At 64.6% G+C, this 229,143-nt stretch carries 201 protein-coding genes and 1 riboswitch (2 of these 202 only partly in view); of the genes, 94 read left to right on the top strand and 107 right to left on the bottom strand.

What is annotated here, in order from left to right; translation table 11 throughout:
• The 6 genes from ISG32_RS12135 to ISG32_RS12110 all read right to left on the bottom strand — a co-directional run.
• Window positions 1–56, bottom strand: partial view of a M81 family metallopeptidase gene (locus ISG32_RS12135; RefSeq protein WP_194771271.1) — the 5' end (the start) only. The gene continues 1,441 nt to the left of window position 1, outside the view; 56 of the gene's 1,497 nt are visible here — the first part of the coding sequence; the start codon lies at window positions 54–56; its stop codon lies beyond the left edge, outside the window.
• Between the two features lie 22 nt (window positions 57–78).
• On the bottom strand, window positions 79–804 hold the full coding sequence (locus ISG32_RS12130; protein WP_194771270.1) for an ABC transporter ATP-binding protein: 726 nt from the start codon (window positions 802–804) through the stop codon (window positions 79–81).
• Window positions 801–1,586: an ABC transporter ATP-binding protein gene (locus ISG32_RS12125; RefSeq protein WP_194771269.1), complete on the bottom strand. Its 786-nt coding sequence runs from the start codon at window positions 1,584–1,586 to the stop codon at window positions 801–803. The genes ISG32_RS12130 and ISG32_RS12125 overlap by 4 nt, the downstream gene beginning before the upstream one ends.
• Window positions 1,583–2,590 carry a branched-chain amino acid ABC transporter permease gene (locus ISG32_RS12120; RefSeq protein WP_194771268.1) on the bottom strand — a complete coding sequence of 336 codons (1,008 nt, stop codon included), beginning with the start codon at window positions 2,588–2,590 and terminating at the stop codon, window positions 1,583–1,585. The genes ISG32_RS12125 and ISG32_RS12120 overlap by 4 nt, the downstream gene beginning before the upstream one ends.
• A 26-nt stretch (window positions 2,591–2,616) precedes the next feature.
• Window positions 2,617–3,477, bottom strand: coding sequence for a branched-chain amino acid ABC transporter permease (locus ISG32_RS12115; protein ID WP_194771267.1), 861 nt, complete (start codon window positions 3,475–3,477; stop codon window positions 2,617–2,619).
• A gap of 246 nt (window positions 3,478–3,723) precedes the next feature.
• Entirely contained in the window at window positions 3,724–4,926 is a 1,203-nt protein-coding gene (locus ISG32_RS12110) for an ABC transporter substrate-binding protein (protein WP_194771266.1), read from the bottom strand.
• 250 nt (window positions 4,927–5,176) lie between these two features.
• Here ISG32_RS12110 and ISG32_RS12105 point away from each other — a divergent pair, with 250 nt between their 5' ends.
• The 6 genes from ISG32_RS12105 (at window position 5,177) to ISG32_RS12080 (ending at window position 14,674) form a co-directional block, all read left to right on the top strand.
• A complete protein-coding gene (locus tag ISG32_RS12105) occupies window positions 5,177–6,106 on the top strand; it encodes a FadR/GntR family transcriptional regulator (protein ID WP_194771265.1) in 930 nt (309 codons plus the stop codon).
• 141 nt (window positions 6,107–6,247) lie between these two features.
• Window positions 6,248–7,243 carry a Bug family tripartite tricarboxylate transporter substrate binding protein gene (locus ISG32_RS12100; RefSeq protein ID WP_194771264.1) on the top strand — a complete coding sequence of 332 codons (996 nt, stop codon included), beginning with the start codon at window positions 6,248–6,250 and terminating at the stop codon, window positions 7,241–7,243.
• A 175-nt stretch (window positions 7,244–7,418) separates the two neighbouring features.
• A riboswitch (cobalamin riboswitch) is annotated at window positions 7,419–7,683 on the top strand.
• Window positions 7,684–8,049: 366 nt separating this feature from the next.
• Entirely contained in the window at window positions 8,050–9,111 is a 1,062-nt protein-coding gene (gene cobW / locus ISG32_RS12095; RefSeq protein WP_194771263.1) for a cobalamin biosynthesis protein CobW, read from the top strand.
• A gap of 9 nt (window positions 9,112–9,120) precedes the next feature.
• Window positions 9,121–12,921, top strand: coding sequence for a cobaltochelatase subunit CobN (cobN, locus tag ISG32_RS12090; protein WP_194771262.1), 3,801 nt, complete (start codon window positions 9,121–9,123; stop codon window positions 12,919–12,921).
• Window positions 12,921–14,012, top strand: coding sequence for an ATP-binding protein (locus ISG32_RS12085; protein ID WP_194771261.1), 1,092 nt, complete (start codon window positions 12,921–12,923; stop codon window positions 14,010–14,012). Before cobN ends, ISG32_RS12085 begins: the two co-directional genes overlap by 1 nt.
• Window positions 14,013–14,122: 110 nt before the next feature.
• On the top strand, window positions 14,123–14,674 hold the full coding sequence (locus ISG32_RS12080; protein WP_323745928.1) for a vWA domain-containing protein: 552 nt from the start codon (window positions 14,123–14,125) through the stop codon (window positions 14,672–14,674).
• Window positions 14,675–14,719: 45 nt separating this feature from the next.
• Here the strand turns inward: ISG32_RS12080 and ISG32_RS12075 are convergent, their stop codons facing one another.
• The 6 genes from ISG32_RS12075 to tcuA form a co-directional block, all read right to left on the bottom strand.
• The gene (locus ISG32_RS12075; RefSeq protein WP_194771260.1) at window positions 14,720–15,700 is read right to left on the bottom strand and encodes a Bug family tripartite tricarboxylate transporter substrate binding protein; all 981 of its coding nucleotides are present in this window, start codon (window positions 15,698–15,700) and stop codon (window positions 14,720–14,722) included.
• 98 nt (window positions 15,701–15,798) lie between these two features.
• Complete coding sequence (locus ISG32_RS12070) at window positions 15,799–16,821, bottom strand: D-2-hydroxyacid dehydrogenase (RefSeq protein ID WP_228529765.1); 1,023 nt, start codon at window positions 16,819–16,821, stop codon at window positions 15,799–15,801.
• 21 nt (window positions 16,822–16,842) lie between these two features.
• Complete coding sequence (locus ISG32_RS12065; RefSeq protein ID WP_194771499.1) at window positions 16,843–17,769, bottom strand: Bug family tripartite tricarboxylate transporter substrate binding protein; 927 nt, start codon at window positions 17,767–17,769, stop codon at window positions 16,843–16,845.
• Between the two features lie 224 nt (window positions 17,770–17,993).
• On the bottom strand, window positions 17,994–18,791 hold the full coding sequence (locus ISG32_RS12060) for a class II aldolase/adducin family protein (protein ID WP_228529764.1): 798 nt from the start codon (window positions 18,789–18,791) through the stop codon (window positions 17,994–17,996).
• 47 nt (window positions 18,792–18,838) lie between these two features.
• Window positions 18,839–20,023: a tricarballylate utilization 4Fe-4S protein TcuB gene (gene tcuB, locus ISG32_RS12055; RefSeq protein WP_194771259.1), complete on the bottom strand. Its 1,185-nt coding sequence runs from the start codon at window positions 20,021–20,023 to the stop codon at window positions 18,839–18,841.
• Between the two features lie 13 nt (window positions 20,024–20,036).
• Window positions 20,037–21,488, bottom strand: coding sequence for an FAD-dependent tricarballylate dehydrogenase TcuA (gene tcuA / locus ISG32_RS12050; RefSeq protein ID WP_194771258.1), 1,452 nt, complete (start codon window positions 21,486–21,488; stop codon window positions 20,037–20,039).
• A 508-nt stretch (window positions 21,489–21,996) separates the two neighbouring features.
• Here tcuA and ISG32_RS12045 point away from each other — a divergent pair.
• From ISG32_RS12045 to ISG32_RS12030, 4 genes are all read left to right on the top strand, one after another.
• A complete protein-coding gene (locus ISG32_RS12045) occupies window positions 21,997–23,562 on the top strand; it encodes an acyl-CoA synthetase (RefSeq protein ID WP_194771257.1) in 1,566 nt (521 codons plus the stop codon).
• An 89-nt stretch (window positions 23,563–23,651) separates the two neighbouring features.
• Window positions 23,652–24,797: an FAS1-like dehydratase domain-containing protein gene (locus ISG32_RS12040; protein WP_194771256.1), complete on the top strand. Its 1,146-nt coding sequence runs from the start codon at window positions 23,652–23,654 to the stop codon at window positions 24,795–24,797.
• A gap of 6 nt (window positions 24,798–24,803) precedes the next feature.
• Window positions 24,804–26,060, top strand: a complete 1,257-nt coding sequence (locus ISG32_RS12035) for a CaiB/BaiF CoA transferase family protein (protein WP_228529763.1) — start codon at window positions 24,804–24,806, stop codon at window positions 26,058–26,060.
• A 33-nt stretch (window positions 26,061–26,093) separates the two neighbouring features.
• On the top strand, window positions 26,094–27,062 hold the full coding sequence (locus tag ISG32_RS12030) for a Bug family tripartite tricarboxylate transporter substrate binding protein (protein WP_194771255.1): 969 nt from the start codon (window positions 26,094–26,096) through the stop codon (window positions 27,060–27,062).
• A gap of 18 nt (window positions 27,063–27,080) precedes the next feature.
• Here ISG32_RS12030 and ISG32_RS12025 read toward each other — a convergent pair whose 3' ends face one another.
• The 5 genes from ISG32_RS12025 to ISG32_RS12005 form a co-directional block, all read right to left on the bottom strand.
• Window positions 27,081–27,896, bottom strand: a complete 816-nt coding sequence (locus ISG32_RS12025; protein WP_194771254.1) for an IclR family transcriptional regulator — start codon at window positions 27,894–27,896, stop codon at window positions 27,081–27,083.
• 37 nt (window positions 27,897–27,933) lie between these two features.
• Complete coding sequence (locus tag ISG32_RS12020) at window positions 27,934–28,392, bottom strand: PaaI family thioesterase (protein ID WP_194771253.1); 459 nt, start codon at window positions 28,390–28,392, stop codon at window positions 27,934–27,936.
• Window positions 28,393–28,436: 44 nt separating this feature from the next.
• Window positions 28,437–29,441: a Bug family tripartite tricarboxylate transporter substrate binding protein gene (locus ISG32_RS12015; RefSeq protein WP_194771252.1), complete on the bottom strand. Its 1,005-nt coding sequence runs from the start codon at window positions 29,439–29,441 to the stop codon at window positions 28,437–28,439.
• Window positions 29,442–29,474: 33 nt separating this feature from the next.
• Window positions 29,475–30,938, bottom strand: a complete 1,464-nt coding sequence (locus ISG32_RS12010; RefSeq protein WP_323745927.1) for an amidase — start codon at window positions 30,936–30,938, stop codon at window positions 29,475–29,477.
• A 135-nt stretch (window positions 30,939–31,073) separates the two neighbouring features.
• Window positions 31,074–32,009, bottom strand: coding sequence for a LysR family transcriptional regulator (locus ISG32_RS12005; protein WP_194771251.1), 936 nt, complete (start codon window positions 32,007–32,009; stop codon window positions 31,074–31,076).
• A gap of 206 nt (window positions 32,010–32,215) precedes the next feature.
• Between ISG32_RS12005 and ISG32_RS12000 the strand changes: the two genes are divergently transcribed.
• Both ISG32_RS12000 and ISG32_RS11995 read left to right on the top strand, forming a co-directional pair.
• Window positions 32,216–33,934: a molecular chaperone HscC gene (locus tag ISG32_RS12000; RefSeq protein ID WP_194771250.1), complete on the top strand. Its 1,719-nt coding sequence runs from the start codon at window positions 32,216–32,218 to the stop codon at window positions 33,932–33,934.
• 5 nt (window positions 33,935–33,939) lie between these two features.
• Window positions 33,940–35,673, top strand: a complete 1,734-nt coding sequence (locus tag ISG32_RS11995; RefSeq protein ID WP_194771249.1) for a J domain-containing protein — start codon at window positions 33,940–33,942, stop codon at window positions 35,671–35,673.
• A 66-nt stretch (window positions 35,674–35,739) separates the two neighbouring features.
• Here the strand turns inward: ISG32_RS11995 and ISG32_RS11990 are convergent, their stop codons facing one another.
• Complete coding sequence (locus ISG32_RS11990; protein WP_228529762.1) at window positions 35,740–36,816, bottom strand: porin; 1,077 nt, start codon at window positions 36,814–36,816, stop codon at window positions 35,740–35,742.
• A 333-nt stretch (window positions 36,817–37,149) separates the two neighbouring features.
• On the opposite strand from ISG32_RS11990, the gene mnmA reads away from it, so the two are divergent.
• The gene (gene mnmA, locus ISG32_RS11985; RefSeq protein WP_194771248.1) at window positions 37,150–38,292 is read left to right on the top strand and encodes a tRNA 2-thiouridine(34) synthase MnmA; all 1,143 of its coding nucleotides are present in this window, start codon (window positions 37,150–37,152) and stop codon (window positions 38,290–38,292) included.
• Window positions 38,293–38,294: 2 nt separating this feature from the next.
• Here the strand turns inward: mnmA and ISG32_RS27550 are convergent, their stop codons facing one another.
• Both ISG32_RS27550 and ISG32_RS11980 read right to left on the bottom strand, forming a co-directional pair.
• Complete coding sequence (locus ISG32_RS27550) at window positions 38,295–38,432, bottom strand: hypothetical protein (RefSeq protein ID WP_228529761.1); 138 nt, start codon at window positions 38,430–38,432, stop codon at window positions 38,295–38,297.
• Between the two features lie 48 nt (window positions 38,433–38,480).
• Window positions 38,481–39,500, bottom strand: coding sequence for a leucine-rich repeat domain-containing protein (locus ISG32_RS11980; protein WP_228529760.1), 1,020 nt, complete (start codon window positions 39,498–39,500; stop codon window positions 38,481–38,483).
• A 420-nt stretch (window positions 39,501–39,920) separates the two neighbouring features.
• Here ISG32_RS11980 and ISG32_RS11975 point away from each other — a divergent pair, with 420 nt between their 5' ends.
• A complete protein-coding gene (locus ISG32_RS11975) occupies window positions 39,921–41,582 on the top strand; it encodes an L-lactate permease (RefSeq protein ID WP_194771247.1) in 1,662 nt (553 codons plus the stop codon).
• A 692-nt stretch (window positions 41,583–42,274) separates the two neighbouring features.
• Here the strand turns inward: ISG32_RS11975 and ISG32_RS11970 are convergent.
• The 4 genes from ISG32_RS11970 to gcl all read right to left on the bottom strand — a co-directional run bounded on the left by ISG32_RS11970 (window position 42,275) and on the right by gcl (window position 47,164).
• A complete protein-coding gene (locus ISG32_RS11970) occupies window positions 42,275–43,576 on the bottom strand; it encodes a glycerate kinase type-2 family protein (RefSeq protein WP_194771246.1) in 1,302 nt (433 codons plus the stop codon).
• On the bottom strand, window positions 43,573–44,475 hold the full coding sequence (gene glxR / locus ISG32_RS11965; RefSeq protein WP_194771245.1) for a 2-hydroxy-3-oxopropionate reductase: 903 nt from the start codon (window positions 44,473–44,475) through the stop codon (window positions 43,573–43,575). The genes ISG32_RS11970 and glxR overlap by 4 nt, the downstream gene beginning before the upstream one ends.
• Window positions 44,476–44,551: 76 nt before the next feature.
• The gene (gene hyi / locus ISG32_RS11960; protein WP_194771244.1) at window positions 44,552–45,331 is read right to left on the bottom strand and encodes a hydroxypyruvate isomerase; all 780 of its coding nucleotides are present in this window, start codon (window positions 45,329–45,331) and stop codon (window positions 44,552–44,554) included.
• A 42-nt stretch (window positions 45,332–45,373) separates the two neighbouring features.
• Window positions 45,374–47,164, bottom strand: a complete 1,791-nt coding sequence (gene gcl / locus ISG32_RS11955) for a glyoxylate carboligase (RefSeq protein ID WP_194771243.1) — start codon at window positions 47,162–47,164, stop codon at window positions 45,374–45,376.
• Window positions 47,165–47,361: 197 nt separating this feature from the next.
• On the opposite strand from gcl, the gene ISG32_RS11950 reads away from it, so the two are divergent.
• Window positions 47,362–48,294 (top strand): LysR family transcriptional regulator, encoded by a 933-nt coding sequence (locus tag ISG32_RS11950; protein WP_194771242.1) that lies wholly within the window; start codon window positions 47,362–47,364, stop codon window positions 48,292–48,294.
• Here ISG32_RS11950 and ISG32_RS11945 read toward each other — a convergent pair.
• The 5 genes from ISG32_RS11945 to ISG32_RS11925 form a co-directional block, all read right to left on the bottom strand.
• Window positions 48,254–49,018, bottom strand: a complete 765-nt coding sequence (locus ISG32_RS11945; protein WP_194771241.1) for a DeoR/GlpR family DNA-binding transcription regulator — start codon at window positions 49,016–49,018, stop codon at window positions 48,254–48,256. The genes ISG32_RS11950 and ISG32_RS11945 overlap by 41 nt on opposite strands.
• A 66-nt stretch (window positions 49,019–49,084) precedes the next feature.
• Window positions 49,085–49,984, bottom strand: a complete 900-nt coding sequence (locus ISG32_RS11940; protein ID WP_194771240.1) for a dihydrodipicolinate synthase family protein — start codon at window positions 49,982–49,984, stop codon at window positions 49,085–49,087.
• 16 nt (window positions 49,985–50,000) lie between these two features.
• Complete coding sequence (locus tag ISG32_RS11935; protein ID WP_194771239.1) at window positions 50,001–51,137, bottom strand: iron-containing alcohol dehydrogenase; 1,137 nt, start codon at window positions 51,135–51,137, stop codon at window positions 50,001–50,003.
• Between the two features lie 35 nt (window positions 51,138–51,172).
• Window positions 51,173–52,171 (bottom strand): 4-hydroxythreonine-4-phosphate dehydrogenase PdxA, encoded by a 999-nt coding sequence (gene pdxA / locus ISG32_RS11930; protein WP_194771238.1) that lies wholly within the window; start codon window positions 52,169–52,171, stop codon window positions 51,173–51,175.
• Window positions 52,168–53,457, bottom strand: a complete 1,290-nt coding sequence (locus ISG32_RS11925) for a four-carbon acid sugar kinase family protein (protein WP_194771237.1) — start codon at window positions 53,455–53,457, stop codon at window positions 52,168–52,170. Before ISG32_RS11925 ends, pdxA begins: the two co-directional genes overlap by 4 nt.
• A 360-nt stretch (window positions 53,458–53,817) precedes the next feature.
• Between ISG32_RS11925 and ISG32_RS11920 the strand changes: the two genes are divergently transcribed.
• Together ISG32_RS11920 and ISG32_RS11915 are read left to right on the top strand one after the other, a co-directional pair.
• Window positions 53,818–54,816 carry a Bug family tripartite tricarboxylate transporter substrate binding protein gene (locus tag ISG32_RS11920; protein ID WP_194771236.1) on the top strand — a complete coding sequence of 333 codons (999 nt, stop codon included), beginning with the start codon at window positions 53,818–53,820 and terminating at the stop codon, window positions 54,814–54,816.
• Window positions 54,817–54,836: 20 nt separating this feature from the next.
• The gene (locus tag ISG32_RS11915) at window positions 54,837–55,805 is read left to right on the top strand and encodes a Bug family tripartite tricarboxylate transporter substrate binding protein (protein WP_194771235.1); all 969 of its coding nucleotides are present in this window, start codon (window positions 54,837–54,839) and stop codon (window positions 55,803–55,805) included.
• Window positions 55,806–55,906: 101 nt separating this feature from the next.
• Here the strand turns inward: ISG32_RS11915 and ISG32_RS11910 are convergent, their stop codons facing one another.
• Window positions 55,907–57,331, bottom strand: coding sequence for an MFS transporter (locus ISG32_RS11910; protein ID WP_194771234.1), 1,425 nt, complete (start codon window positions 57,329–57,331; stop codon window positions 55,907–55,909).
• A complete protein-coding gene (locus ISG32_RS11905; protein WP_194771233.1) occupies window positions 57,277–58,074 on the bottom strand; it encodes a class II aldolase/adducin family protein in 798 nt (265 codons plus the stop codon). Before ISG32_RS11905 ends, ISG32_RS11910 begins: the two co-directional genes overlap by 55 nt.
• 77 nt (window positions 58,075–58,151) lie before the next feature.
• Between ISG32_RS11905 and ISG32_RS11900 the strand changes: the two genes are divergently transcribed.
• Together ISG32_RS11900 and ISG32_RS11895 are read left to right on the top strand one after the other, a co-directional pair.
• On the top strand, window positions 58,152–58,871 hold the full coding sequence (locus tag ISG32_RS11900) for a TetR/AcrR family transcriptional regulator (protein WP_194771232.1): 720 nt from the start codon (window positions 58,152–58,154) through the stop codon (window positions 58,869–58,871).
• A 78-nt stretch (window positions 58,872–58,949) separates the two neighbouring features.
• Window positions 58,950–59,765 (top strand): SDR family NAD(P)-dependent oxidoreductase, encoded by an 816-nt coding sequence (locus ISG32_RS11895; protein WP_228529758.1) that lies wholly within the window; start codon window positions 58,950–58,952, stop codon window positions 59,763–59,765.
• A 31-nt stretch (window positions 59,766–59,796) separates the two neighbouring features.
• Here ISG32_RS11895 and ISG32_RS11890 read toward each other — a convergent pair whose 3' ends face one another.
• The 5 genes from ISG32_RS11890 to ISG32_RS11870 all read right to left on the bottom strand — a co-directional run bounded on the left by ISG32_RS11890 (window position 59,797) and on the right by ISG32_RS11870 (window position 66,355).
• Window positions 59,797–61,941, bottom strand: coding sequence for a putative bifunctional diguanylate cyclase/phosphodiesterase (locus ISG32_RS11890; RefSeq protein ID WP_194771230.1), 2,145 nt, complete (start codon window positions 61,939–61,941; stop codon window positions 59,797–59,799).
• A 273-nt stretch (window positions 61,942–62,214) separates the two neighbouring features.
• Window positions 62,215–62,796, bottom strand: coding sequence for a single-stranded DNA-binding protein (ssb, locus tag ISG32_RS11885; RefSeq protein ID WP_194771229.1), 582 nt, complete (start codon window positions 62,794–62,796; stop codon window positions 62,215–62,217).
• 118 nt (window positions 62,797–62,914) lie between these two features.
• Entirely contained in the window at window positions 62,915–64,141 is a 1,227-nt protein-coding gene (locus ISG32_RS11880; RefSeq protein ID WP_194771228.1) for an MFS transporter, read from the bottom strand.
• A gap of 156 nt (window positions 64,142–64,297) precedes the next feature.
• Window positions 64,298–65,842, bottom strand: coding sequence for an MFS transporter (locus tag ISG32_RS11875; protein WP_194771227.1), 1,545 nt, complete (start codon window positions 65,840–65,842; stop codon window positions 64,298–64,300).
• A gap of 6 nt (window positions 65,843–65,848) precedes the next feature.
• Window positions 65,849–66,355 carry a MarR family winged helix-turn-helix transcriptional regulator gene (locus tag ISG32_RS11870; protein WP_194771226.1) on the bottom strand — a complete coding sequence of 169 codons (507 nt, stop codon included), beginning with the start codon at window positions 66,353–66,355 and terminating at the stop codon, window positions 65,849–65,851.
• 226 nt (window positions 66,356–66,581) lie between these two features.
• On the opposite strand from ISG32_RS11870, the gene uvrA reads away from it, so the two are divergent.
• The 3 genes from uvrA to ISG32_RS11855 all read left to right on the top strand — a co-directional run bounded on the left by uvrA (window position 66,582) and on the right by ISG32_RS11855 (window position 72,212).
• Window positions 66,582–69,644 (top strand): excinuclease ABC subunit UvrA, encoded by a 3,063-nt coding sequence (uvrA, locus tag ISG32_RS11865; RefSeq protein WP_194771494.1) that lies wholly within the window; start codon window positions 66,582–66,584, stop codon window positions 69,642–69,644.
• 311 nt (window positions 69,645–69,955) lie between these two features.
• Window positions 69,956–71,479: an acetaldehyde dehydrogenase ExaC gene (exaC, locus tag ISG32_RS11860; protein ID WP_194771225.1), complete on the top strand. Its 1,524-nt coding sequence runs from the start codon at window positions 69,956–69,958 to the stop codon at window positions 71,477–71,479.
• Window positions 71,480–71,834: 355 nt separating this feature from the next.
• Window positions 71,835–72,212, top strand: coding sequence for a DUF779 domain-containing protein (locus ISG32_RS11855; protein WP_194771224.1), 378 nt, complete (start codon window positions 71,835–71,837; stop codon window positions 72,210–72,212).
• Window positions 72,213–72,224: 12 nt separating this feature from the next.
• Here the strand turns inward: ISG32_RS11855 and ISG32_RS11850 are convergent, their stop codons facing one another.
• From ISG32_RS11850 to pyrF, 4 genes are all read right to left on the bottom strand, one after another.
• Window positions 72,225–73,199 carry a M14 family metallopeptidase gene (locus tag ISG32_RS11850; RefSeq protein WP_194771223.1) on the bottom strand — a complete coding sequence of 325 codons (975 nt, stop codon included), beginning with the start codon at window positions 73,197–73,199 and terminating at the stop codon, window positions 72,225–72,227.
• Between the two features lie 16 nt (window positions 73,200–73,215).
• On the bottom strand, window positions 73,216–74,217 hold the full coding sequence (locus ISG32_RS11845; RefSeq protein ID WP_194771222.1) for a Bug family tripartite tricarboxylate transporter substrate binding protein: 1,002 nt from the start codon (window positions 74,215–74,217) through the stop codon (window positions 73,216–73,218).
• 711 nt (window positions 74,218–74,928) lie between these two features.
• Window positions 74,929–75,822: a LysR family transcriptional regulator gene (locus tag ISG32_RS11840; RefSeq protein WP_194771221.1), complete on the bottom strand. Its 894-nt coding sequence runs from the start codon at window positions 75,820–75,822 to the stop codon at window positions 74,929–74,931.
• A gap of 23 nt (window positions 75,823–75,845) precedes the next feature.
• Window positions 75,846–76,670 (bottom strand): orotidine-5'-phosphate decarboxylase, encoded by an 825-nt coding sequence (gene pyrF, locus ISG32_RS11835; protein ID WP_194771220.1) that lies wholly within the window; start codon window positions 76,668–76,670, stop codon window positions 75,846–75,848.
• A gap of 57 nt (window positions 76,671–76,727) precedes the next feature.
• Here pyrF and ISG32_RS11830 point away from each other — a divergent pair, with 57 nt between their 5' ends.
• Window positions 76,728–77,609, top strand: coding sequence for a DMT family transporter (locus ISG32_RS11830; protein WP_194771219.1), 882 nt, complete (start codon window positions 76,728–76,730; stop codon window positions 77,607–77,609).
• A 303-nt stretch (window positions 77,610–77,912) separates the two neighbouring features.
• On the opposite strand, the gene ISG32_RS11825 is transcribed toward ISG32_RS11830, so the two are convergent.
• The 8 genes from ISG32_RS11825 to def form a co-directional block, all read right to left on the bottom strand.
• Entirely contained in the window at window positions 77,913–78,485 is a 573-nt protein-coding gene (locus ISG32_RS11825) for a FlgO family outer membrane protein (protein ID WP_228529757.1), read from the bottom strand.
• The gene (locus ISG32_RS11820; protein WP_194771218.1) at window positions 78,482–79,057 is read right to left on the bottom strand and encodes a hypothetical protein; all 576 of its coding nucleotides are present in this window, start codon (window positions 79,055–79,057) and stop codon (window positions 78,482–78,484) included. The genes ISG32_RS11825 and ISG32_RS11820 overlap by 4 nt, the downstream gene beginning before the upstream one ends.
• 232 nt (window positions 79,058–79,289) lie before the next feature.
• Window positions 79,290–80,480, bottom strand: coding sequence for a phosphoglycerate kinase (locus ISG32_RS11815; protein WP_194771217.1), 1,191 nt, complete (start codon window positions 80,478–80,480; stop codon window positions 79,290–79,292).
• Between the two features lie 157 nt (window positions 80,481–80,637).
• Entirely contained in the window at window positions 80,638–80,973 is a 336-nt protein-coding gene (locus tag ISG32_RS11810) for an AzlD domain-containing protein (protein WP_194771216.1), read from the bottom strand.
• Window positions 80,970–81,764, bottom strand: coding sequence for an AzlC family ABC transporter permease (locus ISG32_RS11805; RefSeq protein WP_228529795.1), 795 nt, complete (start codon window positions 81,762–81,764; stop codon window positions 80,970–80,972). The genes ISG32_RS11810 and ISG32_RS11805 overlap by 4 nt, the downstream gene beginning before the upstream one ends.
• 101 nt (window positions 81,765–81,865) lie before the next feature.
• The gene (fmt, locus tag ISG32_RS11800) at window positions 81,866–82,903 is read right to left on the bottom strand and encodes a methionyl-tRNA formyltransferase (RefSeq protein ID WP_194771214.1); all 1,038 of its coding nucleotides are present in this window, start codon (window positions 82,901–82,903) and stop codon (window positions 81,866–81,868) included.
• Window positions 82,904–82,993: 90 nt separating this feature from the next.
• Entirely contained in the window at window positions 82,994–83,515 is a 522-nt protein-coding gene (locus ISG32_RS11795) for a hypothetical protein (RefSeq protein ID WP_194771213.1), read from the bottom strand.
• The gene (gene def, locus ISG32_RS11790; RefSeq protein ID WP_194771212.1) at window positions 83,512–84,024 is read right to left on the bottom strand and encodes a peptide deformylase; all 513 of its coding nucleotides are present in this window, start codon (window positions 84,022–84,024) and stop codon (window positions 83,512–83,514) included. Before def ends, ISG32_RS11795 begins: the two co-directional genes overlap by 4 nt.
• 192 nt (window positions 84,025–84,216) lie before the next feature.
• Here def and ISG32_RS11785 point away from each other — a divergent pair, with 192 nt between their 5' ends.
• Window positions 84,217–85,449 (top strand): LysM peptidoglycan-binding domain-containing protein, encoded by a 1,233-nt coding sequence (locus ISG32_RS11785; RefSeq protein ID WP_194771211.1) that lies wholly within the window; start codon window positions 84,217–84,219, stop codon window positions 85,447–85,449.
• A gap of 105 nt (window positions 85,450–85,554) precedes the next feature.
• Window positions 85,555–86,781: a DNA-processing protein DprA gene (gene dprA / locus ISG32_RS11780; RefSeq protein ID WP_194771210.1), complete on the top strand. Its 1,227-nt coding sequence runs from the start codon at window positions 85,555–85,557 to the stop codon at window positions 86,779–86,781.
• 68 nt (window positions 86,782–86,849) lie between these two features.
• On the opposite strand, the gene argC is transcribed toward dprA, so the two are convergent.
• Window positions 86,850–87,782 (bottom strand): N-acetyl-gamma-glutamyl-phosphate reductase, encoded by a 933-nt coding sequence (argC, locus tag ISG32_RS11775; RefSeq protein WP_194771209.1) that lies wholly within the window; start codon window positions 87,780–87,782, stop codon window positions 86,850–86,852.
• A gap of 299 nt (window positions 87,783–88,081) precedes the next feature.
• On the opposite strand from argC, the gene sucC reads away from it, so the two are divergent.
• The 8 genes from sucC to tfpZ all read left to right on the top strand — a co-directional run bounded on the left by sucC (window position 88,082) and on the right by tfpZ (window position 95,504).
• Window positions 88,082–89,242 carry an ADP-forming succinate--CoA ligase subunit beta gene (gene sucC / locus ISG32_RS11770; protein ID WP_194771208.1) on the top strand — a complete coding sequence of 387 codons (1,161 nt, stop codon included), beginning with the start codon at window positions 88,082–88,084 and terminating at the stop codon, window positions 89,240–89,242.
• A gap of 18 nt (window positions 89,243–89,260) precedes the next feature.
• The gene (gene sucD, locus ISG32_RS11765) at window positions 89,261–90,157 is read left to right on the top strand and encodes a succinate--CoA ligase subunit alpha (RefSeq protein WP_194771207.1); all 897 of its coding nucleotides are present in this window, start codon (window positions 89,261–89,263) and stop codon (window positions 90,155–90,157) included.
• A 171-nt stretch (window positions 90,158–90,328) separates the two neighbouring features.
• Window positions 90,329–91,021: a TerC family protein gene (locus ISG32_RS11760; protein WP_194771206.1), complete on the top strand. Its 693-nt coding sequence runs from the start codon at window positions 90,329–90,331 to the stop codon at window positions 91,019–91,021.
• A 254-nt stretch (window positions 91,022–91,275) separates the two neighbouring features.
• Window positions 91,276–91,962 carry a TerC family protein gene (locus ISG32_RS11755; protein ID WP_194771205.1) on the top strand — a complete coding sequence of 229 codons (687 nt, stop codon included), beginning with the start codon at window positions 91,276–91,278 and terminating at the stop codon, window positions 91,960–91,962.
• Window positions 91,963–92,275: 313 nt separating this feature from the next.
• Window positions 92,276–93,091 (top strand): Stp1/IreP family PP2C-type Ser/Thr phosphatase, encoded by an 816-nt coding sequence (locus ISG32_RS11750; protein WP_194771204.1) that lies wholly within the window; start codon window positions 92,276–92,278, stop codon window positions 93,089–93,091.
• A 55-nt stretch (window positions 93,092–93,146) separates the two neighbouring features.
• The gene (locus ISG32_RS11745) at window positions 93,147–93,806 is read left to right on the top strand and encodes an FHA domain-containing protein (protein ID WP_194771203.1); all 660 of its coding nucleotides are present in this window, start codon (window positions 93,147–93,149) and stop codon (window positions 93,804–93,806) included.
• Between the two features lie 276 nt (window positions 93,807–94,082).
• Complete coding sequence (locus tag ISG32_RS11740; protein ID WP_194771202.1) at window positions 94,083–94,658, top strand: pilin; 576 nt, start codon at window positions 94,083–94,085, stop codon at window positions 94,656–94,658.
• A gap of 66 nt (window positions 94,659–94,724) precedes the next feature.
• Window positions 94,725–95,504, top strand: a complete 780-nt coding sequence (gene tfpZ, locus ISG32_RS11735) for a TfpX/TfpZ family type IV pilin accessory protein (protein ID WP_194771201.1) — start codon at window positions 94,725–94,727, stop codon at window positions 95,502–95,504.
• 7 nt (window positions 95,505–95,511) lie between these two features.
• Here tfpZ and moaC read toward each other — a convergent pair whose 3' ends face one another.
• Window positions 95,512–96,039, bottom strand: coding sequence for a cyclic pyranopterin monophosphate synthase MoaC (moaC, locus tag ISG32_RS11730; RefSeq protein ID WP_194771200.1), 528 nt, complete (start codon window positions 96,037–96,039; stop codon window positions 95,512–95,514).
• Between the two features lie 266 nt (window positions 96,040–96,305).
• Between moaC and ISG32_RS11725 the strand changes: the two genes are divergently transcribed.
• Entirely contained in the window at window positions 96,306–97,799 is a 1,494-nt protein-coding gene (locus ISG32_RS11725) for a M48 family metalloprotease (RefSeq protein ID WP_228529756.1), read from the top strand.
• On the opposite strand, the gene ISG32_RS11720 is transcribed toward ISG32_RS11725, so the two are convergent.
• The 3 genes from ISG32_RS11720 to ISG32_RS11710 form a co-directional block, all read right to left on the bottom strand.
• Window positions 97,758–98,114, bottom strand: coding sequence for a phage holin family protein (locus ISG32_RS11720; protein WP_194771199.1), 357 nt, complete (start codon window positions 98,112–98,114; stop codon window positions 97,758–97,760). The two genes, ISG32_RS11725 and ISG32_RS11720, sit on opposite strands and share 42 nt — an antisense overlap.
• Before the next feature lie 106 nt (window positions 98,115–98,220).
• Entirely contained in the window at window positions 98,221–98,724 is a 504-nt protein-coding gene (locus tag ISG32_RS11715; RefSeq protein ID WP_194771198.1) for a hypothetical protein, read from the bottom strand.
• Window positions 98,725–98,930: 206 nt separating this feature from the next.
• A complete protein-coding gene (locus tag ISG32_RS11710; protein WP_194771197.1) occupies window positions 98,931–99,668 on the bottom strand; it encodes a TerC family protein in 738 nt (245 codons plus the stop codon).
• Between the two features lie 535 nt (window positions 99,669–100,203).
• Here ISG32_RS11710 and ISG32_RS11705 point away from each other — a divergent pair.
• Window positions 100,204–100,629 carry a DUF3717 domain-containing protein gene (locus ISG32_RS11705; RefSeq protein WP_194771196.1) on the top strand — a complete coding sequence of 142 codons (426 nt, stop codon included), beginning with the start codon at window positions 100,204–100,206 and terminating at the stop codon, window positions 100,627–100,629.
• A 60-nt stretch (window positions 100,630–100,689) separates the two neighbouring features.
• A complete protein-coding gene (locus ISG32_RS11700; protein ID WP_194771195.1) occupies window positions 100,690–101,004 on the top strand; it encodes a putative signal transducing protein in 315 nt (104 codons plus the stop codon).
• 40 nt (window positions 101,005–101,044) lie between these two features.
• Here the strand turns inward: ISG32_RS11700 and ISG32_RS11695 are convergent, their stop codons facing one another.
• A complete protein-coding gene (locus tag ISG32_RS11695; protein WP_194771194.1) occupies window positions 101,045–101,605 on the bottom strand; it encodes a YaeQ family protein in 561 nt (186 codons plus the stop codon).
• A 233-nt stretch (window positions 101,606–101,838) separates the two neighbouring features.
• Window positions 101,839–103,218 (bottom strand): adenylosuccinate lyase, encoded by a 1,380-nt coding sequence (gene purB / locus ISG32_RS11690; protein WP_194771193.1) that lies wholly within the window; start codon window positions 103,216–103,218, stop codon window positions 101,839–101,841.
• 214 nt (window positions 103,219–103,432) lie between these two features.
• Between purB and ISG32_RS11685 the strand changes: the two genes are divergently transcribed.
• Window positions 103,433–104,047 (top strand): glutathione S-transferase N-terminal domain-containing protein, encoded by a 615-nt coding sequence (locus ISG32_RS11685; RefSeq protein ID WP_194771192.1) that lies wholly within the window; start codon window positions 103,433–103,435, stop codon window positions 104,045–104,047.
• A gap of 486 nt (window positions 104,048–104,533) precedes the next feature.
• Here the strand turns inward: ISG32_RS11685 and ISG32_RS11680 are convergent, their stop codons facing one another.
• From ISG32_RS11680 to glnE, 4 genes are all read right to left on the bottom strand, one after another.
• Entirely contained in the window at window positions 104,534–107,605 is a 3,072-nt protein-coding gene (locus ISG32_RS11680; protein ID WP_194771191.1) for an efflux RND transporter permease subunit, read from the bottom strand.
• Between the two features lie 12 nt (window positions 107,606–107,617).
• On the bottom strand, window positions 107,618–108,745 hold the full coding sequence (locus tag ISG32_RS11675; protein WP_194771190.1) for an efflux RND transporter periplasmic adaptor subunit: 1,128 nt from the start codon (window positions 108,743–108,745) through the stop codon (window positions 107,618–107,620).
• 42 nt (window positions 108,746–108,787) lie between these two features.
• Window positions 108,788–110,239 carry an efflux transporter outer membrane subunit gene (locus ISG32_RS11670; RefSeq protein WP_194771189.1) on the bottom strand — a complete coding sequence of 484 codons (1,452 nt, stop codon included), beginning with the start codon at window positions 110,237–110,239 and terminating at the stop codon, window positions 108,788–108,790.
• 280 nt (window positions 110,240–110,519) lie between these two features.
• Window positions 110,520–113,342 carry a bifunctional [glutamate--ammonia ligase]-adenylyl-L-tyrosine phosphorylase/[glutamate--ammonia-ligase] adenylyltransferase gene (glnE, locus tag ISG32_RS11665; protein ID WP_194771188.1) on the bottom strand — a complete coding sequence of 941 codons (2,823 nt, stop codon included), beginning with the start codon at window positions 113,340–113,342 and terminating at the stop codon, window positions 110,520–110,522.
• Between the two features lie 139 nt (window positions 113,343–113,481).
• Here glnE and ISG32_RS11660 point away from each other — a divergent pair, with 139 nt between their 5' ends.
• The 4 genes from ISG32_RS11660 (at window position 113,482) to ISG32_RS11645 (ending at window position 121,265) form a co-directional block, all read left to right on the top strand.
• Window positions 113,482–117,636, top strand: a complete 4,155-nt coding sequence (locus ISG32_RS11660; RefSeq protein ID WP_194771187.1) for a YhdP family protein — start codon at window positions 113,482–113,484, stop codon at window positions 117,634–117,636.
• Window positions 117,633–118,448: a carbon-nitrogen hydrolase family protein gene (locus ISG32_RS11655; RefSeq protein WP_194771186.1), complete on the top strand. Its 816-nt coding sequence runs from the start codon at window positions 117,633–117,635 to the stop codon at window positions 118,446–118,448. The genes ISG32_RS11660 and ISG32_RS11655 overlap by 4 nt, the downstream gene beginning before the upstream one ends.
• 106 nt (window positions 118,449–118,554) lie before the next feature.
• Window positions 118,555–120,636, top strand: a complete 2,082-nt coding sequence (locus ISG32_RS11650; protein ID WP_194771491.1) for a two-component system sensor histidine kinase NtrB — start codon at window positions 118,555–118,557, stop codon at window positions 120,634–120,636.
• Window positions 120,636–121,265, top strand: a complete 630-nt coding sequence (locus ISG32_RS11645; RefSeq protein WP_194771185.1) for a response regulator transcription factor — start codon at window positions 120,636–120,638, stop codon at window positions 121,263–121,265. Before ISG32_RS11650 ends, ISG32_RS11645 begins: the two co-directional genes overlap by 1 nt.
• Before the next feature lie 302 nt (window positions 121,266–121,567).
• Here the strand turns inward: ISG32_RS11645 and ISG32_RS11640 are convergent, their stop codons facing one another.
• Both ISG32_RS11640 and ISG32_RS11635 read right to left on the bottom strand, forming a co-directional pair.
• A complete protein-coding gene (locus tag ISG32_RS11640; protein ID WP_194771184.1) occupies window positions 121,568–122,212 on the bottom strand; it encodes an OmpA family protein in 645 nt (214 codons plus the stop codon).
• 295 nt (window positions 122,213–122,507) lie between these two features.
• A complete protein-coding gene (locus ISG32_RS11635; RefSeq protein WP_194771183.1) occupies window positions 122,508–122,648 on the bottom strand; it encodes a hypothetical protein in 141 nt (46 codons plus the stop codon).
• Here ISG32_RS11635 and mltA point away from each other — a divergent pair.
• A complete protein-coding gene (mltA, locus tag ISG32_RS11630) occupies window positions 122,581–123,786 on the top strand; it encodes a murein transglycosylase A (RefSeq protein WP_323745934.1) in 1,206 nt (401 codons plus the stop codon). The genes ISG32_RS11635 and mltA overlap by 68 nt on opposite strands.
• Before the next feature lie 15 nt (window positions 123,787–123,801).
• Here mltA and ISG32_RS11625 read toward each other — a convergent pair whose 3' ends face one another.
• The gene (locus ISG32_RS11625; RefSeq protein WP_194771181.1) at window positions 123,802–125,535 is read right to left on the bottom strand and encodes an MFS transporter; all 1,734 of its coding nucleotides are present in this window, start codon (window positions 125,533–125,535) and stop codon (window positions 123,802–123,804) included.
• 212 nt (window positions 125,536–125,747) lie between these two features.
• Between ISG32_RS11625 and ISG32_RS11620 the strand changes: the two genes are divergently transcribed.
• Both ISG32_RS11620 and ISG32_RS11615 read left to right on the top strand, forming a co-directional pair.
• Window positions 125,748–126,488 carry a hypothetical protein gene (locus ISG32_RS11620; protein WP_194771180.1) on the top strand — a complete coding sequence of 247 codons (741 nt, stop codon included), beginning with the start codon at window positions 125,748–125,750 and terminating at the stop codon, window positions 126,486–126,488.
• Window positions 126,485–127,243 carry a hypothetical protein gene (locus ISG32_RS11615; protein WP_194771179.1) on the top strand — a complete coding sequence of 253 codons (759 nt, stop codon included), beginning with the start codon at window positions 126,485–126,487 and terminating at the stop codon, window positions 127,241–127,243. The genes ISG32_RS11620 and ISG32_RS11615 overlap by 4 nt, the downstream gene beginning before the upstream one ends.
• Window positions 127,244–127,329: 86 nt before the next feature.
• Here ISG32_RS11615 and ISG32_RS11610 read toward each other — a convergent pair whose 3' ends face one another.
• Window positions 127,330–127,812 carry an Lrp/AsnC family transcriptional regulator gene (locus ISG32_RS11610; protein ID WP_194771178.1) on the bottom strand — a complete coding sequence of 161 codons (483 nt, stop codon included), beginning with the start codon at window positions 127,810–127,812 and terminating at the stop codon, window positions 127,330–127,332.
• A 175-nt stretch (window positions 127,813–127,987) separates the two neighbouring features.
• On the opposite strand from ISG32_RS11610, the gene ISG32_RS11605 reads away from it, so the two are divergent.
• Window positions 127,988–131,623 carry an indolepyruvate ferredoxin oxidoreductase family protein gene (locus ISG32_RS11605; protein ID WP_194771177.1) on the top strand — a complete coding sequence of 1,212 codons (3,636 nt, stop codon included), beginning with the start codon at window positions 127,988–127,990 and terminating at the stop codon, window positions 131,621–131,623.
• Between the two features lie 92 nt (window positions 131,624–131,715).
• Here the strand turns inward: ISG32_RS11605 and ISG32_RS11600 are convergent, their stop codons facing one another.
• Entirely contained in the window at window positions 131,716–131,898 is a 183-nt protein-coding gene (locus ISG32_RS11600; protein WP_194771176.1) for a hypothetical protein, read from the bottom strand.
• Between the two features lie 551 nt (window positions 131,899–132,449).
• Between ISG32_RS11600 and yajC the strand changes: the two genes are divergently transcribed.
• From yajC to ISG32_RS11575, 5 genes are all read left to right on the top strand, one after another.
• Window positions 132,450–132,779, top strand: a complete 330-nt coding sequence (yajC, locus tag ISG32_RS11595; protein WP_194771175.1) for a preprotein translocase subunit YajC — start codon at window positions 132,450–132,452, stop codon at window positions 132,777–132,779.
• A gap of 118 nt (window positions 132,780–132,897) precedes the next feature.
• Complete coding sequence (gene secD, locus ISG32_RS11590; protein WP_194771174.1) at window positions 132,898–134,823, top strand: protein translocase subunit SecD; 1,926 nt, start codon at window positions 132,898–132,900, stop codon at window positions 134,821–134,823.
• A gap of 14 nt (window positions 134,824–134,837) precedes the next feature.
• Window positions 134,838–135,794, top strand: coding sequence for a protein translocase subunit SecF (gene secF, locus ISG32_RS11585; RefSeq protein WP_194771173.1), 957 nt, complete (start codon window positions 134,838–134,840; stop codon window positions 135,792–135,794).
• 141 nt (window positions 135,795–135,935) lie between these two features.
• Window positions 135,936–138,491 carry a DUF1631 family protein gene (locus tag ISG32_RS11580; RefSeq protein WP_194771172.1) on the top strand — a complete coding sequence of 852 codons (2,556 nt, stop codon included), beginning with the start codon at window positions 135,936–135,938 and terminating at the stop codon, window positions 138,489–138,491.
• Window positions 138,492–138,536: 45 nt separating this feature from the next.
• Complete coding sequence (locus tag ISG32_RS11575) at window positions 138,537–139,082, top strand: DUF4234 domain-containing protein (protein WP_194771171.1); 546 nt, start codon at window positions 138,537–138,539, stop codon at window positions 139,080–139,082.
• 38 nt (window positions 139,083–139,120) lie between these two features.
• Here ISG32_RS11575 and recX read toward each other — a convergent pair whose 3' ends face one another.
• Together recX and recA are read right to left on the bottom strand one after the other, a co-directional pair.
• A complete protein-coding gene (recX, locus tag ISG32_RS11570) occupies window positions 139,121–139,594 on the bottom strand; it encodes a recombination regulator RecX (protein ID WP_194771170.1) in 474 nt (157 codons plus the stop codon).
• 316 nt (window positions 139,595–139,910) lie between these two features.
• On the bottom strand, window positions 139,911–141,005 hold the full coding sequence (gene recA, locus ISG32_RS11565) for a recombinase RecA (RefSeq protein ID WP_194771169.1): 1,095 nt from the start codon (window positions 141,003–141,005) through the stop codon (window positions 139,911–139,913).
• Between the two features lie 154 nt (window positions 141,006–141,159).
• On the opposite strand from recA, the gene ISG32_RS11560 reads away from it, so the two are divergent.
• Window positions 141,160–141,651, top strand: a complete 492-nt coding sequence (locus ISG32_RS11560; RefSeq protein WP_194771168.1) for a MarR family winged helix-turn-helix transcriptional regulator — start codon at window positions 141,160–141,162, stop codon at window positions 141,649–141,651.
• A gap of 19 nt (window positions 141,652–141,670) precedes the next feature.
• Here the strand turns inward: ISG32_RS11560 and ISG32_RS11555 are convergent, their stop codons facing one another.
• The 4 genes from ISG32_RS11555 to ISG32_RS11540 form a co-directional block, all read right to left on the bottom strand.
• Window positions 141,671–142,270, bottom strand: a complete 600-nt coding sequence (locus tag ISG32_RS11555; RefSeq protein ID WP_194771167.1) for a phosphonate degradation HD-domain oxygenase — start codon at window positions 142,268–142,270, stop codon at window positions 141,671–141,673.
• Window positions 142,271–142,862: 592 nt separating this feature from the next.
• Complete coding sequence (gene phnY / locus ISG32_RS11550; RefSeq protein ID WP_194771166.1) at window positions 142,863–144,314, bottom strand: phosphonoacetaldehyde dehydrogenase; 1,452 nt, start codon at window positions 144,312–144,314, stop codon at window positions 142,863–142,865.
• Between the two features lie 26 nt (window positions 144,315–144,340).
• Window positions 144,341–145,573, bottom strand: coding sequence for a phosphonoacetate hydrolase (phnA, locus tag ISG32_RS11545; RefSeq protein WP_194771165.1), 1,233 nt, complete (start codon window positions 145,571–145,573; stop codon window positions 144,341–144,343).
• A 1-nt stretch (window position 145,574) separates the two neighbouring features.
• Complete coding sequence (locus ISG32_RS11540; RefSeq protein ID WP_194771164.1) at window positions 145,575–146,297, bottom strand: phosphonate utilization associated transcriptional regulator; 723 nt, start codon at window positions 146,295–146,297, stop codon at window positions 145,575–145,577.
• Between the two features lie 265 nt (window positions 146,298–146,562).
• On the opposite strand from ISG32_RS11540, the gene ISG32_RS11535 reads away from it, so the two are divergent.
• From ISG32_RS11535 to ISG32_RS11505, 7 genes are all read left to right on the top strand, one after another.
• On the top strand, window positions 146,563–147,612 hold the full coding sequence (locus tag ISG32_RS11535) for a putative 2-aminoethylphosphonate ABC transporter substrate-binding protein (RefSeq protein WP_407645051.1): 1,050 nt from the start codon (window positions 146,563–146,565) through the stop codon (window positions 147,610–147,612).
• 113 nt (window positions 147,613–147,725) lie between these two features.
• Window positions 147,726–148,862 (top strand): putative 2-aminoethylphosphonate ABC transporter ATP-binding protein, encoded by a 1,137-nt coding sequence (locus tag ISG32_RS11530; protein ID WP_194771163.1) that lies wholly within the window; start codon window positions 147,726–147,728, stop codon window positions 148,860–148,862.
• Window positions 148,859–150,598, top strand: a complete 1,740-nt coding sequence (locus ISG32_RS11525) for a putative 2-aminoethylphosphonate ABC transporter permease subunit (RefSeq protein ID WP_194771162.1) — start codon at window positions 148,859–148,861, stop codon at window positions 150,596–150,598. Before ISG32_RS11530 ends, ISG32_RS11525 begins: the two co-directional genes overlap by 4 nt.
• A gap of 79 nt (window positions 150,599–150,677) precedes the next feature.
• The gene (locus ISG32_RS11520) at window positions 150,678–151,850 is read left to right on the top strand and encodes a 2-aminoethylphosphonate--pyruvate transaminase (RefSeq protein WP_194771161.1); all 1,173 of its coding nucleotides are present in this window, start codon (window positions 150,678–150,680) and stop codon (window positions 151,848–151,850) included.
• A gap of 329 nt (window positions 151,851–152,179) precedes the next feature.
• Window positions 152,180–152,854 carry a response regulator gene (locus tag ISG32_RS11515; protein WP_194771160.1) on the top strand — a complete coding sequence of 225 codons (675 nt, stop codon included), beginning with the start codon at window positions 152,180–152,182 and terminating at the stop codon, window positions 152,852–152,854.
• Between the two features lie 76 nt (window positions 152,855–152,930).
• Window positions 152,931–154,370, top strand: coding sequence for a sensor histidine kinase N-terminal domain-containing protein (locus ISG32_RS11510; protein ID WP_194771159.1), 1,440 nt, complete (start codon window positions 152,931–152,933; stop codon window positions 154,368–154,370).
• Between the two features lie 144 nt (window positions 154,371–154,514).
• On the top strand, window positions 154,515–155,357 hold the full coding sequence (locus ISG32_RS11505) for a hypothetical protein (protein WP_194771158.1): 843 nt from the start codon (window positions 154,515–154,517) through the stop codon (window positions 155,355–155,357).
• A 14-nt stretch (window positions 155,358–155,371) separates the two neighbouring features.
• On the opposite strand, the gene ISG32_RS11500 is transcribed toward ISG32_RS11505, so the two are convergent.
• The 3 genes from ISG32_RS11500 to ISG32_RS11490 all read right to left on the bottom strand — a co-directional run bounded on the left by ISG32_RS11500 (window position 155,372) and on the right by ISG32_RS11490 (window position 158,348).
• On the bottom strand, window positions 155,372–156,406 hold the full coding sequence (locus tag ISG32_RS11500) for a Bug family tripartite tricarboxylate transporter substrate binding protein (RefSeq protein ID WP_194771157.1): 1,035 nt from the start codon (window positions 156,404–156,406) through the stop codon (window positions 155,372–155,374).
• Window positions 156,407–156,527: 121 nt separating this feature from the next.
• Window positions 156,528–157,088, bottom strand: a complete 561-nt coding sequence (locus tag ISG32_RS11495; protein ID WP_194771156.1) for a DUF2889 domain-containing protein — start codon at window positions 157,086–157,088, stop codon at window positions 156,528–156,530.
• A gap of 24 nt (window positions 157,089–157,112) precedes the next feature.
• Window positions 157,113–158,348, bottom strand: coding sequence for a CaiB/BaiF CoA transferase family protein (locus ISG32_RS11490; protein WP_194771155.1), 1,236 nt, complete (start codon window positions 158,346–158,348; stop codon window positions 157,113–157,115).
• 191 nt (window positions 158,349–158,539) lie between these two features.
• On the opposite strand from ISG32_RS11490, the gene ISG32_RS11485 reads away from it, so the two are divergent.
• The 15 genes from ISG32_RS11485 (at window position 158,540) to ISG32_RS11415 (ending at window position 173,706) form a co-directional block, all read left to right on the top strand.
• Window positions 158,540–159,754: an ABC transporter substrate-binding protein gene (locus tag ISG32_RS11485; protein ID WP_194771154.1), complete on the top strand. Its 1,215-nt coding sequence runs from the start codon at window positions 158,540–158,542 to the stop codon at window positions 159,752–159,754.
• A 37-nt stretch (window positions 159,755–159,791) separates the two neighbouring features.
• A complete protein-coding gene (locus tag ISG32_RS11480; RefSeq protein ID WP_194771153.1) occupies window positions 159,792–160,634 on the top strand; it encodes an acyl-CoA dehydrogenase in 843 nt (280 codons plus the stop codon).
• A 37-nt stretch (window positions 160,635–160,671) separates the two neighbouring features.
• The gene (locus tag ISG32_RS11475) at window positions 160,672–161,415 is read left to right on the top strand and encodes an SDR family NAD(P)-dependent oxidoreductase (RefSeq protein ID WP_194771152.1); all 744 of its coding nucleotides are present in this window, start codon (window positions 160,672–160,674) and stop codon (window positions 161,413–161,415) included.
• Between the two features lie 129 nt (window positions 161,416–161,544).
• Entirely contained in the window at window positions 161,545–162,471 is a 927-nt protein-coding gene (locus tag ISG32_RS11470; protein ID WP_194771151.1) for an NAD(P)-dependent oxidoreductase, read from the top strand.
• Window positions 162,472–162,474: 3 nt separating this feature from the next.
• On the top strand, window positions 162,475–163,353 hold the full coding sequence (locus ISG32_RS11465) for a branched-chain amino acid ABC transporter permease (protein WP_194771150.1): 879 nt from the start codon (window positions 162,475–162,477) through the stop codon (window positions 163,351–163,353).
• Entirely contained in the window at window positions 163,346–164,362 is a 1,017-nt protein-coding gene (locus ISG32_RS11460; RefSeq protein WP_323745926.1) for a branched-chain amino acid ABC transporter permease, read from the top strand. Before ISG32_RS11465 ends, ISG32_RS11460 begins: the two co-directional genes overlap by 8 nt.
• Entirely contained in the window at window positions 164,359–165,159 is an 801-nt protein-coding gene (locus tag ISG32_RS11455) for an ABC transporter ATP-binding protein (RefSeq protein ID WP_228529755.1), read from the top strand. The genes ISG32_RS11460 and ISG32_RS11455 overlap by 4 nt, the downstream gene beginning before the upstream one ends.
• Complete coding sequence (locus ISG32_RS11450; RefSeq protein WP_194771149.1) at window positions 165,152–165,913, top strand: ABC transporter ATP-binding protein; 762 nt, start codon at window positions 165,152–165,154, stop codon at window positions 165,911–165,913. The genes ISG32_RS11455 and ISG32_RS11450 overlap by 8 nt, the downstream gene beginning before the upstream one ends.
• A gap of 22 nt (window positions 165,914–165,935) precedes the next feature.
• Window positions 165,936–166,928, top strand: a complete 993-nt coding sequence (locus ISG32_RS11445) for an SMP-30/gluconolactonase/LRE family protein (protein WP_194771148.1) — start codon at window positions 165,936–165,938, stop codon at window positions 166,926–166,928.
• Window positions 166,925–167,917 (top strand): Bug family tripartite tricarboxylate transporter substrate binding protein, encoded by a 993-nt coding sequence (locus ISG32_RS11440; protein ID WP_194771147.1) that lies wholly within the window; start codon window positions 166,925–166,927, stop codon window positions 167,915–167,917. Before ISG32_RS11445 ends, ISG32_RS11440 begins: the two co-directional genes overlap by 4 nt.
• A gap of 101 nt (window positions 167,918–168,018) precedes the next feature.
• A complete protein-coding gene (locus ISG32_RS11435; RefSeq protein WP_194771146.1) occupies window positions 168,019–169,248 on the top strand; it encodes an FAS1-like dehydratase domain-containing protein in 1,230 nt (409 codons plus the stop codon).
• 53 nt (window positions 169,249–169,301) lie between these two features.
• Window positions 169,302–170,486, top strand: a complete 1,185-nt coding sequence (locus ISG32_RS11430; RefSeq protein WP_194771145.1) for a CoA transferase — start codon at window positions 169,302–169,304, stop codon at window positions 170,484–170,486.
• Window positions 170,486–171,688: a CaiB/BaiF CoA transferase family protein gene (locus tag ISG32_RS11425; RefSeq protein WP_228529754.1), complete on the top strand. Its 1,203-nt coding sequence runs from the start codon at window positions 170,486–170,488 to the stop codon at window positions 171,686–171,688. The genes ISG32_RS11430 and ISG32_RS11425 overlap by 1 nt, the downstream gene beginning before the upstream one ends.
• Window positions 171,689–171,726: 38 nt before the next feature.
• Window positions 171,727–172,308 (top strand): cysteine hydrolase, encoded by a 582-nt coding sequence (locus ISG32_RS11420; RefSeq protein ID WP_323745925.1) that lies wholly within the window; start codon window positions 171,727–171,729, stop codon window positions 172,306–172,308.
• Window positions 172,309–172,902: 594 nt separating this feature from the next.
• Window positions 172,903–173,706: an HpcH/HpaI aldolase/citrate lyase family protein gene (locus ISG32_RS11415; RefSeq protein WP_194771144.1), complete on the top strand. Its 804-nt coding sequence runs from the start codon at window positions 172,903–172,905 to the stop codon at window positions 173,704–173,706.
• Here the strand turns inward: ISG32_RS11415 and ISG32_RS11410 are convergent.
• Window positions 173,703–174,410 carry a nucleotidyltransferase family protein gene (locus tag ISG32_RS11410; RefSeq protein ID WP_228529753.1) on the bottom strand — a complete coding sequence of 236 codons (708 nt, stop codon included), beginning with the start codon at window positions 174,408–174,410 and terminating at the stop codon, window positions 173,703–173,705. The genes ISG32_RS11415 and ISG32_RS11410 overlap by 4 nt on opposite strands.
• Before the next feature lie 131 nt (window positions 174,411–174,541).
• On the opposite strand from ISG32_RS11410, the gene ISG32_RS11405 reads away from it, so the two are divergent.
• Together ISG32_RS11405 and ISG32_RS11400 are read left to right on the top strand one after the other, a co-directional pair.
• Window positions 174,542–175,189 (top strand): GntR family transcriptional regulator, encoded by a 648-nt coding sequence (locus ISG32_RS11405; RefSeq protein WP_194771143.1) that lies wholly within the window; start codon window positions 174,542–174,544, stop codon window positions 175,187–175,189.
• A gap of 63 nt (window positions 175,190–175,252) precedes the next feature.
• Window positions 175,253–176,128, top strand: coding sequence for an N-formylglutamate amidohydrolase (locus tag ISG32_RS11400; RefSeq protein WP_194771142.1), 876 nt, complete (start codon window positions 175,253–175,255; stop codon window positions 176,126–176,128).
• A gap of 7 nt (window positions 176,129–176,135) precedes the next feature.
• Here ISG32_RS11400 and ISG32_RS11395 read toward each other — a convergent pair whose 3' ends face one another.
• Genes ISG32_RS11395 through ISG32_RS11380 form a run of 4 tightly spaced genes read right to left on the bottom strand, consistent with a single transcriptional unit; the run spans window position 176,136 to window position 179,582 of the window.
• Window positions 176,136–177,077 (bottom strand): hypothetical protein, encoded by a 942-nt coding sequence (locus tag ISG32_RS11395; protein WP_194771141.1) that lies wholly within the window; start codon window positions 177,075–177,077, stop codon window positions 176,136–176,138.
• 51 nt (window positions 177,078–177,128) lie between these two features.
• Complete coding sequence (locus ISG32_RS11390; RefSeq protein WP_194771140.1) at window positions 177,129–177,920, bottom strand: SPOR domain-containing protein; 792 nt, start codon at window positions 177,918–177,920, stop codon at window positions 177,129–177,131.
• Window positions 177,921–177,972: 52 nt separating this feature from the next.
• Window positions 177,973–178,869: a biotin--[acetyl-CoA-carboxylase] ligase gene (locus tag ISG32_RS11385; RefSeq protein WP_194771139.1), complete on the bottom strand. Its 897-nt coding sequence runs from the start codon at window positions 178,867–178,869 to the stop codon at window positions 177,973–177,975.
• Complete coding sequence (locus tag ISG32_RS11380) at window positions 178,866–179,582, bottom strand: SET domain-containing protein (protein WP_194771138.1); 717 nt, start codon at window positions 179,580–179,582, stop codon at window positions 178,866–178,868. The genes ISG32_RS11385 and ISG32_RS11380 overlap by 4 nt, the downstream gene beginning before the upstream one ends.
• A gap of 97 nt (window positions 179,583–179,679) precedes the next feature.
• On the opposite strand from ISG32_RS11380, the gene ISG32_RS11375 reads away from it, so the two are divergent.
• Entirely contained in the window at window positions 179,680–182,595 is a 2,916-nt protein-coding gene (locus tag ISG32_RS11375; RefSeq protein WP_194771137.1) for a DNA topoisomerase III, read from the top strand.
• 250 nt (window positions 182,596–182,845) lie between these two features.
• Complete coding sequence (locus tag ISG32_RS11370; protein WP_194771136.1) at window positions 182,846–184,357, top strand: tryptophan halogenase family protein; 1,512 nt, start codon at window positions 182,846–182,848, stop codon at window positions 184,355–184,357.
• 140 nt (window positions 184,358–184,497) lie between these two features.
• Here ISG32_RS11370 and ISG32_RS11365 read toward each other — a convergent pair whose 3' ends face one another.
• The 7 genes from ISG32_RS11365 to ISG32_RS11335 all read right to left on the bottom strand — a co-directional run bounded on the left by ISG32_RS11365 (window position 184,498) and on the right by ISG32_RS11335 (window position 191,987).
• On the bottom strand, window positions 184,498–185,127 hold the full coding sequence (locus ISG32_RS11365) for a LysE family translocator (protein ID WP_194771135.1): 630 nt from the start codon (window positions 185,125–185,127) through the stop codon (window positions 184,498–184,500).
• A gap of 183 nt (window positions 185,128–185,310) precedes the next feature.
• Entirely contained in the window at window positions 185,311–186,393 is a 1,083-nt protein-coding gene (locus tag ISG32_RS11360; protein WP_194771134.1) for an IPTL-CTERM sorting domain-containing protein, read from the bottom strand.
• A 250-nt stretch (window positions 186,394–186,643) separates the two neighbouring features.
• Complete coding sequence (locus ISG32_RS11355) at window positions 186,644–188,125, bottom strand: efflux transporter outer membrane subunit (RefSeq protein WP_228529752.1); 1,482 nt, start codon at window positions 188,123–188,125, stop codon at window positions 186,644–186,646.
• 5 nt (window positions 188,126–188,130) lie between these two features.
• On the bottom strand, window positions 188,131–189,099 hold the full coding sequence (locus ISG32_RS11350; RefSeq protein ID WP_194771132.1) for an efflux RND transporter periplasmic adaptor subunit: 969 nt from the start codon (window positions 189,097–189,099) through the stop codon (window positions 188,131–188,133).
• A gap of 30 nt (window positions 189,100–189,129) precedes the next feature.
• Entirely contained in the window at window positions 189,130–189,336 is a 207-nt protein-coding gene (locus ISG32_RS11345) for a DUF1656 domain-containing protein (RefSeq protein WP_194771131.1), read from the bottom strand.
• Entirely contained in the window at window positions 189,333–191,438 is a 2,106-nt protein-coding gene (locus ISG32_RS11340) for an FUSC family protein (RefSeq protein WP_194771484.1), read from the bottom strand. The genes ISG32_RS11345 and ISG32_RS11340 overlap by 4 nt, the downstream gene beginning before the upstream one ends.
• Window positions 191,439–191,471: 33 nt before the next feature.
• The gene (locus ISG32_RS11335; protein WP_194771130.1) at window positions 191,472–191,987 is read right to left on the bottom strand and encodes a MarR family winged helix-turn-helix transcriptional regulator; all 516 of its coding nucleotides are present in this window, start codon (window positions 191,985–191,987) and stop codon (window positions 191,472–191,474) included.
• A 163-nt stretch (window positions 191,988–192,150) separates the two neighbouring features.
• Between ISG32_RS11335 and ISG32_RS11330 the strand changes: the two genes are divergently transcribed.
• Window positions 192,151–192,333 carry a hypothetical protein gene (locus ISG32_RS11330; RefSeq protein ID WP_194771525.1) on the top strand — a complete coding sequence of 61 codons (183 nt, stop codon included), beginning with the start codon at window positions 192,151–192,153 and terminating at the stop codon, window positions 192,331–192,333.
• 92 nt (window positions 192,334–192,425) lie between these two features.
• Here ISG32_RS11330 and ISG32_RS11325 read toward each other — a convergent pair whose 3' ends face one another.
• The 3 genes from ISG32_RS11325 to ISG32_RS11315 form a co-directional block, all read right to left on the bottom strand.
• Complete coding sequence (locus ISG32_RS11325) at window positions 192,426–193,148, bottom strand: DUF6348 family protein (protein WP_194771129.1); 723 nt, start codon at window positions 193,146–193,148, stop codon at window positions 192,426–192,428.
• Between the two features lie 146 nt (window positions 193,149–193,294).
• Window positions 193,295–194,218 (bottom strand): NAD(P)-dependent oxidoreductase, encoded by a 924-nt coding sequence (locus ISG32_RS11320; RefSeq protein WP_228529790.1) that lies wholly within the window; start codon window positions 194,216–194,218, stop codon window positions 193,295–193,297.
• Window positions 194,215–195,666 (bottom strand): aldehyde dehydrogenase, encoded by a 1,452-nt coding sequence (locus ISG32_RS11315; protein WP_194771127.1) that lies wholly within the window; start codon window positions 195,664–195,666, stop codon window positions 194,215–194,217. Before ISG32_RS11315 ends, ISG32_RS11320 begins: the two co-directional genes overlap by 4 nt.
• 227 nt (window positions 195,667–195,893) lie before the next feature.
• Here ISG32_RS11315 and ISG32_RS11310 point away from each other — a divergent pair, with 227 nt between their 5' ends.
• From ISG32_RS11310 to ISG32_RS11300, 3 genes are all read left to right on the top strand, one after another.
• Complete coding sequence (locus tag ISG32_RS11310; RefSeq protein WP_194771126.1) at window positions 195,894–196,280, top strand: VOC family protein; 387 nt, start codon at window positions 195,894–195,896, stop codon at window positions 196,278–196,280.
• 141 nt (window positions 196,281–196,421) lie between these two features.
• The gene (locus tag ISG32_RS11305; RefSeq protein ID WP_194771125.1) at window positions 196,422–197,027 is read left to right on the top strand and encodes a class I SAM-dependent methyltransferase; all 606 of its coding nucleotides are present in this window, start codon (window positions 196,422–196,424) and stop codon (window positions 197,025–197,027) included.
• The gene (locus tag ISG32_RS11300; RefSeq protein WP_194771124.1) at window positions 197,012–197,815 is read left to right on the top strand and encodes a tRNA-uridine aminocarboxypropyltransferase; all 804 of its coding nucleotides are present in this window, start codon (window positions 197,012–197,014) and stop codon (window positions 197,813–197,815) included. The genes ISG32_RS11305 and ISG32_RS11300 overlap by 16 nt, the downstream gene beginning before the upstream one ends.
• Here ISG32_RS11300 and ISG32_RS11295 read toward each other — a convergent pair.
• The 3 genes from ISG32_RS11295 to ISG32_RS11285 form a co-directional block, all read right to left on the bottom strand.
• Complete coding sequence (locus ISG32_RS11295) at window positions 197,782–198,027, bottom strand: hypothetical protein (RefSeq protein ID WP_194771123.1); 246 nt, start codon at window positions 198,025–198,027, stop codon at window positions 197,782–197,784. The two genes, ISG32_RS11300 and ISG32_RS11295, sit on opposite strands and share 34 nt — an antisense overlap.
• A gap of 175 nt (window positions 198,028–198,202) precedes the next feature.
• Window positions 198,203–198,751 carry a DUF2939 domain-containing protein gene (locus tag ISG32_RS11290; protein WP_194771122.1) on the bottom strand — a complete coding sequence of 183 codons (549 nt, stop codon included), beginning with the start codon at window positions 198,749–198,751 and terminating at the stop codon, window positions 198,203–198,205.
• 84 nt (window positions 198,752–198,835) lie between these two features.
• Complete coding sequence (locus ISG32_RS11285) at window positions 198,836–199,387, bottom strand: ferritin-like domain-containing protein (protein WP_194771121.1); 552 nt, start codon at window positions 199,385–199,387, stop codon at window positions 198,836–198,838.
• 233 nt (window positions 199,388–199,620) lie between these two features.
• Between ISG32_RS11285 and ISG32_RS11280 the strand changes: the two genes are divergently transcribed.
• Window positions 199,621–200,706, top strand: a complete 1,086-nt coding sequence (locus ISG32_RS11280; RefSeq protein ID WP_194771120.1) for a glycosyltransferase — start codon at window positions 199,621–199,623, stop codon at window positions 200,704–200,706.
• Window positions 200,707–200,759: 53 nt separating this feature from the next.
• Here the strand turns inward: ISG32_RS11280 and ISG32_RS11275 are convergent, their stop codons facing one another.
• The 9 genes from ISG32_RS11275 to ISG32_RS11235 form a co-directional block, all read right to left on the bottom strand.
• On the bottom strand, window positions 200,760–201,887 hold the full coding sequence (locus tag ISG32_RS11275) for a BclA C-terminal domain-containing protein (protein WP_194771119.1): 1,128 nt from the start codon (window positions 201,885–201,887) through the stop codon (window positions 200,760–200,762).
• A 58-nt stretch (window positions 201,888–201,945) separates the two neighbouring features.
• Window positions 201,946–202,707 (bottom strand): hypothetical protein, encoded by a 762-nt coding sequence (locus ISG32_RS11270; RefSeq protein WP_194771118.1) that lies wholly within the window; start codon window positions 202,705–202,707, stop codon window positions 201,946–201,948.
• Window positions 202,708–203,398: 691 nt separating this feature from the next.
• Window positions 203,399–204,520 (bottom strand): BclA C-terminal domain-containing protein, encoded by a 1,122-nt coding sequence (locus ISG32_RS27755; protein WP_194771117.1) that lies wholly within the window; start codon window positions 204,518–204,520, stop codon window positions 203,399–203,401.
• 91 nt (window positions 204,521–204,611) lie between these two features.
• Complete coding sequence (locus ISG32_RS11260) at window positions 204,612–205,349, bottom strand: hypothetical protein (RefSeq protein WP_194771116.1); 738 nt, start codon at window positions 205,347–205,349, stop codon at window positions 204,612–204,614.
• Window positions 205,350–205,849: 500 nt separating this feature from the next.
• Window positions 205,850–207,958, bottom strand: a complete 2,109-nt coding sequence (locus tag ISG32_RS11255) for an acetate--CoA ligase family protein (protein ID WP_228529751.1) — start codon at window positions 207,956–207,958, stop codon at window positions 205,850–205,852.
• Entirely contained in the window at window positions 207,958–208,953 is a 996-nt protein-coding gene (locus ISG32_RS11250; protein ID WP_228529750.1) for a tripartite tricarboxylate transporter substrate binding protein, read from the bottom strand. The genes ISG32_RS11255 and ISG32_RS11250 overlap by 1 nt, the downstream gene beginning before the upstream one ends.
• Before the next feature lie 84 nt (window positions 208,954–209,037).
• The gene (locus ISG32_RS11245; protein WP_407645050.1) at window positions 209,038–209,418 is read right to left on the bottom strand and encodes a Zn-ribbon domain-containing OB-fold protein; all 381 of its coding nucleotides are present in this window, start codon (window positions 209,416–209,418) and stop codon (window positions 209,038–209,040) included.
• A 5-nt stretch (window positions 209,419–209,423) separates the two neighbouring features.
• On the bottom strand, window positions 209,424–210,578 hold the full coding sequence (locus tag ISG32_RS11240) for a thiolase family protein (RefSeq protein ID WP_194771113.1): 1,155 nt from the start codon (window positions 210,576–210,578) through the stop codon (window positions 209,424–209,426).
• A 36-nt stretch (window positions 210,579–210,614) separates the two neighbouring features.
• Window positions 210,615–211,478, bottom strand: coding sequence for an IclR family transcriptional regulator (locus tag ISG32_RS11235; RefSeq protein ID WP_194771112.1), 864 nt, complete (start codon window positions 211,476–211,478; stop codon window positions 210,615–210,617).
• 353 nt (window positions 211,479–211,831) lie between these two features.
• On the opposite strand from ISG32_RS11235, the gene ISG32_RS11230 reads away from it, so the two are divergent.
• From ISG32_RS11230 to ISG32_RS11215, 4 genes are all read left to right on the top strand, one after another.
• On the top strand, window positions 211,832–212,512 hold the full coding sequence (locus ISG32_RS11230) for a chalcone isomerase family protein (RefSeq protein WP_194771111.1): 681 nt from the start codon (window positions 211,832–211,834) through the stop codon (window positions 212,510–212,512).
• Window positions 212,513–212,763: 251 nt separating this feature from the next.
• Window positions 212,764–213,393, top strand: coding sequence for a DUF1439 domain-containing protein (locus ISG32_RS11225; RefSeq protein ID WP_228529749.1), 630 nt, complete (start codon window positions 212,764–212,766; stop codon window positions 213,391–213,393).
• 106 nt (window positions 213,394–213,499) lie between these two features.
• The gene (locus ISG32_RS11220) at window positions 213,500–214,537 is read left to right on the top strand and encodes an SDR family oxidoreductase (RefSeq protein ID WP_194771110.1); all 1,038 of its coding nucleotides are present in this window, start codon (window positions 213,500–213,502) and stop codon (window positions 214,535–214,537) included.
• Window positions 214,538–214,736: 199 nt separating this feature from the next.
• Window positions 214,737–215,204: a GyrI-like domain-containing protein gene (locus tag ISG32_RS11215; RefSeq protein WP_194771109.1), complete on the top strand. Its 468-nt coding sequence runs from the start codon at window positions 214,737–214,739 to the stop codon at window positions 215,202–215,204.
• Window positions 215,205–215,214: 10 nt separating this feature from the next.
• Here ISG32_RS11215 and ISG32_RS11210 read toward each other — a convergent pair whose 3' ends face one another.
• Complete coding sequence (locus ISG32_RS11210; protein ID WP_194771108.1) at window positions 215,215–216,114, bottom strand: LysR family transcriptional regulator; 900 nt, start codon at window positions 216,112–216,114, stop codon at window positions 215,215–215,217.
• Window positions 216,115–216,271: 157 nt separating this feature from the next.
• Between ISG32_RS11210 and ISG32_RS11205 the strand changes: the two genes are divergently transcribed.
• From ISG32_RS11205 to ISG32_RS11190, 4 genes are read left to right on the top strand one after another with little or no spacing between them, the layout of a single operon-like run.
• Complete coding sequence (locus ISG32_RS11205) at window positions 216,272–217,663, top strand: acyclic terpene utilization AtuA family protein (RefSeq protein WP_194771107.1); 1,392 nt, start codon at window positions 216,272–216,274, stop codon at window positions 217,661–217,663.
• Between the two features lie 16 nt (window positions 217,664–217,679).
• On the top strand, window positions 217,680–218,045 hold the full coding sequence (locus ISG32_RS11200) for an AtuA-related protein (protein WP_194771106.1): 366 nt from the start codon (window positions 217,680–217,682) through the stop codon (window positions 218,043–218,045).
• Between the two features lie 51 nt (window positions 218,046–218,096).
• Window positions 218,097–219,089 carry a Bug family tripartite tricarboxylate transporter substrate binding protein gene (locus ISG32_RS11195; RefSeq protein ID WP_194771105.1) on the top strand — a complete coding sequence of 331 codons (993 nt, stop codon included), beginning with the start codon at window positions 218,097–218,099 and terminating at the stop codon, window positions 219,087–219,089.
• A 23-nt stretch (window positions 219,090–219,112) separates the two neighbouring features.
• The gene (locus tag ISG32_RS11190; RefSeq protein WP_194771104.1) at window positions 219,113–219,586 is read left to right on the top strand and encodes an FKBP-type peptidyl-prolyl cis-trans isomerase; all 474 of its coding nucleotides are present in this window, start codon (window positions 219,113–219,115) and stop codon (window positions 219,584–219,586) included.
• A gap of 139 nt (window positions 219,587–219,725) precedes the next feature.
• Here the strand turns inward: ISG32_RS11190 and ISG32_RS11185 are convergent, their stop codons facing one another.
• On the bottom strand, window positions 219,726–220,598 hold the full coding sequence (locus tag ISG32_RS11185) for a gamma-glutamyl-gamma-aminobutyrate hydrolase family protein (RefSeq protein ID WP_194771103.1): 873 nt from the start codon (window positions 220,596–220,598) through the stop codon (window positions 219,726–219,728).
• Between the two features lie 263 nt (window positions 220,599–220,861).
• Between ISG32_RS11185 and ISG32_RS11180 the strand changes: the two genes are divergently transcribed.
• Complete coding sequence (locus ISG32_RS11180; protein WP_194771102.1) at window positions 220,862–221,215, top strand: HPF/RaiA family ribosome-associated protein; 354 nt, start codon at window positions 220,862–220,864, stop codon at window positions 221,213–221,215.
• An 84-nt stretch (window positions 221,216–221,299) separates the two neighbouring features.
• On the opposite strand, the gene ISG32_RS11175 is transcribed toward ISG32_RS11180, so the two are convergent.
• From ISG32_RS11175 to tkt, 5 genes are all read right to left on the bottom strand, one after another.
• Window positions 221,300–221,857: a DUF924 family protein gene (locus ISG32_RS11175; RefSeq protein WP_194771101.1), complete on the bottom strand. Its 558-nt coding sequence runs from the start codon at window positions 221,855–221,857 to the stop codon at window positions 221,300–221,302.
• A 251-nt stretch (window positions 221,858–222,108) separates the two neighbouring features.
• Window positions 222,109–223,023, bottom strand: coding sequence for an OmpA family protein (locus ISG32_RS11170; protein ID WP_194771100.1), 915 nt, complete (start codon window positions 223,021–223,023; stop codon window positions 222,109–222,111).
• A gap of 61 nt (window positions 223,024–223,084) precedes the next feature.
• Window positions 223,085–223,438 (bottom strand): DUF4398 domain-containing protein, encoded by a 354-nt coding sequence (locus ISG32_RS11165; protein ID WP_194771099.1) that lies wholly within the window; start codon window positions 223,436–223,438, stop codon window positions 223,085–223,087.
• Window positions 223,439–223,736: 298 nt separating this feature from the next.
• Complete coding sequence (gap, locus tag ISG32_RS11160) at window positions 223,737–224,738, bottom strand: type I glyceraldehyde-3-phosphate dehydrogenase (RefSeq protein WP_194771098.1); 1,002 nt, start codon at window positions 224,736–224,738, stop codon at window positions 223,737–223,739.
• Between the two features lie 93 nt (window positions 224,739–224,831).
• Window positions 224,832–226,889 (bottom strand): transketolase, encoded by a 2,058-nt coding sequence (tkt, locus tag ISG32_RS11155; protein ID WP_194771097.1) that lies wholly within the window; start codon window positions 226,887–226,889, stop codon window positions 224,832–224,834.
• 138 nt (window positions 226,890–227,027) lie between these two features.
• Between tkt and ISG32_RS11150 the strand changes: the two genes are divergently transcribed.
• The 3 genes from ISG32_RS11150 to ISG32_RS11140 form a co-directional block, all read left to right on the top strand.
• Complete coding sequence (locus ISG32_RS11150; RefSeq protein ID WP_323745924.1) at window positions 227,028–227,810, top strand: nucleotidyltransferase family protein; 783 nt, start codon at window positions 227,028–227,030, stop codon at window positions 227,808–227,810.
• Between the two features lie 99 nt (window positions 227,811–227,909).
• The gene (locus tag ISG32_RS11145) at window positions 227,910–228,662 is read left to right on the top strand and encodes a TSUP family transporter (RefSeq protein ID WP_228529748.1); all 753 of its coding nucleotides are present in this window, start codon (window positions 227,910–227,912) and stop codon (window positions 228,660–228,662) included.
• An 88-nt stretch (window positions 228,663–228,750) separates the two neighbouring features.
• Window positions 228,751–229,143 carry the 5' portion of an aminopeptidase P N-terminal domain-containing protein gene (locus ISG32_RS11140; protein ID WP_194771096.1) on the top strand. Its footprint extends 999 nt past the window's final position, so only the first 393 of its 1,392 coding nucleotides appear in the window; it begins with the start codon at window positions 228,751–228,753; the stop codon falls past the right edge of the window.

The following is a 229,143-nucleotide window of genomic DNA, read 5'->3' as shown; positions in this document are numbered from 1 at the left end:
GTATTGGTCTCGTGGTTCAGACGCGCGATCAGGAACTTTCTTCCAGGGGTACTCATTGCTTCAACTCTCCGGCGTGTTTCACGCCATGCCGACACCAAGGTATCTGTCCTTCACCGCCTCGTCGGCGATGAACTCCGCGTTGGTCGCCTCGTGCACCACGGCACCCTGCTCGATGATGTAGTGGCGATCCGCCAGCTGGGTGCAGACCTCGAGGTTCTGCTCGACCAGCACGATGGACACGCCGGCCGCCTTGATCACCTTGAGCTGCGCGACGATCTCTTCGACGATCACCGGCGCGAGGCCTTCGACCGGCTCGTCGAGCATCAGCAGGCGCGGCGCGTTCATCAGCGCGCGGCCGATGGCCAGCATCTGCTGCTCGCCACCCGAGAGCTGGCCACCGCCGTTGGTGCGTCGCTCCTTGAGGCGCGGGAAGATGCGGTAGATGTCGTCCAGCTGCCAGGGCGATGCCTTGCGCTGGCCGAGCATCAGGTTTTCCTCGACGGTCAGCAGCTTGAAGACGCCGCGATGTTCGGGCACGAGGCAGATGCCGCGCTGCGCCACCTGGTGCGTGGCGAGCTTGCTGGTCACCGCTCCCCCGAACCGGATCTGGCCCTGCGTCGGCAGCATCGCGCCCGCGATGCACTTGAGCGTGGTGGTCTTGCCCGCGCCGTTGCGCCCGAGCAGCGTGACCAGTTCGCCATCCTGCACATGCAGCGAGACGCCCTGCAGCACGTGGCTCTTGCCGTAGTGCGCGTGGATGCTCTCGACCTGAAGAAGCGGTGCGTTGCCGGTCGTCGTCGTCATGCCTTGCCTCCGGTGATCATGTTGCCCAGATAGGCCTTGCGCACGCGGTCGTCGTTGCGGATGTCGTTGGGCAAACCCTCGGCCAGCACCCGGCCCTGCTGCATCACGGTGATGGTGTCGGAGATGTCCATGACGATGTTCATGTTGTGTTCGATGAGAACCACCGTGTGCTCCTGCTTGAGGCTCTGGATGAGATGCTTCATCTCGTCGAGATCGTCAATGCCCATGCCCGACGTGGGCTCGTCCAGAAATATGGCCTTGGGCCTGGCCGCAAGCGCCATGCCCACTTCAAGGCGGCGCTGCTGGCCATGCGAGAGGTTGCCCGCGGGCGTGTCGGCAAAGCGTTCCATTCCAATTCTGGAGAGCACGTTGGAGACGGTGTCGGTGCGCGCGAGATCACCCGTTGGCGCGCGCCAGCAGTTGAGCGCCTGCATGGGCGCCACGCCCTGCGCCGCCAGACGCAGGTTCTCGCGCACCGGCAGCGTGAGGAACAGGCTCGTCACCTGGAAGGATCGCGCCATGCCGCGGCGCACGCGTACATGGTCGGGCTCGCGGGTTACGTCATGTCCGTCAAAAACGATTTTTCCGCCGCTCACCGTCTTGGTGCCGGTAAGCATGTGAAAGAGGGTGGTCTTGCCCGCCCCGTTGGGGCCAATCACCGAGTGCACGGTGTTGGCGCGGACCTTGATGTCCACGCCGCCGAGCGCCACGAACTTGTCGTAGCGCTTTTCGACGCCGACCGCTTCGAGCAGTACCGGGCTGTTGGAAGTCGTCGTCGTCATGCGTGGCCTCCCTTGGCGTTGGCCTGCGCGGCCTTGCCATCACCTTCTTCATTGGATTTCTTGCCGCCCACCAGTTGCCACAGCTTCTGGCACAGACCCCAGAGGCCGCCCTGCATGCCCAGACTCACGATCATCAGCACCACACCGAGAATCAACAGCCAGCGCGGCCACAGCGTGGACAGCCAGTCGCCGAGCAGCACATAGAAGGCCGCGCCGAGCAGCGAGGCGAGCAGGTTGCCGGTGCCGCCGATCACGGTCATCACGAGGATCATTTCGCTCGTGTGGTATTCCGCTGCCGACAGCGGCGCAATGCCGGTCATCAGCGCATGCAGCGCACCAGCGAGTCCGGTCACCGCGCCCGAGATCACGAAGGCCTGGAGCTTGAGCAACCGCAGGTTGTAGCCCACGGCGGCGGCGCGTTCCTCGTTGTCGCGCACGGCCAGCAGCGTGCGGCCGAAGATCGAATCGCAGACACGGCGCAGCAGCCAGTAGACGATGAGGAACAGCACGGCCACGAAGCTGTAGTACTGCCATGGCGTGTCGAGCGGAATGATCGTCTGGCCACCGAGCGTGAGCGATTTGCGTGGAATGTCCATGAGGCCGTTGTCGCCGCCGGTCAGATCGCTCGCGCTGTAGGCGATGAAGTAGAACATCTGGGCGAAGGCCAGCGTCAGCATCACGAAATAGGTGCCCTTCTGGCGGATCGCGACCCAGCCGACGATGGCCGCGCCGATGCCGCCCATGACCACGGCCGCGAGCAGCGCGAGCGGCATCGAGATCGGCAGCCGCGTGAGCAGGATGCCGAGCGTGTAGCTGCCAAGGCCGAAGAATACGCCCTGACCGAACGACAGCAGGCCGGTGTAGCCGAGCAGCAGATTGCAGGCCATGGCCGCAAGCGCGTAGATCAGCACCTCGCTCGCGAGCGAGCCGGACTTCATGAACAGCGGCATCGCGACGACGATGGCCACCGCGATCAGAAACTGGTAATGCTTGGAACTCAACATGATGTGTCGCACCCTCTATCTCTCGCTCAGACTTGGCGACCCAGAAGGCCGTTGGGGCGCAGCAGCAGCACGGCCGCCATCGCCACGTAGATCATCAGGCTCGCGCCAGGTGGCCAGATGGTGCTCATCAGGCTCTGCACGATGCCGATCAGCAGACCGCCCACCAGCGCGCCGCTGAAGCTGCCGAGACCCCCGACCACGACCACGACGAAGGCCACGCCCAGCGCCTCCACGCCCATGAACGGACTCACGCCGCGGATCGGCGCGGCCAGCACGCCGGCCAACGCGGCGAGGCCCACGCCCAGGCCGAACACCAGGCTGAAGATGGCCAGGATGTTGGTGCCGAGCAGCGACACCATCTCGGTCGATTCGCTGCCCGCGCGCACGATGGAGCCGAGGCGCGTGCCTTCGAGCACCCACCAGATGATCACGGCCAGCACGGCGGTGAAGCCGATCACGAACAGCCGGTATTTGGGATAGATGAAGCTGCCCCACATGACCACGCCGCTCAGCAGATCGGGCGTGGGCACGCTGTCGCCGAGCGGTCCCCAGATCATGATCACGACCTCCTGCACGATGAGCGCGAAGCCCACGGTGATGAGGATGTGGAACTCGTGCGGCTTGGCGTAGACGTGGCGCAGGATCAGTTTTTCGGTGAGCCAGCCGATCGCGCCGACCGCCACGGGAACGACGACGAGCGACAGCCAGAAGCCCATGCCCCATTGGTTCATCTGGTAGCAGAAGTAGGCGCCGAGCAGGTAGAAGGTGCCGTGTGCGAAGTTGACGAAGCGCAGCAGGCCGAAGACGATCGACAGGCCTACCGCCAACAGGAAGTACAGCATGCCGATGCCGATCCCGTTGATCGTCTGAAGCAGATAAATGCTCATGGGGAAGCTTCTATGTTTGGGGGCTTGCGAAGCCTTGCGGCTTCGATGGTTCATCGTTTGGAGGCGCCAATACAGCCCTTCATGCGTCGTTGCTCACGCTTGCCGTACGAGAGTACTGTCTGCGCGTGAGACGCCTAGCCTGAAGGGCCGTCTTGTCGTTGCGGGGGCGAATCAGCGCCCTGAACTCTGCAGGCGCTGCCTGCCTGCAGGTTCGACGACAACTCCTTGTTGCTGCAACTGTTGGGTTCAACCCATCTTGCAGCCGGTCTGATCCACCGGCAGGAACGACTTGCCGCTGCTCACGATTTCGGCGTAGTCGTCCTTGTTCTTCATCTTGGACTTGGCCTTGCCCTTGAGGAGGTAGTAGTTCTTGAGCACCTGGTGGTCGGCCTTGCGGATTTCTTCTTCGCCGGTGAGGCCCTGGTACTTCATGCTTTCCATGGCGGCGATGACGGCCTTGGTGTCGACGGTGCCGGCCTTGATGATGGCGTCGATCATCAGCTTGGTGCAGATGTAGGAGCCTGCCAGGCTGTAGTTGGGGTTGAACTTGAATTTCTCGTTGCAGCGCTTGACGAGGTCCAGGTTCTGCGGCGCGTCGACCGTGTGCCAGTACTGCGCGCCGAAGTAGATGCCGTCGCAGAGGTCCGCGCCGAGCGATTCGAACTGCTCCAGTCCCGAGGCCCAGGCGATCAGGATCGTGGTGTTCTTGTTCATGCCGAAGCTGATGGCCTGGCGCAGGGTGTCGGAGGACTGCTGGCCGAAGTTCAGGATCAGCAGCACGTCGGGTTTGGCCGCGACGGCGTTGGTCAGGTAGCCGCTGAATTCCTTTTCGGTGAGCGAGTGGTAGCTGTTGCCCACATGCTCGATGCCGCGTTCCTTGAAGATGTTCTTGGCGGCCGTCAGCAGGCCGTCACCGAACACGTATTGGGGCGTGATGGTGTAGACGCGCTTGGCCTTGGGGTGCGCGTCCAGCAGCGGACGCACGGTCTGTTCGATGGCACCGAAAGTGGGCACGGACCAGCGGAAGGTGGCGCTGTTGCAGTCCTTGCCGGTGATCTCGTCGGCCCCGGCGGTGGTGATGAAGATGCCGCCGGCCTTCTCGGCTTCCTTGCCCATGGCGAGCGATTCGGAGGACAGAATGCCGCCCGCGAAGAACTTCGTGCCCTGCTGCGAGGCGTCCTGCACTTTGCGGATGGCGGTGGCGGGCTTGCCTTCCGTGTCGAGCAGCGTGTAGCCGAGCGGTCGGTTCAGTGCCTTGCCGTATTGCTCGATCGCGAGCTTCATGCCCAGATCGGCGAACTTGCCGTTCGCGGCGAACGCGCCAGACATGGGCACGGGACAGCCGAACTGGATGGTGTCTTTGGCCTGTGCCCACGCGCTGTGCGTGAGGCCGAGAGAGGCTGGCAGAGCGCCGAGCGCGGACATTTGCAGGAAGTTGCGACGTTGCATGAGGGTGTCTCCAGGGTTGAATCGAGGCCGGCATGGCCTGCTTTGTTCTCGGAGCACGATGCGTGCCAGAACCGGCTGCACCACTCCTGCTCCTCAAATACTATTTATAGTGACAAATAGAACAAATATGACGCGGACAAACCCTAGAACGCGGTGACAACGCGCGTTCGCGGTGCATACTGATTGCGCGATGCGACAACCCGCTCACATGGCCCGCTGCATGCGGCATGGCAGTTCAAAAAGCTCCGATATGGCAACCAAGAAATCTCCTTCACCGATGGCGATCAAGCAGCTCAAGCGCTCTGATCTGGTCGCGCAGGAAATCAAGCGCATGATCACCGAGAGGAATCTCAGCCCCGGTGACCGGCTGCCGCGCGAGAGCGAGCTGCAGGCGCAGTTCGAGGTGAGCAAGGGCACCATCCGCGAGGCGCTCAAGTCGCTCGAGGTGCAGGGGCTGATCACCATCTCCACGGGGCCGTCGGGCGGTGGAACCATCGTCGAGGTGCCGCTGGACCGCACGCTGCAGTTCATGCAGAACTACCTGTTCTTCAAGGAAGTCACCATCGATGACATCTACGCGGTGCGCATGATGCTCGAGCCCGAACTCGCGGCCGGTGCCGTGCCGCATCTCACCGATGCGGATTTCGTTGCGCTCGAGCACAGCATCATCTGCTGCGATCCCACGTCGAGCCACGAAGACCTGATCATGCAGCGTCGCGAGGACGTGAACTTTCACGACATCCTCGCCGCCGCCAATCCCAATCCGTTTCTGCGCTTCACCTGCGAGCTGATCAACGAAATGATCCGCCAGCTCATCGTCTTCGGCAACCGCACGCCGCAGACCGAGCACCGCCGCTTCGGCGAGGAAAACGCGAACTACCACCGCGACATCGTTGAGGCAGCGCGGGCGCGGGACGCCGAGCGGGTGCGCGCGCTGATGCTGCGGCACATGCAGGATGCGACGCGCTCCGTCAAGCGCATGAAGGGACGCATTCAGGGGCGGCTGATTCTCGATGCGGACAACCTGCGCAGCCCGCGCGCGGCGGTGACGCTCTCGACGCGCCCGCCCGCTTCAACGCCTGCTGCAGAGACAGCTGAAAAGCCTGCGCCAAAACGCGCCCCTGCGACTCCCAAGATGGTCAAGCCACGCGCTTCCAAAGCGGGGGTGAAAGTGGCGTGAGACCGCAGATGCGGCGAGTCTTGTTCATGCCTGCATGACGGTGCTGCAAATCCCCTGTTTTCGCTAGGATTTCAAGCGCGCGCTGATAAGCTCGCGCGCCGCGAGAACCAACTACCAACTACCAATTTCCGCGAGGAGCACATGTCCATTTCCCCACGTAGCGCGCTGCGCGCCGTCGCCGCTGCTGCCGCAGTCCTGTCCGCATTCGCCACTCCGCTGGCACAGGCCGATACCGGCGCCTATCCCAACAAGCCGATCCGTCTGGTCGTGCCCTACGCCGCCGGCGGCTCGACCGACATCATCGGCCGACTGCTCGCGCAGAAGATGGGCGAGAACATGGGCGTCTCCGTGGTGGTGGACAACAAGCCCGGCGCCAACGGCACCATCGGCTGCGACTACGTGGCCAAGCAACCGGCCGACGGCTACACCATCATCCTCGGCGACGTGGGCTGCATGGCCATGGCGCCGGGCCTCTACACCAAGCTGCCCTACAACCCACTCAAGGACTTCAGCGTCGTGAGCCTGGTGGGCCGCAGCCCGCTGGTGCTGACCGTCGGCAGCAAGAGCCCGCTCACATCGGTCGCCGATCTGACGGCCGCTGCCAAAGCCAACCCCGGCAAGCTGAACTTCCCGTCATCCGGCACCGGCGGCCCGAACCATCTGGGTGCGGAGCTGTACGCCATGCAGGCGAAGGTGAAGGTCACGCACGTGCCTTACAAGGGCAGCGCGCCATCCGTGGTGTCGCTGGTTGCGGGCGAAACCGATTTTGGCTTCCTCACCGCAGTGACGATCAACTCGCAGCTCAACGCAGGCAACGTCAAGGCGCTGGCCGTGGCGCACACCGAGCGCCTGTCCGGCATGCCCAACGTGCCCACGTTCATCGAGCAGGGCCTCAAGGGCTTTACTGCCGACGCGTGGTTCATGGCGTCCGTGCCGGTGGGCACGCCGCAGCCCGTGGTGGATCGCCTCTACAAGGAAATCGCCAAGGCGCTGCCGGATGCGGAAGTGAAGGCCAAGTTCGACTCGGCGGGCGTGCTGCCATCGGGCCTGGACCCCAAGGCATCGACCGCCTTCCTGAATGACGAAGTCAACAAGTGGCGCAACGTGATCAAGACCGCCAACATCACCTTGGATTGATTCCGTCCTGCATTTGACGGACCGAAAGGCCAGTGCCGATTGAGTGGATCGACGGCACTGGCCTTCTGCATTCATCTCCCGCTGCACCGAGCCTGCAGCGATATGAACGATAATCCTCGACGGCGCACCGGCCAACTGGTCGGCGCGCCAGATTCGAAGGTGCCCAAGTGCCCTGGCAATCGCCCTGTGGGGTGGCTGCTTCGGGAGTTCACAGGGTTCAACGAGAAGCAGGTGCGCTCTCCTCTGAATGAGGCCGCAATTCCTGCGCTGCCCCCGCAACGGTAGGCGAAATCTCAGGTCCACAGGCTGTGTCGGCATTCGCTGACCGGCAGTCACTGCGCTGTTCACGACGGCGTGGGAAGGCGTTGGACCGAGTCTGCATGTCATCGCACTGCAGATGTTTCGCAAGCCCGGATACCGGCCTTCGCATCGCTTCGGACACCGCGGGAGTGTGCATGTCCGGGCAGGCTGGTGCAGCACTGAACGCGTGTGCCGGGTCGATGCGTCGATCCGCGGAACAAGCGCTTCGCTCGGGTTGCTCACGGCCCTGTCCGGTGGCGCGATTGCGCGGTGTGTGTGGATTCAACCCCATCACTCATCGGACCTCGCGGGTGTGCGAAGTCCGGGAAACGACATCGCATGCGCAACCGCCTTGGCCTGTCCGCTTTCTCGCGGCATGGCCCACTGAATTCCATCTCTCGTCTGCCGATGTGCACGTTCGCGTGCGCATCGATTTCGGCTGCGCGTCTGTCGCACGCGGCCCGCCTGGCCTTTTCTTTTCACCCTTCGCTCGCAGGAGTCACGCCATGAACACCGCCAAAATCCCCGCCACCATCGTCACCGGTTTTCTGGGCAGCGGCAAGACCACGCTGCTGCGTCACATTCTGGACAACGCCGATGGCCGCCGCATTGCTGTGGTGGTCAACGAGTTCGGTGAGCTCGGCATCGATGGCGAGATCCTCAAGGGCTGCGGCATCGGCTGCGACGACAGCGGCAACGAGGTGCAGGGCACGCTCTATGAGCTGGCCAACGGCTGCATGTGCTGCACGGTGCAGGAGGAGTTCTTCCCGGTGATGAAGGAGCTGGCCGCGCGCCGCGACCAGATCGACGCGGTGCTGATCGAGACCTCGGGCCTCGCGCTGCCCAAGCCGCTGGTGCAGGCGTTCCAGTGGCCCGAAATCTCGAACGTGTTCACCGTCGATGCGGTGGTGACCGTGGTGGACACGCCCGCCGCCGCCGCAGGACAGTTCGCCGCGCACCCCGAGGCGGTGGATGAGCAGCGCCGCGCCGATCCCAATCTGGACCACGAATCGCCATTGCACGAACTGTTCGAAGACCAGTTGGGTGCGGCCGATCTGGTGGTGCTCAACAAGACGGATGCGGTCGATGCGGCAGCGCTCGAGAAGGTGCAGGCCATGGTGCGCGAGGAGCTGCCCGCCGAGGTGAAGATCGTTCACGCATCGCATGGCCGTCTGCCGCTCGACGTGCTGCTCGGCCTGTCGAAGGCGGCGGAGACCACCATCGATCTGCGCCCCACGCACCACGATCACGACGAGGACCATGACCATGACGAGTTCGATTCGTTCGTGATCGAGCTGCCCGCCGTGGATCGCGACAGGCTGCTGGCCGCCGTCGAGCGGCTGGTCGGTGCCCACGACATCCTGCGCGTGAAGGGCTTTGCGCATGTGCCGGGCAAGGCCATGCGCTGGCTGCTGCAGGGCGTGGGCCGCCGCATCGACACGCATTACGACCGTGCCTGGAAGGCGGACGAAGAGCGCACCACGCGCCTCGTCTTCATCGGCCAGAACCTCGATGAGGCCGCACTGCGCGCGGGCCTTGCCGATGTAGCGGCGGACGTGGCCGCATAAGGGACCGGCATGCATCTGCTCAGCACCCGCCCCGGAGGATTCGTCGAGGACGAGAGCATCGTCACGCGTCTCGAACAGACGCCTGCCGACATCGTCATCCTCAGCTCCGCCGACACCACGCTCGCGCTGCTCGCGCAGGCCTGCGCCGCACTCAGCGCGCAGCAGCCGGGCTTTCCGGGCATACGGCTCGCCAACCTGCTGCACCTGCGCCAGCCCGCGTCGCTCGACCTGTACGTGGACGAGGTGCTGCAGCACGCCAAGGTGGTGGTGGTCGATCATCTCGGCTCCGAATCCGCGTGGCCGTACGGCGTGCAGCAGATCCATGCGCTCGCGCACCAGCGCGGGCAGAAGCTCGCGATGTTCTCGGGCGATCTGCAGGAGGACCTGCAACTGCTCGAACGCAGCACGCTCGCGCTGCCGGTCTGCCGCTTGCTTTGGCAATACCTGCGTGCGGGCGGCATCGAGAACGCGCAGGCCTTCGTGCGCGCCGTGGCCTTTCACGGGCTCGCGCAGGGCAGCGAGCCGCCGCCGCCGCGCACTCTGCCGCAGATCGCGGTGCATGTGCCGGCAGCGCTGTGCGCATCGCACGCGATCGCGGGGATCGATGACCTGCGTGCGGCGTGGCACGAGGGCGCGCCGGTGGTGGCGATCACGTTCTACCGCGCCCACCTGCTGTCGGCCAACACGGCGGCGTTCGATGCGCTGGCGCTCGCGCTGCATGCGCGCGGGCTGAACCCGCTGCCGGTGGCGCTCGATTCGCTCAAGGACGCGCTGTGTCTTTCCGCATTCCGCGCGCTCTGCGACGAGCAGAAGGTGGCACTGGTGCTCAACACCACCGCGTTCTCCGCCGTGGGCGAGGGGGCGGCGCTGGCGGGCGATGCGCCGGTGCTGCAGGTGATCGCGAGCGGCGGCAACCGCGAAGACTGGCTGGCCGATAGCCAGGGCCTGCGTCCGCGCGACATCGCGATGCAGGTGGTGCTGCCCGAGATGGACGGCCGCATCATCACGCGCGCGGTGAGCTTCAAGGGCCTGTCCTACCGCTGCCCGATCACGCAGACCGACGTGGTCGCGTACCAGCCCGAGCCCGACCGCGTGGACTTCGTCGCCGAACTGGCGGAGCGCTGGTGCCGCCTGCGCAGCAAGCCGGCCGCCGAAAAACGGCTGGCGTTGGTGCTCGCCAACTACCCCGGCAGCGAGGGCCGCATCGGCAGCGGTGTGGGTCTCGACACGCCGCAATCGGTGATCACCATCGTGCAGGCGCTCGCGCGAAGCGGCTATGTGCTTGGGGATGACAACGCGTTGCCGGAGAACGGTGATGCGCTCATGCAGGCGCTGCGCGAGGGCATCGCCAATGACCCGTCGCAATGGCCGCTGCGCCCCGCGATGCAGAGCTACGCGCTGGCCGACTACCAACGGCGGCTCGCGCAGCTCGCGCCCGGGATGGCCGAGGCGATCAACGCGCGCTGGGGCACGCCGGAGGCCGATCCAGCGCTGCGCGACGGGCGCTTCATGATCGCGGGCCTGCGCCTCGGTTCGGTGTTCGTCGGCATCCAGCCCGCGCGTGCGCTGGCGGACGATGGCAAGGGCATGGGCGCGCAGGACTATGCGAGCTATCACGACGCCGAGCTGGTACCGCCGCACGGCTATCTGGCGTTCTACTTCTGGCTGCGCGACGTGTGGCGCGTCGATGCGATGGTGCATGTGGGCAAGCACGGCAATCTGGAGTGGCTGCCGGGCAAGAGCCTCGCGCTGTCCGCGCAGTGCTGGCCCGATGCGATTCTCGGTCCGCTGCCGCATCTCTACCCGTTCATCGTCAACGATCCTGGCGAGGGCGCGCAGGCCAAGCGCCGCAGTCAGGCAGTGATCATCGACCACCTGATGCCGCCGCTCACGCGTGCGGAAAACCATGGCCCGCTGCAGGATCTGGAGCGGCTGGTGGACGAGTTCTACGATGCCCTGCTGGTCGATCAGCGCCGCGCGGAACTGCTGCGCAGGCAGATTCTCGCCATCGTGCGCCAACAGCATCTGCTCAAGGATCTCGCCATCGAGCCCGCGCAGGCGGGCGATGACGACGCGCTGCTCGAGCGCATCGACGCCTATCTGTGCGAGCTGAAGGAAACGCAGATCCGCGATGGCCTGCATGTCTTTGGACAGTCGCCCGTGGGCAGGCAGCGGGGCGACACCTTGCTGGCGCTCGCACGCTATCCCTCGGGCGGCGCGCGGACCGGCCTGCTGCAGGCGCTCGCCAACGATCTGCTGACGGCCGATTTCGACCCGCTGCGCATCGAGCCCGCTCGCGTGTGGACGGGCGCGCGCCCCGCCGCGCTGCAGGCCGTGAGCGACGAGCCGTGGCGGCACGAGGGCGACACGCGCGAGCGCCTGGAGCTGCTGGCGCGTGTGGTGATCGAAGCACCCGAGAGGGCCGCTGACTGGCCGCACACGCGAGCCGAGATGATGCATGTGCAGGACACGCTGGCCCCCGCGCTCGATGCCTGCGGCGAACAGGAGATCACCCAGTTGCTGCGCGGCCTCGATGGCAAGTTCGTGCCGGCAGGGCCGAGCGGATCGCCATCGCGTGGACGGCCCGATGTGCTGCCGACGGGGCGCAATTTCTACACGCTCGACAGCCGCGCCATCCCGACGCAATCGGCATGGGACCTCGGCCAGCAGGCCGCGAAGAACGTGCTCGAGCGCTATCTGCAGGACAACGGCGAGTATCCGCGCACGCTGGGTTTGTCGGTCTGGGGAACGGCCACCATGCGCACCGGTGGCGACGACATCGCGCAGGCCTTTGCGCTGATCGGCGTGCGCCCCAAGTGGGCGGCGGGCAGTCACCGCGTGGTCGACTTCGAGGTGATCCCGCGCGTGGGGCTGGGGCGTCCGCGCGTGGACGTCACGCTGCGCATCTCGGGCTTTTTCCGCGATGCGTTTCCCAACGTGGTGCAGATGTTCGATGCGGCCGTGCAGGCGGTTGCGGCGCTTGATGGCGAGGATGCCGAAGAGAACCCGATCCGCGCGCGCATCGAGCAGGAACGCGCCGATCTGCAGGCGCGCGGCATGGACGATGCGGCGGCGCTGCGGCAGGCCAGCTGGCGGGTGTTCGGCGCTCCGGCGGGGCACTACGGCTCGGGGCTGCAGGGGCTGTTTCAGACCGGCGCATGGCAGAGCGATGACGACCTCGCGCGCGCCTACCTGCAGTGGAGCGCGTTCGCCTACGGGCAGGACGGCGACGGCGTGCCCGCGCTCGGCGCATTGGAGCGGCGCCTTGGGCAGCTCGACGTCGCGCTGCAGAACCAGGACAGCCGGGAGCACGACGTGCTCGATTCGAGCGACTACTTTCAATTTCAGGGCGGCATGGCGGCGGCGGCCACGCACCTTTCGGGCAGGCAGCCGGCGCTCTACCACGGCGACCACGCGAACCCGCAGCATGCGCGCGTGCGCAGCCTTGGCGAAGAAATCGGCCGCGTCGTGCGCGCGCGCGTGACCAATCCCAAATGGATCGCGGGCGCCATGCGCCACGGCTACAAAGGCGCGTTCGAGATGGCGGCGACGGTGGACTATCTGTTCGGCTTCGACGCCACCACGCACCAGGTCGCGGACCACCATTACGCGATGGTCACCGACGCCTATCTGCTCGATGCGCACACGCGCGACTTTCTCCAGCAGCACAACCCCGACGCGTTGCGCGACATGACGACGCGCCTGCTCGAAGCCGTGCAGCGCGGCCTGTGGGAAGAGCCGGGCGAGTATCGCGAGAAGCTTGAAGACCTGCTGCTCGAGCATGAGCAGCATATGGAAGGAGGTCGATGATGACCACGGACACTGGCTCTGGCAAGAGTGCTCCGGCGCTGCCGCCGCTGTTCCCGTTCGCCGCGATTGCGGGTCAGCCCGAGCTGCGGCTCGCGCTGCTGCTGGCGGCGCTTGATCCGCGCATCGGCGGCGTGCTGGTGGAGGGCCCGCGCGGAACGGCCAAGTCGACCGGCGCACGCGCGCTGGCCGAACTGTTGCCTGAAGCGCCCTTCGTCACGCTGCCGCTGGGCGCGACGCTCGAGCATCTGGTCGGCACGCTCGATCTGCAGCAGGCGCTGGCCGCAAGCGCGGTGCGTTTCGCGCCGGGGCTGCTCGCGCGCGCGCATGGCGGCGTGCTCTACGTGGACGAGATCAATCTGCTGCCCGACGCGCTCGTCGATGTGCTGCTTGACGCGGCCGCGAGCGGCGTCAACGTGATCGAGCGCGACGGCATCTCGCACAGTCACGCGGCGCGCATCGTGCTGGTCGGCACGATGAACCCCGAAGAGGGCACGCTGCGTCCGCAACTGCTGGACCGGCTGGGGCTGTGCGTGCGGCTTGCGAATGTGAGCGACGTGGCGCTGCGTCAGGAGATCGTGCGCGTGCGTCTGGCGTTCGATGCCGATCCTCTGGCCCTGCGTGCGCGCTATGCGGACGAGCAGCAGCGCCTGAGCGCACGGCTTCAAGCCGCGATGCGGCGGCTCGGTGACGCCAGTGCGCTGTCATTGAGCGATGCGGTGCTGCAGACCGCGAGCGGGCTCTGCATCGCCGCGCAGGTCGATGGCATGCGCGCCGATCTCGTGCTGCTGCGCGCCGCGCGCGCGTTTGCGGCGTGGAGCGAGGCTGAGAGCGTGTTGCCGGAGCATGTGCATGCGGTGTCCGAGCTGGTGCTCGCGCATCGGCGCAAGCCGGGTACGGCAGCGGCGCCGAAACCTGCGGCGAACGAGGCTTCACCGCCACCATCATCATCAGCGTCGCCTTCGGCCGAGAGCGGTGCGCAGGACAGCGACTGGGGCTATCTGCCCGCGCAGTCCGTGCCCGTGCAGCGCAATGCGCAAGCGTCACCGCTGCTTGTGGGTCGCAAGGAAGAGCCCGCCACAAAAAAAGCCTGAGCCCTCGAGTCGCGCCGCAGTCCCTCGCGGGACAGGGGGCGCAGGCCAAGGGGGCCAAGCCGGATTCAAGCAGGCACGCGCGCCATGCCACGGGCAAGCCATCCACCCGCGTGGACTGGCCGCGCACGCTCGTCGCGCGCGGCGCGGAGAAGCTGGCGCTTGGGCATCTGCGTTTTCGCGACATGGAGCGCGTCTCGGCCCGCCTGCATTGCGTGCTGCTCGATTGCTCGTCATCGATGGTGACGACGGGTGCGCTTGCGCGTGCCAAGGGCGTGCTGCTCGACCTGTTCCGCGAGGCCTATCTGCGCCGCGAGCATGTCGCGCTGATCTGCTTTGGGGGCGAGGGCGTGCAGTTGCGGCTTGCGCCCTGCAAGGCGGGCGCCTGGAGCGACGACTGGATTGCGCCCATCGGCGGGGGCGGCGGCACGCCGCTGGCCGAGGCGCTGGGGCGCGCCGACGACCTGCTGGCCGCGCATGGCGGCGGCGGAACGCAAGGCTGGCTGTGGCTGCTGAGCGATGCCCGCACGCGCGAGCTGCCCAGACGGCCCGTGCATGCCGACGCGATTCGCGTGCTCGATTTTGAATCGGGCCGCGTGCGCCTCAAGCGCGCACGGATGCTCGCCGAGGCATGGGACGTGCCCTGCATTCCCTGCAACGACTGAGCGCGCAGTTCGGGCGAGCGGCGCGCAGAGCGAGGGTGCGCGGGATCACTGAGCGGTGATCTTGCGCTCCTTGACGATGGCGCCCCACTGGTCGTATTCCTTCTTCATGAAGGTCGCGAATTCCGCGCGCGTCGTGGGATGTGGGTCGAGGCCGTGCTTGGCGAGCGCTTCCTTCACGCTTGGGTCGTTGAGCACCTTCACGATTTCCGTGTTCCAGCGGTCGAGCATGGGCGCGGGAGTCTTGGATGAGGCCACGAACGCATACCAGTTCAGCGCCTGGAAGCCGGGGAAGCCGGACTCGGCCACGGTCGGGATGTTGGGCATGTAGCTGGGGCGCTTGAGGCCGGTGGTGGCCAGAGGAATCAGCTTGCCGGTTTCGATGTGGGGCAGCGCGGTGGGAGGTGCGGCGAAGTAGCTCGCCACGCGCTCGCCCAGCAGATCCTGCAGGGCCGGAGCGCCGCCCTTGTAGGGCACGTGGACCATGTTGATGCCCGCGCGCTGGTTGAACAGCTCGCCCGCCAGATGCGACGCGGAGCCCGCGCCGGTGGACGCGAACTCGACGTTGCTCGTCTTGGCCTTGGCGACGAACTCGGCGAGATTCTTCACGCCGACCGCCTTGTTCACCACGAGCACGTTCGGGAAGTACACGCCGCCCGAGATCGGCGCCAGGTCCTTGAACGGATCGTAGTTGAGCTTCATGAGATGCGGCGCGATGGTCAGCGGACCGACCGAGCCGAACAGCAGCACCGTTCCATCAGCCACGCCCGAGGCGACCTGCTGGTGCGCGATGTTGCCGCCCGCGCCGCCGCGGTTGTCGACCACGACCGATTGGCCGATGTTTTCGCCAAGCTTCTTGGCGATCATGCGCGCTGCAGCATCGGCCGCGCCGCCGGCGGCGAAGCCCACGACCAGCGTGACGGGCTTGGCCGGCGGAAACACGGGATCGGCCGCATGGGCTGCGCCCGTGCCGAGTGCAGCCAGCGTGGCGAAGGCGGTGGCGCGAAGGAGAAGGGATCGTTTGTTCATCGTGATGATTCCTGTTGTGAGATGACCGCTGTGCCGCAGTGATGTGGCTTCCTGAACTCCGCTCTCCTTTTGATTTTGTACTTCGCGCAACAGCTTCGTCAACGCACGACGTTGACGAGTGCGGAGTTCGTTGCGTACCGCGCGAGGTTGTCCATGAACATCTGGACCACGCGTGCCGCGTTGCCCGCCGCAAAGCCGGCGCTGTGCGGTGTGGCGATCACGTTGGGCAGGGTCCAGAGGGGTGAGTCCGCAGCGAGCGGCTCGTGTGCGAACACGTCGAGATAGGCGCCCGCGAGGCGCGAGTGGGTCAGCGCGTCGATCAGCGCGGGCTCGTCTACCACGTCGCCGCGCGAGACGTTGATGAGACGTGCGCCCGCTGGCAGCAGCGCGAGGCGTTCGCGGTGAATGAGCTGGTGCGTGCGCGGCGACAGCGGGCACGCGAGGATCAGCCAGTCCGTCGTGGGAAGCACCTGCGCGATGTCCTCGAACGCATGCGAAGGCAGCCCGTTGTCCGTGGGCGCGGCGCTGCTGCGCACCACCTGGATGTGGAGACCGATGGCCTGCATGATGCGCGCGATGGCCTGGCCGATGCCGCCCCAGCCGACGATGGTCGCGGTCTGGCCGTGGATGTCGCAGGGCAGCGGTGGGCGGTCGATCAGCGGTGCCCATTGGCGGCGCTGCTGCGCCGCGATCAGCTCGGGAAAGCGCCGCCCCAGCATGAGCAGGCCCGTCACGGCACTTTGCGCGACGACCTCGGCATTCGTTCCTGCCGACGAGGTGAGCGTCACGCCGCGCGCGAGCAGGTCCAGATAGATTGGACGGTCCGCGCCCGCAGAGTGGATGTGGACCCAGCGCAGAGACCGGCTGCCCTGCATGGCGGCGTAGAAGCGCGCCGTTTCGGGCTGCGTCTCGTGCTTGGTCGACAGGCCCGTGACGTCGCGCGAGACGAAGGCGATGTCGAACTGCGCGCCGCGCTGCTCCACGTCGTCCACCGTCAGCAGCTCGGGCGCGGGGGACGCGCAGGCGCGGATGCGCTCGCCTTCGGCCGCGCGCAGCCGCTCGGAGACGAGAATGCGCAGCGCCGCTGCGGATGCTTGGGTGGCGTCGTTCATGTCACTCATGAGGATGTATCGGCGATGCCGTCATTCGACCGTCGCGCCCGAGTCCTTCACGATCTTCTGCCACTTCACGAACTCCTTGCGCGTGAACTGACCGAACTGCTCGGGTGTGCCGCCGACGGGATCGGCGCCTTCGCGGATCATCTGCTCCTCGAGCGAGGGAAGGGCCTCGTTCACGGCCTTGTTCAGCTGCGCGATGATCTGCGGCGGTGTGCCCTTGGGGCCGAAGAAGCCGAACCACGATCCCGCAGCAAATCCGGGAAAGCCTTTCTCGGCCACCGTCGGCACGCCGGGCAGCGAACGCGAGGGTTTGTCGCTCGACACCGCGAGCGCGCGCAGCTTGCCGGCCTTGATGTGCTGGATGACCGAGGGGATGGTCGCGAACATGAACTGCAGGCGTCCGGCCAGCAGATCGTTGAGCGCGTTCGCGCCCTTGTAGGGGACGTGCAGCGTCTCGCTGCCGATGCGCTGGCTCAGCATGTAGCTCGACAGGTGCGATGAGGTGCCCACGCCCGTGGAACCGTAGCTCAGCTGCGCGGGCTTGGCCTTCGCGTAGGCGATGAACTCTTCGAAGGTCTTGGCGGGAACGGAGGGGTGGACCACCAGCACGTTGGGAACGTCGGCGATCTGCACGATGGGCACCAGATCGACGAGCGGGTCGTAGCTCATGTTCTTGTAGAGGCTCTGGTTCACGGAGATCGGACCCACGGAGTTCACGATCAGCGTGTAGCCGTCGGCGGGCGCGCGCACGACGGATTCGGTGCCGATGTTGCCGCCGCCACCGGGCTTGTTGTCGATGATGAATGACTGTCCGAGCTTGTCGCCGAGCTTCTGGGCCACCGCGCGCGCGAGCAGATCGGTGGTGCCGCCTGCGGTGAAGGCGACGACGATCTTGACGGGCTTGGACGGCCACTTGTCCTGTGCGAAGGCCATGCCGCTGAACGCGCTCATCGGCAGCAGGGCAGAGGCGATGAGGCCGGATTGGAAGCGTCGGCGCGAGACGCCGGGGTGTTGTGGGTGGGTCATGCTTGTCTCCTTGAGTATTTATGTGCTTGGAAGGCGCGGCCTGCGATCACTTCTGGCGTGTCTATGCAGACGGCTCGGGTGCGGTGAAGAAAGTGTTCTCACCGCGTCCGATGGGGGAGTTCTCCGGTTCTGTGCAATGGCTTTCGTCTTCAAGTGCGGTAGCTCGGGTCGATCCGGTCGAGCTTGCGCAGCAGCGCGGGCCACTCCATCTGGCCGTAGGGGCGGCGCGTGCCTGGCTGGTAGTTGTTCCAGGTTTCCTCGAGCACCTGATCGGAGACCTTCGAGAGCGGCGAGTTGCACGACATCGCGGCGATCTGCGAGCGGCAGGCGAGCTCGAGGCGGTGCATCCAGTTGAAGGCCTCGCCCACCGTGCGGCCGACGGTCAGCGCGCCGTGGTTGCGGAAGATGAGCGCCTCGCCATCGCCGAGGTCCTTGATCAGCGATTCCTGCTCGGCCGTGTCGAGCACCACGCCCTGATAGTCGTGGTAGCCGATCTTGAGAAAGCGCATCGCGGTCTGCGTGATCGGCAGCAGGCCGCATTCGAGCGCGGACACCGCCATCGATGCCCAGCTGTGCGTGTGGATCACGCAGGCCACTTCGGGGCGGGCCTCGTGGACGGCGCTGTGGATCACGTAGCCGGCCTTGTTGATGCCGTAGTTCAGTGGCCCGAAGTCGGGCTTGGAGAGGATGGTGCCGTCGTGGCTCACCTTGATGAGACTGGATGCGGTGATCTCCTCGTACATCATGCCGTAGGCGTTGATGAGGAACGCGCCGTCCTCATCCGGCACGCGCGAGGAGATGTGGTTGGCCATCATGTCCGACATGCCGTAGAGGTTCACGAGCCGGTAGCAGGCTGCGAGATCGATGCGGGCCTGCCATTCGGCGTCGGAGCACTTGTCCCGCATCGAGGAGATGTGCAGTTCGTGGCTGGTGTCTGTGGTTGTCATGGTCCCTGTCTCCGTTTGAATGATGTATTGAGATGGCGTCGCTTCGATCAGTCCGCACCGAGCCCGATGGGATTCGGCTGGCGCTTTTCCGTTGCGTGGCGCAGCAGCGATGCGGTGCGGAAGATGCCGTGCGCGAACTTGCCGTAGGGCAGGGTGAGGAACAGGCCCATCACCGCGCCGAGGTGGGCGCACAGCAGCAGGGCCATGGCGGGCGTGCCGCGCAGCAGCCAGAGCGCGAGGCCGGTGAGCGAGACGAGGAACAGCAGCGCGATGAAGCCGAGGTCCATGGGCTTTTGCTTGAGGTCGCCGTGTTCGGGATCACGTCTGCGGTTCAGATGCCACAGGCCGCTGGTGCCGATCAGCAGGCTCACGCCGCCGAGCGCGCCGAGGACCTTGGGCAGGCTGGGCAGTTCGTAGGGCGCGGCGAGGCCGAAGACGTAGTGATAGATCGTGCCGAGCGCGGTGGCCGCGAAGCACAGCATGAAGCCGTAGAACGTGAAGTGGTGCATGCGGCGACGCGCGAGCGTGTAGGCATCGTCCTCGTTGGGGCAGCCCTGTCCGGCGCCGCCGTCCAGGTACTTCATGCGCAGCACGTCATGCGTGGCTTCAGCGGCGGCGGGGGCGCTCACGTCGGCTCCGCTGGTGACGGGCTTGATCTGCTTCCAGAAGTTGCGCACGCCCATGAAGAGCGCGAACACCACGAACAGGAACACCGGCGCGAACAGGCTCACCAGCAGGTTGTGCGGGAACAGGTTGTAGAAGTTGCCCGCGGTCTCGCGGCTCCACAGCGCGCCGATGCCGCCATGCAGCGCCACGGCGATGATGAGGAACAGCGCGAGGCCGATCACCAGCGCGATGGACAGCGTGAGACCGTTGTTCTTGTAGAGCTTGCCAAGCGCTGGAGGCCAGGCGTAGTTGGTGTAGGTTTCGCCGCGCACCTCGGCCATGGCCTTGGGCACGTTGAGCGCGAATTCGTGCGGCGGCGCGTACTGGCAGGCATGCAGGCAGGCGCCGCAGTTGTGGCACAGGTTGGCCAGAAAGTTCACGTCGGCCTTCGGAAATTCGAGGCGGCGCGTCATCGCGGGAAACACCGCGCAGAAACCTTCGCAGTAGCGGCAGGCGTTGCAGATCTGCATGACGCGCGCCACTTCTTCTTCGGCGGCGGTCATGGGCACGATGTGGCCTTGGGCGAGGGCCTTTGCGTCTTCGGTCAGGGCTTGCAGGGTTTGCATTTTTCAGGGCCTCTTATGCTTCGTCTTTCACGGCGCCTGCAACGGCAGGCTTGCCCTGAGCGGCCAGAGCCGCGTTGCGTCCGGCGATGCGGCCGAAGGCCGTGCCGATGGACATGCCGACACCGGCGGTGTAGCCCTTGCCGAGCACGTTGCCAGCCATCATCTCGCCGGCCACGAACAGGTTGCGGCTTGCGCGGTCGTTGAAGCGCACGGCCGAGGTGTCGTCCACCTTCAGGCCCAGATAGGTGAAGGTCACGCCGGGGCGCAGCGCATAGCCGTAGAACGGTGCGGTGTCGATGGGGCGCGCCCAGTGCGTCTTGGCGGGGGTGATGCCTTCGGTGTGGCAGTCGTCGAGCGCCGTGTGGTCGAAGTGGCCGACGTGGCAGTTGTCGTTGTACTCGGTGAGCGACTGCATGAAGGTTGCGCGGTCGAGTTCGAGCTTGTCCGCGAGCTCTTCGAGCGAGTTCGCCTTCACGCCGGGAAACACCGGCGGCATGAAGCGGCCGATGGCCTTGGAGTCGATGATGGAGTAGGCGATCTGGCCCGGCTGCATGGCGACGAGGCGGCCCCAGATGGCGTAGCGCTTGGGCCAGAAATCTTCGCCTTCATCGTAGAAGCGCTTGGCCTCGCGGTTGACCACCACGCCAAGCGAAACGCAGTCGATGCGCGTGCAGATGCCGCCGTCGTAGAGCGGCGCGCGCGCGTCGATGGCCACCATGTGCGCCTGCGTGGGATCGCCGATGCCGTCGGCCTTGTGTTCGTCGAGCATGTGCTTGAGCAGCACGCCCTTGTTGAATGCGGTGCCGCGGATCAGGAAGTTGTCCGACGGCCATTCGCCGCGCTCGTTCTGGCCCCAAGCCTCGCGCAGCCATTCGCGGTTGGATTCGAAACCACCCGCCGCGAGCACGCAGCTCTTGGCCGTGAAGCGCTTGCCATTGGTGGTGAGAGCGGCCTGGAAGGTGCCGTGCTCGTCGATCTCGAGGCGGTCCACGGGAGTCTCGTAGTGGATCTGCACACCGAGCTTTTCAGCGCTGCGGAAATACGCGTTGACGAGCGCCGTGCCGCCGCCCATGAAGAACGCATTGGTGCGCGCCACGTGCAGCGCGCCGGAGAGCGGCGGCTGGAAGATCACGCCGTGCTTGCGCATCCAGTTGCGGCAGGTGCTGGACGCACGGATCACCATGCGCGCGAGGTGCTCGTTGGTAATGCCGCCGGTCACCTTCAGCAGGTCCTGCCAGAACTCTTCTTCGGGATAGGCCTCGACCAGCACGTCCTGCGGGGCGTCGTGCATGCAGCGCAGGTTGCGCGTGTGGCCCGAATTGCCGCCGCGCCAAGCGCGCGGCGCGGACTCGAGCAGCGTGACGCGTGAGCCGGCCTCGGCGGCCATGATGGCCGCGCACAAAGCGGCGTTGCCGCCGCCGATCACCAGGACGTCGGTGTCGAAGGATGGGGTTGCGCCGCTCATGTGGGTTGGCCGCACAGGCGGGTTCGCGCAAAGGAAGGGGTTCGGTGTTTGCTCTGCAGCACGGCGGACCTCGTGGGGTGATTTTTGTTCACTTGAATTCTGGGAGTTCTCTCCACCCGTGCCAAGTCCACTTCCTGCAAGGCCACTTCACGAATCGTGATGGGTTTTGTTCGTTTTCTATTTTTTGGTTTTATGAAGCCTGGCGGCTTCACTGGCTGGTCGTTCGGAGGCGCCAAGACAGCCCCTCATGCGTCGTTGTCGAAGCCTTGCCGTACAGGCGTACTGATCTGCGGCTTCACGCCTAGCCTGAGGGGCTGTCTTGGCGTTGTGGGGGTGGATCGAGTGGCGGTGTTCGCTGCGTAGTCCGCTGTTTTTGTTCTGCTTTTTTGTTGCAGTGCATCCTTGAAAGCCAACTTTGTTTTGTCTATATACAAAATTAGAAAGCATTTGACAAAAGAAAAAATAATGCCGAAACTGAATGCACGAAAAAGCGAAGGGGACAACGGACATGAAACGTCTTGTGGATTTCGTCAGTTATGCGGATGCGCAGCAGCAGTTCTCGGGCGAGAAACTGTGGGAGCTGTTTGATGGTGACCGCGCGTCGTTCAACATCGCGCATGAGTGCGTGGACCGCCATGCGGGCCAGGGTCGGGATGCGTTGATCGTGGCGCATGCGTCGGGTGAGGACGAGGTCATCACCTTCGACGAGCTGTCGGCCGATTCAGGGCGCTTCGCGAACTGGCTCGCGGCGCGGGGCGTGCAGCCGGGCGAGCGCGTGGCCATCATGCTCGAGCCCTCGCGGGCGTTCTACACCGCGATGTTTGGCGTGATCAAGCGGGGCGCGATCGTGGTGCCGCTCTTCACGCTGTTCGGCCCGGACGGCGTTCGGCTGCGTGTCGACGATTGCAAGCCCGCCCTGCTGGTGACCAACGCGCAGAAGCAGGACGTGGCCGATGCCGCCGGCGTGCCGGTGCTGATCTACGACGCGGCGTTTCACCAGAGCCTGCAGAGCCATCCGGCGCAGTTTGCATCGCAGTCACGCGCCGACGATCTGGCGGTGTTTCAGTACACATCGGGCACGACGCGCGAACTGCCCGAGGCCGTGCGCCACACGCATCGCGCGGTGGTCACGCTGATGGTGGCGGCGCTCTACGGCACCGGCCTGCGTCCGGGCGACCGCTTCTTCTGCCCATCGTCACCCGCATGGGGCCATGGACTGTGGCACGGCACGCTCGCACCGCTCGCGCTGGGGCTGACAGTGGGTGCGTACAGCGGGCGCTTCAATGCGGAGCGGCTGCTCAGGGCCTTGTCGGAGAACCGCTTCACCAACATGTCGGCGGCGGCCACGCACTACCGCATGATGAAGAACTGCGGCAAGGCGACCGAGCATGGCTATGCGTTCAACAAGCTGTCGTTCACCGGCGAGCCCATCGATGACGACACGGCCGACTATGTGAAGCAGGTCTTCGGGCTTGAAGTCTGCAGCATGTACGGCACGACCGAGATCGGCGTGGTGCTGGCGAGCTATCCGGGCGCTCCGGATTTCCCGGTCAAGCGCGGCTCGCTCGGCAAGGCGGTGCCGGGAACGCGCGTCGAAGTGCACGACGCCGAAGGCCGCATCTGCCCGCCCGGCGAGACCGGCCAGCTCATGGTGCTGCGCAAGGGCGAGTGGATTCCCACCAAGGATCTGGGCCGCACCGATGCGGACGGCTACTTCTATCACGCGGGCCGCGCGGACGACGTGATCATCTCCGCCGGCTGGACCATGAGCGCGGTCGAGATCGAGAACGTGCTGCTCATGCATGCCGACGTGCAGGAGGCCGCCGTGATCGGCGTGCCCGACGAGTTGCGCGGCCAGGTCGTCAAGGCGTTTCTCGTGAGCGGCCGGGAACGCAGCGACGCCTTCGTGCAGGAGGTGCAGGACCTCGTGCGCGCCAAGCTCAGTCAGCACGAATACCCGCGCCATGTCGCGGTGGTCTCCGAGCTGCCCAAGACGCCTGCCGGAAAGGTGCACAGAAAAGTGCTGCGCGAACGGGAGCGCGCAGCGGCAGCGGCCGAGCAGATCGTGGCCTGAGTTTCGCCTCCCTTATTGCCACATTTTCCCGAGAGCTTCATTTTTTCATTTTCTTCATCACGCCGATTCCATTTCACAAGGAGACAGACATGCTTGACAAGGTTCACCAACAACGCAGCTTTCCCAAGATCACCGACGAGGGTCTCGATGACCTGCGCAAGCGCATCGGCGTGAAGATCGGCCAGACCGCGGAGCCCTGGTGCCACGAGGCCACGCGCGACAACATCCGTCACTACGCGCACGGCATCGGCGATGACAACCCGCTGTGGTGCGACCCGGACTACGCGGCCAAGTCGCACTACGGCGGCATCGTCGCGCTGCCGAGCTTTCTGTTCTCCACCAGCCGCATCGTGTCGGGCTATGTGGGCGGCCTGCCGGGCGTGCACGCGATGTGGTCGGGCTCGGACTGGACCTGGCACAAGCCGGTGCGCCGCAACGACGAGATCTCGACCGAGGCGCATCTCAAGGACCTCATCGAACACCAGACGCGCTTTGCGGGCCGCGCGATCCAGCAGATCTACCACGTGGACTTCTACAACCAGCAGGGTGACAAGGTCTCCGAGTGCGACAGCTGGTGCTTCCGCACCGAGCGTGACCATGCGCGCGAACAGGGCACGAAGTATGCGGAGGTGCGCGCCCGCGAGCCGCGCCGCTATACCGACGAGGAGCTGGGCGAGGCCTACAAGCTGTACCGCAACGAGGAGGTGCGCGGTGCCATTCCGCGCTACTGGGAAGACGTGCAGGTCGGTCAGGAGCTGCCCACCATGTTCAAGGGCCCGATGACGGTCACCGGCTTCATCGCCTATGCGCAGGGCTGGGGTGGTCTCTACATCCGCGCGAACAAGCTCGCCTGGCAGCTCATCGACGCACACCCCGGCGTGGGCATCAAGAACCGCTTCGGCATTCCCGACGTGCCCGAGCGCGTGCACTGGGAAGAGGACTTCGCGCTCGAAGTGGGCGCGCCCGGCGCGTATGACTACGGCCCGGAGCGCACCTCGTGGCTGACCCACCATCTCACCAACTGGATGGGCGACACGGGTTTCCTGCACAAGGCCAGCTGCAAGATCCGCCGCCACAACCCCGAGGGCGACATGCTGTTCATCAAAGGCAAGGTCACGCGCAAGTTCGTCGAGAACGGCAAGCACATGGTCGAGATCGAGCAGTCCGCGTCCAACCAGGACGGCGAGCTGTCGGTGGTCGGCAGTGGCGTGGTGATTCTGCCCAGCAAGGGATAACGCACCATGGCCATCGGCGCTGGCGGAACCAAAGGAGCCAAAGGAGCCCTCGCGGGAATGAGGGTGGTGGACCTCACGCGCGTGCTGGCCGGTCCGCTGTGCACGCAGATCCTCGCCGATCAGGGCGCGGAGGTCATCAAGGTCGAGCCGCCTTCGGGCGACGAGACGCGCAAGCTGGGTCCGCCGTTCGATGCGGCGGGGCAGGCGGCGTATTTCGCGGCGCTCAACCGGGGCAAGCGGGCGATCAGTCTCGATCTCTCGATGCCCGACGCGCAGGAGGTGCTGCACCGCATGCTGGCCGACGCCGACGTGCTGGTGGAGAACTTTCTGCCGGGCACGATGGAACGCTGGGGCCTCGGGTTCGATGACGTGCTCGCCACGCGCTACCCACGGCTGGTGTACTGCAGCATTTCCGGATTTGGCGCAGACGGCCCGCTCGGCGGTCTGCCCGGATATGACGCGGTGCTCCAGGCGATGTGCGGCGTGATGAGCGTGAACGGCGACGCCAGCTCGGGAGCCACGCGCATCGGCGTGCCAGTGATTGATCACTTGACGGGCTACGTGGCACTCTCCGCGATTCTGATGGCCTTGTGTGCGCGTCATCGCACGGGAGAGGGGCAGCGTGTGGAGGCCACGTTGTATGACACGGCGTTGAGTCTGCTGCTGCCGCATGCGTCCAACTGGTTTGCCTCGGGCAGCAGCCCGAGCCTGCTGGGCAGCGCACATCCCAACATCGCGCCGTACGACAAGTTCCGTGCGCGAGATGGCGAGCTGTTCATCGGCGTGCTCAACGATCCGCAGTTCCGCAAGCTCAGTCAGCACATCGGCCTTCCGGGGCTGCCGCACGACGGACGCTTTGCGAGCAACGGCGGGCGGCTGGCCCATCGCGCGGAGCTCAAGGTGGCCATCGAGGAGGCCATCGCGGACCGCGAATGCGGCGCGCTGTGCGAGGACCTGATGAAGCTGGGCGTGCCGGCGGGCGCTTTGAATTCCGTGCCGCAGGCGCTCACCCATGCGCACAGCGAGCACCGGGAACTGGTCGTGCGGCGCGGCGCCTATCAGGGGGTCCGTTCGCCGATGGTGATGTGCGGGACGCCGGGTGAGCCGGGCCACGCGCCGCCCCATTTCGCGCAGGATGCGGAGGAGGTTCTGCGGGGTCTGGGGTTTGATGGGGGACAGCGACAAAGGCTGTACGAAGCGGGAGCCGTCATGCGGCCAGCGGGTGAGTACGTGATTTCCGAAAGTATAGAAAAAGTGGGCTGAACCAGGCCCGCATCATGCAAGGAGACAAGGATCATGCGCATTCGTTCAATCTATCTGGGGGTGGTGCTGCTGGGTGCGGCGGCAGGCGGCGCGGTGCATGCGCAGCAGCCCTATCCGAGCAAGCCGATCCGCATCGTCGTGGCCTACGCCGCAGGGCAGGGAACGGACATCGCCACGCGGTATCTGGCCGACCAGATGGGCAAGGATCTGGGCCAGCCCATCGTGGTGGAAAACAAGCCGGGGGCGGGGGGCAATCTCGGCACGGAAATGACGGCGCTGGCCGCGCCCGACGGCTACACGCTGACCATGGGCACCAACGCGACGCACGCGCTCAACGCGTTCCTGTACGCCAAGGTGCCGTTCGAGGCGGAACGGGATTTCGAGCCGATCGGACTCGTCGGTACGTTTCCGATGATCGTCGCGGTGAACGCGAGCACGCCCTACACGTCGCTGTCGCAGTTGCTGGAGAAGGCGCGCGTCGATCCGCGCTCGGCGGACATCGCCATGCCCAGCACCACGGCGCGGCTGGTGGTGGAGCTGCTCAAGGAACGCTCGCAGTTTCCGCTGTTCGGCGTGCCCTACAAGGGCTCGGGCAATGCGATGACCGATCTGCTCGGCGGCCAGTTGCCGGTGGTGGTGGATACGCCGACCGCGCTCAAGGCGCATCTCGCGTCGGGCAAGGTGCGCGCGATTGCGGTCACCTCCGAGAAGGCCAGCGGCCTTGCGCCCGGCGTGAAGACGGTCGCCGAGCAGGGCTACCCCGGCTACGAGGTGATTGCGTGGAACGCGCTCTACGCGCCGCGCGGCACGCCGGCTCAGGTGATCGCCACCGTCAACGCGGCGATGAACAAGGCGCTGGCGCGGCCCGAGACCCGTCAGCGTCTGCTGGAGCTGGGCTTCGACCCTGCAGGCGGTGCGCCAGGCGATCTGGCGAATTTCGCCCGCTCCGAGCGCACCAAGTGGGCACCCGTCATCAAGAGCGCGGGTTTGAAGGCGGACTGAAGGGCGGTTGAAAATCGATCAGGGCAGAGCGCCCGCGAGTTGACGCGCTTCCTGCAGCATCCGTGCCGCAAGCGCGTTGACGGCGCTGCCGTCCAGGTGGCTGGACAGGCCCACCGCCGCCAGCGTGTGCGTCATGCGCCCCGCCTGCGACATCACCGGCACGGCCACCACGGTCACGCCGCTGATGAAGTGGTCGCGGTCCACGCTCCAGCCCAGCGCGCGCGCTTGCTCGATCTCGTCCTTCCACTGATCGAAGGTGGGCGCGTTGTCCCATTCGACCTTGTCAAAGCGCTTGCGCAGCTGCGCCCAGGTCTCGCCGTTGTGCGCGGCGATCAGCCGCCCGGTCGCGCTGACCAGCGAATTGAACTGGCTGCCCACATCGGTGTGAAAGCGAAAGGGCTGGTCCGAGCGCGACAGCGCCAGCACCACCGCAGTCTGCAGGCCGGTCACCTCCACGCCCATTGCCGTCACGCCGCTGTGCGCGGCAAGGCGGTCGAGCGCCGGTTGCACCAGCTGTGCAAAGCTGCCGCCCCCCAGCACGCTGCGCGCCAGGCTGATCATGCCGCTGCCGAGCGCGTAGCGCTTGGTGGAGGGATCGACCGTCACCAGCCCTTCGCTCACCAGCACCCGCAGAATGTGCAGGCAGGTGCTCGGGATCAGCTCCAGCGCGTCGGCAATCGCCTTCACCCCCATGGGCTGCTTGGTGTCGCCGAGCAGTCGCAGAATGGCGATGGTGCGGCTCACCGCAGGCACGGGGCGCACCCGCGTGCCACGCGCAGCCTTGGGTGTGGAGCTGGGTGCCTCCGAAGGTTTCGTCGGGCGTGAAGAGACCATGAACGTTGAGCGTTGTGTGTGGAAGATCAGGTCAGGATCAGACCTGAACCGAAGCCGCGGTGGCCGGTGACGACATCACCTTCATGACCGCCTGCGCCGTCGCCGCGAGCGTGCCATTCACCGTCATTTCACCATAGAGAAACATCAGGCTGCGCGAGCGGCTGTTCACCTTCACCCGCACCTCGGCAAACTCCCCCTGCGCCACGGGCGCGAGAAAGTGCGTGTCCAGCTGCACCGTGAGGCATGGCAGCCTGCCCGCAGCCTCCCACGCCACGGCGCTGATCGCATGATCGAGCAGGCTGGCCGTCACCCCGCCATGCATCACGCCAGCGGGGTTGAGATGCTTGCCCTCGCACAGCAGACCATAGGCCCAGCCCTCGGGCTCCTTGCGGGTCCACATGGGGCCGATCTGACCGATGTGGCCGGGGAGGTCACGGGGTTTCCAGTGGAGGGCTTCGAGCTGGTCTCGGATGAGTGCTGCGGGCGCTGTGGTCATGGTCTCGAATCGGAGTGGACTGCCTCCGATTCTGACGCAATCACTCAGTCCTGTGCTTCAAATCCCGATGCCTTGACGATGGGGCTCCAGGCGGCGCGTTCCTTGAGCATGCGCTCGCGCGCATCGGCGCCGGACTTGCCCACCACCTCGAGGCCCAGATCCTCCAGTTTGGAGGCGGTGGCGGCGTTGGACGATGCCTTGATGAACGCGTCCTGCAGGCGTGTTCTGATGGCTTCCGAGGTGGAGCCTGCCACATAGGCACCATACCAGCTGGTGGCGAACTCGAACTGCTTGAAGCCCTGCTCGTACGCGGTGGGCACCTGAGGCAGCGCCTTGATGCGACGCGTGCCGCTCACGCCAAGAAACTGCAGCTTTCCGCCCTTGTAGAGTGGCATCATGCTGGCCACGGCGTCCCAGCCCATGGACACGTTGCCGCTCACCACGTCCACCAGCATCGGCGTGGCACCGCGATACGGCGTGGGCGTGACGGTGATGCCCAGTTCCTTGCTGAGCGCGAACGCACCGAGATGACCGGCGCTGCCGATGGAGGCGAGACCGAGGCTGCCGCCATTGGGATTCTTCTTGAGCCATTGCGCGTACTCGCCCATCGAGTGATAGGGCGCGTTGACGGAGGTGGCGATCACCGTGGGAACATCGGTCAGCAGGGCCACGGGCACCAGATCCTTGTCCGGGTCGTAGCTGAGCTTCTTGTAGGTGAGCGGGAAGATCGTGAACATCGGCGAGGGTCCGATGAAGATGGTCTTGCCGTCCGCCGGTGCCTTCTTCACATAGTCCAGCGCCAGGCGCGACGAGGCGCCGGGCTTGTTCTCCACGATGATGTTGCCCAGACCATCCTGGCGCAGCTGCTCCGCATAGAGCCGCGCGAGCGAATCGGCCGCGCCGCCCGGAGCGAAGCCGACGATGATGCGGGTGATGTCCGCGTTGTCCTGCGCATGGGCGACGGGGGCAGCCGCCGTCCAGGCCACGGCGGTCAGCGCGGCTGCCAGCACGGCGTGGCGGCGGGTGAGGGAGGGTGATTCGTAGTGCATGTCTCGGTCCGTCATCGGATCATTGTTGGAGGTTCAAAGAGAGTCGCAGGCGGGTCGTGCGTCGAGAAGACCCAGGGCCGCTTCGAGTTGCGCGGCGGTCTGCAGCATGGCCGTGTCCGCGAACATCGGTGCCACGATCTGCAGTCCCATCGGCAGGCGGTGCTCGCCGAATCCACAGGGAATGCTGATGGCGGGGTGTCCCGTCATGTTGAACGGCATGGTCCATGGATACCAGTTCGCGCGGATGTCTTCCAGTTCCGTGCCGTCGATCTCCATGGTGTCGAAGATGTCCGTGCCCAGCGGCAGCGCGGTGCGCGAGAGCGTCGGGGTCAGCACGAAGTCGCAATGCTCGAACCACGACTGAACGGTCTGGAACAGGCGTGAGCGCGCGAACATGGCGTTCTGGTAGTCGATGGCGCTGTAGTGCGCGGCGCTTTCGATCTGGCGCACGAATGTGGCGCTCAGCTCATCGCGGTGCTGCGCCACCAGCTGCGAGAAGCGCGCGCGCCAGACGGTGTGGTTGACGGTGCGCCAGATGGGCTCGATCTTCAACTGCGCGTCAAAGGGCTCGACGCTGGCGCCCAGCGATCGGATGAGATCGAGCACCTGCATGAATCGCTGTTCGACCTCCGCTGACGCGCGTTGTCCCTCGGGGGCCAGGTTGTAGCGAAAGCGACGGCCCTTCAAATCCGGGGGCAGGTTCTGCAGCGCTGGCAGGCAGGCGGTGGCGGCGCGCCCCTGGGACCAGGGATCGCAGGCGTGTGCTCCGGACATCACATCCAGCATCAGCGCGGTATCGCGCACGTTGCGGGTGGTGGGTGTCACGTAGGTCTGGTTGCCGAAGAGGTCCTGCGCCTGGCTGTGCGGCACCACGCCGATGGTCTGCTTGATGCCGACCACGCCATTGCAGGCCGCGGGAATGCGCGTGGAACCACCGCCATCGGTGGCCACGGCCAGTGGCGCCATGCCCGCCGCCACGGCGACGGCCGCACCGCCGCTGCTGCCGCCGCTGGTGTGGTGCGCGCTCCAGGCATTGCGCGTCACGCCGAACAGGGGGGAGTCGGTGAAGCCCTTGGAGCCGAATTCGGGCGTGGTGGTCTTGCCGACGAGAATGCCGCCCGCCATGCGCAGGCGCGCCACCGACACCGCATCCTGTGCGGGAACGTTGGCTCGCATCGGCAGCGCGCCGAACGTGGTCGGCACGCCTTCCGTGTTGACGATGTCCTTCACCGAGAACGGCACGCCGTGCAGCGCGCCCAGTGGCGCGTCGCCGCTCATCAGCGCCGCTTCGGCGACGCGGGCCTCCTGCAGCGCGCGTTCCGCGCAGACGGTGATGAAACAGTTGAGCGTCGGCTGCAGTTCGGTGATGCGTTGCAGCACGCTTTCCGTGACTTCGACGGGGGACAGCTGCCGGTGGCGGATGGCGGTCGCCAGATCGGTGGCTGACCATTTCCACAGTTCGCTGTGGCGGGATGATTCAAGTTCTGATGCTCGCACGTGCGTAGTCCGCTGCGCATGCCTTCGTGGGTGGCGGTCGCCACGGGCCTGCGTTGTCTCCTTTTGGGCGGATTATCGTTGGCAATTCTTCGTCTCGCGCCCTCAGGGGATAAGCGAAACTGCGTACGTGCGCGACTATTCGGCCGCCGCCCAGCGCGCCCCGATCCACTTCCCCGACTGCACCAGCTGCTTTGCGCAGTCCGTCAGCACCACCCGCGCCGCGAGGGCTGCGGGGGAGAGCTCGTCGTCCGACAGACTGCACAGCAGGGCGTGGCGGCGCACGCGCTCGTCGTCGATCTCGGACCACCAGAAACGCTCTGCCGCGTCCTCGTACGGATTGACGGCGGACCAGGGCTGGACGGTGGCGCCAAGGCCCGCGTCCACGGCTTCCATGAGCATGGTGAGCGAGTCGATCTCCATCGCGAGCTGGGGCTGGAAGCCCGCCTGGGCGCAGGCGGTGACGACGGAGCTGCGCAGGCCGTGGCTGCCCGAGGGCAGGATCAGCGGCTTTTCCTGAAGCTGCACGAGTTTCATTTTTTCGGTGAGCGGCCACAGCGGATGGCGGCGGGACTGGATCAGGAACAGGCGTTCCTCGAGCAGCGGCGTCACGCTCCAGCGGCGCGCGGCGTTGGTGTCGAAGAGGATGGCCAGATCGAGCTGGCGCGCGTTGAGCAGGCTCGAGAGATGGCCCGACAGCGCGGAGACCATGTGCAGGCGCACGTCGGGGTAGCGCTCGCGCATCGCGCGCATCAGCGGCAGGCCGAGCACCGAGGCGATGGTGGGCGACAGGCCCACGCTTACCGCGCCCGACAGCCGCGCCTGCTGCGCGGCGAGGATGGCCTGGTCTGCGTGGCGCAGCGTGAGCTGGGCCTCGTGAAAGAACGCGAGACCGGCCTCGGTGGGCACGGCGCCCTTGCTGGTGCGCTGCAGGAGGCGGGTGGCAAGCTCGCTTTCCAGACGGCTGATCTGCTGGCTCAAAGCGGACTGCACCATGCCCAGATCGAGCGCGGCCCGGCCCATCGAGCCGAGTTCGACGATGCGGACGAAGTAGCGGAGTTGGCGCAGTTCCATGGAGATCGGAGGCGAGAGTGCAAGCGCAAGCGGGCCGCTCGCCTGTTGGACAAGGCTGGATCGTAAACCAACGCGGCTCCCGATCTGCAGGACCGTGCCCGCCCGGGGGCGGGACTGGGGCCTAGGCTGGAGGTCGGCTTCGGGTAATCTGTGCGCTTGATCATTGAACAGACCGAACCGGTGCGGGCAGCACGAGGGAGTGACCGATGTTTGTAGGGGTTGATCTGGGCACGACGCACAGTCTCGTGGCCGTGTGGCAGGACGGCAAGGCGCGGCTGGTGCCGAATGCACTGGGGGAGGTGCTGACGCCGTCGGTGGTCAGCGTGGACAAGGACGGCAGCTTTCTGGTGGGTGCGGCTGCGAGGGAGCGGCTGCAGAGCCATCCGCAGCTGAGCGCTGCAGTCTTCAAGCGCGACATGGGCACGGCGCGGGTCTTCAGGCTCGGCCAGCACGCAATGCGGGCCGAGGAGCTGTCGGCGCTGGTGCTGCGCTCGCTCAAGGCCGATGCGGAGGCCGATCTGGGCCAGCCCGTCACCGAGGTGGTGATCACCGTGCCGGCGTATTTTTCGGACGCGCAGCGCCAGGCCACGCGTGCCGCGGGCACGCTGGCGGGGTTCACCGGCGTCACTCTGCTCAACGAGCCGACGGCTGCGGCGCTGGCTTACGGACTGCATCAGGACGCAGGGCGTTTTCTCGTTTTTGACCTCGGCGGCGGAACCTTTGACGTATCGGTGCTGGAGCTGTTTGAAGGCGTGATGGAAGTGCGCGCCACGGCGGGGGACAACCGTCTGGGTGGCGAGGATGTGGACGAGCTGATGGTGCGACGCTTCGTGCAGGACACGCGGATGCCTGACGAGCTTGCGCATCAGCCGCTGGTGCAGGCGCGTTTGATGCGTGCGGCGGAGCTCGCCAAATGCGCGCTGGCGGCGCAGGAAAGCGTCGAGATGCGGCTCGACGTGAGCGATGGGTCTCATGCGAAATGCTGGACCGCGCACGATCTCGACCAGGTGCTGGAGCCGCTGCTTGAGCGCATGCGCCAGCCGGTGGAGCGCGCGCTGCGCGACTCGCGCATCCGGCCTCAGGAACTGGATACCGTGGTGCTTGCCGGTGGCAGCACGCGCCTCGTGGCCGTGCGCCAACTGGTCACGCGCATGTTCGGCCGGTTTCCGCAGGTGGGGCTGGACCCGGACCACATCGTGGCGCTGGGCGCGGCGGTGCATGCGGCGCTGCGCGGGCGCGACGCGGCGCTGTCCGAGCGGGTGATGACCGACGTGTGTCCGTACACGCTCGGGGTGAATGTCTCCAAGGATCTGGGCGGCGGGCAGCGGCAGACCGGCTTCATGGCGCCGGTGCTGGAGCGCAACACCATCATCCCTGCAAGCCGCGTGGAGCGCTTCCATCCGCTGTCGCCGGATCAGCAGCAGCTGGACATCGAGGTCTACCAGGGCGAGGCCAGGCGCGTGCAGGACAACATCCGCCTGGGTGAACTGCATCTGCAGTTGCCCAAGGGCGGCTGCGAGGGTGTTGTGGCCGATGTGCGCTTCACGCTCGATGCGAACGGTCTGCTGGAGGTCGAGGCGGTGCTGCTGCGCAACGAGCAGACGTTGGGTCCGGCGCGGCAGCTGGTGATCGAGTCGAATGCCGAGCGGCTGTCGCCCGACGAACTGCGCAAGCGGCTCGAGAAGCTCAAGGCGCTCAAGCTGCACCCACGTGACCGCATGGAGGTGCGCGCATTGCTCGCGCGTGCCGAGCGCCATTACACGCAGCTGCTCGGGCCTTGGCGCGAGCTGCTCTCCAACACCATGCTCGCGTTTGAAATGGCGCTGGAAACGCAGGACGACCGCAAGATCGCAGCTCCTCGAAAGCAGTTGGAGGAGTTGCTCGCGCGCATCGATGCCGAGCCGTTTCTTCTTGACCGGGAGTGAGCGCCATGCGCGATGCGTTTGAATTGCTCGAGCTGCCCGAAGACGCCGATGAAAGGACCGTGCGCCGCGCCTATGCGCGACTGCTCAAGGGCATCGATCAGGTGAAGGAGCCGCAGGCCTTCATGGCGTTGAGGGCTGCATACGAACGGGCGCTGGCCATTGCGCGCTCCCATGCGGAAGACGAGGATGAGGATGAGGATGAGGAGGTCGATGCCGATCAGGTTCAGTCGTCGCAGGCATCCGCACCCTTGGCTGAGAGCGAGCGGCGCGAAGATTCGACGCAAGCGGAGTCCGAACCCGAACCGGGGCCTGACCCTGACCCTCGCGTATTCGTGATGCGGTTTCCAGGCGCGGCTGCCGAGCGGATTTTGAGCGAGGCGCAATGGAGCTTTCAGCCGTGGGAGGTGGATGGCGCGACGGATGAGTTGAAGCGGCTTCTGGCGCATCCGGAGCTGGAGAACCTGGAGGCCCGGGAGTCTTTTGAGCGGCAGCTTGCAAGCTTGATCGCGGGGAAGGCTCTCGGTGCTCGCCGCAGCGCGCTGCTGTTGGCTGCGGACAGCCTGTTTGATTGGCGGCGCAAGGGCGTCGGAGTCGAGTCGCTGGAGTTCGTTCTCGACACGCTGGAGTCACTTCGCCCATCGCAACGGAAGATCGCGATGGCGTTGCTTGGCGAGCCCGATCCCGAGGTCGCGAGGGAGCTTCAGCTCACGCCGGAGCACCTGCGCCACTTCTATGTGCAATGGCAGAATTTTCTGGACTGGTGGCTGCCCGAGGAGCATGTGCACCGCTGGACGGGGGCCTGGGGGCGGCTGCCCGCGCCTTGGCGTGCGGTGGAGAAGTTCCGGCAGACGAAGATGGAGCTCGTGTGGTGGATCAGGGCGTACGCCAAGCGGTTGCTCGTGATTGGCATATTTGCGATCGCCGGGATTTTTTTGTTTCAACAGATCGCGGATCGCACCAGAGAAAAGCAGAATGCGCAGACCCTTCAAGCCTGTGCGCAGAAATTGGCGATTCCCCGGGCTGCTGCCTGGCACGATGTGCCAGCGGAAGGGCTTTGGGAATTGGAGCAGTGCAGCTCCGATCACGCCATTGGCACTGGGGCTGATATGCGTGGCATGGCTCAGGCGCAGCGCATCGCCAATGCGCTGTCGGGCAAAAGCGATTCTCGCTGGGCCAGTCTGTCCGGTCTGGGCGCGCGCTATCTGCGGTTGAATCTGCGCGACGGCCGCGCCTTCGGCTTTGTGCGTCCTGAGTCGTCCTTGGTCTATTGTCCCGAACTGCGAAATTTCATGCTGCGCAGCCATTGGCTGCAAGTGGGCGATCTGCCTTCCGCAAAGGCCATCGTTCATGAACTGGCTTGGTGCGAGGAGCAGACCGCATCCGGTGCTTCGCAAGGGGACAAGATCGTGATGGCCAGCGACAGGTATCGGGTAGCGGAGATTGAACGCAACGACTCGCCCGGTTTCTGGAAGCTGCTGCACCACGTGGACGCCTGGCCCGGTGCGGAGCGACCTGTGATTGCGCTGCAATCGTTGGTGCAGGAGGCGACACTCAGGGATTTCGAATGGAGGCTGCCACCGGAGCTCGGCGCCATCGAATGCGCTCCCGGCACTTCGGCATCCACGCCCTGCAGGCCGCAGGTGGATCACACGTCCAAGGTCACCAAGGATCTCGAAGCCGCGCTGCGCCGTCACGCGCAGCCCAAGCTCCCGGAGTTGCGGACCTACGAGCAGCCGTGACGCGGCTTGGGTTCTGGACGCGCGCTCTCCGCGCGCTGTGTGCCGTGCGTCGGTCTGCGGTGCCGGTCAGAACCGGTACTGCATCCCCACGCCGAACCCGGTCGCGCGGCTCTTGTTGCCTGCGCCCTGATAGCCGTCGTTCCAGTTGGTGACGTCGAACTCCGCGTACAGCTTGGTGCGGTAGGAGAACTTGTATTCGTAGAGCGCGATCAGGCGGTTGTAGCCGTCGTCCGCGTATTGCGAGCGCTCGCGGGTGACCTTGTAGTAGGCGAGGGTCCAGTCGGTCTTGGTGGTGGTCGACATGGTCGCGCCGAGCGAGTACACGCGCTGGATGGTGCTCAGGGAGCTGCCCAGATCGGCCTCGCTGCGGGCGGCGGAGGCGGCGAAGCGCACGGTGCCGGACTTGTAGGAGGAGCCCACGGTCCAGGCCTTGAGCGCACGGCTCTCGCTGTCCTTGAACGTCTGGTAGGCGCCGGAGATGATCATGTCGCGGTCTTCGACGCTGAACAGCAGGCCGCCGGAGGACAGGGGCTTGCGGTCGCCCGCCTGCTCGCCGAAGCCGTACATCGCGCTCAGCCGGAAGTGGTTGGTGCGGCTGGTGTATTTGACGGAGTTGTCGAGCCAGTACGCGTTGCCCGCGAGGCCGCCGTTGCCGTATTGGTTGGAGAGACCCGGCTGGCTCAGCGCGCCGATGGTGACGTTGGGGTTGAAATCGGGAAAGCGCTTTTGCAGCGGGTCGATGGTCGAGAGCGTGTCGGCCAGCAGCGAGCTGTGGCGGCCGAGGGTGAGCGTCTCGCTCTGGTTCTGCAGGCCGATCCAGCTCGCGCGGTCGAAATACTTGCTGGCATGGCTTTGGGTGCCGGTGTCGGCGTTGATGCCCGATTCGAGTTCCCAGACGGTGTTCACGCCGCCGCCCAGCGGGGTGATGCCGCGCACGCCCCAGCGGCTGGCGTCGACGATGCCGTTGCTCATGCTGGTGAGCGAGGTGGCGGTGGGCTGGTGGGTGTCCGAGAGGCCGGACGAGCGGCGCACGCCGAGATCCATCACGCCGTAGACCGTGAAATCCTTGAGCTGTGCGGCGGCCGGCATCGCCAGCGTGGCGGCTGCGAGCGCGGCACAGAGCGCGCCGAGTTCTTTCTTCAACAAAACTGACTCCGTTGTCGGGGGCGGGAGAGGCCGCCAGGGCTGGCCTCCGGCGTTCATTTCATTCTTGGGGGCCGACGGGATCATGCGCGAAGACCGTTCGCGGACCCAGCGGCGTTGCCGTTGCAGACACTTGCGGAGAAAGTTGGGAAATCATGCGCAAGTGCTTGTCGGATAGGAAGAAGTTTACCCTTCGACTCGCGGATCGGGCATTTTTCTCCGGTGACTGTTGTTTTGCCCCTTGGCCGTTGCCACGATGTGAAACGGTCATGCAACAGGGGTATGCGGAGCGGCGGCGCGCGTGGGCGCGGGCAAAAAAATACAATTCGGGCAATGAGCAGCGCTTCTTCCTCTTCCCCCACTTCCTCCACCAAGCACCGCGTCGTCGTCGGCCTGTCGGGCGGCGTGGACTCGGCCGTCACCGCGCACCTGCTGAAAAAGCAGGGGCACGAGGTGGTCGGCATCTTCATGAAGAACTGGGAAGATGACGACGACAGCGAGTTCTGCTCGTCCAACATCGATTTTGTGGACGCGGCAGCCGTGGCCGACGTGATCGGCATCGAGATCGAGCATGTGAACTTCGCCGCCGAGTACAAGGACCGCGTGTTCGCCGAGTTTCTGCGCGAGTACCAGGCTGGCCGCACGCCCAATCCCGACGTGCTGTGCAATGCCGAGATCAAGTTCAAGGCGTTTCTCGACCACGCCATGCGCCTCGGTGCCGAAAAGATCGCCACCGGCCACTACGCGCGCGTGCGCCAGAACCCGGACACGCAGCTGTTCGAGCTGCTCAAGGGGCTGGATCCGTCCAAGGACCAGAGCTATTTTCTGCACAGGTTGAATCAGGCGCAGCTCTCCAAGTCGATGTTTCCGGTGGGCGAACTGCACAAGACCGAGGTACGCCGCATCGCCGAGGAAATCGGCCTGCCGAACGCCAAGAAGAAGGACTCGACCGGCATCTGCTTCATCGGCGAGCGGCCGTTTCGCGATTTTCTGAACCGCTACATCAAGCACGAACCCGGCCCGATTCTGGACGACCGGGGCCGCAAGCTCGGCAAGCATGTGGGGCTGTCGTTCTACACGCTCGGTCAGCGCCAGGGCCTGGGCATCGGCGGGGTGAAGGAAAAGGGCGCGCAGCGCGGAGCGGGCGATCACTCGCCATGGTTCGTCGCGCGCAAGGATCTTGAAAAGAACGCCCTGCGCGTGGTGCAGGGGCACGACCACCCCTGGCTGCTCTCGCACGACCTGCAGGCCCAGGACGCGAGCTGGGTCGCAGGGCACCCACCCGCCACTGGCGCCTGCGCCGCCAAGACCCGCTACCGCCAGCAGGACGCCAACTGCAACGTGGTGCAGGCCGAGGGCGATACCTTCAGCCTGCATTTCCCCGCCGCGCAATGGGCCGTGACGCCGGGCCAGTCGGCCGTGCTGTATGACGGCGATGTGTGTCTGGGCGGCGGTGTGATTTCGGCGATGGCCTGAGATCAGTAGTCTCGCGCGACGTCGAACCACTCCTGCGCCAGCTCTTCGGTCACGCCCAATGTCTTCACTGAATCCTGTTGCGCCAACTGCCAGACGGCGTCGCCAAGATCATCGCGCTCGACGGTTTCAATATTGCGCATGGCATTGAAGACCTTGGTGAACTCCGTGATGGCGTACTGTACTGCGGCCTAGGTTCTGGCCGCATTCAACTGCTCAAGAGCACGGTCATAGGCAGCATTGGCTTTTTTGGCACTCACCGTGGGCCAGCCTGCGAACGGGCGCCCATATTCCTTGGCCCACCACTCGGGCTTGCGCAGTTGGGTGACTGAGGCATGCCCAGTCCATGGGCGCAGCTTTTCGCGGGACTTGATCTGGGCTCTCAGTCGTTTGCCTGTGGATTCCTCAACGTTGTATGCAATCAGACTGTTGAGATCGGGCCATGTCGGGACATCGGGAAGTCCAGGCAATTCGGGCATGAAGCTCAACCCGAGTGAGGTGAGCCGCGTCAATTGCGCCAATGGCGACAGGTCGGCGTATCGGCCATGGAGGTTCAGGGATTCCAACTGCGGGAAGCGCGCCAGACAATCCAGCGATATGGCCTGACTGGCCGCGGTGTTGCTGATCTCCAGCTGGGTCGTGCAGCTTTCCAGTGCTTGCATCGGCGGGATCTGAAGGGGCTTGTCCTGCATGCGCTTTCTGGTTTGGGGCCCGAGAAACAGCTTGCTGGGCAGCCGACCGGTGACGGTGATCTGCCCGAGATGTCCGCACAGCGAAAGACTTGAGATGTTGCAGTCATCCGCAAGATGAAGATGCAGTCCTCCTTGGCATTCGCTGCTCATCCAGAGGGTGAGGCTCGATATCTGCGCGCCTTGCACGTGCACATCGGTATCGGCGGCTAGCAGTGGACGCCAGCGAAGATCCTCGATCCGCCTTTGGCGCGACCAGTCAAAGAATCCCGTGTCGTTGCCCGTGTAGTAGATGAAGCGCGGCCATGGCGAGCGTGCTCCGGTTTCAAACGGGTCAAAGCAGTTCCAGTTGACTTTGGCGTCAGCAGGCAAGAACAGGTCGGCTTTGCGGTCCAGCGTTTCGGGGCCGATCTGCAAGCTGCCCATGCCCGGACTGGTCACCAGAGTGTGAGTTTGTCCTGGTGTCAGATGGATGGGAAAGCGGCCGTCCGCGCACTCCTGCCCGTTGATAACGATGGACATGTTGTGGGGTCTCCTGAGGAGAATGGGGTTTCAGAGTGCCCGCATCGACACGTGGAAATCGTGGTGCCGGGGAGTGCGGACGCGATGGGCAGTGGGAGGATGCGGCGTAGATGCGCGCCGCAGCGGGGAAGTGCACGCATCTTCCATTTGAAAATTTCGGCAGTCAATTGAAAAGAATTCCGCAGGGTGGTCTCCCTGTAGCGGGGTGTTGCATTCTCGTTTTCTCCGTGTTCCTTCCGATGGTTGCGCACTTGACGCCTCCCTAGACTCGCTCCCGCTCTGCTGAAGGCGGGTTTGCCCGCTCACGCACAGAAAAAAAGTTGCATGAAACTCAGCGACGCCCGCAACCATGGGCCGTCGGTCAGTTCACGCAATCAACTCACAACAGCTGTTTTTTTCAGTCTAAAAAGGGGCGTACAGATGATTTGGCAACAGGTCTACGATCCGTTGGGGAACATGGTGATCTCCACTTTGCTCGCAGCGATACCCGTGGTGGTGATGCTCGCGGCGCTGGGTTTCTTTCACATCAAGGCGCACATCGCCGCGGGCATGGGGCTGATCGCCGCGGTGCTGGTGGCGGTGTTTGCCTACGGCATGCCTGCGGAAATGGCGGGGCGCGCGGCGCTGTTCGGTGGTTTCACCGGGCTGCTGCCGATCGGCTGGATCGTGCTGAACATCATTTTCCTGCACCAGCTCACCGAGCAGAACGGCAGCTTCAAGGTGCTGCAGGACTCGCTCTCGGGCATCACCGAAGACCGCCGCATCCAGCTGCTGCTGATCGCGTTCTGCTTCGGCGCTTTCTTTGAAGGCGCGGCCGGTTTCGGCACGCCCGTGGCGGTGACGGCGGCGATTCTGATCGGCCTCGGCTTCTCGCCGCTGGCCGCCTCGGGCCTGTCGCTGATCGCCAATACCGCGCCGGTCGCGTTCGGCGCGCTCGGCACGCCGGTGATCACGCTGGCCAAGGTGCACGGCTACGACCTGATGGAAGTGACCGCGATGATCGGCCGTCAGCTGCCGTTCTTCTCGGTGCTGGTGCCGTTCTGGCTGATCTGGGCGTTCGCCGCTCGCAAGGGCATGATGGAAATCTGGCCCGCGATCCTGGTCGCGGGCGTGAGCTTCGCGATTCCGCAATTCCTCGTCTCCAACTACATTGGCCCCGAGCTGGTGGACATCATCGCGGCCATCGTCTCGATGATCTGTCTGGTGGGCTTTCTGCGCGTCTGGCAGCCCAAGAAGATCTGGACCTCGGCATCGCTGCGCGGCAAGGACGTGAGCGCTTCGGAAGTGAAGCCGCCGCAGCCCGTGGTCAAGCACAGCAAGCAGGCGCTGATCGCCGCCTGGACGCCATGGGTGATCCTGTCGGTCTTCGTGTTCATCTGGGGCCTGCCGTCGGTGAAGGCCTGGCTCAATGGCCTGTTCGCGCCTTCGTTCCCGATGGCCGGTCTGCACAACATGATCGAAAAGGTTCCGCCCGTCGTCACCAAGCCGACCAAGGAGGGCGCGGTCTACGTGCTGAATCTGCTGTCCGCCACCGGCACCGCTATTCTGCTGTCCGCCGTGATCAGCGGTTTCCTGATGAAGTACAACCCGGTCGCCATCGTGCGCACTTTCTTCAAGACGATCTGGCTGGTGCGTTACTCGCTGCTGACCATCGTGCTGATGCTGGCGCTGGGCACGCTCACGCGCTACTCCGGCACCGACACGACACTGGGTCTGGCCTTCGCCAACACGGGTGTGCTGTATCCGTTCTTCGGCACGCTGATGGGCTGGCTGGGCGTGGCGCTCACGGGCTCCGACACCGCATCGAACGTGCTGTTCGGCGGCATGCAGAAGGTCGCTGCGGATCAGCTCGGTCTGTCACCCAACCTGATGGGCGCGGCCAACAGCTCGGGCGGCGTGATGGGCAAGATGATCGACGCGCAGTCGATCGTGGTGGCGTCCACTGCCACGCGGTGGTTCAATCGTGAAGGGGACATCTTGCGGTATGTGTTCTTCCATTCGATTGCGCTGGCTTGTCTGGTCGGGTTGTATGTGACGATGCAGGCGTATGTCTGGCCGTTTACTTTGATGGTGGTGCATTGATGATGAGCTGATCATTCGCTGATCTGTGCTTTGGGGCTCTCTCTTCCTTTTTTTTGGAAGAGGGGGCCTTTGTGTTTTTTGTGTGTCTGCTGGGGTGTTGTTTGCGGAGGCCGGGACTGCCCCCGGCGGGGCAATCACTTTTTGCTTGCGCGCAAAAAGTAATCAAAAACGCGCTTGGAAGTCCTCCGGCGGAACTCGCTGCGTTCCTTCGTCACTCCGCTCGGACAACCGCCGGAAATCAGTCTAGAAGAGGTGGTTGCGGCACTTTGCTTCGCTCGTGCCGGGGTGTCGATGAAGTTGGGTTGGGCGCCCCATGCCCACTGCACTTTTGAGCGAGGTTGATCCAACGAGCAAATCAAAAATCGCGCAGCGCTGGCGCCCCAGCATCTCGCGAAGTCGCGAGATGCAGCACGAGCGAAGCGATGTGCCGCACATTCCTCTTATGAAAACTCTAGCTCGCGGCGGTTGCCCGAGCGGCGCGCGCAGCGCAAAGCGAGTTCTGCCGCGGGTATTGAAAAGCGCATTTTTGGTGACTTTTTGGGCAAGACCAAAAAGTTACTGCCCCGCCGGGGGCAGTCCCGGCCTCTGCAAGCAACGCCCCAGCAGCAACAAAAAAACGCCAAGGCCAACACCGCAGTCCCCCACTCCCGCAAGCGCGAAAGAGAGAAAAAAAGAGAGAAAGAGCCGACCGCCTAGGTAATAAGAAACGCCCGAAAGTCATTCACATTGGTGCGTGTCGGCCCAGTGACGACCGACGCACCAAGCGCCTGAAAAAAGCCGTGCCCATTGTTGTCGGCCAATTCTTCGGCGGGGTTCAACCCCTTCCCCCAAGCCCGCTCCAACGTCCCCGGCGTGATGATCGCGCCTGCAATTTCTTCCGCGCCATCCACCCCATCGGTGTCTGCCATGAGCGCGTGGACGTGCGGGTTGCCGCGCAGGGTGAGCAGGGCGGAGAGGAGGCATTCGACGTTGCGGCCGCCTCGGCCTTTGCCGCGCAGGGTGACTGTCGTTTCGCCGCCCGAGAGCAGCACGCAGGGCGGGGCGAAGGGTTGCGCGCGTTGCGCCACCTGCAGTGCGATGCCTGCCAGTGTCTTGCCTACGTCGCGTGCTTCGCCTTCCAAGGCGTCGCCGAGGATGTGGGCGGCGTAGCCCGCGGCGCGGGCCACCTCGGCGGCGGCTTCCAGCGCCATTTGGGGCGTGGCGGTCATGCGGGTTTCGCTGCGTGCCAGGCGCGAATCGCAGGGTTTGATGGATTCGGCCGCGTTGGCTTGCAGCAGCAGTTGCCGTGCCGCGTCGGGCAGGGCGATGTCGTATCGCTGGACGATGGCCAGGGCGTCGGCGCAGGTGGTGGGGTCGGCGACGGTCGGGCCGGAGGCGATGTTCATGGGGTCGTCGCCGGGCACGTCCGAGAGCAGCAGGGTGATCACGCGTGCGGGGTGGCAGGCGGCGGCGAGGCGGCCGCCTTTGATGGCGGAGAGGTGGCGGCGCACGCAGTTCATTTCGCTGATCGTGGCGCCGCTTGTCAGCAAGGACTGGTTGATGCGTTGCTTGTCGGCAAGCGTGATGCCTGTGAGCGGCAAAGGCAGCAGTGCCGAGCCGCCGCCGCTGATGAGGCACAGCACGGTGTCTTTGGGGCCGAGGCCGCTGACGAGGGCGAGCATGCGTTCGGCGGCGCGAAGACCTGCGGCATCGGGCACGGGGTGCGCGGCTTCGGCGATCTCGATGCGTCGGCAGGGTGCGCCGTAACCGTAGCGGGTGACGACGAGGCCTTCGAGTGGGCCTTGCCAGTGGGCTTCGACGGCCTCTGCCATGGCGGCGGAAGCCTTGCCCGCGCCGATCACGATGAGGCGGCCACCCTCATGCATTTCGTGGGCGGAGGGCAGATGCGGAGGCACGCACAGCGCCGGTTGTGCACTGGCGACGGCCGCGTCGAACATGCGGCGCAGCAGTGCAGTCGGCGGGATGGACTGCGGCGCGGTGCGTGCAGGACTCATGGTTTCTGGCCAATCTCGAAGTTGGCCATTTTCTCGAGTGCGCGCACCATGCCGGAGTGATCCCAGGCCTTGCCGCCGTATGAGACGCAGGTGCTGAACAGCTGCTGCGCGATGGCGGTGTTGGGCAGCGAGACGCCGAGGCTGCGGGCGCTGGCGAGCGCGAGGTTCAGGTCCTTCTGGTGCAGCTCGATGCGAAAGCCCGGGTCGAACGTGCGTTTGATCATGCGCTCGCCATGCACCTCGAGAATCTTGCTCGACGCGAAGCCGCCCATCAGCGCCTGGCGCACGCGCGCCGGATCGGCTCCCGCACGCGAGGCGAACAGCAGGGCCTCGCCGACGGCCTCGATGTTGAGCGCGACGATGATCTGGTTGGCCACCTTGGCGGTCTGGCCGTCGCCGTTGCCGCCGACCAGCGTGATGTTCTTGCCCATGGCGTCGAAGAGCGGCTTCACGCGGGCGAACACCGCCTCGTCGCCGCCGACCATGATGGACAGCGTGGCGTTCTTCGCACCCACTTCGCCGCCGGAGACCGGCGCGTCGAGGTAATCGCAGCCGAGCGCGTTGATGCGTCTGGCGAAGTCCTTGGTGGCGATGGGCGAGATCGAGCTCATGTCGACCACGGTCTTGCCCTTGGTGAGACCGGCGGCGATGCCGTACTCGGCGAACAGTACGGTCTCCACGTCGGGCGTGTCGGGCAGCATGGTGAAGATGATGTCGGCGCGCTCGGCCACGCCGCGCGCGTTGGTGCACTTGGTGGCGCTGGATTCGGCGATGTGATCGGGGATCTTGCCGCGCGTGTAGACATAGAGCTGGTGGCCCGCCTTGATGAGCTGCGTGGCCATGGGCGCACCCATGATGCCGAGGCCGACGAATCCGATCTTGAGTGGTGTGGTGGTCATGTGACGTGTCCTTGTCGCTGTCGTTGTCGTTGTCGTTGTCGTTGTCGTTGTTTGGGGGGCTTGTTTGCGTGTCCGTTCACTCGACGAGCGCCTGCAGCCATCCGAGGCCGGCTTCCGTCGTCGTCGCGGGCTTGTATTCGCAGCCCACCCAGCCGGCGTAGCCGATGCGGTCGAGCAGCGCGAACAGGTAGGGGTAGTGGATCTCGCCGGTGCCTGGTTCGTTGCGGCCGGGGTTGTCGGCGATCTGCACGTGGCGGATCAGTGGCAGGTATTTGGTGAGCGTGTTCGCGAGCTCGCCCTGCATGCGCTGGGTGTGATAGATGTCGTACTGCAGAAAGGCATTGGACGCATCGAGCGCCTCGAGCAGTGCCACGGCCTGCGTGGGCCGCTGAAGGTAGAAGCCGGGAATGTCGTGGATGTTTACGGGCTCGATCAGCAGATTCAGCCCCGCTCCACGCAACTGGTCTGCAGCAAAGCGAAGGTTTTCGAGAAACGTGGTGCGCAGCGCTTCGGCGGCCACGCCATCGGGGGCTTTGCCCGCCAGGCAGTTGAGCTGCTTGACGCCGAGCGCGCCCGCGTAGTCGATGGCCTTGGCCACGCCCGCGCGGAAGTCGCTCACCTTGTCGGGCTGGCACGCGATGCCGCGCTCGCCTGCGTTCCAGTCACCCGCAGGCAGGTTGTGCAGCACGAGCGTGAGGCCGTTGTCGTCAAGGCGCTGGCGGATTTCTCTCGCGGTCCATTCGTAGGGGAACATGAACTCGACGGCTTGAAATCCGGCCTGTGCGGCGCGCTCGAAGCGGTCGAGAAACGGCACTTCGGTGAACAGCATCGAGAGGTTGGCGGCAAATCGGGGCATGGCTGGCTCCTTGGTTTTCTGTTGGAAGAGTGGCGATGAAGTTCAGTCGAGCAGGCCCGCCTCCGCCAGGCCTTTCGTGCCTTGCGGGTGGCGGCATTCGATGTCTTCGAATTCGATGATGTTGTCGATCTCGGTGCCCATGGCGATGTTGGTGACGCGCTCGAGAATCACTTCGACGACGACGGGCACGCGGTGCTCGCGGGCCATGGTCTGCGCTTCGCGCAAGGTGGCATGCAGCTGGGCCGGATCGGTCACGCGCAGCGCCTTGCAGCCGAGGCCGCGCACCACCTGGCCGTGGTCGACGCCATAGCCCTTGAGGTCGGGATCGGCCACGTTGTCGTTCTCGAACGCGAGCTGCACGCAGTAGTCCATGTCGAAGCCGCGCTGCGACTGGCGGATCAGGCCGAGGTAGCTGTTGTTGACCAGCACCTGCACATAGGGCAGATTGAACTGCGCGCCGACCGCCAGCTCTTCCATGAGGAACTGGAAGTCGTAGTCGCCCGAGAGGCCAACCACCATCTTGTTCGGATCGGCAGCGACCACGCCGAGTGCCGCCGGAATCGTCCAGCCGAGCGGCCCGGCCTGGCCGCAGTTGATCCATTGGCGAGGTCCGTAGACATGCAGGAACTGCGCGCCCGCGATCTGCGACAGACCGATGGTGGAGACGAACACGGTGTCCTTGTCGAAGGCGGAGTTCATCTCGGCATACACGCGCTGGGGCTTGATCGGCATGTTGTCGTAGGCCGTACGGCGCTGCATCAGCACCTTGCGCTCGCCGCAGCGTGCGGCCCAGTCGCGGAAGTCACGCAGCCGGCCTTGCTGCCTTCGCTCACGCGCCACCTGCACGAAGAGCTCGAGCGCGGCCTTGGCGTCGGAGACGATGCCCAGATCGGGGTTGAACACGCGCCCGATCTGCGTGGGCTCGATGTCCACGTGCACGAAGGTGCGGCCCTTGGTGTAGACATCGACCGAGCCGGTGTGCCGGTTGGCCCAGCGGTTGCCGATGCCCAGCACGAAGTCGCTCGCGAGCATGCTGGCGTTGCCATAGCGGTGGCTGGTCTGCAGGCCGCACATGCCTGCCATGAGTGGATGGTCGTCGGGGATCGTGCCCCAGCCCATGAGCGTGGGAATCACCGGCACGCCGGTCAGCTCGGCCAGCTCCACGAGCAGGTCGGAGGCATCGGCGTTGATGATGCCGCCACCGGCCACGATCAGCGGCTTGCTCGAGCCGGCGAGCATGTCGAGCGCGCGTTCGATCTGCTTGCGCGTGGCAGCGGGCTTGTAGACGGGCAGGGGTTCGTAGGTGTCGATGTCGAATTCGATCTCGGCCATCTGCACATCAAACGGCAGATCCACCAGCACCGGGCCGGGACGGCCCGAGCGCATCAGATGAAAGGCCTGCTGCAGCACGCGCGGCACCTGCGCGGGCTCGCGCACCGTCACGGCCCACTTGGTCACCGGCTTGGCGATGGACTCGATGTCCACGGCCTGGAAGTCTTCCTTGTACAGTCGCGCGCGTGGCGCCTGGCCGGTGATGCACAGAATCGGAATGCTGTCGGCGCTGGCGGAATACAGGCCGGTGATCATGTCCGTGCCCGCTGGACCGCTCGTGCCGATGCACACGCCGATGTTTCCCGCCTTGGCCCGCGTGTAGCCCTCGGCCATGTGCGATGCCCCTTCCACATGGCGCGCCAGCACATGGGCGATCGACATGCGTTCGCGCAGCGCGGAGTACAGCGGGTTGATGGCCGCGCCGGGCACGCCGAACGCCTGGGTGATGCCTTCTTTCTCCATTACCAGCACTGCGGCCATTGCGGCCTTCATCTTTGCCATGGTGTCTCCTGCGGATTGAGTGAATGTGGATGGTGAAAAGTCGCTGCGATGCATGCGCGGTGGAATGAATCGCGGGTTGGATGGATGGTCCCGTGTTCACGCCGACAAGGGAATGCTGGTACGCTGCATGACGCTTATTCCATGGTGGAATGGGCTGCGGTGACGCTGAAGGGGCGGTTTTCCCGTCCAATCGAGACATGGACCGAATACAAGCGCTTCTTCTCTTCACGCGGGTCGTGGATCTGGGCTCGTTCAGCCGCGCGGCAGCCGAGCTGGGCATTGGCCAGCCCGCGGTGACCAAGCAGATCGCGCGCATGGAAAAGGAACTCGGCGCGCGCCTCTTGCACCGCTCCACGCACGGCGTCACGCCCACCGAGGTGGGGACGCTGTACTACGACAAGTGCAAGCTCATCGTCCACCACGACGAGGAGGCGCGCTCCGTCGCCTCGCTCATGCAGTCGCAGGTGCAGGGCGTGCTGCGCATCAGCACCTCCATCGCGTTTGGCCGTCGGGTGCTCGCGCCGATGGTGAGCGGCTTCATGCGCACGCATCCGCTGCTCAACGTGGACCTGAGCTTTGAAGACCGCTACGTGAATCTGGTGGAGCAGGGCGTGGACGTGGCGATCCGCATGGGGCGCCTGGCCGATTCATCGCTGGGCGCCACCTACCTCGGCGTGAGTCCGTGGGTGGCGGTGGCATCGCCCGACTACCTGCGCGAGCGCGGAACGCCCGAGACCCCCGCCGATCTCGCACGACACGCCGCGCTGGTCTACAGCACGGTGCAGGGCGACGCGATCTGGCACTTCAGCGCCGCACATGAGCCCACGCAGGCGATCGCGGTGAACGGCAGGCTGCGCTCGAACAATCTCTCGGCCCTGCTCGCCGCCGCCCGCGACGGCTTCGGCGTGGCCGTGCTGCCGCTCTATGTGGCCAACGACGGACTCCGCACCGGCGAGCTGGTGGCGATTCTCGACGCCTGGAGTCTGCCGAGCCAGGAGATGCACGCCGTCTACCCCTCGCCGCGCCTCGTGCCTGCGAAGGTGCAGGAGCTGGTGGTGTGGCTCAAGGGGCAGTTTCAGGGCGAATGGTTCAAGCTGCAGTCACCACCGAAACAAACGGGTGGTTCCTGAACGCCAGCAGTGGGTGGCTTTCGGGCGCGGCGTCGGTGATCAGTGTCCACGGGCGATGAATGGGTGACCAGTTCATCTGCGATTTGCGGCCCAGCTTTTCGGTCGTCGCCAGCATGTAGACCTCGCGCGTGCGACGAAACAGCTTGTCCTTGAACCATGCCTGCTCGATGGACCCTTCGCACACGCCGAACTCGGCATCGATGCCGTCGGCGCTGCTGAACACCTTGTCAAAGGTGAGGCGCTCCAGCGCCATGTCGGCGAGCGACCCGTACACGCTCATGCTGCCCGCGCGCAGCTCGCCGCCGATCAGCGTCACGGCAATGCCGCGTGCCGACAGCGTCTGCAGCGCGAGCAGGTTGTTGGTGATGACGCGGATCGAATCGTCCTTGGGGAGCTGCTGTGCGAGGGCGTCCGTGGTCGTTCCTCCATCGATGAAGAGGGTGTCGCCGGGTTCGATGAAGCCGAGGGCCCTGTGTGCGATTCGCGCCTTGCCTTCGCTGTCGTGCGACTTGCGCAGTTCCAGCGACTCCTCGGGCTCGTGGCGAATGGGGGCAGCCACTGCACCGCCGTAGACGCGCAAGAGCCTGCCGTCCTGCTGCAGCGCCTGCAGATCGCGGCGCACCGTGGCTTCGGAAATATCGAATTTGGTGCACAGCGCTGCAACATCGGCAGCGCCGGACTGCACGGCATCAAAAATGGCGTCTCGGCGTTTGGCGACCTTCATGGCGTTGGAATGCTTGGAAATGGGCAGTGGAGGAAAGCGCAGAGCTTACCGCGCCTTCCGCATCCGTCACCTGGAGATGTCGTGCGCGGCGAGGATTTCCCGCATCTGCGTTTCCTGCGCGGCGCCGATGCGCACTGGATACTTGCTGTCACCCACGTCGTAGCCGAGCAGGCGCACGGCGCGCTTGACGGCCGCAGGTGCGAAGCAGACCTTGTAGAGCGTCTCGCGCAGGCTGGTGACGGTTTCCTGCTGTTTGCGCGAGCCTTCGACATCGCCCGCTTTGAACCGCGTCCAGATGCTGTTGATCTCACGCGGCGCCACGTTGGCCAGACCCGATACTGCACCCGCGCAACCGTCCACGAAGCCCTGATGGATCAGGCTGTCGGGGCCGTTGAACACCGCGAAGCCGTCGATCTCTCTGGCCACGCTGATGAATCCGGTGAGACTTTCATAGGTGCCCGCGCTGTCCTTGATGCCAGCAATGTTGGGGTGCGCGGCGAGACGGCGTGCGGTTTCCGGCGCAATGGTGTTGCCGGTTCGTGCGGGGATGTTGTAGAGATAGACCGGCACCTCGAGCGCGTCGGCGATCGTGCTGAAGTGGTAGTGCAGGTCTTCCTGCGAAAGCGGAACGAACCAGGGCGTGATCGCGGCGACGGCGTCCACGCCGAGGCCGGCGATGAAGCGGCCCGCGCGCACACATTCGGCGGTCGATACTTCGCCCACATGGCCCACGACGGGCACGCGGCCAGCGACCTGCTCCATCGTCACCTCGGCCACGCGGCGTTTTTCGGCTTCGGTCAACGCGAAGAATTCGCCGTTCGTGCCTCCGCAGAAAATGCCGTTGCCTGCGGATATCTGGCGTTCGACCTGTTCGCGGAAGGCGGTTTCGTTGAACTGATCCTCCGTGTCCACCGGCGTGATGATGGCGGTGAGGATGGCTTCGATTTTCGGGTTGTGATTGGCCATGGCGGGATGCTGGATTTCAGTGAAAGAGCTTGAGGTAGATCTGTTCGATGTCGTCGCCGGACACCTGGCCCGGCACGTTCCTGATGAGGCGCTGCACATCGAGTGCGGCCTTCACCAGATCGGGCAGATGCTTGCGGCCAATGCCCAGTTCCTGCAGGCTGGCGGGCAGCTTCAGGCGGCGCACGAGATCCGAGAAGTACTGCACCAGCGCACGCGACTTGGCGTCGTCGTCGAGAGCGAGGTCGACCCCTGGAACCAGCTCGTAGGCGCGTGCCAGCTTGGGCACGGCCAGCGGGCGAACCCATTCGAACACGGGCGCGAGCAGGATGGCGTTGGCCACGCCGTGCGGGATGTGGTATTTGCCGCCCAGCGGGTACGACATCGCATGAACCAGGTGCGTGCCCGCATGCGCGATGCATGCACCGCCGTAGTACGAGGCCCAGAGCATGTTGAGCTTGGCTTCGAGGTTGTCCGGCTGCTCGACGGATGTCTCGATGGTCTCGAACAGCTTCTTCATGCCGATCATCGCGTAGTTGTCGCTGACCGGATTGGCGATGCTCGCAGTGAAGCATTCGATCAGGTGGCACAGCGCATCCACACCGGTGGACGCAGCGATCCTGTGCGGCATCGTGGTCGTGAGCTCGGGCGCGAGCGCCACGTAGTCGGGCAGCAGTGCGGGCGAGATGATGCCCTGCTTGGTCTCGCGCGCGGGGATGGCGAGGATGGCATTGGGCGTGGCCTCCGAGCCCGTGCCTGCAGTGGTCGGCACCATGAGCGCCTTCACGCGCTGGGTGACCTTGGTTCCGGCCAGCAGGTCGTCGAGCGTGGGTGATTCGGGATGCGCCAGGGCGGAGAGCAGCTTGGCCACGTCGAGCACGCTGCCGCCGCCCACGCCGATCACGAACTCCACGCCGGTGAGCGGCAGCTTTTCGGTGATGCCGCGTACATCGGCGTCGGACGGCTCGGGCGGCACATCGTCGATCACCAGCACGTCATGCGCGTGGCCCTTTACGTGTGCGAGCAGCGTCTGCACGCCCGCGATCTGAATGATGTTCCTGTCACTGACGAACAGCACCTTGCTGCGACCCTTGACCAGATAGCCGATGTCGTCGAGTACTTTGTGGCCGCTCAGGACCGTGCTGTGGATATGCATGAGTGTTCCTTCGTGTTCTTGTGTGGGGAATGCGTTCAGCGGCGGGTGGCGAGTTCCGCGCCTTGGCGCAGCGCTTCGAGCAGGCTGCGCTCGTCGGCAACCCCCTTGCCCGCGATGTCGAATGCCGTGCCGTGGTCGACCGAGGTGCGGATCACATCGAGGCCGACGGTGATGTTCACGCCCGCTTCAAGGCCGAGCACCTTGACCGGGCCATGGCCTTGGTCGTGGTACATGGCGACGACGAGATCGAAATCGCCCCGACCTGCGCGGAAAAACAGAGTGTCGGCGGGCAGCGGACCCTCGATGTTCATGCCTTGGCCCTGCAGCTTCTGCACGGCGGGGATGATCTTTTCCTCCTCTTCGCCATAGCCGAAGAGACCGTTCTCGCCCGCATGCGGATTGATGCCGCAGACGGCGATGCGCGGGTTCTCGATCCTTGCCTTGCGCAGCGTGTCGTAGCCGCGCTGGATGGTGCGTTCGACGAGACCCGGCTCGATCCTGCGGATCGCGTCGAGCAGGCCGATGTGCGTGGTCACGTGGATCACGCGCAGGTTGGGCGCGACCAGCATCATCGAGACCTCGTCGACGCCCGTGAGATGCGCGAGCATTTCCGTGTGTCCGGGGAATTTGTGGCCACCTGCGTGCAGCGCCTCCTTGTTCAGCGGTGCGGTGCAGATCGCGTCGATTTGCCCTGCCTTGGCGAGCTCGACAGCCTTGTCGATGAAGCGGAATGCCGCATCGCCCGCCGTCGCCGACAGCTTGCCGAAGGGCAGGTCGGCCGGGATCAGCGGCAGGTCGATGCAGTCGATCACGCCGTGCTCGAAGCGGGCGTCGGCCAGGTCTCTCAGGGGTTGCACGCGCACGTTCAGGCCGAGCAATTCATTGGCGGTTTTCAGCCTGCGCGCGTCGCCGATGACGACGGCGCGCGCCATGCCGTAGAGCGCGGGATTGGCGAAGCTTTTGACGATGATTTCCGGGCCGACGCCAGCGGCGTCGCCCATGGTGATTCCGATAACGGGAAGATGTGCGCTCATGATTCCTCTGTGGGTGACTGTGGCTTGGCGTGAATGGCAAGAATGGCGCGGTGCAGCGATTGCGCGTTTCCGAACGCGCCTGCCTTGGTGGCGATCCACTGCGGCGTGGGGGCGGATGCGTTTTGCGACAGCACGACGCCGGGCTCGCTTTCCGCACGCACATGCAGGCGCCGGATGCCGAGCCGCTGCAGCACGGCGCGCGCGGTCTCGCCGCCGGTGAGCACCAAGCCAGCGGCCTGTGCGCACGCGGTGCTCAGTACCTGGGCCAATCGCGCCGCCAGCTGCGGGCCCTGTGCGGGATCGAGTGATGCATCGGTGCCGACGAAGACAGCAACGTCCAGGCCTTGTGCCATTTCCTGCAGCAGCGTGTGCTGAAGGCGTTGAAGCTGTGGCTCGTCGTGCGAAGCCGAGTGGCGCAGCAGCGCGGGCGCGATTTCGTGAACGCGAACATGGGGCTGTGCCGCCAGAAAGCGCAACTGCTCGCGTGCGACGGATGACATGCTGCCGACCAGCGTGACGGTGCCGCCTCGATGAGCCGTGCCTTGAACGCGGGGCGGTGGTGCGTCGTCTGGCGTGCTCGACAGACGGGCGATGGCATGGCTGAGACCTGCGGAGCACACGCTGAAGGCATTGCTGACTTGGGCGCTGGCCTGGGCCAGCGTCTGCAGATCCGCATCGCTTGCCACGTCGAACACCAGTGCCTGTACGCCACGTGCCTGCGCTTGCTGGATGTGCTGAACCACCGCGTCCATGCCCTGCGCAGTGAGGCTCGACGCCACGGATTCCGTGCGCAGGCCCAGATGGCTCAGCATGTGCGCGGGGCGATCTTCCTGCTGGGCGTGTTCGAGTTGCCAAGTGTCGGTTTCGGCAAGGCGCTGGCCGTGCACCAGCACGATGCCATCGACCAGTGTCCGCCCCATGGCGGGAAACGAAGGGATCACCAGCGCGATCTGACCGAGCGCGGCATGCAGGAACGCCACGTCGGCCGCCCAGCCGCCGCGAAGGGTGGAGTCGATTTTCTTGAGCACCGTGCGGCCCGTGCCATGCGACCGCAGAGCGCTGTCCAGCTTGGCGGCGGATTGCTCCGCGCCGTCGCGTCGGCTGTCGGTGTCGATGGTCAGCACATCGGCAGGCTCATCGTTTGGGGTGGCACGCTCGTCAGCGTCCAGAAGCACCTGCGTTCGCCAGCCAGCCGCCGCAAAACCGGCTGCGCAGTCCGCCGCGCCGGACAAATCGTCGGCAAGGATCAGGTACTGGCGGTAGGCGACGACGGTTGGAGGGTTCACTGCATTGTGTTTCAAAATTGATTGATTCAATCATAATTGATCGAAACTGATTGAAATCAAGGGATAACCCCAATCAACTCGATCATTTCCTGCATGATTCGGGTTTGATTTGGCGGATTTCATGGATGTATAGGTCCCGATGGGGTTGCAAAAAGGATGATGAATACAGTTCTCACATCGGGGAAAATCCTGATTGGAGAGAGTTCGGAAACAATGTCTGATCGGTTCATTCAAAAAATTGATTGATAAATGATCGAAACGATCAATAGGCATGTGCGAATCTGCATGACAAACAGGCGGTTCGGCATGCAGGCAAATGAACTGACAGAGCACCGACATTCCACCTTTGAGGAGCAACGCATGACATCCACTCGCCCTACGCGCCGCGCCATCGCTCGCCGCACCCTGATCGCCAGCAGCCTGCTGCTTGGCCTTGCACCACTGGGTTTTGCTGCAGACCCGTACCCCAGCAAGCCCATCACGCTGATCGTTCCGTATCCGGCGGGCGGCGCCAACGACGCGGTGGCGCGCATCGTCGGGCAAAAGATGGGAGAGCTGCTCAAGCAGTCCGTCATCGTGGACAACCGCGCAGGTGCGGGCACGACGATCGGCACGACCCTCGCCGCCAAGGCGGCGCCCGACGGCTACACGCTGGTGCTCGGCTCGCTGTCCAGCCACGCGATCAGCCCGCACCTGTATCGTCAGCCGGGCTACGACGCGATGAAGGATTTCGCTCCCATCGGCATGATCGGCGAGGCGCCCATCGTGCTCGAAGTGGCGAGCGATTCGCCTTTCAAGAGCCTCAAGGAAATCACCGACCAAGCCAAAAAGGAGCCCGGCAAGCTCACCTACGGATCGGCGGGCAACGGCTCGCCACTGCATCTGGGCGCGGAACTGTTCAAGCGCGCCTCGACCGTGGAGCTCACCCATGTGCCCTACAAGGGGGGCAATGCGCACACCATGGACTTGATGGGTGGGCGCATCGACATGATCTTCGACACGCTCACCAGCGCCACGCCGCTGATCGCATCGGGCAAGGTGCGTGCGCTGGCCGTCGCCAGCCCGGAGCGCCTTCCCGAGATGCCCAACGTGCCGACGTTTGCGGAAAGCGGTTATCCCCACTTCGTGGTGAATGCCTGGTATTCGCTGTACGCACCCGCCAAAGTCAGTCCTGAAGTGCTGTCCAGGCTGAACAAGGCACTCAACGATGCGCTCGCAGACCCCGACGCCAAGGAGCGCCTTGCGAAGCTGGGTGTGCGCAGCAAGGCCAGCACGGCGGCTGAACTGGGCAAGTTCACCAAGGCCGAACTGGATCGCTACGGCACGGTGATCAACAGCATCAACCTCAAGATTGATTGAACCCGAGGGAGTCTGAAATCATGAACAAGAGAAACGCGCTGGCGGCACTCGCCGCTGCGATCCTGAGTGCCCTTGCACCCCAGGCAAGCGCGCAAAACGACAAACCGCTCGTGAAGATCGTCGTGCCGTTCAATCCGGGCGGCGGCTCCGACCTTTTCGCACGTTTGATCGCACCGGGCCTGTCGGATGCGCTGGGCGCTTCGGTGATCGTGGAAAACCGCCCCGGTGCAGGTGGTGTGATCGGCGCGGATTTCGTCGCCAAATCCAGGCCCGACGGCCGCACGTTGCTGCTGTCGGATGCGTCGGCCTATTCGATCAACCCGTCGCTTTACCCGAACCTGCCCTACAAGGCGAGCCAGCTCGCGCCGGTGGTGGACGTGGCGCGCTTTGCCAACGTGCTGGTCGTTCCCGAGAAGTCGGCCACCCCCACGATGGCCGACATCATCAGGGCCGCGAAGAAGGATCCGGGCAAGTTCACCATCGCCTCATCGGGCAATGGCAGCAGCACGCATCTGACCTCCGTGATGATGCAGCGCATGGGCGACTTCTCGCTCACGCATGTGCCCTACAAGGGCAGTGGTCCGGCGTTCACCGACCTGATCAGCGGCCATGTGGACATGATGTTCAGCGGTCTGCCGGCAGTCTCCGAATACATCAAGGGCCACAAGCTCAAGGCCGTGGCGATTGCCGCGCCCAAGCGCTCACCGTTCGCGCCCGACGTGCCGACGATGAACGAGGCCGGCATTCCGGGTTTTGAATCCTTCATCTCGCAAGGCCTTTTCGCACCCGCCGGCACGCCGCAGGAAACGGTGGCGAAGATCAACGTCGCGGTGAACCAGCTGCTGCGCACCGTCGAGATGACCAAGCGCCGCGAACAACTCAAGGCCGAGTTCCAGCCGAACAGCGCTGCGGAATACAAACAATGGCTGGACGCGCAGTCGCTGACCTGGGCGAAGATCATCAAGGACGCCAGCATCACCATTGATTGACGGAAAAGGTGGAAGCGTTGCGGCTAACGCCTCCTTTGGAATGAACACAACGGCGGTGATTGGAATCACGGCCGTTTTGTTTTTTTAGCGTATTGGCGCGCTTATCGACTGGAAGTCGCACCGACGTATCCGTCGCCGCCTGCACGGCTTGCGCGTGCGTTCATGCCCGAGAGAAACGTGAAGATGATGAGTCCGTAGGCGAGCACCATACAAGCCAGAACTACCATGCCGGCAGCGTAGTTGCCGAAGGCGTCTCGGGCCCAGCCTGTGAGGTAAGGGCCGACAAAACCACCCAGATTGCCGACGGAGTTCACCAGTCCGATGCCTGCTGCCGCAGCGGCTCCTGTCAGGAACATGGTGGGCAACGGCCAGAACAGGATATTGCTCGACAGAATGCCCGATGCGGCAATGCACAGGCCGATCAGCCCCGTTGCGGGAGAGGGCGAGAAACCAGCGACCAACAGGCCGACGGCTCCGATCGATGCAGGCAGCAGAATGTGCAGACGTTTTTCTCCGGTCTTGTCGGAGTGGCGTGCGTTCAGCACCATGCAGATGCCGGCGCAGAGATAAGGAATGGCAGTGAGCAGGCCGGATTGTGTATTGGAGAGGCCGCCGAATCCCTTGATGATTTGCGGCATCCACAGCGTCACGCCGAACAGCGCCGTGATGTTGCAGAAGATCGCAAACGAGAGCAGCAGGACTTTGCCATTCACGAGAGTTTGCATGACGCTGTACTGACCCTTGCCCTCCTTCTGTCGGCGTTCCTGATCCAGTGTCTGGACCAGCCATTGACGTTCGTTGGCATCCAGCCATTTTGCTTTGGCGGGTGAGCTTTCGAGCTTGAAGAATGCGATCACTCCGACAACGACAGCCAGTGCGCCTTCGATCAAGAACATCCATTGCCAACCGTGAAAGCCAGCGAAGTTGTTCATGTACGCGATGATGGCCGTGGACACAGGGGCGCCAATCAGCACGGAGACAGGCAGCCCCAGAATGAAGATGGCGGTGGCACTTGCCAGTACGCGAGCAGGGAACCACAGGCTCAGGTAAAGCACGATGCCCGGGAAGAATCCAGCCTCGGCCACTCCCAGCAGAAAACGCATGACATAGAACGACATCTCCCCGCCCACGAAGGCGAACCCGGCGGAGATGATGCCCCATGTGACCATGATGCGGGCAATCCAGATGCGTGCTCCAACGCGGTGAAGAATCAGGTTGCTGGGCACTTCGAAGAGGAAGTAGCCAATGGAAAAGATGCCCGCGCCAAAGCCGAAGATCTTGGCGGAAAACGCCAGCGTTTCATTCATGTGCAACGCGGCAAAGCCCACGTTTACGCGGTCGAGAAAGGCGACGATGTAGCACAGTACGAGAAAAGGAAGAATGTTCCAGTACAGCTTGTTGATCGTCGATTTTTCCGTTTGTGATGTGTCCATTTTGTCTCCGTAATTTTTCTGTTGAGTTTGGGAAAGGATCAATCTGCGTAGCCGGGCGAGACCTTGTCCAGCCTTCTCAGCAGCGATGGCCATTCACGTGAATTGGTTTTCATCAGATCGCGTGTCCATTGCTCACTGGTGATTTTTGCAAGCGTGTCATCGGGCATGCGAATGGTTCGACCGGCTGCCAGCACCTGCATTTGCACGCGCGCTGCCTTTTCGAGGTAGAACATTTCGACGAAGGCATGACCCACGGAGCGACCTACGGTCAAGGTTCCGTGATTGCGAAGGATCAGCGCGGCCGCGTTGCCGAGATCGATGACGAGACGTTCGCGCTCGCCATGTGTAAGCGCAATTCCTTCATAGTCGTGATAGCCCACGCGTCCGTAGAAGCGCAGCGCATGCTGGTTCAGCGGCAGCAGGCCTTCTTCAAGGCACGACAACGCCATACCGGCTTCGGTGTGAAGGTGCATCACGCATTGCGCGTCTTCTCGTGCGGAATGGATGCCACCGTGGATGACGAATCCAGCGGCGTTCGGCGGCATCAGGGACTCCCCGATCACATTGCCCTCCAAATCGATCTTGACCAGATTGGACGCTGTGATTTCGTCGAAAGCGAGCCCGAGTGGATTGACCAGAAAGTGGTGCTTGTCTCCGGGAACTCGCGCTGACAGATGGGTGTAGATCAGATCATCCCAACCAAAGAGGGCGCAAAGACGATATGCGGCAGCAAGGTCGGTTCTCACTGCCATCTCCGCTGCGCTGACCGGACTGTCGTCCTGCAAATGATGAACTGGCAGGTCAAATGATGAATATGATGTGTCGGTCTCCCGCATCTTGTTTCGGCTCCTCGGTGGTATGCGTGCGATTTGATGTGTTTAATTAATGAACTAAACGTTCAGTATTTGAAATCATGAAAAAGACAAAGTCAAGTGAGGCTGTTGAATCAGTACGTCCGAAAACCGGTGGGCGTGGACGAAAGCGCAGCGCGGCCGTGGAAGAGTCGGTGCTGGATGCAGCTTATGAACTGCTGTCGAAAGAAGGCTTTCATGCCACGACGGTGGAGGCGATCGCCGCCAAAGCGCAGGTCAGCAAAGCCACTATCTACAAGTGGTGGCCGAACCGTGCAGCGGTCATCATGTCCGCGTTTCTTCGCGAGGGTGCCAAGTCGCTTCCCTATCCCGAGGAGGTCACATTGCAGAGCGTGCTGGCTCGACTGATGCAGATGGCCTACGAGTTCACCGGCATCTTGGGTGCCATGGTCAAGGCATTGATTGCTGAAAGCCAGTCCGATCCCGAAATCGCCCAGGCATTTCGCGATGGCTACATCGCCGAGCGCCGAAAGCAAGGGGTGGAAATTGTCATCGATGCGATGAAGCGCGGGCTCATCAACAAGGCGGACCCCAACGTGGTCCTGGATCTGTTGTATGCACCGCTGTATTACCGCTTGTTGGTGGGGCACCAGCCGCTGACCAGCGAATTCGTGCATGAACATGTCGCTCTCGCGATGAAAGGACTGGAGCGGGTGCCCAATTCGATTGACCTGGCGATTCCTCCTCCTACACCGTCTCCCGCGCATTCCAAAAAGCCCACGGCGAAGAAATCGAGGACTGTTGCGAAGGTGACACGCTGACCTATCCGCAATTTGACGTCTTACGATGATTTAATAAACTAAACGTTTTGTTTAGTAATTAATTCGAATGGACGCCATATGAATTCAGGAGACAAGACTGGCCAAGGACAGGAACGACGCAAGCGTGGTGGTGCGTGCGTTGTGGTGACGGGGGCGGGAGGCGGTATTGGCGCAGCCGTGGCAAAGCGTTTGCATGCGGATGGCTGGACGGTCATTGCCACCGACATGAGCGTGGAGGCATTGGAGGCGTCACTGACGCAGGACGAGCGCATGGTCTTCGCATCGCTCAATGTGTCTGACAAGGAGCAGATCGAACACTTGGCGGCAATGCTGAACGCACGTGAGGGTGGAGTGGCGGGTCTCGTAAACATTGCAGGTGTGCTGCAGGACGTGAAACCGTTGCTGGAAATGGATCAGGAAGTGGCGCGCCGCATCTGGGATGTGAACTACTTCGGTGCGGAAAACTGCATCAAGGCGTTGGTGACGTCCATGATCGCGGGTGGTGGCGGATCCATCGTGAACATCACTTCCATCAACGAACTGCGCCCATTGCCACTGCATTCCTACGCACCATCGAAGGTGGCACTGGGAGCGCTTACGGCGTTGGCTGCGGGCGAGTTTGGCCCCAGGGGGGTGCGCGTCAACTCGGTGGCCCCTGGATTCACGCTGACGCCTATTTTCCGAGGCAAGCTGGAGTCAGGAAAACGCGATGCAGGAACCATCGAAGATCACACGGCCATGGGCCGTCTGGTGGAGACATCCGAGATCGCGTCGACAGTCAGCTTTCTCATCGGTGACGATGCAAGCGCCATCACCGGCGTTTCTCTCCCGGTGGATTGCGGCTGGTTGGCTACTTCGCACTGGATGAACTTTCGCGAACTGAGCGCAGCCTGATCAATGCGCCAACCCCGGATGCCATGAGGGATTACTTGCGCAACATCTCGCCCGCCTGATCCGCTGGCAGCGCCTTGGCGTAGAGGTATCCCTGCCCGATCCAGCAGCCTGCCGTCTGCAGCACGAGGCTTTGCTCCTGCGATTCGATGCCTTCGGCGACGATGTCCAGTGACAGGTCGGCGGCGAGTTGGCACATGGCCTTGACGATGGCGCGGATGGATTTGTCCTTGGGCGTGCGTTGCACGAAATCACGGTCGATCTTGATGCAGTCGACGGGGTAGTCGCGCAGGTCGGTGAACGACGAATGGCCGGTGCCGAAGTCGTCGAGCGCGATCCGGATGCCGGCTTCCTTCAGCAGGCGCAGCGCGCGGGCGACGTATTCGGAGCCGCGTTCGCCGAGCACGTATTCGGTGATCTCCAGCTCGATGAGGTGGTGCGGAATGCGGTGCAGCGCGAGGCGCTTGAGAAAGCGCTCGGCAAAGTCGTCGCGCAGGAACTCGACCGGCGCGACGTTGATCGACACCGGCAGCAGCGTGAGACCCTCGTCGATCCATCGGGCCATGTCCGAGAGCACCTTGGTCTGCATGGCGTTGCCGATGCGGGTGGCGAGCTCGTAGTCCTTGAAGGCTTCGAGCACGGTCGTGGGGCTCTGCAGGCCGTGCACCGGATCTCTCCAGCGCAGCAGGGCCTCGAAGCCGACGGCCTCGCCGGTGTGCAGGTTCACCTTGGGTTGGTAGTGCGGGACGATGAGGTCGTCGCGCACGATCAGGTGCGCCTGCGCAACCTGCAGGGCGGCGTATTCGGCGGCGTCGTGCATGTCGCTGCTGAACATGCGCACGCCGCCACGGCCTGCGGCCTTGATGTCGTTGAGCGCGGTGTCGGCGCACTTGAGCAGACCAGCCGTGTCCTTGGCGTCGCGCGGGAACAGCGCACAGCCGATGCTCATGCCGCCGTTGATCACCTTGCTCGCGTAGTGGATGGGTTCGTTGATCTGCACGCGCACCTGTTCGGCCACGCGCAGCAGTTCGGTCTCGTCGGTGACGTCGTTGACGACGATGGCGAACTCGTCACCCCCGAGCCGCGCGAGCAGCGCCCTGGGTGGCAAATGCGCGGTCAGGCGCTTGGCGAGCACGCGCAGCAGGTGGTCGCCCGCCGTGTGACCGAGGGTGTCGTTGACCTGCTTGAAGTGGTCCAGATCGATGAGCAGCAGGCCGAAGGACTGCTTCTCTTCGCGGCAATGCTGGATGAGGTTGCGCACCTTGTTCTTGAAGGCGCGGCGGTTGGGCAGGCCGGTGAGGTCGTCGGTGTCGCTGGCGATGCGCAGGCGTCGCTCGGCCTCCTTCTGCAGCGTGACGTCGCGCGAGACGCAGAGAATGCCCGAGGTGCTTCCGTCGGCCGCTTGCATCGGGGTGAGGATGTTGTCCCAGTGCTGCGGTTTCTGGCCGGGGATCACGCTCATGCCGGCGAAGCGGACGTTCTTGCCGGTGCGCGCCACGCGCAGCGCCCGTTTGCCGCGCACACGGATGTCGCCGGGCAGCAGGTTCAGCCATTCCATGCCGAAGCCGGAGTCGGCCGCCACGCCGAGCGCGTCGCAGCCGGATTTGTTCATGTGGGTGAGCGCGCCGTCGGGGCGGATGATCTTGATGCAGTCCACGCTCACGTCCAGCATCTTGTTGCGCATGCGCACGTTTTCGCTGAGCAGTTGGCGCGCGATCATGTGTTCGTGCACGTCGCTGCAGGTGATGAGCGAGACGCCAAGGTCGTCCGCCTCGGGGCTGGCCGACTGGATATGGCACCAGCGGTACATGTCGTCATGGTGCTGCAGCCGGTAGTCGTGAGTGAAGGCGTCGCCGCGCTCGAGGAACTGCTGCCACAGCAGCCGGGCCTGGTGCTGGTCTTCGGGATGCAGACAGCTCAGCCAGTCGTGCGCCAGCAACTGGCGCGCGCTCTGGCCGGTGAACTGCTGCCAGGCGAGGTTGTAGTGGCTCTCGCCGGTGGCGTGAACGTGGACCCAGGTGGGCTGGGGCAACAGGTCCAGCGTCTGGAGCATGCCGGAGACGAGGTGGTGAGCGCGGGAGGCGAGCGGCTGCCCGTCGGGCCGGACCGGGCTCAATGGCGTCGGCGCAATGATGAAGCCTTCGGCTCCGATTCCCGGTTTGTTGACCTGCCTGACCATCGTGACTCCCAAAACCCCAGCATGCAAGACTGCGGGGCATCCTTGTCGTAACGCCACCATGACAGAGGATACAAATGTTTATATATGCTTGCCAAGCCAAGGGAGAACATGTATCCGAATGGTCCGCTGTGAGCGGTCGATTGTGTTAATGCATGTTCACAATTTCAGGCTGCAAAAGACAACAAACCCGTGGGCCTTTCGGCGTCACGGGTTGTCTGGATGCTCTGGATGGGGACCAAAACCAGGACCCGAAGGTCCCTTGAACGCGGCTTTTTAGAATGGAATGTCGTCGTCCATGTCGTCGAAGCCGGAATTCGCGCGCGGGGCCTGCTGCACCGGTGCGGGGGCTGGACGTGGAGCGGGTGCCGGAGCGGGACGAGCCGCCATCGGGGCGGGGGCCGCGCGGCGCTGTGGGGCTGGCGAGGGGGCTGCGTCGTAGCCGCCGTCGTTGCCACCGCCGTAGCCGCTGTCGTCATATCCGCCCTGACCGCCACCGCCGTTGCCGCCGCCCATGCCCTGACGGCTGCCCAGCATCTGCATCTGGTCAGCGCGGATTTCGGTGGCGTAGCGTTCCTGGCCGCTCTGGGGGTCGGTCCACTTGCGGGTGCGCAGGCTGCCTTCCACGTAGACCTGCGAGCCCTTGCGCAGGTATTGGCCGGCGATTTCGGCCAGGCGACCGTTGAAGACGACGCGGTGCCATTCGGTGGCTTCGCGGTTTTCGCCGGTGTTCTTGTCGCGCCAGCGGTCGGTGGTGGCGATGGTGACGTTGGCGACCTGATCGCCGCTCGGGAAGGTGCGCATTTCGGGATCACGTCCCAGATTGCCGACGATGATGACTTTGTTGACGGATGCCATGCTGCAGATACCTTCAAAAATGTTGAATCTGCGCGCCAAATGGAGTTTGAGTAGCGCGCCTGAACGGGGGATTGTGCACCAAGCCGGGAGCGGACGGGGACCGCTTTTTTTGCGGCCCTCAGTGCGCGGCAGGAATATTCTTCGCGGCGCTCTCGCTGGTGGCTTTGGCGGCCTCGGCGCGGCCGATGGGGCGCAGCGGCCAAGTCACCAGCAGCCAGGTCGCGCACATGGCCGCCGTCACGCCAAAGAGGCCGGGGGCGCCCAGCGACTTGATCAGCAGCCCGCCAAGCGCACCGCCCGCGAACAGGCCCAGCGACTGCAGCGTGTTGTAGCTGCCAAGCGCCGCGCCGCGCAGATGGGCCGGAGCCATGCGGGAGACCAGGCTGGGCTGCGTCGCCTCAAGGGCGTTGAAGCCGCAGAAGAACACGAACAGCACCACGGCCATCACCATCAGTGAGGGCGTGCTGCCGCTGGCGAACAGCACGCCGAGCGCGATCTGCACCACCAGAATCAGCCCGATCGCCCCCAGCAGCGCAGCGCGCAGGCGGCCCTTGCGCTCCATGGAGAACAACGCGCCCATGGCGACGAACGACAGCACGACGGCGGGGAGGTAGATGTGCCAGTGTTCGCTCTTGGGCAGGCCGGCCTGCACGATGAGCATGGGCACGGCCACCCACATGGACATCTGCACGGTATGCAGCACGAAGACGCCGAGATTCAGGCGCAGCAGGTCGGGGTGCTTCCACGCGTCGACGGCGCGGCCACGCGGCTCGTTGGCATGTTTGGCGGGTTCGGGCGGCACCACCCAGATCACCACGGCGATGCCGGCCAGCGCGAGCGCGCAGGTCAGGCCGAACAGGCCGGAAAGTCCCACCAGCGAGGTGAGCGCGGGCGCCGCCACCAGCGCCACGGCGAACATCAGGCCGATGCTGCCGCCCACCATCGCCATGGCCTTGGTGCGCACGCCGTCGCGCGTCTGGTCCGCGAGCAGCGCGGTGACTGCGGCGGACACCGCACCCGCGCCCTGCAGCGCACGGCCGATCAGCAGGCCGGTGAGCGAGTCCGCCAGAGCGGCGAGCAGGCTGCCCGCTGCAAAAACAAGCAGTCCGAAAACGATCACGCGCTTGCGCCCGAAGCGGTCGGACGCCATGCCCAGCGGCAGCTGCAGAAAGGCCTGCGTGAGCCCGTAGATGCCCATGGCCAGCCCGACCAGCGCGGGATCATCGCCACCGGGGTACTTGCGCGCCTCGAGCGCAAACACCGGCAGCACCAGGAACAGCCCGAGCATGCGCAGCGCAAAGATCAGCGCGAGGCTGATGCTGGAGCGGCGCTCCAGCGGCGTCATCTTGGTGGAGCTTTGGGGGGAAGGCGAAGAGTGATCCGACACGGGCGGGCAAAGAGAGTGGGGTGTGCGGGGCGGTCCCCGTCGCTGGTTGAGTTGGGATGGAATGACGTGGCAGATTTTGCCATGCCCACGTCCTGTCTCCTTTGATGCAGGATTTCAGCGCAGATGGCGCTGCGCCATCACCACCACCGCGGCGACTGCGGCCACGGCGGCGAGCCACTGGTAGAGGCTCTGGCAGGCCAGAAGCAGCGCCTGCTGCTCGACGATGGCATTCAGCTGGACGAGCGCTGCGGTGTGGGCCTCCGCGACCGAATAGCCGAGTTGCTCGAAATGCGCCTGCGTGCCGTCCAGCCATGACACGGCGGCGGGGTTGGACGGCGTGACGCGCTCAATCAGGTGGCCGTGCTGGATGAAGCGGCTGTCCTGCAGCGCGACGGCGGCGACGGCCGAGGCGAACGAGGCCATCATCTGGCGCATGATGTTCTTGCTCTGGTAGCCCTTGGCGAAATGCCTGGCCTCCAGCGCGCGGAAGGTGAGCGCGGCCACGGGCAGCACCATCAGCACGCCGAAGAAGCCCTTGATGACGAGCGCGCCGCAGAGCGCGCTGATGGGGGCGTCAGGCGGCACGCTGCTGAGCCAGAACGCGGCGCCCGCCATGGCGACGCAGCCGGCCATCATCAGCGCCCGCTTGTTGGTGACCTTGGCCGCGTACTTGATGTAGAGGATCGCGACCATCAGGCTGATGAGCGCCGAGAAGCTGTTGAGCCAGCCGGTGGTGATCAGCGGAATGTGCAGGCCCTGCTCGGCGAACTGCGGGAACAGGTAGTTGCTGAAATTGACGATGAAATAGTAGAGCGCATACAGCGCGATGCCCACGAGAAAGCCGGGGTGGGTGAGGTCGCGCAGGTGCAGCAGCGGCTCGTCATGCTTCCACTGATGGATGCCGAAAAGGCCGAGCAGCAGCACGCCCGTGAGGATCACCAGGGCGAGTCGCCCGGGGCTGTCGAACAGCTCATACCGGGCTTCGGAAAAGCTCCATTGCACGCAGCCGATCGCCAGCACGAAGAGCAGCACCGGCGCGACCGAGAACTTCACCGGCGTGCTGCTGCGGCCGAGGTGCCGGGGCAGCAGCCCGCGCACGCCCGCCGCGATCACCGCCGCCAGCGGCAGCACGGCCCAGAATATCCAGCGCCAGCCCCAGTTCTCCACGAGCCAGGCCGACAGCACTGGCCCGACCGCGCCCACGCCGAAGATGCTGAGCATGTAGACCCGAGTGGCCTTGGGCCGCAGCGCGGGCGAGAACAGCATCGGAATCAGCACCCGCGTGCTGATGAAGAACGCGCCGCCGCCCAGGCCCTGCACCAGCCGCGCGGTCGTGAGCTCCGCCAGATTGCCCGCGCTGGCCGACGCTAGATCGCCGAGCGCATAGAGCAGCAGCGCCGCGAGCAGATAGTGGCGGTAGCCGAAATGCCGCGAGAGCCATTGCTGCATGGCGATCATGAGCATGCTGCCGATGGCGTAGGCCGCCTGCACCTGTGCGAACTCGCGCGGCGCCACGCCGATGCCGCCCAGAATGTGGGACGAGGCGAAGACGAACATGCCGTTTTCAAGAAACTCCATGCCCGCGAGCGCGCCCAGCAGCCACATGAGCAGAAGCTGCTTTTCACGGTGCAGAAAATGCTGCCAGCGTGCGGCCTGCATGGTGCGCTACTCCGTGTCGATGGCCCCGGCGTCCATGTTCTGCAGCCGGTCAAGTACCTGACGCAACTGTTGCTGCATGGCGTGCGTGGCGCTGTCGCCAATGGATGACCAGGTCTGTTGATACACCGACTGCACCACCGGCATGGTGCGCGCGAGCAGTGCCGAGCCTGGCTCCGTCAGCTGCAATTGCAGGCTGCGGCGATCCTGTGCGTCGGCCGTGCGCACGACCAGCCCGCGCCGCTCCAGCCCGTCGAGCAGCCGGGTGACCTGCGTGCGGGTGGCGCTGAGCGACACGCTGAGCGCCGACGGCCGCAGTGGCTCGTGCACGCTGTCGGCCAGCAGATGGAGCGCAAGGTACTCCTTCATGTGCAGCGCGTGTGGCGCCAGCGCCTCGTTCACGCGCTGCTCCAGAAGCACGGCCGTCTGCAGCAGCAGCCGGGAGGCGGTCACGGCATCCAGCAGCGGCTTGGGCTTGCCGGCCAGAATGCGTTCGAGGCGGGAATCAAGGCTCATGGTGGAGGTGTTTTGAAAATTCAATTACAAATGAAATTATATCGTTCGTAATCAAATACCGCTTGCACGAGTCCTTTTCAGAGGAAGGGCTGCGCGCAATAGTCTTGAATCGTGCGGGGCTGTGCAGTCGATGGGGTGGTGACCTATGATGTCCGGTTCGCCTGCGAAGTATGAGATTCGAGATTCCATGCCCTCCAAGCAAGACCAGCCCGACCAGTCCCCGCCGATGCATTCTGAAGAACCCCGCGAGCCCAGTGAACCCCGCGAATCCCGCGAACTCGGCAATGGGCGCTATCTGGCGCAGTCGCTGCGCGAGCGGCGCATCAGCATCCGCGGCGCGCGCACGCACAATCTCAAGAACATCGATCTGGACATTCCGCGTGACCAGCTCGTGGTGATCACCGGGCTGTCGGGCTCGGGCAAGTCGAGCCTGGCCTTCGACACGCTCTATGCCGAGGGGCAGCGGCGCTATGTGGAAAGTCTGTCGACCTACGCGCGGCAGTTTCTCGGCCGGCTCGACAAGCCCGATGTCGACCTGATCGAGGGCCTCTCGCCCGCCATCAGCATCGAGCAGAAGGCGACCAGCCACAACCCGCGCTCCACGGTCGGCACCGTCACCGAGATCTATGACTACCTGCGCCTGCTCTACGCCCGCGCGGGCACGCCGTTCTGCCCGGACCACGGGCTGCCGCTGTCCTCGCAGACCGTGAGCCAGATGGTGGACGCGGTGCTCGCGCTGCCCGGCGAATCGCGCATCATGCTGCTCGCCCCGGTGGCGCGGCAGAAGAAGGGCGAGTTCAACGAGCTGTTCACGCAGATGCAGGCGCTCGGCTATGTGCGCTTTCGCGTGGACGGCACGGTCTACGAATTCGAGAACCTGCCGCCACTGAAGAAAACCGAGAAGCACGACATCGACGTGGTGATTGACCGCCTGCGGGTGCGCGAGGACGCCAAGCAGCGCCTCGCCGAAAGCATCGAGGCGGTGCTGCGCGTGGGCGGCGCCGAAGGCAATGGCCGCGTGCTGGTGTTGGAGATGGATTCCGGTAAGGAGCACCTCTTCTCCAGCAAGTTCGCCTGCCCGGTCTGCGGCTACTCGCTGCCCGAGCTGGAGCCGCGCCTCTTCTCGTTCAATTCGCCCACCGGCGCCTGCCCGTCGTGCGACGGCATCGGCCAGCAGGAAGTGTTCGACGTGGCGCGCGTGGTGGCCTTTCCCACGCTGAGCCTGGCGAGCGGCGCGATCAAGGGCTGGGACCGCCGCAACGGCTACTACTTCGCGATGCTCGAGAGCCTGGCCAAGCACTACGGTTTCGACGTCGAGACGCCGTTCGAGGAGCTGCCCGAACGCGTGCGCGACGTGCTGCTGCAGGGCTCGGGCACCGAGGAAATCGCGTTCTCCTACCTGATCGACAGCGGCCCGAACAAGGGCAAGCCGGTGCTGCGCAGCCATCCGTTCGAAGGCATTCTGCCGAACATGGCGCGGCGTTATCGCGAGACGGATTCGTCCGTGGTGCGTGAAGACCTCGCCCGCTACCGCAGCACGCAGTCCTGCCCCGACTGCCACGGCGCGCGCCTGCGCCGCGAGGCCCGCCATGTGAAGGTGGGCGAGGGCGACGAGGCGCTCGCCATCCAGCAGATCAGCCATCGCACGCTGTCGGATTCGCTGGCCTGGTTCCAGCACCTCAAACTCGGCGGCGCCAAGGCCGAGATCGCCGACAAGATCGTGCGGGAGATCGCGTCGCGCCTGACTTTTCTGAACGACGTGGGGCTGAATTATTTGAGCCTGGACCGCAGCGCCGAAACGCTCTCGGGCGGCGAGGCGCAGCGCATTCGCCTGGCCAGCCAGATCGGCTCGGGCCTCACGGGCGTGATGTATGTGCTCGACGAGCCCAGCATCGGCCTGCACCAGCGCGACAACGATCGGCTGATCGGCACGCTCCAGCATCTGCGCGACATCGGCAACAGCGTGATCGTGGTGGAGCACGACGAGGACATGATCCGCGCCGCCGACCACTGCGTGGACATGGGGCCGGGCGCGGGCGTGCACGGCGGCCGGGTCATGGCGCAGGGCACGTATGACGAACTCTGCGCCGAGCCGAACTCGCTCACTGGCCAATATCTCTCGGGCAAGCTCAGCATTCCGGTGCCCAAGCGCCGCACGCCATGGCAGCCGGTGCTCGAATCCGACCTGCCCGCAGCGCCGGAGAAGGCCAGCAAATCGCGCTTTCCCGAAACTCCCGCGAGCCGCCGCAAGGCCGAGCGCATGGAAGTGCACCGCGCCACGCAGGGGCGTCTTCAGGCGCTGCGTGTGAACGGCGCCACGGGTCACAGTCTGAAGAACGTGACGGCGGAATTCCCCGTGGGGCTGCTCACCTGCGTGACCGGCGTCTCGGGCTCGGGCAAGAGCACGCTGGTCAACGACACGCTGTACGCCGCCGTCGCTCGCCAGCTCTACCGCGCGCACGACGAGCCCGCACCGCACGAATCGATCGAGGGCATCGACTATTTCGACAAGTGCATCAACGTCGACCAGTCGCCCATCGGCCGCACGCCGCGCAGCAATCCGGCGACGTACACCGGCCTGTTCACGCCGATCCGCGAGCTCATGGCCGAGACCAACACCGCGCGCGAGCGTGGCTACGGGCCGGGCCGCTTCAGCTTCAACGTGGCCGGTGGCCGCTGCGAGGCCTGTCAGGGCGACGGCGTGGTCAAGGTCGAGATGCACTTTCTGCCCGACGTCTACGTGCCCTGCGACGTCTGCCACGGCGAGCGCTACAACCGCGAGACGCTCGAGGTGCTCTGGAAGGGCAGGAACATCGCGCAGATCCTCGACCTCACCGTCGAGGACGCGCACGCCTTCTTCAAGGACGTGCCGACCATCGCGCGCAAGCTGCAGACGCTGCTCGACGTGGGGCTGTCCTACATCCGCCTCGGCCAGAGCGCGACCACGCTCTCGGGCGGCGAGGCGCAGCGCGTGAAGCTGGCGCAGGAATTGTCCAAGCGCGACACCGGCCGCACGCTCTACATCCTCGACGAGCCGACGACGGGCCTGCACTTCGCCGACATCGACCTGCTGCTCAAGGTGCTGCTGCAACTGCGCGACGCGGGCAACACCATCGTCGTCATCGAACACAATCTCGACGTCATCAAGACGGCCGACTGGATCATCGACATGGGCCCCGAAGGCGGCGCGGGCGGCGGCATGGTGGTGGCCACGGGCACGCCGGAGGAAGTGGCACAGAACCCGGCGAGCCATACAGGGCGCTATCTGCAGCGATACGTGAAGGGTTGACCGCCCGCGCTTTCCGGTGTGTTCCGGGCGTGGCGCAGTGTCCCAGGGTGGGTGTTCCGTTTCGTGACAGTTGTCGTGGCATGGAGCGTTCCAGCGTACGGCGCACGCTTTGGAAGGCGGAGCTCGCCCCTCCGAAAACCCTCATGAAATCAAGCGCTTGCGAGCGGCAAGCGAACTGGCACGGGTCTTGAGTAAGCAGTGGCATCGGCAGGCGCAACGCGACCTGTCCGATGAGTCAGTCGGATGCATGTTCACGCATTTCGGCTGGTTCAGAAGCCAATCAACAACCTGCAATTCTGGAGACTACGAGCATGACGGTTTACGCAGCACCCGGCGCGGCTGGCGCCAAGATCGCCTACAAGGCACGCTACGACAACTTCATCGGCGGCAAGTTCGTTGCGCCCGTGAAGGGCCAGTACTTCGACGTGATCACGCCGGTCAACGGCAAGGTCTACACCCAGGCCGCGCGCTCCACGGCGGAGGACGTCGAGCTGGCGCTGGACGCCGCGCATGCCGCTGCGGACGCATGGGGCAAGACGGATGCGACCACGCGCTCCAACATCCTGCTGAAGATCGCCGACCGCATCGAAGCCAATCTGGAAATGCTCGCCTACGCCGAGACCGTGGACAACGGCAAGGCGATCCGCGAAACGCTGAACGCCGACATTCCGCTGGCCGTGGACCACTTCCGCTATTTCGCCGGTGCCCTGCGTGCGCAGGAAGGCGGCATCAGCGAGATCGACGCGAACACCGTGGCGTATCACATCCACGAGCCGCTCGGCGTGGTGGGCCAGATCATTCCCTGGAACTTCCCGATCCTGATGGCCGCATGGAAGCTCGCACCGGCACTCGGCGCAGGCAACGCCATCGTGCTCAAGCCCGCGGAAAGCACACCGATCAGCATCCTGCTGCTGGCCGAGCTGATCGCCGATCTGCTGCCGCCCGGCGTGCTCAACATCGTCAACGGCTTTGGCCGCGAGGCAGGCATGCCGCTCGCGACAAGCAAGCGCATCGCCAAGATCGCGTTCACCGGCTCGACAAGCACCGGCCGCGTGATCGCTCAGGCAGCCGCCAACAACCTGATTCCGGCCACGCTGGAACTCGGTGGCAAGTCGCCCAACATCTTCTTTGCCGACATCATGGACAAGGACGATGCGTTCCTCGACAAGGCCATCGAAGGTCTGGTGCTGTTCGCGTTCAATCAGGGTGAAGTCTGCACCTGCCCGAGCCGCGCGCTGATCCAGGAGAGCATCTACGACAAGTTCATGGAGCGCGTGCTCAAGCGCGTGGCCGCGATCAAGCATGCCAACCCGCTGGACACCGACTCGATGATGGGCGCACAGGCCAGCAAGGAGCAGCTCACCAAGATCCTGTCGTACCTCGATCTGGGCAAGCAGGAAGGCGCGCAAGTGCTGGCCGGTGGCGAGCAAGCCAAGCTCGGCGGCGATCTGGACGGCGGCTACTACGTGCAGCCCACGCTGTTCAAGGGCCACAACAAGATGCGCATTTTCCAGGAAGAAATCTTCGGCCCCGTGCTGGCGGTGACGACCTTCAAGGACGAGGCAGAGGCGCTCGAACTGGCGAACGACACGCTGTACGGCCTTGGCGCCGGCGTGTGGAGCCGCAATGGCAACGTGGCGTACCGCATGGGACGCGCGATCAAGGCGGGACGTGTGTGGACGAACTGCTATCACGCTTATCCTGCGCACGCGGCGTTCGGTGGCTACAAGGAATCGGGCATCGGGCGTGAGAATCACAAGATGATGCTCAATCATTATCAGCAGACCAAGAATCTGCTGGTGAGCTACAACGAGAACAAGCTCGGCTTCTTCTGAGCCTGAGCCTGAGTCTGATCATCCGGCTGGTTCAGCCGGTGATGGAACCCTCTCTTGCTTGCTTTCACTGGCTTGCGGGAGAGGGCGGGGTGAGGGGTTTTTGGGACTTCTGTGGAGTCTTTGAGGATGGAGGCCGGGACTGCCCCCGGCGGGGCAGTAACTTTTTGGTCTTGCCCAAAAAGTCACCAAAAATGCGCTTGGAAGTCATCCGGCAGAACTCGGCTTCGCGCTGCGCGCTCCGCTCGGACAACCGCCGGAAGTCAGTTTTGAAGAGGTGCGTACGGCACATCGCTTCGCTCGTGCCGGTTCTCGTTCCGGTGGCGCTTGCACTGCCGCCATTTTTTAGAGGCCCAGCATGGTCGATAAAGTCGTTGCTACCGATGCAGCCGTTGCGCTGATCGAAGAACTCAAACTGCAGTACGGGCCCGAGCTGATGTTCCATCAGTCGGGCGGGTGCTGCGACAACAGTGCGGCCAATTGCTATTTGCCCGGTGAGATCACGATGGGGGCGGGGGATGTGTTTCTCGGAGTGATCGGTGGGTGCCGGTTCTACATCGGGATCGCGCAGTACGAGTACTGGAAGCACACGCAGCTGATCATCGATGTGATCGAAGGGCATGGCGGGACGCTGTCGCTGGAAGGGCCTACGGGCAAGGCGTTTCACACGCGCTCGCGGGTGTTCAGCGATGAAGAACTCAAAGAGCTGGGCATTGAGCGCCCAGCGTCTTCATGACCGTCGGGGCCGTCAGCTGACCAGGCGTCTGCGCGCGAAGCGCACCACCGTCACGCCGTTGCGGGCCTGGCGGGTGGAGGGCATGACGAGGACGCAGTCGTCATAGGGCGTGGTCACGGGTTCGCCGTCGTTGTCGCCGATCACGGTGCCTGCTTTTGCGATGACCTCAAGGCCGGTGAAGGGCTCGGTGAAGGTGAAGCGTTCGCTCTTGGCCACGACCGGGCCGGTCACTTCGAGAGCCCATTGGCGGGGCGCGTCGGGCTGCTTCCAGTGCGGGAGCCGGGCCGCGAGCGTGGTGGCCGCGACGATCTGCGAGGCTTCCAGAAAGCGCGCGCACATGTCCTGCGCGACCAACCGGCTTTGGGGATCGCCATGGAAGCCGCATTCGATGAGCAGCGTGCGCGAGTCACCTGCTTGTGCGTCTGGCAAGCCGAATCGGCCGTAGTCGCGCATGCGGGTGCCGTCCTTGTGGCCCGCGTCGATGACGATGTGCTCGGGCGAGCGCATCTGTATGGCGAGTTCCAGATTGCGTGGCTGCACGCCGGTGAGCGAAAGCGGCGCGCTGGGCTCGTGCATGGAGTGCAGATCGAGCACCCAGTCCGCTTGCTGAATGAACGGGCGCAACGCGGCGGCGCGGCGGCGTTCCGCGGTGTCCGCGGCGTCGATGCGGTCGTCGCTCCACTGGCGGTTCATGTCCTGTTGGACGAAGCGCGAGGCGTCGTGGTTCAGCGGATCAAACCGGTCGAACGCGTCGATGTTGCAGAACGCGAGCGTGAGCTTGCCCTGCTCCGGTCTCACGCCCGCTTCGAGCAGGTCCTTGAGCGCCCAGGCGCCGCAGAGTTCGTTGCCGTGGATGAGGGCGCTGATCAGCACGTGGCGGCCGGGCTTGCCGGAGTCGAAATGCCACACGCCCTCGGTGCCGGTGTTGCCTGCGCGCACGGCGCTGAGGTCGGGTGCGGGCAGTTCAAACTTCAATGGATGGGTCATGCTGGACGGGCCTTCTTCATTCCTCGATCTTCGCGAATTTCACGATCTTGGTGTACTTGGCGATTTCGGAGTTGAGGAACTTGTTCATGTCGACGTCGGGCGAGGCGACGCCCGATCCTGCGGCTTCCATCTTCTTGCGGAAGTCAGGCGACTGCAGGGTTTCGTTGAGCGCTTTCTTGAGCTTGGCGGTGATGGGCTGGGGCAGGTTGGCCGGACCCATGAGCGCGAACCACGAGGTGATGTCCACGTTCTTGAACTGCGGAAATTCGGCGAGCGCGGGAATGTCGGGGGTGGCCTGCGAGCGCTTGGATTCCGTGGTGCCGAGCGCGATCACCTTGCCGGCCTTGATGTGCGGGAGGCCGCTGGAGAGCACGAACACGCCGAAGTCGATGTTGTTGCCCACAAGGTCGTTGGTGAGCGGCGCGACGCCGCGATAGGGGATGTGCGTCATGAACAGCCCGCCCTGTTCCTTGGTCATCTCGCCGGCCAGATGCAGCGCCGTGCCTACGCCGGAGCTGCCGTAGCTGAACTTGCCGGGGTTCTTCTTCACGAGCTGCGTGAACTCGTTGGCGTTCTTCACGCCGGACTTGGTGGACGCGACCAGCACCATGGGCTGCGAGCCGATCAGGCCCACGGGCGTGAAGTTGCTGATGCCGTACTTGACGTTCTTGGTCACGAGCTTGGCGATCGCCAGTTCGTTGTTCGCGCCGACCAGCAGCGTGTAGCCATCGGCCGCCGCATTCGCGACCTTCTGCGCACCGATGGTGCCACCAGCGCCGCCGACGTTCTCGATCACCACAGGCTGGCCGAGACGGTTGGACAACTCGGTGCCAACGAGGCGCCCCATCAGGTCGGTGCTGCCTCCAGGCGGATAACCGACGACGATGGTGATGGGCTTGGTGGGCCAGGCGGCGGGGTCCTCAGCCAACGCGGGAAAGGCGGTTGTCGCCAGCAGCGCGAAGAGGCTGCAGGTCAGGGCTGTGGCGCGGCGGCGGGACATGGGGAGAGTGCTCTTCATGGGCGTGGTCCGTTTCGTTCTTTTTGGTTGATGAAGCGGATTTTGCGGATGTGTGGTTTGTGTTGTGGTGCTTAAATGGCACGGTGGAGTGCTTATTTTGTTGAAATGTCGTTGGTTTTGTATGTGGCGAACAGATGTGGGGGCGTTGCTTACGGAGGCCGGGACTGCCTCCGGCGGGGCAATCACTTTTTGCTTGCGCGCAAAAAGTAATCAAAAACGCGCTTTTCAATACCTCCGGCGGAACTCGCTGCGTTCCTGCGTCACTCCGCTCGGACAACCGCCGGAAATCAGTTTTGAAGAGGTGTTGCGGCACTTTGCTTCGCTCGTGCCGGGGCGTTGATGGAGTTGGGTTGGGCTCAAATGCCCACTGCTCTTTAGAGTGACGTTGATTCGCAAGCAAATCAAAAATTGCGTAGCGCTGGCACCCCAGCATCTCGCGAAGTCGCGAGATACCCGGCACGAGCGAAGCGACGTGCCGAATAGACCTCCGAGTGAACATCTAGCTCGCGGCGGTTGCCCGAGCGGCGCGCGAAGCGCAAAGCGAGTTCTGCCGCGTGACCCCGTATTCAAAAGCGCGCTTTTGGTGACTTTTCGCGCGCAAGCGAAAAGTTACTCCGCCGCCGGGCGGAACTCCCGGCCTCTGCCCTCAAACACCCAGCCAGAACAAAAACTCGCCCCTCTGCCCAGCCGTCCCACCATACGCGAAACAGTTCAAGGTTTCGCCAACTCCGCCCACATGCTCTCGGCAAGCGCAGAGAGCTTCCGCTTGGGCCGGTACACCCGCACATCGAAACGGATGTCCATGTGCTTGTCACCCGCGCGTGCGAGGCGTCCCGCCTTCACGTCGGCGTGGGTGAGCGACCACGGCAGCCAGGACATGCCGAGTCCCTTGAGCACGTATTCGTGGTGCGCGTCGGGCGAGTCGCATTCCATCAATCGCTGCAGTCGGGGCGCGGCGGGGTGGTGGGCGAGGTGGTCTTCCACCAGCCGGCCAAGCGCCAGGCTGCGCGCGTAGGCGACGTAGGGTGTCGGCGTGTTGGGGTTGAAGGCGTGGCGCGGCTCGCCGGAGGTCAGGGCCTGGGACAGCGCGACGAGCTTGTCGGAGGCGATGGTGGCGTGCGAGTACTGTCTTGCGTCGAGCGGCACGACCAGTGCGGGATGATGAAAGAGCACGGCGAAATCGGCATCGCCCTGCTGGAGCGCCTTCACGGTTTCCTCCAGCGAGTCGGTGAGGATGTGCAGCTCGCCGTCAAGCAGCAGGGTGCGCACGCGCATCAGCCAGTCGGCGACGACGGTGCGCGCCAGCGTGCGCCCGGTGGCCAGCGTGACGGAGCGCGCATGGCGTCCGGCGATGGTCTGCAGCTCGGCGCGGGATTCGGTGAGGTTGCGGGTGAGCTGCTCTGCGGTTTCGAGAAACGCTTCGCCCGCCGGCGTGAGCCGCACCGGCCCGCTGCCCTGCGCGACGAGCGGCGTGCCCGCCCAGGCCTCGAGCGCGCGGATGCGCCGGCCGAAGGCGGGGTGCGTCACATGTCGCAGCTCGGCAGCGCGGGTGAAGCTGCGCTCCTTGGCGAGCGCGATGAAGTCTTCCAGCCATTTGAGTTGCATGGCCGGACTCCCTCTTTCGCTTCTTAGGGACGCGCCGCGTTGAGCGTGTCGCGTGTGGTCTGGGCGGCCTGGCGCGCGGCGGCGGCGAAGTCGTCGCCGGAGGATGCATAGAGGATCGCGCGCGAGGAGTTCACCGCGATCAGGCCCTCTTGCGTGAGGCCTGCGCGCACGGTGGCCACCGCGTCGCCACCCTGCGCTCCAACACCCGGGATCAGCAGCGGCAGTGTGGGTGCCAGGGCGCGCACGCGTTCGATTTCGGCGGGGTAGGTGGCGCCGACCACGAGGCCGAGCTGGCCGTTCTTGTTCCACGGACCCTGCGCGAGTTTGGCGACATGTTCGTAGACCATGGGCTGGCCTTCGACGCTGGCGAGGCGCTGGGCCTGCAGGTCGTTGCCGCCGGGGTTGGACGTGCGGCACAGCAGGAATGCGCCCTTGCCGTGGTATTGCAGATAGGGCTCGACCGAGTCGTATCCCATGAACGGTGACAGCGTCACGGCATCGGCGCCGTAGCGCTCGAAGGCTTCCTTGGCGTATTGCTCGGCGGTGGAGCCGATGTCGCCGCGCTTGGCGTCCAGAATCACCGGCACATGCGGGGCGGTGGCGCGCATGTGCTGCATCAGGCGCTCGAGCTGGTCTTCGGCGCGGTGGGCCGCGAAGTAGGCGATCTGCGGCTTGAACGAATTGGCCAGATCGGCCGTGGCATCGACGATGGCGGCGCAGAAATCGTAGATCTTGCGCGGGTCATCGCGCATGGCCTGCGGGAAGCGGCTGGGTTCGGGGTCCAGGCCCACGCACAGCATGGACTGGTTTTGCGTCGAGGCGTCGCGCAGCATTTCGGTGAAGGTCATGGGCGCAATTTTAAGTGCGTGGGCAAAAAACGCCCTGCACAGGCAGAATCGACCGCTATGCCATCGTTTACTAGACGCCAGCTTGTGCTGCTGGTTTTGCTTACCGTGATCTGGGGGTTGAACTGGCCCGTCATGAAACACGGGCTCGCGCACTTTCCTCCCCTCACGTTCCGTGCCATCTCGCTGGTCATCGGCCTGGCCGTCATCGGCCTGGCCGTGTGGGCGCAGAAGATTCCCTTTCGGATTCCGCGCGAGTATTGGGGCAAGGTGCTCATGCTGGCCATTCCGAACGTGATCGTCTGGCACTGCCTGATGATCCTCGCCATTCCCAACCTCTCGAGCGGCCGCGCGGCGATTCTGGCCTACACCATGCCGATCTTCTCGGCCATCGTGGGCAGCGTGGTGTTCAAGGACCGGCTGGGCTCGCGCGCCTGGCTGGGCGTCGCGGCCGCCGCGCTGGGCGTGCTGCTGCTGCTCTGGCACGAGATCGGTGCGCTTGGCAGCAAGCCGTTCGGCATGCTCATCATGCTGACGTCGGCACTCAGCTGGGCGATCGGTACGCAGTTGCTGCGCCGCATACAGATCCCCGTTCCGCTGATGACGCTGTCGTTCTGGATGATCGCGCTGGCCAGCGGCGTGCTGGTGATCGTGGCGACCGTGTTCGAGCACGACCGCTGGGTCATGCCGGATGGTGCCGCCACGTTCGGCATTCTCTACAACGCGTTTCTGGCGCTGGGATTTGCGCAGATCACCTGGTTTTTTCTGGCGCGCACGCTGCCGCCCGTGGCATCGACGCTCAGCGTCATGCTGATTCCCGTGATCGGGGTGTTCAGCGGGTCGATGATGCTGGGCGAGGTGCTGCACTGGCAGGACTGGACCGCCGTAGGCCTGATGATGGTGGCCATCGCCTCCGTGCTCATGCCTGCTCGCAAGAGTTGATCTTTTGGATTGGCTTTTTGCTTGGTGACGAGTCCTGACTTCCTCGGGGCGTTGGCAGTACTCGTTTGGAGGTGACGATATAGGCACTCATGCTTTGTTGCCAAGCCTTGCCGTAGAGAACTACTGTCTGCGGCTTGGCGTCGCGCCTGAGGGCCTATCTCGTCATTGGGGCTGGTGATTCAAAGGCCGCGTGTGCTGCTGACGTGGTTGTTGGATTGCCATTTGTTTTGGCCAAGAAAAAACCGCCCTTGGGCGGTTTTGTTCTTTGTGATGGTCAGTCAGCGTCGGTGATGCTCTTGGCGATCAGCGTGGAGCGCCCAGCAGGCGCTTGACGTCACGGTCCATCGGCAGGGCGTAGTCGTAGGCGCGGATGATGCGGCTGTCTTCGGTGCGCACGAGCTTGGTGCTCACGTACGTGTAGGCGGCAGCGGGCGAGTAGGTGCCCACGAGCACCATCACGGCGTTGTGCTGGCGGGCGATGTCGCGCACTTCACGCGACAGCATCAGCTCGCCGGTGCCTTCGCGCACGAACACATTGCCGCGCAGCTTGACTTCCTTGACGTTGAAGCCGGCCATCGCCATGTTGGTGGCGTATTGCTCGGACAGCGTGCGGCCCAGCGGCGCGGCACGGCCCATGTCGTTCACATCCACGATGGTGGCGACCAGAACGGGGCCGGGACCGATGGAGTCGGGCGCCAGACCGCCCAGCAGCTTGCCCACGGCATCCTTACTGCTGTTCAGGAAGGCGTTGTCGGTGGCGTCCTTGTATGTGGGCTCAGCGCGCACCGCCACAGGGTCGGCGCGGAAGGCGGAGCAGCCAGCCAGCACGGAGGCCGCTGCGACGACGAGAGCGATCTTGCTGCGAATCATCTTCATTGGCCCACCACCTTCATGTTGACCGGACGGAAATGCGTCGACTTGGCGAACAGCGGCACATCCACGTTGGCGAGGTAGTACACGTCGGATTCACGCGAGACGAACATGCCGTTGTTGGTCACGGTCGTCGTGAGGATCACTTCGGTGTTCGAGCTCGATGCATGAGGCTCGTCGGAGTAGCCGCCCACGTTGGCGTGGCCGGGCGTCTTCACGACCTGCGCGTTGTAGGTGACTTCGAGCTGCTGGCTCGGCACGGTCTGCACCTTGGCACCGGCGTCGATCAGACGGGTGATCAGCAGATCGCGGAAACCGTTGTCGAACGCGCTGGCGTTGGGGGGGAGCGCCACGTACAGCGGCGTGTCGGCGTTGATGCCGGAGCGGGCCAGATTGTCGCGAGTGCGCGCGGCGACCTCGCGCGACATGGCGTCCCAATGTCCGGCGGCGCGGACCTTGTATTGGCTTGATTTTGCGAAATTCTTCGTCAGTGGTACCGGCGGTGTGCCGCAGCCCGTCAGTGCCACAGCCATGCCAGCGACAGCCACTGCAAGGCCGAGCTTTTGGTAAATAGCCATCTTTCCCTCCATACCAGTAAATGATGGGAGCGAAAAACAACACTCCCAGGATCGCTATCGATTCTGGGCAGAGACGTTACAAAAAACAAGAGAAATTATCGCTAAGTGCATGGTGACACAGTATTTCTGTTGTTTTGTTCGCAGTTTCTTACCTTGGTGGTGACGGATAAATCAAAAAGCAAAGAGGGCGCAACTGGTACGCCCTCTCTGGTTTCAGACCGGTTCCGGAGAATCAGCCAGCGCGCTTCTGCAGAATCTCGAAGGCGGGCAGGGTCTTGCCTTCCAGCACTTCCAGGAACGCGCCGCCGCCGGTGGAGATGTAACCGACATCCTTTTCGATGCCGTACTTGGCGATGGCGGCCAGCGTGTCGCCACCACCGGCGATGCTGAACGCGCTCGATTCGGCGATGGCATGGGCCACGACCTTGGTGCCGTTGGCGAACTGGTCGAACTCGAACACGCCGACCGGGCCGTTCCAGACGATGGTGCCTGCGGCCTTGAGCTGACTCGCCAGCTTGGCGGCGGTTTCGGGGCCGATGTCCAGGATCATGTCGTCGTCGGCCACGTCGGTGGCCTTCTTGACCGTGGCGACCGCGTCGGACGCGAAGTTCTTGGCGACCACCACGTCGGTCGGGATCGGCACTTCGGCGCCGCGCGCCTTCATCGATTCGATCACGGCCTTGGCGTCACCCAGCAGGTCGGGCTCGGCCAGCGACTTGCCGATGTTGAGGCCCGCGGCCAGCATGAAGGTGTTGGCGATCCCGCCGCCCACGATCAGGCCGTCCACGTTCTTCGACAGGCTCTGCAGAATGGTCAGCTTGGTCGAGACCTTGGAGCCGGCGACGATGGCCACCAGCGGGCGCTTGGGATTGGCCAGCGCCTTGGTGATCGCGTCGATCTCAGCGGCCAGCAGCGGGCCTGCGCAGGCGGTCTTCGCGTACTCGGCGATGCCGTAGGTCGTGCCTTCGGCGCGGTGGGCGGTGCCGAACGCGTCGTTCACATAGATGTCGCAGAGCTGGGCCATCTTTTGGGCCAGCTCGGGGTTGTTCTTCTTCTCGCCCTTGTTGAGGCGGCAGTTTTCCAGCATCACGAGCTGGCCGGGCTGCACCTCGACGCCTTCGACCCAGTTGGCGACCACGGGGATCTCGCGGCCCATGAGCTCGGACATGCGCTTGGCAACGGGCGCCAGCGAATCTTCGGGCTTGAATTCGCCTTCGGTGGGACGGCCCAGATGGCTCGTGACCATCACTGCGGCACCGGCGTCCAGCGCCATCTGGATGCAGGGAATCGAGGCGCGGATGCGCGTATCTTCGGTGATCTTGCCGTCATCGTCCTGTGGAACGTTCAGATCGGCACGAATGAAAACACGCTGTCCGGAGGCCTTGCCCTGAGCGCAGATGTCGGAGAAACGAAGAATATGCATGATGGTTTGGGGGGAGTGGGAACGGCGCCGGTTCACCCTGCGGTGTCACGGCGCGGACATAAAACTGCCGCCGATTGTAGGTGGCAAGGCTGACGCGGAGCTTGGTTCCAGCGCTATCGGCGTGGGAAAGGCGTTTTCGAGCCTCTTGCCGCTTCTCTTACCAACCGAGCCCGATGTGCAGCGGCAGGTAGATGATCATGCCCACCAGAATCGTGCCGAGGATGCCGCGCTTGGTGTAGTAATAGATCACGGCCCCGGCGAGTGCGGGCAGGCGCGCGTCGAGCAGAGTGTGGATGAATTTGCCGTTCGTCATGAACAGTTCGGGCACGATCACGGCACCGAGCGCGGCCAGCGGAGCGTACTTGAGCCCGCGCCGCAGCCATTCGGGCATGGGCAGTTCCTTGTCCGAAATCATGAAGAACGAGCGCGTGACCACGGTAATGATCGCCAACCCAAGCGTGGCGATGATCATCTCGATCGCATACCAGATCATGGGCGGCCCTCCCCGGCATCGTTGGCAGAGGAGGAGGGGGCGTCGGTGCCCTTGCGCTCCTCGTCGAGCCTGGCTTCGGCGGTCTGGCGGAGCTTGAGGCGTTTCATGTGGCGGTCCGCCGATTCGAACATCAGGCCGGCCGCCACGGCAGCCACCACGGCGACCAGAATGTTCATCTTGAGCGGCAACGCGAACGCGGCGACGGCGGCCGTTCCGGCGACCGCAGTGGCGAGCACGGTGAAGCGGTCGTTGATCATCGACAACAGAATGCCGAGCAGCGCGAGCACGCCCGCGAAGCCAAGGCCCCAGGACAGCGGAATCGCATTGGCGAGCAGCATGCCGGCAATCGACGGAATCTGCCACATCATCCAGTTGGTCGAGGCGGCACCCGAGAAGTAGGCCACTTGACCGGGTGCAGGTTTCGGTTCGGGGAACCGCTTCATGAAGCCGACAAATATGACGTCTCCGCTGAAATATGCGAGCAGAAGACGCTTGTTGCGTGGAAATTCATGAAAGTAGCTGCGCCACATCTGGCTGAAGATCACGAAGCGCAGGTTCACGCAGATGGCGGTGAGCCAGATCACCCAGAGCGGCGCGCCCGCCACCAGGAGCGGCAGCACGGCGAGCTGGGCACTGCCGGCGTAGATGAGCAGCGACATGAAGATCGACAGCGGCACCGACAGTCCGCTCTTGACCATGGCGACGCCGGTCACGAGGCCCCAGGCCGCGATGCCGATGCCCGTGCCCATCATGTCGGTCACGCCGAGCTTGTAGTACGGCTCCTGCATCATGGCCCGCCATTGTGCCCACTGCTCCCGGGCAAATTGCCCGAAGCGCGTGGAAAGCTCTGAGATGGTGGGTCGCGTCATGGATCGGAAATGGGCGGATGCGGTCAGGTGGCGGGTTGATCCGATCCCAGAACATCGCCGACATTGAGCACAAAACCACGCAGAAAGTCGGCAAAAGCAAGCCGTTTGCCGCCAGCGCGTTGCAATGCAGTCAGACGCAGCACGGTGGAGCCGCCACAGGCGACGTCGATGCCGTTCGGGCCGATGTCCAAGATTTGACCAACGTGCGAATTCTGCGCGCTTGCTCGCAATTGCGCTTGCGTGGTGGTATCGGATTCCATTTTCGGGTTGATTTCCGATTCCATCGATACAGCCGTCGCGGCCCAGATTTTGACGGTCTCGCCATGGAATGCGGTCGAGGCGGCGGGGAACGGATCGAAGGCGCGCACGCGGCGCGCGATCACCTCGGCGGACAGGTTCCAGTCGATGGCGCTTTCGGCCTTTTCGATCTTGTGCGCGTAAGTCACGCCGGCCTCAGGTTGCTTAACGCGGGTCAGGTTGCCGCAGGAGGCGATTTCGAGCGCCTCGACGATCAGGCGGCCACCGAGCTCCGCCAGCTTGTCGTGCAGCGTGGCCGTGGTGTCCTGGCCCGAGATCGTCAAGGCCTCGACCAGCAGCATGTCGCCGGTGTCGAGACCCGCGTCCATCTGCATGATGGTCACGCCGGTTTCGGCATCACCCGCTTCGATGGCGCGGTGAATCGGCGCAGCGCCGCGCCAGCGCGGCAGCAGGCTTGCGTGGATGTTCAGGCAGCCCAGGCGCGGCAGGTCCAGCACCCATTGCGGCAGGATCAGGCCATAGGCGGCCACGACCATGCAGTCGGCGCCGCTGGCCCGCAGCGCCTCTTGGGCGGCAGCGGCATCGTCGGGGTACTTGCCGTCCAGGCGCAGGCTGCGTGGCTGGCTGACGGGGATGCCGTGCTCGAGTGCGCATTGCTTGACGGGGGAGGCCTGCAGTTTCATGCCGCGACCGGCGGGACGGTCGGGCTGGGTGAGCACCAGCGGCACCTCGAACCCGGCGGCGAGCAGGCGCTTGAGCGCCACGGCGGCGAATTCGGGGGTTCCGGCAAAAACGATCTTCATGGGCGCATCCTGAAAGCGGGGGCGGGTTCTGGAATTGGAGAATGGACGAAAAACGAAGGCTGCCCGGACGCAAGCGCCGGAGCCGTGTCATCAGAACGCGCGGAAATCGTCGGCCGTGGGTTCGTCCGTGAACATCACCTTGGCCAGATGGCCCTCCGTGTCGATGTGCAGATGGCCGAGGCGGCGCAGATTCATGTCGTCCATGAAACGGTAGGTCCAGACTTTGCCCCGGAAGCTGGCCACTTCGGTGATTTCATACGGCGGACCGTAAAAATCGAGCACCTGGCGGCGGGTGGAGCCCACCGGCGTGCGCGAGAGGTGCGCGAAGTCCAGCACCTGGGTGAACGATTCGAGGCGACCCGCGGTGTCGAAGTCCGCGTGATAGACCTCGCGGCCCATGGGCAGGGTGGAGTACAGCCAGCGCTGGCCGCCATGGGGCAGCGCGATCACGTTCATCGGCGCGCCCATGCGGGCCTGCACCTGGGCCGAAGTTTCGCCGCGCTCGGGCGTGCTGAAACTTGCGCAGCCGACCAGCATGACGCAGGTCAAGAGCGCTGCGGCACCCGCGCGAAGGCCGGCAGGCCAGGGGAATCCGCCTGCCGTGCGCGTCATGCGCGTTCCTCGTTCTTCTTCTGCTTGAGCAGCTTGGTCTTGATGCGGTTGCGCTTGAGGGGCGAGAGGTATTCGACGAACACCTTGCCAAGCAGGTGGTCGAGCTCGTGCTGCACGCAGACCGCGAGCAGGCCTTCGGCCTCGATCACGCGGGACTGGCCGTCGCGGTCGGTGGCGCGCACATGGACCTGCGCCGAGCGCTCGACGCCGTCGTAGATGCCAGGCACGGAAAGACAGCCTTCGTCGCCGACCAGCTTTTCGTCGCTGTACCAGGTGATCTCGGGGTTGATCAGCACCATGGGCTGGTCACGGTCCTCGGAGACGTCGATCACGACGATGCGCTCGTGGATGTCCACCTGCGTCGCGGCAAGGCCGATGCCGTTGGCGTCGTACATGGTCGCCAGCATGTCGTCGAGGATCGCGCGCACGCGCTCGTCCACGCCTTCAACGGGCTTGGCGACCTTGTGCAGGCGAGGGTCGGGGTAACAGAGAATGGGAAGAATTGCCATGTCGAGACGTGAAATATGTCGCTATTTTCGCCACTTTTGCTGATTCCTGCGGGGGTCAAACGCAATAATCATTGCTCTATCAAGGGCTTGGGCTGAGAATCTGAGATCGTTTGTAACGTTGTGCGTGCAAAAGCCAAGAATGTTTTTCTATGGCGCACCACAGCCATATGGTCGTTGAGAGGGCGAAATTCAATGCGTGAAAAGATGAACAACATGGCCGGTCCTTCCAAAGCTAGCGTTTCACGAGTGGCAGCAGCGTTGGTTTTGATGGCGGGCTCGGTGTTGGCCTCCGGGGCGCATGCGCAACAGCATCCGGTTACCGCAAAGCAGCGCGCCACCGCGCAGCAGGTGGCCTCGCGCGGTGTGCCGGTGGGCGATCTGGTCGCCAACGCGCCGGACACCTATGTCGTCAAGCGCGGCGACACGCTCTGGTCGATCTCCGGCCTGTACCTCGCCAAGCCATGGCGCTGGCCCGAGCTGTGGGGCATGAACATGGAGGCGATCCGCAACCCCCATCTGATTTACCCGGGCCAGACGCTGTATCTGGAGAAGGTCGACGGCTATGCGCGCCTGTCCACACGCGGTGGCGGCAGCAGCGGTGACGAGACGGTGCGCATCACGCCGCGCACGCGCCTCGACAGCGTCTCGGGCACGGCACTGCCGACCGTGCAGCAGCATCTGATTGAACCTTTCCTGGTCGAGCCCGAAGTGCTGACCAGCAACACGCTCGAGCTGTCTCCGCGCATCGTCGCCGCCGTCGAAACGCGCACGATCCAGAGCGCGGGCGATCGCGTCTATGCACGCAGCGTGAGCGGCCAGGGCTTGCTGACCGATCCGGGCGAAGACCGCAACTTCCGCATCTTCCGCAATGCCATTCCCATGAAGGACCCCGAGACCGGCGCCATTCTGGGCTACGAGGCGCAGTACGTCGGTCGCGCAGAGATGGTACGTGGCGAATCCCAGGAAATCACGCCGGACGGCAAGGGCGGGAGCAACACCGATCCGGTGCCAGCGACGCTGGACATCGTCTCGGTCAAGGAAGAAGTGCGCGTGGGCGACCGCCTGATGCCGCTGGCCCAGCGCAGCTTCATGAACTACGTGCCGCGTGCGCCTTACGATGATGTGGATGCACGCGTTGTTTCGATCTATGGCAGTTCCACGGTGACGAATGCCGGTCAGAATCAGGTCGTTGCAATCAACCGCGGCGCCAATGATGGACTGGAGCCCGGCATGATTCTGACCGTGCTGACCAAGGGCGATCGCATTCGGGACAAGACCGATGGCCGCCGCACCATGATCAAGCTGCCGAGCGAGGCCAATGGCATGGCGATGGTGTTCCGCACCTTCGACAACGTGTCCTATGCCTTGCTGTTGCAGGTGCGCTATGGCGTGGCCGTGGGTGACCGGATGGTGAACCCGCAATAAGCCCGGATGCGCTGCGCCGATCCGGACATCGGCCAGTCCCACGGACAGAGGAATGCCGGCCCGTTCATGCGGGCCGGCATTCTTTTTTTGGAAGGCAGACACACGATGCAGCGTGATGAATTGATGGCCTGGCTGCGGCTCATGGCCACGCCCGGCGTGGGCAACCAGTCCGCGCGCAGGCTGCTGGCGGCGTTCGGCCTGCCGCAGCAGATCTTCGCGCAGTCGCTGGGCGCCTTGCAGTCCTGCGTGTCCGGCACTCAGGCGCTGGCGTTGAGCAGCGAGCCGCCGGATTTCCGGAAGCTGCTCGACGAGACCCAGCGCTGGCTCGAGGCACCGGCCAGCAATCCGAACATGCCGGCCCGCACGATCTGCACTCTGGGTGATCCGGAGTATCCGCAGAGCCTGCTCGCGACGGAGGACCCGCCGCTGCTGCTCTATGTGGAGGGGGCGCGGCAACTGCTGCAAAGCGGCGGGCTTGCGGCGGCCAGCGCACAGTGCCTTGCCATGGTCGGCAGCCGCAACCCCACGCCTCAGGGCAAGGCCAATGCACGCGAGTTCGCCAAGTCCTTGCGCGAGGCGGGGCTCACGATCGTCTCGGGTCTGGCGCTTGGCATCGACGCCGCAGCGCACGAGGGAGCCCTCGCAGCCGACGCGCAGCCGTCGACGGCGGCCACCGTCGCGGTGGTGGGCACGGGACTGGACTGCGTCTACCCGCGCGCGAATCAGGAACTGGCCATGCGCATCGCGCACAGCGGGATGCTGGTCAGCGAATACCCTCTGGGCACGCCGCCGCTGGCCGCGAACTTTCCCAAGCGCAATCGGATCATTGCGGGACTGTCGAAAGGCACGCTGGTGGTGGAGGCGGCCGTGGCCTCCGGCTCGCTGATCACCGCACGTCTTGCGAGCGAGCAGGGCCGGGAAGTGTTCGCGATTCCGGGCTCGATTCACGCGCCGCAGTCACGCGGCTGCCATGCGCTGCTGCGCCAGGGCGCCAAGCTGGTGGAGTCGGCGCAGGACGTTCTCGAGGAGCTGCAGATGCCGCGAGAATCGCTTGAAAAGCCTCTGCATTCATCCACGCCCAGAACCCAGGCCAAGGCACCGCCGCTTGCCATGCACCAACTGGACATCGTCAGGGATGGTCTTGAACATCTCTCGGACCAGCAGCACGAGTTGCTGGGCGCGCTCGGATTTGATCCGATGGGGCTGGATGCCCTGGTCTCGCGCACGGGCTGGGACGCCGCGACGCTGCAGGTGCAATTGCTTCAGTTGGAGCTGGACGGCCATGTGGCCCGCTTGCCGGGCGGCCGCTACCAGCGCCTGGCCAGCGGGTAGATCCACGCAAAAAAGCCGCCGGGCAATGGGTTTGCCCGGCGGCTTTGGGTATGGGAGGCTTCGAAAAATCAGATGCCGAGCATCAGCTTGAGATTCTGCACGGCTGCGCCGCTGGCACCCTTGCCGAGGTTGTCGAGGCGGGCCACGAGCACGGCCTGCTGGTAGTTGTCGTTGCCGTAGACGCGCACTTCGAGCTTGTTCGTGTCCTTGAGGGCCACGGCATCAAGCTTGCCATCGTCGGTGGCGGGCAGCACCTGCACCCAGTGGTCGGGCGTGTCGGTTTGGGCGTAGTGATCGGCCAGCACCTTGTGCACGTCAGCCACCTTGGGTTGGCCGGGCAGGGTGTCGAGGTGCAGGGGCAACTGCACCAGCATGCCCTGCGGGAAGTTGCCGACGGCAGGCACGAAGATCGGGCGGCGCGTGATGCCGGTGTAGTTCATGATCTCGGGGATGTGCTTGTGCGACAGGCCGAGCGCATAGAGTTCGAACGGGGCGGCGTTGCCCGCCTCGTAGGCTTCGATCATCGTGCGGCCACCGCCGGAATAGCCGCTCACCGAGGGCAGCGCAACGGGGTAGTCCTTGGGCAGCAGGCCCGCATCGACCAATGGACGCAGCAGCGCGATGGCGCCGGTCGCGTAGCAGCCGGGGTTGGCCACGCGCGTGGCTTGGCGCACGGCTTCGAGCTGGCCGGGAGCCAGTTCGGGAAAGCCGAAGACCCAGCCTTCCTTCACGCGGTGCGCGGTCGACGCGTCGATGATCTTGATGGTCTTGCCGGTTTCCTTGCTCACTTCATCGATCAGCGCGACGGAGTCGCTTGCCGCATCGTCGTGCAGGCACAGAACGACCAGATCCACGCCGGCGATCAGCGCGCGTTTGGCGGCGGGGTCCTTGCGCAGTTCGGGAGCGATGCTCACCAGTTCGACTTGCGCCATGGTCTGCAGGCGCTCGCGGATCTGCAATCCGGTTGTGCCTGCTTCGCCATCGATAAAGACTTTTGCCATGCTGTTCTCCGAGAGGGTCCGCCCAAAGGCAGACAAAGGGATAAGTTTTATCCACAATAATGGTGCGTCGCAGCATGATACATTTATTAGTTGCCATGCTGATGAAGCCCGCGGCCAGGCACCCTTTCCTGTAGCGGCTGACTTGATTGTCGGATGTAGCGGCCTTGTGTGCAAACTCACCCTGTTTGCCTGTAAGGCGGTGGTCATCCGGTGCGAATGTAATCTTTGATTCGCTCACTCCAGTCTGCCGTTCTGTGAATGGCGTTCGGGCACCCAACCACTTCTCCGAGAGACACCTCATGAAGATTCACGAGTACCAAGGCAAGGAAATCTTGCGTAGTTTCGGTGTGCCCGTTCCGCGCGGCATCCCTGCATTCACCGTTCAGGAAGCTGTGGAAGCAGCTCAAAAGCTGGGCGGCCCCGTCTGGGTCGTCAAGGCGCAGATCCACGCCGGTGGCCGCGGCAAGGGCGGCGGCGTCAAGGTCGCCAAGACCATTGAGGACGTGAAGGCACGTGCAACCGACATCCTCGGCATGCAGCTGGTCACGCACCAGACCGGCCCTGAAGGCCAGAAGGTCCGTCGCCTGTACATCGAAGACGGCGCCGACATCCAGCAAGAATACTACCTGTCCGCCGTGACCGACCGTGGCACCCAGAAGGTGGCCTTCATCGCTTCAAGCGAAGGCGGCATGGACATCGAGGAAGTGGCACACTCCACTCCCGAGAAGATCATCACCGTGTTCGTGGACCCGCTGGTCGGCTTCACGCAGGCCAACGGCGAAGAGCTGGGCAAGGGCATCGGCATGCCTGCCGACTCGATGGCGCAGTTCATCGACGTCTGCCAGAAGCTCTACAAGTGCTACATGGAAACCGACGCGGCGCTGGTGGAAATCAACCCGCTGAACCGTGACTCCAAGGGCAACATCATCGCTCTGGACTCCAAGTTCAACTTCGACTCCAACGCGCTGTTCCGTCACCCCGAGATCGTGGCCCTGCGCGATCTGGACGAAGAAGATCCGGCCGAAGTGGAAGCCTCCAAGTTCGACCTGGCCTACATCAGCCTCGATGGCAACATCGGCTGCCTGGTGAACGGCGCCGGTCTGGCCATGGCCACCATGGACACCATCAAGCTGTTCGGCGGCGAGCCGGCCAACTTCCTGGACGTGGGCGGCGGTGCCACCCCCGAGAAGGTCACCGAAGCCTTCAAGATCATGCTCAAGAACCCCAAGGTCAAGGGCATTCTGGTCAACATCTTCGGCGGCATCATGAAGTGCGACACCATCGCCACCGGCGTGATCACCGCCTGCAAGGCCGTGAACCTGTCCGTGCCGCTGGTCGTGCGCATGAAGGGCACCAACGAAGAACTGGGCAAGAAGATGCTGGCCGAATCCGGTCTGCCGATCATCTCCGCCGACACGATGGCCGAAGCGGCCACCGCGATCGTCGCTGCCGTCAAGTAAGCCCTGGAGAGAAACACCATGTCTATCTACATCAACAAAGACACCCGCGTCATCACCCAAGGCATCACCGGCAAGACGGGCCAGTTCCACACTGAAAAGTGCCAGGAATACGCGAACGGCAAGAACTGCTTCGTCGCGGGCGTAAACCCCAAGAAGGCTGGCGAGAAGATTTTCGACATCCCAATCTTCGGTTCCGTGAAGGACGCAGCCAAGGAAACCGGCGCGACCGTTTCCGTGATCTACGTGCCACCAGCAGGCGCTGCCGCTGCCATCTGGGAAGCTGTGGAAGCCGATCTGGATCTGGCGATCTGCATCACCGAAGGCATCCCAGTGCGCGACATGCTGGAAGTGCGCAACAAGATGCGCGCCAAGGAAGCCGCCGGCGGCAAGAAGACGCTGCTGCTGGGCCCCAACTGCCCAGGTCTGATCACGCCTGACGAAATCAAGATCGGCATCATGCCCGGTCACATCCACAAGAAGGGTCGCATCGGCGTGGTTTCCCGCTCCGGCACGCTGACGTACGAAGCCGTGGCTCAGCTGAGCGAACTGGGCATTGGCCAGTCGTCCGCCGTCGGCATCGGTGGTGACCCGATCAACGGCCTGAAGCACATCGACGTGATGAAGGCTTTCAACGACGATCCAGACACCGACGCCGTCATCATGATCGGTGAAATCGGTGGCCCGGACGAGGCGGAAGCCGCCCGCTGGTGCAAGGACAACATGAAGAAGCCAATCGTCGGCTTCATCGCTGGCGTGACTGCCCCTCCGGGCAAGCGCATGGGCCACGCAGGCGCGCTGATCTCCGGCGGTGCCGACACGGCCGACGCCAAGCTGGCCGTGATGGAAGAGTGTGGCTTCACGATCACACGCAACCCATCGGAAATGGGCAGACTGCTCAAGGCTTTGATAAAGTAATTTGATAGCAATGAAGCGTTGACCCGCTTGGTTTTGCGGGTCGAAGTTCTTAAATGCTTACGCATTTCTACGCATGACGAGGGGCTTGCGCCCTTCTACACTGCGAACTCCAAAAAGAAACGCCAGCCTGAATTTCAGGCTGGCGTTTCAATTCATAACAGTGGAGTAACAATGGAATTTCTCAACACGCCCGATTTCTGGATCGGGCTGGTCAAGATCATCTGGATCAACATCATCCTGTCGGGCGACAACGCCGTTGTCATCGCACTTGCGGCCCGCTCGCTTCCCCCCGTTCAGCAAAAGAAGGCCATCATGATCGGCTCTGGCGCCGCCGTGGTGCTGCGCATCGTGCTGACCGTCGTGGCGGCCAAGCTGCTCGAGCTGTCGTTCCTGCAGATCATCGGCGGCGTTCTGCTGCTGTGGATCGGCTACCAGCTGCTGACCGGCGATGACGATGAAGAAGGCGAATCCAAGGGCAGCGGCGGCATGGTCGCCGCCGTGCGCACCATCCTGATCGCCGATCTGGTGATGAGCCTGGACAACGTGATCGCCGTGGCCGCCACAGCCCAAGGCAACATGGTCCTGCTGATTCTGGGCCTGGCCATCAGCATTCCGCTCGTGATCTTCGGCTCCACGCTCATGATCAAGCTCATGGAGCGCTTTCCCGTCATCGTCACGCTCGGCGCGGCGCTGATCGGCTGGGTCGGCGGCGAAACCATCGTCAACGACAACATCCTGCACGACTACGCCCTGTCGCATCCTTGGCTGCACTACGTGGCGGCAGCAGCCGGCGCGATTCTGGTGGTGGCCGTGGGCAAGTACGTCAAGGCACGCAACGAAAGCAAAGTTCACGCGGCAGCCTGAGCGTTTCACCCTCACGCTCTCAGGCATTCACGCTCCCACCCCGCATTCGGGGTATGCAAGGCAAAGACTTCCGATCAGGAGGCTTTGCCTTTTTGCTTTTCCGGGGTGGCGTTTCCCGGTTTTGACTGGTCCGGGGAAAGCCAATGGATGGTATTCAGGCGTTTGGCTGACATCCTGTTGCATCAATTCTCTCTATGCTGGAGGAATGTTCCATTTGGAGTCCAAGCATCTACGTGCCTGGGGAGAGGTCAAGCATGGAGATGCTGTCTAGTTCCGTTTTCTGGATCGGCCTGCTCGAGGTCATCGGCATCAACATCGTGCTGTCGGGCGACAACGCCGTCGTCATCGCATTGGCCGCTCGCTCCCTGCCGCCGGCGCAGCAGCGCAGGGCCATCCAGTTTGGCTCCGGCGCGGCCGTGGTGCTGCGCATCCTTCTCACTTTTCTGGCCGCGAAGCTGCTGCAGCTGCCGTGGCTGCAGATCGTGGGCGGCTGTCTGCTGCTGTGGATCGGCACGCAATTGCTGGTGAGCGGGGACGATGGAGACGCTGAATCCAAGGGCCCCAACAGCATGATGGTCGCCATCCGCACCATCCTGCTCGCCGATCTGGTGATGAGCTTGGACAACGTGATCGCCGTGGCCGCTGCGGCGCAAGGCAACATGGTGCTGCTGGTTCTCGGTTTGGCGATCAGCATCCCGCTGGTGATCTTCGGCTCCACACTGATCATCAAGATCATGGACCGCTTCCCCGCCATCGTCACGCTGGGTGCTGCGCTGATCGGCTGGGTCGCCGGAGAGACCATCGCCAGTGACGAAATGCTCAAGAGCATTGTTTCAAACTATCCTTGGCTCCCTCACGCGGCATCCCTGCTCGGCGCGGTGCTGGTCGTGGTGATCGGTATGCTGCTTCAGCGCCGCAGCAAGGCCGGGCAGCGGCCATAGAAAATGCATGAGTGCTCACTTCTGAACAGGTGATCGCGAACCTGACCTTGATGTGGATAAAACGGGAATCTCCAAACGTTGATTTTGGAGATTCCATTCAGATAGTTGACGATAGCTGACAATTGCAGGCGCAAACGGCATATTGCACTGGATTAGCGGTATGAAAATAAAAACTATCAGAATCGCATTTGACTGAATAGTCGTCTATTATTGCAATCGGTAAAACTAGCAAACTTCAATGACATCCGCTGCCGATCGCAACGCATGTCGCAGCACGGCCCGCTGTTGAAACTGGCTGAGCAATGGCGTCAAGATGATTCACCGGTCCACATCTCACTACGAATTCGTCGCACAGACGGATGCAGGCCGAGTTCGCGCCAACAATGAAGACGCCATCGGCGTCGATGACGTCAGCGGCCTCGCCCTGCTGGCGGACGGCATGGGTGGCTACAACGCGGGCGAAGTCGCCAGCGCCATGGCGGTGGACTATGTGAACACCCATCTCGCGCGCCTGTTGCAGGAGCTGGGCACGGACGTCACTCCGACCGAGCTGCGCATCGCGCTCGACATGTGCATCAACGGCGCCAACCGCAACATCCTCGAGGCCGCGCTCACGTCACCCCAGAATCTCGGCATGGGCACCACGCTCGTCGTCGGCCTGTTCCGCAGCGACCGTCTTCTGCTTGCCCACGTCGGCGACTCGCGCTGCTATCGGCTGCGCGACGGCGCGCTGCAGCAGTTGACGCGCGACCACTCCTGGCTGCAGGAGCAGATCGATGCCGGACTGCTCACTCCCCAGCAGGCGCAGAATTCCGAATACGGCAATCTTGTCACGCGGGCGCTGGGCGTGGAAACTATGGTCCAGATCGATTTCAACGAGTTTCCGGTCGAGCCTCAGGATCTGTACATTCTGTGTTCGGACGGATTGACCAACATGATCGGTGACGACGATCTGGCGGCCCTCGCCAAGGCGCCCGCACCGCTCACGGAAAAGGCAGAGCGCATGATCCAGCTGGCCAACGCCATGGGAGGGCGTGACAACATCAGTGTTGTTCTGGTCCAGGCCGCTGGAGAAAAGCAGAAAATCATCAAGCCCAGCCTGATGTCCCGACTGCTGCGCTCACATTGAGCCCGATCTTTGCTAGTAGATAAGAAACAAATGCTTGAACTAGAAGGAAAAGATCATGCCCAAGATGGTCGTATCGGTTGATGGAGTGGTCATCAAGGAAGTGCCCCTGACCAAGGAGCGCACCACGCTTGGCCGCCGCCCGTACAACGACGTCGTCATCGACAACCTCGCCGTGAGCGGCGAGCACGCGCTTCTGCACATGGCCGCCGACGAGGTGGAGATCGAGGATCTCAACAGCACCAATGGCACCCACGTCAACGGCAAGTCCGTCAAGCGCCACAAACTGCGCAACGGCGACACCGTGGAACTCGGCCGCTACAAGATCCGCTTCGTCGACGAGGCCCCCGGCGGCGCGGGTGGCGTGGACTATGAAAAGACCATGCTCTTCAAGCCAGGCATGGCCCTGCCCAAGGTTCCCAACTCCCGCCCCGCACCGCTCACCCCAGCGCCTCCGCTGCAGGCCGACGTCAAAGTCCTCTCCGGCGCGGCAGCGGGCCGGCAGGTCTCTCTCGTCAAGGTCGTCACCACCATCGGCAAGCCTGGCGTGGCGGTCGCCTCGATCACCAAGCGCCACCAAGGCTTCGTCCTGGCCCATGTCGAAGGCGATGAAATGCCCACGCTCAACGGCGAGCAGATCAGCGCCGACCCCGTCCAGCTCAAGGACGGCGACCGCATCGAAATCGTCGGAACGACGATGCTGTTCATCCAGCGCTGAGCGCTGGAAACGGCCTGGGTGAAAAAGCTATCGAGGTTGAAATTTCAATAACATTTACAGTGTCGAAATTGTCCCGAGTGACACTTCTGTTCCGACAAAAACGTCATTTGTTACAAACAAAGCCTTAGGTTTGACGCTGGAATAACAATCCATGCGGTTCTGGCGAGTAGATCAAAGTTGGCACGCAAGCTGCTTGTAAGATTCTCAAGACTTGAGGCTCACGGGGTAAACCTCAGGTTCCATTCACTCATTGTTTTACTCCGGGGAGATGTTTAAATGAAGCGTTCTATCCAAAAGGGTTTCACCCTTATCGAATTGATGATCGTTGTGGCGATTATCGGTATTTTGGCTGCTGTGGCACTGCCTGCTTATCAAGACTACACGAAGCGTGCGCGCGTATCGGAAGGCTTGGTTCAAGCGGGCGCTGCGAAACAAAATGTTGCTGACATCCTGGCAAAGGGAGCTGTTGCTGCTGATTCTGAAGGATATGGTTCCGGGTACACGGCCCCCACGATGTCTGATAATGTGATTGGCCCAGCGACAGCCGGACAATTGAATAGCGTTACCACGCCAGTCACTGGCATACACATTGATCCCGCAACTGGCCTGATCGCTATTCCTTACTCTACCCGTATTGAAATTGCTGCAAATAATACCCTGGTCTTGGTTCCTTATCTTGGCCCGGTGGGTACGGAAGTTGCTTTGCCTGATGCCACAGCAGCGTTCACACCGCCAACCGACGGCGTGAAGTGGAAGTGCCGTGCTGCTGGTGCAACTTCTCCCTTCGCGATTACGACACTGTCCACAGATCCTACTTTGCCTCTCAAGCTGGCTCCAGCTGAGTGCCGTTAATTTGATTCATCGAATTAAATAAATGAAAAGGATTCCGAGAGATCGGAATCCTTTTTTGCTTAAGTCATGTACAAAAATCAAAGGCTGAGTGCTTCTTTCAAGGCGGCGGCCATTCATTTGGCAATAAGCTTGATTATTGGGGCTGTTGCGGCAATTATTGTTTTTGGCTTTTGGTTTCGCTTTCCGTATGAGAGTCTGGCTGGTGGCCAGCATCTCTTCTGGATGTTGGTCAGTATTGATGTCATCTGTGGACCACTGCTGACAGCGATCTTATACAACCCTAAAAAATCAAGAGCAGAACTCTTCATTGACCTGTCAATCGTCTCAATTTTGCAGATTGCAGCATTGCTGTACGGATTGCACACCATTTCACTGGCTCGTCCAGTGCGGTTGGCTTTTGAGGTGGATCGTTTCGTTGCCGTATCGCCAGTAGACATAGATATGAGTAACCTTCATCGCGCGTCAAGGGAGCTTCGGAGCTTTGGTTGGACGGGACCTGTTTTGGTGGGAACCCGTGGTGCCCAGAATGGTGATGAAGTAATTGAAAGCATCAACTTATCTGCTCAGGGCTTTGAACCAAGTGCAAGACCCGCAGCATGGGTGAGTTATGAATCAAATCGTGAGCAGGTTAAAAGCCGAATGCGCAGTTTGGCGAAGTTAAGAGGACAAGTTTCGGACGATGTGGGGGGCTTAATTGACAACGCGGTGCGAAAGAGTGGGAAAAAAATTGAAGAAATATACTATTTACCTTTGGTAAGTAAGAAAAATTTGGACGAGTGGGTCGTTTTTTTGGATGCGGATGCAAATATTGTGGGATACGCTGCGGTTGATGGGTTTTTGCCTTAGAAAATAATCATGCAGTCCATTTTTTTGACTTACCCCCTTTTTTTTCTAAAAGTCTAATTTTTTCAATCGTCATTTCCCGATCCACAGCCTTGCACATATCGTAGATAGTCAACAAGGCAATCTGCACAGCTGTCAACGCTTCCATCTCCACCCCCGTCTGCCCAACAGTCTCCACAGTCGCAGTGCATTGAACGGTTGAATCAGATTCTCGAACGTCAAAATCCACTGCCACCCGCGTCAACGCCAGCGGATGGCAAAGCGGTATCAAATCGCTGGTCTTCTTCGCCGCCATAATCCCCGCGATACGCGCGATTCCCAGTACGTCTCCTTTTTTCGCAGTCCCCGATTGAATGATTGCCAGCGTTTCGGGGCGCATGCGAATTTCTCCGGTGGCGACTGCCACGCGATGCGTCGCTTGTTTGCCGCCCACATCCACCATATGCGCCTGTCCTTGCTGGTCAAAGTGGGTCAGTTGGGATGCCGCCTGCTGTTCAGTGGGTTGGTTCTTGCTGTGGTCGGATGAATCAGTGCTCATGGAGATTTCAAAGTTCGTGTGAGTTAGCTGTGATTGATGCGATGGCGGCAGCGGCGGCGATGTTCGAGTCGCTGCGTCATTGCCCGGATCAGGCGGGTTTCTATACTTGTTGCATTTCGTGCGCAACCATTGTGGGCTCGGGGCATCATACGGGCAGAGCATGCGGGTGGCGCGGGCTTTCGGTCTTTGACGGAGTGTGACGTTTGACTCTCAACAATTCACGTTTCATGGGGCGCGCTGGTCGGGCTTGGGTGGCGAGCGTGCTGATGGCCTCCACTTTGGCCGTCAGCAGCGGCGGCGCGTGGGCCTTGGGCCTGCCTTCGCTTGGCGACGGCCAGAGCCTCACCACGCCCCAGGAGCGCAAGCTGGGTGACCGCATCATCAAGGAGCTCTACCGCGACCCGGACTATCTGGACGACGCGGTGCTCACCGAGTACGTCAGCCAGATCATGGCATCGCTGATGAAGGCCTCCGAGGAGCGTGGTGAGCTGAGCGACGAGCTCAAGGAGCGCTATGCGTGGCAGATTCTGCTGGGGCGTGACAAGCAGGTGAACGCGTTTGCGCTGCCGGGTGGTTACTTCGGGGTGTATCTGGGGCTGATCTCCATCGTGTCCACGCGCGATGAACTGGCTTCGGTGATGGCGCATGAGTTGAGCCACGTGACGCAGCGGCACATCGCGCGCTTGATTGACCAGCAGGGCAAGATGACGCCGTTGATGATCGGGTCGATGATTCTCGGGGCGCTGGCGGCGAGTCGGAGTCCGGATGCGGCTGCGGCGCTGATGGTGGGCGGGCAGGCTGCGGTGGTGCAGAACCAGTTGAATTTTTCGCGTGACATGGAGCGCGAGGCCGACCGGATCGGCTTCGGACTGATGAAGCCTGCGGGGTATGCGCAGCAGGGCTTTGTGGGAATGTTCGACAAGCTGCAGCAGGCCAATCGCATCAACGACAACGGCAGCTGGCCCTATCTGCGCAGTCACCCGCTGACGACGCAGCGGATTGCGGACATGCATGCGCGCATCGGCAAGGAGGATGGCGCGGAGCCGCCCGCCACGCTCGATCACGTGATGATGGTGGCGCGCGCTCGGGTGCTGACCAAGCCGGGCGTGGAGGTGCTGCGGCAGTACATCCATGAAACCAAGGATGTGGGATTCGCGGACAAATCAGTCAATCGGCGGGTGAGTGCGCTTTACGCCGCTGCGCTGAGCGGCGTGCAGTTGCAGGACTACGCGCTGGCGCGGGAGGCGGTGGGCAGGCTCAAGCCTTTGGTGCAGGGCAATGCGCCCGCGCAGCGGCAGGCGCAGTTGCTTGCGGCGGAGGTGGAGATGGCGGCGGGCAAGCCCGAGGATGCCTTGCGCGAGCTGTCGGCCGATGTGCAGAAAACCACGGCGGACGCGGGGCGGCCGGAGCTGCTGGCACGCACGCAGGTGATGCTGCAGTTGAAGCGTGGTGCGGAGATGGCTGGCGCGCTCCAGACCTGGGTGGCCACGCATCCTCAGGACTCGGCGGTGTGGCTGGCGCTGTCGCGGGTGTGGACGCAGCAGAATCAGCCGCTGCGCGCGATCCGTGCGGAGGCTGAGGCGCAGATGGGGCACTACGACTACGCTGCGGCGCGGGACCGCTTCAAGGCAGGACAGGACCTGGCGCGCAAAAGCGGTGGGAGCGGTGTCGATTTTTACGATGCGTCGATCATCGACACGCGCCTGCGCGAGGTGGACTCACTTCTGAAGGAGCAGGCTTCCGATCGCAGCCTCAATTAGCATGCAGAGCACGGAGTAGATCAGCGAGCCGATCAGCGCGGCCACGAAGCCGTGCACCTGGAATCCGCTGCCGAGTACCGAGCTGGCCGCCCAGAACATCAGTGCGTTGATGACGAAGAGGAAAAGTCCCAGCGTCACGACGGTGACGGGCAGCGTGAGCACCACCAGGATGGGGCGCACGATGGTGTTGAACAGGCCGATGACGGCGGCCGCGATCAGCGCGCTGGAGAAGCTGCGCACTTCGACGCCGCTGTAGATGTAGGCCACGCACAGCAGTGCGGAGGCGCAAAGCAGCCATTTGAGCAGGAGTTTCATGGCTTGGGAGAATAGCACCGACGCATGAAGGTCGGTGCATCGCGTCTTCGATGTGGTCGGTGCGGGCCGAGCGAAGTGCCGGACCGACCTGACTCGACCTGGTGCTTTACTCCACCGCGACGAACATCATGCAGAACAGGCCTGCAAGCGTTCCCGGCAGGGCCCAGGTGCGTCCTGGCTTCTTGACCTTGACGGTCGGGGCGGGGGCATGGGTTGCCGCTGCTGGCGGATTCGGCACGAAGGCCTGTGGTGCCGTCGCGTCTTCCTGTTTGGGCCGACGTGCGTCGAGCAGTTGGGTCTGTGCGCCGTATTGCTGCTGCAGTTGTTCCAGCAACTCGGGCAGTGGCGTCTTGGCCAGCACGGTGCTCACCTGCGCATTGCCCGACTCGAGCCAAGGCAGCAGTTGGCCGAACAGCTTGTCGGCCCACTTGGCACGCCAGGATTCGCGCGCGCTGTGGCTCACCCATTTGCTGATGCGGTGCGTCATCCGAGGGGCGCAGGCCACCAGCACCCAGTGCGTGGTCTGGCCCGTGGTGCCTTGCGCGAGGGCGGGTTGAATGAGCTGACGCGCGTACTCGGCATCATCGACATAGACGATCACGGTGTCCATGAGTCCTCCTTGAAGTTGCTGCGTGGTGATTGAAATCGTTATGGCGCTGGGGTCCGGGGGATTCGTCAGGCGAAATCCGGAGGCCCCAAACGGCAGTACCTGCGAACGCAATATACAGAGGCATTTGCAGGTACTGTTCTTTCAGCACCGCAAATCAGGGGATTGGGCGGCGCCCGGCTTCTGGTTTGCGGCGTGTCTCGCGCGGATCAGTGGGCGGCTGGTGTGCCGCCGCCAGAGGCCTTGCGCTTGGCGAGGATGGCCTTGCCGATGACCAGGACCAGCACGGCACCGGCGACGCTGGCGCCGTACTTGATCGCATCGGTCTGAGCGATCTTGAACATCCACTGCCACTTGTCGGGGTTGGCGAACACGGGGTCGGTCACGAGCATGCCGCCCGCAATCCAGCCCAGCAGCATGCCACCGGCGGTGATGATCAACGGGAAGCGCTCCATGAGCTTGATGACCAGCTGGCTGCCCCAGACGATGATCGGGATCGAGATCAGCAGACCCAGCACGACCAGCAGGAACGAGTGCTCACCGGCGTTCTGTGCGGCGCCGGCGATGGCGATCACGTTGTCCACGCTCATCACCAGATCGGCGACGATGATGGTCTTGATGGCGGCGAGCAGGCGGTCGCTTCCGGCGACATCGCCGTGGCCTTCTTCATCGGGGGCCAGCAGCTTGACGCCGATCCACACGAGCAGAATCGCGCCCACGGCCTTCAGGAATGGCAGGTTCAGCAATGTCATCGCGAAGGCGATGAGAATCACCCGCAGAATGATGGCACCGGCGGTGCCCCAGATGATGCCCTTGGTGCGCTGCGCAGGCGGCAGCTTGCGGCAGGCAAGCGCGATCACCACCGCATTGTCGCCACCCAGAAGGATGTCGATGATGATGATCTGACCGAGCGCGACCCAGAATTCGGGCGAAGTCAAAAAGTCCATAAAGTCCTCAACGTCAATGTTCGAAGAGCTCTGCGGCCTACTCATCGTAGCGCAAAGCCCCAGCCTGATTGGGAATTGAACTGATCGAGGTGAACTTGTCCTACACAGGCGCGCGACGGCGCTTGCGTGAAGGGGCGGCAAACCTTGATCAGCCCAAAGGGGCCCATCAAAGGTCTTGCTCAGCCAGGTTCTTGACGTTGTTTTCACCTGTGCCCGGGCTGCCGGAAGCTTGCGCTTCGTATTGACGACAGACCGACAACCCCGACACCACGCACCCGCATTCGAGTGAATTTCCCGTTTGTTGGCGTGATTTCGGGTTGGGAGCTACTCCCCTTCAATCCCGCAATTGGAACACAGTCAAACAGGCCCGCGCAAGTTGTGGCCAAGAACTTTTTTAAAGCGATTCCGAAATGAATGCCCTTGAAATGGTCATGTGGCGGCGCTTCTGTGCTATGAAAAATACTTCGAGGTGGGTCTCGGTGATTACCCTTGGGTCCGCGCTGCAGAGGAGGAGGACGTATCATTTGCGCCCCTTATGCGCAGCAACGACCCCTCTCACCTCCATATCCACATCACCGACATCGAGGCCGCCATCAACCACTGGCGCCAGCGCGCGCCCGTGGATGCCGGTGCGGCGCTGGTGGATGAGCTGGTGGCGCTGGCCGAGGTCTATGCGCGCATGGTGTATCAGCGCTGCGATGAGATCGCCGAGGATGACATGCCGCCCGAGGCGATGTTCGCGTGGCTGGCCTGGTACGACACCACCATGGACACGCCCTGCATCGCGATCTGCTCGACGAGTCAGGGCGATGCCACCTGCAAGGGCTGCGGTCGCACGTTTGCCGAGGTGCAGACCTGGCTGGAGCTGGGTCCCGTGCACAAGCGCAGCGTGTGGCGGCGCATCAGCATGGAGGGCACGGCGCTGCGCTTCACCCGCTACAAGGAGCGCGCGGGCGGCTGAGGCGAGGGTGGGCCTTTGCCTGTTTACTCGGCGTCTGCGAACGGCTATGGTGGTGCGCATATGCTGCGCCTCGTGACCGCCCCCAACATCGTTCAGGCCAAGATCTGGTGCGACCTGCTGTGCGAGGCGGGCCTGCCAGCGACCGTGCTGCGCGAGCATTTCGCGTCGGTGCACGGACTGATGCCGCCCAGCGAATGCAATCCGGAAATCTGGCTCGAACACGAAGAGCATGAAACCGCCGCGCGTCAGCTGCTCGAGGATCTGGATCACCTGCCGCAGCGCAGGTGGCAATGCCGCTGTGGCGAGACCGTCGAGGGCGGGTTTGAGCAATGCTGGAACTGCGGAGGTTTCATGCAGCTCGGGCAGGCGCTGTAGCCGCCGTCACGTCAATTCATTCATTTCATTTCACGTTGCTTCACTTCCAGCGGACCGGCTCGACCATCACGCTGCCCAGATTGCTGCTGAGCGTGAGCGTGTTTTCCTGGATCGTGGCCTGCAGCTGCATGCTGCGTTCGGCCAGCTTCGCCAGTTCCTGCGAGGCGTCGGTCGGGATGCGCCAGACCTGCACCTTGTCGAGCCGCGAGAGCTTGCTCTCGATGCCCTTCCACCAGATTTCAGAGGCGTGGTTGAACGGGTAGACGATCACCGCATCGGTCTTGCTGCAGGCCTTGGTCAGCGGCTTGTCCTCAGGCTGGCCGACCTCGATCCACAGGCGCTTGCGGCCGGTGAAGTCGGTGAGCGAGACGTCCGGATCTTCCACGTCCGACAGACCCGCGCCGAAGGCGAGCGTGCCGTCACCGTTGCAGATGGTCTGGAGCTGGTGGGCGTTCAGCGCCAGAGCGACCAGACGGATCATCATGCGTTCGTCGGTTTCGCTGGGGTGGCGGGCCAGCGTGAGCGCGTGGTCGGCGTAGTAGCTGTTGTCGATGTCCGCAATGGCCAGATTGGCCTTGAAGATCGTTGATTTGATTGCCATGGGGCTTGGCCTTTGGGGCGACGAAGCCGTTGGCTTCGATTGGTGAATCGTTTTGAGACGCCAATACGGCCCCTCATGCGTCGTTGCGAAGCCTTGCCGTATGAACATACTGTCTGCGGCTTCGACGCCTCGCCTGAGGGGCCGTATTGGCGTTGTGGCTGTGGATCGAAGCGCGACTGCGCTGCCAGCCTCAGCAGGCCTTCGGCAGTCATCTCCGAAGGCCGTTCTTTCTTTTACACGCGCTTGGCCAGCTCGGCGGCCTTGCCCGTGTAGCTGCCCGGCGTCATCGCCAGCAGGCGGTCCTTGTCGGCTTGCGGGATTTCGAGGCTCTTGATCAGGTCGTGCAGGGCCTCGGCGGTCACGGTTTTGCCGCGGGTGACTTCCTTGAGCTTCTCGTAGGCTCCGGCGACGCCGTAGCGGCGCATCACGGTCTGGATGGGCTCGGCGAGCACTTCCCAGCTGTTGTCCAGGTCTTCGGCCAGCTTTTCTTCGTTGATTTCCAGCTTGTTCAGGCCGGTCAAAAGCGAGTTGTAGGCAAGCACGGCGTAACCCAGCGCCACGCCGATGTTGCGCAGCACGGTGCTGTCGGTCAGGTCACGCTGCCAGCGGCTGATGGGGAGCTTTTCCGAGAGGTGTCGCAGCAGGGCGTTGGCCATGCCGAGGTTGCCTTCGGCGTTTTCGAAGTCGATCGGGTTGACCTTGTGCGGCATGGTCGACGAACCGATTTCGCCGGCCTTGAGCTTCTGCTTGAAGTAGCCCACGCTCACGTAGCCCCAGATGTCGCGCGAGAGGTCGATCAGGATGGTGTTGGTGCGCGCCACGGCGTCGAACAGCTCGGCCATGTAGTCGTGCGGCTCGATCTGGATCGAGTAGGGCTGGAACGTGAGGCCCAGGCCTTCGGGTTCGTGGCTCTCGATGACCTTCTTGCTGAAGGCTTCCCAGTCGAATTCGGGCCAGGCGGAGAGGTGGGCGTTGTAGTTGCCCACGGCGCCGTTCATCTTGCCGAGGATCTTCACGGCGGAGATGCGGTCGGCGGCGGTCTGCAGGCGCATCACGACGTTGGCGAATTCCTTGCCGACGGTCGTGGGGCTGGCGGTCTGGCCATGGGTGCGGCTGAGCATCGGCACGTCGGCGAACTGACGGGCCATCTCGCGCAGCTTGAGCTGGATGCGGTCAAGCGTGGGCAGCACGACCTGGTCGCGGCCGGCGCGCAGTTGCAGCGCGTGGCTGGTGTTGTTGATGTCTTCGCTGGTGCAGGCGAAGTGCACGAATTCGGCGGCCTTTTCCAGTTCGGGACGGGCATCGAACTTGGACTTGATCCAGTACTCGACCGCCTTCACGTCGTGGTTGGTGGTCTTCTCGATGTCCTTGATCGCGGCGGAGTCGGCTTCGGAGAAGTTGCTCACGAGGCTGTGCAGATAGCTGCGTGCGCCTGCCGACAGCGGCTTGAATTCGTCGAATCCGGCATCGGACAGCGCGATGAACCAGGTGATTTCCACCTGCACGCGGCGCTGCATGTAGCCATGCTCGCTCATGATGGGGCGGAGGTCTGCGAGCTTGGCGGCGTAGCGGCCGTCAAGGGGGGAGAGGGCGGTGATCGTGGACAGGCTCATAGCCCTCTATTGTAGGTCGCGCGCCTTGGGCGCGGTGTGCGCCGGGTTTGTGGCTGCCCGCCGCGGATGTGTTGTTGTCAGGGAACGCTCCGCCTTGGGCGGGGATCGTGGTTTGCACTTAGGTGTCTGGACGGAATCAAGGTACGTGCCATCTGGCCCTAGAATCGGTTCGTCACCTTCATAGGTGACTGATTTTGATAGTGAAAGTCTGACCATGAAACTCATCGGATCCTCTACCAGCCCCTACGTGCGCAAGGTGCGCGTTGTGATGGCGGAAAAGAAGCTGGACTACCGCTTCCAGGAGGAAGCCGTGTGGTCGGAGGACACCAAGATTTCCACTTTCAACCCGCTTGGCAAGGTGCCCTGCCTCGTGATGGAGGGCGGCGAGGCGGTTTTTGACTCGCGCGTGATCGTCGAATATCTGGACACCCTGTCGCCGGTGGGCAAGCTGATCCCGTCGTCCGGGCGCGAGCGTGCCGAGGTCAAGACCTGGGAGGCGCTGGCCGATGGCGTGCTGGATGCGGGCGTGCTCTCGCGCATGGAGTCGACCTGGCAGCACCGCAAGGAAACCGAGCGCTCGCAGGCGTGGATCGATCGCCAGCACGGCAAGATCCAGGCAGGTCTTGCCGCGATGAGTCTGGGTCTGGGCGAGAAGCCCTACTGCAGCGGCATCCATCTGAGCCTCTCCGACATCGCCGTGGGCTGCGCGCTTGGCTGGCTGGAATTCCGCTTTCCCGCCATTGACTGGCGTACCGATCACCCCAACCTCGCCCGTCTGTACGACAAGCTGATGCTGCGCGCGAGCTTCAAGGACACCGTGCCGCGCTGAGCGGACGCACGCGGGGCTCCCGGTGAGCTTCGCCACATTGCCAAAAACAAAGGGCGCCACAGCGAAAGCAGTGGCGCCCTTTGTCTGCAGAATAAAAAAGTCGCGAAGCGTCCCGAAACGAATTAAGAGAGGGAGGGAGGAGAAGCGCTTCAGGATTTCCAGTCAAACGCGATGTCTGAAAGGCTTCGCAACTACAAACTGATTCTGTTCTTTATTCAATATTCCATCCATTTAGATGAACTAGTTTCGCATATAGATTAAGGCCAGACGCGTGAAGTTCCATCCAAATTTCACAAAAAAATGTAACCACTACCTACGCCGCCGAGGCTTCCGCAGCGCGGGTCTCGACACATATTTCAAATATCAGGCAAAACTCTTGAAGATGCAACAGGAGGCTTGTCAGCCGACGCCGTGTCGACGGGTGAGTCTTGCTCGCCAAGTGTGCAAGGTTACCCTATCAATGAAAGGTTTGACTGAGTAAGAATACTAACTTGTTGGAGCCTGTTTTTTGCTGCCCAGTCTGCGTTTGAACCAGTGCTCGAGATCGTCAATATAGGTGAATATCGCCGGGATCACGAGCAGGCTCAGAACGGTCGAGGTGAGCAGCCCGCCGATCACCGCCGTGGCCATCGGCGAGCGGAAGCTCATGTCCGCGCCACCGAGCGCCAGAGCGATCGGCAGCATGCCCGCGCCCATGGCGAGAGTGGTCATGATGATGGGGCGGGCGCGCTTGTGGCAGGCGTCGAGCAGCGCGTCGAGGCGGCTCATGCCGTGGTCTCGGCGCGCGACGATGGCGTATTCCACCAGGAGAATGGAATTCTTGGTCGCGATGCCCATCAGCATGATCAAGCCGATCAGCGACGGCATGGAAAAGCTCTTGCCCGCCAGCAGCAGGCCGACGAAGGCGCCGCCCAGCGACAGCGGCAGGGCCGCGAGAATCGTCACTGGCTGCAGAAAGTCCTTGAACAGCAGCACCAGCACGATGTAGATGCAGACCACGCCCGTCAACATCGCGAGGCCGAAGCTCGTGAACAGCTCGCCCATCATCTCCGCGTCGCCGATGTCGATCAGGCGCACGCTGGCCGGCAGGCCCCGCACCGCGGGCAGCTGGCGCACGGCGTCCTGCACCTCGCCGAGGCCCTGGGAGCCGAGCTCGATTTCGAAGTTCACGTTGCGCGAGCGGTCGTAGCGGCTGATCACCGCGGGGCCGCCCGAGGGCTCCAGCGTCGCCACTTCGCCGAGCCGCACCGGGCCGTGCGCGCCGGGCACGGTGAGACGCTCGAGCGTGGACAGATCCTCGCGCGCTGCATCGTCCAGACGCACGACGATGGGAATCTGGCGCTGGGCAAGGTTGAGCTTGGGCAGGTACTGGTCGTAGTCGCCGACGGTGGCCACGCGCAGCGTCTCCGCAATCGCGCTGGTGCTCACGCCGAGATCGGCGGCGCGCGCGAAGTCCGGGCGCACGGCGATTTCGGGGCGCACGAGGCTGGCCGAGGAACTGACTCCGCCGATGCCGGGAATCGAGCGCACGTCGCGCTCCACGGCCCGCGCGGCTTCGGCCAGCGCCTGCGGGTCTTCGCTGGCGAGCGCGAGGATGTAGCGGTCGTTCGATCCGCCCAGCCCGATCTTCACGCGCACGCCGGGCAGGTCCTGCATGGCCACGCGCAGCTTCTGTTCGATGGCCTGCTTGCGTGGGCGTTCGGCGCGCGGGCTCAGGGTGAGCGTGAGCGTCGCCTTGCGCGGATCGGCGGTGGCGTTGCCCGCGAACGGGTCGGAGCCCGCCGAGCCGCCGCCGATCGTCGCGTAGACGCTGTTGACATGTCCGACCTTGAGCGCGCGCGCGGTGGCGGCGGTGACCAGCTCGCGCGTTTCGGGCAGCTTGGTGCCGGGTGGCAGTTCCAGCGTGACCTGGGTCTGCTCATTGTCGTCGGCAGGGATGAAGCCCGAGGGGAGCAGCGGAATCAGCGCGAGCGAGCCGATGAAGAACAGCAGCGCGGCGAGCAGCGTGAGCACGCGGTGCCTGAGGCACCATTGCGATGCGCGCATGTAGGCCGCGAGCCAGCGCGGCTCCTTCTCCTGCGCGAAGAGCGGCTTCAGCATGTAGGCCGCCATCATCGGCGTGAGCAGGCGCGCGACGACCAGCGACGCGAACACCGCGAGTGCCGCCGTCCAGCCGAACTGCTTGAAAAAGCGCCCGGCAATGCCGCTCATGAAGGCCGTGGGCAGGAATACCGCGATCAGCGTGAAGGTGGTGGCGATCACCGCGAGGCCAATCTCGTCGGCTGCCTCCATCGCCGCCTGATAGGGCGACTTGCCCATGCGCAGGTGGCGCACGATGTTCTCAACCTCGACGATGGCGTCGTCGACCAGAATGCCGACCACCAGCGACAGCGCGAGCAGCGTGATGATGTTGATCGAGAAGCCGAGCAGGTGCATGCCGATGAAGGCCGGAATCACCGACAGCGGCAGCGCCACGGCCGAGACGATGGTGGCGCGCCAGTCGCGCAGGAACAGCCAGACCACGATCACCGCGAGGATCGCGCCTTCGTAGAGCAGGCGCATCGAACTGTCGTACTCGTCCTGCGCGATGGTGACGAAGTCGAACGCGCGGGTGAGCTGCAGGTCGGCGTGCTCGGCTTGCAATTGCTCGAGCACCTTCTGCACGCCCGCGCCCACTTCCACCTCGCTCGCGCCACGTGCGCGCGAAACCTCGAAGCCGATCACCGGCTTGTCATCGAGGAAGGCGGCGGTGCGCTGCTCGGCCGTGGTGTCGGTGATGGTGGCGATCTGGTCGAGGCGGATGCGCCGCCCGCCCGAGAGCGCGATGTCCATGGCCGCGATCTGGTCGGCGGTCTGCACGGTGGCCAGGGTGCGCAGCGGCTGCTCTTCGCCGCCGAGTTCGGCGCGCCCGCCGGCGCTCTCGAGCTGGGTGGCGCGCAGCTGGCGCGAGACATCGGCCGCCGTGGCGCCAAGCGCCAGCATGCGCTGCGCGTCGAGCGCCACGCGCACCTCGCGCGTCACGCCGCCCACGCGGCTCACCGCACCCACGCCGGGCACGGCGAGCAGGCGACGGGTCAGCGTGTCGTCGACGAACCAGGACAGCGATTCGTCATCGAGCTTGCTCGACGAGATGGTGTAGGCGAGGATGGCCTGCGCCGACAGCTCGAGCTTGTTGACAATGGGGTCGCGCAGATCGGCCGGCATGTCTGAGCGCACCCGCGAGACTGCCGAGCGCACGTCGTCCACGGCTTCCTGCACGGGCTTCTCGAGGCGGTATTCGGCCGAGATGACGGCCGTGCCGTCGGTCAGCGTGGTGGTGATGTGCTTGAGCCCCTGCGTGGTGGCGATGGCGTTCTCGATCTTGCGCGCCACGTCGCTTTCGAGCTGGCCCGGCGCGGCGCCGGGCAGCGAGGCGGTGACGTTCACGACGGGCAGATCCATGTCCGGGAAGTTCTGGACCTTCATCGCCCGGAACGACAGCAGCCCCGCCAAGGTGAGCAGCACAAAGATCATCGCAGCCGGAATCGGGTTGCGGATGGACCAGGCGGAAAGATTCATCGCTCTGATCCTTTATTTGGCGACAGGCTGAACGCGCACCAGATCGCCGTCGTTCAGAAAGGCGCCGCCGCGCGCGACGATGGATGCGTCGGGCTTGAGGCCGGAGGTGATTTCGACCGTCTCGCCGGTGCGCTGGCCGGTCTGGACCCGCACCATGCGCACATGGTCGGTGCCGACGAGCTCGAACACGTTGCTGAAGCCGTCGCGCACGACGATGGCCGAGGTCGGCACGGTGATCGCGTTGCGCTGGCCGAGCACGAATTCGCCGCGCGCGAACATGCCGGCGCGGATGTCGGCGTGGGCGGGCAGGTCCACATAGACGATGGCGTTACGCGTCTGTGCATCGACGGTCGGCGCGATGGTGCGTACCGTGCCCTCGACCTGTGCGCCACTCGCGGCGGTCACGGTGACGCCGCCGCCGAGCTGGATGCGTGGAAGCTCGCTCGACGCGACTTCTGCGCGCCATTCGAGGCGGCTCTTGCGCACCATGCGGAACAGTTCGGTACCCGCGCCCACCACTGCGCCCACGGTGGCGGTGCGCGCGGAGATCACGCCGCTGTCGGGGGCGAGCACCGTGGTGTGCTTCATGCGCAGCTGCTGCGCGTTGAGCATGGCCTGCGCGGCTTCGACGCGGGCCTGGCCGGTCTGCGCGGCGGTCGTGTACTGCTGGATCTGCTGGGCGCTCAAGGCGCCCGACTGGCTCAGCGTGCGCGCCCGCTCGGCATTGGCCTGCGACTCGGCGGCGCTGGCCTTGGCTTCGAGCAGGTTGGCGCGTGCCTGGGCGACGTCGGCCGCAATGGTTTCGCTGGCAAACGTCGCCAGCACCTGACCGGCCTTGACCGTGTCGCCCACATTCACGCGCACGTCGGTCAGGCGCAGGCCGTTGCTTTCCGCGCCGATGCTGGCCTCCTGCCAGGCGGCGACATTGCCGTTGGCGGGCAGGCGTGCGGCGAGGTTGGCAGAAGCGGGGCGCACGACGGACACCGTCAGCGCGGGGCGGGGCTCGCTGGCTTTCTTGTCGTCGGCGGCCTGCGAGTCATCGCTCCAGACGAGCGCACCGGCCGTGCCGAGCAGGGCCACGAGCGCCAGCGTGACGGCGGTGAGGTGAAGATGGGGAATGCGAGAGAGAAAGCGCGGCATGGCAAATCGGTAGGTTGATCGGTTAACGCGTTTCGGTGCGGATCAATGGGTCGGCGAGGCGTTGAACGACGTGGCGGCCGTGGGGACGGCCGGGTCTTGCGCATTCACGCTCCAGCCGCCACCGGCAGCGCGGTAGAGCTGGATCCAGGCGCTCATGCGCTCCTGTTCGAGGCTCACCAGCGAGAGTTCGGAGGCCAGCGCCGTGCGACGGGCGTTCTCCAGATCCAGCTGGCTGGCGAGGCCGCCCTTCCACAGCGCTTGCGTGGCGTCGAGCGAGCGCTTGTAGCCCGCCGCGGCGTTCTGCGCGTCGGTGCGGCGTTCGCTGGTGCTCGCGAGTCTGGTGAGCGCCTGCTCGACCTCGCCCACGGCCTGTCGGACCTGTGCGCGATAGCTCACCGCCGCCGCGTCGTAGCGCGCCTTCGCGGCCGTGACCTGCGCGGCGCGGCGGCCACCGTCGAACAGCGGCAGCGACACCGCCACCGGCCCGATGGTCCAGATGTTGGAGCTGCCGCTCAGACTGCCGGTGCCGAGATACAGCCGGCCGATGGAGCCCCCGAGCGAGAGCCGTGGATAGCGTTCGGCTTCGGCGCTGCCGACGTCGGCGCTCGCGGCCGCCACTTCGCGTTCGGCGGCATGGACGTCGGGGCGCTGCACGATGACCTGCGCGGGAAGGCTGTCCACGGTGAACAGCGCGTCCGGCAGCGGTGCGGCGGGCGATTCGGCGAGCGCGCTGCGCAGTGCGGCCTCGTCGCGGCCGGTCAGCGCGACCAGCGTCTTGATGCCGATGTCGCACTGCAGCTGTTGCTGTGCGAGGCGCACGCGGCCATCGGAAAAGCTTGCGGCGGCGAGGGCCGCATTGGCGGGAGCGGTGAAGCCCGCGCGTTCGCTCTCGCTCGAGAGCTTCGCGGTCTGCTCGCGCGATGCCACGTCGCCTTGCAGCACGGTGAGCTGCCGCGCGCAGTAGCGCCAGCCGGTGTATTGGTTGGCGACCTCGGCGGCCACCGACACGCGGGCGTCATGCCATTTGGCCCGCGAGCCTTCGAGGCGCTCGCCAGCGGCATCCGAGGTGGCGGAGTTGCGGCCGAACAGGTCGATCTCCCATCCCGCCTGCGCGCCGATCTGCGCGGTGTTGGCGATGCCGGCGGTCTGCTCGTTGAAGCCCCTGCTGGCACTGGCCTGCGCGTCCAGCGTCGGCAGCAGCGCGGCACGCGCGGCGACTTGCGTGGCCCGGGCCTGCTCGAAGGTCGAGCGCGCCTGCGCCACGCTGGGGCTGGCGGTCTGGGCCTCGCGGATGAGTTCTGCGAGCAGCGGATCGCCCGCAGCGCGCCACCAGTCCTCGAGCTGCGCGACGCTGCCGCCGTGCGGAAGCGGGGCATGCCATTGGGTCGGCACAGGGGCATCGACCTGCGCGGGCGGGCGCTGGATGGCGCAGCCCGCCAGGGTCAACGGCAACCAGAGAGACAGAGCCAGATGCAGCAAGCGGATTCGCGGCATGGATGAGACGTCGTGGAATGCGCCCTCGTGAGGCGACAGCGATGGGGAATCGGCCTGGCGCGCGCGGGGCGGGGCATTCGGTGCCTCGTCCTTCCATGATCGATCAGATCAATTCTTTTGCGCGCAAGTCTGCTGGGCCGGTGAGCAGCGCATTAGAGCATGAATGCGCTGCAGTTTTCCAGCGCGGCCCGTGCCGCTTTGGGCTGGCGCAGGGAAGCCTTGGACGACCGTGAATCGTTGTGAGCGAGGCCGCTGCATGCGAGCCTCGCTCATGGCGGAATCAGAGCGGTCGGTCGCCGAAGACGGCTTTCCAGAGCGCGAGGATCGCGTCGCGTTCAGGCACGAGTTCGTCGTCGAGCACGCGCGTGGGTTCTTCGTTCAGGCGTGCGCGGTGCTGCACATGGCGCAGCGTGCGGTAGGCATTGGCGGCCGCCGTGCCCACGCCCGCGGGCAAGAGGCCGGCGGCCTCGGCGCGCTGCAGCAGGGCGATGTTGCCCTTGTTGTCACGCAGGCCCGGATGGGCGTCCGACTGTGACAGCACCAAGTACTGCACGGCGAACTCGGCGTCGACCATCGCGCCGTGGCTGTGCTTCACGTCGAACTCGCCGTGCGGCACCGGATGGGCGCTGCGCACGCGATCGCGCATGGTGACGATTTCGTCCCGCAGCGACGCGCTGTCGCGCGGCGCGGTGATGACGGCCTCGCGCACCGCGTCGAAACGCTCGCGCAGGTGCAGGCCGCCGTGGGGCTCGTCCTCGGCGATGGGGTGGCCCTGGGCGTCGAGCGGCACGAGATCTTCGGTGCCGAGCACGAAGCGCGCGCGCGTCATCGCCTGATGTTCCCAGGTCCAGGCGGTGTTGCTGCCGCGCTGGGTCTGGTAGTCGGCGTAGGCGGCGAAGCGCGTGACCAGCAGGCCCGAGTTGCCGTTGGGGCGCAGGGCGGTGTCGATCTCGAACAGGTCACCCTCGCCGGTCTTCACCGACAGCCAGTTGACCAGCTTGCGCACGAAGGCGGCGTAGATTTCCAGGGCGTTCTCGTCGTCGTCGTCGAACACGAAGACGATGTCCAGATCACTGCCGTAGCCCAATTCCTTTCCGCCGAGCTTGCCGTAGCCGATGATGGCGAACTGCGGCGTCTCGCGGTGCTTGTTTTTCAGACGCGACCAGCACCAGCGCGCCGTCACGCGCAGCACGCAGTCGGCGAGCGCGGAGAGATCGTCCGCCACCTGCTCGACCGTGATGCGGTGCTCCACGTCGCGGGCCAGCGTGCGGAAGGTTTCGGCATGGTGGGCGCGGCGCAGCAGGTTGAGCAGGTTCTCGTCGTCGTCCTCGCCGGTCGAGCGCAGCGCGGCCAGACGCAGTTCGAGCTCGTGCTCGAAATCGGCGGGCACGAAGCGCTCGGACATCAGCGCGTCGCTCGCCAGCTCGTCGATCACGCCGGGGTGCTGCAGCATGTAGCGCGCCGGCCATTTGGCCGAGCCCAGCAGGTGCAGCAGGTGTTCGTGCACCGAGGGGCGCTCGAGCAGCAGCGCCAGATAGCTTTCGCGGCGCAGCAGCGGCTCCAGCCATTCGACGAAGCGCACGGCGGCGGCCTCGTCAGTCGTGCCCTCGCCGATCCAGCGCGCGGTGCGCTGCGTGAGTCGGTACAAGCGAGCGCGCGCTTCGTCGCGCAGGCCCTGCACACGCTGGTTGGTGCGCCAGTCGGCCACGCGTTCGCGCATCTTGGGCGGGAGCAGCTCGAGCAGCGTGTCCAGCTCGGGCGCGGGCGCGCTTGATCCGGCAGCGCGCGGGCCGCCGCAGTTGCCGCCTGCGCATTTCTTCTTCTCGGCTTCGCCGCCGAGCAGGGTGTCGAACTCCTGGGCGACCAGTTCGCGGTGGGTGTCCAGCTCCTTGAGGAAGTCGCTGCACTCCACGCCCATGGTCCGGCCGATCCAGCACAGGTCGTCGTCGGAGGTGGGCAGCACATGGGTCTGCTGGTCGTCGAGATACTGGATGCGGTGCTCTACCTTGCGCAGGAATACATAGGCGCGCGCCAGCGCATCGGCGGTTTCCTGCGGCATGAGGCCGGCGCGCGCAAGGCGCTGCAGCGCTTCGAGCGTGGGGCGGCAGCGCAGTTCGGGGAACTGGCCGCCGCGCACCACCTGCAGCAGCTGCACGGTGAACTCGATCTCGCGAATCCCGCCGCGCGAGAGCTTGACGTCGTTGGCTCGCTCGGGGTGACCGGCGCTGCGCTTGGAGGCGTGGTCGCGGATCTGGCGGTGCAGGATGCGCAGGGCATCGAACACGTTGTAGTCCAGATAGCGGCGGAACACGAACGGCAGCACCACGCCGCGCAGCGCCTGCACATTGGGCGTGGACAGGCAGTCGCGCGGAGCGACGATGCGGCTCTTGAGCCAGGCGAAGCGCTCCCATTCGCGGCCGTGCACGAGCAGATAGTCCTCCAGCGCCGACAGCGAGACGGCCGACGGGCCGGAGTTGCCGTTGGGGCGCAGCGCCAGATCGACGCGGAACACGAAGCCGTGCTCGGTCGTGTCGCCCACGAGGTTGAAGATGGCCTTGACCGCGCGAGCGAAGTATTCGTGGTTGGAGAGCTTGCCGCGCCCATCGGGCTGACCGGCGGTGTCGCCGTCGTGCTCGTAGACGTAGATGAGGTCGATGTCGCTCGACACGTTGAGCTCGCGCGCGCCGAGCTTGCCCATGCCGATGACCCAGAGCTGCACCGGCTCGCCGTTCGGGCCCTGCGGGGCGCCGTGGCGGGTGTCGAGCTCGGCCCGCACGGCTGTGCAGGCCCGGTCCAGCGCCAATTCGGCCAGATGAGTGACCGGCAGGCAGATGTCTTCAAGCGGTGCGCCCTGCTCGCAATCCAGGCGGATCAGGCGCTCCATGACAATCTGGCGCAGGATCCGCAAGGCCGCGCCCAGGTCATGGCCTTTGGCGATGAGGTCATCGCAGGTCTGGGCCATGGTCTCGCGCGTCGGAACACCGGTGGGCAGCAGGGCCATTTCCGATTCGTAGCGCCGGTGCAGGCGCTGGAAGAAGCGGGAATGTTCTGCGAGATGGCTCTGGCCATCGATGGGGGTCAATTCTGAGGAGGGCTTCTGCATTTCAGGCTGGCGCAACGCGCACTGTCACAGCATGAGCGCAACCGGCAGTCTCTGCACGGCTGTACATCACGACACCATCTGTGCAGAACTCAAGGAGACAGGGCGGGTCATAATTCCACACACAAATCAACCTTTCTCCATGACCGAGCAGCCCTCCCATCCATCACGTCTGCTGCATTTTCTTGCAGGGTTCGCGCGGTGGTCGCTGGGGCTGCTGCTGGCTTTCTGGCTGCTGGTCGCTGTCGCCTGGGGCTTGCTGCACGGCTTCATTGTGCCGCGTATCGGGGAATTCCGTCTGCAAGTACAAACCCAAGCCGAGAAGGCGCTGGGGGTACCGGTGCGAATCGGGGGGCTGGCCGCACAGAGCGAGGGTCTGATACCCACGCTGGAGCTCTCCGACGTGCAACTGCTTGACCCCATGGGGCGTGAGGCATTGCGGCTGCCGCAGGTGGTCGTGGCGGTGTCGCCGCGTTCGCTGCTGCGCCGGGGCTTCGATCAGCTCTATGTGAAGGCGCCCGAGCTCGACGTGCGCCGCGACGCGAACGGCAGCATCCATGTGGCGGGTCTGCCGATCACCGGCGGCGCGGAAGGCGGCGACGGCTCCGGGCTCGAATGGCTGTTCTCGCAGGGCGAGGTTGCCATCCTGAACGGCAAGGTGCGCTGGACGGACGAACTGCGCGAGGCGCCGCCACTTGAACTCACGGACGTGAATCTGGTGCTGCGCAATGGTGCATGGCGTCACCGCATGCGGCTCGACGCGACGCCGCCCGCTGGCTGGGGCGAGCGCTTTTCGGTGCGCGGCGTGTTCCGCGAGCCGATTTGGTCGACCCGGGGCGGCGACTGGCAGACCTGGAGCGGCCAGATCTACGCCGATCTGCCCAACGGCGATGTCTCGCGCCTCAATGAATATGCGGACCTTGGCGCGCTCACCGTCGGGGAGGGCGAAGGCGCGGTGCGCGCATGGATCGACGTGCGGCAGGGCAAGATCACCGGCGGCGTGGCGGACGTGGCGCTCAAGGAGGTGCGCGCCACGCTCGGCAACAAGCTCGAGCCCCTGTCGCTGCAGTCGGTCAAGGGCCGCGTGGGCGCGCAGCAGTTCGACAATGGTTTCGAGGTGAGCGTGCAGAACCTCTCGTTCGTGGCTGACGATGGCCTGAGCTGGCCCGACACCACGCTGTTCTTCCGCCAGACTGGGGCGGATCCGATGAATCCGGCGCTGGAGCAGGGCGAGCTGCGCGCCAGCCAGCTCAATCTCGCGGTGCTTGCGCAGATCGCCGACCGCCTGCCGCTGGGCAAGGCGGTGCATGATCCCCTGCGCCAGATCGCGCCGCGCGGCGTGGCCCGCAACGTGCAGGCGACCTGGCACGGCCCGCTCAGTGCGCCGCGCCAGTATCAGGCCAACGGTCTGATCGAGGACCTCACGATGGGCAGCACGGCCAAGGGCGAGCCGGGCGGCTCCATGCCCGGCATCGCCGGTGCGCGCGTGCAGTTTGCGCTCACTCAGGCGGGTGGCAATGCGACGCTGGCGATCAGCAATGGCGCTCTGGTGTTCCCCGGCGTGTTCGAGGAGCCCGCGATTCCCCTGCAGAAGCTTTCGGCCAACGTGAACTGGACCATCGACGGCGAGCGCATCGGCGTGGACGTGCAGAACGTGAAGTTCGCCAACGCGGACGCGGCCGGCGAAGCGCGCGCGAGCTGGCACACGGACGATCCGCGCAAGTCCTCGTCGGGCTCGCGCTTTCCGGGCGTGCTTGACCTCTCGGGCAGCGCCACGCGCGCCGACGGCACCCGCGTGCACCGCTATCTGCCGCTCGGCATTCCCGAGCACACGCGGCACTACGTGCGTGACGCCGTCAACACCGGCGTGGCGACGGGCATGCAGTTCAAGGTCAAGGGCAACCTGCACGACTTCCCGTTCAGCAAGCCGGGGCAGGGCGATTTCCGCATCGCCGCCCAGGTCAAGAACGTCAACTACACCTATGTGCCCGCGTCGCTGCAGGCAGCGGGCGAGCTGCCGTGGCCGCAGCTCACGGGGCTGTCCGGCGAGCTGGTGTTCGAGCGCTCGAGCATGCAGATCAAGAATGCCAACGGCACGCTGGGCGGGCTGGCTGCGGTCAAGGTGCGCAACGCGAACGCGGAGATTCCCAATCTTGACCATCCCGTCGTCGGCGTGGACGCGCACGCCGTGGGGCCGCTCGCCGACATGCTCGGACTGGCGCGCAAGTCGCACATCACCCAGCTCACCGAACACGCGCTCGACCAGGCGGTGGTGAGCGGCAACGCCGAGCTCCGGCTGCAGCTCAGCCTGCCGCTGGACCACATCAACGAGTCCAAGGTGCAGGGCAATGTGAAGCTGCTCGGCAACGATGTGCAGTTCACTCCCGACGTGCCGCAGGTCACGCAGGCGCAGGGCTCGGTGCAGTTTTCCGAGGGCGGCTTCTCCATCGTCGGCGTGCAGGGACGCGCGCTCGGCGGCGATGTGACGCTGGAGGGCGGCATGCGCACGCTGTCCGCGAGTTCCGCCCCCCCGCCGCAGCCGCTGCCCGCCGGGCAGAAGGCCATCGTGCAGGTGCGTGCCCAAGGCGTCGCCACGGCTGAAGGGCTGCGCGCGGTCGCGCCTGCGGGGCCGCTGGCCGATCTGGCGAAGCACGCGAGCGGCACCACGCCGTATTCGGTCCAGGTCGGCCTGCGCCGTGGCGTGCCCGAGCTGCTGGTCAACGCGTCGCTGCAGGGCATGGCCGTCGACCTGCCCGCGCCGCTGGGCAAGACCGAGCAGAGCGCCATGCCGGTGCGTTTCGAGACCCAGCTCACGCCGCAGTCGGTGGAAGCCGCCGCGCATCTGCCGCTGCAGGAGCAGCTCACGGTGGATGTCGCCAACGTGGGTGGCGTGCACTACGTGCGCCAGTTGGGTGAGGCCGGCCAGCCGGGCAAGGTGCTGCGCGGCGCCATCGGCGTGGGGCTGCCCGCGGGGCAGGCGCCGCGCCTGCCGGAGTCCGGCGTGACGGCCGATCTGGTGCTGGGTGACGTCGATGCGGCCCCGTGGCATGCGCTGGCCAAGGCGGTCGCAGACCAGCCCACTTCGGCCTCCGTTTCCGCGGCGGCCGATCCCGAGCTGCAGGGCTACAAACCCTCGCGCATCAACGTGCGCGCCCAGTCCATCGCCCTGGGCGGGCGCACGCTGCATCAGGTGGATGCGAGCGTGACGCGGCACAAGGACCTCTGGCGGGTGAACGCCAAGGCAGAAGAGCTCAGCGGGCTGATCGAATACCGCCTCGCGAGCGACACCGTGCCCGCGCCGGGGTTGATCTACGCGCGTCTGGATCGCCTCAGAATTCCGCAGACGCAGGACACGGTCGCAAGCGCCAACGACCTGCTTGACGACCAGCCGCGCACGCTGCCCGCGCTGGACATCGTGGTGCAGGATTTCCAGATACACGGGCGCAACCTCGGCCGCATCGAGGTGCTGGCGCGCAACGCCACCACCGGCGACGGGCGGCGCGAATGGCGACTGGCGCACCTGAATCTGATCACGCCCGAGGCCACGTTCACCTCCAGCGGCAACTGGGCGCTGCTTGGCGGAACGGGCGCCAACGCGCAGCGGCGCACGGCGATGAATTTCGAGCTGGACGTACGCGATTCGGGCGACCTGCTCGCGCGCTTCAACATGCCCGGCGTGGTCAAGCGCGGCAAGGGCAAGATGACCGGACAGGTCGCGTGGCTTGGCGCGCCGCTGTCGCCGGACTATTCCTCGATGACCGGGCAGGTGCATGTGGACATGCAGGCCGGGCAGTTCCTCAAGGCCGATCCGGGGCTGGCCAAGCTGCTCAGCGTGCTGAGCCTGCAGTCGATTCCGCGCCGCCTGACGCTGGACTTCCGCGACGTGTTCAGCGAAGGATTCGCGTTCGACTTCGTGCGCGGCGACGTGCATGTCGATCGCGGCGTCGCGACCACCAACAATCTGCAGATGAAGGGCCTGAACGCGGCCGTGCTCATGGAGGGCAAGGCCGATCTGGAGCACGAGACGCAGGACCTGCGCGTGGTCGTGGTGCCCGAGATCAACGCGATGACCGCGTCCCTCGTCGCCACCGCGATCAACCCGGTGATCGGGCTCGGCAGTTTTCTCGCGCAGGTGTTTTTGCGCGGCCCGCTGATCCAGGCCGCGACGCAGGAGTTCCGCGTCGACGGCACCTGGTCCGATCCGCGCGTGGAGAAGGTCAAGCGCAGCAAGGCGGTGACGGGCCAGTCGGACCAGTCCGCCGATGCGCGGCATGAGTCAACAGGAGAGACGCAATGAAGATCGCCGCGATTCAGATGGTCTCGGGCACGGGGCTGGACGCCAACCTCGCCGCCGCCCGCAGGCTGCTCGAGGAGGCTGCCGCGCGCGGCGCGGAGCTGGCCTGCCTGCCCGAGTATTTCTGCGTGATGGGCCACAAGGACACCGACAAGCTCCAGCTGCGCGAGGAGCCCGGACGCGGCCCCATCCAGCAGTTTCTCGCGGACGCCGCGCGTGAGCTGGGCCTGTGGATCGTGGGCGGCACGCTGCCGCTGCGCGCACCGAGCGAGGACCATGTCTACAACACCACGCTGGTCCATTCGCCCGACGGGGAGTGCGTCGCGCGCTACGACAAGATTCACTTGTTCCGCTTCGACGGCGGAAGCGAGCAATTCGACGAGGCCCGCGTGATTTCGCCCGGAACGCAGCCGGTTCGCTTTACCATCACGGCCCGGGATGGTTCGGCCTGGCGCGTGGGGCTGTCGGTCTGCTACGACCTGCGCTTTCCCGAGCTGTACCGCGCCCATGCGCGCGCCGGGGCGGACCTGCTGCTGGTGCCGAGCGCCTTCACTTTCGTGACCGGCAGCGCGCACTGGGATCTGCTGCTGCGCGCGCGGGCGGTGGAAAATCTCGCCTACGTGCTGGCGCCCGCGCAGGGCGGCGTGCACGAGAATGGCCGCCGCACCTGGGGACACAGCATGCTGGTCGACCCCTGGGGCACGGTGCTGGCGCAGCGCGCACAGGGCGAGGGCGTGGTGATCGGCACGCTCGATCATCGCCAGTTGCGCGAGATGCGCGCGCAACTGCCCGCTCTTGACCACCGGGTCCTGTAGACGGTCGCATGGTTCGTTGGTTTGAATCCGCCGATGCCGCATCCACGGCACGCGGCGCAGCACACATTGGGATGGAATGGAAAACGTGACGCAGGCCTCCGGGTCGATGGCATCGTCCTCATCGTCGTCGGCGGCCTCGGTCGTTGACGACGCGCTGCCGCAGTGGCAGCTGCACCGCTGGCACAGCGCCTGGCGTCGCTGGTCGCTGTGGTCGCTGCTGGTGCTGCTGGTGGCGAGCATGCTGATCACGCTGGTCTGGCTGGCAGGGCGCTACGAGGCCAGCCAGGTGCAGTCGCGCGTGGAGCGCGATGCGGCCGATGCCGTCTCCGACATCCGCATCGCCTTTGCGCACAACGTCCAGAACATGCAGTCGCTGCAGATGGGCGAGCCCGATCTGGCCAACTGGGAGAGCCGCGCGAGCGATCTGCTGAACGCGCGGCGCGAGTTGGTGCGGCTGGAATGGCGCGATTCGCAGCTCAAGGTGCGCGCGCATGCCGAATCACCGTTTCGCCCCATGACCTGGGACCCCGCGGACGGCGGCAACAGCATCCATTCCGACATGAATCTCTCGTGCACCAACGCGCGGCGCGTGGGCGGACCTTCGTATTCGAGCAGCTACTTCCAGCCGCTGCCCAACGGCATGGGCTCCGAGATGATGGAGCTGTGCCTGCCGCTGATGGACGATGGACGCGTCACCGGGTTTCTGATCGCCACCTATTCGCTGCAGACCGTGCTCGTCGATCTGGTCGCGCCCAGTCTGCAGCGCGGCCAGGAGGTGTCGTTCACCGAGGCCGACGGCACGCGTCTGGCCGTGGTCGGCGCGATGCGGCGCGGCACGCGCATGTTCACCGCCCAGCAGCTGTTCGACCTGCCCGGCACCACGCTGATCCTGCGGCTGGACAGCTGGCACGCCGCGCCCAGCGTGTTCCCCAACGTGCTCACCGCGCTGGTCACCGCCATGTCGATCGCGCTCGTCACCGTGCTGATCGTGCTGGTGCGCGACAACCGCAGGCGCCTGCGCGCCGAGCGCGATCTCGGCGAGGCGCTGGCGTTCCGCAAGGCCATGGAGGACTCGCAGGTCACGGGACTGCGCGCGCGCGATCTCGATGGCCGCATCACCTACGTGAACCCGGCCTTCTGCGAGATGGTGGGCTTCACCGCCGACGAGCTGATCGGCCACACCAACCCGCTGCCTTACTGGCCGCCGGAGCTGGCGGGCGAGTACAGCGCGCGCCAGATGGTGCGCATGTCCGGCAACCACATTCCGCCGCGCGAGGGCTATGAATCGACCTTCATGCGCAAGGACGGCACGCGCTTTCCGGTGATGATCTACGAGGCGCCGCTGATCAACGCGCAGGGCCTGCACACCGGCTGGATGGGCTCGTTCCTCGACGTGAGCGAGCAGCGCCGCGTCGAGGAAATCTCGCGCGCGTCGCAGGAGCGGCTGCAGGCCACGGCGCGTCTGGCGACGGTCGGCGAGATGGCCTCGCTGCTCAGCCACGAACTCAACCAGCCGCTCGCCGCGATCTCCAGCTATGCGACCGGCTCGCTCAACCTGCTGCAGACCGACCAGCCCACGGCCAGCCCGCCGTCCGAGAATCTGGCCGATGTGCGCGTGGGCATCCAGCGCATCGCGCAGCAGGCCGAGCGCGCGGGGCGGGTGATCAAGAGCGTGCACGACTTCGTGCGCCGCCGCGACCAGTCGCGCGAGTCCGTCAGCGCGCAGGAACTGGTTGACGCCGTGCTGCCGCTGATCCGCCTGCAGGCCCACAAGCTGCGCGTGCACATCCAGATCATCATCGAGCCCGAACTTCCCGATCTGCTGTGCGACCGCACCATGGTCGAGCAGGTGCTGCTCAACCTGGCGCGCAACGGCATGCAGTCCATGGACCACCCCGACATTCACCCGCGCGTGCTCGAAATCCGCGTGCGCCGCGCCGCCTCCAACGCGCAGAACAAGTGGCTGGAGTTCTCGTTCAGCGACATGGGTGCGGGCATCAGCGATGATGTGGCCGCGCGCCTTTTCACGCCGTTCTACACCACCCGCGCCGAGGGCATGGGCCTCGGCCTGAGCCTGTGCCGCACCGTTGTCGAGCAGCATGGCGGCTTTCTCGGGCACATGGCCCGCGAGCCTCGTGGTACGGTATTCACTTTCACCCTCCCAGCATTTCAACCAGAAGCCGTCTGATGGAACCCGTCTCCAACGCCACCGTATACATCGTCGACGACGACGCCGAAGTGCGCGAGGCACTCGCCTGGCTGCTGCGCTCGCGCCGCGTGCCGAGCGAAGCCTACGACAGCGCCGAGTCCTTTGAGCTCATGCTCAGCGAACGCCTGCCGCAGCGCCAGCCCTGCTGCCTGTTGCTGGACGTGCGCATGCCCGGCATGAGCGGTCTGGCCCTGTTTGACCGCATGATCGAGCGCGGCGAGGTGGCCGCCATGCCGGTGATCTTTCTCACCGGCCACGCCGACGTGCCCACGGCGGTGGCGACCGTTAAGCGCGGCGCGTTCGACTTCTGCGAAAAGCCGTTCTCGGACAACCAACTGGTCAACCGCATCGAGGCGGCCTTGGCGCAGTCGGCGGCTTGTCTTGAGGCGTCGAAGGCCAAGCACCAGGTGAAGGATCGGCTCGGTGAGCTCACGGACCGTGAGCGCGACGTGATGCGGCTGGTGGTGGAGGGGCTGCCCAACAAGCTGATTGCGGATCAGCTCGATATCAGTGTGCGGACGGTGGAGGTGCACCGGGCGCGGCTGTTTGACAAGATGCAGGTGAAGTCGGCGGTGGAGCTGGCGAATCTGTTGCGCGACAACGCGTGACGGTTGGGCCTTGGCCCTTGGTTGAGGGCGGAGGCCGGGACTGCCCCCGGCTGGGCAGTCACTTATTGCTTGCGCGCAAAAAGTAACCAAAAAGCGCGCTCTGAATACCCGCGGCAGAACTCACTGCGCGACTGCGTCGCTCCGTTCGGACAACCGCCGCGAGCCAGTTCTGAAGAGGTGTGTTCGGCACTCCGCTGCGCTCGTGCCTCACTTGTTGTTTGCGCTTTGCCCAACAAAAAAGGGCAGCCACTGGGTGCTGCCCTTGCGTTGGCCTCCTGCTGGTGAGGCCTCCATCATCCGTTTCAGCCTTGGCGCTGGCCCACGTAGATTTCCACGCGGCGGTTCTTGGCGCGGCCTTCGCCGGTGTCGTTGGTGGCGATGGGCTCGCGTGAGCCTCGGCCTTCGACCTGGATGCGGGAGCCGTTCACGCCGTGCGAGGTGATGTAGTTGCGTGCGCTGCTCGCGCGGTCAAGGGAGAGGGGATTGTTGATGGCGTCGGTGCCGGTGGAGTCGGTGTGGCCGACGATGCGCACTTCGGTCGCGGGGTTGTTGCGCAGACCTTCGGCGAACTTGTCGAGGATGGGCTGGAAGTTGGGCTGGATGTCCGAGCGGTTGGTCGCGAACGAGATGTCGCTCGGGATGTCGAGCTTGAGCTGGTTGTCGGTCGTCTGCGTCACGACCACACCCGTGCCTTGGGTGGCGGCCTGCATTTCCTGCTTCTGGCGCTCCATGTGCTGCGACCACAGGTAGGTGCCGAGGGCGCCGACGCCCGCGCCGATCACGGCGCCCGAGCCGGCATGTCCGCCGGCCATGGCGCCGACCGCCGCGCCGCCCAGCGCGCCTACGCCCGCACCGGTGGCGGTGCGGCGTTGGGTGTCGCTCATGTTGGCGCAGCCGGTGGCCAGCATGACGGCAGCGAGGCTTCCGATGAGTAGGGTTTTACGCATGGTGAATAACTCCTGAGTTTCTGTGTGTCCGCTCGCCGCTTGATGCGGACTGAGCGAATCGCTCTTCCTTCGCGGTACGGGCGGAGGCGGAACGAAGGTGAGAATGAAAAGTCGAAAAGTCGAAATGTTCAACGGGTGTTCAACGGGCCCGTGACGACGGACTCTGAAAGGCAGAGTAGCAAGACGTCGATTCGGGGTCTGTAGGACGCGCCCGCGCATCAGTGGCGAGGGCCTCTTACGCAAGAGCGAAGGAAGTGCAAAACTGTGTCAAAACCCCCGTGCATTGGAAATGCCCTCAGTCGGCGCTATCCTTGTGCTCCGGTGCGACACTGGCGCTTGGCGGTTCTCCCTTCTTGCGGCCAGAGAACATTGTCCACCAGACAATGACGACCAAGATGACCAGCGCCAACAGTGCTTCAATCAAAATCAACACCATGAATTTTCGACTCCTGCGCCTGGTTGCAACGACGCTGATTGTAGGAACGCTCGCGGCCTGCTCGACCAAGCCCCCACAGAGCACTGCTCCATCGACCGAATCACCGACGTCGTCCACGGGTCCCGAATACCACCCCGTTCCCGGAACGCTCAATCAGTCCAAGAGCCGCTGGGTGCCGGTGGAGTGGAACGATCTGCCGGGGTTCTCCGACGATGCGCTGTTCGAGGCATGGAACGCATGGCTGCGCAGTTGCGAAAAACCGGCTCCCGCGTTCGCGCCCCTGTGCGCCGACGTGCGCCGTCTGTCCATTGCCAATGGTGAGGAGCAGCGCAGCTGGATGATGAACAAGCTGCGTCCCTACCGCGTGGAGGGCAACGACGGCAAGGTCGACGGCATGCTCACCGGCTATTACGAGCCGTTTCTGGACGCCGCGCGTGCGCCGGGCAATGGTTTCAACGTGCCGCTGTATGGCCCGCCCGCCGATCTCGGCGTGCGCAAGCCCTGGTACACGCGTCAGCAGATCGACACCCTGCCCGCCGCACAGGCCGCGCTGCAGGGCAAGGTGCTGGCGTGGGTGCGCGATCCGGTCGAGGCCATGGTGCTGCACATCCAGGGCTCGGGCCGCATCCGCGTGCAGGAGCCAGACGGCACGGTACGCGTGACGCGACTGGCCTTTGCGGGCACCAACGACCAGCCCTACAAGAGCATCGGCAAGTGGCTGCTTGACCAGGGGCTGGTGCGCGACGCGACCTGGCCCGGCATCACCGCGTGGACCGTGCAGAACCCGCAGCGCGTGAACGAGCTGCTGTGGGCCAATCCGCGCTTTGTGTTCTTCAAGGAGGAGCAACTGAGCCCGCTGGACGCCGCCTTCGGCCCGCGCGGCGCGCAGGGCGTGCCGCTCACCCCCGGCCGCTCGATCGCCGTGGACCGCGCGAGCATTCCGTATGGCACGCCCGTCTGGCTGGCATCGACCGGCCCGACCGTGCAGCTCTCACGCCTCGTGCTCGCGCAGGACACCGGCAGCGCGATCCTCGGTCCGGTGCGTGCCGACTATTTCACCGGCTGGGGACACGAGGCTGGCGAAGTGGCAGGCCGCCTGAAGCAGAACCTGCGCCTGTGGGCGCTGTGGCCGCGTTGAACGCGGCTTGCTGGCTTACTCGATCTCCACCACGTAGCGCGTGACCACCGGCGGGTTCTCGCCCACGTGGAATGCGAGTCTGCGGTCCCGCAGTGCCATGTCCGCGTTGGTCGAGCGATCGAAGCGGCGCAGATGCTCCACCCATGACTCGTCGAGGATGCGCTCCACATAGCGGCGTGGGTCGGCGATGTCGTGCTCCAGCTCCCAGTGCAGCGCGCCCTGCTGCAGGCGCGTGCGGCGGCTTTCCTTCATCACCGCGCGGAATTCCTGGGCGCGCGCCGGGTCGATGAAGTATTCGATGGTCACCACCAGATGCAGTCCGGCCTCGGGCGTGGTGCTGGCGTTGGGGCGGATCAGCATGCGCGCGGGGCTCAGGTCTTCTTCGGGCTGGCGGTTGCGCACCACGCGCAGGACCAGCAGCATGACGATCACGCCCGAGGCGGCCGCAATCCCGAGGCTGATGTGCACGCTGAACATCGAGGCCACCTGGCCCCAGAGCGCCGCCCCGGCCGCGGTCGCGCCCATGATGCACATCTGGTAGATCGACATGCCGCGCGCGCGCACCCAGTTGGGCAGCACGAGCTGGGCGGCGACGGTCAGCGAATTCGCCGTGGTGATCCATGCCGCACCGGCCAGCACCATGGCCGGCACGGCGATGTAGACATTGGGCGCGACGGCGACGACGGCGGTCGCCACGGCCTGGGCGATGGTGCCCACGCGCACCAGCTGGTCGAGCGTCATCAGCTGCCGAAGGCGCGGCAGGAACATGGCGGAGCCGATGGCGCCCGCGCCCATCGAGGCCAGCAGCAGTGTGAACGTGCCCGCGCCGCCCGCTTCGAGCTCGCGCGCCACCAGCGGCAGCAGCGCCATCAGCGCCGTGGCGTGGAAGAAGAAGATCGAGATGCGCCAGAGCACCGCGCGCATCGCGGGCGACTCGCGCACGAAGGTCAAGCCCACGCGCATGGCGCTGGTCAGGCGCTCTCGGCCCAGCGGATTGTCCGGATGCACGCGGCGCCAGCGCATGATGGTGAAGCCCGCGACCAGCGACAGCACGGCGTTGAGCACGAACACCCACGCGCTGCCCGCGCTCGCGATGATCGCGCCGGCCAGCAGCGGGCCGATGATGCGCGAGGCGTTCATCGCCACACCGTTGAGCGCCAGTGCCGCTGGCAGTTGCTGGCGGCTGACCAGCTCGGGCACGATGGCGGCGAACACCGGCCAGCGCATCGCCAGCCCGATGCCGTTGGCGAACGTGAGCGCCAGCAGCAGGTGCGCCGACATGCCGCCGCTCAGGATCGCGGCGCACAGCACCATGGCCACGCCCGCTACCCAGAACTGCGTGACCATGAAGTATTTGCGGCGATCCAGAATGTCCGCCAGCGCGCCGCTGGGCAGCCCGAGCAGGAACACCGGGGCGGTGGACGCCGTCTGCACCAGCGCCACCAGCACGGGCGAGGTGGTCAGCGTGGTCATCAGCCAGGCGGTCGCCACGTCGTTCATCCACATGCAGGTGTTGGCGACGATCCAGGTGGCCCAGAGCATGCGGAACACCGGCACGGACAGCGGCGCGAAGGGCGACTGCGCGGCACGCTCGGCGGCGCCGCGCTTGAGCTCGGCGGCGGCGGCGGCTTCGGCCTGATCGGCCTCTGCGCAGTTCTTGCGGGCGGCGGACTGGTCGCTGCCCGTGGCGTGGTCCGAGGGCGAGTCAGCGGGCGTCTGTGTGGTGTCGTGGGATGGCTGAGATGGCATGCAGGGGGAATTGTCGCTTTGTACGTGGCAGTTTGCATGCCGATTGGATTTCCGCAATTCGGAAAAACCGAAAAAAGAAATGCGGTGAATTGTTGTACGCCTTGTTTCAACAAGCACGCGGCCATCGCCGCGCCTTGTGATTCAATTGATGATAGCTATTAAACGCATCAATCAATATACCCAACCATCCATTCGATGAGAGGCACTCCCAGATGGCGACCTACAAGATTCCCGGATCTCTGTGCGCAGCGGACAGTCGTCAGATCGCTTTCGGCAACGCGTTCGACCGCGCCTGCAGCGCGGCCATCACCAACCAGCAGCTCGAGGGGCTGAGTGTCGACATCGACGTGGCGGATCAGGACGACGATCACCAAGCGCTCGCCGCCATCGCCTACGGTGAGGCATCCACCAAGGACGTCTACGAGGAGCTGGCGGCCATCGCCAACGTTGTGGTGCGCATGATGCGTGCACGCGGGTACAGCGCGGTCCGAGCGTTTCTCACCGGCGACAAGACCTATGCCTATGGCGTGAAAAGCGTGCGCTACGGCGTGTATTCCAATTCGTCGATGGCGGGCATCACGCGCAGCCGGGGCATGATGCTGGCCCTGCGCGCGGCCGAGAACGCCCTGTCGGCGAATCCCACGGACTACTCCAACGGAGCCTATTTCTGGGAAGGGGCGGACTTCGCCGAAAAGGTGAAGAAGGGCAAATCCAGCCAGCGCTATGAACGGGGGTTCAAGTTCACCAAGCCCGAGCACAATATCTACGGCATGAAGGACAACATTCTTCCCAAGACGACGGTGTACTGGAAGGACGCCAGAAACAAGGACACAACACGGGTTCGCGGCGAATATGAGTACGCCTACGAAACCACGGCCGCGTACGGCGGCACGGTATTCATCCGCTACGCGCCGCAATGGGTCAGCGCGACGGGAGGCAAGGAGTGGCAATGAGCTGGCTGCCTGGCGGGTTGGTGCTCTGCGCGCTGTGGGCGGGCGGCGCGGCGGCGGCGAGCGCGGCCCCGGCCTTGCAGCAGCCTCTCACGCATGCGGCGCTGCACGAGGCGTTCACGGGCAGCCGGGAGCTGAAGTGGACCGTGAATCAGGGCGTGCGCTTCGGATGCCTCGAGAGCCAGCCACAGCAGTGCGAGGCCCGCATCGGCAAGCTCGTGATCTCCCAGCCGGGCGGCCTCATCTCGTACAAAGGCAAGCCCGTGCCGCTGCGCGCACAGAGCCCTTTGGCGACGTCGGCAGGGCTGGCGGATTTTCCTGCGCTCAACGTCGCCAACCCGCTGATCAAGACCACCGCGTGGCGCAAGCAGGGCGTGAACGCCATCTGCGTGACCTACGCCTACGACAGCTTCAACGGCGGCGCCGGGCCGCTCGATGCGCTGGTGATGATTCTGGCGGACCAGCGGCGCGCGGTCGCCTACCGCTTTGATGGCTTCTACAGCAACTGCGACAACTGGCGCAGCGACGGCAGGGGGCGATTCGTCTATGGCGGCATCGAACTGTTGCCCGAGGCACAAGCGACCGAGGTGGACCCTGAGAAGGACCGCAAGGCGCTGGTCTGGAATCTCTGCACGCTGGACGGCTGCTCGCGCGCCGAAGATCGGCGCGAGGTCTATCAGGACGGCAGCACCTGGAGCACCGAGCCCGCGCAGCCGCCGTTCCGCTATGACAGCGCGCGTGGCGAGACGGGCAAGTAGATAGACACAGACAGCAGAGACAGACAGGGCGATGTAGACAGACTAGGCAATGGTCTTGTGGCCGCGGGCTCCATTCCCGCGCTCCTTCATCGCTTGGGGAATATGCCGTCGAGCGGCAATGCGCCGGATGCCTTGACCTCGCCCAGCGAAAAGCTCGTGTGCATGTCCTTCACGTTGGGCAGATTGAGCAGCACATTGCGCGCGAACTGCGAGAAGCTTTCGAGATCCTTGGCGACCACCTGGAGCTCGAAGGTGCCGCTGCCGCTGATGTAGTGGCACGAGACCACCTCGGGAATCTTGGCGATGGCCTCTTCCATGGCCTTGGTCAGGTCGCCCGTGTTGCGCAGGGCGTCGAGCCGCACGAAGGCCAGCACGCCGAGGCCGATCTTGTGGCGGTCCAGCGCCGCGTGGTAGCCGAGGATGTAGCCGGCTTCCTCCAGCGCACGCACACGCCGCCAGCACGGCGCGGCCGACAGACCGACGCGCTGGGCCAGTTCCGCATTGGTCAGGCGCGCGTTGATTTGCAGCTCCGAGAGGATTAATAGATCGAATTTGTCCAAACTTTCCATAACGGGATTGTTTTTGGAAAGGATCTTTCGCGCATTGGGGTAAACACGGCAAAAAAAGCAAACACATATCCGGGCCGCGCGCATACACTGCGCGGATACGGGCAACATCCAAAATGCCCGAAATATTGACGCCGCTCAAAAGGCGGTGCCCCACACAAACGATGGAGACAAGGCCATGAACGCCCCGCTGCCTGAATCAGTTCGCCGCGCGCTGGAAACCGTATCGCTCGAAGACAAATACACATTGGACTCGGGTCGAGCCTTCATGAGCGGAGTGCAGGCGCTGGTGCGTCTGCCCATGCTGCAGCGCCAGCGCGATGCGATGCAGGGGCTGAACACGGCGGGCTTCATCAGCGGCTATCGCGGCTCGCCGCTCGGCACATACGATCAGTCGCTGTGGGCCGCCAAGAAGCATCTGGCCGAGAACAACATCGTCTTCCAGCCCGGCGTGAACGAGGAACTCGGCGCGACCGCCGTCTGGGGCACGCAGCAGCTCGATCTCTACCCGGACACCAAGAAGTTCGACGGCGTCTTCGGCATCTGGTACGGCAAGGGCCCCGGCGTGGACCGCTGCTCGGACGTGTTCAAGCATGCGAACATGGCGGGCACGTCCCGGCACGGCGGCGTGATCGCGATCGCGGGCGACGACCACATCAGCAAGAGCTCGACGGCCGCCCACCAGAGCGACCACATCTTCAAGGCCTGCGGTCTGCCGGTGTTCTTCCCGAGCAGCGTGCAGGACATCCTCGACATGGGTCTGCACGCGTTCGCGATGAGCCGCTTCTCGGGCCTGTGGTCGGGCGTGAAGACGATCCAGGAAGTCGTGGAATCGTCCTCCAGCATCTCGGTCGACCCGGACCGCGTGAAGATCATCCTGCCCGAGGACTTCCAGATGCCGCAGGGCGGCCTGCACATCCGCTGGCCCGATCCGCCGCTCGAGCAGGAAGCGCGCCTGATGGACTACAAGTGGTACGCCGCGCTGGCCTATGTGCGTGCCAACAAGCTGAACTACAACGTCATCCAGGGGCCGAACGACCGCTTCGGCATCATCGCCAGCGGCAAGGCGTTCAACGACACGCGCCAGGCGCTGGCCGATCTCGGCATCGACGAGGACACCTGCCACCAGCTCGGCATCCGCCTGCACAAGGTCAACGTGGTGTGGCCGCTCGAGGCGACGATCACGCGCGACTTCGCACAGGGTCTGCAGGAAATTCTGGTCGTCGAGGAAAAGCGCCAGGTCATCGAATACCAGCTCAAGGAAGAGCTCTACAACTGGCGTCCCGATGTACGCCCGAACGTGTTCGGCAAGTTCGATGAAGTGGACGACGTGGGCGGCGAGTGGAGCATGCCCAACCCGAGCCAGAACTGGCTGCTGCGCCCCAAGGCCGACCTGACGCCCGCGATCATCGCCAAGGCGATCGCCAAGCGCCTCAAGAAGGTGGGCGTGCCGGACGATGTCGCGCGCCGCATGGACGAGCGCATCGCCGTCATCGAGGCCCGTGAACGCGCCCTGACCGAGCCCAAGCAGGAGATCGGTGACCGCGTGCCATGGTTCTGCAGCGGCTGCCCGCACAACACCAGCACCCGCGTGCCCGACGGCTCGCGCGCGGTGGCGGGCATCGGCTGCCACTACATGACGACGTGGATGCCCGACCGCAACACCAGCACCTTCACCCAGATGGGCGGCGAGGGCGTGACGTGGGTTGGCCAGGCGCCGTTCACCAAAGAGAACCACGTGTTCGCCAATCTCGGCGACGGCACCTACTTCCACAGCGGCCTGATGGCGATCCGCCAGAGCATCGCCTCGGGCGCCAACATCACCTACAAGATCCTGTACAACGATGCGGTCGCGATGACCGGCGGCCAGCAGGTCGGCGAGCGCCCCGAGGGCCACTCGGTCGCGCAGATCGCGCACAGCCTGCGCGCCGAAGGCATCGTCAAGCTGGTCGTGGTGACCGACGATCCCGCGAAATACCATGGCCGCGAACACCATGTCGACCCGAGCGGCGCGCGCGCCAAGCATGCCGAGCTGATCAACGATCTGCCGCCCGGCATCGAGGTGTTCCACCGCGACGAACTCGACCGCATCCAGCGCGAATTCCGCGAGATCAAGGGCGCGAGCGCGATCATCTACGACCAGACCTGCGCGACCGAAAAGCGCCGCCGCAGGAAGCGCGGCAAGATGGCCACGCCCGCCAAGACCGTGCTTATCAACGAGCTGGTCTGCGAAGGCTGCGGCGACTGCTCGACCAAGTCGAACTGCCTGTCCGTCGAGCCGGTGGAAACCGACTTCGGCCGCAAGCGCCGCATCAACCAGAACTCCTGCAACAAGGACTACTCCTGCGTGAACGGCTTCTGCCCGAGCTTCGTGACCATCGAGGGCGGCGAGCTGAAAAAGCCGAAGAAGGAAAAGAAGGGCGACCTCACGGCGCTGCTGCCGATTCCCGAGCCGACGCTGCCCGTGGCCGAAAAGGCGTGGGGCATCGTCGTCGCCGGTGTCGGCGGCACGGGCGTGATCACCATCGGCTCGTTGCTCGGCATGGCCGCGCACCTGGAGGGCAAGGGCGTGATCACGCAGGATGCCGCAGGTCTTGCGCAAAAGGGCGGCTCGACCTGGAGCCACATCCAGATCGCCAACCGTCCCGAAGCGATCTTCACCACCAAGGTGGACACGGCCAAGGCCGACCTCGTGATCGGCTGCGACCCCATCGTCGCCGCCCACAAGTCCACCCTGTCGGTGATGCAGCCGGGCCGCACGTTCGTGGCCCTCAACACCAGCGGCACGCCATCGGCCGCCTTCGTGGGCAACCCGAACTGGCAGTTCCCCAAGGACGGTTGCGAGAGCGCGATCTCCGAAGCGGTCGGCTCCGATCTGCTGGGCGTGTTCGACGCCGAACAGGTCGCGGTGCAACTGCTTGGCGACAGCATCTACACCAACCCGCTGATGCTCGGCTACGCCTGGCAAAAGGGCCGCGTGCCGCTCACGCTCGCGTCCCTGATGCGCGCCATCGAGCTCAACGGCGTGCAGGTCGACAACAACAAGGCCGCCTTCGAATGGGGCCGCCGCTGCGCCTACAAGCTCTCCGAAGTGCAGGCCCTGTTCCAGGCCGCACAGGTGATCGAGTTCGTGAAGAAGCCAAGTCTGGCTGAAATGGTGCACAAGCGCGTCGAGTTCCTCACGGGCTACCAGAACGCCGCATACGCCAGGCAGTACAGCGACTTCATCGAGAAGGTCAAGCAGGCCGAAGCCAAGCTCGGCCCGAGCACCAAGCTGTCCGAAGCCGTCGCGCGCTATCTGTTCAAGCTCATGGCCTACAAGGACGAATACGAAGTCGCGCGTCTGCACACCGACCCGGTGTTCGTCTCGAAGATCGAGAACATGTTCGAAGGCGACTACCGCATCGTCCACCACCTCGCGCCACCAGCCACCGCGAAGAAGAACGACAAGGGCGAGCTCGTCAAGAAGAGCTACGGCCCGTGGATGCGCAAGGCGTTCGGCGTGCTCGCCGGGTTGAAGGGCCTGCGCGGCACGGCGCTCGATCCGTTCGGCAAGACGGAGGAGCGGCGCACCGAACGTGCTCTGATCGCGGAGTACCGCGCCAGCATCGAGGAGGTCCTCAAGGGCATGAACGCCCGGAATCTTTCGCTGGCGGTGGACATCGCCCGCATTCCCGAGGAGATTCGGGGCTATGGGCATGTGAAGGAGCGGCATCTGCATGCGGCTCGTTCGAAGTGGGCGGGGTTGATGGGGCAGTGGCGGGGCGAGCCTTCTTCTACTACTACTTCTTCTGAGGCTCGCGCTCGGGTTTGAGTTGGCTTGTTTTTGGTTTCTGCTCTTGGATTGAGGGCAGAGGCCGGGACTCGCCCCGGCGGGCGAGTAACTTTTTGGTCTTGCCCAAAAAGTCACCAAAAATGCGCTTTGAAGTCCTCCGGCGGAACTCGCTGCGTTCCTTCGTCACTCCGCTCGGGCAACCGCCGGAAATCAGTTTGGGAGAGGTGTTTGCGGCACATCGCTGCGCTCGTGTCGGTGACGTTGGTGGAGTTGGGTTGGGTGACAAACGCCCGCTGCACTTTTTGAGTGTTCAATGCCGAGACTTCTGCACCCACATCTCGCGAAGTCGCGAGATGCTGCACGAGCGAAGCGATGTGCAGTCAATTCCTCTTTAAAACTGACTCGCGGCGGTTGTCCGAGCGGCGCGCGCAGCGCGAAGCGAGTTCTGCCGCGGGTATTGAAGAGCGCGTTTTGGGTTACTTTTTGCGCGCAAGCAAAAAGTGACTCCGCCGCCGGGCGGAACTCCCGGCCTCTGCCCCCAGCAAAGCAGCAAAAGCAAAAGCAAAAGCAAAAGCAAAACAAAAGCCACCCCTCACGCCATGCCCCAAACAGACCACCAGATCCATTTCCCAATACAGGAAATTTATCAAAAACAATAGCAAACTCAGTCGGCAGCACAGCAACCGAAAGCATTTATTTGCGCATTGCACATTGCAATGGGAAACTCCGCGCCCATCTCATGCCCTGACCTGATTCGGGCTTTGGTGCGCCGCCAAGAGAGCGCACGAATACAATGTCCTGTTGCTTTGGTGAAAGCCAAGTGTCCTGTTTCGACCATCCATACTGTTAGAAGTGGAGTCTTCAAGTGTTTATTTCTTCTGCCTTTGCCCAAACCGCTCCTGCCGCCGCTGAAGGTGGCCTGATGGGCTCGCTGTCCGGCATGCTGCCGCTGGTGCTGATGTTCGTGGTGCTGTACTTCATCATGATCCGTCCCCAGATGAAGCGCCAAAAGGAGCACCGCGCCATGATCGACGCGTTGGCCAAGGGTGATGAAATCGTGACGGCCGGTGGTCTGCTGGGCAAGGTCAGCCGCATGGGTGAAGGTTTCCTGCACGTTGAACTCGCCGAAGGCGTGGAAGTGCAGATCCAGCGCAGCGCCGTGACCCAGGTGCTGCCCAAGGGCACGCTGAAGTAATTCTGCGCCTGGTTCCTTGCGGGCGTGCATGGTGCATGTCCGTCGTCGATGGACCGCGCAGCCCGCTTTGTCTGGCGCTGTCGGCCCGTCACTCTCCGTGATAGTGAAGAGCGCGATCATGAACCGATATCCGGTCTGGAAATACGCGATCATGGTGATCGTGTTGCTGTTGGGGGTGCTGTACACCCTGCCGAATTTCTTCGGCGAAGCCCCTGCGGTACAGGTGTCGTCCCTCAAGGCGACGGTGAAGGTGGACAACGCGGTACGCCAGCGCGTGGAAGAGGCTTTGAAGGCCGACGGCATGCAGCCGGATTCCGTCGTGCAGGAGGGCAACTCGGTGTTCGCCCGTTTCGACACGGTGGACAACCAGGCCAAGGCCAAGACGGTCATCGAGAAGGCGCTGATTCCCGACTCGAGCGATCCGACCTTCATCGTGGCGCAGAACATGCTCTCGCGTTCGCCGGCCTGGCTGACCGCGCTGCATGCCCGCCCGATGTATCTGGGTCTGGACCTGCGCGGCGGTGTGCACTTCATGCTGCAGGTGGACATGGCGGCTGCCATCACCAAGAAGGTGGAGTCCTATGCGGGTGATCTGCGCTCGAGCATGCGCGACAAGAAGATCCGCCATGGCGGCGTGAGCCGCAACGGCGACGCGGTCGAGGTCAAGGTGCGCGACGATGCGACGCTGACCGCCGTGCGCAATCTCATCTCCGACAATTTCCCCGATCTGGTGGCGACCAGCAGCCCGGAAGGCGACGGCTTCGCGCTGCGCGCGACGATCAAGCCCGAGGCGCTGCGCAAGGTGCAGGAGCAGGCGCTCAAGCAGAACATCACGACGCTGCACAACCGGATCAACGAACTCGGCGTGGCCGAGCCGGTGATCCAGCAGCAGGGTCTGGACCGCATCATCGTGCAATTGCCCGGCGTGCAGGACACCGCCAAGGCCAAGGACATTCTGGGCCGTACCGCCACGCTGGAAGTGCGCATGGTGGACGAGAGCTCCGAGGCGCGCTCGGCCGAGATGGGCCAGGGCCCCGTGCCGTTCGGCAGCGAAAGGTATCTGGATCGCTCGCAGATGCCGGTGATCGTGAAGAAGCAGGTCGTGCTGACCGGCGAGAATCTGAACGACGCCCAGCCCGGCTTTGACGGCCAGACGCAGGAACCCACCGTGAACCTCACGCTGGATTCCAAGGGCGCGAGCATCTTCAAGCAGGTGACCGCTGAAAATGTGGGCAAGCGCATGGCCATCATCCTGTTCGAAAAGGGCAAGGGCGAGGTCGTGACGGCGCCGGTGATCCGCTCCGAAATCGGTGGCGGCCGCGTGCAGATTTCCGGTCGCATGACGACGCAGGAAGCCAACGACACCTCGCTGCTGCTGCGCGCCGGCTCGCTGGCCGCGCCGATGGAAATCATCGAGGAATACACCATCGGCCCAAGTCTGGGTGAAGAAAACATCTCGCGCGGTATCCACAGCGTGGTCTGGGGCATGGTGGCGATCGCCGTGTTCATGTGCTTCTACTACATGCTGTTCGGCGTGTTCTCGACGATCTCGCTGGGCGTGAACGTGCTGTTGCTGCTGGCCGTGCTGTCGATGCTGCAGGCGACCCTCACGCTGCCGGGCATTGCCGCCATGGCGCTGGCGATCGGCGTGGCGATTGACTCGAACGTGCTGATCAATGAGCGCATCCGGGAAGAACTGCGGGCCGGCGTGGCGCCGCAGCAGGCGATCTCGGCCGGTTACCAGCACGCCTGGGCGACGATTCTGGACTCCAACGTGACCACGCTGATCGCGGGTCTGGCGCTGCTGGCCTTCGGCTCCGGCCCGGTGCGCGGCTTCGCGGTGGTGCACTGCATCGGCATTCTGACCAGCATGTTCTCCGCCGTGTTCTTCTCGCGCGGTCTCGTGAACCTCTGGTATGGCCGCAAGAAGAAGCTCAAGAGTCTCTCCATCGGTCAGGTGTGGAAGCCCGAGGGCGATACCGGACATCGCTCCGTGGCATCCGCACGCACCGCCAACGCTGGTGACAGCGACAGCGAACTGTAAGAAAGGGGAAGACCATGGAGTTTTTCCGGATCAAAAAAGACATTCCGTTCATGAAATACGCGTTGATCCTCAACGTGATTTCATTCGTCACTTTCGCGCTGGCCGTGTTCTTCTTGATCACGCGCGGGCTGCACCTGTCGGTGGAGTTCACTGGCGGCACGGTCATGGAAGTGGCCTACAAGCAGACGGCGGACATCGGCCAGGTGCGTGACGCGGTCGCCAAGGCCGGGTTCACGCAGGACGTCACGGTGCAGAACTTCGGCGGATCGCGCAACGTGATGATCCGTCTGCCGGTGCAGAAGGGCGTCACCTCGGCTCAGCAGAGCGAGCAAGTGCTCACCGCGCTGAAGGCGGCCGATCCCGAAGTCGAAATGCGACGCAACGAGTTCGTCGGCCCGCAGGTGGGCGAGGAACTGGTGCACGGCGGCCTGATGGCGCTGGGCATGGTGGTGCTGGGCATCGTGATCTATCTGGCGTTCCGCTTCGAGTGGAAGTTCGGCGTCGCCGCAGTGATCGCCAACCTGCACGACGTGGTGATCATTCTGGGCTTCTTCGCGTTCTTCCAGTGGGAGTTCTCGCTCTCGGTGCTGGCCGGGGTGCTGGCGGTGCTGGGCTACTCGGTCAACGAATCCGTGGTGATTTTCGACCGGATCCGCGAGGCGTTCCGCAAGTTCCGCAAGCTCAACACGCATGAGGTGATCGACCACGCCATCACCTCGACGATGAGCCGCACGATCATCACCCACGCCTCGACCGAGGCGATGGTGCTGTCGATGTTCTTCTTCGGCGGCCCGAGCCTGCACTACTTTGCGCTGGCGCTGACCATCGGCATTCTGTTCGGCATCTACTCCTCGGTGTTCGTCGCTGCGGCCATCGCCATGTGGCTGGGCGTCAAGCGCGAGGATCTGGTGAAGACGTCCGCGCGCAAGGATCTGGATCCGAACGATCCCAACGCAGGGGCGACCGTATAAGCAAAAGTCCAACAGTCAGGGGATCCTTGTCGCCGGCGTGCCATTCTTGATACAAAATCAAGGTGACAAGCGGCGTTCCGGGTCCCCGACCAAGCGGTGGGGATAGACCCATAGGCCTTCGCCGCACATAATCAACTATCTATGGAATATCCGCCGTCCTCTCCCACCGATCAACGTCTGGCCCTCTACGGCCGCCAGCGTTTTGCCGAGGGATTGGTCGCCGGCCTGCCCCAGCTGGGGCACAAGCTGCAGGAATTCGCCGCCGCTCTTGCCAACCAGACCGGCACGGTTCGGGAAATGCAGTCCAACCGAGAGTCCTGGTCGGCCTACAACGGTCACGAGCGGGAATGGCTGCTGGGGCTCAAGAAAATCTGGACCGAGGCGGGCGACGCCAACACCGCGCTGGCAGCCGCCGCCACAGCCTCGGCGCCCAAGGAGCTGTCGCTCGACGGCGGCCTTGAGCTGCTCAGCGACGATGTGGTGGAAAACAAGATTTTGGCCTCGCGCATCGCGCTCACCGTGAGCGAGGCGGCGGGCAGCGAGTTCGAGACCGTCAAGCTGCGCACGCAGCGGCTTCTGGGACGCGAGCTCGACAGCGGCGACCTGCTCAGGCCCGAGACGATCTGCCTGAACGTGGTCAACCAATGGATCGAATGCGGCATGTCGCGCGCCGACCTGCAGTTGATGATCGATCCGATGCAGAGCGAACTCGCCAGCCTGCTCGAAAAGGAATACAAGGCGCTCAACAAGCTGTTCGAAGACCGTGGCGTGTCCACGTCGGCGAGCAGCGACCTGCGTTCGCGGGTCAAGCGCACGGGGGCCGCCACGGTGCCCGGCGGCATGCCTGGAGCTGGCCCGAACAGCGGCTATGACAGTGGCCCCGCTCCGATGATGGGGCAGGGCAGCGGCTTCGGCGGCATGCCCCAGCAGGGCTATCCGACCGGCTACGGCATGGCGCCTGGCGGCATGTTCCCCATGCCGCAGCCCACGGGCTGGGTGAACCCCATGCAGATGCACCCCGGGCAGCAGGGGCAGCATGGTCATCCTGGCCAGCACGGCCATACAGGCGCCTCGCAGCTGTCGCCGCAGTACGTCGCCCAGATCAACGCACAGATGGCGATGAACGCGCAGCTCAACGCGCAGATGGCGGCGCAGATGGCGGCGTCGCCGTTTCTCGCGCCGCTGCAGCGGGCCCGCCAGCGCGCGGCGGCGGTGATGGTGCAGCTGCGCAATCTGCTCACCCAGCCGACGATGAATTACGACATGGTCAAGGCGCCGCCGGCTTCCGCCGCGCTGGTGCAGGCCATGACCGACTACCGCAGCATGGCGCCCGACACCATGCTGGTGACGGTTCCCGGCGGCATGGCGGCCATGACGCAGGCCCAGGACTACACGCCTCAGGTCGTGCATCAGGTGATGGGCGCGGTGCGCGAGCGCGCGTCCGAACTCAAGAAAAAGGCCTCGACCGCCAGTGAAAAGGCCATCATCGAGGTGGTCGCGCTGATGTTCCAGAGCATTCTGAACGAAGACCGCCTGCCGCCCTCGATCCGCGTGTGGTTCGCGCGCCTGCAGGTGCCGGTGTTGCGCGTGGCGCTGGCCGAGCCCGAATTCTTCAACAACGTGACGCATCCTGCGCGCCAGCTCATCGACCGCATGGGCTCGTGCGTGCTGGGCTTTGATGCGGCAACGATCAACGGCACGGCGCTCGAGGTCGAGGTGCGCCGCATCGTGCAGGTGATCGAGCAATACCCCGAGACCGGCAGCCGCGTGTTCCAGCTGGTGTTCGAGGAGTTCGAGCGCTTCATCGCCAAGTCGCTGGCCGAGAGCCGCGGCGCGCAGAAGATCGTGGGTGTGGCCCAGCAGGTCGAGCTGCGCGAGACGATGGCGGTGCAATACACCATCGAGTTGCGCGACATGCTCAAGGACATGCAGGTGCGCGATGAGATCCGCGAGTTCCTGTTCAAGAGCTGGGCCGAGGTGCTGGCGGTTTCCGCCGTCCGCAACGGGCCGCAGCATGACGAGACCGTCGCGCTCAAGCGCACGGCGGCGGACCTCGTCTGGGCGGCGAGCGCCAAGCCGCACCGCTCGGAGCGCGCGCAGGTGATCCAGAACCTGCCGACCCTGCTGCAGAACCTGCGCCACGGCCTGGCGCTGACGGGCGTGACCGGCGCGCCGCAGGACGCGCAGATCAAGGTGCTGACCGACACGCTGGCCGACGCCTTCCTCTCCAAGACCGCGACGATTCCGCGCGAGCACATCGACGCGATGATCAAGCGCCTGGCCAATCTGGAGGACGTGATCGGCGATGCCGACACCAGCGACTTCGAGCTGTCGTCCGAGAACGTGGAGATGCTGCTCGGCATCGATGCCTCGTCCATCCACGTGGTCGCCGACAACGGCACGCCGGTGCGCGACGAAGTCGTGCGCTGGGCGCAGCAGATGGCGCTCGGCAGCTGGTTCACGCTCGACCACAACGGTTCGTCGGCCCAGGTGCAGTACGCATGGCACAGCCAGCGCAAGCAGCTGCATCTGTTCGTCTCCATGGATGGCAAGAGCTACCTGATCCAGCTGCGCCGCCTCGGCGCCTATCTGCAGTCCGGCCTGCTGGTCGCGCAGGAGGAAGAAGCGCTCACCATGCGCGCGACGCGCGAGGCTCTGGTCAAGCTCAACGCCAATCCGGAGCGCCTGCTCGGCTGAGGCCGAGTTGGAACGGAAATCGAAACCGGAACTGGAGCCGCTTTCATGGCGAACGATCCGCGGCCAGACGACGCTGCGCCAGCATCTCCGGTGACGCCTGCGTTCTTCCCCGTCTCGCTGCGCAAGCTCGCGGTGCTGAGCTTCTGCACGATGGGCCTGTACCACCTCTACTGGTTCTACATGCATTGGCGGCATGTGCGCGTGTGGAATGCGGGGCGGGACTTTTCACCGGCCCGACGCACGCTGCTGTTTTTCTTCTTTTGCTTTTCGCTGTTCCGCCGCGTGCGGGCACAGGACGCGCGCGTCAAGGTCAACGGGCGCTCCAGCCTCAAGGCGGGCCTGCTCGCGCTGGGCTACATCGCCGCGAACCTGTGCGATCTGCTGCCCGGCATCTGGGGATTGATGAGCATTTTCAGCTTCATTTTCCTGCTGCCGGTGCAGGCGCACGCGAACCGCGTGAATGAGCTGACGTGCTCCGCGCCGTTTGATCGCAATGCGTCATTCAGTGCATGGAACTGGATGGCCGTCGTGCTCGGCACATTGCTGGTGGTGCTCAGCGTAGTAGCGGCGATCTACGAGATGGGGAAGTGAGGGCGTGAACCGCGTGGCCGAGCAGCCGCTGCTGTTGCTCACTCGAATTCGTCTTCATCCGCCTGCCCGGCGCTCTTGAGCACCCGGCGCACCACATCGCCGCTGAATCCGCGCGCGGCGAGAAAGCGCATCTGTTTCGCCTTTTCCTGCGGCGTGCTCGCGGGCTCCCTGCTTCCGAACTTGCTTTTCCAGACGGACAGGGCGCGCTCGAGTTCGGTCGACTGCAGCTCGGCCGCCGTGGCCTTGATCAGCGTGTCGTCCAGGCCCTTGCTGCGCAGCTCCTGAACCACGCGCTGCGTGCCCAGACGGGAGGCGCGGCGGTGGACGACCGAGGCCGCGACGCGTTCGGGGTTGATGAAGTTCTTGGCTTCCAGGTCGCAGAGGATGGCATTCAGGTCGTCGCCTTCTTCGACATGGGGCGCGAGCTTGGATTCCAGCTCCTTGCGGGAGTGTTCGCGCTGGGCCAGCAGTTTCAGCGCTCTTCCCTTCAGCGAAAGTTTGGTGAATCCCATTTTGCTTTTTGGTTTTACGCCGCCTTTGGCGACGATTGTCTGGTCGTTTGGAGGCGGCAATACAGGCCCTCATGCGTCGTTGCTCACGCTTGCCGTACGAGAGTACTGTCTGCGCGTGAGACGCCTAGCCTGCGGGCCTGTCTTGCCGTTGTGGGGGTGAGATCGAGCGCTCTGTGCGCTGCTCGGGTCAGTAGTCTTGAAGACATGACGCGGATGCAAAAAGGGGCCGTCCAGCGTTTGGCTGTGCGGCCCTGAAGTCGAAAATGATTCGACAATTGCAAAGAAACTTTTGGGATGTCGCGATGGACGGCGGGTTTTATTCTTCGCCGTCTTCCGCCTCGTCCTTGTTGGCGCCGGGGGCGGCTGCCACGCTGGTCACGCCGAGAAGGGGGATGCCGAGCGATTCGCGGACCTTGTTTTCGATCTCGATGGCGAGGTCGCGGTTTTCGCGCAGGAATTCACGCGAGTTGTCGCGGCCCTGGCCGATTTTCTCGCCGTTGTAGGCATACCATGCACCGCTCTTTTCAACGATGCGCGCGTTCACGCCCATGTCGATGATTTCACCTTCGCGCGAGATGCCTTCGCCGAACAGGATGTCGAACTCGGCCGTCTTGAATGGCGGCGAGACCTTGTTCTTCACCACCTTCACCTTGGTTTCGTTGCCGATGGCCTCGTCGCCCTTCTTGATCGTGCCGGTGCGGCGGATGTCCAGGCGCACGGAGGCGTAGAACTTCAGCGCGTTGCCGCCGGTGGTGGTTTCGGGCGAGCCGAACATCACGCCGATCTTCATGCGGATCTGGTTGATGAAGATGACCATGCAGTTGGTCTTCTTGATCGTGGCGGTGAGCTTGCGCAGGGCCTGGCTCATCAGGCGGGCCTGCAGGCCGGGCAGCGAGTCGCCCATTTCACCTTCGATTTCGGCCTTGGGCGTGAGGGCGGCGACCGAGTCGACGACGATCAGGTCCACCGCACCCGAGCGCACCAGGCTGTCCACGATTTCGAGCGCCTGCTCGCCGGTGTCGGGCTGGCTGATCAGCATGTCCGACAGGTTCACGCCGAGCTTCTGCGCATAGCTGGTGTCGAGCGCATGTTCCGCGTCGATGAAGGCGCAGGTGCCGCCCTGCTTCTGCATTTCGGCGATGACCTGCAGCGTGAGCGTGGTCTTGCCCGAGGATTCAGGACCGTAGATTTCGATCACCCGGCCGCGCGGCAGACCGCCGACGCCCAGCGCAATGTCCAGACCCAGCGAGCCGGTGGAGACGACCTGGATGTCCTCGATCTTCTCGCCTTCGCCAAGACGCATGATCGTGCCCTTGCCGAACTGCTTCTCGATCTGGGCCAGCGCGGCCTGCAGGGCCTTGGCCTTTTCGCTGGTGTCTGCTGCAGAAGTGCTCTTCACAGTGGTGTCCATGGTGGGGGTCCTCTTGCTCGTTGCCATTGCGCTTTCCGTTTCTTGAATCTGGGAGACTGTTTTTAATCACAGTCCTGTGTGCTTGAACAGTAGTTTATGTGCGGATACTTTTCTGTCAAAGCAAATTTTGGTCAGTTTGCCTGACAATGTGTGCATGACCGAACTGCACCCCGCCACGCCCCCTTCCGACGCCTGGCGCGAAACCCATCTGGGCCGCCTGCTGGGCCACGCCATGCGGCGTTTCGACGAGCGCGTCTACCAGTTGATGGCGCACGATGTGGAGGTGCCGCTCGCGCTCTCCAACCTCGCCGCGCGCGAGCAGGTGAGCGCCGCGCACATCCACATCACGCGCCACCTCTCGCTTGCGGGGGATCGGCTGACCGATCTCGCTCAGTCGGCCGGCATGACCAAGCAGGCGATGGCGAGCCTGGTCGATCAGTGCGAGGCCTGGGGACTGGTCACGCGCGAGCCCGATCCCCACGACGCCCGCGCGCGCATCGTGCGCTTCACCGTCACCGGACTTGCATGGCTCAAGGCCTTCGAAACGGCGGTGGCGCAGGCCGAGGTCGAGTTCAGGGAGGCCGTGGGCGAAGACGTGGCGACCGTCGTGGCGCTGGGGCTGGAGGCGTATGCGGAAGGGGAGTGAGCCGGATTGGGTGTGATCGTCACGCCGCCTTGTGCGTCTTCTCGGCAGCGGCTGTGGTGAGTCGGGACCGGTGGGTGTTCGACGCGTGCTCCATGTGGCGCGTGAAATGCGCGAGGTCGGGCGTGCGCATGTCGGCGTCCTTGGCCAGATCGTCCCAGCGGCGCAGCTCCACCGCGTTGAGTGCATGCGGGCGATTGGCGAATTCAGTGGCCTGCTCCGGCGTGAAGACGCCGCCCTGCAGTTGCAGGCTGCGTGCGGAGTCGGCCGAAAGCGCTTCGAGGTAGCCCGCCTCATGCAGACAGAGGTAGCGCTTGGCATCGACATGCATGCGGATGGGCTCGAGCGTGGCGTCGCCGAACAGCGGGCGCAGGAAGGGGATGCAGAGGTATTGGTGGAGATCGTCCACGCCTTGCGTCGTTGGCGAGCCCGGTCTGTCGTGCAGGAGGTGACCGAGGTCGTGGAGCAGGGCGGCGGTGATGAGTGCGCTGTCAGCGCCCTGGAGTTCTGCGAGGTGGGCGGATTGGAGGGCGTGCTGCAGTTGGGTGACGGGTTCGCCGTCGTATTGGGCGTGGCCTTTGGTTTCGAAGATGTGGACTATGTCTTGGATGGTCAGGCTCACTGTTTTCTCCTTCTCTTTTTTCTCTGTGGTTGCGGTGTTGAGGGCGGAGGCCGGGAGTTCCGCCCGGCGGCGGAGTCACTTTTTGCTTGCGCGCAAAAAGTCACCAAAAGCGCGCTTTTGAATACGGGGTCACGCGGCAGAACTCGCTTTGCGCTGCGCGCGCCGCTCGGGCAACCGCCGCGAGCTAGATATTTCATAAGAGGTGTGTTCGGCACATCGCTTCGCTCGTGCCGCTCATCTCGCGACTTCGCGAGATGCTGGTGCGCCAGTGCTGCACGATTTTGATTGGCTCGTTGGATCAACGTCGCTCAAAAGAGCAGTGGGCATTTGAGTCCCAACCCAGCTCCACCAACGTCCCGGCACAAGCGAAGCGACGTGCCGCAAACTCCTCTGGTTAGCCTCTAGCTCGCGGCGGTTGTCCGAACGGAGCGACGCAGTCGCGCAGTGAGTTCTGCCGCGTGACCCCGTATTCAAAAGCGCGCTTTTGGTGACTTTTCGCGCGCAAGCGAAAAGTTACTCGCCCGCCGGGGCGAGACCCGGCCTCTGCAAGCAACTTCGCACCAGGCTCAGACCAGCGCGCAATGACGGAAGATCACCAAGGCAGCGAATAAGTCTTGGTATTCGTGAAGCTCTTCATCGCTTCCAGCACGCCTTCCTTGTAGCCAAGACCGGAGTCCTTGATCCCGCCGAACGGTGTCAGCTCCAAGCGGTAACCGGGCACTTCGCGGATGTTGACGCTGCCCACGTTGAGCTCGCTGATGAAGCGGGTGATGTAGTCGAGGCGGTTGGTGCAGATCGACGAGGACAGGCCGAAGGCCGTGCCGTTCGAGAGCTTGATCGCTTCTTCGATGGTCTTGAAGCGGATCACCGGCGAGACGGGGCCGAAAGTTTCTTCCTTGGCGACGCGCATGTCGAGCGTGACGTGGTCGAGCACCGTGGGCGAGTACAGCGCACCCTTGCGGATGTTGCCGCACTTGAGCGTGGCACCTGCGGCGATGGCTTCGTTCACCACGGTTTCGAAGTAGATCGCGGCTTCTTCGTCGATCACGGTGCCCATGTCCACATTGGCGTCCATCGGGTCGCCGTACTTCACGGCCTTGGTCTTTTCGACCAGCAGTTCGACAAAGCGGTCGGCGAGCGATTCGTGCACCAGCATGCGCTTGATCGCCGTGCAGCGCTGGCCGCTGTTTTTGTAGCTGCCGCTGGCTGCCAGCGTGGCGGCTTCTTCGACGTCGGCGTCTTCCATTACGATGATCGGGTCGTTGCCGCCCAGCTCCAGAATCTGGCGCTTGTAGACCGCCTTGCCCGCGATGTATTTGCCGATCGGCACGCCGCCGGTGAAGGTGACGAGATCGACGTCGTCGCTGGTGAGCATCTCGTCGCAGATTTCGCGCGGGTCGCCCGAGATCACGCTGAGCATCTCCGGCGGCAGACCGGCTTCATACAGGATGTCGGCCAGCACGTAGGCGGTGAAGGGCGTTTTCTCGCTGGGCTTGAGCACCGTGCGGTTGTTGGTGGCGATGGCCGGTGCGATCTTGTGGATCACCTGATTGAGCGGGTGGTTGAACGGCGTGATCGCGGTGATCACGCCCTGCAGCGGCTCGCGCAGGGTGTAGACCTTGCGGCTCTTGCCGTGGTGCGTGAGGTCGCAGGAAAACACCTGACCGTCATCGACCAGCGCCTGATTGGCCGCGAACAGCAGCACGTCGGAGGCGCGGCCCACTTCGTAGAGCGAATCCTTGCGGCACAGGCCCGATTCGAGCGTGATGAGCTTGGAGATTTCATCGAGGCGCGCGGCGATGATTTCACCCGCACGCATCAGGATCTTGTAGCGCTCGTAGCGTGTGAGCTTGGATTGGTAGCCATGCGCGATCTTGTAGGCGCGGCGCACGTCTTCCAGCGTGGCCTTGCCGACGCTGCCGATGACTTCGCCGGTGAAGGGGTAGGTGACGTCGATGCGCTCTTTGGTTTCCACGCGCTCACCTGCGATGCGCAGGGTTTCGTGGCGGAGTTCGGGAGCTTTGTGCAGTGCGGATACGGTCATGGGAAGATCTCCTTTGTTGTCGGTGTTCATGCAGCAGCATGGTTCAGTGCCAGATCCAGTGCATCGAAATTGCGCAGGCGGCGGCTGGCGGCAATGCCGGAGACTGGGCGATTGCAGATCAGCGGAACGCGTTGTTCGGATACGCCGCCGTGCGAGCGCAGCGGTGCATCCAGACCCGAGAGGTCGTGGCGGCTCTTCGAGGTGCCGACCACGGTGTTCTTTTCGCTCACGACGACGATGTCGCCGATGCGGTCTTCGGGCAGTTCAAATTTTTTCGCCGCTTCTTCGCGGGTAAGCGCCAGCTCGATGCCGGGCAACTCCTGAATGCGCGAAATCCATTGCCTAGCGGTGGCCGCGTCGGGCGCGTAGATGGTGGCGAACGAGCCGAGCGCGCCGTGGTGCACCACGTAGGGATCGGTGATGGGCAGGATTACGCGTGCTTTTTCCGCGCCGAACCAGCCGTCGAGCACGTCCTGCAGATAGATCACCTTGGGCTGGCCACTCGCATCGTGCTTGTCGTTCATGCCGTGGTCGGCGGTGAGCACGATGATGCAGCCCATTTCGTCGAGCTGCGCGAGGTATTTGTCCATCATGGCGTAGAACGCATTGGCCGCTGGCGAGCCGGGCGCGGCCTTGTGCTGCACGTAGTCGGTAGTGGAGAGATACATCAGATCAGGGCGGCGCGTTTCCATCAGCTTCACGCCGGATGCGAAGACGAACTCCGACAGCTCGGCGCTGTAAACCGAAGGCACGGGCATCTTCACCAGATCGAGCACGTTGTCGATGCCGTTCTCGGCCAGTGTGACCTGATCGGCCTTTTCCGACGAAAAGCAGATGCCCGTCATGCCCTTGCCCAGCAGCTTGCGCAGCTTGTCCTTGGCGGTGACTACGGCCACCTTTGCGCCCTTTTCGGCAAAGGCGGCGAGCACGGTGCCGGCGCGCAGGTATTTGGGGTCGTTCATCATCACTTCCTCGCCCAGATCGCGGTCGAAGAAATAGTTGCCGCAGATGCCGTGCACGGCGGGCGGTGCGCCGGTGACGATCGACAGATTGTTCGGGTTGGTGAACGAAGGCACCACGCAATCGGCCAGCAGGTCTGCGCCCTGGGCACGCATTTTTGCGAGGTAGGGCGCAACGCCCGCCTTGACGGCGGCATCCAGGTACGCGGGCTCGCAACCGTCCACGCACACGATCACAACGGGGCGGGGCATCCAGCGGTAGTTGCGGTTGTTGACTTCAATGGTTTGCGGTGTCGTCATCTCAGGCTTCCTTGGAGGGGGATGGAGAAGGGATTGCGGATGGATCTGTGCGGCCCATGGCCTTGTGCATACGTGCGCGGCTGTCGGCCACGTGCTGGCGCAGCGCCTGTCCGGCGCGCTCGGCGTCGCCCGATGCGATGGCATCGACGATGTGGCTGTGTTCGTCCACCGACACCCGCAGACCGCCGCCGCCATCGAGCGCCCGCATGCGGAACAGCGACAGCTCCTTGATCAGGCGCTGGTAGGTTTCGGTGAGCTTTTTGCTGCCTGCGGTGTCGAGCAGGATTTCGTGGAACTGCAGATTGAGTTGCGCGTACTGCTCGAGGCTCTCCGCTTCGGCGGCCACACGCATCGCGTCGATCATGGCTTTGAGGCGATCGACGCCGTCGGGCGTGATGGCGCGGGTGACGCGGCGACCGATGATTTCTTCCATGGCTTCGCGCAGTTCATAAATCTCGTCGGCTTCTTCGAACGAGATTTCACGCACGAACATGCCGCGGTTCTTTTCGGTGCGCAGCAGGCCTGCTTCTTCCAGCGAACGCAGCGCTTCGCGCACGGGCCCCCGGCTGGTGTTGAAGCGCGCAGCCATGTCGCTTTCGTTGATGCGGCTCCCAACGGGCAGCTCGCCCGTCATGATGAGACGTTCGATTTCTTCCTGAACCAGCATCGGCAGCGAGCTGGATTGCAGAAAGGCCAGTGCGGAGTTGGGTTTGCTGTTTTCCATGGACTCCATTGTTCGATCCAAAATGCAAACTGTCAACAGTTTTCTATTGACAGTAGGCAAAACGAGTTTTACATTGACCACACCGACGCAAAGAAATCGCCGGGCCGGTTCGCCGGAATACCAAACCGAGAGGGGTGCATGCAGGCCAACGGATCACGGGATTCGGATGGGGTGCAGTCGATGAAGCCAGCGCAGTCCCGGGACGGCGGCGAAATCGGCGAGTCATCGGGTTTGCAGTGGCGCCTCCGACAAAAGGAGACAAGCGATGAATAAGTTAGCGGGAGTTCGTCACGGCCTGATGACAATCTGTGCGGGCGCCATCGGCCTGACCCTGGCCTGTGGTGCGGCGATGGCGCAGCAGAAGACGCCCCTCTTGGTCTACACGGCGCTCGAAACCGATGCGATGAAGCTCTACAAGACGGGCTTCGAGAAGGCCAACCCGGACATCGAGATCAAATGGGTGCGCGACTCCACCGGCATCATCACCGCCAAGCTGCTGGCCGAAAAACAGAACCCGCAGGCCGACGTGGTTGCGGGCGTGGCAGCCAGTTCGCTCGCGCTGCTCGATCAGGAGGGCATGCTGCAGGGCTATCAGCCCAAGGGCTTCGAGCAGCTCACGCCCGCCTACTCGGACAGCCAGCGCCCGCCGAAGTGGGTGGGCATGGACGTGTGGGCCGCGACGGTCTGCTTCAACACCGTCGAGGCCAAGAAGCACAACCTGCCCAAGCCCGAGACCTGGAAGGATCTGGCCAAGCCCGTCTACAAGGGGAAGATCACCATGCCGCACCCGGCGTCCAGCGGCACGGGCTACCTCGATGTCTCGTCGTGGATTCAGATGTGGGGCGAGCAGGAAGCCTGGAAGTACATGGACGCGCTGCACGAGAACATCGCGCAGTACGTGCACTCGGGCTCCAAGCCCTGCAAGCAGTCGGGCTCCGGCGAATTTCCGATCGGCATCTCGTTCGAGTTCCGCGCGCACCAGGTGAAGAAATCCGGCGCACCCGTTGATCTGATCTTTCCCAAGGAAGGTCTGGGCTGGGACATTGAAGGCACTTCCATCATGAAGACCACCAAAAAGCCCGAGGCCGCCAAGCGTCTGGCCGACTGGATGGCCAGCAAGGAAGCCAACGTCATCAGCTCCAACTGGTGGGCCGTGGTGGCGATGCCGGGTGTGGCATCCAAGCTCGAAGGCATTCCCGACAACTACGAAAAGCTGCTCGCCAAGAACGATCTGAACTGGGCCGCCAAGAACCGCGAGCGCATTCTGGCCGAGTGGAGCCGCCGTTACGAAGGCAAGGCCGAAGCCAAGCCCTGAGCCACTCTTTGATGGCGTTTTTTCGACAACTGCTGCCGCTCTGCGGCAGCGGGTCGCCGGAGCTTTCTCTGCTGGGCGACACCTCTCTTTCATCTGGTTGATGAGGTCGGAACATGGACATGACAGCTACCAAACACATCGCCGAGGAACTGGGCACAAAGCCCGCGCTCGAGATCAACGGCGTCTACAAGAACTTCGAGACATTCAGCGCGCTGCGCGACATTCACCTGAGCGTGCGCCCCGGCGAGATGCTGTGCTTTCTGGGCCCCTCGGGCTGCGGCAAGACCACGCTGCTGCGCATCATCGCGGGGCTGGAAACGCAAAGCGAAGGGCAGTTGCTGCAAAACGGCAAGGACATCTCATGGCTACCCGCCGACAAGCGCGACTACGGCATCGTGTTCCAGTCGTATGCGCTGTTCCCCAATCTGACGATTGCCGAAAACGTCGCCTATGGTCTGGTGAACGGCAAGGTGCGCAAGGCGCAGATCAAGGAGCGCGTGGCCGAGCTGCTCAAGCTTGTGGGCCTGCCGACATCGGGTGAGAAATATCCGAGCCAGCTTTCCGGCGGCCAGCAGCAGCGCGTGGCACTGGCGCGCGCGCTGGCCACCAATCCGGGTCTGCTGCTGCTCGATGAGCCGCTGTCTGCGCTCGACGCGTTGGAGCGCATCCGCCTGCGCGGCGAGATCCGGCGTCTGCAAAAGCAGGTGGGCATCACCACCATCATGGTCACGCACGATCAGGAAGAAGCGCTGTCGATGGCCGATCGCATCGTGGTGATGAACCACGGCGTGATCGAGCAGGTGGGCACGCCGCTGGATATCTACGAGCGCCCCGCGTCGCCGTTCGTGGCGGATTTTGTGGGCAAAGTAAATGTGCTCAAGGGCCAGTCGCTGGGCGGCAATCGCTTCCGCGTGGGTGAGATCGAACTGCAGTGCGACACCTGCACCGACGACAGCTTTGTGCCGGGCCAGAACGTGAGTCTCTATCTGCGCCCCGAAGACCGCGTGGCCGAGCGGCTCGATCACGACACGCCGTACCGCCTGAACGCGCTGATCACCAAGGTTGAGTTTCTTGGCGGACTGTGCATTGCCGAAGTCACTTCGGAAGCGCTGCATGGTCAGAACCTGGGCCTGCACTTCACGCTCAACCAACTGCACGACCTGAACATCCGTGAAGGCAATCGCATCGACATCGCGCTGCGCGCGCACCGCATTCGCGTGTTCGCACCGCGCGCGGAGGTGGCCGCATGAATACCGCCACGATCGCGAACCGATTGCCCGCTGCGCCCGCGCGCAGTCTGCAGGGGCATCAGCGCTGGAGCCGTGATGAGTGGATCGCGCGCGGCATGCTGCTGGTGGTGATGGCGCTGCTGCTCACCTTTCTGATAGCGCCGCTGTTTTCGATTCTGGTGAACGCGGTGCTCGACAAGGACGGCAACTTTGTCGGCCTGCAGCACTTCATCACCTATTTCCAGACGCCGAGCCTGATGCGCGCGGCCTGGAACTCGGTGTGGGTGGCATGCTCGGTGGTGCTGATCTCCGTGCCCATGGCCTTCATCTGCGCCTACGCGCTCACGCGCACCTGTTTGCCGAATTCGTTCAAGGCGACGGTGAAACTCATCGCGCTGATCCCGCTGCTCGCGCCTTCGCTGCTGTCGGCGATCTCGTTCGTGCAGTGGTTTGGCAATCAAGGCGCACTCAAGTTTTTGCTGGGCGATGCGTCGATCTACGGCGCGCCGGGCATCATCCTGGCCGAGGTCTACAACACCTTTCCGCACGCGCTGATGATTCTCGTGACCGCGCTCTCGCTCGCCGACGGCCGCCTGTACGAAGCCGCGAAAGCGCTGCGCACGCCGGGCTGGCGACAGTTCACCACGATCACGCTGCCGTCGTGCAAGTACGGCCTGATCAGCGCGGCGACCGTGGTTTTCACCTACGTGATCAGCGATTTCGGTGCGCCCAAGGTGATCGGCGGCAGCTTCAACGTGCTGTCGGTCGACGTGTTCAAGCAAGTGGTCGGTCAGCACAATTTCTCGATGGGCGCGGTGGTCGGCATGCTGCTGCTGTTGCCTTCGGTGATCTCGTTCATCATCGACTACCGCGTGCGCCGCAAGCTCAAGGCGCAACTCACCGCGCGCTCCGTGCCCTACAGCCCGAAGCAGCACCGCGTGGGCGACCTGTTGCTGGCGGGTTTCTGCACCATCGTCTGTCTGCTGCTGCTCGCGACCGTGGGCATGGCGATCTACACCTCGTTCATCAAGCTGTGGCCGTATGACCAGACGCTCACGCTGCGCCACTACGCGTTCGCGCTGGTGGAAAGTGACATGGCGTCGGCCTTCACCAACAGCCTGCTGGTCGCGCTGATCACGGCGGTCTGCGGTTCGCTGATCGTGTTTCTGGGCGCCTACCTGATCGAGAAGACCCGCAACCTCGGCTTCATGCGCAAGGGCATGCACCTGATGGCGGTGCTGTCGATGGCAGTGCCGGGGCTGGTGCTGGGTCTGGGCTACGTGATGTTTTTCAATCATCCGAACAACCCGCTGAACGTGCTCTACAACACGCTGGCGATTCTGGTGATCTCGATGATCGTGCACTACTACACGTCGAGCCACCTCACTGCAGTCACCGCGCTCAAGCAGATCGACAACGAATTCGAGGCCGTTTCCTCTTCGCTGAAGGTGCCGTTTTTCAAGACCTTCGTGCGTGTGACGATTCCGGTGTGCCTGCCCGCGATCCTCGACATCGGCCGCTATTTCTTCGTGGTGTCGATGGCCAGCCTGTCGTGCGCGATCTTCCTCTACACGCCGGAGACCATCCTCGCGTCGGTCGCGATCATGCACATGGACGAGGCCGGCGACATCGGCCCCGCCGCCGCGCTCGCGAGCCTGATCGTCGTGTCCTCGACCATCGTCTGCATCGCCTATTCGCTGGCCACGCGCGTGATCCTCACGCGCACCCAGGCCTGGCGCAATCTGGCGCGCAGTTGATGGAGCTTCCCTTCCCTGTTCCCCTTGTCCCCCTGTTTTCACCTGTTCAAAACCCCACTTTGAGTCCCCGGAGAAAAACATGAGCGTCGCAACTTCCACCCCTGCTTTCAACGCAGCATCTTCCAACGCCTCCTATCCCGTTTTGCTGACCCCCGGCCCGCTGACCACCTCCGAGCGCACTCGCGAGGCCATGCTGCGCGACTGGGGCTCGTGGGACGCCGACTTCAACCAGATCACCGCACGCATCCGCCAGAACGTGCTGCGCATCGTGAACGGCGAGGCCACGCACGAATGCGTGCCGATGCAGGGCAGCGGCACCTTCTCGGTCGAAGCCGCCATCGGCTCGCTCGTGCCGCGCAGCGGCCGCGTGCTCGTGCCCAACAACGGTGCCTACTGCGCACGGTTGGCCAAGATCTGCAAGGTGCTGGGCCGCAAGCTCAGCACCATCGACTACCCCGAGTCGCAACGGGTCAGCCCCGCTGACGTGGACAAGGCGCTCGCCGCCGATGCGAGCATCACGCACGTCGCGCTGGTGCATTGCGAGACGGGCGCGGGCGTGCTCAATCCGCTGCACGAGATCGCGCTGGTCGTCGCCAAGCATGGCAGGGGCCTGATCGTGGACGCGATGAGCTCGTTCGGCGCCATCGACATCGACGCGCGCAAGACGCCGTTCGACGCGGTGATCGCCGCATCGGGCAAGTGCCTGGAAGGTGTGCCCGGCATGGGCTTCGTGATCGCGCGGCGCAGCGTGCTGGAACAATGCGAGGGCCACTCGCATTCGCTCGCGATGGACCTTCATGACCAATGGGTCTACATGGGCAGGACGACACAGTGGCGCTTCACGCCGCCCACGCACGTGGTGGCGGCGCTCGATGCGGCGATCACCCAGTACTTCGAGGAGGGAGGCCTTGCAGCGCGCGGCGGGCGCTACGAGCGCAACTGCAAGGCGCTGATGGAAGGCATGCGGAAGCTGGGCTTCCGCTCGTATCTGGACGCCGATCTGCAGGCGCCGATCATCGTCACTTTTCACGCGCCAGACGATCCGGCCTATGACTTCAAGGTCTTCTACCAGGAGGTGAAAAAGCGCGGCTACATCCTCTATCCGGGCAAGCTCACCGCCATGGAAACCTTCCGCGTGGGCTGCATCGGCCACTTCGGCGAGGCCGGAATTCCGGGCGCGGTGGCCGCGATCGCCGACACGCTCAAGGCCATGGGCATCCGTCAGGTGACCGCGCCCGCGGTGGCTGCCTGACGCGCAGCTGTTTTCACTCCCTTGTCGGTTGGTTTGTCTTCCGTGCATGCAAGTGCCATGAAAGTGCCATGAAAGTGGAGGGCCGCAGGAATGCGGCCCTTTTTTCGTCGTGCCGATAAAAAACCGCAGCGTGCATGCACTGTCGCCAAGTGCCGCGTCTGCCGGTCATCTTACAATTTCGGAGGTCCCGCGCATGTGATGCGGAGCGCGGACGGGTGCGCTACCGGTCGGCGCGCATTCGGTTAAATTCGAGCCCATCGCTTCAGTGATCCTCATTCAATGATCCTCACCATGCAGCACGACAACACAAACACAACAGGAGACGGGCCATGCGCATTCTCATAGCCGAAGATGACCAGGTGCTGGCGGACGGCCTGTTGCGCACTCTGCGCGCCTCGGGCGCGGTGGTCGATCACGTGGCCAACGGCTCCGAAGCCGATGCGGCGCTGGTCACCAACAATGAATTCGATCTGCTGATCCTCGACCTTGGCCTGCCCAAGCTGCACGGCCTCGAGGTCCTCAAGCGCCTGCGTGGACGCGGGTCCGGCCTCCCGGTGCTGATCCTCACCGCCGCCGACAGCGTCGAGGAGCGCGTGCAGGGCCTCGACTACGGCGCCGACGACTACATGGCCAAGCCGTTCTCGCTGCAGGAGCTCGAGGCCCGCGTGCGTGCGCTTTCGCGCCGCGGCATGGGTGGCGCAAGCAGCGTCATCAAGCACGGTCCGCTGACCTATGACCAGACCGGCCGCGTCGCCACCATCGACGGCAAGATGGTCGAGCTCTCCGCTCGTGAACTCGGCCTGCTCGAAGTGCTGCTGCAGCGCGCGGGGCGGCTGGTGAGCAAGGATCAGCTGGTCGAGCGGCTGTGCGAGTGGGGCGAGGAGGTCAGCAACAATGCCATCGAGGTGTATATCCACCGGCTGCGCAAGAAGATCGAGAAAGGCCCGATCCGCATCGCGACCGTGCGCGGGCTGGGATATTGCCTCGAAAAGATCCAGAGCTGAGCTGCGCTTGTCAGTCTGGTGAATGTCTTGCGCTTGATACTTTGACCGCACCTTTCCTCCATCAGCAGGCCATTTCTTGAAAATCTTCCAGCGCGAGCAGCGATCCCTCTTCGGCGAGATCCTCGACTGGATGCTCACGCCGCTGCTGCTGTTGTGGCCGGTGAGTCTGGCGCTCACTTGGCTGGTGGCGCAGGGGCTGGCGAACAAGCCGTTTGATCGTGCGCTCGAGTACAACGCGCAGGCGCTGGCGCAGCTGGTCACGGTGAACAAGGACCGGGTGCAGTTCAATCTGCCGCAGCCCGCGAGCGAGATCCTGCGGGCCGACGAGTCGGACATCGTCTACTACCAGGTGATCGCGCCGGACGGCCGGTTTCTCTCGGGCGAGCGTGATCTGCCCAAACCGCCCGACGATGAAAAGCCGTTCTCCGGCGAGGTGCGGCTGCGTGATGCGGAGATGCGCGGGGTGGACATCCGCGTGGCCTACATCTGGGTGCGGGTGCCGCTGCCCGACGCGCCTGCCGCGCTGGTGCAGGTGGCGGAGACGCGCTCCAAGCGCAGCGTGCTGGCCACCGAAATCATCAAGGGCGTGATGCTGCCCCAGTTCGTGATCCTGCCGCTGGCCGTGCTCTTGGTGTGGCTGGCGCTCGCGCGCGGCATCAAGCCGCTGCATCAGCTGGAAGAACGCATCCGCGCGCGCAAGCCCGATGACCTCTCGCCGCTCGACCACAAGGCCGTGCCGATGGAGGTCGCGCCGCTTGTCGATTCGGTCAATGACCTGCTGCGCCGCCTCAACGACTCCATCGCCACGCAAAAGCGCTTTCTCGCCGACGCCGCGCACCAGCTCAAGACCCCGCTCGCCGGTCTGCGCATGCAGGCCGATCTGGCGCAGCGCGAGGGCACGAGCACCGAGGAGCTCAAGCTCTCGCTCAAGCAGATCGGTCGCTCGTCGATCCGCGCGACGCACACCGTCAATCAGCTGCTGTCGATGGCGCGCGCCGAAGGCGGCAGCACCTCGGGCCTGCAGCGCCAGCGCGTCGATCTCGCGCGGCTCGTGATCGAGGTGGTGCAGGACAGCGTGCCACGCGCGCTCGACAAGGGCATTGACCTCGGCTACGAAGGCGCCGACCCCGGAGCGCACGGCGTGTTCGTCGAAGGCAATGCCACGCTGCTCAAGGAGCTGGTGCGCAATCTGGTGGACAACGCGATCAACTACACCCCTTCAGCGCCCGACAAGCCCGGTGTGGTCACCGCCCGCGTGCTCGCCGACACCTTTGGCCATGTCGTCATGGCCCAGGTCGAAGACTCCGGCCCCGGCGTGCCCGAGGCAGAGCGCGAACTGGTGTTTCAGCCCTTCTACCGCGCCCTCGGCACCGACGCCGACGGCTCGGGCCTCGGCCTGCCCATCGTGCGCGAGATCGCCCGCCAGCACGGCGCCGAAGTGCGGCTTGAGGACACTCGGCCCGGCGCGGCCCATCCCGGGGCGAAGTTCAGCGTGCAGTTTGTTGCGCTGCGCTGAGAGCGTGTATACGATCTCAGCGCGAGGATTTGCAACGCGGCAGAGTGCCCGAGACCGCGCCTGCAAGACCGTGTGGGGATCGTGAACACGTTCCCATCCTCTGTGTTAGTCTGGTGAAAACTATCAATGAGAGGGGGTTAATAGATGAAGATACGCCATTGCATTCACACGCTGCTGCTGCTCGCCACGGCATGGCTGCTTTCCGGCTGCGGCGACCAGAAGGCCGCATTCGAGAAGATGCTTCCCAAGGAGGAGGTCGAGATCGCGCAGCAGGTGCTGACCGAGGCCCGTGCGGGCAACGCCGCAGCCATCAAGGCGCGCATGGACCTGGAGTTCGTCGGCCCGAGCTTTGATGCTGACATGGCACGCATGCTCACCTTGTTTCCTGCAGGCGAGCCTTCGAGCATCAAGCCGGTGGGCTTGTTCTCCAATACCATCAACGGCAACGTCACCACCTACAACATTACCTTTGAGCAGCGGTACCCGGACAGCTGGCTGCTGGCTGCGGTGCAGCTGCGAAAGAAGGACGGCGAAACCCGCGTGATCGGCATGCGCGTGCAGCCGACCAACCAGTCGCTCGAAGAGCAGGGGCGCTTCACGCTCGAAGGCAAGAGCGCCGTGCATTGGGCGGTGCTGGTGCTGGCCGTGCTGATACCGCTGTTCATTCTGGTCACGCTGGTGCGATGCTGGCGCACGCCGATCGCGCGGCGCAAATGGCTGTGGATGCTGTTCATCCTGTTGAGCGTCGCCAGGTTCTCGTTCGACTGGGGCACGGGTGCCTATCACCTGCAGCCACTGTACGCGGGCCTGCTTGGCATGGGCGTGCTGAAGAGCGGCCCGTATGCCAGCTGGATTTTCACGTTGGCCTTCCCGCTTGGCGCGGTGGTCTTCTGGCTGCGGCGGCCCGCGCTGCTGCGCAAGGCGCGGGAGGCGGCTGCCTCATCGGCTCCGCCAGCCGCTCCCGTGGAGCCTCCCGCAACGCCCTGATGTGCCAGACGCCTTCAATCGAGGCTGATCTTCGCGACGCTCGTCAGGTTGCGCCAGCGTTCGAGCTCGCTCTCGATCTCGGCCCTGAAACGGTCGGGTGAGTTGAGCGACACATCGATGCCGCGCGCGGTCAGGGCCTTGCGCGCGTCGGGCTGACCGAGTCCTTTCACTGCGGCTTCGTTCAATGTCTGCGTCAACGCGGGTGCGAGTCGCGGTGGCGCGAACAGTCCGAACCAGGTCGTGGTCTGGTAACCCGTGATGCCCGACTCTTCGAGCGTGGGAATGTCGGGTGCGGACGGGGAGCGTTCGCGCGAGCTCACGCCGAGCGCGCGCAGCTGGCCGTTCTGGATGTAGGGCAGCGACGATGGCAGCGTGTCGAAATACGCGGCCACATGTCCGCCCAGCAGGTCGGTGAGCACCTGGCTGCTGCCCTTGTACGGGATGTGGCGCAGCTTGGTGATGCCCGTGTTCTGGATGAACAGTTCGGCCGCCATGTGGGTGATGTTGCCTGCGCCCGCCGAGCCATAGGGCACGGGTTCGGCGCTCGCGTTCACGTAGGCCACGAACTCTTTGGCGTTCTTCACCGGCAGCTTGGGGTTGACCACCAGCACCAGCGGTGTCGAGCCCACGTTGGTGATCGGCGTGAAGTCGCGCAGCGGATCGTAGGGCACCTTCTGCGAGAGTGCGGGGCTGATGGTCTGGCTGGCGGTCACGCCCAGCAGCAGGGTGTGGCCGTCGGCGGTGGCGCGCGCCACTTCCGACGCCGCGATCACGCCGTTCGCGCCGGGCTTGTTCTCGACGACGATGCTGGTGTTCAGCGTCTGGCCCAGATGCTGCGCGAGCTGGCGTGCAACGAAGTCCGCGCCGCCACCGGGCGGGAAACCGACCAGCAGGCGGATCGGCTTGGATGGGTAGCGGTCGCTGGCGCGCGCGGAAAGGGGCAGGGCGGCCGCCGCGGTCATCGCCATCGCATGGGCGAGCCAGCGACGACGACGCGCGTCGTGTGCGTCGTGTGTGCCGGGATCGGTGGAATGAAGGTCGTTGTGCATCTGTTGTCTCCGTTCGTTGTGGTGAGAAAGAAGGGGCTGGCGCCCGCGCGTGACCGAGGCGACGAATGGGGTGATGGATGGAGGAATGAATGGGCCGAAGGGCTGCCGGGTCGCTGGCGACTCAGCGCTTGCGGCCGAGGTGCGGCCACAGCTGGGCGACCACTTCGCGGTGGTCGGCATATGCGAAGCAGCTGTTCACGCGGGCGCGGTGCAGGTGCTCGTTGGCGGGATCGTTGAGCGCGGCCAGGCGCTGGGGTGCAAGGCCCTGGAACGCGGTGGTCGCCATCGGGCCGAGCAGCTCGACGATGTGCGTGCAGCACGCGGCGCCCTTGAGCAGCTCGCGCACCTGGCGGTTCCAGCCCGCGCCCAGATGCAGGCCGACGAGCGGTGCGAGCGTCTGCTCGGCGCCGGTGCACAGATCGAAGGGCGTGGTGCGCATGCATGCGACGGCGTTGTGCACCCGCATGTCGCCATCGATCACCAGCGTCACCGTGATGTCGTGCAGCGGCGCACCTGCGGGCGTGTCCTCGTTCGTGAGCTGGCGGCGGAACGGGTGTCGCTTGGTGTCGATGAGCAGGCCTTCGACCTCGTACAGACCGTCCGCGCGGCGATAGAAGCGCAGATCGATCTGGCGGCGGTGCACCTCCTCGCGCGGTGATGCGGTGGTCATGGACGTGGACATGGTCATGGCGCTGGCGAGGCGGGCTCAGGCGGTTTCGCGCACGGCGGCCCAGGCGAACGAGCCGGGTTGCTGCGCTTTGACGCCGCCTGATCGCAGCAGCGCGTCGATTTCCGCAGCGCTCAGGTTCAGCGACTGCAGGATGCTCTCGGTGTGCTCGCCCAGCTCTCCGGGCGCGATGGTCTTGAGGCCGTCGCTCGCCGCACCCGCGCGCGGAAATTCCGGCACCTCGAAGTCGAGTCCGCGAAACGACACGGTGCGCAGCTTGCCGGGCTGGTGAGCCTGATCGGCCTCGAGCACGCGCTCGAGCGGAAGCACCTCGGTGCAGCCCACGCCGCTGGCCTTGAGCGTGGCCTGAACGGCCTCGAAATCATGGGCGGCTATGGCGTTCTTGACGATGTCCTCGACCTGCTCGCGCGCCTTCTTGCGCATCTTGAGCGTGGCGAACTGCGGGTCGCTGCCCCAGGGCAGTTTCATCGCGTCGCAGAACTTCGCCCAGTGGCCGTCGGTGAGCATCAGCAGATACAGCCAGCGTTCGTCGCGCGTGAGATAGGCGCCGTAACCGGGCATCGCGAATTCGCCATGCGGTTCGCGCTCGGGGCGGCCGAGCAGATGCTGCTTGAGCTGCACCGCGACCAGATCGCGCGAGGCCACATGCAGGCCGGTTTCGTAGAGGCCGACCTCCACCTCGCGGTCTTCGGACGTGGCGTTTTTCGGGTCGCGCAGCAGCGACGCGAGAATGCCGATCACCGCATACGCGCCTGCAAACTGGTCGTGGTATGACGGGCCCAGGCGGCTTGGGCGCCCGTTGACGCGGTTGGCCTCCATCACGCCGGTCGATGCTTCCGCGACCGGGTTGGACGCCAGATCGTCCGCCTGCGGGCCCGCCGCGTAGCCACGGATGTGGCAGTAGATGAGCGATGGATTGACCCGCTCGCAGTCCGCGCGCGACACGCCCAGCTTGCGCGCCGCCTTGGGCGCGAGGTTGTGCACCAGTGCGTCGGCGCTTTTCAGCAGCGCGTAGAGCGCGTCGCGGCCCTCGGGTTTGGAGAGATCGAGGCACATGCTTTTCTTGCCGTGGCTGTAGGCAATGAAGGTGCCGCTCGGGCCGCCGCGCACCAGCGCGCGCGTGGGGTCACCGATGGGCGGTTCGACCTTGATCACCTCCGCACCAAGCTGCGAAAGGATGTGCGTCGCGAACGGCGCGGCCAGCATGGAGCCGATTTCGATCACGCGGCGACCGGCAAGTGGGGGTGTTGACATGACAGGTCCTCGTTTGCAAAAAAGAATGCATTCTATAAATTATGCTTCTTGCAAAAGTGCTGTGTCAAAGGCTTATGGCTGGGGTAATCCCTGTTGTTTTGAATGTTGTTGAATTTATATGATGCATTCTATGGCGCTGAAACAGCGTCTTTGGTTTGCGGTCCACATTCAAAAACTCAGGAGACAAAACCATGCGCAGAAGGTCGTTCATCACCACCGGCACCGCCGCCGCCGCGTCCCTCGCACTGCCCCAACTGGCACAGGCGCAGCAGGCATCGCCGGGCATCGACGTCGCGAGCAAGACGGTCACCGTCGGCGCGTTCACGCCGATCACCGGGCCCGTGCCGTTCTATACGGTGCTCACCCATGCGGCCGAGGCCTGCTTCAAATGGGCCAACGAGACCAATGCGCTGAATGGCTGGAAGATCAACTACATCACCTACGACGACGGCTACGAGCCCGCTCGCAGCGTGGCCGTGACCAAGCGGCTGGTCGAGGAAAACAAGATCTTCGCGCTCGCCGCACCCACCGGCACGGCGCAGTCGGTGGCGGTGATTCCGTATGCCAAGGAAGTGGGGCTGCCGGTGATCGGCCCCATCGGCGGCGCAACGGCGCTGTTCTCGGAGCGGCTGGTGTTCCCGCTGCTGCCGGACTACGGCTGGTCGGCCGCGTCCAACCTCGATTTCGCACTCACCGATCTGAAGGCCACGAAGGTGGCGCTGCTCTGGGAAAACGACGAGCTGGGCCGCTCGGCCAAGCGCGGTTTTGATCTGTACATGCAGGCCAATGGCAAGCAGGCCGCCGAGTCGATTCCCTTCGAGGTGCGCAACACCGACTTCACGCCGCACGTGCGCAAGCTCGCGAATGCGAAGGCCGAAGTGGTGATCCTGTTCGGCTCGAATGCCAACCTCGCGTCGGCGCTCAAGGCGGCGGAGCGCGTGGGCTTTCAAAGCAAGTGGATGGCCCCGTTCTTCACCGCCGATCCCACCACGCGCAAGCTCGCGGGCGATCTGCTCAACGGCACCTATTTCTCATCGTGGCTCATGCCCGTGGGCGCGGACGATGCCGAGATCAAGGCCTACCGCGAGAACGTCCCCAAGCTCTATCCGAACGATCCGGTGGGCGTGTTCGGCCTCAACGGCTGGAGCAACGGCGCGCTGTTCGTGAAGGGCTTCAAGATGCTGCTCGACAGCGGAAAGCCGCTCACCCGCGCGAACCTGGTCGACGTGATGGAGACCATGACCAACGCCACCGTGGGCGGTGCGCGCAACGTGAGCTACAAGGCGGGCGACCATCGTGGTGCGCGGCAGGAGGCCATCATCCAGGCGCAGGCCGATGGCAGCTTCAAGCTGGTGCGCGATTTCCGCCCCTACCCCGCGAACGTGTTCGACGCCAAGCTCGCGTGAGCCACCAAACCATAACAATACAAAGGAGTGAAGCAAGGTGAATGCTGCTGCGTATGAATCCTGGATCGGCCGCGAAGACGAGCATCGCGAGCGCATCCTGCCGCACGCCGTGCAGGCCATGGCGGCAACGCTCGACATGGAGCGCGCGCCGGGCATTGGCGAGGCGCTGCCGCACGGTTGGCAGTGGATGTTCTTCAACCCGGTGGTGCGCAGAAGCGGCCTCGGCACCGACGGCCATCCGCAGCGCGGCGGCTTTCTGCCGCCCATCGAACTGCCGCGCCGCATGTGGGCGGGCAGCCGCATCCAGTATCTGGCCGACCTGCCGATCGACAGCATGGCCACGCGCCGAAGCCTCATCAGCAAGGTCGAGAACAAGGTCGGCAAGCGCGGTTCGCTGTGGTTCGTGACGGTGGTGCACACCACCTCGTGCGAAGGCAAGACCTGCATCGTCGAGGAGCAGGACATCGTGTACCGCGAGGCCACGCCACCCGGAACGCCGCAGCCCAAGCCGGAGCCCTATGCCGAGGTCGCGGAGTTCGGGCGCGACTTTCAGCCCGACACCACGCTGCTGTTCCGCTACTCGGCGCTCACCTTCAACGGCCATCGCATCCATTACGACCAGAGCTACGCGCGTGACGAAGAGGGCTACCCCGACCTCGTGGTGCACGGACCGCTCACCGCGACGCTGCTGCAGCGGCTGGCGCTCGAGCACGGTGGCGGCAAACAGCTCGCGCAGTTTGATTTTCGCGGCGTGAGCCCGCTGTTCGTTGCGCGCGGATTCCGGCTGGAAGGCAAGCGCGAGAGCGATGGCAGCCTGACGCTGTGGGCGCGCGGGCCCGATGGCGAACTCGCGATGTCGGCGAAGGCGACCTTTCGCTGAAGCCCCCAAAACAATGACATATCAAGGAGCAAACGAGATGACACAGCATATGAGTGGCCCGGCGGACCTGAGCGGGCAGGTCGCCTTCATCACCGGCGGCGCGGGCGGCATGGGCCGCGCGATTTCTGCGGCCTTCGCAGCAGCGGGCGCCAAGGTGATCGCCACCGATCGCGCGGCCAGCGAAGACCTGGGCGCAGGCGTCGAGTATCTGCAGTACGACGTGACCTCGCGCGCCGAGACCGACAAGGTGATGGACGCCGTGATCGCCAAGCACGGCAAGATCGACATCCTCGTGCTGTGCGCTGGCATCATCGCGCGCACGCCGCTGGGCGACAGCACCGATGACGAGTGGGACGCGATCATGAACGTCAACGTGCGCGGCGTCGTCAATCCCACGCGCAAGCTGTTTCCGCTGATGTGCCAGCAGGGCTTCGGCAAGATTCTCGCGGCGGGTTCCATCGCGGCGAAGAACGGCGGCGTCGCGTCGGGGCCGGCCTATGTCGCATCGAAAAGCGCGGTGCACGGAATGATGCGCTGGATCGCCAAGGCCGGCGCGCCGCATGGCGTGTACGCCAACACGCTGGCCCCCGGGCCCGTCGAAACGGCGATGTGGGCGAACGTGACCGGCAGCGCTGCACCTTCCGCCAACAACACGGTGCCGCTCGGCCGCTATGGCACGGCGCAGGACATCGCGCAGGCGGCGCTGTTCCTGTGCTCGCCCGCATCGAACTGGATCACCGGCACGTCGCTCGACATCAGCGGCGGCATGTGGATGAACTAGAGGACATCCCCCTGTGGCGCTTCGCGGCGGGAAGGCCCTTGCTCGGTTGCTCTCGCCTGGGGCGCGCCAGTTGCGTAGGGCGTGCGATTTGTTGAGCGCGACGGATGACGGAATTTCTGGAGACACGAAATGACAACCAACAGCAATGCAGTGCCCGTGATCGGCTTTGTCGGTCTCGGCGTGATGGGTGGGCCGATGTGCCGCAACGTGGCGCTCAAACATGCGGGCGCGGTGCTGGCGTTCGACAGCAATGATGCCGCTTTCGAGGCGGTGAAAGAGACCAAGGCGCAGCGCGTGGCGAGCCTGGCCGAGATGGCGGCGCAGGCCGACGTGGTGCTGCTTTCGCTGCCGGGTGGGCCTGCGGTCGAGGCGGTATGCCTTGGCGCCAACGGTCTGACGAGCGGCGCGCGCAAGCCGCAGGTGATCGTCGACCTGAGCACCACCACGGTGGCCTCGGCGCGCAGTGTGGGCGAGCGGCTTGCCGCGCTGGGTGTGGCGTTTGCCGATGCGCCGGTGGCGAGAACGCGTGAGGCGGCGCAGCGCGGCGAACTCAGCATCATGGTCGGCGCGTCCGCCGCGCTGTATGCGCGCATCGAGCCGCTGCTGCGCTACATGGCGTCCGATGTCACACTGTGCGGCGAAGTCGGCTGCGGGCAGGTCGTCAAGCTGATCAACAACGCGCTGGTGTTCGAGAACACCGTTGCGTTGGCCGAGATGATGGTGCTTGGCGAGCGTGCGGGCGTGGAGCCCGGCACGCTGCTCGACGCCGTCTCCAAGGGCTCGGGCGACAGCTTCGTGCTGCGCAACCATGGCCGCAAGGCGATGCTGCCGCGCGTGTTTCCCGACAAGTCGTTCTCGCCGGAATACGTGCTCAAGGACATCGGCTATGTGCTCGAACTCGCGAACTCGACCGGCGTCGACGCGCAGGTCACCGAGCTCGCGCAGCGCTACTACACGGCCACGGCGCAGGGCGGATTTTCGGGGCGCTACTACCCGGCGGTGATCGAGGTCATCGACGGCAAGGGCCGCGCGGCAGGCACCACCGCAAAGGCCTGAGCCATGGCCGATATCCTTGGACTCATCTGGGCGGGCATGGTCAGCGGGTGTCTCTACGCCCTTGGCGCCATCGGCATCGTGCTGATCTACAAAAGCTCCAACGTCGTGAACTTCGCGCACGGCAACCTGGCGGGGCTGGCAGCGTTTCTGGTGTTCGGCTTCACCGCCGGGATTCTCGGCAACATGGCCTGGGGCGTGGCGCTGATGCTCACGCTCGCGATCATGATGGTGGTGATGGCGATCAGCTACTTCATCATCGCGCCGCTGGTGTTCAAGTCCGATCTCACCAGCACGATCGCGACGCTGGGAATCGGTCTCATCGCGCAGGGCGTCACGCAGCTGGTGTTCGGATCGAACGTGGTGTCGCTCGATCTGCCGCTGCCCAAGTGGAGCGCGCAGGTCGGCTCCATGCGCATCTCGGCCTACGACCTTGCGGTGGTGTTCGTCACGGCCGCGTCGGTGGGTCTGCTGTATCTGCTGATCGAGCGCACGCGCGTGGGCATCGCGTTTCGCGCCGTGTCGGCCAATCCGTTCGCCAGCCGCGTGTGCGGTCTCAGCCTGCGTCGCATCCATCTGTTTTCGTTCGTGGTGGCGGGGCTGCTCGGGCTGGTGGCGGCGTTGCTGATCGTGCCCACCACGTTTCTTTCCTCGACCAGCGTGTCATCGTTCATGCTGCAGGCCTTTGCGGCGGCGGTGGTGGGCGGCTTCAGCAGCCTGCCCGGTGCGGTGGTGGGCGGCGTGTTCATCGGCGTGCTGATGAACCTGCTGTCGTTCTATGTCGCGGCGGAGTTCACCAACACCTATCTGCTTGCGGTGATTCTGCTGACGCTCAATGTGTTCCCCAAGGGCGTGCTTGCCCGCCGAGGAGGTGCGCGTGTCTGAAGCCACCATGACGACTTCCGCTGCCGTGAAGCGCGTGCCCGATGCGGTGCCGCCACGTCCTGCAGACCCTCTTGCGCGCCGGCCGCTGCCGCTGCGTGCGATGGCCGGCGCGGCCGTGCTGCTTGGCCTGATCGCGCTGCCGTTGCTTGCGGGCGGGTACTGGACCTTCACGCTCGGCCTGTGCTTTGCCAATGCCATCGCGATTCTCTCGGTGAGCCTGCTCGTGCGCTACGGCGGCGAGGTGTCCATCGGCCACGGCGTGTTCGTGGCGGCGGGGGCGTACACGGTCGCGTTGATGGAAAAGTACATCGGCGTATCGGTGCTTGCGGCGCTGCCGTTCGCGGCGTTCGCCGGAGCACTGCTCGGCATCGCGTTCGCGTTCCCATCGCGCAACCTCTCGGGCATCTATCTCGCCGTCGCGACCATGGCGCTGGCGCTCGCGCTGCCGGAGCTGCTGCTGTATTTCAGCAGCATCACGGGCGGCTACGAAGGGCTCTACGTGAAGCGTGATGCGCTGCCTGGCTTGTCGCGCGAACTGCAGCGCTACTACATGCCGCTTGCTGGCCTGGTCGCCGTGGCGTTGCTGCTGCGGCAGTTCCGCCGCTCGCGTCAGGCGCTGGCGCTGCTGCTGATCCGCACGTCGGCTCCCGCGGCGGAATCCTTCGGCGTGCGCCGCAGCTGGGCACGGCTGTCGTGCATGGCGCTCTCGGGTGGCATCGCGGCCATCGGCGGTGCGCTGCTGGCGTTCAGCTCGTCGACCGTGTCGCCCAACAGCTTCACCCTGTGGACGTCGATTTTCCTGCTCGTCGGATCGGTGGTCAGCCTGTATTCGCTGGGCATGTTCGGCAGTCTGATCGGTGGCGTTTTTCTCACGCTGATGCCGCTGCTTCTGGCCGGTGCGGGCGACTGGGTGCCGATTCTGTATGGCGGCGCGCTGTTGCTGGTGGTGCTCGGGGCGAACGTGATTCCCGAATCATGGCGCCAGCGTCTCGGCGGAGGTGCCGCATGATGACGACGACGACCACCTCCACGCTCACGCCTGCGGCGCCGCTCACGGTGAACCATCTGTCGCTTTCTTTCGGCGGCAACCGCGTGCTGCAGGACATCGACCTGTCCGTTCAACCCGGTGAGATCACCGGCCTGATCGGGCCGAACGGCGCGGGTAAGACCAGCTTTTTCAATTGCCTCACGGGCCTGTACTCGCCGCAGGAGGGCAGCATCTGCCTTGGCCTGCAGCACATCGAGCGCATTCCGCCCACGGGTCGCGCGGCGCTGGGCTTTTCGCGCAGCTTTCAGCACGTGGCGTTGTGCCCCGAACTCACCGTCGCCGAGAACGTGATGATCGGTCTGGATCGCCAGTCGCACGCGGGCTGGTTGAGCGCGTTTCTCGCGCTGCCGCAGGGCAATGCCGAGCGCGCCGCGAATCGCGAACGGGCGCTGGGTGCGCTCACGCGTCTGGGCGTGGCGGAGGTGGCCGACGAGTATCCCGCGCAACTGCCACCGGGCGTGCTGCGGCTGGTGGAGATCGCCCGCGCGATTGCCGGGCAGCCGCGCGTGCTGCTGCTGGATGAACCGGCGGCCGGCCTCAATTCGGTGGAGACGCGCGATCTGTCGAACGTGCTGCTCAAGCTGCGCTCGCCCGATCTCGTGCTGCTGGTGGTGGAGCACGACATGGACTTGATCATGGAGGTGTGCGACCGCATCCACGTGCTCAACGGCGGCAGGCTGCTGGCCTCGGGAACGCCCGCGCAGATCCAGGTGAATCCCGAGGTCGTGCGCGTCTATCTGGGAGACGAAGATGAGTGAGGCGCAAGCGGTCAAGGCGATTCTGGAGCTCGACGGGCTCAGCGTGAGCTACGGCGCGGGGCCGGTGGTGCACGGCGTGTCGCTGGCCATGGAGCAGGGCAGCGTGGCGGGCCTGCTGGGCGCGAACGGCGCGGGCAAGTCGAGCACGCTGCGCGCGATTGCGGGGCTCGAAGCCGCGCAGGGCCGGGTGATCTTCGAAGGCCGCGACATCTCCGCGATGTCGGTGGCGCAGCGCTTTCATGCGGGCATCGTCTATGTGCCGGAGGGCCGCGCCATCGTGACCGATCTGACGGTGGAGGAGAACCTCACGCTCGGTGGCTACTTCGTGGACAAGCCCACGCGCGTGCGGCGCCAGCAGATGGTGCTCGAATTTTTCCCCGAGATCGCCAACCGCATCAATGCGCCTGCGGGCCTGCTGAGCGGCGGCGAGCAGCAGATGCTGGCGATTGGTCGCGGCCTGATGTCGGGCCCCAAGCTGCTGCTGCTCGACGAGCCATCGCTGGGACTGGCGCCGCTGCTTGTGGCGCGGGTCTATGAACGGTTGGGCGCGATTCAGAAGGAGCAGAACCTGTCCGCTCTGCTGGTCGAGCAGAGCTTTCACGCTGCCGCCAAGCTGGCCACGCGGGCGTGGGTAATGCGGCACGGGCACATCGTCGGCACGCTCGATGCGCAGGAGCTGCGCAGCCGCGAAGGTCGCCAGCGCGCGATTGATGCGTACCTCGGCGCGCGGCAGGAAGCCGCTGCGCACGCCTGAACAGTCACAAGGAGCCCACGCGATGCAGACTCTCCCGTTGAAAGGCCGCGTGATCGCCGATGGCCTGCTGTTTCCCGAAGGCCCCATCGCTCTGCCCGACGGCAGCGTGCTGGTGGCCGAGATTCAGGGCGCGCGTCTCGTGAAGGTGCATGCCGATGGTCGCAAGCAGGTGGTGGCCGAACTCGGCGGAGGTCCGAACGGCGCGGCGCTCGGGCCCGAGGGCCATGTCTACGTGTGCAACAACGGCGGCTTCAGCTGGCGCACGGACGATGGCTTCACGCGGCCCACCGGCGCGGCGGCGGATTACCGGGGCGGTTGCATCCAGCGCGTGAATCTGCAGACCGGCGCCGTGCAGGTGCTCTACAGCGAATGCGATGGCGTGCCATTGCATGGCCCGAACGACATCGTGTTCGACAGGCAGGGCGGCTTCTGGTTCACCGATTTCGGCAAGACATTCGACGACCGCATCATGCGCGGCGCGCTGTACTACGCGCGCAGTGACGGCAGCCTGATCCGTCGTGCGGCAAAGCATCTGCTCACGCCCAATGGCGTGGGCCTGTCGCCGGACGGGAAAACGCTCTATGTGTCGGAGACTGAATCGAGCCGTCTCTGGTCCTACCCCATCGTCGGTGCGGGGGAACTCGCGCTCGAGCCCTGGCCCTCGCCGAACGGCGGACGGCTGGTGCACGGCCTGCCGGGGTACCAGCGCTTTGATTCGCTTGCGGTGGAGCAGGGCGGCAACGTCTGCGTGGCCACGCTGGTGCGCGGCGGTATCAGCGTGTTCTCGCCGGCGGGTGAGCTGCTCGAGTTCCATACGGCGCCCGAAGGCTACTGCACCAACATCTGCTTCGGCGGACCGGAGCACCGCACGGCGTTCATCACGCTGTCCGGCTACGGGCAGCTGTTCGCAGCCGAATGGCCGCGCGCGGGACTGCCGCTCGCGGCATGTCGGTTGGATTCTGATCGTGCGATGAATGGATTTCCCAGTTGTTTGACCAAGGAGAAGAGCACATGAAACCCGTATTTCAACAACGGCGCAGAGCCCTGTTGCTGTGTTCCCTGACGGCGGCCTGCGCGCTGCAGTGGCAGTCCGCCGGCGCGCAGCCGGGCTGGCCCGACAAACCGATCCGCGTGATCGTTCCGTATGCGGCGGGGCAGGGCGCGGACGTGCTCATGCGCCTTCTCGGGCAGGAGCTGTCGGCATCGCTCGGTCAGCCAGTGATCGTGGAGAACAAGGCGGGCGCGGGTGGCAACATCGGCACGGCGGCGGCCGCCAAGTCCGCGCCGGATGGCTACACCTTTCTGCTCGGCACCAACGCGACGAACGCGGCCAACGAGTTCCTGTACTCCAACCCGGGCTACCAGGCGGGCACGGATTTCGAATCGGTGGCGATGATCGGCCTCCTGCCCATGGTGATCAGCACGTCCGTGACGGACCTACCGGCCAACGGCGTGGGCAAGCTCATCGCCCAGGCCAAGGCCAAGCCGCAGACGCTGAACGTGGGGCTGCCCAGCACCACCGCCAATGTGGTGTTCGCGCAGTTCGTGAAGATGGCCGACGCGCCGCTGTTCGGCGTGAAATACAAATCGTCCGGGCAGGCGCTCACTGACACCATCGGCGGGCAGATTCCGCTCGTGATCGACACGGTGACCGCATCGCGCGCGCACATCGCCAGCGGCAAGCTCAAGGCCATCGGCATCACCTCGCGCAACGCCAGCGAGATGCTGCCAGGTGTGCAATCGGTCGCCGATCAGGGTGTTTCCGGCTTCGATGTGGTGGCATGGGATGCATTGTTTGCGCCAAAAGGCACACCTGCGCCGGTCATCCAGAAAATGAGCGATCACGTCGCCAAGGTCCTCGCACAGCCCGAAACGCGCAAGCGCATGATGGACATCGGTGTGGAGCCGCTCACCATGAATCCCGCGCAGTTGCGTGATTTCGTGAAGCAGGAGCGTCAGAAATGGGGTGATGTGATCACCTCCGCCAACATCAAGGTGGACTGAGCCCGGAGCCACCACCAAACGTCGAATCAGCGAATTGCTGGATTGACATCTTTCCAAAAAGAATGCATTCTGCATTGAATATCAACCCAAGGAGATTTTCCATGAACACCGCAACCCTCGAATCCCAAGCCGCAGCCGCCCAGGCCGACGTGGGCAACCGCCCCGCCGAAGGCCGCATCACCGACGAGGCCGTGGCCGCCGCGCGCGCCATGATCGGCCTGCACCTGCGCCCGGAAGGCCCCTACCTGCAGGACGCCACGGCCGACACGCTGCGCAACTGGTGCAACGGCATCGGCGATCTGAATCCGCTGTACCGCGATGTGGGCTACGGCGCGAGCACGCGCTACGGAAGCGTCGTGGGGCACCCGATGTTCCCGATGGCCTTCGGCTGGCTGGGTCGCACGCGCTGGGGTCTGCCGGGCGTTCACGGCTTCTACGCTGGCAATGACTGGGAACTGTTCCGCAACATCAAGCCGGGTGACCGCATCACCGCCATCGAGCGCGTGGTCGGCGTCGAAGAAAAGGAGAGCCAGTTCTCGGGCCGTCTGGTGCTGCAGTACGTGGAGGCTTCGTACTACAACCAGCGCAGCGAGCTGGTGGCGCGTGGCTTGGGCACCTGCACGCGTCACGAGCGCAAGGCGGCGCGCGATGCGGGCAAGTACAAGGAGATCGTGCAGCACGAGTACACCGATGAGGAGCGCGACCGCATCGACGAGATGATCTTGGACGAGCCCAAGAACATCCGCGGGGCCAATGTGCGCTACTGGGAAGAGGTCGAGGTGGGCGAAGAGCTGCCGACGATCGCACGCGGCCCGCTGTCGCTGATGGACACCATGGGCTTTCTGGTCGGCTGCGGCCGCGGACACACGCATGGCGTGGTGCTGCAGGCGGCGGTGAAGCATCCGGGTCACTTCTTCCGTAATCCCGAGGCGGGCGGCGGCGTGGAGTACACCGGCATCGGCCACCACCGCGAATCGGTGGCCAAGGAAGTCGGCGTGCCCGGCACCTATGACTACGGCCCGCAGCGCTCGTCGTGGATGTGCACGCTGGTCACCAACTGGATGGGCGATGCGGGCGTGCTCAAGCGCGTGCGCAGCGAGATGCGCCGCTTCAACATCGTCGGTGACACCACGTTCTGCAAGGGCAAGGTGGTGCGCAAGTACGTGAAGGACAAGACCGGACTCGTGGACATCGAGATCCAGGCGGTGAACCAGCGCGGCGAGCTGACCACTCCCGGCATCGCCACGGTGGCCCTGCCATCGCGTGACGTGAAGCTGCCCGCGTTCCTGGACGGCTCGGCCATCGACCTCGAACTGCCGGTGGTGCGCTGAGCGCGGAGCGGGTTGCGCAACGACGATTGGACAGAAGCTGGAAGGAGGTTCACATGCAAGCCGAATCCGTGTCATCGCCCCAGGGGGGACTGGCGGAACTGCCCCTCGCGGGCTGCCGGGTCATCGAGCGTTCACGCTCCGTTGCCGCCGCCTATGCGGGCAGGCTGCTGGCGGCGATGGGCGCGGAAGTGGTGATGCTGGAACCTTCACAGGGCTCCGAACTGCGCCGGGCTCCGCCGCTGTTCGAAGACACCGGCGAGAGCGCGCTGTTCGCCTATCTGTCGCTCGGCAAGCGCAGCCTGATCTGCAATCTGGAGGACGACGCGGCGCGCGGCATGCTGCTGCAGGTGCTGGGCGACGCGCACATCCTCATCGACGACACGTCCGTGGCGCAGCGCGCGGCGCTGGGGCTTGACCCGGAAAGCATCGCGACGGTCTTTCCGCATCTGGTGCATGTGAGTGTGCTGCCGTTTGGCGCGGCTGGCGACAAGGCGCACTGGAGCGCGCAGGAGATCAATCTGCTGCATGCGGGGGGCGAGGGGTTTCTGCTTCCCAACGGGTTGGCCAACGAGCTGTTTCCGGACCGCCCGCCGCTCAAGATCTACGGCCACTTCGGCAGTTATCAGGGCGGCTGCATGGCGGCGATGAATGCGCTCGCCGCGTGGTGGGCTGCACCGGCTGTGGGCGGGCAGTTCGTCGACGTGTCGGTGCAGGACGCGGTGCTTGCCGTGGGCGCGTTCGCCTTGCAGCGGCTGGGCGATGGCTCGCTGGAGCACCGCACCAGCCGCCGCTTTCGCTATGGCGGAGTGTTCAAGACGCTGGACGGCTACATGGAACTGCTCACGCTGGAAGACCGCCAGTGGCGCGGTCTCGTCCAGTTGCTCGGCAGCCCTGCGTGGGCCATGGATGTGGCGTTGAACGATCCGCTCGAGCGCAGCCGCCGGGGCGATGAAATCAACGGCCACATCCGCGAATGGATGGCGCGGCACGCGGTGGATGACATCGTGCGCCGCGCGCAGGAGCTGGGCGTGCCGGCCGCGAAATACCGCACGCCGCAAGACGTGGTGCAGGGCGATCATGAACGTGCGCGCGGACTGTTCGCCTCGACGCAGCTGTCGGGCGGGCGCGAGGTGGATCTGCTGTATGCGCCGTTCCAGTTCCACTGTTCGCCGCTGCGCAGCGGCGAAGCGGAAAGCCGGGTGCCCGCACTGGGTGAAATGACGGAGGACATGCTGTGATGATGAATCGCGACAACGCGCCCCTGGCGGGCGTGCGCATTGCGGATTTCACGATCCATGCGGCGGGACCGTTCTGTACGCATCTGCTCTCGCAGCTCGGCGCGCAGTGCATCAAGATCGAGAGCCAGACGCGCCCCGACGCGTTCCGCAAGCCACATGCCGTCTACGGGCGCATGACGGCGGCCACCTTTGATCAGGTGTCGGCCAACAAGCTGTCGGTGCGGCTCAACCTCAAGAACGCCGAAGCCATCGACATCGCCAAGCGCATCGTCGGCGTGTCCGACATCGCCGCGGAGAGCTTTCGTCCCGGCGTGATCAAGCGTCTCGGGCTCGGCTTCGACGTGCTGCGCGAGGTGAAGCCGGACATCGTCATGCTGTCGCTTTCGTCCTGCGGCCAGAGCGGTCCGGACTCGCATTTCGCGGGCTATGCGCCGCTGTTCGGCGCATGGGGCGGGCTCGGCTGGATGACCGGCTATGCCGATGGTCCGCCGGTGGAAATGCGGCATGTGATGGACCACTCCGCAGGCATGCACGCCGCGCTCGCCACCATCGCCGCGCTGCAGCAGCGCCGCCGCACGGGCTTGGCGCAGCATGTGGACCTGGCAGCGCGCGAAGTGGCTTCCGCGATGATCGGCGACGCGCTGGCGATGGCGAGCGCCGGATTCACGCCGCAGCGCCCCGGAAACTCCGATCCCTCGATGGCGCCGCACGGCGTGTACCCCAGCGCCCGGGCCGACCGCTGGATCACGCTCGCCGTGCGCAACGACGATGAATGGCAGCGCATGCTGGGCGCACTCGAAGTGCAATGCGACGCGCCGCATCTAGCGACCACGCAGGGCCGCGTCAAGCATGCGCATGTGGTGGATGAACTGGTCGCGGACTGGCTCTCGCGGCACGATGCCGACCAGATCGTCGCCCGCCTGCAGCAGGCAGGCGTCAGCGCGCATGTCTCGTGGAACATGCAGGACATCGCGGACGACCCGCACCTGCGTGCACGCGGCACGGTGACGCAGGTGAGCGCGGACGATCTTCCGCCGCGCCCCGCAGTCGGCGCGCTCGCGCGATTCAGTCGCACCGACGACGTGGGCATCCACCGCCTGACGCCCGCGCTGGGCCAGGACGAGGACTACGTGTTCGGTGAACTGCTCGGTCTCTCGAGCAGCCAGCGCGCGGACCTCGAGAGTCGCGAAGTCATACTGTGAACACCCATTCGACCATTCACCATCACAAGGAGCAGCGCGTGAGCGATTCGATCTATCTGGTTCTCGACATGGAAAACGATCTGGTCCATGACGACGGTTTCAACGGCAAGGCCGCCTACGGCGAACAGGTGCGCGGGCGCGGCATCATCGCGAAGACCCGGCACGCGATCGACAAGGCGCGCGCGGCGGGCGTGCCCGTCGGTTTCGTGCGCGTGGGCTTCTCACCGGACTACCGCGAGTGCCCGCCGAACTCGCCGATTTTTTCGGGCGCGCGCAAGAACGGAATCTTCAAGCTCGGCACCTGGGGGACCGAGACGCATCCCGACTTGGGGCAGCGCGAGGAGGACTTCGACATCGTCAAGCACCGGGTGAGCCCTTTCTATGCGACGAGCCTCGAGGCGATTGTGCGGGCGCGGGGGATCCGGCGGATCTACTGCTCGGGGATCTCCACCAATGCGGTGGTGCAGGCGATGGTGCGGGAGGGGCACGATCGGGATCTGGAGATCATTGTTCTTGAGGATTGTTGTTGTGCGCCTTCTGCGGAGGAGCATGAGGAGGCGGTTCGGAGTTTCAAGCGGTTTTGTGTGTTGAGCAGTTCTGCTGAGGTGGTGTTTTCTTGATTGGTCTCTGTTTCTGCTTTTGCTCTCTTTTGGTCTTGTTTGAGGGCGGAGGCCGGGACTGCCCCCGGCGGGGCAATCACTTTTTGCTTGCGCGCAAAAAGTAATCAAAAACGCGCTTTCAAGTCCTCCGACGGAACTCGACTTCGCGCTTCGCGCTCCCCTCGGGCAACCGCCGGAAGTCAGTTGGGAAGAGGTGTTTGCAGCACGTTGCTTCGCTCGTGCTGCATCTCGCGTTCGCGAGATGCATGTGCGCCTGCGGCGCGCGGCTTCCAGCCCTTCTGCCCACGCCTGATTTTGCGGGGGCGTTCGGCGGTCGGGATTGGCTAGTGCCAATCCCGACTTCAAGAACTGACTCACGGCAGATGTTTGACCGGAGCGAAGCGCAGGGAGTTTCTGCCGTGCGCCGGACGAACCTGCAAAATCAGGTTGCCCGCAGCGAAGCGAAGGGTCGTGGGTAGCAGGGTCGCCTTTTCTTGCTTACTTCTTTTGGCGAAGCAAAAGAAGTGAGTCGCCCGCCGGGGCGAGTCCCGGCCAGCAGCATCCAAAATGCAAACGCGGCAAACGTCACGCACCAACGAACGAAAGAATAGAAAGATGAAAAAAATCTCCCGCTCATTTCTCTTCGTCCCGGGCGACCGCCCCGAGCGCTTCGCCAAAGCCGCAGCCAGTGGCGCCCACGACATCATTCTCGACCTTGAAGACGCGGTCAGCATCGACGCCAAACCACGTGCCCGCGAAGCAGTGCGCGAGTGGCTCGGCCAAGGCAACTCCGCTCTCGTGCGCATCAACTCCGCCGCCACGCCGTGGTTTGATGAAGACCTGAAGATGATCGCCGCAGTGCCGAATGCCGCAGTGATGCTTCCGAAAGCCGACGAGCGTTCGCTTGCGCATGTCGTGTCGCAGTTGCCTGGGCGCCGCATCGTCGCGTTGATCGAGACGGTCGCGGCCTATCTGGATCTCAAGGCCGTGTGCGCGGTGGCGGGTGTGGAGCAGCTGGCGTTTGGCAGCGTGGACTTTTCCACCGAGAGCGGCATTGCCGACGAAGACCATGCGCTCGACGCAGTGCGCACGCAGATCGTGCTGGAGTCGGTCCGTGCGGGGATGCTGCCGCCCATTGACGGTGTGAGCGTGAATTTCAGCGACGCCGCGTTGATCGCGCAGGACACGCTGCGTTCGCGTCAGCTCGGCTTCGGGGCCAAGCTGTGCATACATCCGGCGCAGGTCGCTCCGGTGAACGGCGCGTTTGCGCCGTCGGCTGCCGAGATCGATTGGGCGCAGCGTGTGCTCGCCGCGTTCGAGGCGAGCGGCGGTGCGGCAACGGCGGTGGATGGAAAGATGATCGACAAGCCGCTGGTGGACAAGGCGCGGCGCATCATCATCGCTGCGGCTTCGGTCTAGATGTCCGCATGGCGTGCGCGCAGCAGGAGTACCTGCGCGCGGGCCAGGTCCTGCACGGTGTCGATGTCGGTGACGATGCCCTCGTCATCATCGATCGGTAGATCGAGCACCTGGCCCTGCGCGCGGGCTTCGCGCACGATGGAGGCGGCGCCCTTGTCGCCCTGCAGTTGGCGGAGCGCGTCCAAACAGTGTCTTGAAAACGCGACCGGATGGCCTTGTTGGCCGTCGAAGAACGGCATCACGATTTCATGCGTGCCTTGCCCGAGCTGCAGTGCCACGCGCATCAGCGTGGCGGGGCGGATCAGCGGCAGGTCGGCGGGAACGATGAGCCAGCCGTTGGCATCGGGCGTGGCGCGCACGCCTGCCGCAATCGAGTCGCCCATGCCCGCTCCGCCCTCACCTTGGCGCACCAGATGCCATGGCAGGCCCGATTGCTCGGCGTTCTGCACGGACCGGTCGAGCACGCTCACGCCATCGAGCAGGGCCTGCAGCTTGTGCGTGCCGCCTCCGGAGGCGAGAAAGCGTGTGCCGCTGCCGGCTGCGACGATGATGAGCGTGGGGTGTGGCTGGGGCGAAGCGCAGGACATGATGGCTGGAGGCTCGGTGGTGCAGGGACGGGGCAGGGGCGGGTCGATTGTTTCACACGCTCTCAGGCCGTGTGCATCGGCTGCAGGGGCGGCATCGGCATGGAGAGACTGGGGCATGGTGTGACGGCGCATTCCGTCGCATAGAATGCGGCGAAATCAATGCATCGTGCACGACGACACGCAGACCACTGGCAAGGCGGCAGCCGAGGTTGCCTCTGCGACGGATTGCAGGATTCCACGGGCATCACATGGACTACCGAACCAAAGAAGAACAAGTCGCCGACTACCTGCGCGAGCGCATCATCTCCGGCGTGTATCCGCGCGGATCGCGCCTCAAGCAGGCCGAGATCGCCGAGGAGCTCAAGCTCAGCATCACGCCGGTGCGCGAGGCGCTCAAGCTGCTGGTGGCCGAGGGCTACGTGAGCGGCGATTCGTATCGCGGCGCGCGCGTCGTGCCGTTCGATCCGGCGGCCTCGGCGGAGATTCTCAACCTGCGTCTGCTGCTGGAGGCGCAACTGGTGCGCGGCGTGGTGCAGAACATCACCTCCAAGGATCTGGAGGATCTGCATGCGCTGGGTTCCGAGTTCGCCAAGGCGTTCGCCGACGGCGACCGTGCCGCCGCGCGCGGGGTGAACTACCGTTTTCACCGCCGCATGTACGACATCGCCAACCTGCCGCAGACCCTGCATTTCGTGCAGATTCTGTGGGCCCGCTATCCGTTTGACGTGATCAACGCCGCGCACAACCGCGGGCAGGAGGCCGTGCAGGAGCACAACGAGATTCTCGAAGCGCTGGCCACGGGCGATGCCGCCGCCGCGATGATCGCCATGCGCAAGCACATCGAGTCGGGCTGGACGGTGCTCAAATCGTCGGCGCTCGCGGCCGAAGGCGAATAACCTTTGGCGCGCTGTTGCCGTTGAGGCTCGGGCTATGCTGTTTCTCAAAGTGAGACAACAGCCATGACTGACTCCCCCCGATCCAAGGCGGACCAACGGTTTTCCGCACAACCCGGCAGCACGCCCGTCGTGCTGGATTCGCCGCACAGCGGCACGGTCTATCCCGAAGATTTCGGCGCTGCGCTGCCGCTTGATGTGCTGCGCCAGGCCGAGGACACCCACGTCGAGAAGCTCTACGACTTCGCGCCGCTGATGGGCGTGGCCTGGGTCGAGGCGCTGTTTCCGCGCATCTATCTCGATGCGAACCGCGACACGACGGAGATCGACGTCGATCTGTTCGACGGTGACTGGCCGCACGATGTGACCGAGGACGAGGTCACGCTGCAGAAGGTGCGTCTGGGCAAGGGGCTGATCTGGCGCTTCACCGACGACGGACAGGCGATCTACGAGCGTCAGCTCACGGTGGAGGAGGGCCAGCGGCGCATCTCCGAATGCTGGGAGCCGTACCACGCGGCGGTGTCGGACGCCATCGATGCCGCGCACGCGCGCCACGGCTACAGCATCCACATCAACTGCCACTCGATGCCCTCGATCGCGGCCAGCCATGCCACGCTGCATCCGGGGCTCGAGCATGCCGACTTCGTGATCGGCGACCGCGACGGCACGACGGCCTCGCCCGCGCTCTCCCACATGGTGTGCGACTTTCTGCGCTCGCGCGGCTACGACGTCGAATACAACCACCCCTACAAGGGCGTGGAGCTGGTGCGCCGCTACGGCAAGCCCGAGGAGCACCGCCACAGCATCCAGATCGAGATCAACCGGCGCATCTACATGGACGAGGAGACGCTGGAGATCCAGCAGCCGGGCTTCGACAAGCTCAAGCACGACCTGCGCGAGCTCGTGGAATGGCTGCTCAAGACCGATCCGCGCAAGCTGTGAGTGGTGCTCAACTTTTGCCGCAGTACGCGGCGAAGGTCGCGGGAACGGTGTCTTGCAGCTTGAGCTTGAATGCGGCGTCTGTGAACGCCTTGCTCTCCGCGCCCTGCAGGGTGTAGCCGCACTGGCCCGGAATATCGCGGAACGGGCCGTCGAGCCAGAGTTCTCGATCCGGCAGCTTCTTGAGTGCGAGCGCATCGAAATGCTCCACGAGAATGTCGGAGTTCTCCGCAAACGCGAGCGGAATCTCCAGGAGCCAGGCGGCGTCTTCGCGGCGGGTTTCGGCCAGCGGTCTGACGCGGCTCCAGAGCTTGGCGAGTGATTTGTCGGTCTGAGCGACCGCCTGATCCACGAGCGGGCGCACACCCAGGTCGTTGAATGCCTGAGCGACGAGCACAATGGGCGTTGCCAGCTTGGTGCCGGTGCGTGTGTCGAGATTCCAGTTCGGAAGCTCGCAGGCTTCGAACACCACTTGCGCGCGCAGGCTTTGAACTACCTCGAACGCGGTCGGCTTTTTCAGCCAATCGGTCCACAGTTGCTTCTTGGCGCCAGACAACGCGTTCCATTCCTTGGTGATCTGCCGACTCCACGGCTCCCAGAAAAACTGCTTGAACACGGGGATCTGCAAAACATTGCGGGCATCGGTCGCGATGAGCGATTGGAACTTCATGTCCCACTCCATCTCGGAGAGCGGACGACGATAGGCATCGCAGCGCGCCAGCAGTGCACTACGGGAAAAATTTTCGGTGAGCTGCGGCCACAGCTGAACCACAGTCACGCTGTCGCTCGCGCGCTGGGTCAGCAGATCCAGCAGCGGATTCACCGGGTTCTTGCGAATTTCCTTGGCCAGCGACATGCCGCCTGCCGTGCTGCTCGCCACGCCGATCAAGGCTTGCATCGCGAGGCGGCGGGTGATCAGCGAGCGGGTTGGAAAATTAATTGAATTAATCATCACGAGCGACTTGATTGATGTCGCGCGAGTGTAGCAACCGGCTCAGGCGCTTCAAGCGCCGCAGTGCTTGAGCGGCTTGCCCAGCAGCGCCGTGCGCAGCTGGCCTTCGGCCTTGGCGCGCAGGGCGTCGTCGGCGGTGGGCAGGCGCAGGGTGTAGACGTTGGTCTCCTTGCGCTCGACCACCACGCGGGCGGTGCGCACACCCTTGCCGGTGAGCTGGGTGAGGGCGCGCTGGGCAGCCTCGTCGGTCGAAAAACGGCCCAGCGACAGACCGGGCTCGAAGGCCGGGCCGGGGCGGTCGTAGTCGATCTGCAGGTTCTTGAGCTCTGCGCGCTTCTTGGCGACGGCTTCGTCGTCGGGCAGCTTGCCGATGTAGACCATCCAGCGGCCGGGCACCGGCGTGGGGTCGAACTTCCAGCTGTTGGCGGGCAGGGCGCTCTGGGCGGCGATGCGCAGGGTCTGCATCTGCTGCTCGTCGTACGTTCCGGCCTGCAGGCAGACCGTGCGCTGCGGTGCGGCGGGAGGCGGCGTGGGCGCGGAGGCGGCGGCGACCGTTGCGGAGGCGGGGCTGGCCGGGGCGGCGGGTGCGGAAGCTGAAGCGGGCGCGGTGGTCGCCACGGCGGATCCCGCGTCGGAAGCGGGGTTGGATACCGCGGAGGATGGTGCCAGTGCAGCGGCGCTGATGGGCGTCACCTGCATCTTCTGCGGATCGATCTGCTGGTCGAGGCGCTGGGGCTCGGACTGCACGACGGGCCCCCAGCCCATGGTGCGCAGCATGCCCTGGGACCATGCATAGTAGCCCGCGTTGGCGAGCAGCAGAACGATGACGGCGATGCGCAGCATGATGAGGAGACCCCTTCCCTTGTCTGTGTTTTTGGTGTCGTGGACGCGCGGATTATGTGGACTGGCCCGGCAGCGGCTGACCGACCGGGCGCACGCTGATGTCGCCGCTCGTGACGGCCTGCAGTCCGGCGGCGGTGTCAATCAGCAGCGTGCCGTCGTCCGTCACGCCGCTGGCCGTGCCGCTCGTGCCGTCGCTCAGATGCACCTGACGCCCGCGCAGCAGATCGCGTTCGGCAAAGCGAGGCTTGAATGGCGCAAAGCCGGTGCGGGCGAAGGCCTTGAGCGTTTTGATCAGCGGCGGGACGATGGTGAGCAGCGCCTCGGGCGCGCTCCAGCGCGGGTCGATGTCGGTGAGGCAGGCGGGCTGCGTGGTCATGCCGTCTCCGGGGCGTGCCAGCACGTTCAGGCCGATGCCGACCACCACGTAGCGCAGCGCGGTGTCGTTCTCTGCCGCCATCGTGCCCGGCGCGGCCATGAAGCTTGCGGTCTCGACGAGGATGCCGCCGAACTTGCGGTCGCCCGACAGCCACAGATCGTTGGGCCACTTGAGGCCCACGCGCGGCACGCCGCTTTCCTTGCGCGGAATCGCGGGCTGAAGGCTGTCCGCCACGCTCACGCCCACGGCCAGCGACAGGCCCGACCATTCCTTGGGACGGAGCGGCAGGCCGAGCGACATCATCAGCGATGAAGGGCCCTGCTCCTGCGCGTGCGCGTGTGCGGTCTCCTGGCTCTGCCAGGGGCGTCCCAGACGGCCGCGTCCGGCGGTCTGCTCCTCGGTCACCAGCAGGACGGGGTCGCAGCGGCCCGCGCGGGCGCGGCGCATGAGCTCGGTGTTGGTCGAGTCGATGGAGGGCAGGACCTCCACGCTGAAATCGGGCACATCGGCCACCACGGCCTGCCAGATGGCCTCCGAGGGCCAGTGGATGGGGGAACGGCCTGCGGCGGTCACTTCTTGCTGCCCTTGGCTTTCTGAGGCTTCTTGTCTTTGTTCTTTTCGGGCTTCTTGGTCGCTGGCGTCTGCGACTTCTTCTCCAGCTTCCTGACGGCCTTCTTTTCCGGTTTCTTCTCCGGCTTCTTTTCGGATTTAGCTATCTTTTTTGATTCGGATTTGCTGTCTGCAGTGGCTTTTTCGGATTTTTTCTTCTTCTTGACCGGCTCCATCCCCTTGGGCGCCCAGCCGCGCTTGGGGGCCAGCAGCGTGCCCCGGCAGTCTTCACTGCCACACCAGCAGGGATATTCGGCTTTGAGTTTCGGGGTATAACGCTCCTCGATAATCAGTCCGTAGTCGTAATTGAGCTCTTCGCCCGCATGGATATTGCGCAGGGCCGTGATGAAGATCCGGCCTTCGATCTCATCTGCAAAACAGTTGGGATCGCAGCTGTGGTTGATCCAGCGCGCGGAGTTTCCGCCATGCTTCGCGTCGATGACGCGGTCTTCGTCCACATGGAAATAGAACGTATGGTTGGGCTGCTTGGGGTCGTGCGGATGCCGATCCTGCGCCTCCTGCCAGCCAATGACCTCACCCACGTATTCGATGAGAACCTCGCCCTCGGCAATGTCCTGCAACGCGAACACTCCCTTGCCATGCACGCCCGAGCGGCGTGTCTGGATGCGGCGGCCTGGCGGGATGGTCGGGATATTGGAGGGTGCGTTTCGGGCCATGGCTGAAAACTCTGTTAGTTTGAATATGTACACATGCGTGCGCGTGCGCGCGCATGAAGCCGAATTGTAGAAGCGCCGTAAAGGCCAACCCACACAAATGAATAAAACGCTGGTCATTGCAGAGAAACCGTCGGTTGCACAAGACATCGTGCGTGCCCTCACGCCCGTTGCCGGCAAGTTCGACAAACACGAGGATCATTTCGAGAACGAGCGCTACGTCGTGACGAGCGCGGTCGGTCACCTGGTCGAGATCCAGGCGCCCGAGCAGTTCGACGTCAAGCGCGGCAAGTGGAGCTTCGCGCACCTGCCGGTGATTCCGCCGTTCTTCGATCTGAAGCCGGTCGACAAGACCAAGACGCGCCTGAACGCCGTGGTCAAGCAGGCCAAGCGCAAGGACGTCACCGAACTCATCAACGCCTGTGACGCGGGCCGCGAAGGGGAGCTGATCTTCCGCCTGATCGAGCAGTACGCGGGCGGCGCCAAGGGCGGGCTCGGCAAGCCCGTCAAGCGTCTTTGGCTGCAGAGCATGACGCCGCAGGCGATCCGCGACGGCTTCAACCAGCTGCGCTCCGATCAGCAGATGCAGGGTCTGGCCAGCGCCGCGCGCAGCCGCTCCGAGGCCGACTGGCTGGTCGGCATCAACGGCACGCGTGCGATGACCGCGTTCAACTCCCGCGATGGCGGCTTCTTCCTGACCACCGTGGGCCGGGTGCAGACGCCGACGCTGTCGCTGGTCGTCGAGCGCGAGGAAAAGATCCGCAAGTTCGTGAGCCGCGACTACTGGGAAGTGCACGCCGGCTTTGCCGCCGAGGCGGGCGAGTATCTGGGCAAGTGGTTCGACACCAAGTGGAAGAAGTCGGACGATCCCGAAGCCAAGGCCGACCGCCTGTGGAACCACAAGGACGCGGTCGCCATCGCCGAGGCGGTGCGCGGCAAGCCCGCCACCGTCACCGAGGAGTCCAAGCCCACCACGCAGGCATCGCCGCTGCTGTTCGATCTGACCAGCCTGCAGCGTGAGGCCAACGGCAAGTTCGGCTTCTCGGCCAAGACGACGCTCGCGCTCGCGCAGAGCCTCTATGAGCGCCACAAGGCGCTGACCTATCCGCGTACCGATTCGCGCGCGCTGCCCGAGGACTATCTGCCCGTGGCGCGCGAGACCTTCGGCATGCTGGCCACGAGCGGCATGCGCCATCTCGCGCCGTTCGCCAAGCAGGCGCTGGACGACAACTACGTGCGTCCGAGCAAGCGCATCTTCGACAACAGCAAGGTGTCGGATCACTTCGCCATCATCCCGACCACGCAGGCACCCAGTGGCCTGTCGGAAGCCGAGCAGAAGCTGTACGACCTGGTCGTGCGCCGCTTCATGGCCGTGTTCTTCCCGAGCGCCGAGTACCAGGTCACCACGCGCATCAGCCAGGTCGTGGGCCACCACTTCAAGACCGAGGGCAAGGTGCTGGTCAAGCCGGGATGGCTGGCGATCTACGGCAAGGAAGCGGCCAACGAGGTCGAAGGCGGCAAGGAAGGCGACAAGGGACAGCCGCTGGTCGCCGTGAAGCCCGGCGAGACTCCGCGCACGGATCACGCCGACGCCAAGGGCCTCAAGACCAAGCCGCCCGCCCGCTATTCGGAAGCCACGCTGCTGGGCGCGATGGAAAGCGCGGGCAAGCAGATCGACGACGACGAACTGCGCGAAGCCATGCAGGAAAAGGGCCTGGGAACGCCAGCCACGCGCGCGGCGATCATCGAAGGGCTGATCACCGAAAAGTACATGCTGCGCGAAGGCCGCGAGCTGATTCCGACCGCCAAGGCGTTCCAGCTCATGACGCTGCTGCGCGGCCTCGGAGTGGAGGAACTCTCGCGCGCCGACTTGACCGGTGAGTGGGAGTACAAGCTCTCGCAGATGGAAAAGGGCCAGCTCTCGCGCGAAGCCTTCATGCAGCAGATCCAGGCCATGACGGAAAAGCTCGTCAAAAAGGCCAAGGAGTACGACCGCGACACCATCCCCGGCGACTACGCGACGCTGGAAACGCCATGCCCCAACTGCGGCGGCGTGGTCAAGGAAAACTACCGCCGTTTTGCCTGCACCGGCAAGGCCGGCGGCGGCAGCGAAGGCTGCGGTTTCTCGTTCACCAAGTCGCCCGCAGGCCGCACGTTTGAAACGCAGGAAGCCGAAACGCTGGTGCGTGATCGCCGCATCGGCCCGCTGGAGGGGTTCCGCTCCAAGGCCGGCTGGCCGTTCACCGCGGAAGTCGCCATCGTGCGCGACGAGGAGAACAACAACTACAAGCTCGAGTTCGACTTCGGCGACGACAAGGCCGATGAGGATTCGGGCGAGATCATCGACTTCTCCGCGCAGGAAAGCCTCGGCAAATGCCCGGTCTGCGGCGCGCCGGTCTACGAGCATGGCGCCAACTACGTCTGCAGCAAGTCCGTGCCCACGCAGGCGCAGCCCACGCCGAGCTGCAAGTTCAAGAGCGGCAAGATCATCCTGCAGCAGCCCATCGAACGTGCGCAGATGACCAAGCTGCTCGAGACCGGCAAGACCGATCTGCTCGACAAGTTCGTGAGCATGCGTACGCGCCGCGCGTTCAAGGCCTTCCTGGTCTGGGATGCGGCCGAAGGCAAGGTGAACTTCGAGTTCGAAAAGCGCGACTCCAAGTTCCCGCCACGCAAGACGGCGGCAGGCTCGGCGGCTGCAGCCAAGAAGGCCCCGGCCGCCAAGAAGACGGCTGCCGCGAAGAAAGCCCCCGCAGCCAAGAAATCAGCCACCAAGAAGGCCCCTGCCGCAGGCACCTTGAAGCCCAGCACCGAACTCGCCGCCGTCATCGGCGACGGCCCGGTGTCGCGCCCCGAGGTCGTCAAGAAGCTCTGGGACTACATCAAGGCCCACAACCTGCAGGACCCGGCGGACAAGCGCTCGGTGGTGGCCGATGCCAAGCTGCTTCCCGTGTTCGGCAAGGACAAGGTGAGCATGTTCGAGATCGCGGGCATCGTGGGCAAGCATGTGAGCTGATCGCTTTTTAAGCGCACGGACAGCACCGTCTCAAGCCGCAGCGGTTCCGTTGACGAACGGGCCGCTGCGGCTTTTGATTTTTTGCGCGGCTTGCGTTGCATTCGCGTGCATTGCTGTGTGATCAATCGCAATTCCCGGCTTGCTGAATATGAGCCGGCGCATGCACGCATGATTAATCAATGAATCGCCCCGAAAGCCTGATGTAGAGTGGATTTCACACATACATCAGCTTGCATAGAGGGAGGTCGAAGTGCTCAATTTGAGAGGCGCGAAACGCGTCGTTGTTCTGGGAGGCGGTACGGCGGGATGGTTTGCCGCCTTGTCGCTCCGAAAGATTTTCAGCGCGGCGGTGGAGATCCGCGTGATCGAGTCGTCGCAGATCGGCGTGGTCGGCGTGGGCGAGGGGGGCTTGCTGAATCTGCAGGCGGCGCTGCAGTCCATCGACATCGACGCCGACGATTTCGTGCGCGAGACCGGCGCGACCTACAAGTGGGGCTTCAGCTACGAGGGCTGGCGCACGGGGGAAAAGAATGACCGCTACTTTCACCCGTTCGCGTCTGCCGAGGGAGCGGCGTCGAAGTGGGAGAAGAACGGCGGCTTTCCGCTGATCTCGGCGATGATCCACAACGGCATCGAGATGCCCGACTATCTGCGCGGCATGGATCTGATCCGGGGCAACGCGAGCCAGCGGGAGGCGAAACAGGCGCTCGAAGACGGGCAGGTCGACATCATCAGTTCGTTCCATTTCGACAGCTACAAGATCGCGGATTTCTTCAGGAAGACCGCGCTGTCGCGCAACATCGTGCACCAGGACGCCATCGTCGACGATGTGCAGACGAACGAGCCGGGCCGCGTCGTGGCGCTCGTCACGCGCGACGGCGAGCGCATCGAGCTCGATTTCGTGATCGATGCGAGCGGGCTGTCGCGCAAGATCATGGGCAAGGTGGTGCCGAGCCGCTGGCACTCATTCAGCGAGCATCTGCTGATGGATCGCGCGATACCGTTCTACATGCCGCACCCTGAAAAGAACCCCGGTCTGGTGAGTCGCGCCATTGCGCTGTCCTCGGGCTGGATGTGGCAGATTCCGCTGGTCGACCGCGTGGGCGCGGGCTATGTCTACAGCAGCAGGCACATCTCGGACGAGGATGCGGCGACCGAAATACAGAGCCACCTGGGCTTTGCCGTCAAGCCGCAGCGCGTCATCCGTTTCGAGCCAGGCTGCTACGAGCAGGTCTGGGTCGGCAACGTGCTGAGCGTGGGGCTGGCATCGGGCTTTGTGGAGCCGCTGGAAGCGACTTCCATCGGCCAGATGGTCGAGAGCGTCCGCAACTTCGTGCGCGTGCTCACGCAGAGCCAGGGCATCGTCTCGGACAGCGCCGTGCGCGAGTTCAACATGTCGAACCATCAGTCGTGGATCGAGGTGCGCGACTTTCTGCGCATGCATTACGACTGCCCGCGCCGCGACACCGCGTTCTGGCGCGATGTGGCTGCGACGCCCCTGCCCGACGCCTACCGCGCGCTCAAGGAATGCATGCAACTGCGCGCGCCGCGTTTGCTCGATCTGGAGGGCTACACGCTGCACGGCAGGCGCGGCATCTTCCACGTGATCAACTGGATGTTCGTCGCCACGGGCTTGGGCCTGATCCCGCGCGACGCCGTGAGAACCGAGCTGATGGCGTTGCCGAACGAAGGCAAGCAGGCCGTCGGCGAATTTCTCGCGTGGCTGCAGCAACGAAAGGCGACAGCCACAGCAGCAGCCTGAAACAGCAATGCATTCGGGGTTGAGAGCAGCGGCCAACGCAGCAAGCACCCGCCGCGATCAACCCCCTGTCTCGGTGCCTCAAAACGCCCCGCCCATCGAAGCCCAAAGCTTCGTGCAGTCGAGTTCACGCGCTCAATGAATCAAGCGTGCAGCCAGGCCTTGTGGACTACGTCGTAGAGGATGGAGGCGGAGAAGAAGCACAGAACGAGGGATGCGCCGCGCAGCATCACTCCCGACGAAATCAACGGCACCCGTCCGCTGCCGCTGCGCGCTATCTGCCCGAGCATGCACCAGCCGATGGACACCGGAATCATCGTCAGCGCGAACGTGCCCATCGCCGGGAAATACATCGAAGTGTCGAGAAACACCGCAGGCGGCATGACGAACGAGGCGAACAGAAACGCCTTGGGGTTGAGCAGTGTGGTCACGAACACATGGCGGCTGGTGATGCTGGTTTCGGGCGTGAGGCTTTTCTCGAACTTCCAGATCTTGAGCGACAGGTACGCGATGTAGCAGGCTGCGCCGAGCTTGAGCACGGTGGCGATCCAGGCCTGGTCCTGCAGCAGCTTGAGCAGCAGAAAGCCCCAGCAGCTGATCGACAGCAGATAGGCCACGAGTTCCGCGGCCACCAGCACCAGCGAACGCGTGAAGCCGCGCGCCACGCCGGAGGAAAACAGCAGCGTGTTGGTGGGGCCGGGCATCGCGAGAATCAGCGCGGATACCGAGGCGATGTAGAGAAAGTTCGCGGTGGTGAACATGGGGTCGGACAAGGAGCTCGCGGCAGACGCGTGCCGCGATGACCGCCGGATTGTAGGGGATGGTTCATGGCATGCGTCATCGCCCGCGTCATCGCAGTGCACGGCAGCGCGCCGTTGTGGCCCCAATGTGATTCACATTAAAAAGGAGGACCGGCAGCCGTGGGCCGCCGATCCTCCTCGCGTTCTCTGAATCGATCAGCCGCGGCGACGCAGGCGCAGTGCGGCGACACCGGCGGTCAGCAGGCCCAGCAGCATCACGCCCCATTGGCTGAGTGTCGGCACCGACGTGGTGGCGGTTGGCGGCACGGCGGTGATAGGTGGCGTGGCCACGGCCTTGAAGCTGGCGGTGACCGTGCAGTCGGCCGTCACGGCAGCGGTGGTGTAGGTGGTGCCGCTCAGGGCGCCACCGCAGCCGGTGACGGTGTCGATCTCGAAGCCGGTGGCGGGAGTGTATGCGACGGCCAGCGTGTCGTTTTCATCCACTGCCTGCACCACGCCTGCAGCCGGAACGCTGCTGCCGTCGGCGCCGGTGTCGATGGTCACGTTGAAGGTGGGCGGTGCCATCTCGAAGTTGCTGGTGACGGAAGTGACAGAACCCGTGATAACCACGTTGTCCGCAGCGCCCACGAATGCGCCGCTCCAGCCACCGGAGCCGAAGCCGATTTCCACTGCGCGCACGATCAGACCCTGGTAGGCCGGGTCGCTGGCAAGGCTGGCGAAGCTGCCCGAGAATGGGGCGGCCTGGTTAGTTTTTGTGGTGCGCACCGTACCGTTCAGCACGTCGGCCGTGGCCCATGTGCCATTGGTCACGGTGACGCCGTTGATCGAAGGCTCCCACAGCACTGTGACCAAGTGCGTGTCGGTGTTGGGCGCGAACAGGAACAGACGCATGATCGGCGTGTTGTCCGCAGAGTCCGCGACACGCATGTAGTCGAACGAAGCGGCGGTGATACTCGACAACGGGCCGAAGCCGTTCTGTGTAGGTGGGTAGTAGGCGACGCCTGCCTTGGCGCTGGCGTCACCGTTGGAGGCCAGCTTGAGCGAGCCGTTGCCGCTGCGTGGGTAGTCCCCAGTGACTTCGGCGGTGCCGCCCGCTCGCAGGTCGATCTGGCCCCATTGGTTGTTGAAGTCATCGGTGGTGTTGTACAGGCCGTCCCCGCCTGTGGACCAGTTGAAGGGCCCTGCGGCGACGACGTCGGCCGGGTAGACATTGGCTGCACTTGCATTGAACGCGAAGGCCAGCGCCGCGCCGGCAATCATCGAAATCTTGAATCCCATTTGCTATTTCTCTCGCTAGTCGGTCACTTGTAAAAAAGTGCAAAGAGAATGGCGATTGCGCAGAACAAAGTCATCCAAGTTGACAAAACCGTGTCACTTTCCAATATATGGAACGATTGTCAACGGGAGTGCGAGTGCTTGCTATGCTGCATTGCATTGCGCCGCAAGCAGGGGTCCTGAGGGTGGATTCGTCATTGTCAATTGCCCCCTGGAATCAGTGCGAATTGAAGGGCAGCACGCACCGCGCGAATCATGGCCCCCATCCGCCTCCCAGTGCGAGGAACAACGCCAGTTGGTCGTCCGAGAGACTGGCCTGCGAGATGGCCAGCGCCGAGTCGGCGTTGACCAGCACACGCTCCGCATCGAGCGTGTCGAGGTAGCCCGTCTTGCCGTTGGCGTAGAGGCGGCGGGTCTCTTCGGCCACCTTGGCGCTTTGTGCACGCGCGGCTTGCAGGCGGGCGTTGCGGTCGAGCTCGCGGGCGTAGTTGTTCAAGGCGATCTCGGTTTCGCGCAGCGCATTGAGCACGGTGCCGTCGAATCTGGCGAGTGCGCCCCTCGCGCTTGCTTCGGCCTGCGCGATGCGCGCGTGCGCTGTGCCATTCACCGGAATGCTCCACGAGATCAGCGGGCCGAGGCTCCAGCTGAAGGTGTCGCCACGCCCGAATCCCGTCATGTGACCGGCGGACGCGGCCGACAGCCCGAGAGAAATTTTGGGATACAGATCGGCGGTCGCCACGCCGATTTGCGCGGTGGCTTGCGCGAGCTGGCGTTCGGCCTGGCGGATGTCCGGGCGGCGGCGCAGCAGCGCCTGGCCGTCGCCGACGGGAATCGTGCCGACCACCTGCGGCGCTCCACTGCATTGCTGCACCTCGCGCGGAAAGTTCTGTGGTTGCTCGCCCGTCAGTGTGGCGAGCTGGAACAGCGCGTTTTGCCTTGCAGCATGCAGCGGCGGCAATTCGGCCTTCAGTTGCTCGACCTGCGCGTGCGCGCGCTGCGCATCGATCGAGCCGACCTTGCCCGCGTCGTGCAGACGTTGCGAGATGTCGGCGGACTGTGTCTGCAGCGCGATGGAATGCTGCATCACATCGAGCCGCAATCCGGCGTTGCACGCGGCGGCATAGGCGCGGGCCGTGCCTGCCGCGACATTCACCCGCGCAAGATCGACGGCTGCCTGCGCGGCATCGGTGCCCGCCTGTGCGGATTCGATGGAGCGCCGGATCTGGCCGAACAGATCGAGCTGGTAGGCGATGGCGCCGTTGGTCGAGTAACTGAAGGCATTGGCCGGCACATGGCCCGGCGACAGCACGGACAGTCCCGACACGTGGCCGTAGCTCGGGCTTGCGCCCACGTTCACGCTGGGGCGCGCGCTGCCTGCGATTTCCTGCTCGACGGCCTGCACGCGTTCGAGGTTGGCGAGCGCCTGGCGCAGATCGGTGTTGTGCTCGAGCGCTTTGGCGATCAACGCGTTCAGTTCGTCATTGCGGTAGAGCTGCCACCAGTGATCGGGCAGGGGCGCGCTGCTGACGCGTCGGTCGCTTTCCTGCGCAAGCGTTGCGTCCTGCGTGCCCGCGAACGGTTGATCGGCCCGAACCTGCAAGGCGATGGCTTGACTGGGCACGGCATAGTCGGGGCCGACGGGCTTGGTGCCGCAAGCGGCCAGAGCGGCCAGTGCGACGGCGCACAGCGAGGCGTTCAGAACGCGTCGGCCGGCGAGGGTTTCTTCTTGCCGCATGGCGCTCATCCCTTGTTGTGCTGCAGGTTACCGGCGCTGGTCTGCTGTGCATCGCCGCGCCGCTGCGGCACGACTTCCACCGTCACGGTCTGGCCCGCGACGAGCTTGACGTCGTCGGGCAGCGGATCGAGCTTCACGCGCACCGGCACGCGCTGCGCGAGGCGCACCCAGTTGAACGTCGGGTTCACCGTGGGCAGCAGGTTGGCGCTGGTCGCGCGGTCGCGGTCGGCGATGCCCGCGACGATGCTCTCCACCGTGCCCTCGAGCGGCTTGCCCGCGCCCATGGGCGTGACCTTCACGCGGTCGCCGACGTGGATGCGCGCGAGCTTGGTTTCTTCGAAATAGCCTTCGACGTAGAACGATTTCGAATCGACCAGCGCCATCGCGGGATGACCGGCGGTGGCGTAGCTGCCGCGGCGCAGATCGAGGTTGGTGACGAAGGCGTCGGACGGCGCGACGATGCGCGCGCGGGCGAGGTTCAGCCGCGCCGTGTCCAGCGTGACCTGTGCCTGCGCGAGCGCGGCGTTGGCCTGCTCGACCTTGGTGCGCGTCTGCTCGCGCACTTCCTGCGAGATCAGGTTGTCGAGGCTTGCGTTGCGCGCGTCCTCGCGTTTGGCCTGCGCGAGCGCGATCTTCTGCGACGCGACGGCCGCTTCGGCCTGGCGCAGCGAAAGCGCATAGCGTGCCTGATCCACTTCGAACAGCAGCTGTCCGGCCTGCACGCGCTGGTTGTCCTGCACGGCGACCTCGGTGACGAGGCCAGAGACATCGGGCGCTATCTGCACGACGTTGGCGCGCACGCGGCCATCGCGCGTCCACGGCGCGAGCTCGTAGTGGTCCCACAGCTGGAAGGCGGCGACGACGGCGGCGGCGCTCACCGCAAGCGTGATGCCGACCGGAATCGTGCGCGTGGCGATGCGCTGCAAAAGGCCGGGCTTGTGGGCAGCTGGAGCGGGGGTGTTCTTGTCAGTCATGTTGTTCTCTTTTTTTCTGAAATGCAGTGTTCATTGCAGCAGCGCGCTCAGGCGCGAAAGTCCCCAGAGCAGCAGCACATAGAGCCCGATGTCGAACAGCGCCGGGTGCCAGATGCGACGGTACAGCCCGGCGGCCGCGAGCACGCGCTGCACGCCCAGCAGCACGATGAGCGCAAGCAGCGCCAGCGGCATGAGCCAGGGCAGATAGAGGCCATAGAAAGATGCTTCGCCGATCATGATGCGGAGGCCGCTTGCGCGGCGCTGGTGGAGGTCAGGGCAGCAGGAGCGGCCGGAAAGAGGTTGCGGCGCAGACCGACGAGCGCGGTCACTGCGGCGCGCCACTGGGGCTGCGATTCGGGGCGCGTCGCGGCGTAGTCCAGCACCTGGTCGATGTGCGTGAGGAGGGCGGGCGGCAGCTCGGTGTCGGACAGGCCTGCGCTGCGGCGCTCGAAGAACTGGCCGATGTCGCGAAGCAGGCCGGCGACGCGCGCCGACTCCATCGGGATGTTCTGGCGCTGCAGCGACGCGAGGTCTGCACCCACGCGCAGATCGCGCAGCGCCTGGTCTTTGGCCACGCCGTCGATCTGGCCTCCGGCCTGCGCGATGCGCGGCGCAAGCAGGCCTATGCGATCGAGCATGCGCACCGCGTAAGCGTCGAGCTGGCGCGCGCTGGCGCCGGGCTGCGCGAGTTCGGCAAGTTCGCGCCAGTTCGCGCGCTGAATGCGCCGCGCCGCCCAGGCCACGCCCACGCTGCGCACCAGCGCGGTCACCACGGCGGCGGTGACGATGCCCACGATCTGCCCGATCATCGAGTTCACGAAGGTGATGAGATCGACGGCTCCGGTGTCGTACATGGCAAGCGTGCCGAAGAAGCCGCCGAGCAGAATGCCCATCGCCGCCATCATGTTCTGTGGTCGCGCCATGTAGCAGCCCAGCACCAGACACACGGGCGCGCAGACCGCGATCAGCATGCCGAAGTCCTGCACGTTGGGCAGCAGGACCAGCACGTAGAAGACCGACAGCGGCATCGAGCACAGCACGTATTTGAGAAAGCTTCTGATCGCCGGAACCGGGTTGTCCATGGTGGCGAAGAAGCAGCAGAAGACGGCGGCCATCATGGTGGCGGCCGAGCCCGCAGGCCAGCCGGTGAGGATCCAGAACGCGCTGCACAGGCAGATCGCGAGCACGGCCGCAAAGCTTGACAGCGCTGCCATGCCGTGGTCCAGGTGCAGCGCGCGGTGGCTCAGGTTGCCCAGGCGCCGTGACGCGACGGGCGCGCCGCCGATGCCCGCGTCGATGTCGTGGCGCAGTCGCACGCAGGCGTCCCACGCGTCGACGAGTTCGGTGAGCCGCGTCGCCAGTGCCACGCGCAGCAGGCGTGACCAGTGGTTGGACTGCTCGCTCCAGCGCTGCATCGCGAAGCCGTGGATCTCGGCGCGCAGATCGGCCAGCTGCCGGGCGCGGTCGGGGGCGAGCCGCTGGAAGTCCTGCGCATCTAGCCAGTCGCGGATGCGCGCCAGCATGGCCACCACGTCGGGCGCGAGCGCGCCTTCCGCCTGTTCCAGCGCGACGAGCCGGTCCTCCACCGCCGAGACCGTGGGCATCAGCGAGGCGATGTGGTCCTGCATGGTGCTCACGGCACCGGCGGTCCAGCGCAGATTGGTGGTGTCGAACGGAATGTGCGTGGACAAAAGGCGCAGCTGCGTGATGTCGCCCGCGACCTTGCTGCGGTCGCTCGCGAGGGCCGATTTCGGATCGGGCGCATCGGTGACCAGCAGATCCTGGATCCAGTGCCGCGTGTGCTTCATCGCGCCGTCGAGCAGGCCCAGCACGGCGGGCGCGAGGCCCTTGGGAAACACGATGCTGTGCACGAGCGTCGCGCACAGAATGCCGACGATGATTTCCTCGACGCGCAGCGTGGCGTTGTCAAACAGCGTCTGAGGCGCCTCGACGTTGGGAAACCCGATCATCGCGGCCGTGTAGCCCGCGAGCATGAACACATAGGACGCGGGTGAACGATCGAGCAGCGAGATGTAGAGACAGCCGCCCACCCAGAGCGCGAGCGCCAGCGTCAGCAGCTCGGGGGTGTTGGCGAGCGATGGCAGGATCAGCAGCGTGGCCGTGCAGCCGACGATGGTGCCGAGCACGCGGTACACCGCCTTGGAGCGCACCGTGCCCGCGAGCGGACTGGCGACCACGTACGAGGTCATCATCGCCCAGAACGGACGCGACAGGCCCAGGCGGCTCGCCACATACAGCGAGAGCACGGCGGAGGCCAGGCACTTGGCCGAGAAGAGCATTTCCGCCCGCGTGAAGCGCGGCAAGGTGGGGAGTTTCATCATCGGAGGGATCAGCCGTTGTCCGTTCCGCAGTCAGCGCGCCGCGTTCTTCAAGGGCGCCACATCCGGCGTAACGCGGCCCATGCGGTCTTCGAGCGCGGAGAACACCCGCAGACAAGCCTCGACATCCGCATCGGACGCGCCCCGGAACAGCTCGTGGCGCAGCGTCTTGAGAGCGGCCTCGATCTGGTGGGTGAGCTCGCGGCCCTGGTGCGTGAGATGCAGGGTCTTGGCGCGCCCGTCGACGGGGTCGTCGCGTCGCTCGATCAGGCCCGCGTCTTCCAGATAGTCCAGCGGCCGCGTGAGCGACGGTGCCTTGATACCGAGAATGTCGGCGATCACGCCTTGACGTAGGCCGTCGCCATAGCGCGAGACCGCCAACAGCGGCCAGGTCGACGCCTCCGAGAGACCGAGATGCGCGACCGCCTTGTTGGCGATCGGCACATAGCGCGCATTGCAGAAGCCCATGCTGCGGGTGAGCTTGAGCAGCGCATCCTCCCGCGGGAGACCGGCATAGGCGTTGGGAGCGGTGGGATCTGGAGTTGTCATTTTAGTTAGGCGGCTTATTAATTTCAGTATATCTGCTTGTCCAAATATTTGCAGAGGGTAGGAATTGGCCGGGATTCAATGCCGTGCGCAGGGATTCATGGGCGATGGGCGGGACGGGTGGTGGGTAACATGGGGCTCGACGCTGAAAAAGGAGTGTTCACGCATGCGATTCCGATTCTTCTCGTGCCGCGTCGCGGCGCTCGTCATCGCGTTGGGGGCTGCGGGCATGTTCGCGGGCTGCACGGCCACCGGTTCGTCCGCCAGGAGCCCGGGCTCACAGGCGGGCGACAGCAGTGGCGTGACGGTGTTCGGCACCGTCGATGCCGGAGTGGGTGGCGTCAAGTGAGCGCCACCGGCTGCGGGAAGAACGAGTGCGGTCGAGATCGATGCTGAAGCAGGCGATCCGTCCTCCCCGCGCCCGGATGGGGTCAGGCGCGTTCATTCGAGCACGCGCGGCGCGTTGCGGATGACGATGTATTGCTTGCGGTACTCCATGCCTGCGTCGGGCCAGAGTTCGGCATAGGCGCACAGCAGTGCGACGGCCGCGGAGAAATGGTGGCCATTCACCCGGCAGTCGGCTTCGCACAGGCCGTCGGGATCGCGTGAGGCATAGAGGCGCACGCCCAGAAAGTCGTGGCTCTGCAGCAGCCCGCCGAAGGCCGCCATGCTGTTGGTGAACAGGCAGCAGGGGCAGAATGGGTGCTCCTCGGCGCGGCGCGACGCGTGCTGCTGGTAGTGCGCCATCGGCCCGAGCAGCACTTCGCGCCGGGTCGTCCCGTGCACGCCTTTGCCGGCGTACCCCAGCTCGATGATTGAACAGTGCACAGGCGAAGGGCTGCAGGCGTCGATCAGCGCGACCAGATCCATGTCCACCCACGCGGCGAAGCCACGGCCGAGCGCGTCGAGCCGCGAGCGGCCCTGGGCGTGCTGGTATTCGAACAGCGGATTGGGAAAGAGCGTGGGGTGGCTCGCCTCGATCACGGTCGTGGAGTGGAAGCGCTCCTTGGAGACCTGCTCGCAGGCCATCAGAAAAGGCTCGAGTCGCAGGCCGTTGGCGAGTGTGACGGACCGGCCCGCATCCGTCACCTGAAACTCCAAACGTCGGGAGCGCAGGGTCTTTTGCAACACCTGCTGCGGAAAGAGCGGGGCCGAGGGTTCCATGGCGTGCCTGCCGATGACTGTATGAAATTCAGTCTATGGTAGGCACGCGATTGCGACAAAACGCAACTGAATTTGCGAGCAAATGCAACTTCAAATAGACCCACAAAAGCCGTTAGTGCAGCCAGTGTGGATCGACTGTCGCGCAATCAGGATTTCTTTGTCATCAATGTGCTGATGACGGGGTGGTAATTCTCACCTGCGCCGTCTGCAATCGCCTGATTGAACCATGCATCGACGACTCGCGCGCCGCGCGCATCGACGCCGGTTTCATCGGCCAATTGCAGCGCATAGTGCAAATCTTTCTGCGCGTATTTGACGGAAAACGCACGCTCGGGAAACTCGCCGGGCAGCACCGCCTTCATGCCGTGGTTGCGCAGCGCGAAGCTGTCGGCAGAGCCTTGGGTCAGCGTCTCGAACAGCACCTTGGGATCGACGCCCGCGCGCTCACCGATATTCTTGGCCTCGCTGATCGCGACCACGTTTTCGAACAGCATCATGTTGTTGAGAATCTTGAGCACCTGGCCGCAGCCCACCGGGCCGCACAGCGCGATGTCGGAGGCGAAGGTGGCGATCAGCGGCTGCACCTGCGCGAACAGTTCGGGCGTGGCGCCGACGAAGACCGCCAGCGTGCCGGCCTCGGCGGCCGCGCGGGTGCGGGCCACGGGGGCGTCGACAAGATGGGCGCCGCGTGCCTCGAACTCCTTGGCCAGCGCGCGCGTGGTGTTGACGGCGGATGTGCTGAGGTCGATCACGATCTGTCCCGACCGCGCATTCGCGAGCAGGCCGTTGGCCTCGCGGCTCAGCTTGTCGACGACTTCGCCCGAGGGCAGGGAGAGGAAGACGACGTCGCACTGCTGCATGACTTCGGCGGGCGTCGCGACGGCCTTCACCTGATCGGCCGCGAGACGCGCCAGCGGCTCCTTGGACAGGTCGAACGCCAGCACCGGAGCGCCCGATTTGCGCGCGAGGTTGCGGCAGATCGGCTCGCCCATCACGCCCAGACCGATGAAGCCGATGTGTTGTGGATTGCTCATTTCAGAATTCCTTTTGTCGTGTTTCTTCTCGCTCAGCCGAGCTGGCCCATGCCGAAGTAAATGCCCTTGGGCTGCTGATACAGGCGCATGCCGGAGATGCCCTTTTCGCGTCCGATGCCGCTGTCCTTGAAGCCGCCGAACGGCGTGGCGATCGACAGTTGCTTGTAGGTGTTGATCCACACCGTGCCCGCCTCCAGCGCGCGCGCCACGCGCCATGCGCGCTGGTAGTCACGCGTCCACACGCCCGAGGCGAGGCCGAAGCAGGAGTTGTTGGCCTGGGTGATGAGATCGTCCTCGTCGTCGAACGGAATCATGCAGAGCACCGGGCCGAAGATTTCCTGCTGCGCGATGGCCGCGTGGTTGTCGATGCCGCCTATCAGCGTGGGCAGGTAGTACGCCCCCTTGTCGAGTTGCTTGCCTTCGGGGCGTGCGCCGCCCGCGAGAATGTCGGCGCCCGCAGCGCGCGCCGCCTCGACCATGCCGGCCACCTTGTCGCGGTGCGCGAACGTGGCGAGCGGACCCATCTCGGCACCGGCCGCATCGGGCAGATCGACCTTGAGCGAGCGCGCCACGGCACTCAGCTTGGCGACCACCTCGTCATAGACCTTGCGCTGCACGAACGCGCGCGAGCCCGCCACGCAGGACTGGCCGCTGCCCTCGAAGATGCCGCCCGCGAGCGCCGCCACGGCCGAGTCGATGGGGGCATCGTCGAACACGATGTGCGGCGACTTGCCGCCCAGCTCCAGCGCGACCGGCATGAGCTTGCGTGCCGCCGTCTCGGCGATGCGGCGACCGCTTTCCGTGCCGCCGGTGAACGACACCAGGCGCACGCGCGGATGCTCCACCAGAGCGGCACCCACCTGCTGGCCGGTGCCGGGCAGCACGTTCAGAATGCCGGCGGGCAGACCCGCCTCCTGCGCGATCTCGGCCAGCAGCAGGCCGGTGGAGGGCGTGATCTCGGAGGGCTTGAGAATCACCGCATTGCCCGCGGCGAGCGCGGGTGCGACCTTCTGCGCTTCCATCGTCATCGGCGAGTTCCACGGCGTGATCGCGGCGATCACGCCATAGGGCTCGTAGACCGACATCGAGAGATAGTCACCACGCGCGGGCGTCACTTCGGAGCCCGTGGTTTCGCAGACCCCCGCGTAGTAGCGGAAGGTGGCGGCCGCGCTCTTGACCTGCACCTGGCACTCGCGCCAGACCTTGCCGTTCTCGATCATCTGCAGCCGCGCCAGCTCCTCGCTGCGCCGTTCCATGCCGTCGGCGATCTTCGACAGAATCGCCGCGCGTGCGGGCGGCAGCATGTTGCGCCACTTCTTGTCGCGCACCGCCTCGTCGGCGATCTTCACCGCCGCATCCGCCGCCTTGGCCCCGGCCGCAGCCACCTCGTAGTTCACCTCGCCCGTGGCCGGATTCACCGACACCAGAGGTGCAACACCCGCATCGCCATCCACGGCCTGTCCGCCGATCCACATCTTTTTCATCGAGCTACCCGTTGTCTAGAGTTGAGTTTGGTCTGTCTGATAGAACTACTGTTCTGTTTGAGCTCAGTCTAAGACAAGGAGGAAAGCGGAGGTATAAGGGTTTTTGCTAGGAAAACCGTCATTCTGTGTATCAGAACGTGGAGTGGCATGTCGCCTGCGCGCAGGATTTCGCCGGCTGGTTCGGCTATTCTTGAAATCCCATTCCATTCAAACTTGAGGAGACGAACGTGTTCAGTCACATCATGGTGGGTGTCAGCGATCTGGAGCGGTCCAGGAAGTTCTACGATGCGCTGCTCGGCGCGCTGGGCATCTCGCCCGGCGTGTCCAACAAGAACCGCTTCTTCTGGCGCGGATCGGGCGGCACGTTCGCGGTGAGCACGCCGATCAACGGCGAGCCGGCGAGCGTCGGCAACGGCAGCACCTTCGGGTTTGCGGCCACGTCCGAGGAACAGGCCAATGCGGCGCATGCGGCGGGTCTGGCAGCGGGCGGCGTAACCTGCGAAGACCCGCCGGGCTATCGCGGTGAAGGCCCCGGGCGTCTGTATCTGGCCTATCTGCGCGATCCCGACGGCAACAAGGTCTGCCTGAACTACCGTCCGCCGAAGAACGCATAACGCTGGCCGCTGAATACCGCAGCGGGAGCACCGACACGCGGCGTGGGCGATACTTTCGCCCCCGCCGCTTTCTTTTGGGCGCGGCGGTCTTCCTTTCCTGTTTTCTTCCAGTTTTTCCTTCCAGTTTTTTCAGGAGCATGCGTGCAATCAGCCAGCGAGCAGTGGTTTGACGAGGCCTACTACCAGCGTTTTTATTTCGACAAGAAGACCAGCGTGATCGATGTCGAACATTCGCGGCGGTTGGGCGCGTTCGTCTGCTCGTACCTTGTCTATCTGCGCGTGCCGGTGGCGCGGGTGCTCGATGTCGGCTGCGGCATCGGCCTGTGGAAGGAGGCGGTGAGCCAGCATTTCCCGGGGGCGAGCTACCACGGGGTCGAGTTCAGCAGCTATCTGTGCGGGCGCTATGGCTGGGAGCAGGGCTCGGTGGTCGACTACCGCAGCGACGAGCCATTCGATCTGGTGATCTGCCAGGGCGTGCTGCCTTACTTGAGCGCGTCGGATCTGAAGCTCGCGCTCGAGAACCTCGGTCGTCTGAGCCGGGGCGGTCTCTACGTCGAGGCCGTGAGCCGCGAGGACTACGAGCGCGGCGTGATCGACGAGGACCTCACCGATGCGCGGCTGTACCGCCATCGCGCGGCGCTGTATCGCCGTGGTCTGGCGTTGAATTTCCACGAATTGGGCGGCGGTGTCTGGGTGAGCCAGCGCTGCGAGGTGCCGATGTTCGAGCTCGAATGCAAGCAGGATTGAACGCTCCGCGTGCACCGCATGCGGTCGCGCGCCTGAGCACCGCGCGCCGCGCGATCAGCACCCGGCCGTTTCTGGCGCGTGGCGGCTCCAGGGTGGCGCGCTGCGAGGGCTGCCGCCTGCGCCTGTCGCACTGCCTCTGCGGTATCGATGTGGAGCAGCGCACGCGCGCCGGCATGTGCCTGCTGATGCACGACGCCGAGCCGCTCAAGCCCACGAACACGGGTTGGCTGATCGCCGATGTGGTGGCCGATACGTTTGCGTTCGGCTGGTCGCGCACGGAGAAGAACGACGCCTTGCTGGCCCTGCTCGAGGATCCGCAATGGCAGCCCTATGTGGTGTTTCCGCGCGAGTTCGTCGATCCGCCCGAGCGCGTGGTGGAGACGGTGGCGGGCCCGCTGGAGGCTGATGCAGGCGCTGCCGCGTCAGGCAGGCGCCCGCTGTTCATCCTGCTCGACGCGACGTGGCCGCAGGCGCGCAAGATGTTTCACAAGAGCCCGTATCTGGACCGGTTTCCGGTGCTGAGCCTGCATCCTGAACAGGTGTCGGCCTACCGGTTGCGGCGCTCCACGCGCAGCGATCATTTCTGCACCAGCGAGGTGGCGTCGCTGTGCCTTGAGCTCGCGGGCGAGACGGCCGCATCCGGCGTGCTCGCGGCATGGCTCGATGTCTTCACCCATCACTACGAGCAGGCCCGCAATCAGCTGCCGCCGCATCGGAACGGCCAGGCGCATCGGCATCTGAGGGAGAGCCTGTCTCAGTCCAGCGCGAAGCCGGTTTCGGTGAGCTGAAGCTCGCCGTAAGGGCCGTCGCGCAGCCAGCCCTTGTCCTTGGCGAGCTGCACGGCCTGCTGCTGGTCTTCCTGCGAGATCTGGTGGCGCGCCATGTCGTGCGTGAGGTTGTCGGGGCTCATTCCGTCTCCGGCGCGCAGGCCTTGCTCGTTCACCATGATGAAGAGAATGCGCTTGGCGATCGTTTCCTGTGGACTGGGTGCGTTGGACATGCCGGTGGACTCCTCGGATCGTTCAGGTCGATGAAAAATGAGGGCAGGAAGATCGCAGGCGTTGCGATCTCCGTGAATGTGAGCCGTTTGTACTGCACGCCACCGCGCGCGGCTGTCAGCCGAGAGGCAGTCCTGTCATCGGAGGGCAATCGTTTGCAGCGCCGCCGCTGCGCTCTCAGGTGTCCACGTTCACGAGCTTCCAGCCCATGAGCCCGTCACGGCGGAAGATGAAGGCACTGCCCGGCTGGCTCTTGCGGAACACGCGCACCTTGCTGAAGCCCTGATACGTCAGCGAGAAGCTGCGTTCATCGTTTCCCTTGGCCTGTTCGCTGGCCGCGCCGTCGTTCTGTGCGGGCTTGGACTGCGAGACCTTGGGGCCGAACTGGCCGGTCTGCATCAGCATCATGACGCCTGCGGGCGAGACGAGGTTGTCCACCGCAGCGCCCACGACGATGCTGCCCAGCGCCTGGCCGATACCGCCGAGCGGATTGGACGGGTCCTCGCTTTGGGGCAGGCGGTTGGCGATGGTGCTCATCATTTTTCCCTTGAGGTTCTCGCGCAGCACGGGAAAGTCGACGTACTGGGCGAGCGCGTCGGCATCCTGCGCGTCCATCGCCTTCTTGATGGAGTGCATGGCGATGTAGGGCGATGCGTAGAGCAGCACCGCGATGGCGAGCACCACCGCGGTCACCGCCGCGATGACGACGTTCTTTGAACTCTTCATGGTTGCCTTCGGCTTCAGTTGAAATTGCGCCCGATGTTCGCACAGCCGCAGGCTCCCGTGGGTTCAGCGCGCGGTGCGACCGGATCAGCCGGCCCGCTTCATCCAGTCGGAGAGCTCGTCCGCATGCTCCTGCTCCTGCTCGAGGATCTGCTCGATCAGGCGCCGCGTCGTGTGGTCCTTGTCGCCGATCAGCGCGACCATCTGCGTGTACGCCTCGATGGCCACGCGCTCGGCGATGAGGTTGGAGCGGATCATCGCGTGCAGGTCCAGCTGCTCGTTGTAGTCCGCATGGCTGCGCTTGGTGAGCGAATCGGGATTGAAGTCGGGCTCGCCGCCCAGCTGCACGATGCGCGCGGCGATGCGGTCGGCATGCGCCTGCTCCTCGTTGGCATGCACGAGAAACTCGCCCGCGATGGCCGGTGACTCCAGCCCGGTGGCCGTGAAATGGTGGCGCTTGTAGCGCAGGATGCAGACCAGCTCGGTCGCGAGCGAGTCGTTGAGCAGCCGGATGATGTCTTCGCGGTAGGGGCTGACATCGGGCAGCACGGCGCCTTTGTCGAGGCTGCGCTTCGCGGCGTTGAGGCGCTTGGGGTCGAGCTGCAGTTTTTCCTTCTTGGAAGATTTGGAGTTGGTCATCGTGGAATTCCTCTTCGTGTGGGGATGTTCTGGAAATTCGTTTGCCTGTACCTGCGCTGTGAAGTCAGCGCTCAATCACCGTAGTCCGCCGGCCCCGGCTTGTCTGTGAGACAAAGCTGACACTCGCGGCGGGCGCGGGGCGTGTTCCATTCGGAAAAAGCCAACCCGGGCACGGGCTCACCCCCTAGAATTTGCCGGTTCCGACCGTTGTCCAACCACTCTTTGACTGACCCATGCCCGCCAGTTCCAAGTCCACCATCTGCCTGAACATGATCGTCAAGAACGAGGCGCACGTGATCGAGCGCTGCCTCGCCAGCGTCCGGCCTTGGATCGATCGCTGGGTGATCGTGGACACCGGCTCGAGCGACGGCACGCAGCAGGTGATCCGCGACTTCATGGCGGGCGTGCCCGGCGAGCTGCACGAGCGCCCATGGAAGAACTTCGCGCACAACCGCAACGAGGCGCTGCAGCTCGCGCGCGGCGGTGCGGACTATCTGCTCTTCATCGACGCCGACGAACAGCTGCAGATGCCCGAGCGATTCGCGTGGCCGCAGTTCACGGCCGACGGCTATTTCCTGACCTGCCACATGGCGGGCACGGAGTACCAGCGCAACGCGCTGGTCGCCACGCGCCGCGACTGGCGCTGGGAAGGCGTGCTGCATGAATACCTCACCGCGCCGAACGTGCAGCCCTGGGCGCAGCTGCCCGGTCCGGTGATCTTCGTGTCTCATGATGGCGCGCGGGCCAAGGACCCGACGACCTATCTCAAGGACATCGCGTTGCTCGAAGACGCGCTCAAGACCGACCCGGGCAACACGCGCAATGTGTTCTATCTCGCGCAGAGTTATCGCGATGCCCAGCGCCTGCCGCAGAGCCTCGAGCGCTACCGCCAGCGCGCGGGCATGGGCGGCTGGGAAGAGGAGCGTTGGTTTGCGCAGTTCCAGGTGGCCAAGCTGCTGGAGCGCACGGGCGCGGCCGCCGAGGTGGTGCGCGAAGCCTATCTGGCGACCTACGCCGCCCGCCCGCAGCGGGCGGAGCCGCTGTGCGAACTGGCCCGTTTCTGCCGCGAGCGCGGTGAACACGCGCTCGGCGCGCTGTTTGCACTGCAGGCCTCGCAGATGGAGATGCCGACGGACATCCTGTTCGTGGATGCGTCGGTGTATCGCTGGCGGGCGCTGGATGAGCTGGCGGTCAACGCGTTTTACACGCCGCACAAGGATCCGGGCAAGGCCGCCGTGAAAGAGCTGCTCTCACGGCAGAGCTTTCCCGAATCCGAGCGTGCGCGCATCGAGGGCAATCGGCAGTTCTACCAACTGTAGGCTGGCACGAGAAGCGACGATGGGGGAAGCACGCTGCGATGCTCATCGCGGTTTTATTTCAACCGGACGATGCTCATGCGTGCTCCTGCACCACCTTGCAAGGTGGCTGCACCCGCCAGGCCATAGAGTCTCAAATCGACCACTTGACCTGCTGTCAGATTCAGGATGGACTGTCCCGAAAAGCTGCTCAGTGAAAGTGCCGAAGTGAAGTTCAGTGTCGCGTTGCAGGTGCCGTCGATGTAGACGCAAGCACTCATGAGCAGTGCTGCAGTGACGTTGATGGAGTAGGTAATGAGATAGGAGCCGTTCTGAGGAACGGTGAAATCGGTGTTTGCGGATGACGTGACTCCGGATAAATTCTGCGTCGGCAGCGGGACTTTCGAGTCGCCCAGAACCAATGTGATGAGCGAGCCAATGGTATTGGTCGCAGACGCGAATACCTCGGTGAAAACTGTTCCAGTGGCTCCCGTAGCGCCTGTCGCACCAGTGGCGCCAGTCGCCCCCGCAGGCCCTGCGGCTCCATCCGCTCCTGTGGCACCGGCTGCACCAGTTACCCCTGCAGTGCCGTTCAATCCCGGTATGCCCTGTGCGCCTGCTGCACCGTCAACTCCATTGGTGCCTGCAGCGCCGGTCGGGCCGGTGGGTCCAGTGGCACCCGTTGATCCGGTCGCACCCGTGGCTCCCGTTCCGGAGGCTCCTGTGGCACCGATGGGGCCCGTAGGTCCTGTCGCTCCAGTGGCCCCCGTTCCTGCATCCCCCGTGGCTCCAGTAGCGCCCGTTGCCCCGGACGGGCCGGTAGGTCCGGTCGCTCCAGTGGCTCCCGTGGCTCCAGTCGCTCCGACCGCACCGCCTGCTCCTGTCAGCGGAGTCAAGCCATCGGGCCCTGCACCCGCACCGCTCAGGCACGGTCCCAACTGGCCGTCGGTGCTGAGGCAGGTCAGTACCTGCTGAGCCGTGGAGCCCGGCACCGTCGGAACGAACACATTGTTCGTGGTGGCATCGTCGACGCGCAAGTACAGATGGCTGCCGCCGCTGTCCTGCACCACCACGCGGCCCGAGGCTGGCGGACGCAGGATGACGTCGTCGGCGTGGACGATGGCGGGCGCGGCGCCCAGCGTGCCCAGCCCGAGGCTGAGTGCGGTGAAAAGACGGGTACGGGCCAAGCGATGTGAGCAGGTCATACAACAACCCCTTCTGGTGAAATTCGATGTGTTGGAAACGAAAACGGACAGCAAAGAATCAATCGCCCCGGGCACGGCGTGATCGCATGTGACGGCGCAGCAGCGCACCGCCACCGAACGCCGCCAGCAGGGCGGAGAGCAGGGCGAGCGCGGGGCCGCCGGTGGCGGGGACAGGGGCGACGCCGGAGCTGCCGCCGTTGTTGCCTGGCGCGCCGGGGCAGCCGGCGGGTGGCGTACTGCCGACCCACACGCCGGGGGCCAGATGCACGTTGGCATCCTGTCCGGCCACCGACGCGCCGGCCGCGAGCTGGATGCCCGAGCAGGGCCCGCCGTCGATGTAGATGTCCTTGGCCGTTCCCGTGCCGGTGAAGGCGAGATTGCCGCTCACGGTCTGGACGGTGTTGGGCGGCAGGACGATGTGCAGCGTGCCGGTGCCCGAGTCGATGGTGAGGTTGCCGAAATTCGTGCTGCCGCTGATCTGGATGGAGCCGACACCGCAGGCGTTGGCGAAGCGCAAGGTGCTGGTGCCCGCGTTGTAGGTGCCCGAGTTGCTCCAGCCTGCGTTGACCTCAAGCAGCCCGGAGCCGCCGTTGACGACGCCCCCCGCATTGATCGCGGCGTTCCGTACGAGCACGAGCGAGCCGGAGCCCAGACTCAGCGTGCCGCTGACCGAGAGCTGCGTACAGGCGAGTGACTCATAGCCGGTGGTGAGCGTGTTGTCCCCGCCGGCGGGGACGATGAGGTCCGCCCAGGCCGTTCCATGTGCGACCGCAAGTCCAAGAAAAAGTACCGTGGGGTTCAGTTGAAGGTTGATCCGCATAAGACCTCGCTGGGATGGCGTGGAAATAATTAGAAATCAAGCCTGCAAACCAAGCACTCACGATTTTTATGAAATAAATTAACTGAAAGGAATGGATCAGAAAATTTCTCACGAAGTTTCTGGTGCGATGAAGCGAGGGAGTGTCCTGTAAATGCTCTATCTTCCCGAATATTGCATTGGGGAAAACAATTGACTCTAAAGATTCACCTTTAGCGATGGCTACCACCAGGTGGTTTGAATATCACAATGAATTTCAGGGGCAGGCGAATGTCTGTGGCAACTATTCATTGAATTTCTCTATATGCCGTGTGCGTCGAGGTCCGTTTTTCGTGCGGCAATTGAATATGGTGACGGATGCTGGCGACACTTTTTGTCCACTCATTGCGATAAATGGCATTTTTCAACTGGAAAATCGCGATTGTTTTGATCTCATTCTTCCAAATGGCTCTCAATGGTTGTCAACGTTGAAAATCAGTCTCGGAATTTTTGGGTCTATGCGGAGCGGGCTCAAATCAAGAAACATCGCGCCCGCATCGTCCAGTTCCAATGACCGAGACGGATGCGAGCGCGGAAATATGGCGGGGCGCGGTGCGGGATGGCACCTGGTTCGTTGCCTTGGCGCGAGTCCTGTGTTCCTGACACCACCATATGTGCTGCGGTCTTTGCCGCAATCTTGTATGCAGTGCCTTTCTTATTGAAGTCGCACGGCTGTCAGCGAGGCACCTGCTCCTCCTCCACCTCCCCCTTGCAATGTGACCGAACCGGAACCCATGAGCCGTAGGTTGAGTTGCGTGTTGGCGGGCAGGACGACGATGGCCTGCCCCGTGAACAGCTGGGCCGCCGCTGCGGACGACTGCTGCAAAGCAGCGATGCAATTGGAACCGCTGCTGTTGTTCTTCGAGACGCATGCGCCGTTGGCCACGGCCGCCGTCGTGCGGACGTTGTAGCTGACCAGATAGGTGCCGGCCGCGCCGACATTGAAGAGCTGGCTGCTGCCGTTGGGATTGAAGCCGCTGCCGATGACCTGCTGATCGGCCAGCGCGATGCGCTCCCCGTTGGCGGACAGCGAGATGGTGCCGCCCTGCGTGTTCTCGGCGGACATGAAGGAGGTCAGGGTGGAGCCTGATCCGGTCGCACCGGTCGCTCCGGTGGCACCCGTTGATCCGACTGCGCCTGCGGGGCCGGCGTTGCCCTGAGCGCCTTGGCTACCTTGCGGCCCCGTCGGTCCTTGAGGCCCCTGTGGTCCTTGCGGGCCGATGGGGCCCATTGCGCCAGGGGCGCCGGGAGTTCCTGCGGAACCATTCGCACCTGTCGGGCCTGCGGGACCGGCTGCTCCCGTGATGCCCGCGGCACCAGTAGCTCCCGTGGCTCCAGCGGGGCCGGTTGGTCCGGCCGCACCCGTTGAGCCGGCTCCTGAAGAGCCTGTTGCCCCTGTGGCTCCGGTCGGACCCGTGGCACCCGTCGCCCCAGCGGGGCCCCCAGCGCCAACGAGCGGTGTCGACCCGTCGGGGCCAGCGCCCGCACTGGCTTTGCAGGGGCCCAATTGGCCGTTTGCATGAAAGCATGTGAGCGCTTGCTGCAGGTCCGAAACAGGCACAGTCGGGACGAACACGTTGTTGGCGCTGGAGTCATCAATGCGCAGATAGAGGTTCCCGCCGCCGCTGTCTTCCACGACGACGCGCCCCGTCGATGGCGGGCGAATAATCACGGCGTCGGCCCAGACGAGCGGGGCGGCGGTCATGAGACCTGCGCCCGCCATGAGCGTGAGAGTGGAACAAAGACGAGTGCGTGCAAAGCGATGTGCGCAGGTCATGGAGTTTTCCCTTCCTCTGGAGATCGGATGTGTTTTTGAAAAGTGAAGCGATCGGGGAGCGTGTCGAACCGCCCGGAGCGTGTTGACGCACTCAGGGGCGGGGCGGTCTCTTGCGCCGCCCCAGCGCGCCAGCGCCCAGCGTCGCGAGCAGCACGGCCAGCAAGGTCAGCACCGTGCCGCTGGTCGCTGGAACCGGAGCCGACTCGGCTGGCGCAGGCGGTGGCCCTCCCGGGCAGCCCATGGGCGGGGTCTTGCCGATCCAGACGCCCGGGGCGAGTTGGACGTTCGCATCCTGGCCGCTCGAGGTGGCCTCGCCCAGCAACTGGATGCCGGAGCAGGGACCGCCTTCGACGCGGATGTTCTTCGGGTTGCCGCCGAAGACCAGCGCGCCGCTGACGGTCTGGTTGGTGTAGGGCGGCAGGTTGATGTGCAGCGTGCCGTCCCGCGAGTCGATGGTGAGATTCGCGAAATGGGTGATTCCGGTCACATGGACGGTATCCACCCCGCAGGCCCGGGTGAAACGCACGGTGCTTGCACCTGCGTTGAAAGTCCCGGCATTGGCCCAGTTGCCATTCACCTCCAGCAGTCCGGAGTCGCCGTTGATGGTGCCGCCCGCATTGATGAGCGAATTCTTGATGAGCACCAGTGAGCCGGTGCTCAGATTGAGCTGGCCGCTGACGGTGAGATCCGTGCAGGCCAAGGAAACAAAACCGGGATTGAGGGTATTGAGCCCATTGGCGGGAACGATCAGATCGGCCCAGGCAAAGGAATGGAACGTCGCCAGTGCGCAAAAGAGCGCGGTTGATTTCAATGAGAAATTGTTTCGCATATTTCCTCACAAGTGGTGCTTGGAAATAATTAGAAATCAAACTGCAAATTTATTACTGGCAATACTCTCGAAAATTATTAAATTAATTCGATCCATCTCATTATTCAATGGATGATCAAAATCAATTGTGTATATGTGTCATCGATTGGGTGAGTTGCTGCATCTGGCGGTGGTGATGTGATTTTTACTATTTGGTAAATATCGACGTCATTTGAGAATACCTACTTTTCCCCGGTCTTGATATCAATCAATTCGTCGAGCGGTGCTATTGCAAGGGGAATCTCATTAAATTGAGTTTCTTTATTGCGCGCGGTGATCCGCGGCGCAATTTTTTTGTGAAATGCATCAAAATTGCCGTGGCAGCGACACTTTCTGTTGAAGTGTTGCGACAACGGCGCTTGCTTGCAGCCGGATTGCGAGTCCCCGAGCGAATGGCGCAAGAAAAATGCCCTGGACTGCCGGGGCGGCGGTCCAGGGCAGGGCTTTGCGGCTGGAGGAAATCAGCTGCGTTCCACCAGCGCGTCGACGACCATGGCGCCCTCGCCGACGGAGCCCACGAGCACCGGGTTCAGATCGAGCGAGGCGATCCGGTCTTTCGCCGACATCGCAAACTGGCCGACGGCCACGGCCAGCTCAGAGAGCGCGGCAATGTCCATCGGCGGTTCGCCGCGCACGCCGTCGAACAGGGGCGCGATGCGCAGCGTGCGCAGCGCCGCCTGGACTTCTGCCGCGCTGAAGGGGGGCATCAGCACCACGCAGTCGTTGAGCGCTTCCGTGTACTTGCCGCCATCTCCCACGACCACGACCGGGCCGAAGACCGGATCGACATGCGCGCCCACCATGAACTCGTGGCGGCCCCTGTGCATGGCGGCCACGATCACGCCGTCGCGCGCCGCTTTCAGCGCGTCCATCTTGTTCCAGAACTGCTCGAACAGCGCGCTCGCCGCATCGGCGGAGGCCACATCCAGCGCGACGAGCCCATGTTCGGACTTGTGCGGAATGTCGCGCGAGCAGGCCTTCATCACCACGCGGTGGCCGCCTTCTCGGATGCGCTCGTAGGCGCGGCGTGCCTCGTCGGCGCTCTGGCACAAGTGCATGGGAACGACCGGCACTCCGTGCTGGCCGAGCAGCGCCAGGCTCTGGGCCTCGTTCAGGAACTGGTCGTTGCCGGGAGGCAGCTCGACGGTGAGGGCGGCGGGAGCGGCCACGCGCGGGCGGCGCATGAGTGCCGTGTGATTGGCGACCTGCGCGAGCACGCCGATGGCGTCGCCCTCGTTCGGAAAGGTGGCGATGCCGTGCGCGCGAAACGCCGAGGCCACGCTCTCCTGCCAGGCCGCCACCGCGACGGGTTTGCCGGCCGCCTTTTCAAACGCTGCGGCATCGCGCGCGAAGCGCTCCACGTCATAGCCCGCGCCCGCCACCGGAATGTTGATGAAGAAGAGATCGGCCGCAGGGTCCTTGGCCACCTCGGGCAGCACGTCGCCGAACAGGCCGCTGTTGGAGAGCAGCGCGGCGGTGATGTCGATGGGGTTCTGCGTGGTCGCGAAGCCGGGGAGCTTGGCGGCGAGCGCGTCCTGCGTGCGTTGGGCCAGCTCGGCCATCGGCAGCTTTTCGTCGTCGGCCGCGTCGGCGCCCATCACGCAGCTCGCGCCGGAGTTGCTGATGACCACGAGGCGCTTGCCCTCGGGACGCCAACCCTTGAGGTAAGCCTGTGCCGCGCGTGCCTGCTCGTGCGGATCGCGCACGCGCCAGATGCCGTGCTGCCTGAAGAAGGCATCGACGGTGCGGTCTTCGTTGGCGAGCGAGCCGGTGTGCGACGACGCCGCGCGCTGACCGCCCGCCGTGCGCCCGGCCTTCACCGCGACGATGGGCAGGTCGCGCGAACGTGCGTACTCCGCCGCCTGCGCGAGGATTTCCGGCTTGCTGATGCTCTCCAGATAGAGCAGCAGCAGCTTCACGTCGGGGTCGTGCGCGACGGCCAGGGCCATCTCGCCGACCGTCACGTCGGCTTCGTTGCCGGTGGCGTGAACATGGCGCACGCCGATGCCGTGGCCGCGCAGCAGTCCGTAAATCATCGAACTCATGCCGCCGCTCTGGCTGACGATGGCGACCGGGCCGTCCTGCGGAGGCACCTCGATGAACATGGTGGAGAAGCCCGCGATCGCGCCGGTGCCGAAGTTGGCGAGGCCCTGCGTGTTGGGTCCGTAGAGCCGCATGCCGCTCGCGCGGGCCTTGGCGAGCATGTGCTGCTCGAGCTCCTTGCCCGCCGCGCCCGTCTCGCCGAAACCGGAGGCGATGATCACCGCCGATTTCACGCCGCGCTCCGCGCACTCCTCGACGGCCGCGACCGTCTTGTCGCCGCCCACGACGATCAACGCGAGATCGGGCACCTCGGGCAGCGCCGAGAGCGATGCGTAGGACTTGTGGCCCTGGATTTCATCGCGGCTGGGATTGATGGGATAGATCTTGCCCTTGTACCCATGACGCTGCATGTAGAGGATGGGGCGGCCACCGATCTTGTGGATGTTTTCCGATGCGCCGATGACGGCGACCGAGCGTGGGTTGAGCGCCGATTCGAGCAGGTCCATGTCGTGTTTTCCAGTTGGCATCAGTCCACCTTGGCGCCGGAGGCCTTGACCACCTTGGCCCACTTGTCCACTTCGGACTGGATGAACTGGCCGTAGTGGGCGGGCGTGTTCCATGCGGACGAGAAGCCCTGCGCTTCGAAGCGCTGCTTGACGTCCGGATTTTCGAGCGCCTTCTTGAGCTCGGCGTTCAGCTTGTCGATGATCTCCTTGGGCGTGCCTGCGGGGGCCTGGATGCCGTTCCACGCGATCGCCTCATAGCCGGGCAAACCCGCTTCCGCGACCGTCGGAATGTCGGGGGCGATGGGCGAGCGCTGGCTGCTGGTGACGGCAATCGCCTTGAGCTTGCCGCCCTTCACGAAAGGCATGGACGACAGCATGGTGTCGAACATCAGATCGGCCTGTCCGCTCATCACGTCGGTGAGCGCGGGCGCGCTGCCCTTGTAGGGGATGTGGTTCATCTTCGTGCCCGCCATGGCGCTGAAGAGTTCGGCGGACAGATGCGTCGACTGGCCGTTGCCCGAGGACGCGAAATTCAGGCCGCCGTTCTTGGCCTTGGCGAGCGCGATCAGCTCCTTGACGTTGTTGGCGGGCAGGCTCGGCGTGGCGACGATCACCAGCGGCCCGCTGGTGAGTTGCGAGACCGGCGCAAGGTCCTTGGTCATCGAGTAGTTGAGCTTGGAGAACAGCGACGGATTGATCGCGTGCGCCGTGGTCGCCACCATCAGCGTGTAGCCGTCGGGCGCGCTGCGGGCGACCTGTTCGGCGCCGAGATTGGCGCCCGCGCCGGGCTTGTTGTCGATGATGACTGACTGGCCCATCTGCTCCTGCAGCTTCTGCGCAACCACGCGCGCGACGATGTCGGTCGGGCCGCCCGGCGGGTAGGGAACGACGAGCTTGATGGGCTTGTTCGGGTAGTCCGTGGCGGCGGTCGCGGCAAAGGGCGCGGCCATGCAGCAGAGTGCGGCGCAGGCCAGGTGGATGGTCTGGCTGCGTGTGGTGTGGGTGGGCTTTGTCATGCTTGTCTCCTTCATCAGGTCTTGTCGAGTGGGTGAATGAAAGTGGCGGTGGCGGGTCCTTTGTGCCCGCCTTTTTCGGGATGGTTATTTCTGCGTGTCGAAACGCAGCAGCGTGCGTCCTTGGTGTTCAAAATATCCGGCTTGCACCCGTTGGCCGATCTGCACGTCGGCTTGGGCATGGCCCATGAGACGCGGGCCTTCGTCGAGCTCGACGATCACCAGCGTGTAGGGCGCGAGCGCGCGGAACTCGTCGGACGGGGCGCGCGAGACCACGGTGCGCGCGCGCACCGTGGCAAGGCCGCTCGCGTCATGCCAGGCGAGCCGCTGCGCACCGCAGCGCTGGCAGGCATAGCGCGCCAGCGTCTGCGCGTGGCCGCAGGCGTCGCAGCGCTGAAAGCGCACGACATGGGCCTGCAGGCCTTCGGTGAAATGGGTGGCGAGCGAGGGGGCGGGTGTATGGGGCATGGCGGTCATCCTTCCCGTGTCAGAACAAGGCTCACGTGCGAGGACATCACGCCGCCGTCGGCATGGATGAAGGCGCGCGAGGGCGTGCGCTGCAGCTGGCGTTCACCGGCCTGCCCGCTCATCTGACGCCAGGCCTCGACGACATGCGCCATGCCGCCCGCGACGCCGCAGTGACCGTAGGACAGCAGTCCGCCGTGGGTGTTGAGCGGCAGGGTGCCATCGCGTGCGAAGTCGCCATGGCGCAGCCGTGCGGCGGCACCGGCGCGCGGGGCGAAGCCCAGCTCTTCGAGCAGCATGACCAGCGTGATGGTGAACGAGTCGTAGATGCCGAGATAGTCGAAATCGGCGATCTCCATGCCCGCTTCATCCAGCGCGAGCGACGCGGCGTCCGACGCGCCGCAGCGCATCACGTCCTCCATCGCGGTGAGGTGCTGATGGCGATGCGCCTGGCCCGCGCCGCGCATCGCGATGGCGGCCTGCGGGTGTGGGTCGGCGGACACCACCAGCGCCATCGCTCCGTCGGAGATCGGGCAGCAGTCCATGAGCGACAGCGGCGAGGCGATGGCCTTGCTCGCGAGCACGTCCTTCACGCTGATGGGCGTGCGCAGATGCGCGTCGGGATGGCCGATCGCGTTGTCGCGCATGAGCACGGCGAACTCCGCGAGATCGGCCGAGGTCACGCCCGTGCGGTGCATGTATTCCGACGCCATGAGCGCGTAGTAGGCGGGCACCGATGCGCCGTTGGGCACTTCGTAGTCGGCGTCGCCGACCTGCGCGAGCGTCTGGATCGAGCTGTCGCGCGACTGGCCGCTCAGGCGGTTTTCGCCCGCCACGACCAGCACGTTGCGGCAGCGCCCGGAGCGCACCAGCTCGCGCGCCGCCATCAGCATGGCCGCACCGGTGGCGCCGCCGAGCTGCATGCTGTGCGCGTAACTGGGCCGCAGTGCAAAGCGCTCGCAGAACAACGTGGAGAGCATCAGGTGCGGCAGCGTCGTCGCGTAGCCGCAGAGCACGCCGTCGATCTGAGCGTGCTCGATCTGTGCACTCTGAAGCGCGCCGTTGGCGGCCTCGGCCATGAGGTCGAGCGCGCTGCGGCCTTCGTGTCGGCCGAACGCCGTGCCGCCTGCGCCGCGCAGAAAGGCCTGCGGTGATGAGGGCATGGGTGGTATCTCCTTGGGTCTTGTCTTTGGTGGGGACTACTTGCTGGTACTGGTGCTGGTGCCGACGCGGTGGGCGGTGCGCCCGACGGGCCGCGTGGCCTCGGTCCAGCGCACCTGGCATTGCATGGCCTCGTGCATCAGCGACTGGCCCATGGCGGCCTCGCGCGACAGGATGCGATCGTTGAGCGCCGCGATGCTGATCGCCGCAATCGGGCGGCCTTGCGGATCGAGAATCGGCACGCCGATGCCGCCCATGCGCTCGACCACCACGTCGAGCAGCACGCAATAACCTTTGGTGCGTGCCTCGGCGATGCGCTCGCGCAGCAGCTCTGCGGTGATGCGCGGATAGCGCTGCAGCTGGCCTAGCAGGATGTCGATGGCCGCCTCGCGTTCCGCGTCGGGCAGCCAGGCCAGCAGCGCGAGGCTGCCTGCGCCCACGCCGAGCGGCCTGCGGCTGCCCACGCGCAGATAGTTGGCGCGGATCGGGTAGGTGCCTTCTTCGACGTCGATGCACAGCGATTCGATGCCGCTGGGCAGCGAGAGCACGGCGCTGTCCTCGAACTGGCCGAGCAGCCGCATGAGGCTGGGACGAACGATGGGGCGCGGATCAAACCGCCGCAGGGCGGCAGCGCCCAGCACCATGAGTTCGGGCCCGAGCGTGAACTGTTTTGTCGTGGCGTCGCGCATCACGAAGCCGTCGCGCACCATCATCTCGAGAAGCCGCAGGGCGGTGGCCTTGTCCAGATCAGCCGCCGTGGCGATGTCGGTGAGCCTGGCGTTTCCGCCCTCTGACATGACCCGCAGCACGCGCATCGCGCGCTCGACCGACGACACACTGCTGCCGGAGCTTCTTGTCACGATGGACTTGGTGCGAGGCGGATTGCGATCGGATGCGGCCATGGTTGTTTCTATGAATGAAACTGGTATTGCTGCAGACTGTAGGAAGAGTTGATGCGGTGGTCAAAAACTTTTTCTGAAGTTTTGATGGATGAAACTCTTTGACGCCCCTGTAAAAATACCGTGCCATTGGTTGCAGCTATCAATGCGCGGGTAAACCCCTGAATTTCGGTGTTTCGATTTGTTGCCGGATTCAATTGTTGCAACCAGCTACAAGTGACGTATTGACGGCAAAGTCCGCTATCTTTTTTGGTGTTTGAATCAAATTGTGAACAAATTTCGCATTGGATATGCGATAGCTCGCGAGAAACATAGCATCTACCTATCCAAGTTCTATTTTTTTGTAGGTGGTGTCTATGTCGAAGCTGGTACGTCACATCGCTGGTTCGTTGATTGCCGGTGGCATGCTTGCCGCCGTGAGCCTTTCCGCCGCGGCACGCACTGAGTCGGCGGCTGGTGCGGCGCCTGCGGAAGCGAGGCAGGCAGCGACGGCCCCGCAGATGGCGGTCAACGCGCCGTTCGCCGAGAAGGTGATGGTCGGCGGTCGCTCGGTGCAGCTCAATGGCGCGGGCACTCGCTACAAGGCGGTGTTTCAGGTGTATCGCGCTGCGCTCTACACCGAGAAGCCGATCCAGCAATACGGCGATATGGCTGGCGGCAATGAAGCCAAGCGCATCCACCTGGTGATGCTGCGCGAGGTGAACGCCAACGAACTCGGGGGCATGTTCATCCGCGGAATCCAGGAAAACATCGACAAGAGCAGTTCGGCGCGCATGATGCCCGCGCTGCTGCGCATGTCGGCGCTGTTCAACGACTACAAGAAGCTGGAAGCGGGCGATTCGGTCACGCTGGACTGGGTGCCGGGCAAGGGCACCGTGGTGTCGGTGCGCGGCGTGCCCACGAGCGATGCGATTCCCGAAGTGCAGTTCTATCAGGCGCTCGCGGGGATCTGGCTGGGTGCTGCGCCCGCGGACTGGAAGCTGCGCGATGCAATGCTCGGCGTGAAGGCCACGACGGATACCGCCAACCGGAATTGACTCCGGAGTTCACGGTCACGGTCACGGTCACGGAATTGGGCTGCCGGGCATTGGGTTCGGCAGCCTTTTTTATTTTGGGGTCGGTTGGTTGGACGCCATCGCTGGGGAGCGGCGGGTTCGTCGTTGCGCCGCCGTGCGCTTCCCATCGTGGTCTCTTTTGACACGCCTTGTTCCAACCGTGTGGAACCTTTTCTTTTGCCCCGCTTCTGACCGCGTGACAATGCCCGCTTGGGTTTTGGTTGGAACGGATCATGAACTTTGGAATTCACTCGCCGCTCGCGTCCAGCGCGCCTCACTCGCACCACTTGTCGCAGCGCAGGGTGCTGTTGGGCGCAGCGGTGTCGTGGGGGCTGCTGCTGGCGGGGTGCGCTTCTTCGCCGGGGGCGATGGCGCAGCCGAGCTATACGGTGTCGGCAGGGCAGATCCAGGAGGCGGTGGGGCAGAAGTTTCCGCGCAACTACAGCTTTGGGGGATTGATGAGTCTGGCGCTCAGCGACCCGCAGATCCATCTGCGCCCCGAGCGCAATCGGCTCAACACGGTGATCGCGGTGGTGGCCAGCGGGCCGCTGATGCAGGCGCGCAGCTATCAGGGGGCGCTCGATGTGGACTTCTCGCTGCGCTACGAGGCGTCCGACCGCAGCCTGCGCGCCACCGATCTGCAGCTCAACGGCCTGCGCATGCAGGGGCTCGGCGCGCAGGCCGAGCAGATGCTGCAGCAGTACGGCAGCACGCTGGCGCAGCGCTCGCTGCAGGAGGTGGTGCTGCACCAGCTCACCGACAAGGATCTCGCCCTGGTCAACGGGCTGGGGCTGGAGCCCGGCAAGTTCACCGTCACGCCCAAGGGGCTGGTGGTGACGCTGCAGAACAAGGCGGTGCCTTGAAGAACGCGGTGAAGCCTCTGCGCGCTGGTGTCGCTGTCCTACGCGGCGGCTCGGGCGGTGGTGTTACAAATAAGGTGGCCAAGCCAGAAGAAGGGAATCAGATTCCATGAGCACACAGGCACGCCGCGACGATGCGTCGCGCAAATCGTCCTCGTCTTCCGCCGCGCAGAAGGAAAAGCAGCAGCAGCGTCCATTGGTCGTGGTGATCGTCGGCGCGTCGAGCGGCATCGGTCACGCCACCGCCGTGGAGTTCGCCAAGCGCGGCGCCAAGCTCGCGCTGGCGGCGCGCAGTGCGGACACGCTCTCCCATGTCGTCACCGAATGCCTCGCGGCGGGCGGATCCGCGCTGGGCATTCCCACCGACGTGACCGACGCCGAGGCCGTGCAGAAGCTCGCGAACCGCGCGGTGAGCCATTTCGGGCGCATCGACGTGTGGGTGAATGCCGCTGGCGTCGGTGCCGTGGGTCGGTTTGACGGCGTGCCGCTGGAGGCCAACCGTCGGGTGATCGAATCGAATCTGCTCGGCCACATGCACGGCGCACATGTAGCGATGCAGCATTTCCGCGAGACCGAACGCGGCCTGCTGGTCAATCTCAATTCCATGGGCGGTTGGGTCGGCACGCCGTTCGAGGCCGCCTACAGCGCCAGCAAGTTCGGCGTGCGCGGACTCTCCGAGAGCCTGCGCGCCGAGGTGGCTGATCTGCCCAACGTGCACGTCTGCGACGTGGCGCCCACGCGCGTGGACACGCCCGGCCTCGCCAACGGCGCGAACTACACCGGCCACCGCCTGCGTTCGGTCATGCCGATGCTCGACCCGCGCCGCGTGGGGCAGGCCATCGTCGCGCTGGCGTATTCGGCCCATCCCAAGCCGGTGACCTGGCTGGGTGCGGCGGCGCTGCCCAGCCGCGTCGCCCATGCCGTTTCGCCCACGCTGTTCGGTCGCGCGCGGCGCTGGTTTGGCGAACGCAATCTTGAACACGGCCAGCCTGCGCCGCTGAGCGACGGCAATCTCTACGAGCCGAGCGCGGACGCCGTCATCGACGGCGGCATCCGCTCCGCGCGCGCGGAAGCCGCGACGGCCGCCATCGTGCTGGGTACCGTCGGGCTCGCGCTGGGCTGGTGGATCGGCAGCCGCTCGCGCTGATTCTGGAACGCAAGCGCTTCCTGCGGCTTTTGGTTTTTTCCCGCCGCTCGGAAAGCCTCGGCGACGGGCAGTTGTCCTATGGTGCAGGCGGTGTCCGCGCACTAACATGAGGGTGCCTGTTTGACTCAATGCGGGAACGGCTGCGTGTGACGCGGGGTCGCGAGCGGCGCGGGCCCGCAAGAGCTCTGAGGAGCATGCCATGATTGAGCCACCACAGATCACCGATCTTGTGCGTCGCAGTGCGACCGCCATCATCCACGTACGCTGCACGCGCGAGGAAATCCAGCATGTCATGGGCCGGGGCGTGCGCGAACTGCTGGACACCGTCGCCGCGCAAGGCGCACGGCCCATCGCCGCGCTCTACACCCATCACCTGCGCCGACCCACCGACCGATTCGATTTCGAGATCGGCGTGCCGGTCAGCCGTCCCGTCGAAGCCGCCGGCCGCATGCGTGCGGGCGAATGGCCATCCATGCGCGTCGCGCGCACCGTGCACTGCGGTCGCTACGAAGACCTGCCGAAGTCCTGGGGACAGTTCAAGCAATGGATAGAGACCCAGGGCCTCTGCATCACCACGGACCTCTGGGAATGCTACGTGACCGGCCCCGAACGCGGCTCGGACGCTCGTCGGTGGCGCACCGAGCTGATTCAGCCGCTGCAGTCGTGAGGATCGGGTCTCAGACCTCGTCGACGGAAAACTGCTCCCATAGAAAATCCACCACCGCCCGCACGCGCGGCGCGAGCAAACGACCGTGGGGGTAGAGCAGGTAGAAGCGATCCTCCTCGGTGCGCTCCTGAAACCCGGTCAGCAGCGCGACCAGCTTGCCCGCCGCCAGGTCGGCCGCGATGTTGAAATGCGCCAGCCGCACCACGCCGAGACCCAGCAGCGCGAAGGTGCGCAGCAGCTCGCCCTGGTTGGAGCCGATATGGTCGGGAATGTCGATGGTCTTGAGGCCGTTGGCGTCGTGGAATGTCCAGCGGTTCCATTGGGTGCGGATGCTGAAGTTCAGGCAGCGGTGCTGCAGCAAGTCCTCGGGCCGGGTGGGCGAGCCGAAGCGCTGCAGATATTCCGGCGCCGCGGCGATCACCCAGGGCCGCAGCATGAGCGGTCGACCGACCAGTGTGAGCTCGGTCGGCCTGCCGCTGTGGATGGCGACGTCAAGGCCTTGCTTGACGAAGTCCGCGCGCTCGGTGCCGAGCACGAAATCGAGGCGCAGTCGCGGATGCTTGTCCAGCAGCAGCGGCAGACGAGGCGCAATCAGATATTTGGCGGTCGTCAGCGCGGTGTGGATGCGCACGACGCCCGAGATGTCGGCATCCGTCACGTGGATGGCGTCTTCCGCCGCCGTCATCGCCTGCACCACCTGCTCGCCCGCGGCGCGGAATCGCTCCCCTTCGAGCGTAAGGCGGATGCTGCCCCCGATGCGCTCGAACAGCCGTGCCGACAAACGCGCCTCGAGCCGCGCGATCAGCTTGCTGATCGCAGACGGCGAGAGTTCCAGCTTGCGTCCCGCCGCTGAAAAACTGCCTTGTTCGACCACGGCAAGAAACACCGTGAGTTCCGCGTATTTGTCCATGGGTCTGGTCTCCTGCGTTCTCGTGTTGTCGAGAATCTGCGGATAGCTTACCTGTGAAATGAATTCACAGGGCCTTGTCTCGCCAGCGGATTGCCGGGGCGCGGGCATCTCCTCAGAATGGACCGCAGGCATTCACCACGACCGGAGACAAACACGCATGAGTGAAGACAACGCAGAACAGCGGCCTGGCCAGCGCACGAAAACCCTGCGCATCGGCTCGGGGGCCGCATGGTGGGGCGACCGGGTCGAGCCCGCCGGACTGAACGCCGAGCGCGGCGATCTGGATTACCTGTGCTTCGAGACCATGGCCGAGGCCACCGTGTCGGCGGCGCAGGTGCGGGCACGGCGCGATCCGACATTCCCCGGCTACGACACCTATCTGGACGACCGCATGCGTGCCGTGCTGCCCGCGTGCATGAAGCGCGGCACCCGCATCATTTCGAACCAGGGCTGGATCAACCCGCAGGGCGCAGCCGAGCGCATCGTGCAATTGCTGCGCGAAGCGGGGCTTTCCGGCGTGAAGGTGGCGGCGGTGAGCGGCAGCCTGATCACCGAGCGCGTGCTGTCGCTGGCGCCGACGATTCTGGAGAACGGCGATTCCACAGAGACGCTCAAGGACACGCTGATCTCGGCCGAGGCCTATATGGGCGCGGAACCCATCGTCGATGCGCTCAAGGCGGGCGCGCAGATCGTGGTGACGGGGCGCGTGGCCGATCCCTCGCTGTTCCTGGCGCCGATGATGTATGAATTCGGCTGGGACGCGTTAGATCACGCCAAGATCGGCGCTGGCAGCGGCATCGGCCATCTGATGGAGTGCGGCGCGCAGATCACCGGCGGCTATTTCTCCGACCCCGGCTTCAAGGACGTGCCCGAGCCGTGGAATTTTGCGTTCCCGATCGCCGAGGTCGAAGCCGACGGCAGCGTCGTCATCGCCAAGGTCGCGGGCTCGGGCGGCGCGATCACGCTGCAGACGGTGAAGGAGCAGATGCTCTACGAGGTGCACGATCCGGCGAACTACATCACGCCCGATGCGGTGGTCGACTTCACCCAAGCGCGGCTCGAGCAGATCGACCGCGACCGCGTGCGCGTCACGGGCCTCACCGGCAAGCCGCGCACGCCGACGCTCAAGGTTTCCATGGGCTGCACCGAGGGCTTCATCGGCGAGGACATGTTCTTCTATGCCGGCCCCGGCGCCTTGCGCCGCGCCCAGCTCGCCAAGCGGATTCTGGAGGAGCGCTTCAAGATCGTGAACCTCAAGGCCGAAGACATGCGGGTGGATTTTCTGGGCATCAACGCGATCCATGGGGCGGCGACGCCGAAGGATGCGCCCGAACCCTACGAGGTGGCGGTGCGCGTGGCAGCACGCACGACGACGCGCGAGGAAGCGCTCAAGGTGGGCCGCGAGGTCGACGGCATGGCCGTTTCGGGCGTGGGACATACCGGCAAGCGCGTGCCGCACCAGGACCGCACACGCGAGGTGATCGGCGTGTGGTCATCGCTGGTGGCGCGCGAAGCGGTGAGTCCGCTGATCAACTACTACACGAGCTGAACCGGAGAGCACATCCATGACCACCACTCAGACCGTCCGGCTGGAGCGCGTCGCGCATACGCGCTCCGGCGACAAGGGAAACACATCGAACATCGCGGTGTTCGCCTATGAGCCTGCGCTCTATCCGCTGCTCAGGGAGCAGCTCACCGCCGCGCGCTTCAAGGCCTTTCACCGCGAGGCGATCAAGGGCGAGGTGCTGCGCTACGAGGTCGAGAACATCCACGCGCTGAACTTCGTCGCGCACGGAGCGCTGGGCGGCGGGGTGTCGCGCAGCCTGGCGCTCGACAACTATGGCAAGGCGCTGTCGGCGGCGATTCTCGGTTTCGAGATCGAGGTGCCCGAGGCGCTGGTCCCGCTGCTGCGAATCCGCCAGCCAGCGTGAGTGCCGCCACATCCAGCAAGAGCGAACAAAACGGATAGAAGGAGACAAGCCATGACGTTGAAGATGAACAAACGACAGCTGCTGAGCCGCGCCGTAGTCCTGTGCCTGGCGGCGGGCCCGTTGGCCGCATTGGCGCAGGCCGCTGCGTATCCCGCCAAGCCGGTGCGCATCATCGTGCCGTATCCGGCGGGCGGCACCACGGACATCATTGCGCGCATTGCGGCAAACCAGTTGACCGAGCGGCTCAAGCAGTCGTTCATCGTCGAGAACAAGGCCGGAGCCAGCGGGGCGATCGGCTCGTTGGCCGTGGCGCAGGCGGCCCCCGATGGCTACACGCTGGTGATGGCCACGGCCAGCTCGCACGGCATCAACTCGGCATTGCAGAAGAATCTGCCATATGACGCGGTGAAGGACTTCGCCCCGATCACCGTGGTCGCGAACACGCCCAACATCATCGTCGCCAATCCGACCGTGCCGGTGAAGACCCTCGGTGAATTGGTTGCGCTCGCCAAGGCGCAGCCGGGAAAGATCAACTTCGGCTCGACCAGCGCCGGCGGCTCGCCGCACATGAGCGCGGAACTGCTCAAGATGATGGCCGGCATCGACATGACGCATGTGCCCTACAAGGGCGCAGCTCCGATGCTCACGGACTTGATTGGAGGGCAGGTGCAGATCGGCTTCGACAACCTGCCGTCGACCATCGGTTTCGTGAAAAGCGGCAAGGTGCGGCCTCTGGCGGTGACCACTGCCAAGCGCTGGCCCGGCGCGCCCGACATTCCCACGGTGGCCGAAAGCGGTGTTCCGGGCTACGAGGTCTCGGGCTGGTTCGGGCTGCTGGCACCGGCCGGAACGCCCAAGGAGGTGCTCAACAAGATACAGACCACCATCGCTGAAGCGGTGAAGTCGCCCGAGGTGGCCAAGCAGCTGCACGATCTGGGTGCGGAGCCGGTGGCCAACAAGCCCGAGGTCTTCGCGCAGGAGATTCAGGCCGATGTCGAAAAGTGGCGCAAAGTGGTCAAGACGACCGGGGTGAAACTGGACTGATGCCCGAACGTAGAATTGCGTTCATGAACATCACCAAAGACACAGCGGTCACGCTGAACTACAAGATCACCGATCCCGTCACCGGCAAGATGCTGGATTCGGGTGACGTGGCGTATCTGCATGGCGGCTACGACAACATTTTCCCCAAGGTCGAGGCGGCTCTGGAAGGCCTGGCGGCGGGCTTTGCCGCTGCCGTCGATCTGGCCGTGGCTGACGCCTTCGGCGAGCGCGACGAGAGTCTGGTGCGCGTGATTCCCAAGAGCGAGTTTCCGCCCGGAGTGAAGGTCGGCGGCCAGTTGCAGGGTCCCGGCAGCGACGGTCGCATGACGGTTTTCAACGTGGCGAAGATCAAGGGTGCGGAAGTGCATCTGGACGGCAACCACCCGCTGGCCGGCAAGGCGCTCAAGTTCTCCGCCAAGGTGACGGAAGTGCGTGCGGCGACACCGGAAGAAATCGCGCACAAGCATGTGCACGGCGGCCACGGCCACCATCACTGAGATCGCGGGCAGGCGCTGAGAAGAAGCATCGGCCCCTGAGTCGCTTTGCGCCGTTCCCGCTTTCGCGGCGGGGCGGCGCTGCTCGACGTTCTTCGCCCGTGCCCTGACGGAGGCGTGGGCAGCGGCGGGCGTGACATTTTCAGCGCTGCCTGAGCAGCGCGCGCTTGAGCAGACGGGCCGCGCGGTCGCGGATCTGGAAGGGGCTGTGCCCCGGCATTGGCTGGACCTTGGCGCGGTGGCAGGCGATCAGGAAGTCGTCGAGGATCGGGCGTGCGTCGAGGATGCTGTCGTCGTGCGCACGGAATTCGGGATGCCATTGCGTGGCCGCGATGTAGCTGTGGCCGTGCGTCGGATGGCGACGGATCGCTTCGGGCACGGCGTCGGGGTAGCTCCAGGCCTCGATGTCGAAGCCCGGCGCGAGCTGCTTGATGCCCTGGTGGTGGATGCTGTTGACCTTCACCTGGTGCTTGCCGGGGTACATGCGCGAGAGCCGGGTGTTGGGCACGATCTCGACGTCGTGGAAATGCTGGTCGTAGGTGACGGGGTCGCGATGCTGCATCGCGCCGGGGTGCTGGGTCTCGATGTCCTGATACAGCGTGCCGCCGAAGGCCACGTTGATGAGCTGCAGGCCACGGCACACGCCGAAGATCGGCTTGCCGGCCTGCTCGAAGGCTTCGACCACCGCAAGATCGTAGAGGTCGCGCACCCGGTCGCCGAGCCACGCGTCCTTGAGGGGTTCCTCGCCGTAGCTGCCGGGCCAGACGTCGGCGCCGCCGTGCATCACCACGCCGTCCAGCCAGTCGGCGTAGTCGGCGAAGGTCACGTCGCCGAGCGCCGTCTCGCCCGTGGGGCAGGGCACCATCACCACCATCGCGCCAGCCGACATGATCCAGTGCGCAATGGTCTGCTCCACGTATTGCAGCGTCTTGTTGGTGAACAGCGGGCGGTAGGGATCGGCGTGCGAGAAGCAGGCGGAGAGTCCGATTTTCAGGCGATTGGCGGAGCTGGTCATGTGGGCTGGTCTTTCCTCGAATGGGCTGGAGCGAGTCCCCGCTGTCTTTGTAGCACGGCTGGAATCCGGCATGTGACGTGCGTGTTTGCGCTGCACCCGCGCACTGTAGGCGGGGTTTGACAAAGTCTGTCGGTAGGGAAAGCGAGCGGTGATCCGGCTGCAATTTGATTCCCATCAAGCGCTATCCTGTCCATGCTGGCAAGATGCAGTCATCCATCTATTTATTGATATTGATGGATTGTTTTTCGATACAGGAGATGTTGATGCAAGTGCAAGTTCATACCAACGACAAGATCCAAGGTGGAGAAACCCTGGCTCAATGGGTGCAGCAAGAAGTCTCCTCCCGTCTCGCTCGATTCAAGGAAAGCGTCACGCGTGTGGAAGTGTTCTTCTCCGATTCCGATGCTCCGGCCAAGGCGGGTTCGCCCGACAAGCGCTGCGTGATCGAAGCCCGTCCGGCGGGCCGCCAACCGGTGGCCGCGAATGCCGAAGCCCCCAAGGTGGCCGATGCGCTGGCGGCGGCGCTCGACAAGCTGCTGCGTGGTCTGGAAGCCGATCAGGGGCGTGCCCGCGACAAGAACAACCGCGAGTCGATCCGCGACGCCGAACAGCCCTGATTTTTCCTCCCAAGGGAATCCATGAAAAAACGCCCGGTGGCTTGCGCCCCGGGCGTTTTTTCATGGTGCATGAATCGGGTTCAATCAGAACGAGCTGCCCGGTGTCTGCAGGAATGCGGTTTCTTCGGCGTTGCATTCGCGCCCGAGGATGGCGTTGCGATGCGGGTAACGGCCAAAGCGCTCGACGATGTCGCGGTGGCGGTGAGCGAAGTCGAGGTTCACGGGATTGCCGAGCGCGGTGAACTGGCGGATCGATTCGTCCTGCACGACGAGCGACTCGCTGTGCATCAGCGGCATGTAGGCGAAGGCGCGCTGTGCCTGCGAGAGGTTCTTGTCCAGTCCGAGCGCGATGATCTCCTGCGTGAGCACGAGCGCCATGCCGTCCTGGGCGAAGGCCTTGGGCGTGTCGCGCCAGACGTTGCGCGAGAACTGGTCGAGCACGATGATTTCGGCGAGCCGGCCGAGCGCGTCGCCGCGCCAGCGCCAGAGTTCGCCACGCGCGGCCTGCGCGAGCGTCTGGCCGAAGCGCGTCGAGATCGCCTGATCGAAGGCGCTGTCCTTGGCGAACCACTGCTGGGGTGTCGATTCGTCGAACCAGAAGCGGATCACGTCCTGTGCGAAAGGGGCTTGGGGTGTGGTCATGGCGTCCAATGTAGCCTAGGGACCCTCTGCACAAATCAGATCGACGCATGCTTGCGCGGACTCGGGCGGTCTACGGCGTTGAAAATCCTCGCGATAGCTACGGCTATCGCTGCGGTTTTCGCCTTGTATACCATCCCGATCCACACAAACTGCTTGTCGATCGATTCGTGCAAAGGATCCCTAAAACGAAAAAGGGCATGATGGGACGCCCATCCCGTCATGCCCGGCAGGAGAACCGAAAATTCGCCCGATCAGCGGCGCGAACGCAGGTTGCCGTTCTCGTCGGCGATCACGATTTCCACGCGGCGGTTCATCGCGCGGCCTTCCGGCGACGCGTTGTCAGCCACCGGGAAGGCCTTGCCGTAACCCTGTGTGGTGATGCGGTCGGCGGTGATGCCGCGCGATACCAGCGCCTGCTGCACCGATTCGGCGCGGCGCTGCGACAGCGTCTGATTGATCGCGTCGGTGCCGACGCTGTCGGTGTAGCCTTCGATCAGCAGCTTGCGCTTGGGGAATTCGCGCAGAAAGTCGGCGAGCTTGTCCAGACGCGGTGCGGCCTGCGAGGTGAGGTCGGCCTTGCCGAACTCGAACAGCACGTCACCCAGCGTCACCAGCAGACCACGTTCGGTCTGCTGCGCCTGCAGGTCATTCAACTGCTTTTGCAGCGCCTGCACCTTGGCGTCGCTGTCGGCGGCGCGCTGCTGTGCCTGCTGCGCTGCGGTGGCACTGGCGGCCGCGGCTGCGCGGGCCTGGTCGGCCTGTGCGTTGGCGCGGGCGGCGTCGCCCTGCAGGCGCTTGCGTTCCGCATCGACACCGGCCTGGCGGATGTCCACATCGAGCTGGCGGGTGCGCGCCACGTTCTCGGCGATCTGCGCACGCTGCAAGGCGAGGTTGGAGAGGTGAGTGGCCTCGGCCGTGTCGGCGTCCTTGGTCCAGGCGCTGTCGGCCTGCGAGAGCGTGTCGGTCGCGTTCTTGAGCTCCAGCGGCGCGAGCTGAACGACCTGTGCGTTGTTCATGGCCGTGCTGACGGCGGCGCGGGCCTTCTGCAGCGGCTCGAGCGGCGCATCACGCGTGGCGCAGGCGGCGAGAAAGGAGATGGCCGCGATGCTGGTGGCCAGCATGCCGGCGCGGCGCAGAGGGTGGTGGGTGCGGGTGGCTTGTGTCATGGAAATTCCTTGCATCCGAAGAGGCGGTGTCTTGTGGGCGAGCTCGAGGGCGGCTCAGTGATCAGCGCGCGGGCTGTGCCTGATAGCCGCGCTGCACGGCCTGCAGACGCGCCTGGTTCTCGGCCACCTGGGCCTTGGTTTCCGCCAGACGTGCCTGAGCCTCGGCGGCCTCGGCATAGCGGCGCGCATCGGTGTAATCCTTGTTCTCCATGGCGCGCTGTGCCTTGGACCACAGGTCGCGGGCGTTCTGCAGCTCGACGGGGGCGTAGGCGGTCACCTGAGGCACGGTGGAGACGCGCTCGACGGTGCTCTGCGCCACGGCCATCTCGCCCTGCGGTGCGGGAATGGACGAGCAGGCTGTCAGTGCAGCGAGGGCGACGGCGGCGAGCGCGGTGCCGATCAGTTTGCTTTGCATGGTGTTGGACTCCTCTGGTGAGTGGGCTCGTTCGGGGGAGGCCCCGGTGGGGCTGTCCCGGTTCCGCGAACCTGGATGGATGGTCAGAAACGGCGTTGTTGTCCGTGTGGGACGATTATCGAAACCGCCCGGCGCACGCCGCGTAGGTACTGCATTGCTATCAATGTCAGAGTGGCACGGATAATAGATAAGCTCTTGTCTTACATTGAGCATCAATTGTTAACGTCTATCAATCGACGAAAAAAAAGCGCCCGAAGGCGCTTTTCGTTGACGTGGATTGAATCCGCTGTCGGGTGGCTTACTTGCCAGCCATCACGCGAACCATTTCCAGGCACTTGTTCGAGTAGCCCCACTCGTTGTCGTACCAGGACACGAGCTTCACGAACGTGCCGTCCAGAGCGATGCCGGCATCCGCGTCGAAGATCGACGTGCGGGTGTCGCCACGGAAATCGGTGGCAACGACCTTGTCTTCGGTGTAGCCCAGCACGCCCTTCAGAGCGCCTTCGGACTGGGCTTTCATTTCGGCCTTGATTTCTTCGTACGTGGCTGGCTTGTCCAGTTCCACGGTCAGGTCAACCACGGACACGTCGGACGTTGGCACGCGGAAGGACATGCCGGTCAGCTTCTTGTTCAGTTCAGGAATCACCACGCCCACGGCCTTGGCTGCACCAGTGCTCGAAGGAATGATGTTTTCCAGAATGCCGCGGCCACCGCGCCAATCCTTGTTGGATGGGCCGTCCACGGTCTTTTGCGTGGCGGTTGCAGCGTGCACGGTGGTCATCAGGCCGCGCTTGATGCCCCACTTGTCGTGCAGCACCTTGGCAACAGGTGCCAGGCAGTTCGTTGTGCACGAAGCGTTGGAGATGATGGCTTGGCCAGCGTAGGTCTTGTGGTTCACGCCGTAGACGAACATGGGGGTGTCGTCCTTGGAAGGAGCCGACAGCAGTACCTTCTTGGCGCCAGCGTCGATGTGCTTTTGCGCGGTGACCTTGTCGAGGAACAGGCCGGTCGATTCGATCACCACATCGGCGCCGACTTCGTTCCACTTCAAGTTCGCTGGATCGCGCTCTTGTGTTAGGCGGATCTTCTTGCCGTTGACGATCAGCGTATTGCCTTCGACCTTCACGTCGCCCTGGAAGCGGCCGTGCACGGAGTCGTAGCTCAGCATGTAGGCGAGGTAGTCGGGCTCCAGCAGGTCGTTGATGGCAACGACTTCGATGTCGGAGAAGTTCTGCACTGCAGAGCGCAGCACGTTGCGGCCGATGCGGCCGAAGCCGTTGATGCCAATCTTGATCGTCATGGTTTTGTCCCTGAAATGAAAGTCGAAAGAAACGAGAAAATCAAAGCTGGCACGGTGCCGGACGAAGCCGCACCGAGCCAGGAATCACCGGATTCAGCGCGCGCGCTGCAAAGCGGCCTGCACGGTCTCGGCCACGTTCTCGGGGGTGAAGCCGAAATGCTTGAACAGCACGCCGGCCGGAGCCGATTCGCCGAAGGTGTCGATGCCGACGACGGCCGCACAGCCGTACTTCCACCAGCCGTCCGTCACGCCCATTTCCACGGCGACGCGCGGCAGGCCTTCCGGCAGAACGAGCTTCTTGTACTTGGTGTCTTCGCGGTCGAAGGTCGTCGTGCTGGGCATGGAGACCACGCGCACGGGGATCTTCTTCTCGGCCAGCAGCTTTTGCGCGGCCACGGCCAGTTGCACTTCGGAGCCGGTGGCGATGATCACCGCCTTGGCCTTCTTGTTCAGGCCGATGTCCTTGGGCTCGGACAGCACGTAGGCGCCGCGCGAGATGTCGCCCAGATCGGTCTTGGCGAGGTAGGGCAGGTTCTGGCGCGACAGCAGCAGGGCGGTCGGCTTGTTGCGGTTGGACAGCGCGACGCTCCAGGCCACGGCGGTTTCGGCCGTGTCGGCAGGACGCCACACGTCGAGGCCGGGAATCAGGCGCAGGCTGGCGGCATGCTCGATCGACTGGTGGGTCGGGCCGTCTTCGCCGAGGCCGATGGAGTCGTGCGTGAACACGTGGATCACGCGCTGCTTCATCAGCGAAGCCATGCGGATCGCGTTGCGGCTGTAGTCGCTGAACGTGAGGAACGTGCCGCCGTAGGGGATGAAACCGCCGTGCAGCGCGATGCCGTTCATCACCGCAGCCATGCCGAATTCGCGCACGCCGTAATTGATGTGGCGGCCGCCGACGAGTTCTGTCTTCTCGCCCGTTTGCACTTCGGTCTGCACCACGTCGCCGTTGGCGTCAAAGCGCAGGGCCGGTGTGGCCTTGGTGTTGGTGAGGTTGGAGCCGGTCAGGTCGGCGCTGCCGCCCAGCAGTTCGGGCAGTTGGGCGGTGAAGGTTTCCAGAGCGATCTGGCTGGCCTTGCGGCTGGCGACGGTCTCGGCCTTGGTGTGGGCTTCGATCACGGCGTCCACGGCGGTCTGCGCGAAGTGGCGGGGCAGGTCGCCCGCCATGCGGCGCGAGAACTCGGCTGCCAGCTCGGGGAAGGCGGCGGAGTACGCGTCAAAGCGCTGGTTCCATTCGCCTTCGGTGGCTGTGCCCTTGTCCTTGGCATCCCAGTCGCCGTACACGTCGGCGGGAATCACGAACGGCTCGGCCGTCCAGCCCAGCGCTTCGCGTGTCAGCGTGATTTCTTCGGCGCCCAGTGGCTCGCCGTGGGCCTTGGAGGTGTTCGCGCGGTTGGGCGAGCCCTTGCCGATGCTGGTCTTGCAGACGATCATCGTGGGCTTGTCGGAGCTTTGCTTGGCCTTGGCGATGGCAGCGTCGATGGCGTCGGCGTCATGGCCGTCCACCGCGTCGATCACGTTCCAGCCGCAGGCGCGCAGGCGCTCGGGCGTGTTGTCGATGAACCAGGGGGCGACCTTGCCGTCGATGCTGATGCCGTTGTCGTCGTACAGCGCGATCAGCTTGCCCAGCTTCCATGCGCCGGCCAGCGAAATCGCTTCCTGGCTGATGCCTTCCATCAGGCAGCCGTCACCGAGGAACACGTAGGTGTGGTGATCGACGATGGCGTGGCCGTCGCGGTTGAATTCCTTGGCCAGCAGCTTTTCAGCCAGCGCGAAACCGACGGCGTTGGTGATGCCTTGACCCAGCGGGCCTGTGGTGGTTTCCACGCCTGGGGTGATGCCGTGCTCCGGGTGACCGGCGGTCTTGCTGTGCAGCTTGCGGAAGTTCTTGAGCTCTTCCATCGGCAGGTCGTAGCCCGACAGGTGCAGCACCGAGTACAGCAGCATCGAAGCGTGGCCATTGGACAGCACGAAGCGGTCGCGATCAGCCCAGTTCGGGTTGGTCGGGTTGTGGCGCAGATGGCGTCCCCACAAAGCCACGGCCATGTCGGCCATGCCCATGGGCGCACCGGGGTGGCCGGAATTGGCTTGTTGAACGGCATCCATTGCGAGTGCGCGGATCGCATTCGCCATTTGTTGTGAATTGGCCATGAGAGGCGGGCTCCGGAGGGACTGGGGTAGAGAAAACCCCCTATTTTACTAAGTGCCCGAGGCCGGGGTCCGGAAGGGGCATCAAACCGGACTGCGATGCACCGTCAATCGACCGGCGATGCACTACAGTGTGCGTCCATGCAGACCGCTTCGCACCTCTCTGAATCTCCAGCCCGTCCGCCAGAAAACCGGTCCCTGAACGCCATGCTGCTTGCGGCCGGGCGCGGCGAGCGCATGCGGCCACTCACCGATGTGACGCCCAAGCCGCTGCTGCAGGTGCAGGGCCGGGCGCTGCTTGATTGGCACATCGCCGCGCTGCAGCAGGGCGGCGTGAACGCGCTGGTGGTGAACACCGCCTGGCTGGGCGAGCAGATCCCCGCGCATCTCGACGCCGTATGGTCCGAGCTCGCCGCTGGGCAGCGCCTGCGCTATTCACACGAGGGGCGCGATTTTGGTCATGCGCTTGAGACGGCGGGCGGCATTGCGCGAGCGCTGCCGCTGCTTGGCGAGGCTTTCTGGCTTGCCGCGGGCGACGTGTTTGCGCCCGATTTCGTGTTCGATGCGGCCATCGCACGGCAATTCGCGGCGTCCGACGATCTCGCGCATCTGTGGCTGGTGCCCAATCCCGCACACAACCCGCTCGGTGATTTCGCGCTCGATGGCTCGCGCGCTCTGAATCTTCCCAAGGACCAACCGAGCCCGCTGCCGCGCTACACCTACAGCACGATCGCGCTGCTCAAGGCCGGGCTGTTTCGCGCGCCTTGGTGCGACATCGCCCAAGGCAACCCGGACGGCGTCGCCGCACCGCTCGCGGCCCTGCTGCGCCGCGCGATGGATGCGGGACGGGTGGGCGCCAGCGTCTACACGGGCCGCTGGACGGACGTGGGAACGCCCGAGCGCCTGGCGCAGCTCAACGCCTGACGACCTCCCGCAGCGAATAGCCGAGCCCGTCACTGACCTGCGGCAGTTGCGTCAAAATCCCGGCTTCGGCGGCGAACTGTTTCGAAGATTGGGCTAAAAATGGGTATGGGTTGGGGCAGCTTTGGAATGCTGCTGGTCGTGGTGGCATTGGCATCGGCCTGCCAGAATCTGACCGGGTTCGCGTTTGCGCTGATTTTCGTGGGGCTGGCCGGAGCGCTGCATCTTCTGCCGATCGCCGACGCCGCCAACGTCGCGGGCCTGCTCTCGCTCGTCAACGGTGTGGTGTTCCTGCGCAGCCACCCCTTCAAGCCGCGCTGGGATCTGCTCAAGCCCATGCTCATCAGCAGCCAGATCGGTGTGCTGATCGGGCTCGGGCTGCTGCAGCTGCTGAGCGGCGATCTGGTCAACATCCTGCGCATGCTGCTCGGCGTGACCATCATCGCCTGCGCGTTTTTGCTGCTCTCGCAGAAGGGCCGCCGCGAGACGCCTTCCGGCGCGCGCTCCATGTATGTCGCGGGTGGCCTCTCGGGGCTGCTCGGAGGGCTGTTCTCCACGTCGGGCCCGCCCATCGTCTATCACCTCTACCGCGAGCCGCTGCCCGCCGCGCTGATCCGCCAGTGTTTGCTGGTGCTGTTTCTCGCCAACACGGTGCTGCGTCTGGGCATCGTGATCTCGATGGGCGAGCTGACCAAGTCGTCCGTGATCGTCGCCGCCTTCGCCGTGCCGGTGGTCGCGGGCGTCACCTGGCTGCTCGCCAAATACCCGCCGCCATTGCCGGTGCGCGTGCTGCAGTGGCTGGTCTGCACGCTGCTGCTGCTTGCGGGCGTGAGCATGCTGGTGTCGGCGTTGTGATCTGCCGGGGCCGGATTGAAGCTCGATTGAAGAGGATTTTCCGCGCCGCCTCCCGGCGTGGATATCTCCGCCGCAGTACGATGGGCGAATGAACTCCTCCGCATCTGTCTACGCCCAACGTCGTGCCCGCCTGGCTTCGCAACTTGGCAAAGGTGGAATCGCCGTCATTCCCACGGCTCCCGAGCGCCAACGCAATCGTGACAACAGCTTTCTGTATCGACACGACAGCTATTTCTATTACTTGACCGGGTTCACCGAGCCCAACGCCTGCCTGGTGCTGGCGGCGGACGGCACGAGCACGCTGTTCTGCCAGCCCAAGGATCTGGAGCGCGAAATCTGGGACGGCTACCGTCTCGGGCCGGAGGCGGCGGTCGCCACGCTCGGCATGGACGCGGCCCACTCGATCACCGAGCTGCCCGCGCGCATCGCGCGGCTGCTGGAGAACACCGACTGCGCCTGGTATCCGTTCGCCACGCACGAG

The sequence above is a fragment of the Diaphorobacter caeni genome, from assembly GCF_015354245.1.
GTDB classification, from domain to species: domain Bacteria; phylum Pseudomonadota; class Gammaproteobacteria; order Burkholderiales; family Burkholderiaceae_C; genus Diaphorobacter_A; species Diaphorobacter_A caeni.
The sequence above is the reverse complement of the archived record's forward strand: the minus strand, read 5'-3'. Positions and strand labels throughout refer to the sequence as shown.

Coding starts and splice junctions, on each gene's coding strand:
- ISG32_RS11275 (WP_194771119.1), bottom strand. CDS start 201,887: ATGACCTGCTCACATCGCTTGGCCCGTACCCGTCTTTTCACCGCACTC.
- ISG32_RS11515 (WP_194771160.1), top strand. CDS start 152,180: ATGCGCATTCTCATAGCCGAAGATGACCAGGTGCTGGCGGACGGCCTG.
- ISG32_RS11270 (WP_194771118.1), bottom strand. CDS start 202,707: ATGCGGATCAACCTTCAACTGAACCCCACGGTACTTTTTCTTGGACTT.
- ISG32_RS11615 (WP_194771179.1), top strand. CDS start 126,485: ATGAGCTGGCTGCCTGGCGGGTTGGTGCTCTGCGCGCTGTGGGCGGGC.
- ISG32_RS11145 (WP_228529748.1), top strand. CDS start 227,910: ATGGGTATGGGTTGGGGCAGCTTTGGAATGCTGCTGGTCGTGGTGGCA.
- ISG32_RS11505 (WP_194771158.1), top strand. CDS start 154,515: ATGAAGATACGCCATTGCATTCACACGCTGCTGCTGCTCGCCACGGCA.
- ISG32_RS11375 (WP_194771137.1), top strand. CDS start 179,680: ATGAATAAAACGCTGGTCATTGCAGAGAAACCGTCGGTTGCACAAGAC.
- ISG32_RS11210 (WP_194771108.1), bottom strand. CDS start 216,114: ATGGACAAATACGCGGAACTCACGGTGTTTCTTGCCGTGGTCGAACAA.
- ISG32_RS12040 (WP_194771256.1), top strand. CDS start 23,652: ATGCTTGACAAGGTTCACCAACAACGCAGCTTTCCCAAGATCACCGAC.
- ISG32_RS11470 (WP_194771151.1), top strand. CDS start 161,545: ATGACAACCAACAGCAATGCAGTGCCCGTGATCGGCTTTGTCGGTCTC.
- ISG32_RS11660 (WP_194771187.1), top strand. CDS start 113,482: ATGACCGAGCAGCCCTCCCATCCATCACGTCTGCTGCATTTTCTTGCA.
- ISG32_RS12030 (WP_194771255.1), top strand. CDS start 26,094: ATGCGCATTCGTTCAATCTATCTGGGGGTGGTGCTGCTGGGTGCGGCG.
- ISG32_RS11330 (WP_194771525.1), top strand. CDS start 192,151: ATGCGATTCCGATTCTTCTCGTGCCGCGTCGCGGCGCTCGTCATCGCG.
- ISG32_RS11675 (WP_194771190.1), bottom strand. CDS start 108,745: ATGCCGCGCTTTCTCTCTCGCATTCCCCATCTTCACCTCACCGCCGTC.
- ISG32_RS11530 (WP_194771163.1), top strand. CDS start 147,726: ATGGACATGACAGCTACCAAACACATCGCCGAGGAACTGGGCACAAAG.
- ISG32_RS11175 (WP_194771101.1), bottom strand. CDS start 221,857: ATGACCACACCCCAAGCCCCTTTCGCACAGGACGTGATCCGCTTCTGG.
- ISG32_RS11255 (WP_228529751.1), bottom strand. CDS start 207,958: ATGCCAACTGGAAAACACGACATGGACCTGCTCGAATCGGCGCTCAAC.
- ISG32_RS11520 (WP_194771161.1), top strand. CDS start 150,678: ATGAGCGTCGCAACTTCCACCCCTGCTTTCAACGCAGCATCTTCCAAC.
- pdxA (WP_194771238.1), bottom strand. CDS start 52,171: ATGAGCGCACATCTTCCCGTTATCGGAATCACCATGGGCGACGCCGCT.
- ISG32_RS11905 (WP_194771233.1), bottom strand. CDS start 58,074: ATGCGGGAGACCGACACATCATATTCATCATTTGACCTGCCAGTTCAT.
- ISG32_RS11395 (WP_194771141.1), bottom strand. CDS start 177,077: ATGATTAATTCAATTAATTTTCCAACCCGCTCGCTGATCACCCGCCGC.
- ISG32_RS11650 (WP_194771491.1), top strand. CDS start 118,555: ATGGCATCGTCCTCATCGTCGTCGGCGGCCTCGGTCGTTGACGACGCG.
- ISG32_RS11620 (WP_194771180.1), top strand. CDS start 125,748: ATGGCGACCTACAAGATTCCCGGATCTCTGTGCGCAGCGGACAGTCGT.
- ISG32_RS11820 (WP_194771218.1), bottom strand. CDS start 79,057: ATGGCTATTTACCAAAAGCTCGGCCTTGCAGTGGCTGTCGCTGGCATG.
- ISG32_RS11500 (WP_194771157.1), bottom strand. CDS start 156,406: ATGCACAACGACCTTCATTCCACCGATCCCGGCACACACGACGCACAC.
- glnE (WP_194771188.1), bottom strand. CDS start 113,342: ATGCAGAAGCCCTCCTCAGAATTGACCCCCATCGATGGCCAGAGCCAT.
- ISG32_RS11400 (WP_194771142.1), top strand. CDS start 175,253: ATGACTGACTCCCCCCGATCCAAGGCGGACCAACGGTTTTCCGCACAA.
- ISG32_RS11315 (WP_194771127.1), bottom strand. CDS start 195,666: ATGAAAAAGATGTGGATCGGCGGACAGGCCGTGGATGGCGATGCGGGT.
- ISG32_RS11450 (WP_194771149.1), top strand. CDS start 165,152: ATGAGTGAGGCGCAAGCGGTCAAGGCGATTCTGGAGCTCGACGGGCTC.
- ISG32_RS11440 (WP_194771147.1), top strand. CDS start 166,925: ATGAAACCCGTATTTCAACAACGGCGCAGAGCCCTGTTGCTGTGTTCC.
- ISG32_RS11740 (WP_194771202.1), top strand. CDS start 94,083: ATGAAGCGTTCTATCCAAAAGGGTTTCACCCTTATCGAATTGATGATC.
- ISG32_RS11900 (WP_194771232.1), top strand. CDS start 58,152: ATGAAAAAGACAAAGTCAAGTGAGGCTGTTGAATCAGTACGTCCGAAA.
- ISG32_RS11935 (WP_194771239.1), bottom strand. CDS start 51,137: ATGCATATCCACAGCACGGTCCTGAGCGGCCACAAAGTACTCGACGAC.
- ISG32_RS11185 (WP_194771103.1), bottom strand. CDS start 220,598: ATGACCAGCTCCGCCAATCGCCTGAAAATCGGACTCTCCGCCTGCTTC.
- ISG32_RS11870 (WP_194771226.1), bottom strand. CDS start 66,355: ATGAGCCTTGATTCCCGCCTCGAACGCATTCTGGCCGGCAAGCCCAAG.
- ISG32_RS11405 (WP_194771143.1), top strand. CDS start 174,542: ATGGACTACCGAACCAAAGAAGAACAAGTCGCCGACTACCTGCGCGAG.
- recX (WP_194771170.1), bottom strand. CDS start 139,594: ATGGGATTCACCAAACTTTCGCTGAAGGGAAGAGCGCTGAAACTGCTG.
- ssb (WP_194771229.1), bottom strand. CDS start 62,796: ATGGCATCCGTCAACAAAGTCATCATCGTCGGCAATCTGGGACGTGAT.
- ISG32_RS11640 (WP_194771184.1), bottom strand. CDS start 122,212: ATGCGTAAAACCCTACTCATCGGAAGCCTCGCTGCCGTCATGCTGGCC.
- secD (WP_194771174.1), top strand. CDS start 132,898: ATGAACCGATATCCGGTCTGGAAATACGCGATCATGGTGATCGTGTTG.
- ISG32_RS11895 (WP_228529758.1), top strand. CDS start 58,950: ATGAATTCAGGAGACAAGACTGGCCAAGGACAGGAACGACGCAAGCGT.
- phnA (WP_194771165.1), bottom strand. CDS start 145,573: ATGACGACACCGCAAACCATTGAAGTCAACAACCGCAACTACCGCTGG.
- ISG32_RS11300 (WP_194771124.1), top strand. CDS start 197,012: ATGCAAGCAGGATTGAACGCTCCGCGTGCACCGCATGCGGTCGCGCGC.
- ISG32_RS12100 (WP_194771264.1), top strand. CDS start 6,248: ATGTCCATTTCCCCACGTAGCGCGCTGCGCGCCGTCGCCGCTGCTGCC.
- ISG32_RS11295 (WP_194771123.1), bottom strand. CDS start 198,027: ATGTCCAACGCACCCAGTCCACAGGAAACGATCGCCAAGCGCATTCTC.
- ISG32_RS11975 (WP_194771247.1), top strand. CDS start 39,921: ATGATTTGGCAACAGGTCTACGATCCGTTGGGGAACATGGTGATCTCC.
- ISG32_RS11685 (WP_194771192.1), top strand. CDS start 103,433: ATGAAACTCATCGGATCCTCTACCAGCCCCTACGTGCGCAAGGTGCGC.
- ISG32_RS11635 (WP_194771183.1), bottom strand. CDS start 122,648: ATGGTGTTGATTTTGATTGAAGCACTGTTGGCGCTGGTCATCTTGGTC.
- ISG32_RS11415 (WP_194771144.1), top strand. CDS start 172,903: ATGAAAAAAATCTCCCGCTCATTTCTCTTCGTCCCGGGCGACCGCCCC.
- ISG32_RS11670 (WP_194771189.1), bottom strand. CDS start 110,239: ATGCCGCGAATCCGCTTGCTGCATCTGGCTCTGTCTCTCTGGTTGCCG.
- uvrA (WP_194771494.1), top strand. CDS start 66,582: ATGCATTCTGAAGAACCCCGCGAGCCCAGTGAACCCCGCGAATCCCGC.
- cobW (WP_194771263.1), top strand. CDS start 8,050: ATGAACACCGCCAAAATCCCCGCCACCATCGTCACCGGTTTTCTGGGC.
- tkt (WP_194771097.1), bottom strand. CDS start 226,889: ATGGCCAATTCACAACAAATGGCGAATGCGATCCGCGCACTCGCAATG.
- ISG32_RS11755 (WP_194771205.1), top strand. CDS start 91,276: ATGGAGATGCTGTCTAGTTCCGTTTTCTGGATCGGCCTGCTCGAGGTC.
- ISG32_RS11355 (WP_228529752.1), bottom strand. CDS start 188,125: ATGCGGCAAGAAGAAACCCTCGCCGGCCGACGCGTTCTGAACGCCTCG.
- ISG32_RS11680 (WP_194771191.1), bottom strand. CDS start 107,605: ATGAATCTTTCCGCCTGGTCCATCCGCAACCCGATTCCGGCTGCGATG.
- ISG32_RS11795 (WP_194771213.1), bottom strand. CDS start 83,515: ATGACGCGCACGGCAGGCGGATTCCCCTGGCCTGCCGGCCTTCGCGCG.
- ISG32_RS12075 (WP_194771260.1), bottom strand. CDS start 15,700: ATGAACAAACGATCCCTTCTCCTTCGCGCCACCGCCTTCGCCACGCTG.
- ISG32_RS11200 (WP_194771106.1), top strand. CDS start 217,680: ATGACCACCACTCAGACCGTCCGGCTGGAGCGCGTCGCGCATACGCGC.
- ISG32_RS11280 (WP_194771120.1), top strand. CDS start 199,621: ATGCCCGCCAGTTCCAAGTCCACCATCTGCCTGAACATGATCGTCAAG.
- recA (WP_194771169.1), bottom strand. CDS start 141,005: ATGGACACCACTGTGAAGAGCACTTCTGCAGCAGACACCAGCGAAAAG.
- hyi (WP_194771244.1), bottom strand. CDS start 45,331: ATGCCCCGATTTGCCGCCAACCTCTCGATGCTGTTCACCGAAGTGCCG.
- ISG32_RS27550 (WP_228529761.1), bottom strand. CDS start 38,432: ATGCGCAATATTGAAACCGTCGAGCGCGATGATCTTGGCGACGCCGTC.
- ISG32_RS11575 (WP_194771171.1), top strand. CDS start 138,537: ATGGCGAACGATCCGCGGCCAGACGACGCTGCGCCAGCATCTCCGGTG.
- ISG32_RS11215 (WP_194771109.1), top strand. CDS start 214,737: ATGATTGAGCCACCACAGATCACCGATCTTGTGCGTCGCAGTGCGACC.
- ISG32_RS11970 (WP_194771246.1), bottom strand. CDS start 43,576: ATGAGTCCTGCACGCACCGCGCCGCAGTCCATCCCGCCGACTGCACTG.
- ISG32_RS12110 (WP_194771266.1), bottom strand. CDS start 4,926: ATGCAACGTCGCAACTTCCTGCAAATGTCCGCGCTCGGCGCTCTGCCA.
- ISG32_RS11945 (WP_194771241.1), bottom strand. CDS start 49,018: ATGAAGGTCGCCAAACGCCGAGACGCCATTTTTGATGCCGTGCAGTCC.
- ISG32_RS12015 (WP_194771252.1), bottom strand. CDS start 29,441: ATGCACTACGAATCACCCTCCCTCACCCGCCGCCACGCCGTGCTGGCA.
- secF (WP_194771173.1), top strand. CDS start 134,838: ATGGAGTTTTTCCGGATCAAAAAAGACATTCCGTTCATGAAATACGCG.
- ISG32_RS11880 (WP_194771228.1), bottom strand. CDS start 64,141: ATGACGCCGCTGGAGCGCCGCTCCAGCATCAGCCTCGCGCTGATCTTT.
- ISG32_RS12045 (WP_194771257.1), top strand. CDS start 21,997: ATGAAACGTCTTGTGGATTTCGTCAGTTATGCGGATGCGCAGCAGCAG.
- ISG32_RS11285 (WP_194771121.1), bottom strand. CDS start 199,387: ATGACCAACTCCAAATCTTCCAAGAAGGAAAAACTGCAGCTCGACCCC.
- tfpZ (WP_194771201.1), top strand. CDS start 94,725: ATGTACAAAAATCAAAGGCTGAGTGCTTCTTTCAAGGCGGCGGCCATT.
- pyrF (WP_194771220.1), bottom strand. CDS start 76,670: ATGACCTTCACCGAAATGCTGCGCGACGCCTCGACGCAAAACCAGTCC.
- ISG32_RS12070 (WP_228529765.1), bottom strand. CDS start 16,821: ATGAGTGACATGAACGACGCCACCCAAGCATCCGCAGCGGCGCTGCGC.
- ISG32_RS11815 (WP_194771217.1), bottom strand. CDS start 80,480: ATGCATATTCTTCGTTTCTCCGACATCTGCGCTCAGGGCAAGGCCTCC.
- ISG32_RS11220 (WP_194771110.1), top strand. CDS start 213,500: ATGAGCACACAGGCACGCCGCGACGATGCGTCGCGCAAATCGTCCTCG.
- ISG32_RS11195 (WP_194771105.1), top strand. CDS start 218,097: ATGACGTTGAAGATGAACAAACGACAGCTGCTGAGCCGCGCCGTAGTC.
- ISG32_RS11805 (WP_228529795.1), bottom strand. CDS start 81,764: ATGATGCAGGAGCCGTACTACAAGCTCGGCGTGACCGACATGATGGGC.
- ISG32_RS12105 (WP_194771265.1), top strand. CDS start 5,177: ATGGCAACCAAGAAATCTCCTTCACCGATGGCGATCAAGCAGCTCAAG.
- ISG32_RS11170 (WP_194771100.1), bottom strand. CDS start 223,023: ATGACACAAGCCACCCGCACCCACCACCCTCTGCGCCGCGCCGGCATG.
- ISG32_RS11745 (WP_194771203.1), top strand. CDS start 93,147: ATGCCCAAGATGGTCGTATCGGTTGATGGAGTGGTCATCAAGGAAGTG.
- ISG32_RS11465 (WP_194771150.1), top strand. CDS start 162,475: ATGGCCGATATCCTTGGACTCATCTGGGCGGGCATGGTCAGCGGGTGT.
- ISG32_RS11830 (WP_194771219.1), top strand. CDS start 76,728: ATGCCATCGTTTACTAGACGCCAGCTTGTGCTGCTGGTTTTGCTTACC.
- exaC (WP_194771225.1), top strand. CDS start 69,956: ATGACGGTTTACGCAGCACCCGGCGCGGCTGGCGCCAAGATCGCCTAC.
- ISG32_RS11950 (WP_194771242.1), top strand. CDS start 47,362: ATGGACCGAATACAAGCGCTTCTTCTCTTCACGCGGGTCGTGGATCTG.
- ISG32_RS11325 (WP_194771129.1), bottom strand. CDS start 193,148: ATGGAACCCTCGGCCCCGCTCTTTCCGCAGCAGGTGTTGCAAAAGACC.
- phnY (WP_194771166.1), bottom strand. CDS start 144,314: ATGACCGTATCCGCACTGCACAAAGCTCCCGAACTCCGCCACGAAACC.
- ISG32_RS11940 (WP_194771240.1), bottom strand. CDS start 49,984: ATGGCCAATCACAACCCGAAAATCGAAGCCATCCTCACCGCCATCATC.
- ISG32_RS12115 (WP_194771267.1), bottom strand. CDS start 3,477: ATGAGCATTTATCTGCTTCAGACGATCAACGGGATCGGCATCGGCATG.
- ISG32_RS11535 (WP_407645051.1), top strand. CDS start 146,563: ATGAATAAGTTAGCGGGAGTTCGTCACGGCCTGATGACAATCTGTGCG.
- def (WP_194771212.1), bottom strand. CDS start 84,024: ATGGCAATTCTTCCCATTCTCTGTTACCCCGACCCTCGCCTGCACAAG.
- ISG32_RS11915 (WP_194771235.1), top strand. CDS start 54,837: ATGAACAAGAGAAACGCGCTGGCGGCACTCGCCGCTGCGATCCTGAGT.
- ISG32_RS11230 (WP_194771111.1), top strand. CDS start 211,832: ATGTCGAAGCTGGTACGTCACATCGCTGGTTCGTTGATTGCCGGTGGC.
- ISG32_RS11850 (WP_194771223.1), bottom strand. CDS start 73,199: ATGACCCATCCATTGAAGTTTGAACTGCCCGCACCCGACCTCAGCGCC.
- ISG32_RS11435 (WP_194771146.1), top strand. CDS start 168,019: ATGAACACCGCAACCCTCGAATCCCAAGCCGCAGCCGCCCAGGCCGAC.
- ISG32_RS12005 (WP_194771251.1), bottom strand. CDS start 32,009: ATGGAACTGCGCCAACTCCGCTACTTCGTCCGCATCGTCGAACTCGGC.
- ISG32_RS11410 (WP_228529753.1), bottom strand. CDS start 174,410: ATGCCCCAGTCTCTCCATGCCGATGCCGCCCCTGCAGCCGATGCACAC.
- ISG32_RS11335 (WP_194771130.1), bottom strand. CDS start 191,987: ATGACAACTCCAGATCCCACCGCTCCCAACGCCTATGCCGGTCTCCCG.
- gcl (WP_194771243.1), bottom strand. CDS start 47,164: ATGGCAAAGATGAAGGCCGCAATGGCCGCAGTGCTGGTAATGGAGAAA.
- ISG32_RS11390 (WP_194771140.1), bottom strand. CDS start 177,920: ATGCTGCGCATCGCCGTCATCGTTCTGCTGCTCGCCAACGCGGGCTAC.
- ISG32_RS11445 (WP_194771148.1), top strand. CDS start 165,936: ATGCAGACTCTCCCGTTGAAAGGCCGCGTGATCGCCGATGGCCTGCTG.
- ISG32_RS11540 (WP_194771164.1), bottom strand. CDS start 146,297: ATGGAAAACAGCAAACCCAACTCCGCACTGGCCTTTCTGCAATCCAGC.
- ISG32_RS11150 (WP_323745924.1), top strand. CDS start 227,028: ATGCAGACCGCTTCGCACCTCTCTGAATCTCCAGCCCGTCCGCCAGAA.
- ISG32_RS11695 (WP_194771194.1), bottom strand. CDS start 101,605: ATGGCAATCAAATCAACGATCTTCAAGGCCAATCTGGCCATTGCGGAC.
- gap (WP_194771098.1), bottom strand. CDS start 224,738: ATGACGATCAAGATTGGCATCAACGGCTTCGGCCGCATCGGCCGCAAC.
- ISG32_RS11645 (WP_194771185.1), top strand. CDS start 120,636: ATGGAACCCGTCTCCAACGCCACCGTATACATCGTCGACGACGACGCC.
- tcuB (WP_194771259.1), bottom strand. CDS start 20,023: ATGCAAACCCTGCAAGCCCTGACCGAAGACGCAAAGGCCCTCGCCCAA.
- ISG32_RS11225 (WP_228529749.1), top strand. CDS start 212,764: ATGAACTTTGGAATTCACTCGCCGCTCGCGTCCAGCGCGCCTCACTCG.
- ISG32_RS12125 (WP_194771269.1), bottom strand. CDS start 1,586: ATGACGACGACGACTTCCAACAGCCCGGTACTGCTCGAAGCGGTCGGC.
- ISG32_RS11855 (WP_194771224.1), top strand. CDS start 71,835: ATGGTCGATAAAGTCGTTGCTACCGATGCAGCCGTTGCGCTGATCGAA.
- ISG32_RS11890 (WP_194771230.1), bottom strand. CDS start 61,941: ATGGTCAGGCAGGTCAACAAACCGGGAATCGGAGCCGAAGGCTTCATC.
- ISG32_RS12065 (WP_194771499.1), bottom strand. CDS start 17,769: ATGAGCGCGTTCAGCGGCATGGCCTTCGCACAGGACAAGTGGCCGTCC.
- ISG32_RS11840 (WP_194771221.1), bottom strand. CDS start 75,822: ATGCAACTCAAATGGCTGGAAGACTTCATCGCGCTCGCCAAGGAGCGC.
- ISG32_RS11180 (WP_194771102.1), top strand. CDS start 220,862: ATGCAAGTGCAAGTTCATACCAACGACAAGATCCAAGGTGGAGAAACC.
- dprA (WP_194771210.1), top strand. CDS start 85,555: ATGCAGCGTGATGAATTGATGGCCTGGCTGCGGCTCATGGCCACGCCC.
- ISG32_RS11205 (WP_194771107.1), top strand. CDS start 216,272: ATGAGTGAAGACAACGCAGAACAGCGGCCTGGCCAGCGCACGAAAACC.
- cobN (WP_194771262.1), top strand. CDS start 9,121: ATGCATCTGCTCAGCACCCGCCCCGGAGGATTCGTCGAGGACGAGAGC.
- ISG32_RS11725 (WP_228529756.1), top strand. CDS start 96,306: ATGGCCTCCACTTTGGCCGTCAGCAGCGGCGGCGCGTGGGCCTTGGGC.
- ISG32_RS11495 (WP_194771156.1), bottom strand. CDS start 157,088: ATGTCCACGTCCATGACCACCGCATCACCGCGCGAGGAGGTGCACCGC.
- ISG32_RS12130 (WP_194771270.1), bottom strand. CDS start 804: ATGACGACGACGACCGGCAACGCACCGCTTCTTCAGGTCGAGAGCATC.
- sucD (WP_194771207.1), top strand. CDS start 89,261: ATGTCTATCTACATCAACAAAGACACCCGCGTCATCACCCAAGGCATC.
- ISG32_RS11235 (WP_194771112.1), bottom strand. CDS start 211,478: ATGGCCGCATCCGATCGCAATCCGCCTCGCACCAAGTCCATCGTGACA.
- ISG32_RS12025 (WP_194771254.1), bottom strand. CDS start 27,896: ATGGTCTCTTCACGCCCGACGAAACCTTCGGAGGCACCCAGCTCCACA.
- ISG32_RS11655 (WP_194771186.1), top strand. CDS start 117,633: ATGAAGATCGCCGCGATTCAGATGGTCTCGGGCACGGGGCTGGACGCC.
- tcuA (WP_194771258.1), bottom strand. CDS start 21,488: ATGAGCGGCGCAACCCCATCCTTCGACACCGACGTCCTGGTGATCGGC.
- ISG32_RS11705 (WP_194771196.1), top strand. CDS start 100,204: ATGCGCAGCAACGACCCCTCTCACCTCCATATCCACATCACCGACATC.
- ISG32_RS12020 (WP_194771253.1), bottom strand. CDS start 28,392: ATGACCACAGCGCCCGCAGCACTCATCCGAGACCAGCTCGAAGCCCTC.
- ISG32_RS11260 (WP_194771116.1), bottom strand. CDS start 205,349: ATGCGAAACAATTTCTCATTGAAATCAACCGCGCTCTTTTGCGCACTG.
- ISG32_RS11290 (WP_194771122.1), bottom strand. CDS start 198,751: ATGAAGAGTTCAAAGAACGTCGTCATCGCGGCGGTGACCGCGGTGGTG.
- ISG32_RS12085 (WP_194771261.1), top strand. CDS start 12,921: ATGACCACGGACACTGGCTCTGGCAAGAGTGCTCCGGCGCTGCCGCCG.
- ISG32_RS11245 (WP_407645050.1), bottom strand. CDS start 209,418: ATGCCCCATACACCCGCCCCCTCGCTCGCCACCCATTTCACCGAAGGC.
- ISG32_RS11340 (WP_194771484.1), bottom strand. CDS start 191,438: ATGAAACTCCCCACCTTGCCGCGCTTCACGCGGGCGGAAATGCTCTTC.
- ISG32_RS11710 (WP_194771197.1), bottom strand. CDS start 99,668: ATGGACTTTTTGACTTCGCCCGAATTCTGGGTCGCGCTCGGTCAGATC.
- ISG32_RS12060 (WP_228529764.1), bottom strand. CDS start 18,791: ATGACAACCACAGACACCAGCCACGAACTGCACATCTCCTCGATGCGG.
- ISG32_RS11625 (WP_194771181.1), bottom strand. CDS start 125,535: ATGCCATCTCAGCCATCCCACGACACCACACAGACGCCCGCTGACTCG.
- purB (WP_194771193.1), bottom strand. CDS start 103,218: ATGAGCCTGTCCACGATCACCGCCCTCTCCCCCCTTGACGGCCGCTAC.
- ISG32_RS11250 (WP_228529750.1), bottom strand. CDS start 208,953: ATGACAAAGCCCACCCACACCACACGCAGCCAGACCATCCACCTGGCC.
- ISG32_RS11720 (WP_194771199.1), bottom strand. CDS start 98,114: ATGAAACTCCTGCTCAAATGGCTGCTTTGCGCCTCCGCACTGCTGTGC.
- ISG32_RS11360 (WP_194771134.1), bottom strand. CDS start 186,393: ATGGGATTCAAGATTTCGATGATTGCCGGCGCGGCGCTGGCCTTCGCG.
- ISG32_RS11525 (WP_194771162.1), top strand. CDS start 148,859: ATGAATACCGCCACGATCGCGAACCGATTGCCCGCTGCGCCCGCGCGC.
- ISG32_RS11345 (WP_194771131.1), bottom strand. CDS start 189,336: ATGATCGGCGAAGCATCTTTCTATGGCCTCTATCTGCCCTGGCTCATG.
- ISG32_RS11810 (WP_194771216.1), bottom strand. CDS start 80,973: ATGATCTGGTATGCGATCGAGATGATCATCGCCACGCTTGGGTTGGCG.
- ISG32_RS11485 (WP_194771154.1), top strand. CDS start 158,540: ATGCGCAGAAGGTCGTTCATCACCACCGGCACCGCCGCCGCCGCGTCC.
- sucC (WP_194771208.1), top strand. CDS start 88,082: ATGAAGATTCACGAGTACCAAGGCAAGGAAATCTTGCGTAGTTTCGGT.
- ISG32_RS11875 (WP_194771227.1), bottom strand. CDS start 65,842: ATGCAGGCCGCACGCTGGCAGCATTTTCTGCACCGTGAAAAGCAGCTT.
- ISG32_RS11605 (WP_194771177.1), top strand. CDS start 127,988: ATGAACGCCCCGCTGCCTGAATCAGTTCGCCGCGCGCTGGAAACCGTA.
- argC (WP_194771209.1), bottom strand. CDS start 87,782: ATGGCAAAAGTCTTTATCGATGGCGAAGCAGGCACAACCGGATTGCAG.
- ISG32_RS11715 (WP_194771198.1), bottom strand. CDS start 98,724: ATGGACACCGTGATCGTCTATGTCGATGATGCCGAGTACGCGCGTCAG.
- ISG32_RS11750 (WP_194771204.1), top strand. CDS start 92,276: ATGATTCACCGGTCCACATCTCACTACGAATTCGTCGCACAGACGGAT.
- ISG32_RS11845 (WP_194771222.1), bottom strand. CDS start 74,217: ATGAAGAGCACTCTCCCCATGTCCCGCCGCCGCGCCACAGCCCTGACC.
- ISG32_RS11825 (WP_228529757.1), bottom strand. CDS start 78,485: ATGAAGATGATTCGCAGCAAGATCGCTCTCGTCGTCGCAGCGGCCTCC.
- ISG32_RS11700 (WP_194771195.1), top strand. CDS start 100,690: ATGCTGCGCCTCGTGACCGCCCCCAACATCGTTCAGGCCAAGATCTGG.
- ISG32_RS11475 (WP_194771152.1), top strand. CDS start 160,672: ATGACACAGCATATGAGTGGCCCGGCGGACCTGAGCGGGCAGGTCGCC.
- ISG32_RS11580 (WP_194771172.1), top strand. CDS start 135,936: ATGGAATATCCGCCGTCCTCTCCCACCGATCAACGTCTGGCCCTCTAC.
- ISG32_RS12035 (WP_228529763.1), top strand. CDS start 24,804: ATGGCCATCGGCGCTGGCGGAACCAAAGGAGCCAAAGGAGCCCTCGCG.
- ISG32_RS11760 (WP_194771206.1), top strand. CDS start 90,329: ATGGAATTTCTCAACACGCCCGATTTCTGGATCGGGCTGGTCAAGATC.
- fmt (WP_194771214.1), bottom strand. CDS start 82,903: ATGAAGATCGTTTTTGCCGGAACCCCCGAATTCGCCGCCGTGGCGCTC.
- ISG32_RS11165 (WP_194771099.1), bottom strand. CDS start 223,438: ATGCAAAGCAAACTGATCGGCACCGCGCTCGCCGCCGTCGCCCTCGCT.
- ISG32_RS11430 (WP_194771145.1), top strand. CDS start 169,302: ATGCAAGCCGAATCCGTGTCATCGCCCCAGGGGGGACTGGCGGAACTG.
- ISG32_RS11455 (WP_228529755.1), top strand. CDS start 164,359: ATGATGACGACGACGACCACCTCCACGCTCACGCCTGCGGCGCCGCTC.
- mnmA (WP_194771248.1), top strand. CDS start 37,150: ATGAGCAGCGCTTCTTCCTCTTCCCCCACTTCCTCCACCAAGCACCGC.
- ISG32_RS11785 (WP_194771211.1), top strand. CDS start 84,217: ATGCGTGAAAAGATGAACAACATGGCCGGTCCTTCCAAAGCTAGCGTT.
- ISG32_RS12000 (WP_194771250.1), top strand. CDS start 32,216: ATGTTTGTAGGGGTTGATCTGGGCACGACGCACAGTCTCGTGGCCGTG.
- ISG32_RS11490 (WP_194771155.1), bottom strand. CDS start 158,348: ATGTCAACACCCCCACTTGCCGGTCGCCGCGTGATCGAAATCGGCTCC.
- ISG32_RS11425 (WP_228529754.1), top strand. CDS start 170,486: ATGATGAATCGCGACAACGCGCCCCTGGCGGGCGTGCGCATTGCGGAT.
- ISG32_RS12120 (WP_194771268.1), bottom strand. CDS start 2,590: ATGTTGAGTTCCAAGCATTACCAGTTTCTGATCGCGGTGGCCATCGTC.
- ISG32_RS11920 (WP_194771236.1), top strand. CDS start 53,818: ATGACATCCACTCGCCCTACGCGCCGCGCCATCGCTCGCCGCACCCTG.
- ISG32_RS11995 (WP_194771249.1), top strand. CDS start 33,940: ATGCGCGATGCGTTTGAATTGCTCGAGCTGCCCGAAGACGCCGATGAA.
- ISG32_RS11380 (WP_194771138.1), bottom strand. CDS start 179,582: ATGGCCCGAAACGCACCCTCCAATATCCCGACCATCCCGCCAGGCCGC.
- ISG32_RS11350 (WP_194771132.1), bottom strand. CDS start 189,099: ATGACTGACAAGAACACCCCCGCTCCAGCTGCCCACAAGCCCGGCCTT.
- ISG32_RS11610 (WP_194771178.1), bottom strand. CDS start 127,812: ATGGAAAGTTTGGACAAATTCGATCTATTAATCCTCTCGGAGCTGCAA.
- ISG32_RS11910 (WP_194771234.1), bottom strand. CDS start 57,331: ATGGCCATCGCTGCTGAGAAGGCTGGACAAGGTCTCGCCCGGCTACGC.
- ISG32_RS11190 (WP_194771104.1), top strand. CDS start 219,113: ATGAACATCACCAAAGACACAGCGGTCACGCTGAACTACAAGATCACC.
- ISG32_RS11560 (WP_194771168.1), top strand. CDS start 141,160: ATGACCGAACTGCACCCCGCCACGCCCCCTTCCGACGCCTGGCGCGAA.
- ISG32_RS11980 (WP_228529760.1), bottom strand. CDS start 39,500: ATGTCCATCGTTATCAACGGGCAGGAGTGCGCGGACGGCCGCTTTCCC.
- ISG32_RS11240 (WP_194771113.1), bottom strand. CDS start 210,578: ATGCCCTCATCACCGCAGGCCTTTCTGCGCGGCGCAGGCGGCACGGCG.
- moaC (WP_194771200.1), bottom strand. CDS start 96,039: ATGAGCACTGATTCATCCGACCACAGCAAGAACCAACCCACTGAACAG.
- ISG32_RS27755 (WP_194771117.1), bottom strand. CDS start 204,520: ATGACCTGCGCACATCGCTTTGCACGCACTCGTCTTTGTTCCACTCTC.
- glxR (WP_194771245.1), bottom strand. CDS start 44,475: ATGACCACCACACCACTCAAGATCGGATTCGTCGGCCTCGGCATCATG.